Raw genomic sequence first — 227,630 nt, 5'->3', positions numbered from 1 at the left:
TGCTCGGCTCCGCCGTCCTGCCCCTGCTGCGCAGGTGAGCGCGGTGCGGCTCACCGTCGTGGTCGGCCCCGGCCTGGTGGCCGACACCGAACTGCTGGCGTCGTTCGTCGCCACCAGCAGCGCCGAGCTGGACAGCACCGGCACGGTCGTCACCGCCGCCTCGGCCGACGAGCTGCGCTCGCTGCTCGCCGCGGCGCAGGGCCCGACTGTGGTGCTGCCCGGCCCCACCACACCGGCCCGCGCCCTGATCGGCGCGCAGCCGCCGCACGCGGTCTGGTACGACCTCACCGTCGAGACGCCGGTCCCCGGCGCGGTCCACCTGGCCGGCCGGGGACTGTGGGGCGTGACCTGGGCGATCCGGCACGCCGTGCACCGCTTCCGCGCGCCGGCCGATCGGATCGCCTACGGTCCCGGCCCGGAGCAGTGGGGTGACCTGCGGCTGCCGTCGGACCCGCACACCGGGCCGGCGCCGGTCGCAGTGCTGCTGCACGGCGGATTCTGGCGGTCGGTCTGGGGCGCGGACCTGATGGACGCGCTCGCCGTCGATCTGGCTGCCCGAGGCTACGCGTCCTGGAACCTGGAGTACCGGCGTCCGGACCGGCACGGCTGGGACGCCACCACGGAGGACGTCGAAGCCGGCCTCACCGCGCTGCGGGACCTCGCCGCCGACCGGCCGATCGACCTGGAGCGGATCGTGGTGCTGGGCCATTCGGCCGGCGGGCAGCTCGCGCTGCGCGCCGCGGCGGACCTCGCCGCGCGAACGGGCGGGCCACGTGTCGCGCTCGCGGTCTCGCTGGCCGGGGTGCTCGACCTCACCGAGGGCGAGCGGCGCTACCTCGGTGACGGCGCGATCGCCGCGGCGCTGGGCGGCTCACCGGCCACGGCCCCGCGCCGGTACGCCGAGAGCGACCCGATGCTGCGGCTGCCGACAGGGGTGCCCACGTTGCTCGTGCAGGGGACCGCGGACAGTCTCGACCTCGTCGACGCCAACCGGCGTTACGCCGCGGCGGCGGCAGCCGCGGGCGACGAGATCCGCCACCTGGAACAGCCGGGGGACCACTTCGCCGTCATCGACCCGGCGTCGGACATCTGGCGGGACACCATGACGGCAGTGGACGCCCGCCTCGGTAGGTGACGTCGCGCCCGCAACCGAATCGCCCTCCGAGTTCACGTAGGTGAACACGGAGGGCGGTTGGTGGCGCCGGTCAGAACAGCCGGGGCGTGACCACCGAGACCACTGTGGTGACCGAGTCGGTGTCGTTGTACATCTGGTGCGGCACCGACGAGCGCAGGTGCACGCTGTCGCCCGGGCACAGCCGGTGCTCCACGCCCTCGACCTCGTAGAGCAGCTCGCCGGAGATGACGTAGGCGAACTCCTCGCCCCGGTGGCCGTACGCGTTCTCCCGCCGCCCGCCCGGCGCGATGTGCACGAGCATCGGCTCCAGCACCAGGTCCGGCCCCCGGTCCGAGAGCATGCGGTAGGTCTGCTGCCCCGACACGTACTGCGTTGCCGACGTCTCCGCCCTGGTCAGCGTGAAGTGCCGGGGAAGCTGGGAGACGTTGCTGTCGGACGTGCCGTTGCCGGCGTCGAAGAAGTCGGCCACCGACTTGTCGAGGGCCTTGGCGACGCTGCCCAGCGCGGTCAGGCCGATCGAGGAGATGCCGCGCTCGACCTGGGACAGGAAGCCGATCGACAGGCCGGAGCGGGAGGCGAGGCCGCGCAGGGTGAGCCCGCGCTCCTTGCGGTAGCGCCGGATCCGGGCGCCGACCACCCCCGCCGGGGTGCTCTCGTCCGCGGGGCCGCCGGGGGCGGCCTGCTCCGACGGCGGCTGACTGTCCATGGACCGCACGGGGACCTCCTGTTGCGGTGGCGGGGGGATCCGCCCGGGATGTTCGATCCTATCGAACATGCCCGCACTTGTGCGAGGGGTGGGCGCCGGCATTTCCGGTCCGCCGCGGCGGCGAAGCCGTGGTGCCGGCACCGTCGCGTCCAGCGCGATCGTCTGTTCGCAGTCGTACGGCCGGCCATCCGCTGCGGTCCACTGTGCGCGCTCCGGCACGAGTGCCCGTCGCGACTGTGCCTACTTGTCGTCCATAAGGGTCTTCTGGCGCTTTGGTGGATTCGCGCCGGACGGGCACCCTCGATCGGTTTGCTAGAGCTATAACGACGAAATTCGTCGCCTCAAAGCTGTCTACCGACGAGTTGCTGAGATTTCATGGACAACAACTGGCGTGGCTCGTAGAGTCTCGGCATCTTCCGATGATCTGGAGATGACGTGAAGACTGCCGCCACCGCCCAACCCGTTCGTTCCGCCGCCGACCTGCACGCCGCCGCAACAGTGGTGGACGGAAGCACGGTCATCGAGCTGAGCGACGCCCACCTCGACCGGATCCGGCGAGGAGGCGTCACCGCGGTCAACCACACGGTCACCCGGCCGTACGCGGACACCGTCACCGCCCTGCGCGAGGTCAACCGCTGCCGCAGGTGGATCGACGCGCACCCGGACGAGGTGCTGCTCGCCCTGACCGTGGACGACATCCACCGGGCCAAGGCCGAGGGCAAGGAGGCCGTCATCCTCGGCCCGCAGGACACCGAGATGATCGGGGGTGACCTCGACCTGCTCGGCACGTTCCACGACCTGGGCGTCCGCATCCTTCAGCTGACCTACCAGCGGCAGAACCTGCTCGGCGCGGGCTGCGGCGAGGACACCGACTCGGGGCTGACGCACCGGGGCCGTGCCTTCGTCAAGGCGATGAACGAGCTGGGCGTGCTGGTCGACGTCTCGCACAGCGGCGAGCGCACCGGCCTGGACGCGATGGACGCCTCGGACAAGCCGGTCGTCGTCACGCACGCCTTCTGCGACGCGCTGTCGCCGCACATCCGCGCCAAGTCGGACGGATACCTGCGGCGCCTCGCCGAGCAGGGCGGCGTCATGGGCATCACCACCCTGTCGGGGTTCCTGTACCACCCGGAGGACCCGTCCCGTCGTCCGGACCTGACCCGCTTCGTGGAGCACGTCTGCCGTGTGGTGGAGGTGGCCGGCGTCGACCACGTCGCCGTCGCCACCGACTACGACGAGACGTGGACCGAGGAGATGCGGATCGCGCAGCTCAAGAGCATCGCGCAGGCGAACTCGAAGGAGCACCAGAACCTGCTCGGTGACTTCGGATGGGAGGAGCGCCGGGCGATCGGCATGGACGACGCCGCGGACTTCCCCAACATCACCGAGGCGCTTCTGGCCGGCGGATTCTCGCCGGAGGACGTGATCAAGATCCTCGGCGGCAACTGGCTTCGGGTCTATGGGGAGGCATGGAAGCCGGCCGCGCGATGAAGCGCTAATCGTGACACTGCCAAGGAGACTGATGCGTACCCGAATTCTGATGAGAGCGCTGGCGGTGGGCGTCGTGACGACGCTCGCGGCCGGCTGCGGAGGCGGCGAGCCGCCGTCGGGCAAGTCCGGTGGCAACGCCAGCGACGGCCTCACCAGCAACGTCAAGCTCGAGGACGAGACGCAGGCCGCCGGCACGCCGAAGTCCGGTGGCCGCCTGCGGATCATGATCCGGCTGGACGCCAACGAACTCGACCCGCACCGGATGTCGGAGACCTCGGCCTTCGTCATCAACGAGCAGATCTACGAGTCGCTCGTGCAGTCGTACCGAGGCGAGATCAAGCCGGCGATCGCCGAGTCGTGGGAGCTGAGCGCGGACGGCCAGACCGTGACGTTCAAGCTGCGCGACAACGCGTACTTCCACAGCGGCCGCAAGGTGACCGCCGCCGACGTGAAGTACTCGATCGAGCGGATCAAGGACCCGGCCACCCGGGCGCCGCGCGCCCGTAGCTACGAGGGCATCACCTCGGTCGAGGCGCCCGACGAGCGCACCGTCGTGATGAAGCTGGCCAAGCCCAACGCCGCCATCCTGACCCTGCTGTCCACCGCCGCGTCGTCGATCGTCGACCGGACCGTGGTCGAGAAGCAGGGCGACCTCAACGGCAGCGTCGACGGCGGCAGCGGGCCGTTCAAGCTCGCCGCCCGGACCACCGGCCAGGCCATCAAGCTGGACAAGCACGACAAGTACTGGGAGTCCGGGGTTCCGTACCTGGACGGGCTGGACTTCACGTTCAACCCGGACGACAACGCCCGCGCCGCCGCCGTGCGCAGCGGCACCGTGGACTTCCTGTGGCGGCCCGCGCCGGAGTTCATCGACGCGCTCAAGCGCGACGAGAAGCTCAAGTGGTACGGCGGCTCCGGCTCGCTGTCGCTGCACCTGCGGCTGAACACCTCGAAGGCGCCGTACGACAACGTCAAGGTCCGGCAGGCCATCTACCTGGCGCTGGACCGGCAGGAGATCCTGAACGTGGCCAACTCCGGCTTCGGCACCGCGCTCAACGCCGGCTACCTGCCGCCGGACCGCTTCGGCGCGCTGAAGGAGCCGGTGTACGGCAAGCCCGACATCGAGAAGGCCAAGGCGCTGCTGGCCGAGGCGGGTTACCCGAACGGCTTCGACGCCAAGCTCATGGTGATCGCCACCTCGGCGTTCCAGGTGCGCTCGGCGGAGGTGGAGCAGCAGCAGCTCGCCAAGATCGGCATCAAGGTGACGCTGGAGTCGGTCGAGTCCACCATCGCCGACACCAAGACGAAGTCCGGGGACTTCGACATGTACCAGTCCGGCTTCGGCCTGACCTACGACCCGGACGAGCGGTTCACCGCCAGCTTCCTCAAGGGCGGCGGCCTGAACTACGGCAACTGGTCCGACCCGGAGTACGAGGACCTGATCGTCAAGGCCCGCTCCGAGCTGGACAAGGACAAGCGCGCCCAGCTCTACCAGCAGGCCGAGAAGATCCTGGCCGAGCGGGGCCCGGTGGCCATGACCTTCCTGAACGCCGACTTCGACGTCGTGCAGAAGGACGTCATGGGGTACCGGGGTGACCCCACGCCAACCTACCGCTTCTACCGGCACCTCTGGCTCGACCGCTGACGAGTCGCGGAGGGGACGCCGGCCCACGGCGTCCCCTCCGCCGCACCGCGACGAAAGGCAATCCATGACGGCCGTACCCCTGACCCATCGCTACGTCATCGCCGCCCGGCTGAAGGGCTACCTCGGCAAGCACGAGGAGTCCGTGGCGCTGCTCACCGAGGCGCTCGAACTGGAACCGGACAGCCCGCGCCTGCTGCGTTTCCGCGGCCACCGGCGGATCTCCATCAGTGACTACGCCGGCGCGATCGCGGACCTGCGCGCCGCCGCCGACCAGCTCGCCGGCGTCGAGGACGAGTACGAGATGTACCAGCCGGAGGTGGAGAAGGACGTCGTCAGCCTGATCCTCGGCCGGCCCGAGGACGTGCGCCCGCAGCACCTCAGCGACACCGACGCCGCCGCGAACCCGGAGATCCTCGGCCGCTACAACACCACGCTGCACGCCTCCGTCTGGTACCACCTGGGCGTCGCCCAGTACCTCGCCGGTGACCTGGAGGGCTGCCTGCCCAGCTTCGCCGAGTCGGAGAAGGCGTCCCGGCACCAGGAGGGCCTGGTCGCGTCGCAGGACTGGCAGTACATGGCGCTGCGGCGCCTCGGCCGGACCGCCGAGGCCGAGGAGGTGCTCGACCGGTTCCGCACTGTCGACCTGGTCGACGAGCCGCACCTGGTCGGCTACGAGGGCCGGATGAAGCTCTACACCGGCGAGATCGGCCCGGACGAGCTGTGGGCGATGTGCGACGGCAACAGCCTCAAGACCGTCACCCAGGGGTACGGCCTCGGTAACTGGCACTACTACAACGGTGACGTCGACAAGGCGCGTGAGGTGTTCGACGGGGTGCTGAAGACGCGCGTCACGCACGCCTTCGCGTACCTCGCAGTCAAGGCCGAGTACGAGCGCAACCCGGACTTCGCGACCACGAGCAAGGAGAACTGAGATGGCAATCATCCGTGCCGAGATCGGCAAGCGGGACCAGGCCACCAAGGAAGCGATGATCGCCGACCTGACCGACGTGCTGGTCAAGTACGGCTCGCCGCGCGAGAACACCCACGTCCTGCTCTACGAGGTGTCGTACGACAACTGGGCCAAGGGCGGCGTGACGTACAACAACCGGAAGCGTGCGCAGGAGTCCTCGTGACCGGCGCCGCGGCGGGACCGCACATCCTGCTCACGCCCAACCTGTCGGACCTGCTCCCGCAACTGCGGGAGCGGTTCCCGCAGTGCCGGTTCAGCCCGGTACCGGACGGTGAGCCGGTACGCGACGAGTGGCTCGACGCCGAGGTGATCCTGCGCAGCGCGATGAACGAGGACACCTTCGACGAGCTGCTGGCCAAGTGCGATCGGCTGCGGTGGGTGCAGATCACCGCGGCCGGGTTCGACTGGGTGGGCGGCGAGCTGATGCAGCGCCGCCTCGCCGAAGGGCTGCTCTACACCCGGTCGCCCAACTCCTACAACGTGCCGATCGCCGAGTACGCCATCGGCGCCGTGCTGATGCGCTTCCGCGCGTTCCCGGAGCACCGGGAGGCGCAGGAGCGCCGGGAGTGGGTGCGGATCACCGGCCGGGACTTCATCGGCAGCACGATGCTCGTCTTCGGCACCGGCGGCATCGGCGGCGAGGTGGCCTGGCGGGCCCGCGCGCTCGGCGTCGACGTGATCGGGGTGAACCGCTCCGGCACTCCGGCCGAGGGCTTCGACCGGGTGATCCCGTACGCCGAGCACATGGCCGTGCTGCCGGAGGCCGACTCGGTGGTCCTGGCCATGCCGCTGACCACCGAGAACCGCTACTTCTTCGACGCCGAGCACTTCGCGGCGATGAAGGAGTCGGCGGTGCTGGTGAACGTCGGGCGGGGCGCTCTCGTGGTGGAGGACGCCCTGGTCGACGCGATGCGGTCCGGCCGGATCGCCGGCGCGGTGCTGGACGTGTTCGAGGAGGAGCCGCTGCCGGCCGACCACCGGCTGTGGGACCTGCCGAACACCACCATCACCCCGCACACGTCGTTCCGCGGCACCGGCAACCTCCAGCGGCTCTACGCCGACTTCTGCGTCAACCTGGAGCGTTACCTGGCCGGCGAGCAGCTGGCCGGCCTGAAGCGGCAGCCCGACCTGGGGTACTGAGGCGGCCGAACGAGAGGCGGCCCACCGGATCGATCCGGTGGGCCGCCTTCGTCGTGCCGTACGTCAGTCGAGCAGCGCGCGGGCCGCAGTCAGCACGTCGTGCTCACCGAGCAGGACGTGGTCGGCCGCCGGGCCCAGCGGGACGTAGCTGTCGACGCTGTTGACGCGGGAGATCCGCCCCGGGTAACCGGCGTCGACCAGGGCGGCCACCACCGCCTCGGAGACGCCGCCGCCGGCCCGGGTCTCGTCCACCACCAGCACCCGGGGTACGCCGTCGAGCGCGGCGAGCATGCTCGCGGCCGGCAGCGGCGCGAGCCACTGCAGGTCCACGACGCGGGTGCCGGCGCCCCGCTCGGCGGCCAGTGTCTCGGCCACCCGCAGGCTCATCGGCACGCCGTTGCCGAACGTGACGAGCGCCAGGTCGTCGCCGTCGCGTACGGTCCGGACCTGTCCGAGCGGCGTCTCGGTGGCCGCCCACTCGTCCGGCGGGGCGTACCGGGCCAGCCAGCCGCCGTCGCCGTCGCTGTGCAGGTCACGGGTGTGGTAGAGCGCGATCGGCTCCAGGAACACGCAGACCCGCTTCTCCTGCTCGGCCAGCGCGAGGCACTGCCGCAGCAGCGCCGGCGCGGTGGCCGGGTGGGAGGCGACAGCCAGCGCCAGGCCGGGGATGTCCCGCAGCACCGCCACCGAGTTGTCGTTGTGGAAGTGCCCGCCGAACCCCTTCTGGTACGCCAGCCCGGCGATCCGGACCACCATGCCGTTGCCGTACTGCCCGTCGGAGAAGAACCGCAGCGAGGCGGCCTCGCCGCGCAGCTGGTCCTCGGCGTTGTGCAGGTAGGCGAGGTACTGGATCTCCGGGATCGGCAGCGTGCCGGCCAGCGCGCCGCCGAGCGCCACCCCGAGGATGGTCTGCTCGTCCAGCAGCGTGTCGAACACGCGGTTCGCGCCGAATGCCTTGCGCAGCCCGCGGGTGGCGCCGTAGACGCCGCCCTTGCGCGCCACGTCCTCGCCGAAGACCTGCGCCTGCGGCCAGGTGAGCAGCGCGTCGTGCAGCGCGGCGTTGACCGACTGGGCGAGCGTGAGCGGTCCGCGCGACTCGGGGAGCCGGCCGCCGAACACCTTCTCCCGTCCGGCGCCGGCCCGTCCGGCGGCCGCGCTGACCCGGTCGGTCCGGCGTTCGGTCAGCGGAGCGGTCACCGCAGCCGCGTCGGGCAGCCGCTCGACCCGCCCGAGCATCGCCTCGGCCTGGTCCATGACCAGCTTGCGGGTCTGCTCGTAGCGGGCCAGACTCTCGGCCGGGGCGAGGATGCCGCGCCGGGCCAGCACCGCCGCCGTGGCCAGCAGCGGGTCGCGGGCGTAGTCGGCGAGGATCTCCGACCGGGACCGGTACGCCAGCTCGGCGTCGGAACCGGCGTGGCCCATGAACCGGACCGTGCGCAGGTGCAGCACGGCAGGGCGGCGTCCGGCGCGTACCCGATCGGCCACCTCGCCCGCGACGGCGAGCAGCCGCGCGGGATCGGCGCCGTCGACGGCGGTGTAGTCCAGGGCTGGTAGCGCGGACAGCATCCGGTCCACCCAGCCGTGCGGGGACCGGGTGCTGATGCCGATGCCGTTGTCCTCGCAGACGAACAGCACCGGCATCCCGAGCCCCTGGTGGGCGGCCCACCCGACGGCGTTCAGCGCGCCCGCCGCGGTGGAGTGGTTGGCCGAGGCGTCGCCGAAGCTGCACACCACCACCGCGTCGGCCGGGTAACCGGTGTCGCCGACGCCCCGCTCCAGCGCGAACGCCATGCCCATCGCGCGGGGCAGGTGCGAGGCGATCGTCGAGGTCTGCGGGATGACGTTCAGCGCCCGGTGCCCGAACACCTTGTGCCGGCCGCCGGAGATCGGGTCCCGCCGGGACGCGGCGGCGGAGTGCAGCACGTCGGTGATCGGGGTGGAGCCGGGGACCTGCCCGGCCCGGGCGGCGTAGAAGCCGCCGGACCGGTAGTGCAGCAGCGCCGGATCGGTCGGGCGCAGCGCCAGCGCGACGGCGGCGTTGCTCTCGTGGCCGCTGGATCCGATCGTGTAGAAGCCCTCCCGTTTCGACTGCAGCCAGCGCAACGCGAGGTCGAGGTGGCGGCTCTGGATCTGGGCGTCGAAGTAGTCGAGCAGCAGGCCGGCGTCGATCTCGACGTCCGGCGACGGGTCGGCGGGCGCCGCGGCGCCCGCCGACCATTCCGACAGTTGACGAACCAGGTGTTCGTCGATGGTTTCCACGTTGCTCCTTGCCGGGGGTGCGAGGGGTCAGCGGCTGGAACGGCCGCGCAGTCGCGGGTCGAGCACGTCGCGGAGGGTGTCGCCCAGCAGGTTGAAGCCCAGCACCGCGATCATGATGCAGACGCCGGGGACGACCGACGGCCAGATCGACATCTCCATGAACGCCTTGCCGCTGGAGAGCATCGACCCCCAGGACGGCTGGGGCGGCTGCACGCCGAGCCCGAGGTAGCCCAGGGACGCCTCGACCAGGATGGCGGTGGCCAGGCTCGTGGTGAACTGCACCGCGATCGGGGCGACCGAGTTGGGCAGGATGTACTTGAAGATCAGCCGGGCGTTGGTGAGCCCGACCGCCTGGCCGGACTCCACGTACGGCTCGCGGCGCACCGACATCGCCGTGCCGCGTACGACCCGGGCGAAGCTCGGGATGAACACGAGGATCAGGGCCAGGATCAGGTTCTCGGTGCCGGGGCCCCGGGCGGCGACGACCGCCAGCGCGAGCAGCAGCGTGGGGAAGGCGAACATGATGTCGGTGGCCGGGGTGATGACCGCGTCGAGGAAGCCCCGGTAGAAGCCGGCGAGCAGTCCGAGCAGGACGCCGATCGCGCCCGCGCAGGTCACCACGATCAGGCTGACCGTCAGCGAGGTGCGTGCGCCGTACAGGGCGCGGCTGAGCAGGTCGCGGCCGGCCTCGTCGGCGCCGAGCAGGAAGTCGCCGCCGGGCGCGGCGAGCCGCTGGTTGGACATGGCGGTCGGGTCGTACGGGGCGATGAGCGGGGCCAGCGCCGCCGCGCCGACCATCAGCACCACGATGACCAGGCCGATGGCGCCCACCCGGTCGCGCCAGATCAGGCGTAGCAACTCCAGGCTGCGGGGGGTCCGGCGAGTGGACGCCGCCTCGGCGGGGCGGCGGTCGGGGGCGGTGTCAGTGACCACTGCGCAACCTCGGATCCAGGTAGGTGTAGATGAGGTCTACGAGGAAGTTGACGACGACGTAGAAGAAGGCCAGGAAGAGCAGGGTGCCCTGGACGACCGGGTAGTCGCGCTGGGAGATGCCGCGGATGACCATCGTCCCCAGGCCCGGCCAGGCGAACACCTGCTCGACGATGACGGTGCCGCCCAGCAGCGCGCCGGCCTGGATGCCCAGCACCGTCACGACCGGGATCAGCGAGTTGCGCAGCGCGTGCCGGGTCATGACCACGCGCTCGCCGAGGCCCTTGGACCGGGCGGTGCGTACGTAGTCCTGGTTGAGCACCTCCAGCATGCTGGAGCGGGTCATCCGCATGCTGATCGCGGCGAGGCTGGAGCCGAGCGTCACGGCGGGGAGGATGAGGTGCTTCAGGGTGCCCCAGAAGCCCTCACCCTCACCCGCGCCCTGGGACGGCAGCCAGCCCAGCGACACCGAGAAGACGTACACCAGCAGGATGCCGAGCCAGAAGTTCGGCAGCGACAGCCCGACCAGCGAGCCGACCCGGGTGGTGGCGTCCAGCAGCCCGTTGCGCTTGGTGGCGCTGAGCACGCCGAGCGGGATGGAGATGAGGATCGAGACCAGCAGCGCCGACACGGCCAGCAGCAGCGTGGACGGAAGGCGCTGCATGATCTCTTCGAGCACCGGCTGACCGGTGCGCATCGAGGTGCCGAAGTCGCCCTGGACCAGGGCGCCGAGCCACCTCAGGAACTGCTCGTACACGGGCATGTCGAGCCCGAAGTAGCGGCGCATCTCCGCCTCGATCGCGGGGTCGCCGAAGTCCTGACCCATGATCGAGCTGATCACGTCGCCGGGGATCATGCGGATGACCAGGAATGAGATCACCGAGATCCCGAAAAGGACTGGAATAACCGATAAGAGACGGGTCAACGTGATGCGCAGCATTGCGGGTTTCTCCGGTCGGTCAGGTGTCAGCGCCGGGTGTGCCGGGGTCGGCTTCCGCGTCCCAGCCGGCTTCCTCGTCCCCCGTGACGGCGATGTCGCGCGCCCATTCGTGCGCGCGCTTGGCGACCCGTAGCACCATCACCGACCGGCTCTCCATCACCCCGTCGAGGTTGCCCAGCCGCTCCGTCCAGAACCGCCGCATGGCGTTGCTGGAGGCGAAGTAGCCGACGGCGATGATGTCGAACTGGCCGGTCACGTGGTAGACGTACGCGATCTCCGGCATCCCGGCGAGCTTGTCGATGAGCCTTTCTGTGGCACCCGGAGCGCTCTGGATCTCGAACAGCGTGTGCACCGGCCGCCCCATGAAGGCGGCGCTGGGAATCGCGGCGAACTGCAGCTGACCCTCGGTGACAAGCCGTTCCACCCGGCGTCGTACGGATCCCTCGGAGAGGCCGACCTTCGCCGCCAGCGCGACGTTCGTCTGCCGTGGATCCTGAACGAGCTCCCGGATGATGCTGCGATCTTTCTCGATCGAGCTCTTGGATGCCATCTCGCTCCAACTCTTAGTGACGGAATTCGTCGCTGCCGGGAGCCTAGACGACGAACATCGTCTGTGCAACACTCCCGGATGACGAATGGTGGCGTTCGGGAGTCTAACTCAGGGGGATCGATGGCCTTGTTGGAGGTCCGGGACCTGCGCACCGAATTCCGCGGCGCGCGGGGCTCGGTGACGGCGGTGGACGGGGTGTCGTTCACTGTCGACGCAGGGGAGATGGTCGCCCTCGTCGGCGAGTCCGGCTGCGGGAAGTCGGCGACCGCTCAGTCCATCATGGGGCTGATCGTGCCGCCGGCCGGCCAGGTGACCGGTGGCCAGGTGCTCTTCGAGGGGCGGGACCTGCTGAAACTGTCCGCACGGGACCTGCGCGCGGTGCGTGGCAAGGGCATCTCGATGATCTTCCAGGATCCGATGACCTCGCTGAACCCGGTGCTGACCGTGGGCCGGCAGATGACCGAGGCGCTGGAACTGCACCTCGGGATGAGCCGCCGGGCCGCGCGCAAGCGGGCGGTCGAGCTGCTGGACATGGTGCGGATCCCGGCGGCGGAGACCCGGCTCAGCTCGTACCCGCACCAGCTCTCCGGCGGCATGCGCCAGCGCGTCATGATCGCCATGGCGCTCTCCTGCCGGCCGCGGCTGATCCTCGCCGACGAGATCACCACCGCGCTCGACGTCACCATCCAGGCGCAGGTGCTGGACCTGCTGCGGGAACTGGCCCTGGAGACGCGCACCGCGGTCCTGTTCATCACGCACGACCTCGGCGTGGTCGCCGGCATGGCCGAGCGCGTCAACGTCATGTACGCCGGCCAGATCGTCGAGCGCGCCGGGACCGTCGACCTGTTCCACCAGCCGCAGATGCCGTACACCTGGGGTCTGCTCGGCTCGGTGCCCCGCCTCGACCAGGCCCGCGGCGGCAAGCTGCGCCCGATCGCCGGCCGCCCGCCGGAGCTGTCGGAGATCCCACCCGGCTGCCGCTTCGCGCCGCGCTGCGTCCACGCCCGCGACGTCTGCCAGGACCAGGCGCCCGGCCTGACCACCGTCCCGGCCCGCGACCAGCTCACCCGCTGCTGGGGCATGCGCCCGGCGGACCAGGGCGGCTGGCTGACCACCGAGGACCGCTTCGCCGACCAGAGCGCGGAGGTGCGCTGATGACGACCCCTGCCCCCGACACCGCCCCCGACCCGCTGCTGCGCGTGCGTGACCTGGCCGTCGACTTCAAGGTGCCGGTACGCGGCTCGATGCTGCCGGCCCGGCTGCGCGCGGTCTCCGGCGTGGACCTCGACGTCCGGCGCGGCGAGATCATCGGCGTGGTCGGTGAATCCGGCTGCGGCAAGTCCACCACCGGCCGCGCCATTCTCCAGCTGCTCAAGCCCAGCCAGGGCACCGTCACGTTCGACGGCACCGAACTGACCACGCTGGACCGGCGGCGGATGCGGGCCATGCGCCGGCAGATGCAGATGATCTTCCAGGACCCGTTCGCCTCGCTGAACCCCCGGATGACCGTCGGCGAGCTGATCGAGGAGCCGCTGCTCGTGCACTCCGACCTGCCGGCGGCCGGGCGGCGGGCCAAGGCGCTGCAGACCATGCAGATGGTCGGGCTCAGCGAGAAGTGGCACGACAGGTACCCGCACGAGTTCTCCGGTGGCCAGCGCCAGCGCGTGGGCATCGCGCGCGCCCTGGTCAGCAACCCGCAGTTCATCGTCGCCGACGAGCCGGTCTCCGCGCTCGACGTCTCGGTGCAGGCGCAGATCGTCAACCTCCTGGAGGAACTCCAGGAGGAACTGGGCCTGACCATGATGTTCATCGCCCACGACCTGGCCGTCGTCCGGCACCTCTGCGACCGCATCGCGGTGATGTACCTCGGCTCGGTCGTCGAGGTGGGGGAGTGCGAGGACATGTACGACCGGCCGCGCCACCCGTACACCCGGGCCCTGCTCTCGGCGGTGCCGATCCCCGACCCCCTGGTCGAGACCGAGCGCCGGCGGGTAATCCTCAGCGGTGACGTGCCCAGCCCGCTGAACCCGCCGTCCGGCTGCCGCTTCCGGACCCGCTGCTGGAAGGCGCAGGACATCTGCGCGACCGAGACGCCGAAGCTCACCGGCGCCGGGCACCAGGTCGCCTGCCACTTCCCGGAGAACACCGACCCGCGGGGCGAGCCGCTCGCCGCCGCCGGCGCGGGGCGGTAGACGTGTCCGTTCCGTACCACCGCAACCTGGTCGACGGCGAGTGGGTCGACGGCGAACGCCGGCCGAACCTCAACCCGGCCCGCCCCGGCGAGGTCGTCAGCGAGTACGCGGTCGCCGACCGGGACACCGCCCGCGCGGCGGTCGAAGCGGCCCGCCGGGCCGGTCCCGGATGGGCGAAGCTGCCCGTCGGCGACCGGATGCGGATGCTGGACCGGATCGGCGCCACCATCCTGGACCGCGCCGACGACCTCGCCACGCTGCTCGCCCGCGAGGAGGGCAAGCTGCTCGCCGAGGCCCGCGGCGAGGTCGTCCGCGCCGGCCAGACGTTCCGCTACTACGCCCACCAGCTGCTCCAGCCCACCGGTGAGGTCTACGCCTCCACCCGGCCCAACGTGCACGCCGAGGTCCGCCGCCGTCCACTGGGCGCGGTCGGGATCATCACGCCGTGGAACTACCCGCTGGCGATTCCGGCGTGGAAGGTCGCGCCGGCACTCGCGTACGGCAACACCGTCGTGCTCAAACCCGCCGAGCTGGTACCCGCCAGCGCCGGGGAGCTCGCCCGGATCATCGCCGACGCCGGTGTCCCGCCCGGCGTGTTCAACCTTGTCGTCGGCGCCGGCTCGGTGGTCGGGGAGGAACTGCTCACCAGCGACGGACTCCAGGGCATCTCGTTCACCGGCGGCACCCGCACCGGCGCGCACGTCGCCCTGCGCTGCATCGCCCACGGCAACAAGCGGTTCCAGCTGGAGATGGGCGGCAAGAACCCGCTCGTAATCTGCGACGACGCCGACCTGGACGTGGCGGTGCGCTGCGCGCTGGACGGCAGCTTCTTCAGCACCGGCCAGCGCTGCACCGCGTCCAGCCGGCTGATCGTGACGGCCGGCATCCACGACCGGTTCGTCGCGGCGCTGGCCGAGGCGACGCAGGCGCTGCGGGTCGGCGACCCGCTCGACCCGGACAGCCAGCTCGGCCCGGTGGTCAGCGCCGGCCAGCTCGACCAGAACCTCGACTACGTCCGGATCGGACGCGACGAGGGCGCGGCGGTGGCGGCCGGCGGTACGCACGACGGGCAGTTCATGCGGCCCACCCTGCTCGTCGGCGCGCACAACGACATGCGGGTGGCCCGGGAGGAGATCTTCGGCCCGGTGTCCTGCGTGATCCGCGCCGAGAACCTCGACGAGGCGATCGAGCTGGCAAACGACACCGACTACGGGCTGTCCGCCGGGATCGTCACTACCTCCCTGTCCACTGCCGAACGGTTCAAGCGCGACGCCCGCGCCGGCATCGTCACCGTCAACCTGCCCACCGCCGGCACCGAATTGCACCTGCCGTTCGGCGGCACCGGGGCCTCCAACCACGGCCCCCGCGAGCAGGGCGGCTACGCCCGCGACTTCTACAGCGTGCCGGTGACCTGCTACACCGGCTGGTAAGGACGGCAATGTCCCCGCAGATCCTGCTCACCGAGCCCATCGCCGAGGCCGGGATGCGGCTGCTGCACGCCGCCGGTGAGGTACGCGTCGCCCACCTCACCGACCCCGCCGCGCTCGCCGCCGGGCCGCTCGCCACCGCCGACGCGCTCGTGGTGCGCTCCTCACCGGTGACCGCCGCGATGCTGGAGGCCGCGCCCCGGCTCAAGGTCGTCGGCCGGCACGGCGCCGGGCTGGACGGCATCGACCTGGCCGCCGCGCAACGGCTCGGCGTCCCCGTCGTCGGCACGCCCGGCGCCAACGCCGAGTCGGTGGCCGAGTTCGTCGTGCTGGCCGCGCTCGCGCTCGCCCGGCAGCTCACCCCCGCCGTGACCACGCTTGCCGCCGGCGGCTTCCCGCCCGGCCGGTCACTGCCCGGCTCGGTCGTCGCCGCCGGACTGACCGGCACCATGCTCACCGGCCGCACGCTGGGACTCGTCGGCCTCGGCGCGATCGGCCGGGGCGTCGCCGCCCGCGCCCGCGGGATGGGCATGACGGTCCTCGGGTACGACGTGGCGGTCACCGAGCCGCCGGACGGCGTACACCTGGTGGACCTGGACCGGCTCCTCGCCGAATCGGACGTGGTCAGCCTGCACGTGCCCCAGACGCCGCAGACCACCGGCCTGATCGGCGCCGCCGCGCTGGCCCGGATGCGGCCGCACGCGCTGCTCGTCAACACCGCGCGGGCCGGCGTGGTCGACGGCGCGGCGGTGCTCGCCGCGCTCGACGCCGGCCGGCTGCGCGGCTACGCGGTCGACGTGTTCGCGCCCGAACCGCCCGCCGCCGACGACCCGATGCTGCACCACCCCCGCGTCCTCGCCACCCCGCACATGGCGGCGATGACCACCGACGCGCTCGACGCGATGGCCGTCGCCGTGGCGCGCGGCGTCCTCGCCCACCTGGAAGGAACCCGTACGTGACACTGACCGTCCCCGCGTCCGCCCTCGACTACTTCGGTGTGGACACGCTCGTCGACGACGACACCCGGGAACTCCAGGCCGCCGTGCGCGGCTTCGTGGACCGGCGGATCCGGCCCGAGATCGCCGCCTGGTACGAGGCGGGCCGGCTGCCGGTACGGGAACTGGCCCGGGAACTCGGTGAGCTCGGCGTGCTCGGGATGCACCTGGAGGGCTACGGCTGCGCCGGCACCTCGGCCGTCGCGTACGGCCTGGCCTGTTTCGAACTGGAGGCGGGCGACTCGGGCCTGCGGTCCCTGGTCTCGGTGCAGGGCTCGCTGGCCATGTACGCGATCTGGCGGTTCGGCTCCGAGGAGCAGAAGCGCGAGTGGCTGCCCCGGATGGCCGCCGGCGAGGCGATCGGCTGCTTCGGGCTGACCGAACCGGACTTCGGCTCGGACCCGGCCGGCATGCTCACCCGGGCCCGCCGCGACGGCGGCGACTGGGTGCTCAACGGCACCAAGATGTGGATCACCAACGGTTCGGTCGCGGACGTCGCCGTGGTCTGGGCGCGTACCGACGAGGGCATCCGCGGCTTCGTCGTACCGGCCGGCACGCCCGGGTTCACCGCGCCGGAGATCACCCGCAAACTCTCCCTGCGCGCGTCGGTGACCTCAGAGCTGGTCCTCGACGACGTCCGGCTGCCCGCCGACGCGATGCTGCCCGGCGCGGCCGGCCTGTCCGGGCCGCTGACCTGCCTCAACGAGGCCCGCTTCGGCATCGTCTTCGGCGCGCTCGGCGCCGCGCACGACTGCCTGCAGACCACAGTGGCGTACGCCCGCAGCCGGCAGATCTTCGACAAGCCGCTCGCCGCGTACCAGGCCACCCAGCTCAAGCTCGCCGACATGGCGCTGGAACTGGGCAAGGGCATGCTGCTGGCGATGCAGATCGGCACGCTGAAGGACGCCGGCACGCTGGACCACCGGCAGATCAGCCTGGGCAAGCTCAACAGCGTGCGGGAGGCCATCGCCATCGCCCGCGAGTGCCGGACGATCCTCGGCGCGGCCGGCATCACGCTCGACTACCCGGTGCTGCGGCACGCGAACAACCTGGAGTCGGTGCTCACCTACGAGGGCACCTCCGAGGTGCACCAGCTCATCATCGGGCAGACGCTCACCGGTCACGCGGCCTTCCGCTGACCGGCGAGCGTGGTCCCGGCCCGGATCGGCGATCCGGGCCGGGTCCGGCACCTGCGCCTGGCCACCTGACCCCCGCGCCCGGCGGACCGGATCGAATCGCAGGGCGTGGCAGGATCGGCGGGTGCAGATCGGGTTGCTCGGGCCGTTCCAGGTCACCACGGACGCCGGTGTCCCGGCCGATGTGCCGGGCGCGCGGCTGCGCGGGCTGCTGGCCGCCCTCGCGCTCCAGCCCGGCCGGGTGGTCCCGAAGGCGACGCTCGTCGACTGGATCTGGGGCGAGCACCCGCCCGCCGACGCCGCCAACGCGCTGCAACGCCTCGTCTCCCGGCTGCGCAAGGCGCTGCCGGCGGGCGTCGTCGACGGGTTGCCCGACGGCTACCGGCTCGCCGTCGAGCCCGATGCCGTCGACGCCGTACGGTTCGAACGCCTGCTGCTGCGGGCCCGCGACGGTGACGGGCCGCAGCGGGTACGGCTGCTGCGCGAGGCGCTCGGGCTGTGGCGCGGCGACGCGCTGCGCGACATCGGCCTGCCCGACAGCCCGGCGCTCGACGCGGCGGCCACCCGGCTGGAACGGCTGCGCCTGACCGCAACCGAGGACCGGTACGACGCGGAGACCGGGCCCGACCTGATCCCGGAGCTGACCGACCTGGTGGCCGCCCATCCGGTGCGCGAGCGGCTCGCCATGGCGCTGATGCGCGCGCTCGTCGCGGCCGGCCGGGACACCGAGGCGCTGCTCGTCTACCGGCGCACCGCCGACGCGCTCGCCGACGCCTTGGGCGCCGACCCGTCACCGGAACTGTCGGCGCTGCACGTCGCGCTGCTGCGCGGCGAGACGGTACGCCGGGAGGACACCCGCCGGACCAACCTGCGCGCCGAGCTGACCAGCTTCGTCGGCCGGGACGCCGACCTCGCCGCGGTCGGTGCGCTGGTGGCCGAGCACCGGCTCACCACGCTCACCGGCCCGGGCGGCTCCGGGAAGACCAGGCTGGCCACCGAGACCGGGCGCCGGTTGACCGGCGACCTGCCGGACGGCGTGTGGCTGGTGGAGTTCGCGGCCGTCAGCGCCGACGGGGACGTGGTGCAGGCGACGATCTCCGGGCTCGGCCTGCGGGACGCGCTGCTCGGCGACGCGGGCAGCGCGGAACCGCTCGACCGGCTGGTGGCGGCGATCCGGGACCGGGAGATGCTGCTGATCCTGGACAACTGCGAACACGTCGTCGAGGCGGCGGCGACGCTGGCGTACCGGCTGCTCGGCGAGTGCCGGCGGCTGCGGATCCTGGCCACCAGCCGGGAGCCGCTGGGCATCACCGGGGAGGCGTTGTGGCCGGTCGCGCCGCTGGGCCTGCCCCGCGGCGACGCCACTGCCACCGAGGTCGAGTCGTCGCCCGCCGTGCGCCTGCTGCGGGACCGGGCCGCCGCCGTCCGCCGCGACCTGGCGTACGACGGCCATACGTCGGTGACCATGGCGCGGATCTGCCGCGCGCTCGACGGCATGCCGCTGGCCATCGAGCTGGCCGCGGCACGGTTGCGCGCCATGGCCGTCGACCAGCTCGCCACCCGGCTCGACGACCGGTTCCGGCTGCTCACCGGCGGTAGCCGGACCGCACTGCCCCGGCACCGGACGCTGCGCGCGATGGTCGACTGGAGCTGGGAACTGCTCAGCGACGCCGAACGCGCGGTGCTGCGCCGGCTGTCGGTGTTCTCCGGCGGGGCGGGCCTGGACGCGGCCGAGCGGGTCTGCGCCGGTGGCGCCGTCGCGCCGGGCGACGTGCTCGACCTGCTCACCGCGCTGACCGAGAAGTCGCTGCTGGTCGCCGCCGGCGACGTCGCGCCGCGCTACCGGATGCTCGGCACGATCAAGGAGTACGCCGCGCAGCGGCTCGCCGAGGCGGGGGAGGCGGACACCGCGCGACGCGCGCACCTGGCGTACTTCACCGCGCTGGCCGAGACCGCCGAGCCGCGGCTGCGCCGCGCCGACCAGCTCACCTGGCTCGCCCGGCTGGACGCCGAACACGACAACATCACCGCCGCGATGCGTGGCGCGCTCGCCGCAGGTGAGGGACCCGAGGCGATGCGGCTCGCCGCCGGCGCCGGCTGGTACTGGTGGCTCGGCGGACACCGCACCGAGGGCATGGAACTGATCATCGCGGCCACCGAGGCGCCCGGCGACGTGCCCGACGACACCCGGGCCGTGGTGTACGGACTGGTGGTGCTGTTCCTCAGCTCCGGGCCGGGCGACGCGCAGCACGCGGCCGAGTGGATCCACAAGGCGTACCGGCTGAGCGGGGAGGGTCGCGGCGGCCACCCGGAGCTGGCCCTGGTCGTGCCGATGGAGCGGATGCTGCGGGAGCCGGACGCGCTGCTGCCCGCCTGGGAGTCGCTGCTCGACCATGACGATCCGTGGGTACGCGCGCTGGCCCGGCTGCACCTGGGCAAGCTGCGGGTCATCCTCGGCATGGAGGCGGCGCAGGCGGAGGCGTGCCTGCGGCAGGCGCTCGCCGAGTTCCGGGCGGTGGGCGAACGCTTCGGGATCTCATTCGCGCTCAGCGAGCTGGCCGAGCTGATCGCCGTGCGCGGTGACGTCGCCGCCGCCTGCGACTACTACGAGCAGGCGGTCACGGCGGTCACCGAGGTCGGCGCCGTCGAGGACGTGATCCGGATGCGGGCACGGCTGTCCTGGCTGTACCGGCTGGGCGGCGACGAGGCGGCGAGCGCCGACGCGCTGGCCGAGGCGTACCGGCTCGCCGCCGGGGTCGCCTGGCCGGGGGCGCTGGCCGAACTGGCGCTGGTCCGGGCGTACCTGGCCCGCCACGACGGTGACGCGGACGAGGCGTACGCGCAGCTGCGGTCCGTGTCGGCGCTGCTCGGCGACGAGGCGGACCTGGCCAGTGTCCGGGCGGGCACCCAGGATCTGCTGGGTTACCTGGCCGAGGACGTCGAGCTGTCGCGTACCCATCGGGCGGCGGCGTGCCGCGCGGCGCGCGAGGGCGGCTACGCGCCGCTGACCGCGCAGGTGCTCGTCGGTGTCGCGGACCTGGCGGTGCGGCTGGACCGGCCGGACCAGGCGGCGCGGCTGCTCGGCGCCGCCACCGCGGTACGCGGCCAGCCCGACCGCACCCACCCCGACGTGCCCCGGATCGAGGCGGCGGCGCGCGACCGCCTCGGCGACGCGGGGTTCGCCGAGGCGGTCGCGCAGGGCCGGGAGACCGGCTGGGAGCGACTGGTCGAGGTCACGCTCGCTTCGTGAACGTGGACCGCGCCCACAGGTAGCCGACCACCGCGATGCCGGCGCACCAGGCGAGCGCGGGGATCACGTCGCCGGCCGACGGCGCGCCCTCGAGCAGGCCGCGCAGCGTCTCGATGATCGGCGTGAACGGCTGGTACTCGGCGAACTGCCGCAGGCCCGGCCCCATCTTGTCGGCGGGCACGATCGCGCTGCTGAAGAACGGCAGCAGGACCAGCGGCACGGAGGCCATGCCCGCCGACTCCGGCGACTTGGCGAACAGGCCCAGCGCGACGGTGAACCAGCTGACCGCGACGCTGAGCAGCACCACCACGCCGGCCGCACCGAGCCAGTGCAGCGGCTCGGCGGCCGGGCGGAAGCCGAGCAGGAACGCCACCCCGACCAGGGCCGCGACCGCGAGGACGTTCGTCAGCACGGTGGCCACGACGTGGCCGGTCAGCACCGCGCCCCGGGACACGTGCATGACCTTGAACCGGTTGATGATGCCCTTCGTCATGTCGGAGTTCACCGACGTCGCGGTGCCGCCGAGGCCGTAGCAGACCGCCAGCAGCATCAGGCCCGGCGTCGCGTAGTCGACGTAGTCGACGCCGACGGAGAACGCGTCGCCGAGCATGTAGACGAACATCAGCATCACGATGATCGGCATCAGCACGGCGTTGAACACCGAGGTCGGGTTGCGGCGCAGGTGCGTCAGGTTGCGGCGCAGCATGACGATCGAGTGGTTCCTGCTCATTTGGCGGCCACCTCCGGGGTACGGCCGGTCAGGGCCAGGAAGACGTCGTCGAGGTCGGGAGACTGCACGGACAGGTCGTCGGCGCTGATCGCGTGCGCGTCGAGCCGGTCGAGCAGGGCGCGTAGCGCCGCGGATCCGCCGTCGGTGGGCACGCGCAGGGCCAGCGCCTCCTCGTCGCGTACCGCCTCGGGCAGCACCAGCGCCGCCGCGTCCAGTTCGGCGCCGGTGCCGAACCGCAACCGCACGTGCGTGCCGGGGATCCGGCGCTTCAGCTCCTCCGGCGTGCCCTGGGCGACCAGCCGGCCCTGGTCGAGCACCGCGATCCGGTCGGCGAGGCGGTCGGCCTCGTCGAGGTACTGGGTGGTGAGGAAGACTGTCACGCCGCCGGCGACCAGCTCCCTGATGATCGACCACATGGTCCGGCGGCTGCGCGGGTCCAGCCCGGTCGTCGGCTCGTCCAGGAAGATGATCCGCGGCTCGCCGACCAGCGTCATCGCGAGGTCCAGTTTGCGGCGCATGCCCCCGGAGTACGTCGACACCAGCTTGTCGGCGGCCTCGACCAGGTCGAACCGTTCCAGCAGTTCGGCGACGACCCGCTTGCCGCTCACCCGGTGGCGCGGCCCGAGGTCGACCATCAGTTGCAGGTTCTCCCGCCCGGTGAGCAGTTCGTCCACCGCCGCGAACTGCCCGGTCACGCCGATCGCCGCGCGTACCGCCGTGGCCTCGGTGACCACGTCGTGCCCGGCGACCCGCACCGATCCGGCGTCGGCGCGGATCAGCGTGGTCAGGATGTTCACGGTCGTGGTCTTGCCGGCCCCGTTCGGGCCGAGGAGGGAGAAGATCGTGCCGGCGGGGACGTCCAGGTCGATGCCGTCGAGCACCACCCGGTCCCTGTACGCCTTGCGCAGCCCGGAGACCGCTATCGCTGAACTCGTCATGCGACCACCATGGGCGGCCGCACCGCCACCGCCCTGACACGGCGCTGACACGGCCGCTGACAGCTTGTCGGTGGGCCGGCGTACGGTCCCGCCGTGGATCGGGAGACGTTCCGGGAGGCGCTCGACGCCGCCGACCGCGCTGCTCCCGTCCCGGCGTCGCCGAATCGGCTGGCCCCGGCACGCCCGGTCGGCGAGCATGTCGGCATGGCCGGTTCGACGGGTGCGAGGCTGCCGCTTCAGGGCGGGCTGCCACCCGGCGAGGCGCTGACCGGCACGGTGCGGGAGATCGCCTGCGACGAGTCCGGATTCTCCGGCACCAACCTGCTCGACCCGGCCACCCCGGTGATCGTCCACGCCAGTGTCGACCTGGGCCGCGACGAGGCCGCCGAGCTGATCCGTACGCTGCGGTCCGGGTTCCGGTTCTCGCCCGACGAGGTCAAGTCCCGGCAGTTCCTGCGCCGCCGCGAAGCCGCCGAGGCGGTGCAGTGGTTCCTGTCCGCGCTGCGCGGCCGGGCGCACGTGCACCTCGTCGACAAGGAGTTCTTCCTCGCCACCCGGGTCGTCGACCTGCTGCTGGCCGAGCCCTCGTACGCGGCGGGCACTCGCCTCGCCGGTGACCGGCGTCCGGCCGCGGCGGCGCTGCACCGGGCCGGGCGGGCGGCCGGGCCCGACTGGGCGGCCTTCCTCGCCGCAGTGGTCGAGATGCTGCGTACCAAGCGGCGGGACCGCGCGGACGACCGGAGCGTCGAGCGGTTCTTCGCCGCGCGCGACGTGCTGCGGCGCCACGTCGACGACACGCGGGCCGGCGCGGTCCTCGACGTGCTCGACCCGGCCCGCGTGGCAGCGGTGCAGGCCCGGTTGTACGCGGGTGACCGGACGATTCCGCCACCGCTGGAACCGCTGCTGCCGGCGCTGGCCGAGACCGTCCTGCACTGGAGCGCCGGCCGGCGGCGGGTGCTGGTGATCCACGACGAGCAGAGCGCGCTCACCGAGGACCGGCTGCGCCGACTCCAGGCGGCGCTGGCCGCCAGCGACCCGGCCGGCCCGTCGCCGCTGGCCGGGCTGGTGATGACCGACTCGCGCGACGACCCGCGCGTCCAGGCCGCCGACCTGCTCGCCGGGGTGGCCCGCCGGATGCCCGGCGCCCCCGGCGACGGGCCGTTGCGCCCGCTGCTGTCCCCACCCGCCCCGAACGCCGCAGCCGAGCCGGCGGAACAGGAGGCTACGTGATCCTGAGTGGCGTGACGCCTCGCCCCGGACTGCACTGCGAGACCACCACGCTCGGCGTGCTGACCCGGCACGCGGGCCTGGACCTCTCCGAGCCCATGCTGTTCGGCCTCGGCGAGGGGCTCGGCTTCGTCTACTGGGACGCCAAGAGCATGGACGTGCCGTTCCTCGGCGGGCGCACCAAGCCGCTGTGCGTGACCCGCGCCGCCGCCCACCGCCTCGGCCTGGACCTTCGGGTACGGGAGACGACGTCGGCGGCCAGGGCGTGGCGCAACGTCACCGAGGCGCTGGACGCGGGGCAGCCGGTCGGCCTGCAACTGGACTCGTACCACTTGGACTACTTCACCACCCGGGTCCACTTCGGCGGGCACACCGTCGCCATCTACGGCTACGACGACACCCACGCCCACCTGGTCGACACCGCCCAGCAGGGCGGCGCGGTGACCACCACGCTGGACAGCCTGGCCCGGGCCCGTGCCGCGCGGGGGCCGATGACCGCGCGCCACCTGTCGTACACGCTCACCGCGCCCGGCGGCCCGCCGGACCTGGGCACGGCGATCCGCGCGGCGGTACGCGCCAACGCCGCAGCGTTCCTCGACCCGCCGATCGCCAACCTCGGCCACCGGGGGATCGCCACCGCCGCCGCCCGGGTGACCCGCTGGCTGGACCGCGCCGCCGACCCGGCCCGTGACCTGCCGCTCGCCGCGACGCTGATAGAACGCGGCGGAACCGGCGGCGCGCTGTTCCGCGCCATGTACCGGGACTTCCTCGCCGAGGCCGCCACCGTCACCGGCGACGCCCACCTGCGCCGGGCGCAGCTGATGTACGCCGACATCGCGCCGCTGTGGACCGCCGTCGCCGACCACATCGCCACCGCCGGGCGGACCGGCGACGCGGTCCACCTGACCCGCGCCTCGGCGGTCCTCGCCGACCTGGCCGTCCGTGAACGCGAGGCGATGACGGTGCTGGCCGCCGTCGACGCGCGGTAGGCGTCAGCTCAGCTGCTCGGCCAGCGCCACGATGACGCCCGCCGGGCCGCGCAGGTAGCAGAGCCGGTAGACGTCCCCGTAGTCCGCCACCTCACCGATCAGCTCGCCGCCGTGGGCCCGCAGCCGGGCCACCGTGTCGTCGACGTCGTCCACGGCGAACATGACCGACCGCAGGCCGAGCGTGTTCGGCGGCGCGTCCGACGGTTCGGCGGCGACGAGCGCCGGCGTCCGGAACCGCGTCAGTTCGAGCTTGCCGTGGCCGTCCGGGGTGCGCATCATCGCGATGTCGACCCGCACGCCGTCCATGCCGTTGACCCGGTCCACCCAGGCCCCCTCGACCGGCATCTCGCCCTCCACCTCCATGCCGAGTTCGGTGAAGAAGGCGATCGCGGCCGGCAGGTCGTCCACCACGACGCTGACGTGGTCCATCCGCTGAAGCGTCACGCCCCGAGCATAGGGCGACAGCCGGCCTGGTCAGCTCATGTCGAGCGTGTACGCCGCCTCCCGCACGTCCGCGTCCGGATGGCGGCGCAACCCGATCAGCAGGTCCCGCCACGGCGTCTTCCAGCCGAACTCCGACCCGTGTGCGACGAGCGCCACCGCGAACAGCCCACCGGCGAGGTCGCCGCGCCCGCCGAGGTGGGCCACCGTGTCGGCGAGTACCGCCGGGTCGGGCCGCTGCCGCAGGTCGCGCAGCCGGTGGCCGACGTGTTCGGCGGTGCGGACCGCTACCACCGGGCGGCCGGCGCAGAGCGCGGCGACCTCGTCCAGGTTGTCCAGCCGGCCGAGGTCGACGAGCAGCCGGGTGGCCGTACCCAGGAAGCCGTCCCGGCCGGCGAGCCACCGCGCGGCCGCGACCAGCCCGGCCCGGTCGGCGCCGGCGGGCCGGCTGGCGGACCACAGAGCCGCACCGACCGCGAGCAGCTCGATCCGCCGCCGGGCGGGCCGGTCGGTCACCGGACCGCCCGGATCGTCGTCGGCCGCGTCTCGCTGGACCAGCCGCTCCAGCGCGGCCCGGAAGACCGTGTCACCACCGGCTCGCAGCAGGTTCGCCACCCCGATGCTCGGCGTCGTCTCGTCCGGGTCGGTGAGCCGGTCCACGACCAGGTCGGTGACGCCGGTCAGCCACGGCCACCATTCCCCGAGCGCGGCGAACGCGGCCCGCCGGACCTCCCGGTCCTCGGCCCGGCACGCCGCCACGAGCAACGCCGCGTAGGCGCGGCGGTGACGCTCCGAGATCCCGGACGGGTACGCGCCGAGCACCGCCCGCCGCTCCTCGCGGCCGGCGTGCACCGCCGCCCGCAGCACGGTCCAGCTCGCCTCGGGCCCGAGCCGCTGCCGGGCGGCGGAGACGATCGCCGCCCGCACGTCGCGGTGCGTCTCCGGGTCGGCGTACGTGTCGGCGAGCGTCGCCAGCACGTCCACCGGCGCGTAGCGGGCCAGGAGCCGGGCGGCCTCCTTGCGGCTGGTGACCTTCGCGGCGCCGGTCAGCACCCCGCCCAGCAGTTCGGCGAGCCGGGCCGGTGGGACGTGCCGTGCGGCCCGCCCCGCGGCGTACAGCGCGACGCGCGCCCGGTCGCTGTCGGCGTACCGGAGCAGCACCGGGAACGCCTCGTCCGGCCGGTCGGTCCGGACCAGCGCGCCGAGCGCCGCCTCGGCCACCGGCACCTCGGGCGCGTCGAGGTGGCGCAGCACCAGCTCCCGTCCGGCCGGGCCGACCACGCCGGCGGCGTGGACCGCCGCCGCCCGCTGCCACACCCGGTGACCGGAGTCGGCGACGACGCGCGCCTGCAGCGACACGAAGCGTTCCTGCTGGCGGGGGAGCCATCGCCGGGCGTGCGGCGCGGTGTCGGGCACCCACCGCTTTCCCTTCTCCACGAACCGGCCGCGCGGGGGCCGGTCCAGCACCCGGTCGAGCAGGTCGGTGCGGGACGTGCAGATCGTCGTCCACACCTCGTGGATCGCCACCGCCGAGGCATCGACGTCGAGGACCTCCTCGACGCGCCGTGCGCGGGTATGCGGGTCGGCGAGCCAGAGCGCGACCGCCGTCCGGGCCACCGGGGGCAGCGTGTCCGGCCCGATCGCCCGGCGCAGCAGGTCCTGGAGCTCGGGCAGGCGCCAGGCGCGGCGGCCGAGCGCGTGGGTGAGCGCGAACAGCAGCCCGTACCGCGCGCGTGTCATGCCGGACTCGAGCCGGTCGCGCAGCCGGCCGAACACCACAGTCTCCTGGCCGCGCCGCAGCACCGTGTCGAGCCGGTGCAGGATCGGCACGTTCGCGTCGCTGCTCACCAGGTCGATGGTGAGCAGCGCCCACTCGGCCAGTTCCGGCACGTCGACGTGGTACGTGAGCGTTTCGGCGGCGAGGCGGCTCAACGCGTTTGTGGTGGCTGCCGAGGTGTCCCGGGCGTCGACCACGTCGGTGGTGAGCCCGGTCAGCCCGCCCGCGGTCGTGGCGGTGAGCAGCGGCGCCACAGTGGCGAGCGCGGTGAGCGCGGCCGCGCGTACCGGGTCCTGCTCGTTGCGCAGCCGGCCGAGCCGGACCACCACCTGGGCCACCGTGCGCGGGTCGCGGGAGCGTCGCGCGGCCGCCACCAGCAGCCGCCAGCCGTCCGCCCGTTCGTCCGCGTCGCCCGAGCGCAGCGCCGCGCTCGCCGACGCGGACGCCGCCGGCCACGGCAGGTACGCGCTCCAGAACCGCACCTGCTCCTCCCGCTCGCGGACGGCCGGCAGGGTCAGCACCCGGGCCGCCTCGCGCGCCCGCACCGCGGCCGGCAGCGCCTCCATCACCTGGGCGCCGGGCAGCAGCGCCGTGGTGTCGGTGTCGGCGAGCGCGGCGTCGTACAGCTCGGCGCGGCGGCTCGGCGCGACCGCGCGCAGCAACGCGGCCAGCGCATGGTCGTGCTCCCGCAGCCGGGCGGCCAGCGGGACCAGGTCGCCGGTGGGCAGCGCGGCGAGGCGGCGTAGCAGCGCCCGGGGCAGCGCGGTCCGGGCCAGCCAGGCCGCCCGGGCCGGCGGCGTGAGCAGGCGTACGACCCGGCTCGCGTCGTGCGCGGCGAGCCGCCCGTACGCGATGAGCGGGCCGGGCAGTGAATCCTCGGGCGCGTACCGGTCGAGCAGGTCCAGCGCCCGCGCCGGATCAGCCCGCAGCACCGCGCCGGCGACCTCGCCCCAGATCCGCCCGCGCGACTCGGGCGGGGCAGTGGCCAGCCGCTCGCCGGCCCGTGCGAGCACGATGTCGGCGTGCCGGCGCATCAGCCGTTCCGGGTTCAGCGCGTGTTCCAGGTCGGGCAGCAGGGCGCGTACCGTCTCGGCGCCGCAGGCCGGCAGCAGCGCGGCGGCCTCGTGGTCGCCGAACCGGTCGCGGACCGTGGTGATCAGCGCGTCGGCGAGGACCGGCGCCGGGCGGCGGCGCAGCGCCCGGTAGACCCGCCGGCGGGTGGCCGCCGGCCGGTCGGTCAGGTCGGCGGGCGTCACGCCGGCCCGCACGGCGGCGGTCAGCGCGGTGGCGGCGGTCGACGGATCCCTGTCGGACGTCGCGGCCAGGACGGCCGCGGTGTCCCGGGTCGCCAGCGCGGCGAGCAGCGCGAGACGCCGCTCGTAGGGTCCGTGCCGGCGCAGGTCGGCACAGACCTGTGCCCGGTTGGGCGCGGTGCGTGCCCACGCCACGAGGCGCCGCGTCCGGTCGCGGTGGGACAGCGGATCGAGGGCGGTCAGCAGGTCGCGGGCGGGGGTGAGCACGGCGCTCATTGTGCCGGTGCGCGAGTCGCCGTGGGGGCCCGTCACGCCCATTCCGCAATTCCTATAGAAATTGTAGATTTTCAGCGTTCTCCCAGGTGACCGGGATTGACATTAATCGGACCGTCGGGGATATTCCTAGCGGCGCGTCGGGGCGCGGGGCGGAGCAGGCGAGGTCTGCGGATTTCACCTGCGTGGCGTGCGGAAAGGTGTTCGTGCTGCCCCTGCTCCGCGGGGTCCGGATGAGGTTGGGAAATGATTAATCGGGCCGTTGAATTCGCCAAGCACAATTCGCCGAATTCTCTGCGCGTCAAGGCCCGGCGGGCGCAGATGGAAGCGCGCAACGCCCGTATGCGACTCACCGTTCCGGTGGCGGCCCGCAGCGAGTTCGACAACATCTTCCACTGCACCGTCCGCAAGACCGGCAGCCAGTGGATCAAGGCGTTGTTCAGTGACCCGGCTGTCTACCGCCACTGCGGGCTGCTGCCCTACGACCCGCGCTTCTACTCCGGCGGCGCGACCGCGCCGGTGCCGGCCGGCCGCGTCGGCCTGGCGATCTTCCTCTCCCACAAGCGGTTCGAGGCGGTGCCCAAGGCCGGCAGATACCGCGCGTTCTTCGTGATCCGCGACCCGCGCGACGTCGTCGTGTCCAGCTACTTCTCGCTGCGCAACTCGCACGCCCCGATGGGCGACATCCCGCAGGCGCGCAAGGCCCTCCAGGAACTGCCGAAGAAGGAGGGCATGCTCTACGTCATCGACCGCCTGCGCGACAAGAAGCAGTTCGGGCAGATGCGCTCCTGGGCGGTCGCACCGAGCGACGAGACGTTCCGGCTGTTCCGCTACGAGGACCTGACCGGCGAGCGGCAGGCCGACGAGGTCGACCAGCTCCTGCGGCACTGCGGCATCACGCTGCCGTCGGCCGAGCTGGAGGCCCTGCTGGCCCGCTACAGCTTCACCAAGATGAAGAAGTCGAAGGAGACCCCCGGGCGGATCTCCCACTACCGCAAGGGCGCGTCCGGCGACTGGCGTAACCACTTCGACGACGACATCTACGCCGCGTACACGAAGGCGGCCGGTGACCTCGCGGAGATCCTCGGCTACCCCGCCCGGGACGAGACCCCGGCCCGCTGACCGTCGCCGTATGCTCCTGCCGTGGAGCTGCGGTTCACCACGCGCGCGTCCGACTCGGCCTGGATCGACACCGTGTGGACCTGCGTCAGTGACCGGGTCGACGAGATGACCTCGGTGGCGACGCCGTGCTGGGGGCTCGTGTTCTGGCAGCGCGACGGGCGCTCCTACGCGGCCGTCTCCGGCCCCGAGACCGCCACCGGCGCCGCGCCGGTGCCCGACGGCGCGAGCTTCGTCGGCATCGAGTTCGCGGTCGGCACCTCGCTGCGGCTCGTACCCACGCCTGAGCTTGTGGACAGCGGCGCCGAGCTGCCCGACGTGAGCCGCCGGACGTTCCGCCTCGACGGCGGTTGGTGGGAGACACCCGGCCCGGACGACGCCGAGGCCCTGGTCGAGCGGCTGGTCCGGGCCGGCGTGGTGGTCCGCGACCCGCTCGTCACCGAGACCCTGCGCGGCGGCCGTCCACCGGCGTCACCGCGTACCCTCGAACGCCGCTTCCGGGCCGCGACCGGGCTGACCCGGGGCGCGGTGCGGCAGATCGACCGAGCGCGCCGCGCCGCCGTGCTGCTGGCCGCCGGCCGCCCGCCCGCCGACGCGGTCACCACCTTCGGGTACGTGGACGAGCCGCACCTGGCCCGCGCGCTGCGCCGGTACGTCGGACGGACGGCCGGTGAGCTGCGCGCGGGCGCCGGTGGCGCGATCGCGCTGGACCCGGCTCAGCGGGTCACGTCGTAGATCAGCTTGACGACACCGTTGGGGTAGGCGGCGCTGTCGCGCAGCCGCAGCGTCTGCCGGTCCCGGTCCGCCCGGGTGAACAGGCCCTTGCCGGCGCCGAGCAGCACCGGGAAGACGAGCAGGTGGTACCGCTCGATCAGGTCCGCCTCGGCGAGACGGCGGGCGAGTTCCGCGCTGCCGTGGATGAAGATGTCGCCGCCGTCGCCCTGCTTGAGCGCGGCCACGTCGGCGGTGGAGCGCAGGATCGTCGTCGGTCCCCAGCCGTCGACCAGCGCGTCGTCGGGCAGGCTGGACGACACCACGTACTTCGGCAGGTCCCGGTAGGCGGCGTGGTCCTCGGAGTCGCGCCAGGTGGGCGCGAACGCCTCGTAGCTGCGCCGGCCGAACATCAGCGCCGTGGTCTGCGCCAGTTCCTCGCCCTTGAGGGAGAACGCCTCGGGCAGGAACTCGACGTCCTTGACGACCCAGCCGCCGCTGCGGTGGTCCTCGCCCGGGCCGCCGCCGGGGGAGTCCACCACGCCGTCGAGCGACATGAATCCGGTGTAGACAAGATCACGCATGCGGCAATGCTAGGAACGCCCGCCACCCGGTGTCTTGTACGGAACCGACACGCCCTCAGCAGCCGCACGACGCCCCGGCCGGCGCGGTGAGGTCGTCGGCGGGCCGGCGGACGAGCCCCGCGTCGGTGCGTACCGGGAAGCCCTCCCGCACCCAGTACTCGTATCCGCCGATCATCTCCTTGACCGGCCGGCCGAGCCGGGCGAACTCCAGCGCCGCACGGGTGGCGCCGTCGCAGCCCGGTCCCCAGCAGTAGGTGACCACCGTGGCGTCCGCCGGGATCAGCTCGGCGGCCCGGTCGGCGATCTGCGCGGTGGGCAGGTGGACGGCGCCGGGGATGTGCCCCTGCCGCCACGCCGCGAGGCTGCGCGAGTCGACCACGACCAGGCCGGTCACGCCCGCTTCCAGATCGGCGTGCACGTCGCTGACGTCGGCCTGGAAGGAGAGCCGGGCCGCGTAGTGGGCGACGGCGTCGGCGGGGCGGGCGGCGGGAATGCGCAGGACGTTCGACATGGCACCCATCGTGCCGACCGCCGTCCGGCCGCCCCAGTGGCGTGAGCGCCGCCCTTCGCTAACATCCCGCCATGAACCGTGCCACTGTGGCGGTGCTGGCGTACGAGGGCATGTCGGTGTTCGAGACCGGGATCGTCACCGAGGTCTTCGGCCTGCCCCGCCCGGAGTTCGACGTGCCCTGGTACGAGCTGACCGTCTGCGCGGAGACACCCGGCGCGGTGCGGCTGGTCGGCGGCGCCACGCTGCACACCGACCACGGCCTCGACGTGTTCGCCGGCGCCGGCACGCTGATCGTGCCCGGCGTCGCCGACGTGCACGCCGACCCGTCGCCCCGGCTGACCGCCGCGTTGCGTGCCGCGCACCGGCGCGGCGCCCGGATCGTGTCGATCTGCTCGGGCGCGTTCGCCCTGGCCGGCGCGGGCCTGCTCGACGGCCGCCGGGCCACCACCCACTGGCGGTACGCCGACCTGCTCGCCCGGCGGCACCCGGCGGTACGCGTCGACCCGGACGTGCTGTACGTGGACCACGGGGACGTCCTCACCGGCGCCGGCAGCGCGGCCGGTCTCGACCTCTGCGTCCACCTGGTACGCCGCGACCACGGGCCGACGATCGCCAACGCGGTCGCCCGCCGGCTGGTCGTACCGCCGCACCGCGACGGCGGCCAGGCGCAGTTCGTCGAGGCGCCGGTCCCGGCCGACCCCGGCGACGACCGGCTCGCCGCGAGCATGTCGTGGGCGCTGGCGAACCTGACCGCCGAGATCACCGTGGCCCGGCTGGCCGGGCAGGCGCACATGTCGCCCCGCACGTACCTGCGGCACTTCGCGCGGGCCACCGGCACCACGCCGATCCGCTGGCTGATCGACCGGCGCGTCCAGGCCAGCCTGCCGCTGCTGGAGACGACGAGCGCGCCGATCGAGGAGGTCGCCGCCACTGTGGGGTTCGAGACGGCGGTGACGTTCCGGCACCACTTCACCGCCGCGATGCGGACCTCGCCGTCGGCGTACCGGCGGGCCTTCACCGGGGCGTCAGGCGGCGCTCACGCCCCGGGCAGCGGTACGACGTAGGAGTCGACGCGGGCGATGAGCCCGTCCCGGAACGTGAACAGGTCGTTGAAGGCGAAGCGGAACGGCCCGTGCGCGACGGTGGCGCCCCGGCCCTCGCCGGTGACCACGACGACCGGCCCGTCCTCGATCACGCGCTCGACGTCGAGCCGTGGACTGCCGGTGAACGCAGGGTTCTCGATCTCGCCGTCGAACTCGGCCCGGCCGCGGGTGGTGCGGTGGCCGTGGATGACCCACTCCACGTCGTCGGTGAGGGTGGCGAGGATGCGCTCGTGGTCGCTCGCCCGGAAGCCGGCGAAGTATTCCGCGACCAGGTCACGCTGGGTTGCTCGGGGCACTGTCGTCTCCATCGTCGTGATGTCGGAGGTGGGCGGCGAGCGCGTCGAGGATCGAGGCGAGCCCGTCCGCGGCCTGGTCGGTACGCAACTCGGGCGGAAGCTTGCGCTGGTGCACCGTCAGGTCGGTGCCGTCGCGCGCGGGCCGGAGCGTGACGGTCGTACGCAGGCCGGAGACCGGCTCGTCGAAGACCAGCTCGCGCGGCGGGTCCACGCTGACGTAGACGAACCGGAGCCGCCCGGTCCGGCCGTCGGGCGCGCGTGTGTCGAGGACGAACTCCCCGCCCGGCCGCAGGTCGACGGTGACCGAGTCCGGCGGCACGTCGGCGTGCGACCCGCCCCAGAACGCGGCGATGCTCGCCGGCGAGGTGAAGGCCGCCCAGACCCGGTCCGGCGCGGCGGGCAGGTGCCGCCGGGCGATCAGCTCGTCGCCGTGCCGTTCGACGCGCGTCCTCACCGGGTCGCCTCCGGGTCGGAGAGGTGCGTCTCCAGCGCGTCGAGACGGTCGTCCCAGGCGCGGCGTTGCTCGTCGATCCACGAGCCGAGCCGGGTGAGCTGGTCGACGCGCAGCCGGCAGGGTCGCCGGGTGCCCTCCCGCCGCTGCTCGACCAGGCCGCACCGGCGCAGCACGCCGACGTGGTGGGAGATCGCCTGCGGCGTCAGGTCGAACGGCTCACCCAGCTCGCCCACGGTGGCCTCCCCGCGCGCGAGGCGGGTCACCAGGGCGCGGCGGACCGGGTCGCCGAGCGCGGCGAAGGCGAGATCGAGGTCCGGATCGGAGCGCATGCCCTCACGCTAGCGCAAACACAGGTTTGCGCAAACAACCCTTTGTTTATGCTGGCGCCGGGTCAGAGCGCGCCGCTGCGGACGGCCTCGTAGATGGTGCTGATCGTCGGTGTGAAGCCGAGGCTGCGGGCGAGGCTGACGTCCATCTGCCCCCGCCACGGCTGACGGAGCGGTTCGGCGGAGGAGCCGTAGGAGTAGCCGACGAGCTGGGACATCTCGTAGATGCTCAGGGGCGACTCGTCGGCGATGTTGACGGTGCGGTTGTCGAATGCGCCCGTGAGGGCCAGTGCGAACGCCGTGGCGATGTCGGCGTGGTGGCAGACGCTCAGCCGCTGTGCCGGGTGCCACCCCATGCCGGCCGCGAGTTCGGGCAACGATTCGAGGTGCCCGTCCCGGTCGCCGTAGATGAAGGGAAGGCGCAGGATGCCCCAGGTGAGCCCGCTGGCGCGAAGCAGCTGCTCGGCTTCGATCTTGCTGGCGGGGTAGGCCAGCGTCGGCGCGACGGGGTCGTCCTCACGCCCGGGGTGCGTGCTGTCGGCGCCGTAGACGTGGGAGGTGCTGGCCAGCAGGAACCGGGCCTGCGGCGCGTGCTTCTCGACGGCGGCGATCAGGTTGCGGGTGCCGTCACGGTTGACGGCCCAGATCTGCTCGTCGTCGCGGGTGCGGAAGACGGCGGCCAGGTGGATGACCGCGGTGACGGCTTCCACGGCTGCCGGCAGGGATTCGGGGCTGAGGACGTCACCCTCGACGCGCCGTACGCCGTCGGGCACTGCTTTTCCGGGACGGACGAGGGCGCGGCACTCGATACCCGCCGCGGTGAGTCGCCCGAGCAGGCGGGGGCCGACCAGGCCCGTTCCGCCGGTCACGAGAACGGTCATGACCCGTGCTCCTTCCGGTAGTCGATCAGTCGTCTGGTCGCGCCGCTGAGGACGCGATTCATGGTCTCGATGTCCGCGGGGTCGACCCCGCCGAAGGCGACCTCCGCGATCAACGCCATCGGATCGGGGAGCGAGTTCCACAGGTTCACGCCGGCCGGCGTGATGTGCAGCTGCTTCTGACGCTGGTCGTCCGGGTCGGGCACCTGTTCGATCAGCCCTTTGCGGACGAGCGCCGCGATCACCGCGCTGAGGGTCGCCCGTTCGACCTCCAGTTCGCGGGTGAGGGTGCGCTGGCCGACCGGCCGGCCCTCACTCAGCCGGTACAACACGTACCACTGGGTGTTTCCGAGATCGTAGGGGCGCAGCACGGACTCCATCAGGGCCCGGCTGGCGAGGAAGTATTTCTTCGCCCAGACGCCCGGAGCGGCCAACTCGTAGGCGTTCATGTCGTTAGGCACCTGACAACATTGTCAGGTGCCTAACGACATGTCAAGAGGTGGCTGCGCGCCGGAACGCCACGGGGCGCCCGGCAGTTGGGGGAGCAGGGGACTGGCGCGCCGTTTCGGGCGGCGTGGCATCGGGAACGTCGTCGGGACGGGCACGGGACGGAGGTCGACATGAGGACACCGAGTCGCCGTAGGCGGATGCTTGGCGTACCCCTGCTCGTCACCGCGCTGCTGGCCGGCGCGTGCGGCGACGGCGGTGGGGACGACGGCGGCGCCGCGGACCCGAGCGCGACCTCGGCCACCGCCCCCGCGATGCCGGAGACGTCGCAGTCGTCCGGCGGGCGCGTGACGATCCCGACGTCCGCCTTCGCCGACCTGCCGCCGGAGCTGCGCAAGACCGAGGCGCAGCCGATGGAGGTCACCGACGCGCTGCCCGAGTTGTGCGACCAGGAGTTCCGCAGCGGCGGACGGTCGGTCACCGCGAGCGCCGCCATGACGAGCGCCTACAAGAAGCCGACGGACCCGCCGGAGAACGTCCCCTTCGGCACGCTGCACCAGACCGTCTTCGCGTTCGAGGGCACCGGCGCCGCCGACTACCTGCGCCGGGTCCGCGGGGCGATGGAGTCCTGCCGGTCGTTCCAGGAGTCGGGCGGCACCGTCACCGTCCGGTCCGAGCCGATGACCCGGACCGGCGACGAAGCCCTGCTGGTGACGGTGACGCGACCGGCTACCGGCCTCGACGGCAGCCCGGCCGAAGGGCAGGCCACCAGCCAGATCATCGTGATCCGGGTCGCCGACGCGGTCACCGTCGTGCACGACCAGGGCTGGGAGGGCACCAGCAACGACCCCGGCCTGTCCGACGACATCGCCGCCGCCGCGGTCCGCGGCCTCGACTCCTGGCAGCGCTGAGCGACTGACGGCGGCCGGACGGGGCAAACGGGAGCGGGATCGCCGGGCAGAATGGGCGGGCGACCGCAGCCGCGACGCGATGGGGGCCCGCCATGACCGCACATCCGGACGTCGTCGTCCTCGGAGCCGGCGTGAGCGGGCTCAGCACCGGCATCCGGCTGGCCGAGAGCGGCGCCCGGGTGCTCGTCCGCACGGCGGCGCCGCCCGCCCGCACCACCTCGGCGCTGGCGTCGGCGCTCGTCGGCCCGAACCTGTCGCCACCCGGCGACCCGCAACGCGCCTGGACCGACGAGACGCTGCGGGTGCTCGGCGCCGAGCCCATGCCGGGCGTGGTGTGGCGCGACGGCACGCTCGCCGCCCGGCCGGCCGGGGCGACGCCCCCGTACGCCGAGCAGACGCCGGGCTTCCGGCAGCTCGGCGACGACGAGCGGCCGGCCGGCTTCGGCACCGCGTTCACCGTCCGCCTGCCGCTGGTCGACATGCCGGTCTACCTCGCGTACCTCCTGGAGCGACTCCGCGACGGCGGCGGCGAGGTGCGCCAGGAGCCGGTCGGCTCGCTGGACGAGGCGGCGACGCTGGCCCCGGTGGTGGTCAACTGCGCCGGGCTGGCGGCGCGGGCCCTGACCGGCGACACCGGCCTGTACCCGGTGCGCGGCCCCCGGATCGTGGTGCGCAACCCCGGCCTGGAACGGTTCTTCATGGAGGCGCCGATGGCGCCGGCCTGGGCGTCGATCTTCCCGCACGGCGACCACGTGGTGCTCGGCGGCGGCCAGCGACGCAGCGACGACACCACCCCCGATCCGGCCGAGGAGGCCGACGTCCTCGCCCGGTGCGTCGCGATCGAACCCGCCCTGGCCGCCGCCGAGGTCCTCGAACACACAGTCGGGCTGCGTCCCGGCCGGGCGGCGCCGCGCGTGGCGGCGCAGCGGCGCGGCGACGCGCTCGTCGTGCACAACTACGGCCACGCGGGCAACGGCGTGATGCTGTCCTGGGGCTGCGCCCGCGACGCCGCCGCGCTCGCCCTCGGCGCCGCGCCGTCCGCCTGACGGCACGGTCAGGACACGGCGGTACGCACCAGCTCGGCGAGCTTCTTCTCCACCTCCGGGCTCCACCGCACCAGCGCGAACGACGCCGGCCACATGTCGCCGTCGTCGAGGTTCGCCGCCTCCTGGAAGCCCACCGTCGAGTAGCGGTACTTGAACTTCCCCGCGTCCTGGAAGAACACGACGATCTTGCCGGCGGCGTTGGCGTACGCGGGCATGCCGTACCAGGTCTTCGGCGCCAGCTCCGGCGCGGCGGACATGATCGTCATGTGCACGCGCTCGGCCAGCTCGCGGTCCTCCGGCGCCATCTGCGCGATCCGGTCGAGCACCGCCTGCAGGTCGTCGGCCTTCTTCGCGCCCTTCCTGCCCTCGGCGCGCAGCTCGGCCGCGCGCTCCTTCATCGCGGCGCGTTCCTCGGCAGTGAACCCGTCGGACATCTCGATCCCCCCTCGTGACTCGCGGTCCGCGTGGTGCCGACCGCCTGGCAGCAACGCTATGGCCCGGCGGTGGGCGCCCGCTTCTCGATTCCTGACCACCTGCCGGGACCACGGCGACCCGGCGCGGCACCTACCATCGCCGCCATGGCAACCCGGCTCGTACAGATCAACATGAAGGCACACGACGAGGTCGCGCTCGGTGATTTCTGGGCGAAGGTGCTCGGCTGGGAGATCTCCAGCGAGGAACCCGGCGTGACGAACCTCGAACCCGCGGGCCTCACCTACCCGGACCCCCGCGCCCTCTACGTCGACCTCGTCGTCTCCACCGAGCCCAAGACGGCGAAGAACCGCGTCCACGTCGACCTCGCGACCACCTCGCCCGCGCACCACACGGAGCTGGTCGCGCGCCTGACCGCGCTCGGCGCCACCCCCGCAGACGTGGGCCAGGGCGACGTGCCGTGGACGGTCCTGGCGGACCCGGAGGGCAACGAGTTCTGCGTACGCGAGCCGGACCCGCGGCACGCGGACACCGGGCCGATCGGCGAGGTGGTGGTCGACTGCGCCGACCCGCGCGCCATGGCGGACTTCTGGGGCCGGGCCACCGACTGGACCGTGCACGAGGTGACCGACCGGCAGGCGGTGTTGCGCTCCGCTCAGGGCGTCGGCCCGTACGTGCGGTTCGCCCGCAGCGCCGACGCGAAGACCGGGTGGAACCGCGTCCACCTCGACGTCCGCCCGTACCCGTCGGACGACCTGGACGCCGAGACCGCCCGCCTGCGGACGCTCGGCGCCACCGACGCGGACCTGGGCGGGGCCGACATCCCGTGGCGGGTGCTGGTCGACCCGGAGGGCAACGAGTTCTGCGTCCTCACCCCGGGCTGACCCGCGGACCGCGGCGCCGGGCGGGTACGACCGCCCGCCCGGCGTCGGTCAGGCCGGCCGGTTCTCCGCCCGGAACTCGTGGACCACCTCGATCGGCCCGACGATGTGCCGGTTGAACTCGTCGAGCTCCTCGGCCGGCACCCACAGCTCCAGGATGTCCCGGCCACCCACCTGCCGGACCGGGTAGCGGGCGGCGAACGCGCGCTCGACGTGGAAGCGCGTCACGTAGCCGGCGCCGGACGCCGGCACGTTCCAGTCCCGGGCGATCATGACGGCGTACTGCTCGTTGAGCACCGGGTAGAAGATCGGCTGGTCCGGCAGCCGCGGCGGCCAGGCCCGCCAGCCGGAGGCGCGGACGAGGTCGAGCTCCCGTGGGCCGGTCGGGCGCCACAGCGTCGTCGTCTCCGTCACCACGCACCCCTTCTGCCACGGTCATGGCACCGTACCGGCGGCGCGCCGCGACCGGCCATCGGGTTTCGGCAGCAGAATCGACAGCGGGTGCGATGAGTTCGCGAAGCCTCGGCGGTCCACCCTTCGACATCCCAGACAGACAGGTAGGGAGCACCGCGATGGCCAAAGTCATCTCCACGCTGTTCATCTCGGCCGACGGTGTCGCCGAGATCGACCCCGACTGGCACTTCCCGTACTTCGACGACAACATGGGCCGCGCCGTCACCGAGGACTACGACACCTCCGACGTGCTGCTGATCGGCCGGGAGACGTACGACAGCTTCGCCGGCGCCTGGCCGGACCGGGAGGCGGCCGGCGGTGAGGACGCGCCGTTCGCCAAGCAGCTCGGCGACATGCGCAAGGTCGTCGTGTCCCGCCAGCCGCTGGAGTTCTCCTGGCGCAACTCGGAGCTGATCCAGGGCGACCTGACCGACGCCGTGCGCGCGCTCAAGGCCGACGCCGGCATCAAGGGCATCCTCATTCCCGGCTCGATCTCGGTGGTGCAGCAACTGCTCGCCGCGGGCCTGGTGGACGAGCTGCGGCTGCTGGTGCACCCGGTCGCCGCCCGCAAGGGCCGCCGGCTGTTCGACGAGGGCGACGCGCCGTACCACCTGCGGGTGGCCGCGACGGAGGCGTACCCGACCGGCGTGATCCGGGTGATCTACACCCCGGCGCCGGCGCCGGGCGCGGCCGGGTACGACGACATCAAGGACCAGGTGCCGGCCGGCAGCTGACGATCACGGGGCGGTGGCGGCCCGGTGTGCCGTGAAAGGATCCGCCGGTGCGTCGTGCTCCGCTGCTGCTGATCCCTGCGGCCGTGGCCGCCGTCGCCCACGTCGTCGGCGTCCTGGTGGCCGCACCGCTCTGGCGCGGCGCGGAGGTGCTGAGCCTGGCGCTGCTGCTGGCGTACGCCGTCGCCGCCGGACTGCCCGCCCCGCGCTGGGCGGTGCCGGCGGCGCTCGCACCGCTGATCGTGGACGCGGTCCGCACCATGCCGGCCGGGCCGGGCACCGGGGACTTCGGCTGGACGGTGTACGGCAGCGGCGACAGCGCCGTCGACCGGACGGCCGGCTTCGACGCGGCGCTCGCCGGGAGCTGGGCGGCGCTTGTCGCGGTGGCGGTGCTGCTGGTCGCGTGCCGGGGCCCTGGACGGCGCCGGCACCTGATCGCCGCCGCGGTCGCCGCCGCACCCGTCGTCGGGTACGCGGCAGTCCGGGTCACCGACATCGGCGTCGCCGTCGCCGCCGTCACCCCGGGCCTGGAGATCCGCACCGAGACCACGCTGACCCGGGTGGACGGTTCGGGGTACGACCAGGCCGACGTCGTGCCCGCGCTCGTCCTCGCGGTGCTGCCGCCGCTGGCGCTCGCACTCGCCGCGCTGGCGCTCGCCGTGCTGCTGGCCGGGCGGGGCCGACGGCTCGCCGCGACCGGCGCGGCACTGCTGGCGGTGCTCGCGTTGCCGCTGCTCGACGCGGGCATCGAGGCCGTGCACCTGCCTGTCTCGGCTGACGGCACCGCCCTGTTCGCCTGGTACGCCATCCCGCCCACCTTGGCGATGCCGCAACCGGTGGCGGCGTTGACGGTGGCGGTGGAGTTGGCCGCGTACCTGCTGCTCGTCGCCGGGCTGACCGGCGCGGACCGGGCCGCACCGGCGGCCGGTTGACCTCAGGCGGTCGACTCCAGCTCGTCGAAGGCCATGTTCCACCACGACTCCGGCTCGGCGAACGCGACCGGGTCGACCGGACGCAGGTCGTCGCGGATCGCCGCCGCGCGGGCGGCCCGTTCCCGCCCGCCGGGGTCGGTGGCGATGAGCTGGCCGAGCCGGTAGAGGAACTCCACGAACGCGGCGAACGTGCTGTTCACCGTCTCCAGGTTCGGTGTCTCCAGGTCGAGCAGGATCACCGCGCCGGTGCCCGCGTCCAGGCAGAACAGCAGCGCCGGGTCCTCCGGCGCGGAGCCGAGCACGACGTACGGGCGGGGGCCCTGGTCGCCCAGCTCGATCGACAGCGTGGAGAACAGCTCGACGTCGGGGACCGAGACGTCCACTGTGAACAGGATCGGCACCTCGACCGGAAGCGTGCCGTCGGGCGGGAACACCTCCGGCCCGAGCGGCCCGAGGATCGCGTCGAAACGCTGGTCGGGGAAGTAGATGACGCCCCGCTCACCCCACAGCGCGGTGAGCTGCTCGCGGGTGACTGTCACGGCTGCGCCTCGTCCTCGTCCTCGGCTTCGGCCTCGTCGAGCAGGCCCTGCCGGTCGAGGAACGCGTACCACCCGTCGTCGTCGGTGACCAGCTCGGCGTAGCCGGGGCCGAGCACGTAGTAGTGCACGAACGAGTCGAGGTCGGGCGCCAGTTCCTCGAAACTGTCGCCCATGAACCACTCGGTGCCGGTCGGCGGGAAGTACCAGACCGCGCCGGTGGCGCGCTCCAGGAAGATCGGCTCGTCGCTGCGTGTGCCGACGACCAGCCAGCCGCCCTTGTCCTGGCCGATGGGGGAGAAGTCGGGCGCGTAGTCGAGGAAGTACTGGACACCGGGCAGCCGGCCGGTCGAGGCCAGCTCGAACGCGCCGGCCCGCAGCCCGTCGGCCACGAGCAGGAACTCGCGGACGACGTCCGGCAGCTCCGCCGGCACGTCGCCCTCGTCGGCCGGGTCGCCGATCTGCCCGTACGCGAGACTGGCCGGCTCGTCCGCGGCCAGGTCGGCGCGGAGTTCGGCGAGAAGCTGCGCGAGATCGGAAGTCAATCCACTACCTCTATTCGGATCGGGGTTCCGTCCGGCAGATTCTGGATCTGCCCCCAGATCTGGGAGCCGATGTCCGTGTTGGTTCTACCATGCAGCAGCTTGAGGTTGTCGACGGTGTCCGGCCCGCCGAGCTGCAGTTCCCACACGTGGTCGGGGTGGTAGTCGCTGAGCCGTTGACTGAGCCGGTTGGCGAGGTCCTTGTCGTGCGGCCAGTACTTGTCCCAGATCTTCTGGCGGATCCGGTCCTTGTACCCGTCGGTGAGGTTCTTGTCGCGGGCCACCGGGTTGGTGGCCTTGTAGAGCTTGCCGTCGTCGCTGAGCTTCTTCAGCGCGGCCATCTTGCGCCGGAACTGGGCGGTGGCGTGGAAGTCCCGGCGCTGCACCCGGACGACCTTCGTCGGCAGGCTCCGGTTGGGCCCGGTGACCCGGACGATCGGCTTCTCCAGCTTCTCGACCGCCTTGCGGACGATCTTGCCGGCCGCCGGTTTCGCGGCGGCGCCCCGGCCGCGCCTCGGGCTAGGCATCGAGCAGTCTTCCGATGACCTGGTCGATGAGCGCGCCGACGATCTCCCGGGTGATGATCTGGAAGATCGGGATCTCGGCCAGCGAGGCGCCGAACGTGACCACGGCGGTGGCGATCGCCTGGGCGACCTCGAACGCGAGGATGGCGAGCTGCACGATCACCGCGATCTTCAGCGCCAGGACGATCGCCGCGCAGATGATCAGCCCGGCGCCGAGCAGCATCGCCGCGGGCATGCTGTCGTGCAGCACGACCGGCCCGTTCTGCTCCCCGCCCCACCACTTCTGGAACGCCGCGATCGCCGGACCGACGTTCTGCGTCCACACCTGCGCGGCAGCCGCGTCCGCCGCGCCGGCCGCCGCCCCGATCCGGCCGCCGAACTCCAGCCACGCCTGGCCCATCTCGAAGAGCTTCTCCTCGTCGGCGGCCGGCCAGGTGTAGCCGATCCAGCCGAGCGCGGTGACCAGCTCACCCGGTAGTTGCAGTCCCACGGCTCAGCCCAGCCCGCCGGCCAGCGAACGCATGGCGCCCGCGCCGTCCTCGTCGACCCGCTCGTACGAGTCGGCCATCCCGGCGATGTCGGCGCCGGCTGCGGTGAACTCGTCGGCGGCCATGCCGACGCAGTCGAAGATGTAGTTCGCCACCTCGGTGTAGGCGATGCCGATGAGCGACCCGATGTCGTCGGCGCCCCACGGCTCGCCGTAGCCCTGCATCCGTGCCTCGAACGCCTCCAGCTCGCCGGTGAACCGCTTGGCCGCGTCGGTGACGCCCCGCCCGGCGGCCCGGATCAGCGGCGGGTGCACCTCGAAGCCGCCGCCGCTCATCGCTGCCCGCCGCGTGCCATCCGCTCCTGCGCCTCGGTCAGCGCATCGAGGAACGACCCGAGGCGGGGAACGGCGGTGTCCCGTACCTCCTGCAACTGCTCCCGCAACTGCGACATGTCCGCGACCTGCGGATTCTCGCCGGTACGCAGCCCGTCGATCGCCGCGTTCACCGCGCTGACGATGTGCGCGGTCAGCTCCTCGGAGCCGAGCCGCATCAGCCGCGGCTCGACGTGCAGCGCGTGGAGCTTGCCGTCGCGTCCCATCTCGGCGCGGACCTGCCCGTCGGCGGCCTCGCCGACCGCCGGTGTCTCCGGCTCGTCCGCCGGCGGCGGACCCACCGTCCGAAGTGCCGCCATCGTCGCGTCGAGCATGCGGGTGAAGTCGCCGCTCATCGAAGGATCCGCACTCATGAGACCTCCCCAAGGCCAAACGCCACGAGCGTAACCGAGACGGACAAAGCGATTTGTCCCGTGCGCCGCCCGATCCGTCTTGGACACCGGGCGTCCGGGCGGCCACCATCGGCAGGAACACACGGGTACGGGCGACGGGAGCGGAACATGACCGAGGCGGACGTGGTGGTGGTCGGCGGCGGGGTCGTCGGGCTGACGACAGCGCTCACGCTCCAGCGGCGGGGTGCCCGGGTCACCGTGCTGACCGCCCACGACCCGGCCGACACGGTGTCCACCGTGGCCGCCGCCGTCTGGTACCCGAGCCACACCGACGAGGACCCACGGGTGCTGCGCTGGGCCCGGGACACCCACGCCGAGCTGCGCCGCCAGGCGGCCGACGGCGTGCCGGGGGTGGTCGACCGGCCCACCCGGATGTGGTTGCGCCACCGCTACGCCGGGCCGCCCTGGTGGGCCGATGCCTGCGGCGACCTGACGGCCGAGCCGGCGGAGCCGCCGTACACCGCGCTGCTGCGGTTCACCGCCCCGTCGGTGGAGATGACCCCGTACCTCACCTGGCTGCGGGAGCGCCTGGAGTCGGGCGGCGGCCGGGTCGTCCGCCGTGCGCTGGGCACGCTCGCCGAGGCGTACGAGGTCGCGCCGGTCGTGGTCAACGCGACCGGCCTGGCCGCCGGGCGGCTCGCCGCCGACCCGGCCGTGTACCCGGCGCGCGGGCACGTCGTGCTGGTGGCGAACCCCGGCCTGACCGTCTCGGTTCGCGACGAGAGCGACCCGGCCGGCATCACGTACGTGCATCCGCGCCGCCACGACGTGGTGCTCGGCGGCACCTACGAGGCGGGGGTGTGGCACACCCGTCCCGACCCGGAGGAGGCGGCGGCGATCCGCCGCCGGTGCGTGGCGCTGGTGCCGCAACTCGCGGACGCGCCGGTGCTGGGGGAGCGGATCGGGCTGCGGCCGGCCCGGCACGGCGGCCCCCGGGTCGAGATCGACCCGGCGGACGGGCGGCTGGTGCACGCGTACGGCCACGGCGGCGCCGGGGTGACGCTGTCCTGGGGCTGCGCGGCCGAGGTCGCCGATCTCGCCCTGAGTGTCTGACCGCCGCGGTGCGGGCGGCCCCCCGCCGGAGCGCGCGGGCGGTAGCCTCGGCCCGGTGTCCGCCCGCCGCGCCGCACTGTCCGCCCTCGTCGCCCTGATCGCCGTCCACATCGGCTGCACGCTGGTCGCGCTCGCGGCCTACCGCCACCGGATCGGCGTGGTGACCCACGACGGCGCCAGTTTCCCGGTGGAGCTGCTCGACGCCGTGGTGCCCCTCCGCGACCTGCTGCCCGCCGTGCTCTGGCTGCTGCCGGTCACGCTGCTCGTCACGTTCGCGGCCCTCGGCTGCTGGGTCGCCCGGCGGACCGTCCGTCCCGGCGACGAGCGGCTACCGAGGGCGGCCTGGACCGCCGGCATCGCCGCGGTGCTGCTCAACCCGCTCGCGGCCGTGCGCTACGCGTCGGCCAGCGCGAACGGCGGCGAGTACATGCGCACGGTGCAGGTGGAGACCACCCTCCTGGTGCTCGCCGCTGCCGTGGCCACCACGATGAGCGCGCTCGCCGTCGCCGGGTTCGTGCGGCGCTCTGAGACAGCGAGGTCGCCGTCGCGGATGCGGGTGGACGACTGGTCAGCGGGCCCGGCGGGACGAGAGTGACCTGTCCGCTCAGGTGTGTCTCGTCCACGCGACGAACCGGTGGAACAGTTCGTCGGGACGCGGACCCGGATCGGGGTTGAGTCTCAGCAGGTCGGCGGCGGCGTCGAACAGGCATGTCGCCATGTAGATCGACAGCGCCACCCGGTCCCGCCGGTATTCCAGCAGCAACAACAGGCGCGCGGGCTGGCACGGCCACGGGCCGGCGCAGACCCGGCAGAGCCACAGCGGCCGGATCGCCACGTGCGGCCGGATCGTTCTGGGCGGGCGGCCCGGCGGCGAGGATGTCGGCATACCCCATACGGTGACCGAGGCGTTGACCCGAGTCAAGGAGCCAGGTCAACTGTCTAGCGTCCGGCGTATGGAGCTGGTGGGCGCAGCCGAGATTCGCGTGATGCTGGGCGGCATCAGCAAGCAGCGGGTCTACGTGATCACCAGTAACCGCAACTTCCCGGAGCCGGTGGCCGACCTCGTGCAGGGCAAGGTCTGGTTGAAGTCGGATGTCCAGGAGTGGATCAAGGAGCACCGGCCGGAGCTGGCCGCCGACTGAGCGTCCGGCTCACCGCTCCAGAACGGTGAGCCATTCGGCTGCGCGGGGACGGTATCCGTGCAGCTCGAAGAGCCCGCGCACGATCGCCGGCACGTGCCCGGCGCCGTACACGACCGCCACGTCGATGCGCTCGGAGGACCGGGTACGGATCAGCTCGGACAACGCGGCGAGCAGCCGCTCGTCGCGTTCGCCGCCGAACGCGCGCTCGGCGTGCTCGGTGAACTCGTGGTCGGCGTACCGCTCGTCGGTGGCCGACGGCAGGTCGTTCACCTCGATCTCCGGTGAGAGCAGACGCCGGGTGCCGCCGAAGAACTGCATCACCGTCACGAACGGGATCACCAGCCACATCTGGAGGCGGTACCGCAGCGGCATCGCCCGCCAGCCCTCGGCGAACTCCGCGGCCGACACGTCCGGGTTGAGCACCTCGACGCCGAGGGACGCGTACGGGATGGGGTCCGTCACCAGGCCGGAGCGCCGGTTGGCCGGCATGGCCCGGTAGGTGAGTGTCAACGCCGAGCCGACCACCGACCGGCCGCTGACGCCCTCGACGACGAGCAGGTCGCATTCGCGGAGCCGCTTCGTGACCGCTGCGTAGAACGCCGGGCTCGCCACGTGGAGCATCGGGAACACCAGGAACTCCAGCCGGCTGCCGGGCCGGCGTAGCCGGAGCACGGCGGAGCGGGTGCCGATGACGCTGTGTTCGATGATCTGCATGCCTGCCCCCCGTGGCTCGGCTGCTCTGTCGGCAGGGTAGGGCGGCCGGGCAAAGGGTCCCGTGCGTGCGGCGGCGCGGACCGGTCAGGAATCGAGAAGCCCTGGGCGGGCGCCCCGACCTAGCGTTTCCGGCACGGGCCTCCCCGCCGGGGAGGCCACCGCCGGGAGGTAGGCATCAATGGATACGCGCATCCGCCAACTGCACCGCTGGCTCTCTGTCGCCTTCACCGTGACCGTCGTGATCACCTTCGTGGCGCTGGCGCAGAAGGACCCGATCGTGTGGGTCTCCTACGTGCCGCTGCTGCCGCTCGCCCTGCTCCTGATCAGCGGCCTCTACCTGTTCGCGCTGCCGTACCTGCGGCGTCGCCGCGCCGTCGCGCGCCCGCGCTGACCTGGGGGATTACCGGGGCCGGTCAGCGGGCAACACTGGCGGATGGACCAGAAGGTGATGGTGTTCGCCCCGGCCCCGCTGTTGACGGTGACGATCGAGCAGCAGGGCGAAGCGACCGAGCTGCATCTGCACCCGGGCGGGCAGGGCGTGTGGCAGAGCCGGATGATCGCCGCGCTCGGCGTGCCGGTGACCATGTGCGTAGGCCTCGGCGGCGAGGTCGGCGACGCGGTCCGCAAGCTGCTCGACGACGAGGACGTCACGGTACGGATGGTGCGGCGCGAGTCCGGCACCGGCTGGTACGTGCACGACCGGCGGGACGGCGAGCGGACCGAGATCGCCGAGAACCCGGGCGTGCCGATGGTGCGGCACGACATCGACGAGCTGTACACGGTGACGCTCACCGAAGGGCTGCGTGCCCCGGTGAGCGTGCTCAGCGGACCGGCCGACCCGGGTGTGGTGGACCCGGACATCTACCGGCGGCTCGCCGCCGACCTGAGCGCCAACGGCGGAACCGTGGTGGCCGACCTGTCCGGGCCGTACCTGGAGGCGGTGCTCGGCGGCGGGGTGAGCGTGCTGAAGGTCAGCCACGAGGAACTGCTCGACGACGGCCTGGCCAAGGACGACAGCGTGGAGGCGCTGCGCGACGCCGGCCGGCGCTGCCAGGATCGGGGCGCGCGGACGGTGCTGATCAGCCGGGCCGGGGAGCCCGCGCTGGCGCTGCCGGAGGACGGCGAGGCGCTGCTGGTGCACGCCCCGCCGCTGGAGCTGGCCGACCACCGGGGCGCCGGTGACTCGATGACCGCCGGGGTGGCGGCGGTGCTGGCCCGGGGCGGCGACATGCGGGAGGCGCTGCACGTCGGGGCCGCCGCGGGCGCGCTCAACGTGACCCGGCACGGGCTGGGCACCGGCCGGGCCGAGGCGGTACGGGAACTGGCCGGCCGGGTGCGGCTGACCCCGCTGGACGGTGGCGACGATGACGGCTGACCGGCCACCCCGGGTGCTGGTGACGAACGACGACGGCGTGCACGCCCCCGGCATCCGCGCGCTGGCCCGGGCCGCGTACGAACGTGGGTTGGACGTGGTGGTCGCCGCGCCGCGGCACGAGGCGAGCGGGATGAGCGCGGCGCTGTCCGCGGTGACCGAGGACGGGCGGCTGGTGTTCGGCGAGACCGAGCTGGACGGCCTGCCCGACGTGCCCGCGTACGCGGTGGCGGCCTCACCCGCGTACATCGCGGTGCTGGCCGGGCTCGGCGTGTTCGGGCCGGTGCCGGACCTGCTGCTGTCCGGCATCAACCGGGGCGCCAACGCCGGCCACGCGGTCCTGCACTCCGGCACCGTCGGCGCGGCTCTGACCGCCGGCAACAACGGCATCCGCGCGCTGGCCGTGTCGCTCGACGTGCTCACCCCGGCGGCGGCGAGCGCGGGCAGCGGTGGCGCGGCGATAGCGGTGCTGGACAGCGTGGACGACGAGTCCCGCCACTGGGCGACCGCCGCCGAGCTGGCCGCGACGCTGCTGCCCTGGCTGGCCGAGGCGGACCCGGGCACGGTGCTCAACCTCAACGTGCCCGACCTGCCGGCCGATCAGGTGGCCGGGCTGCGGCAGGCGACACTCGCGCCGTTCGGTCAGGTGCAGGTGTCGGTCGCCGAGCGTGGCGAGGGGTTCGTGCGTACGGCGGTGGAGGAGAACGCGGTCCGCGCGGTCCCCGGCACCGACATCGCCTGGCTGGCCGACGGGTACGCCGCCGTCACCGCGATCCGGGCGCTCGGGCACCTGCCCGACGTCGAACTGCCGGTCGACCGGTGAGGGACGGCTCCGCCCCGCCACCTCGTGCGGGTGGCGGGGCGGAGAGCGTCACTCGCCGGCGGCGCGCCGCCGGTCGGCCTCGGCGTCGGCGGCGCCCACCGGGGTGCCGTCGCTGTCGCGGTCGGCCCCGGACAGGTCCACGTCGGCGCCGGCCCGGGCGGCGTCGGCAGCCGCGTCGTCGGCGCCGACGACCTCACCGCCGCCGGTCTGTCCGTCGTCGGGGACCAGTTGCCCGGCGGTGGCCAGCCCGATCGGTGCGTACCTGGGGTCGGTCATCTCGTCCTCCTCACCGGTGTTCCTGACTCAGCGGTACCCCGGTACGGGACGCGGCACACGCGCGTGGGTCAGCGGCCCCGGTCGAGGAAGTCCAGGGTGACCGCGGCGAACAGCGGCGACTGGTCGATGTCGTAGTGGGTCAGGCCGGGCAGGATCGCCAGCGCGTGCCCGCCCGCCGGGCGGCCCTCGCCGGTCCAGCCGCCGTCGCGCCGGCCGCCGTCGAGCAGCTCGAACACCTCCACGAAGTGGCTCGGCGGGGCCATGTCGGCGTCGGCGGCGACCACGAGCGTCGGCACCCGCAGGGCACGCACCTGGTCGGCGAGGTCGAAGTCCTTCCGCATCGCCTCGCCGATCTTGTCGAGCAGCCGGGGGAAGTCCTCCGGACGCGGCGCGACCCGCTGGTACAGCTCGTACATCGGGGTGTCCTTCAGGTACTCGGCCGCCGCGGCGTTGACCTGACCCTGCTGCGCCAGCATGTCCGGGTAGACGGCGTCGCGGCGGATGTGCGCGGACGCGGCGACCAGCCGGCCGATCTTCTCCGGGTGCCGGAAACCGACGTGCAGGGCGACGCCGCCGCCGAGGGAGAAGCCGACCACGTCCGGCCGGTCCAGCCCGAGGTGGTCGATCAGCGCGGCGACGTCGTCGGCCATCAGCGCCATGTCGAGCGGCCGGTCCACGTCGGCGGTGCGGCCGTGCCCCTGCAGGTCCACCACGACGACCTGGTGTTTCGCGGTGAGCACGGGCAGGATCGGCGCGAACATCTCGCCCGAGGTGAGGCCGCCGTGCAGCAGGATCATCGGCCGTCCGCTGCCGTGTGTCTCGTGGTAGAGGCGTACGCCGTTGACGTCGGCGTACCGCCCGGGGGCGTGGGTCTCGTCGCGCTGCGTGGTGGTCATCGGTGCTCCTCGGGTGTGCTGACCTGACCACCGGTGGACCGGGCGAACGGGGCGTACTCATCGCCGCGCGCCCGGGGTACTCGCGTTCATGCAGCATGTGGGCTAGTTTCAGCCGGGTGAGCGAGGTGGCGAGCGTTCCCGTCGAGGCACAACTAGAGGCGTACCGGTCGGAGCTGACCGGCTACTGCTACCGGATGCTGGGTTCGGCCTTCGAAGCCGAGGACGCGGTGCAGGACACCTTCGTCCGGGCCTGGCGCAACTTCGACAAGTTCGAGGGGCGGTCCGCGCTGCGGACCTGGCTCTACCGGATCGCCACGAACGTCTGCCTCAGCATGGCTACCAGCGCGCAGCGCCGGGTCCGGCCGATGGACCTCGGCCCGGCGGGCGTCGGCACGGCCACCCATCCCGGCGAGCCGCGCCCGGAGCAGATCTGGGTCGGCCCGGCGCCCGACGACCGGGTCCTGCCCGAGGTCGCCGACCCGGCCGAGGTGGTCGCCGGCCGCGAGTCGGTGCGGCTGGCGTTCGTCGCGGCGTTGCAGCACCTGCCGCCGAAGCAGCGGGCCGTGCTGATCCTGCGCGAGGTGCTCGCCTGGTCCGCCCAGGAGGTCGCCGATCTGCTGGACACGTCGGTGGCGAGCGTCAACAGCGCGCTGCAGCGGGCGCGGGCCACGCTCGCCTCGGCCGACACCGAGGCCGACGCGCGCCGTCCGCTCGACGAGGAGCAGCAGGCGCTGCTCGCCCGCTACGTGCGCGCGTTCGAGGCGTACGACCTGACGGCGCTGACCGCGCTGCTGCACGAGGACGCGACGCTGTCGATGCCGCCGCTGCCGCTGTGGCTGCGCGGCCCCGCGCACATCGCGGACTGGATGGCCGGCACCGGCAGCGGCTGCCGCGGGTCCCGGCTGGTGCCGACGGCCGCCAACGGAATGCCCGCGTTCGGGCACTACCGGCGTGACCCCGACGGCTCAGGACATGTGCCGTGGGCGCTGATCGTCATCGGCGTCTCCGGCGGCCGGATCACGTCGCTCAACAACTTCCTCGACGTCGACCGCCTGTTCCCGCTGTTCGGGCTGCCCGACCGGCTGGAGGAGGGCGCCGGCCAGCCCGAGCAGGCCGGCCAGCTCGCGTAGGTCGTCGCCCGCCCCGCGTACCTCCAGCCCCCAGCCGAAGCGGCGCGCGGTCAGGCGCAGCCGCGCCAGCACCTCGACCGTGACCAGGTCGGGCGCGGCGACAGCGGACACGTCGCACACCACCACGCCCCGGTCTCGGCCGCGCAGCGCCTCGGCCAGTTCGGCGCAGCGGGCGGCGATGTCCGCGCGGGTCGGCGTCCCGCCGGCCAGGGAGAGCATGTGCGTGATCACACGCATTGGACCGGCGTACGTCCCGGCTCTCATCGGTACGCGCGTGCCGAACCGCGTGCAGTTACATCGACGTTAACTGCTATACCAATCATCGGTGCTCGGCTATATGATCCCGGTAGTTCACCCCGAAGCCTCACGAAACCGCAGCTCCCCGCACCCCTCGGGTCGAACTCCGCAAGCCAGGTGCCCCGCATCGTCGTGCCTGGCGACCGCCCGGCGTTGCGGTTCAACCTGCCGGAAAGGTGGGAACGGATGACAGGGATGCCGTCCTTGGTCATCGGCGTCGCGTCCTCGTCGGCCGAGCGACGGCAGCTCGCCCAGCTGCTCGGCGGCACCGAGGCGTTCCTGATCGTCTCCAGCGTCCACCAGGCCCGCCGCTTCCTCGACCTGGTCCGTCGTCCGTCCGGCCCGCCGCCGTCCGGCCCGCCGCCGTCCCGGCCGCAGCCCGCCGGTGAGTCGCCCGCTCCGTCGTCCGGCGCGTCCTCCGTCCCGTCGTCCGGGCTGGAGCTGGGTGTCGACTCCGACCGGCGGGTGCTGCGCTGGCGGGAGCGCGAGGTCGGGTTGACGCCGCTGGAGCACGACCTGCTGGTCTGCCTGGCCGGCACGCCCGGTCAGGTGTGGACGTACGCCCGGCTGCACCGCGCGGTCTGGGGCAACGACCACCTGGGGCGGGGCTCGGACATGCACTCGGTGGTACGCCGCATCCGGCGCAAGCTCGCCCGCCTCAACGTCCCCGCCACCATCCACGCCGTCCGAGGCGTCGGCTTCCGCCTGACCCCACCCTGACCCCGCCCTCCCTCGCCCTGCCCGCGCCCCGCCCGCGCCCCGCGCCGCTGATCTTGCACTTGCGGCCTCTCGGGTGGGGCTTTTGTGCGCCTTGCCGGGGCGGTAAGTGCAAGATCGCGGGGGAGAGGGGGGTGGCGTGGGGCGGCCCGCCCGGTGCGGGGCACCGGGCGGGCCGACTCATGTGTGTTTCGGGTCAGCAGCGGGTGGGGGAGAGGGTGAAGTCCTCCACCGTGGGCGTGCTGCTGTTGATCTTCGTTTGGCGCGTCTGGGGCTTCCAGCCGTCCTTCGCGACGATCAGCGTGAGGGGGTTGTTGCGCCGGTCCATCCAGTAGGCGTACCGGCCCTGGGCGTCGGTGGTGAAGGTGTAGGAGTTCGCCCAGGAGTCGACCTGCACGGTCACGCCCGCCAGCGGCGCCGTCGCGCCCTGGCAGCTCTTGCCGGAGACCGTGCCGGACAGCTTGCCCCAGGTGTTCGGCGGCTGCGCGATCATGGTCACCGCCACCGGCTCCACGGTGTACGGGGTGTCCTCCTTGATCGCCACCGACGCCGAGTACGTGCCCGGCTGGTCGACGTTCGCCGTCATCGTGAGGGTGACGGTGACCTTCTCACCGGGCGCCAGCGTGACCTTCGACTTGTCGACGGTCAGCCAGCTCACGTCGGCGGCGGCCTCCGAGCACTCGGAGAAGCCGGGCAGGACCTCGCTGTCCTTGGTGGCCGTGAAGCTGCCCGACGAGCCGCCGATCTTGTAGAACCCGCAGGCCGCGCCGCCCCGGTAACGGGGGGTGTTGGCGTTGGGCAGGTTCGCCCACGAGTTGGTCGCCGGGTCGAAGGCGAAGCCGGCGTTGGTGATGGCGCCGCCCTGCGACCCGCCGACGACCAGCAGCTTGCCGTTCGCCACCGCGTACGAGGAGGCCCAGCTGTCGGCCGGCGCGTCCGGGATGGCGGTCCAGGCGTTCGCGGACGGGTCGAAGGCGTACCCGGCCTTCTGCGACGTGGTGCCGTCGTTGCCGCCGGTGCAGTAGACGATGCCGTCGATCCCGCCGCAGGACAGGAACGCCACCGACTTCGGGTACGCGGGCAGCGTCTCCCAGGCGTCCGCGCCCGGGTCGTAGCGGACAACCGAGTTGGACATCGGCGTGCAGCTCGCGGTGGTGCAGCCGCCGATCGCGTACAACTTGCCGCCCGCGACCGCCTGGCCGGCCGCCGAGCGCGGCGCCGGGTTGTCGGCCTTGCGGGTCCAGGTGTTCGCCGCCGGGTCGTACGAGAAGGTGGCGGCGTCCGGTCCGGCGGCGCCCCAGCCACCGGTGGCGACGATCTTCCCGTCGATCACCCCGACCGTCATGGCGTTACGCGCGCCGGGCAGGTCGGCGATGCCGGTCCACGCCTGGGCGATCGGGTCGTACCGGTAGTTCTTGGCGCTCGACGTGGTGCCGTCGCCACCGGCGATGGAGTAGATCTTGCCGTCGACGCTGACGACCCGGTTGTCCATCACGTTCGACGGGTAGCCCGGGATGGTGGTCCACGGGTCCGCCTGCGGGGCCGCCGCCGCGCCGATGCCGGTGGACGACTTGCCGGACGAGCGGGCCGCGAACGAGGTGGCGGCGGTCAGCCGCTGGACCGGCGCGCCGGTCGAGCCGAGCAGCGCCTGCTGGGACAACTGGGAACCGTCGGCCCGTTGCAGCACGAACCCGCCGTCGCGCTCACTGAACTCGGCGTTGACCGGCGCCCCGCCGGTGTTCGTCACGGTGAACGTCTTGCTGACCTTCCCGCTGGGCATCCGGGCCGTGCCGGTGATCGAGGCCGGCTTCACCGACAGCCGGCCGGCGGCGAGCTGGAAGTTGGCCGCGGTGGCCCAGTCCTCCTCGACCGTGACCTGCTTGGTCTGGCTCACGTAGTTGCCCGCGCCGGCGGTGAACGGGTGCTTGCCGGTCAGCGACGAGAACATCCAGTAGAAGCCGTCGGGCAGTTCGGTGTCATCAGGCGTGGCCACCGTGGTGGCCTTCTCCGCCGGGCGGTCCTTGCTGGTCACCGTGGCGCCGTTGACGTAGCTGTTGTCGTTCTTGTCGCGGACGTGGCCGAGCACCAGGCCGCCCTTGACCGGCTTGCAGACGAGCGTGCTGCCGATGAGGACGTTGTCGACCTGCCACCACCATTCCCAGCTGGCCTCGTAGTAGTGGAAGCGCACCCGCACCTGCGACTGGCCGGCCGCCTGCGGGATCGGCACCTCGGTCACCCGCGGGCCGCGCACGTCGGCCGCCTGCCGCAGCACGTTGCTCCACGTGGTGCCGCCGTCGAGGCTCAGGTCGACGTCCGCGCGGTCGCTGTTGAGCCAGTTGTAGTCCTGGTTGAACCGGATCACCGGCGTGGTCACGCCGGTGAGGTCGACCACCGGGCTGACCAGCGAGGTGTCCTGCTGCCCGCCGCTGCCGTAGTTGTCGCTGTCGATGATGGCGAAGTTGCCGCTGCCGCCGGTCAGGTTGCCGCGCTCACCGGCGTCGGTGAACTCCCAGACCTGGCCGGTGCCGGCGTTGTCCACCACGGTCCAGCCGTCCGGCACGCCCGTGCCGTCGAACGTCTCGTACTCGCCGTCGGAGCTGACGGTGTAGCCGGGGGCGGTGGTGCACGCCTCGGGGTTCGCCTGCACCGCGATGTTGGCGACGGCGTTGCCCGAGCCGACGGTGACCTCCTTGGTGGTGGTCAGGTAGCCGGCGTACTGCGGCTCGACAGTGAGCCGGTAGGTCGCCCCGGACGGCAGCGACAGGCTGTAGCGGCCGGTGGTGGGCGTGGTGTAGTCGGAGATCGGCGTGCCCTCGACGCTCACCTTCGCGTACAGCGGCCAGCCGTGCCCGGACCCGTCGGTGACCTGCCCGCTGACCGTCACGCTCGGCACCGCGGTGAGCGCGACGTCAAGCGTGGTGGTCGTGTTCGCGGTGACGGTCGCGGACAGCGTGCGCGTGGCGTACCCGAAGGTGGAGACGACGACCTGGTAGTCGCCGGCCGGCAGCAGCGAGGAGTACGTGCCGTCGGCGCCGGTGGTCAGCGTGCGGTCCGCCGCGCCGGACAGCGTGACGGTGGCGCCGGCGATGCCCGCGCCGGTGGCGGCGTCGGTGACCTTGCCGGCCAGCGTGCCGTTGTCCCCGATCGGGGCGGCGGCGAGCAGCGCGAGCGCGTCCAGCCGGCCCTCGCCGTAGACGTTGTTGTCGTCGGTGGTGCCGCCGCACTGGGTGTCACCCTTGTCGATCGCCGCGTCGTCGAGCAGCGCGCGGGTCGCCGGGACGTCGCCGACCAGGGTGGGCGCCGCCGACCAGAGCAGCGCGATCGCGCCGGCCAGGTGCGGCGCCGCCATCGAGGTGCCGCTGATGCTGGCGTACGAGTTGGTCGGCACGCTGGAGCGCACGTTGACGCCGGGCGCCGAGATGTTCGGCTTGATCTCGCCGTTCTGCCCGGTGCCCCGGGACGAGAAGCTGGCGATGTTGTTGTTGACGTCGTACGCGCCGGCCGAGTAGTTGCTGGCCAGGCTGCCCGGCGAGCCGCTGGTCTGGCAGGACGGGCCGTTGTTGCCGTTGGACCAGACGCCGAAGATGCCGGACGCGGTCCAGGCGTTCGTGACGTCCTCCATGAACGGCTCGTTCGACGGCGTCCTGGTGCCCCACGAGTTGTTGATGATGTTCGGCCGCTTGCTGGCGTCCGGGTTCTGCCCGTTGAGGTCGGTGGGCTCCAGCATCCACTGGCCGGAGGAGACCAGCGCGGCGTCGGACGGGCAGCACCCGTTCGCGGCGATCCACTTGACCTCGGGGGCGACACCGATCTGGTTGGCCCCGTCGGCGCCGGCCATGGTGCCCATGGTGTGCGTGCCGTGGCCGTCGGAGTCGCACGGGGCGGTGGCGCACTCGTCGGCCGCGTCGAACCAGTTGTAGTTGTGGTCGAAGGTGCCGTCACCGTTGTTGCCGCGGTACGAGTTCACCAGCGCCGGGTGGTCGAACTGGACGCCGCTGTCGATGCTGGCCACYGTGATGCCGGCGCCCTTGACGCCGTACTGGGACCAGACGTCGTCGGCGTTGATGTTGGCGATGCCCCACTCCAGCGCGTTCGCCGACTTCTCGTCGGTGCCCGGGGTGGTCTCGGGGAGCTTGTACTCGATCGGCGCGTACAGGCCGTCCACCTCGGAGTGGGCGGCGAAATTCTGCGCCATGGTCAGCGAGCCGTCGGTGACCTTGATGGCGTTGGTGGCCCAGAAGCTCTGGTACTTCGTGCCCGAGCGGTCCAGCTCGGCGCGGATCTTGGCCTGGCTCTCCGCGGCGGTCTTCTTCAGCGCCGCCGCGACGGCGGCGCCGCGCTCGTTCCAGTCCTTGATCGCGGCGGCCTTGCCCAGGTCCGCCTTGCCCGAGAAGTGGATCCAGAAGTCGCCCTCGCTCTTGCCCTCCAGCTGCCGGGTGAGTTCGGGGCGGATCTTGTCGCCGGCCGACGCGCCGGTAGCCGTGCCGGCCTGTGCTCCAGTGCCGGTGGCGGCCAGCGCGGTCGCGGCGAGCACCAGGGCGGCGCCCGCGCTCACCAGCCGCCGGGCCGGGCCCCATCTGTGTGGACGTCTCAGCATCGGTGCTGCCTCCTGTTCCGATGACCCGCTGATGATCGAGCCATGGCAGAAGGGCCAGGAGACGCGCTCTCCCGACTGGTCGCACCGGTATTACCAGAACCCCCCAGGCCCCCTAGGTGTCCGTGCGGGTCTACGCCGGTCACCTGAATGGACACTATGATCGACATGAGGGAACGATCAATGACCGTACGTGAGCAACATGTCACCAACAGGCCCCCGGACCGGATGGCTTGTTGACAGTTTTTGTCACGGTGGGGCGCGGTGACGACTGACGGCACGAACGCGGCGAACTCCGGCACCGAGCCGCCGGAGCGGCCCTTCTCGCTCGTCATCGGCGTGACGTCGTCCCCGGCCGAACGGCTGCGGCTGACCGAGCTGCTCGACGGCGTCGCGCCCCTGTTGATGGTCGCCGATCTGGACGAGCTGCGCGAGTTGATCACAGCGGACGCGCCGGACCCGGCCGGCGCGCCGGGTCCGCCCGTACCCGAGCCGAAGCCCGCGCCGGACGGCGCGCTGGTGATCGACGCAGCGCGCTCCACCGCCCGGTGGGGCGACCGCGAGACCGCCCTGACCCGGCTGGAGCGCGACCTGCTGACCTGCCTGACCGCCGAGCCGGTACGGGTGTGGAGCTACGCCGAGCTGCACCGGGCGGTCTGGCGCGACGCGCCGACGCACGGCCGGGCCGACGTGCAGTCCCTGGTGAAGCGGTTGCGACGCAAGCTCGACGAGCTGGGCACCGGCGTCACCATCGCGGCGGTACGCGGTGTCGGCCTGCGGCTCACCGACCACCGCCACCCCCGGGTGCGGGGCGACTGAACGCCGCGGCGGCCGGACGGCTGAACCCGTGGTCCGATCGGAGGAGCGGGCCTGCCGGTGTGGCCGGAATTGATGGCGACCGGTCGATTACCGGTGCGGCACGTATCGCGAAATGTCTTTGCCTCCTACGGTGGCGTCCGGCACGCGGACGGAGGGACCCGGGAATCACCCGAGGGGGGCCGTCCCGGCGGACAGGGAGAGTCATCTCGATGCGAGTTTGGAGTCGCGCGGTGGCGGTCATCGCCGCCGGCGCGGTCGTGGTGGTGGGCGTACCGGCGCTCGCCGGCACCGTCGTCGTGCGGGACGCCGGCGCGGCCGGCCGGACCGGCGCCCAGGCGACCGGGAGCAGCGCCGCGCTCGGCGCCGCGCGTACCACCGCCACCCGGGCGCTGGTCACCCCCGGGGACACCCGGCTGATGCCGACCACGCCCCGCACCGACACGCCGCGGATCACCAACGGCGAGATCACCGACATCGAGGTGATCGGCAACCGGGTCTTCATCGCCGGCACGTTCACCTCGATCGCGAACGTCGGCGGGTCCGCGATCGCGCAGAAGTCCCTGGCGTCGTACAACCTGGACACCGGCAAGGTGGACACCGCGTTCAAGCCGGTCATCGACGGGGCGGTCACCGCGGTGGAGGCGTCACCGGACGGCTCGTCGCTCTACATCGCCGGCACGTTCAACACGATCAACGGCGTCACGAAGCGCAAGATCGCCCGGCTGAACCCGACCACCGGCGCGCCGATCGCCGCGTTCACCGCCACCGCCAACGCGCGGGCCACCGCGCTCGCGGTGAGCGGCAACGCGGTCTACGTCGGCGGTCAGTTCGCGACCGTCAACGGGGTCAGCCGCAGCGGCCTGGCCGCCCTCAACCCCACCACGGGCGCCGTCGACACCGGCTTCAACCTGCCGCTGACCGGCGGCATCGGCGTCGGCGGCATGCTCACCGTGCAGCAGCTCAAGCTCACCCACGACCGCAGCAAGCTGCTGGTCGTGCACACCGGCCGCCAGATCGCCGGCCAGGACCGCTACGGCGTGGCCCTGATCGGTACGGCCAGCAAGGCGCTGCTGCCCTGGCGTACCCGGCTGTGGGAGGACAACCTCTCCTTCGTCGGCGGCATCCAGCGCGTCTTCGCCGGTGACATCGCGCCGGACGACTCGTACTTCGTGGTCACCAGCGGCTCCGGCGGCGACCGGCCGCCGATCAACGACACCGCCATCGCGTACCCGCTGACCGGGAACGACCACGTCGAGCCGCTCTGGATCTCCCGGCACTTCGACAGCATCTACTCGGTCGCGATCACCGACACCGCCGTCTACGTCGGCGGGCACTTCAGCTGGCAGGAGTCGCCCACGTCGAACGTGCCGTGGCCCGGCCTGGACAACGTCGGCTACGGCACCGGCCAGGGACTCAGCGGCTACGGCCTCGGCGACCAGGTGGTCCGCCGCGACCACCTCGGCGCGCTGGACCCGCTCACCGGCACCGCGCTGGAGTGGAACCCCGGCTCCAACTCGTACGAGGGCGAGAAGGCGATGATCGCCACCTCGCGCGGCCTGCTCGTCGGCGGTGACGGCAACGTCAAGGGCGGCAAGACCACCGGCCGGGTGGCCTTCTTCGACCTCTCCAAGGAGCCCGCGCCCACGCCGCTGGACACCACAGTCACCACGCCGATCGAGGGCGCGGTGAAGCCGGCCGGCGAGGAGTTCACCATCAGCGGCCAGGCGCTCGCCCCGGCCGGAGTGGCCCGCGTCCAGCTGGAGATCCAGGACCGCAACAGTGGCAAGTACCTCCAGGCCGACATGACCACCTGGGGCGCGTTCAAGGCGATCAACACGACGCTCGCCGCGCCGAACGCCACCTCCACCACGTGGAGCCTGCCGGTGACGCTGCCGGCCGGCGTCTACCAGTTGCAGGCCAAGACGTTCGACCGCAACGGGGCCGGCGACACCACAAAGGCGGTCAAGAAGATCGAGACGTTCCGCTTCGACGACCTGCCGCCGTCGACCCGGATCAGCTCACCGTCGGCCGGCCTGCTCGCCACGCAGACGTTCGTGGCCTCCGGCACCGCCACCGACGACAAGGGTGTCAACTCGCTGATCTACTCGTTCCGCACGCCGGACAACAGGTACCTGCAGGACGACGGCACCGTCGCCGCCGTCTACAACACGTTCCGCGGCGAGCCGGACGTGATCGGCGCGACGTCCACCACCTGGCAGTACGAGGTCACGCTGCCCACCGAGGGGCAGTGGAAGATGACCGCCACCGCCGTCGACACCACCGGGCAGAGCGACCTGCGCGGCGACACCCGCGACTGGACCGTCTCCGCCAACGGCGTACCGCCGACCGTGGCGATCACCTCGCCGGTGGCGATGACCCCGCCCGGCAACCCGGCGCCGCTCACCGTCGCGCCCGGCGGCACGATCACGTTCGCCGGCACGGCGAACGACGACGACGCGCTCAAGTCGGTGGAGATCTACCTGCGCAACAACACCACCCGCGAGGCGCTCGCCACCGACGGCACGTGGGGCGCCGACTCGGTCGCCGGCTACCACCGGATCTCCCCGACCAACCTCGACGCCGCGACGTTCGACTGGTCGTTCACCACCGTGCCGCTGACCCCGGGCGTCTACGACTTCCGGGTACGCGCCACCGACAAGCTCGGCCTGACCACCTCCAGCAACAACATGGGCCGTCTCACCGTCACCGCTCAGGTGCCCGGCGACGCCTTCCCCAACGGGTTGCTCAGCTTCACCGGCACCAACCAGGACATCGACCAGCTGCACCTGGACCTGGTCGGCACCGCCACCGACGACAAGGGGGTACGGGCGGTCCGGATCGCGCTGCGCGACCTCGACACCGGCCGGTACGTGCAACCAAACGGCACCATGGCCGCCGCGTTCGCCACTGTCGACGCGACGCTCGCCTCGCCCGGCGCGACCAGCACCGCGTTCACGCTCTCGATCGACCTGCCCACCCGGGGCACGTACAGCGTCGAGGCGTGGGCCGTGGACACCGCCGGTCAGCAGGACAACTCGACAAGCGGCGCGACCGCCCGCTACCTGGTCTACCCGGGTGACACCGACCCGACGCTGGAGCCGAGCATCACGCCGGTCGAGGGCCAGGCGTACACCGGCGGCCGGATCGTGATCACCGGCCGGGCCGTGGACGACGGCGGGATGCAGAAGGTCGAGGTGCAGATCGGCAACAGCGCCGGGCAGGGCATGAACTCGGCCGGCACGTTCGGCCGGGCGGGCGCGCCGAGCAGCTGGCCGTGGATCGCCACGTTCCTCACCAGCCCGGGCTCGCCGGGGTCGAACTTCGCGTACACGTCGCCGGTGATCCCGGCCGGCACGTACACGGTGACGATCCGCGGTATGGACAACCGGGGGCAGTACCAGCAGCCGCCTCGTACCGTCACGGTGACCGTCACCGACTGACCGGACGGCCTCGCGGGCCGGTCCGCGCCGGGTCTCCCGGCGCCGGGCCGGCCCGTGCCCGTTCTCAGGGGCGGATCAGGCACATCCCGGCGACGGCCGGCCGGTCCATGGTGGCCAGCGCGTCCGGCGCGGCGTCCAGGTCGATGGTGCGGGTGACCAGGTCGGCCGGGCACAGCACCCCGGCGGTGACCAGCCGCAGCATCTCCGGGTACGCGTGGGCCGGCATGCCGTGGCTGCCGAGCAGCTCCAGCTCGTACGCGATCACCAGGTCCATCGGCAGCGCCGGGCGTCCCTGCGCGGCGGGCAGCAGCCCGACCTGCACGTGCCGGCCGCGCCGGCGCAGGCCCTCGATCGACGCCACGCAGGTGGCGTGAGCGCCCAGCGCGTCCAGCGACAGGTGCGCGCCCCCGCCGGTGGCGTCCCGGATCGCGGCGGCCACCTCGGCGGGACCGCCCAGCGTGCTCGCGTCCACGCAGACAGCGGCGCCGCTGTGGCGGGCCAGTTCCAGCGCGCCGGGCGACACGTCCACCGCCACCACCCGTGCCCCGCTCGCCGCCGCGATCATCACGGCGGACAGGCCGACGCCGCCGCAGCCGTGCACCGCCACCCACTCACCGGCGGCCACCCGGCCCTGCGCGATCACGGCCCGGAACGCGGTGGCGAACCGGCAGCCGAGCGCGGCGGCGGCCGCCTCGTCCAGCTCGTCCGGCAGCCGGACCAGGTTCACGTCGGCGTGCCGTACCGCGACCAGCTCGGCGAACGAGCCCCAGCCGGTGAAGCCCGGCTGCGTCTGCCGCTCGCAGACCTGCTGGTCGCCCGCGAGACACGACGGGCACCGCCCGCACGCGCAGACGAACGGCGCGGTGACCCGGTCGCCGGGCCGCCAGCCGCGTACGTCCGCGCCGGCCGCCACGACGACGCCGGCGAACTCGTGCCCCGGCACGTGCGGCAGGCGGATGTCCGGGTCGTGGCCCTGCCAGCCGTGCCAGTCGCTGCGGCACAACCCGGTAGCGCCGACCCGGACGACCACCCCGTCAGGCGCGGGCGCCGGATCATCCACCCGGCAAACCTCTGGCCGCACCCCGAACCGCTCGAACACCACAGCACGCATGCCCCCGATCCTCACACCCCCACCCCGCGCCCCCTCCCGCCCCCTCCCCGCTCCCGCGATCTTGCACTTGCGGGCCGGTAGATGTCCTGAATGCCCCATCTGACCGGGCGGAAAGTGCAAGATCGCCGGCGAGGGTCGGTGCCAGCCTCGCCTGCCCGTCCCAGGCGCGTCGGGTCTCCCATGGCCCGAGATCCGTGGTCCGTATCCCGGGAGCAGTCGTAGATCTTGGTACGAGAGCGCCCTCATGAGGGCCGTTTCGTACCAAGATCTACGGGTGGTTCGGGGCGCCGAGGCGAGGGAGGGCGCGCGGGGCGGCTCAAGTCGGCGAACCAGGGAGCTCGGGGCGGGATGGGCTCTCACGCCCGGCCCCTCCCTTCCCGGTGATCAAGGAGTTTGTGTCCTTGTCGGGGCGGTGCCAGTCCGCAAACTCCTTGATCAACGCGCAAGACGCGGGGGAGGGAGCGGGCGGGTGGGGTTACAGGCGGTGGCCCTGGGGGTCTCGGGCGGTGATGCCGTCCAGGCGGGTTCCCGGAGTCAGGGTCTTCGGGTCGAACCAGAAGATCACCACCTGGGGGTCCTCGCTCCACCTGGCCAGCTTCGCGTCGACCTGCCGGCCGTCGACTGTCCCGACGATGCGGGCCGCCGGCCCGACGAAGTAGCCGAACGTCGGTATCGACGTGTCGGTGGGCGCCCGCTGCTGGTCGTACCCGATCTCGTGGAACCCGGCCCGGCGGTCGCTGCCGGACACGTCGTTGAGCAGGAAGTCGGAGGTCAGGTGGCCGTCCGGCGCGCGGCGTCCGGCGACCAGGCCGATCGTGACACGCGGCAGTTCCGGCACGTCGATCGGGACCATGAAGAACACGCGCGCGTCGGCGCCGTACCGGATGCCGCTGTCCACGACGGTCCCGAGCGGCTGTAGCGGCGACTGGGTCGGGGCCGGCGCGGCCGTCGGCGTGGGCGCTGGAGGGCCGGCGGACGCGGTGGCGGCCGGCTCCCCACCCGGGAGGTTCGGCGGGCCGGGCCGCGTCGCCACGGCCTCGACGCCGAACGCCACGGCGAGCACCGCCGTCATCGCCGCCACGGCTGCGCCGGCCCGCCGCCGCCGGCGCAGCCGCCGCCCCCGGCGCATGATGTCGTCGAGGTCCAGACCACCGGCCCGCTCGGTCGCCCGCATGGCCCGGCGCAGCTCGTCCATCTCGGTCACCGGCACGTCTCCTGCGGTCGGGGCGCGGACAGGCCAGCGGTACGCAGCTTCTCCAGCGCCCGGGACGAGGTGCTCTTGACGGTGCCGACGGACACGTCGAGTTCGCGGGCCACCTGGGCCTCCGGCAGGTCGAAGTAGTGACGCAGGACGACGACGGCACGTTCCCGCGCGGTGAGCGTGCCGAGCGCGGTGACCAGCCACCGCCGCGTCGCCACCTCCTCGGCCAGGTCGCCGCCGCTTCGCTCCGGGAGGTCGTCGCTCGGGTACTCGCGGATCGGCCGCCGCCAGGTGTCGACGAGGTGGTTCACCAGCACCGACCGGGCGTAGCCGTACGGGTCGCCGTTGCGGATCCGGGACCACGACGCGTACGTGCGCACGAGCGCGGTCTGCGCGGCGTCCTCGGCGTGGTGGTGGTTGCCGGTCATGAGGAAGGCGGCGTGCGTCAGCCGCCCGGAGCACGCCCGCGCGAACTCGACGAACTCCGCGTCACCCCGGGCCATGCCGGTCCTCTGCACCTCTCACCCCGGTAGGGACGTGCGGGCAGCGGAAAAGGTTGAGTCCCCGCCGCACCAACTTTCGCGACGGGCCACCCGTCCTCATCCCCGTGCCCCCGACCGGGCACCGAGGGGAGTCGAGATGACCAGGACCGTGGACCGGACACGCGGTGGCGCGGCGGTGATCGCGCTGGCGGTGGCGCTGGCCGGCTGCACACCGGCAGTGGCCGACCAGCCCGCAGCCGCGCCGTCCGAGCCGGCCGGGCCGTCCGCTGCCGCGCCGGCCGCGTCGGCGGCGGCGCCCGTCCGGCCCCGGCCGGCGCGGATCGGCTATCCCGCCGAGGGCGGCAACCGGTGGCGGTTCGCTGCCGCCGAGCCGGCCACCACAGGGGGTACGGGCCGGCTGCTGCGCTACCGGGTGGCGGTGGAGCGCGACATCACGGGTCTGCCAGCGGCCGACTTCGGGGCGCAGGTCACCGGTATCCTCGCCGGCCCGGGTGGCTGGACGACGGACGGGCGGATCGCCCTGCGTCGCGTCGGCGCCGACGGGCCCGCCGACTTCACCGTCTACCTCGCCACCCCCGGTACGCGCGACGACCTGTGCGGGGACGGGCTGGACCGGTACACGTCCTGCCGTAACGGGAACCGGGTGGTGGTGAACGTGGCCCGCTGGGTGCTCGGCGCGCCCGCGTACGGCAGCGACCTCGCCGCGTACCGCCGGTACGTGGTCAACCACGAGGTCGGCCACCGCCTGGGTCACGGGCACGAGCGCTGCCCGGGGCGGGGCCGCCCGGCGCCGGTGATGCAGCAGCAGACGCTCGGCCTGCACGGCTGCACCCCGAACCCGCTGCCGTTCCTGCGTGGCGAGCGGTACGCGGGCCGCTCCGGCGTGTACGACGATCGCCTGCCCCCGCCGGAGGGCGGCCGGCCGGGCTGAGGTCCGGGTCCGCGCGGCCGGGCACGCGCAGCCCGGCCGCGCAAGCGGACCCACGCCGGCGCTCAGAACAGCGTGGCCGGGCCGACCGGCTCCGGCTCCGGCAACGGCGCGAGCCCGGGCACCCGCTCGCGGACCTGGTCGTGGAAGCGGCGGGCCAGCTCGGGCGCGTCCGCGTTGTCCGGTGTGTGCACGAACACCGTCGGCGAGCGGCCCTCCCGCAGCCAGCCGGTGACCACGTCCAGCCACTGCTGCCAGCCCTCGACCGTGCGGGCCGGGTCGTCGCGGCCCAGGTAGCGCACGATCGGCCGGTCGGTCAGCGCCCGGGTACGCAGCGGCAGGCGCGGTTTGCGCGTCCACGCCTCCCGCTCCGCGTCGCTGGTGGGCGGCGTACGGAAGAACGCGGTGGTGTCGAACGGCACCCACTCCGCGCCGTGCCGGTGCAGCGTGGCCTCCAGCGCGCGTACCGCGCCGGGCTCGGTGAAGAAGGCGGGGTGGCGGACCTCGACGGCGTACCTGTGGGTGTCGGGCAGCGTGCGCAGGAACCGGTCCAGGTCGGGCACGTCGCCGGGGCCGAACGAGCCGGGCAGCTGGACCCAGAGCGCGTCCGCCCGGGGCCCGAGCGGCTCCATCGCGTGCAGGAACGCGCGCAGCGCCGCCTCGCCGCCGGTGAGCCGGTGCTCGTGCGTCACCGCCTTCGGCAGCTTCGGCAGGAAACGGAAGGCCGGGCCGGTCTGCTCGGCCCAGGACGCCACCGTCTCCCGGGCCGGGGTCGCGTAGAACGTGGTGTTGCCCTCCACGGCGTCGCACCACCCGGCGTACGCGCGCAGCCGCTCGTGCGCGGGCAGCGGATGCGGCAGGAAGCGGCCGGACCAGGACCTGTGCGTCCACATGGCGCAGCCCACGTGCAGGCGCGGCCCGGTCACCGGTAGGGCCAGCTCGTCGAGTCGCCGCGCTGCGCCGCCTCCCGGTTCCATTTCCGGGTGAAGTACAGCGCGAGGCAGCCGAGCCCGGCGAGGACCGGGGCGAGCAGCATGAGCAGCAGTCCGGCGCCGAGCCGGAACCGGTCGCTCTGGATGCCCTCGGCGGTGGTCAGCGCGAACGCCTCCGCGCCGGCGCCGGTGCAGCTCACGAAGTCGGTGCCCATCCAGGCGATGCCGTCGGTGGCCAGCACCGGAGTGAACTGCCGCGGGTCGCCGCGGTCGCGCATCACCGCCGCGGTCCCCTCGGGCCGGGCCCCGGTCAGCTCGCTGGTCCGCTGCTCGCCGGTGGAGTAGACCCGGCTCTTCGCGGTGCACCGCACGGTGGCGGGGTCGACTGTGGCCGGGGTGGCGAGGATCAGGATGTTGCCGGGGCGTACGCCGGTGTCCCGCACCTTGATCTCGGCGCCGGGGGCGAACTCGGCGGCGGCGGAGAAGGTCGACGCGGCCGCGAACGGACCCGTCTGGGTCAGCAGGGCCAGGCCGAGGAACCCGGCCAGCAGGAACCCGCCCGCGCCGACGAAGATCCACATGGCGACCACGGCGCGGAAGCGCTGCACGAGCGGGCTCACCGGACGCGGTCCGTGTCGCAGGCGCCGTCGGTAACCTGCCCGGGGTCGGAGGAGTACACGCTGCGCTTGGCACCGCAAGAGGCGAGTGAGAGGGCCCCTGTCGCCAGCGCCGCCGTCAGACCGGTCCTTCTCCGTCGCATCCGTCCTCCTCGCGCTCGCGCCGCGGCGGGCCGGGGCCGCCCGGTCGCCGCGACCACGGTAGCCGGGCCGGTCAGCGACGTCGGATCGGGCCGCGTCAGGGCCGCTCCACCCGTACCGGGTCGCCGCGCACGAGGTCGTCGTGGATCCGCCAGCGGGCGTCGACGCCCGCGCGCCGGGCCGCGTCGTCGTCGGCGGCGATCCGCTGCCGCAGCAGCTCGACCGCGATCCGGCGGTTGAGGTGCAGGTGCCGTTCGGTGTCCACCACCACGGTCCGGCCGGACGGGCGGTGCGTGGCCCGGACGGCGGTGCTGGCCTTGTTGCGGTGCTGACCGCCCGGCCCGCCGGTGCGGCACGGCACGAACTGGACGTCCGCCTCGTGGAACGGCGTGACCACAACGTCGGTCCGGCACGGGCGCGCGGTGACGTACCAGTTCTTGCGCCCGTGGCCGGTCCGGTACGGGCTGGGCGCCTGCCAGCAGAGCGTGCCGGTCCACCCGGCCGCGAACGCCTCAGCCCCGGCGCCGGTGATCCGGACCAGCACCGACCGGTAGGTGCCGGCCCGGTCGCCGGTCACCGTCTCGACCCGCGCGGTATGCAGGCCCCGCCGGGCCGCCTCGGCCTCCAGGCGGGACAGCAGCCGGGCCAGCGCCCACGCGCACTCGGCGGGTCCGCGCCCGGCGGACAGCAGCAGCTCGGTCACCGGCGGCCCTTGCGGCCCACGTCCGGCGTCTTGTAGGTGACGAGCGGAACCGTCGTGGTGACCGGCGTGGCGAGGTCGTGCGTCACCAGGTCGCCGACGACCTGCTCGATGCGCTTGTACGCGGTGGGCGCCTCCTCGAACAGCAACTGCCGGTCGCCGCACACCACGATCGAGCCGACCGGCGTACGCCGCAGTTCCTCGACGGTGTGCTTGGCCCGGCCCCGGCGCAGCGCGTCGGCGCGCGACATCTTGCGCCCGGCGCCGTGCGCCACCGAGTAGCCGGCGTCCGGCCCGGCGTGCGCGGCCACCAGATAGGAGGGCGTGCCACGGGTGCCGGCGATCAGCACGTCCCGCCCGTCGCCCGGCGCCGCGCCCTTGCGGTGCAGGTAGCGCCCGTCGCGGATCTCGACCAGGTTGTGGCACTGGTCGACGACCGGCTCGGTGGGTTCGGCGCCGAGCGCGTACGCGACCCGCGCGGCCAGCAGCCGCCGGTTGAGCGACCCCCACCGCACGGCCGCGTCGTGCCGGGCCAGGTAGGCGTCCGGGTCGGGCGCGGGACCGGCGCCGTGCGTCTCGGTGTGCTCGCGCAGGATCCGTTCGCCCAGCCCGCGCGAGCCGGAGTGCACCACGAGCACCAGGTCACCGGCGTCCAGCCCGAGCCGCGTGGCGTGCTCCGCCGCGAGGATCGGCCCGACGCGGGCCAGTTCGACGAAGTGGTTGCCGCGCCCGACGGTGCCGAGCCCGTCGAGGTGCCCGGCCGGGATGTCGCCGTCCAGCACCGACCACGCCGGGTCGTCGGCGTCCGGGTCGAGCGCCCGATCCAGGTCGGGGAACCGGGCCGCGAGCCGTTCCGGTACGACCCGGCGCAGCGCTATTGGGAACACCGCGATGCCGCACCCGATGTCGGAGCCGACGAGGAACGGATACAGCACGGTCGAGGACATCGCGGCGCCGATCGGCGCGCCCTTGCCGGGGTGCAGGTCGGGCATGGCGGCGACGTGCGCCATGCCGTCCAGGGCGGCGACCTGACGGCACTGGTCGAGCGCGGCGGACTCGATCCAGCTGCCGGGGGAGGAGAAGACGGAGACGGTGGCGGGCACGACGGCCCGCCCGGAGGGGTACGCGGACACAGACGCTCGTTTCTGCGGAAAGAGAGAGGCCGGGGAACGGCAGGCGGCGAGGAGGGGCCTGCGGGCGGGGTGTGATCCGTCAGAACGTCATGCCGCTCAGCCTCGCGGAGGTGGCGCGGGCGGGCAACCGACTTTCCCGGCGACCCGTGAGGCGTGCGCGTCGACATCACCCCACCCGATCCATAGACTCCGGTCGTTCTGGTACCACGAGTCCAGGGAGGACCACCGTGTCGAGCGAAACCCGAACGCACGCCGCATTACCCCTGCTGGCCCGCCTCGCCGGGGTGAGCGTGGCCGCCGCGACGATCGTCGCCGCCGCTGGTGTCGCCGCGACCGCGGCGCCCGCCGCCGACCCGGCGCCGACGAAGGGGCCGTGCGCGTACACGCCCACGCCGGACGAGCCGGCCGCCCGTCCGGTGTCGCTGCCGCCGGACCCGCGCCGCACGCCGGACCGGGGCACCGTGCGGGTCACGCTGCGCACCAACCAGGGGCCGATCGGGTTGACGCTGGACCGCGAGCAGGCGCCGTGCACGGTGCAGAGCTTCCTGCACCTGGTCCGCAAGCGCTTCTACGACCGGACGCCCTGCCACCGGCTCACCGCGTACCCGACGCTGACCGTGCTGCAGTGCGGCGACCCGTCCGGCACCGGCGAGGGCGGCCCGGGCTACCGCTACCGCGACGAGCTGCCCACCGACCTGCCGCCCGCGCCGACCGACCCGACCGGCGTACGCCGCCTGTACGCGCGCGGCACGCTGGCCATGGCCAACGCCGGCCCGGACACCAACGGCAGCCAGTTCTTCCTGGTCCAGGCCGACTCGGCGCTGCGCCCGAACTACACGGTGTTCGGTCAGGTCGACGCGGCCGGGCTGGCCACGCTGGACCGGATCTCGGCCGGCGGCATCGCGCCCACCCCCGAGGACCCGGCGCCGGTCGACGGCGCCCCGGCGGTGCCGGTGGAGATCTGCCGCGCCAAGCAGGGCCGCTGACGTGACGGCCCGGCGGGACGGCTGACGAGGCCGCCCGCCGGGCCCGCGTCGCCGCCGGTAGCCTGCGGCGATGACGCATGAGCGGGAGATCACCGAGCCGGTCGACCTGTGCCGGCCGGACGGGCGGCTGAACCCGGACGCGGTCGGCTGGAGCCGCCGGCCGCTGCACCGGGCGAACCTGCGCGGCTGGGGCCGGGCCAAGCGGTGGGAGCACTGGGGCGTGGTCACCCCGACGCACATCCTCGGCCTGGTCGCGTCGTCACTGGACTACGCCGGGGTGCAGAGCCTCTACCTGCTCGACCGGAGCACCGGCCGGGAGACCACGGCGGAGGCGGTGGTGCCGTTCGCCCGGGGCACCGTGCTGCCGCCGGTCAGCGGCGACGGCCCGGTCCGGGCCCGCGGCGGGAACCTCACCATCGCCGTGGACCAGGGCCCCGACGGCAGTACGCTGCGCGCCAGCGCGCCCGGCGTCGAGGTGGACCTGACCGTGCCGTTGCCGCCCGGCCACGAGTCGCTCGGCGTGGTGGTGCCGTGGAGCACCCGCCGGTTCCAGTACACGGTCAAGGACATCGGCCGTCCGGTGCACGGCACGATCACCGTGGACGGCACGGCGTACCCGGTGGGGGAGGGGTCGTACGCGGCGCTCGACCACGGCCGGGGCAAGTGGCGGTACGCGGTGCGGTGGAACTGGGCGGCCGGCAGCGGTCCGGGCCGGTCGATCCAGCTCGGCGGCAAGTGGACCGACGGCACCGGCTCGACCGAGAACGCGGTCTTCGTCGACGGGCGGCTGCACAAGATCGGCGCGGACCTGACCTGGGAGTACGACCGCGCCGACTGGCTGCGGCCGTGGCGGATCACCGGCGACCGGGTGGACGTCACGTTCCACCCGTTCCACGAGCGGGTGGCGCGCACCAACCTGCTCGTGCTGGCCGGGGAGACGCACCAGTGCTTCGGGCACTTCACCGGCTGGGCCGCTACCGACGACGGCGGGCGCGTGGATCTGGACGGCCTGGTCGGCTGGGCCGAGGAGGCCCGCAACCGCTGGTGAGGCCGGTCCCCGCCGGGCGGGCCGTACGCACAGCGTGGGGCGGCCCCGTCCGGGACCGCCCCACGCGCGACTTCGAGGTCAGGCGACCGAGGCCGGGAACCTCTCCCAGACCCGGTGCGCCGCCATCAGCCGCTGCACCTCGGCGAGCACCTCGGCGCCGGAGCCACCGGTGACCACGCCCGGCGTGCCGGTGACACCGGCCTGGTTCAGCACCTCGGCGCCCGCGCCCCAGGCGCCGATCACCTTGGCGTGCCGCCACGCCTCCTCGACCAGCAGCAGCACCCGCGGGTCGACGGTGGCCGAGCCCGCCGCGCCGGCCTTGGCGTCGCGGGCCGGCAGCGCGTCCGGCGCCGGGGCCGGTGCGCCGGCCAGCAGCACCGCGTCGAACTCGACCGAGCGGCCGGTGGCGAACGTGCGCTGCACCGGCAGCCCGTCGACGGTGCCGCCGTGCGCGGCGATCAGCAGCGGCACCATGCCGGCGGCGAACACCTCCCGGCGTACGTCGTGCACGTCGCCCAGGTCGGCCTGGGCGTCGACCACGATGCCGACCATCCGGCCGTCGGCCGGCCACTCCCGGCCCACCTGGGACAGCGCCGGGCTGGGCTGCACCTCGGCGAGCGGCACGGTGGGCTGCGGCACCGGCAGGCCCAGGCCGGTCGCGACCTGCTCGCACAGCACCGGGTCGACGTTCGCCAGGCACTGCAGCTGCCGCTCCTTGATCGCTTGGTGGTAGCACTTGCCCAGCTCGAACGTGTACGCCCGGATGATGTGCTCCTTCTCCACCGGCGACATGCTCTGCCAGAACAGGCGTACCTGGCTGTAGTGGTCGTCGAAGGAGGCCGGCGCGGCCCGCACCTTCGGCGCCTCGGCCACCGTCACCGGCGTGTCCACGAACGCGTGCTCCCGGTCGCCGGCCGGGAACGGGTTGCCGCCGTCGAGCGAGTTCGGCCGGTACGGCGCCACGCCCGCGTGCACCGCGTGCTGGTGGAAGCCGTCCCGCAGCATGTCGTTGACGTCGGCGTGCGGCCGGTTGATCGGGATCTGGGTGAAGTTCGGCCCGCCCAGGCGGGTGAGCTGCGTGTCCACGTACGAGAAGAGGCGGCCCTGCATCAGCGGGTCGTTCGTGACGTCGATGCCCGGCGGCAGGTGTCCGACGTGGAACGCCACCTGCTCGGTCTCGGCGAAGAAGTTGCGCGGCGTCTTGTTGAGGGTGAGGGTGCCGATCGCCTGCACCGGCGCCAGCTCCTCCGGCACGATCTTCGTCGGGTCGAGCAGGTCGATCCCGGCGAACGTCTCCTCCGGGGTGTCCGGGAAGACCTGGATGCCCAGCTCCCACTCGGGGAACGCGCCGGCCTCGATGGCGTCGTACAGGTCGCGGCGGTGGAAGTCCGGGTCCATGCCGCTGATCATCTGGGCCTCTTCCCAGGTGAGGGAGTGCACGCCGAGCTTCGGCTTCCAGTGGAACTTGGCCAGCACGGTCGCGCCGGCCTCGTCGACCAGGCGGAACGTGTGCACGCCGAAGCCCTCCATGGTCCGGTAGGACCGCGGGATGCCCCGGTCGGACATGTTCCAGATGGTGTGGTGCTGGGCCTCGGTGTGCAGCGAGACGAAGTCCCAGAACGTGTCGTGCGCGCTCTGCGCCTGCGGGATCTCCCGGTCCGGGTGCGGCTTGCCGGCGTGGATGACGTCCGGGAACTTGATCGCGTCCTGGATGAAGAACACCGGCATGTTGTTGCCGACCAGGTCGAACGTGCCCTCGTCGGTGTAGAACTTGGTGGCGAAGCCGCGGGTGTCGCGGACCGTGTCGGCCGACCCGCGCGAGCCCAGCACGGTGGAGAAGCGGACGAACACCGGCGTCTCGCGCCCCTGCTTCAGGAAACCGGCGCGGGTGACCTTCTCGGCGGCGCCGTTGGCGACGAACGTGCCGTGCGCACCAGCGCCCCGGGCGTGCACCACCCGCTCCGGGATCCGCTCGTGGTCGAAGTGGGTGATCTTCTCCCGCAGGTGGTGATCCTGGAGCAGGACCGGGCCGCGCGGACCGGCCTTGAGCGAGTGGTCGGTGTCGCGCAGCCGGGCGCCGTTGGCGGTGGTGAGGTACGCGCCCTGCTGCCCCTTGGCGATCTTCGGTACGCCGGTCTCGGCGCCGGTCGGGGTCCGGGTGTCCGGCGCGCCCTGCTCGGCCTTGGGCGGCAGCGGCCCGTGCGGCGTGGTCGGCTCCTCCAGCGGTGGTGGCGCGCTGCCGGGAGCGCCCGGCACGTCCGGAGTCAGCGCGTCGCCGACCTTCTCGACGGCGGCTTCGACGACACCCTTGACGATCTGGGCGGGCTTGCTGGATTCCATCAGGACCTGTCCTCCTACAGCTAAATGTCCAGGCCCCTTCGGCCGTACCCCAGCTGAGGGCGGGCAAACCGGAACAATCGCGGAATCACTGGTCAGGACCGGCGTGCCACCGTCACGCCGGTGAGCAGCAGCCCACCGGCGACCAGCCAGCGGCCGTCCAGGACGTCAGAGGATCCGCTTCATCGGCGCCGGCTCGCCGCCGCGACGCCGCCACTCGCGCGGGTAGCCCAGCGACACCTCCTCGAACCGCACCCCGTCGTAGTGGGTGGTGCGCGGGATGTGCAGGTGGCCGTAGACGGCGACGGCGGCGCGGTGCCGCACGTGCCAGTCGGCCGTCCGGTCGGTGCCGCACCACTGCGCGAACTCCGGGAACCAGAGCACCTCGGTGGGCTGGCGCACCAGCGGCCAGTGGCTGACCAGCACCGTCGGCAGCGCCGGGTCGGTGGCCTCCAGCCGCCGCCGGGTCGCCTCCAGCCGCGCCGCGCACCAGGACTCCCGATCCGGGTACGGGTCGGGGTGCAGCAGCATCTCGTCGGTGCACACCACACCGGCGTCGTACGCCACGCGCAGCGACTCCTCCTTGGTGGTGGTGCCGGGCGCGCGGAACGAGTAGTCGTAGAGCACGAACAGCGGCGCCACGGTGACCGGGCCGCCGTCGCCCCGCCACACCGCGTACTCGTCCTCCGGGGTCAGCACGCCCAGCTCCCGGCACATCGCGACGAGGGCGTCGTAGCGGGCCACCCCGCGCAACGTCACCGGGTCGTTGGGGTGGGTCCACAGCTCGTGGTTGCCCGGCGCCCACACCACTGTCGCGAACCGGTCGCGCAGCAGCCGCAGCGTCCGCTCGATGTCGGCGAAGACCTCGCCCACGTCGCCGGCCACGATCAGCCAGTCGTCCGCCGTCTCCGGTCGCAGGCCGTCCACCACCGCGCGGTTCTCCGCGTACGACACATGGAGGTCGCTGACCGCGTACAGCCCACCCGTCACCCGGCCGATCCTGCCAGCGGCGCTTCCGGATGACCAGGCTCGCCGTGACCAGGCTCGCCGGCCGGGCTCTCGACCCTCGCGGTCACCTCGTCGAGCGCGCGCAGCACCTCGCGGGCGATCGCCGGCTCGGCCGCGGAGTGCCCGGCACCGGGCACGATCCGCAACGTCGCCTCCGGCCACCGGCGGGCCAGGTCGTACGCGGACACCGGCGGGCAGCACAGGTCGTACCGGCCGTTGACGATCACGGCGGGCAGGTGGCGGATCCGGTCCACGCCGTCGAGCAGCTGGCCCTCGGTGAGGAAGCCGCCGTGCACGGCGTAGTGCGACAGGATCCGGGCCACCGGCAGCGCGTGCTCGTCGGCGGTGAAGTGGGCGAGCAGCTCCGGGTCGGGGCACAGCGACGAGTTGACCGCCTCCCAGCGTCCCCAGGCCCGCGCCCAGACCCGGGCCTGCGCCTCGTCCGGGCCGTGCAGCCGCCTGTGGTACGCGGCCAGCACGTCGTCGCGCTCGCCCGGCGGGACCGGTGCGACGAACCGTTCCCACTCCTCGGGCTGGAGATGCCGCAGTCCGCCCTGGTAGAACCAGTCCCGCTCGGCGCGGCGCAGGAGCAGCACGCCGCGCAGGACCAGGCCGGTGACCCGCTGCGGGTGCGCCTGCGCGTACGCCAGGCCGAGCGTGGTGCCCCACGACCCGCCGAACACCAGCCACGAGCCGATGCCCAGCCGCCGCCGGATCGTCTCCAGGTCGGCCACCAGATGCCAGGTGGTGTTGGCGCGCACCTCGCCGTGCGGGGTGCTGCGGCCGGCCCCCCGCTGGTCGAACAGCACGGCCCGGTAGCGCTCCGGATCGAAGAACCGGCGCGCCGCCGGCACCAGCCCGCCGCCGGGCCCGCCGTGCAGGAACACCACGGGTACGCCGTCCGGCCGGCCCACCTCCTCCACGTACAGGACGTGGCCGTCACCGACCGGGATCCGGTGGGTGGCGTACGGCTCTACCTGCCCGTCTTCAGCAGGCGACGTTGCCGCCGAGGTTGTCCAGCAGCGCGTCGGCGACCCAGCCGGAGACACCTGTGGTGACGTCCCGCAGGTACGTCCACGTGTAGGTGGTCTTGCCGCCAGCGGTGACCCGGTCGCCGCTGGCGAAGCAGTGGAAGTCGACGTTGTGGTTGAGCTGCCCGTACCCGAGCGAGGCGCAGGTGGTGTGCGGGCCGGTGCGGATGTTGACGTTCGTGGCGTTGAACAGCTGGCCGAACTTGCTGTCGACGTTGGAGTGCGAGTGGCTGCACCCGGCGCTCGCCGGTCCGGCCGTACCGGTCACCACGGCGCCCGCAGTGGCGACGGTCAGGACGACGGCGGCGCCGATGGAGGAGATCTTCCGCATACCCGTCAACCCCCGAATAAAGATCGAGATGCACCAGCAGATCGATCCAAATATTTGCATAGAGCAAGGTCGATGGGCAAGATGCGACGCCACCGGCCCGGCCCGGACCGGTGGCGCCGATCGCTCAGGCGGTAGCCGGCACGCCGTTGTCCGTACCCGTGGTCTCCACCTCGGGCGCCCCGCGCGGAGCCGGCGTGCGGACCGCGAACGCGTCGAAGCTCGGCCCGTCCAGCCGCTCGACGAACGGCTCCACGACGGGCTGCTCCGGCTCGGCCGCGTCCGGCTCGGTCCGCCCGTCCCCGGTCCGCCCGTCCCCGGTCCGCGGCGCCGCGTCGGGCGCGACGGTGACCGCCGGACGCGCCGACACCTGCGGGTACTCGGCGGTCTCCCCGCCGCCCGCAGCCGCCGCCATGACCGCCGCCGCGGCGAGGTCGGCGACCCGCTTGGCCTCCCGCTGCACCCGGGCCCGGGTCTCCTTGGCGTGCTGCTCGGCCAGGTCCGCCGCGCGCCGCGCCTCGTCGAGCCGCCTGCTCTCGGCGGCCAGCTCCCGGCGTACGCCGACCAGCCGCTCCTCCAGCTCCGCGCCGCTGCGCTCGATCGTGCCGATCTCCCGGCGGGTCTCCTCCAGCTTCCGGGAGACCGTCTCCAGCTCCGCCTTGAGCCCGGTCAGCGTCTCCTGCCGCTGCTGGATCTCCCGCTGCACGCCGGCGAGCTGCTCCTGGTGCGCCGTTGTCTCCTCGTCGGCCCGCTCCCGGACCTCCGTGGCGTACTGCTGCGCCTCGGCGACCAGCGCGGCGATGTCCTTCTCCGCGGCGGCGGCCCGGTCGGCCAGCTCCTGCTCGGCGGCGGCCCGCCGCTCGTCCAGCTCCTTGGCCATCGTGGCCTGCCACTGGGCCAGCTCCTGCTGGGCCTTGCTGCGGTTGGCCTGGACCTCCTGCTGGATCTGCGTCCGCGCGGCCTTCACCAGCGCCTCGGACGCCGAACGCGCCTGCTCGACCTGCTGCGCGCTCTGCTCGGTGATCCGCTTCGCCTCCTGCTGGGCCCGGTCGTGCGCGGCCTGCCCCTCGACGCGCAGCTTCTCCGCCAGCTCCCGCACGGCGGTCAGCTCCGCCTGCGCCGCGGCCAGCCGCTCCTCGTCCACCCGCTCCTGCTCGGCCCGGCGCGCGGACAGTTCCTCGTCCAGCTCGCGCCGCTCCCGAGCGGCCTGCTCCTGCGCCGCGGCCAGCAGCTTCTCCGCCTGCGCCTGGAACTCCTCCGCGCGCCGGGTGGCCACGTCGGTGATCTGCCCGGCCTGCTTCTCGGCCAGGTCCAGGATCTGGTCGACCATCGGGCCGAGGTCCCGGAAGGACGCCCGGTCCACCGCCGCCGCCGGACGCTCGCGCAACTCGGCCGCCTCGGCCTGCGCCCGCTGCGCCTGCGCGGTCAGGTCACGCACCTGCGCGTACGCCCGGTCCCGCGCGGCGGTGAGCGCGCTGACCTCGGCGTCGACCTGCTCGACGTACCGGTCCACCTGACGTTTGTCGTAGCCGCGCAGCGCCGGATCGAAGCGCGGGCGCGCGGACACGTCGTCGTGGGGTGCGAACGGATCGTCGCCGTTGGACATGCGCCATCCTCCGTCGGTTCGCCAGCGCCAGGCCGGCGGATGACCGCCCCGCAGGGCACGATGAGGCGCTACGGTACCGCGTCCGCGCGCGCGTCTCGCCCCGCCCCGCCCCTGCCCGGCCGACCGGCGTCGCGGTCAGACCGGGAAGTGCGGGTTCCCCGCCGTCAGACGGATGGTGAAGCCGCCCGCGTCGCGGTGGTGCGTCACGTGGTCGCAACTCTGGTGGCTGATCCAGAGACCCAACCCGCCGTCGGAGCCGTCGCCGGCCGGCAACAGTCCGGCGTACGGATCCTTCGGCCCGGGGCCCCGGTCGTGGACGGTGACCACGATCCGGTCGGGCGCGCGCCACAGCCGCATCCGCACCGGCGGCTCGCCGTGCCGCAGCGCGTTGCTCACCACCTCGCTCACCGCGATGACCAGCCCGTCGGCGCTGTCCGGCGCGAGCAGGCCGTCGTCGGCGGCGCGCACCTCCGCCCGGGCCCGGGCCGGCGTCGGGTCGATCAGCTCGACCAGCGGCGTCGTCCGCTGCACCGGGTCCAGCGGCACCGGGCGGGGCTCGGTCAGGTAGCTCATCGGGTCGGTGTAGAGATCGGCCGTCTCGTGCCCGCCGTCCGGCCGCGCCACCCGGGGGTGGGTACGCGCCACGTCCGCCAGCACGTGCGACGGGGTGCTGCGGCGGTCGTAGGCGCAGATGCCCCAGAGCGGGAAGTCGTCGTAGACGTGGTTGATGGCCGACTCGTAGCGGGCCCACCAGTCCCAGGTCGAGCCGAGCAGCACCGGCGGCAGCTGGCCGACCATCCGGATCTGCGCCGCGCCCGCCGCCACGTAAGACGCGAGCAGTTCCCGGTAGGAGCGCAGCGCGACGCTGGGCCGGGCGTAGAGGTCCCCGACCGGCAGGAACGTGACCTCGGCGCCGGTGGGCAGCGCCCGGCGCACCAGCTCCGCGTTGCGCTCGTCCAGATTCACCGCCGTCGGCTCGCCGGCCGCGACCCCGTCCAGCAGGAACGGCAGCGCCACCGCCAGCAGCTCCTCATCGGAGTCGTAGACGAACGCCTCGTGGAAGTAGCCCACGTGACCGGAGGCCGCGCCGCTCCTCATCCGAGCACCTCCACCCGTACCCCGGTCAGGCCGAGCAGCTCGACCAGCCGGGCCGGGGTCCGGTGCGGGGTGCGCAGCACCGCGACGGCGTCGTGGCGGCGGGCGTGGTCACGCAGGTGCAGCAGGCTGCGGTGATCCACGAAACGCAGCTCGGCGGCGTCGAACACGACCCGGCCCGCCACCGGCCGCGGGTCGGCCCGCTCCAGCGCGGCGGCGAAGTCCCGGTGGTTGGTCGGGTCCAGCTCGCCGGCCAGCGCCACCACCGAGTCGCCGTCGCCGGCGTGCAGCCGGAACAGCACGTCCGCGTTCGTCACCGGGTGCAGGCAGGCCAGCTCGGCGATTGCCGCGTCGCCGAGCTGCCGGCGGTCGTAGGCGCAGATCGCCGACATCGGCCGGTGCCGCATCCAGTGGTCGATGCGGTGCTCGTAACGGGCGAAGGCGTCCCGCTGGGCCGGGGTGCGGACCAGGCTCGTCGCCTCGGCCAGCACCCGCAGGCCGGTGTGCCCGGCGGTCAGCGCCTCGGTGGTGGCCCGCACGTACGCCCCGACCTGCCGGTTGGGGTCGACGATCTCGTCGTGCCGGTACGCCTCGCCGACGGGAACCAGCCGTAGCGCGTCCCGCCGGCGCGCGGCGTCGAGACCGGGAACCGAGGCCAGCCAGCCGGTGACAGTGGCACGATCCTCCGGACAGACCACCCAGACCTGCTCACCGGCGGCGAGACCGGCGCTGACCTGCTCGACCGTCAGCGCGCGCAGCGCCGCCGGGTCGTCGTAGGCGAGGCAGCCATGGGTGTAGCCCGGGTACGACACGCTCCCGCTGGTCACCGACTCCGCCTCATCGGCCCAGTCTATGCCGGGCCCACCTGGAGATCGCGCCAGGCCGTGGCCTCCGGCGGCGGGTCGCCCAGCTCGAACTCGGCCCAGTTGTTCCAGTACGCGATCGCGTCCACGTCGTTCTGCTGGCGCAGCCAGGTGACGTGGTCCCGGATCGTGCGCGCCCGGCCCGCGCCGGTGGTGTCGGTGGCGACGCGGGTCAGCCCGTACTCGGGGACCAGCAGCCGGATGCCCGGGTACGCGGCGCGCACCTTGCCGAAGGCCACCCCGAACATCCGCGAGGCGGGCCAGTACGCGGCCGTGTCCCGCGAGTAGCAGTCCACGCCGTAGTGGGTCATGCCCGGATAACCCCAGTCGGTCGGGTTGCCGCGTCCCTCGTCCAGCCAGTAGCGGGTCACGATCGGGCCGTGCCCGAGCACCCACCGCCGGTTGCGGTGCGCGGCCACGATCTGGGTCACCCGGCTCGCCGTCGCCCGGTACGTCGCCGGCGCCACGTCGCCCATCGGCTCGTGGTACCAGGTCAGGTAGATCGGGCGGCTCACGCCGTCGAGCCAGCTCGCCAACTGCTCGACGTCGTCCTTCCAGCTGACGTGCATGACGGCCGACGGCGCGTCGGCGAACTTGCCGGCGTTGAGCGCGGGCAGCTCCGGCAGCGTGTCCGCGTCCGGACCGTCAGTGCCGAAGTCGCGCATGTAACGGATGCCCGGGTAGTCGGCCACCGCCCGCTGGGTCCGCGCGCCCTTCTCGGCGCTCATCCCGACCAGCAGCGGCACGGTCAGCGTGGTGGTGCCCGTGCCGGTGCGGCCGGCGCCGTCACGCGCCGTCGCGGTCAGCGTCACCGTGCCCCGGCCGGCCAGCACGGTGACTGTGAAGCGGCCCGGTTCGGCGCTGCTGGGTGTGACCGTCACCCCCGGCGAGGCGCTGGCGAGCTGGACGGTCAGTGGCACGCTCAGATCCACCCGGACCGGGCTGTCCCAGGTGACGCCGGTGGGGTCGCTGACCTGGCCGGCGAGCGTCAGCAGCCGCGAGTCGGGGTGGTAGGCGTCGACCCGTACGGTGGTCGACTGCCCGGGCAGCAGGACGGTCTGGTCGGGGGTGACGGAACGGACGACGGGTGCGGCCATGAGGCTCTCCTTCGACGTGTTTCGCTGCCGCTCCAGCCGCACGTCCTCGGGTGGCCAGAATGGCTCTGACCTGCGCTTTTACCAGCTTGCGTCGGTTTTGCCGCGATCGTCAGGGCAGCCGCAGATGGCGCGAAACCCGGTCCCGCCACGCTGTCGCGCCCGCATCCTGAACCGATGTCGGGCACCGTGCGGGAACGCGCGTACCGGACTGGCCGGCGCTGTGACCGATGCTGCGGGACATGGGCGTCGGCGACTCACCGCCGCAGGTCCACCGACGCGCACCGCACCGTACGCCTGCACGACCGGTACGTCGTTCCGGACCGGCGACGTGACGGGGTGGGCCGTTCCTTGTTCACGGCGGTGCGCCGCCGGGCCGGCGGCCGGGCGGTTCTGCGAGCGGCTCGGTCATCGGGGCGACCCGTGCCCACAGCCGGACCACCCGACGTTCCTCCTCGACCTCACCCCGCAGTGACCCACCCAAGATCGACACCAGTTCGGGGAGGTGGCTGCATCAACGGTGGTCTGATGCGGCCAGCTCGCCGAGATGGTGTGGATCTTGGTGGGAGAGTGCGTCAGGGGAGGGGGTGGGAGATGTCTCGGGCGTGGTCGGCCACCGCCGCGCCGACCACCGTCGCGGTCAGCGGCAGCACCTCCAGGCACCGCCGCACCGCCGCCCCCATCAGCGGGTTCGGCACCCGCATGGACAGCGTGCAGTGCGGCACCCAGCGTCCCGGCCGGTAGTGCTCCACCACCTCGACACCGGCCCGGGCCAGCCGGTCGTGCACCTCGGCGTGGTGCGCCAGCAGCTCGGGCGTCGGCGCGAGACCGAGCCAGAGCACCCGGCCGACGAACTGCCCGGCGTGCTGGAACTCCAGCCGCAGCGGCGCGGCCACCACGGTTTCGGCGAGTGCCTCGGCGACGCGGTGCGGGTCCAGGCGGGGCGCCACCGCGAGCGAGACATGCGGGCGGTGCCGCTGCGCCAGCAGTGACCGCAGGCTCGGCACCCCGTCGGACTCGAGCAGGTCCCACAGCACCCGGATCCGCCGGGTGGCGTCGGTGTCGAGATACAGCTCCAGCGCCGCGACCACCCGATCACAGTAGATGTCGGGTCCCGCGACGAGGTTTGCCGGGCACGCTGGGCGGTACTGCCCGGGAAGACGCACGAGACGGCAGGGGAGTGAGGTGCGCGTGGACGCGACGGACGTGCTGATCGAGGCGTACGGGCGGTTGCCCGATCTGGTCGCCGGGGCGCTCGACGGGCTCGACGCGGCCCAGCTGCGGCGGGCGCCGGCCGACGGGGCGAACCCGGTCGGCTGGCTGGTCTGGCACCTGACCCGGATCCAGGACGACCATGTCGCCGACGTGATGGGCGAGCCGCAGCTCTGGGCCGGCGGCGACTGGGCGGCGCGGTGCGGTCTGCGGCCCGACCGCGCCGACACCGGCTTCGGGCACGGCCCGGAGCAGATCGCCGCGGTACGCCCGGAGAACGGCGGCGTGCTGCTGGACTACCACCGGGCGGTGGTGGACCGGAGCCTGGACTACCTGCGCGGGCTGCGCCCGGCCGACCTGGACCGGGTGGTGGACGAGAACTGGGATCCGCCGGTGACGCTCGGGGTGCGGCTGGTGAGCGTGCTCGACGACGACTTCCAGCACGTCGGCCAGGCCGCCTACGTGCGCGGGCTCATCCTGGGCTGAGCGCCGCCCGGCCCCGTCCCAGCGGGCCCGTCCGGCCGCTGCCGGGTCACCGCCGCGGCTCACCCGGACCGGGTGAGTTCGCCTCACCCGGGGTGCGGGGATCCTCGCGGCACGGGCGGCGCCGTCAGGCGGGTGGCCGCGACGACCGACGAGGAGGCCCGATGAGCGTCTCGGCCGCGGAACACCTGACCCGGGCCGCCGCCGGCCGGAACCCCGACCTGCCCGAGACCACCTGCGGCACCATTCGCCTGGACCTGCACGACGACGGCCGCACCGAGCACTGGTACCTGACCGTCGACCGTCAGGACGTCCGGGTGGACCGGCTCTCCGCGGACGCCGACCTGGTGGTCCGCGCGGACCGGGAGGTGTTCGACCGGATGGCGGCGGGCCTCCTGCATCCGGCCGCCGCGTTGCTGCGCAACGACATCGCCGTCGAGGGCGACCTCAAGCTGCTGATGGCGCTGCGCCGGATCTTCCCCGGGCACCCGGACGCCCGGCATCCCCGGGAGGCGGCCGGGCAGGCGGTGGCCCGATGAAGCAGGAGCTGGTCCACGTCCTCGCCGGAAACGCCTTTGCGGTCAGTGACGCGCAGGGCGACATGGAGATCGACCCCAGCGCGCCGATCGGTCTCTTCTCCTTCGACACCCGGTTCCTGAGCCACTGGGTGCTCACCGTCGACGGCGAGCGGCTGAACGCGTTGTCCCGCGACGACCTGACCTACTTCGAGACCCGTTTCGTGCTGGTGCCCGGCGCAGCCAGCCACTATGTGGACGCCGACGTGTCGGTGATCCGGCACCGCCTCATCGACGAGGCGTACCACGAGAGCATCACGGTGCTCAACCACTCACCCGAGCCCGCCGAGTACACGGTGCGGCTGGAGATGGGCAGCGACTTCGCCGACACGTCGGAGATCCTGCGTCCCGGCCCGCGCCGGCCGACGATCGTCCCCGATCCGGCCGGGCAGCGGTTGTGGATCCGGTACGAGCGCGGGCGGTTCTCCCGGGGGACGTGCGTCTCCAGCTCGGCCCCGGCGCAGGTGGACCGGAGCGGGATGACCTTCCGGATCCGCGTCGAGCCGCAGGGCGCGTGGCACGTCGACCTGCACGTCGAGATGATCATCAAGGGGGCCCGGGGGCGGGACCTGCGGGCGAGCATCGACTCCCACCGGCAGCAGGTCCGGCAGGACATGCGCGACGACCTGCGGCGGTGGCTCGACCAGGCCCCGCAACTGGTCTCCGACCGCCCGGCGCTGACCGCCGCCTACCGGCAGGCGCTGAACGACCTGGCCGCGCTGCGGTACACGCCGCTGGCGTACGTCGACCGGGTGCCGGTCGGCGGGCTGCCCTGGGCGATGACGCTGTACGGGCGGGACGCGCTGATCACCTGCCTCCAGACGCTCCCGTTCACGCCCGAGCTGACCACGGCCACGCTGCACATGCTGGCGATGCTGCAGGGCGGCCGGCTCGACGACCTGCGCGAGGAGGAGCCCGGCAAGATCCTCGCCGAGCTGCGGTACGGCGAGGCGGCCGCGTTCGACGAGCAGCCCACGGCGCTCTACTACGGCGCGGCCGACACCACGCCGCTGTTCGTGATCCTGCTCGACGAGTACGAGCGCTGGACCGGTGACGTCGACCTGATCCACGAGCTACGTCATCCGGCCCGGATGGCGCTGGACTGGCTGACCCGCTACGGCGACCTGTGCGGCGACGGCTACCTGCGTTACCACCCGCGTAACACGGCGAGCGGAGTGGCCAACCAGACCTGGCGCAACTCCCCGGACTCGGTGGTCGACCGGCACGGCGTCGTGCCGCCGTACCCGCGCGCCACCTGTGAGCTTCAGGGGTACGCGTACGACGCGCGGATCCGCGGCGCCCGGCTGGCGCGGGAGTTCTGGGGCGACCCGGGCTACGCCGAGCGCCTGGAGGCCGACGCGGCGCGGCTGCGGGAACGGTTCGATCGCGACTTCTGGCTGCCGCACCGGGGCTACTACGCGCTGGCCCTCACCCCGGACGGCGAGCCCGTCGACGCGCTCACCTCGCATCTCGGCCACCTGCTGTGGAGCGGCATCGTCGAGCCGGAACGCGCCGACTCGCTGGCCGGGCACCTGTGCGGGCCGGACCTGTACTCCGGCTGGGGCATCCGCACCTACGCCGAGGGGCAGTTGCCGTACAACCCGGTGGGCGCGCATCTCGGCGCGGTCTGGCCGTGGGACAACGCGATCGTCGCGGCGGGCCTGCGGCGGTACGGCTACGAGGCGGAGGCGGGCGACATCGCGGCCGGCGTGTTCGCGGCGGCGGAGACGCTCGGCGGCTCGATCCCGGAGGCCTTCGCCGGCTACCCCCGCGGGGTCACCAAATACCCGGTGCAGATGCCGGATGCCGGGCGGCCGCAGTCGTGGGCCGCGAGCGGCCTGCTGATGTTGCTCTCGACCATGCTGGGGCTGCGCCCCTGCGGAGACAACCTGCTGGTGAACCCGGCGGTCCCGGCCGGGTACGGGCGGATCGAGCTGCTCGACGTGCCGGGCCGGTGGGGACGGGCCGACGCGTACGGCCGGGAGCGCGGCACGAGCCGGCGGCTGCGGGCGGGCGTGGACGCCCGGCGGGCCGCTTGACCCGCCCGGCGTCCGTCAGCCCGAGCCGGTGGGTTCCCGCGAGGCGGGCCGGACCGGCGCCGGCGGGTCGGCCGACGCGGGCGCGGACGGCGGGGACTGCGCCGTCCCGGCCCGGGCGAGCAGCCGGTCCACGCCCACGAACAGCAGTCCCAGTAGCCAGAACGCGAGGGCGAACCCGATCGCGCTCACCGTCACGCCGTCGTAGCCGAGTTGGCCCGCGTCCAGGAACGGGTACGGGTAGCGGTCCACCACCAGTCCGCGTACCAGCGCGAACCCGAGATACGCCAGCGGGAACGCCAGCCACCAGGCGGCGTAGCGCGGGCGCAACCGGCCGCGTCTGTCGAACAGCGCCCAGTCGGCGATCGCCAGCAGCGGCACCACCGTGTGCAGGAACTGGTTGCCCCACCACTCGCCCGGTTGCCGGTCCGGCTGCGCCATGGCGAACGGGCTGGCCGGGTTGGCCAGCACCAGGTGGTAGACCGTGCCGGTGATGGTGATGTAGAGGGTCACCGCTCCCTTGAGGACGCTCGGCGGCTCCGGCCGACCGCGCAGCGCGCACCAGGCGGCGTAGCCGGCGAGGACGCCGACAGCCACGTTGCTCTGGATGGTGAAGTACGGCAGCAGGCCGGTCAGCGTGGCCGGGCCGAGCGCGGTGAGCACGATGCCGGCCAGCACGGCGAGCACCACTGCGAGGCGGAGAAGGATCGCCGGTCGGCGACGCCGGGGGGTCACGGAGGCACAAGTTACCAGCCGGTCGTCAGCCGGTACGCCGCCCGGGCGGGGTGCCATCGGGCCGCTTCGCCTGCCCCGGCGGGAGGACGTCCGCCCCCGGCGGCCCGACCGACGGCTGGACCGGGTGAGCGGATCTGCCGCCGCCCCGCCCGCCGTCGGCCTTCCCCGGCGTGTCGTCGTCGCCCAGCAGCGCGGCGCAGTAGTCCGGCACGCGCTCGTGGCCCCCGGCCGCGGCGACGAGGTCGCTGAACGCGGGGGTGGCCAGAGCGCGCCTCCGGTCCGGCTCGGCGAGGGCCCGGTACGCGACGCAGAGTCCGGGCGGCGCGGACTGCTGCGCCGCCCGGGTCGCCGGTGAGAGGGCCGGCAGGGCGGGGCGGGCCGACGGCACGGGCGGCGCGGCGTCGACCGGCGTCGCCGCCGGGCGCGCGACGTGCGGCAGGTTCCCGGTCGCGGCGAGCGCGACGCCGCCGGTGAGGGAGGCGGCGAGCGCGGACACGGCCACCCGGACGCCGAAACGGACGCGGCGGCGACGGCGTGCCCGCCGGGCGTCCCGGAACCCCGCGACGGCTGCCGCCTCCCCGTCGAGTTCGCCCGTGCCGGGCGCGGTCCGGACCGCGGCCAGTACAGCCACCAGCCCCGGCGGAGCGGACGACGTGTCGCCGGGGCGGCCGGCGAGCAGCCGCTCGACGGTTTCCTGGTCCAGGCCGGATGCGTCCATCTCGTGACCCTCAGCGCCGCCACCCGGCCCCGCGTCACACTTCGGCGCGGCGGAACGCCGGTGAGGCCGGTCACCCCGGTGCCGGTCACGGCCCGCACGGCATCTCCGGTTGCCGATGTCCGGCGGTCGCGGTGAACTGAATTACATGGGTGTCATCAAGGTGGGCACGTCCTCCTGGGCCGACCAGATGCTGGTCCGTTCCGGGTGGTATCCGCGCGGCGTCAACACGCCCGCCGGCCGGCTGGGTTTCTACGCCGAGCGCTTCGGACTGGTCGAGGTGGACACGTCGTACTACGCGGTGCCGGCGCCGGAGACCACGGCTGCCTGGGCGGCCGCGACGCCGGACGGGTTCACCTTCGACGTCAAGGCGTTCCGCCTGTTCACCGGCCACCACACCCCGATCGACGCGCTGCCGAAGGACCTGCGCCCGGCCGGCGGCCCGAACCGGATCCGCTGGCGGGACCTGCCCGCCGGGGCGTACGACGAGTTGTGGGACCGGTTCCACGCGGCGTTGGCGCCGCTCGCGGCGGCCGACCGGCTCGGCGCCGTGCTGTTGCAGTTCCCGCCGTGGCTGGCCCGCGGCGACGCGGCCCGGCGGCGGATCCTGGACGCGGCGCGCCGCTGCCGCCCCTGGCCGGTCACCGTCGAGCTGCGGCACTCCTCCTGGTTCGACGGGGACGCGATGGCCGAGACGGTGACGTTCCTGCGCGAGCACGACCTCGGGTACGCCTGCGTGGACATGCCGCAGGGGCACGTCTCCTCGGTGCCGCCGGTCCTGGTCGCCACCACCGATCTGGCCGTGATCCGGTTCCACGGGCACAGCACGGCCTGGGAGAGCGGCGACAAGCAGGAGCGGTTCCGCTACGCCTACGGCGAGCGGGAGCTGCGGCACTGGTCGGTGCTGCTGCGCGAGCTGGCCGACCAGTGCGCCGAACTGCACGTGCTGATGAACAACTGCTGCGGCGACCAGGCCCAGCGCGACGCCGCGAGCCTGGCCGACCTGCTCGGCGTCGCGCCCGCCGCCGCGCGCGCCTGAGGTTTTCCCGGCTTCCTCCCGGGTACCGCCGGGTTCGTGGACGACCGCGAAGGGGGATCGGTGGAGAAGCGGCGCGACGAGGACGAGCGGGACCCGCGGGCGACCCGGGAGGCCGAGGAGGCGCACGGCGGCAGCATGGCGCCGAGCCTGGTCGACGACACCGGGCACCCGGTGGCCGAGTCACCGGTGCCGGACAACGAGCCGTCCGCGCTCGGCAGCCCGGACGAGGACGGCACCGGCTCCTGAGCTCTCACTGACGCGTCTCCGGACGCATCCCGGTCGCCTCCTCCAGCGCGTTGTCGCCGAGGTCGCCGTCCGCGCGGTCGTCCGGGAACGTCCGCGCCGACGGGGCCGGGTCCGGCGGCGCGCCCGGCCCGGCCTCCGGCGTCCGGGTGGGTTCCATGGTCCCGAACCCGTGCCGGCCCGTCTTCGGGCCGCCCCGTCCTGCGCCGGCCGCCCGGCGCTCACCGAGCCGTCCCTCGGGCACCGCCGTCTCCTCGCTGCCCTCGTCCATCGGGTCGTCGTCGCCCGCGCCCCACGGCGGGTCGGCGTCGAAGCCGCCGGTGCTGCCCCACGGCGCGGCCGACTCCGGCCCGCGCCCGTCGCCCGTACCCGGGCGGTCCCTGCTGGTCATGGTCACCTCACCTTGGCTGCTGGCCACCGGCGTGGCCGGTCCGGTCCCGGTGCACCGCGCGGCCGGCGACCCACCCCGATGTGGGTCGTCGGCCGCGCGGTGGTCAGCGGGCCGCTCCGACCAGGTGACGGCCGGCCGCGCCCACGGCGGCGACCTTGCCGATGTTCTTCGGCGCGGCCATCAGCCCGCCCGCGCGGTCGAGCATGCCCCGGAACACCTGCCCCGGCTTCTGCTGCTCACCCATGTACGCCGACACCACGACCAGCGCGCCGGTCATCGCCGGGACCGCCCACTGGAGCAGCTTCATCTGCCGCTGGCTGGCGGCGACGTTCGCCGGGGTGTGGTGGTTCGGCTCGGTGGTCCCCTCGACCGGCGGCCCGCCGGCCCGCTCCAGCCGCCTGCCGACCAACCGGCTGTAACCGGTCACCGCCAGCGCGCCGACCGTCAGCGCGGTCTTCACCGCGCTCATCTTCCCCACGCCCGCCTGGCGGGCCATCCGCGGGCTCTCGGTGACCAGCTCACCGACCGCGCCGGCCAGGTGCGCCCCGATCGCCGCCGCGTTGACCGGCGTCCACCGCGCCCACCCGGCCGAGGCCACCGGCAGCCGTTCGGTCGTGTCGTTGATCCGCGCCGCCGCGCCGTTCACGCCCAGCGCCCCCATCAGGGAACCGCCGAACCAGGCCGCCAGGCCCAGGTCGTGCATCGAGCGCAGCGTGGTGTGCCGTTCTGACATCAGATCCCCCTCCGCCGTGTTCGGGCGGTGCGGCATACCCACGATCGGGCGACTCACGCCCGGGCGTGGCTCACCGGCGGGGGAGCGTGCCGGCTCGGCTCAGCGGCGGGGGAGCGTGCCCGCGAACGCGGCGATCCGGGCGGCCAGCGGCGCCGACGCGCGTACCCAGGTGAAGTGGTCGAGCGGCGCGCCCGCCTCGGCGACCGTGTAGCGGTGCCGCGTCACCGGCGCGCCGGCCAGCTTCCCGCAGAGATGGTCGAGCGTCTCGTGCGGCGTGTACTGGTCGTCGTCGACGCTGACCGCGAGCACCGGCGTGCGGATCCGCCGCACGGCGGCCTCCGTGTCCACCCCGTCCAGCGCCGGGAACCGGCCGGTGCGGGCGGTGTGCGCCCAGTCCCGGATCACGCCGGCGGCCTGCCGGCCGCCGAAACCCCAGCCGGGCCAGACGCCGAGCAGCCGCGCCGTCGCGGCGATCCCCTGGGTGTACGGCAGCACGCCCCACCCGCGCAGACCCGGGTACGTCCGCCACCACGGCAGCCCCACCGCCACCAGGGCCAGCCCGTCCACCCGGTCGTCGTCGTCCAGCGCCTGGTGCAGCACCGCCACCTGACCGCCCAGGGAGTGCCCGAGCAGCAGCCGGGTGCGGCCGTCCAGCCGGGGCTTGAGCGCGTCGAGCACGGCGCCGACGTCGGCGGCCATCTCCTGGTAGCCGTACCGGCAGGCGCGCGACGGCGCGGGGGTGCTCTCGCCGGTGCCGCGCAGGTCGGCCACGATCACCGCGAGCCCGGCCTCGCGCAGCGCGGCGGCGAACGGCCGGTAGTAGCGGGCGCGCACACCCATCGCGGGCCAGATCAGCACCACCGGCGCGCCGGGCGGACCGGCCGGCTCCGGGTAGACCTGCACGCCGAGGCGCGCGCCGTCGACGTCCACGAACTCCTGGATGTAGTCCCCGCTCACCCGGATCAGGGTACGGCCCGAACCCTACCGGTGGGTAGCAAGGGGTCGCCTCACGCCACCGCCGGTGCGGGCCGGGCCGCGGTCGTCAGCGCGCCGTAGACGGCGACGAGCTGCTCCGCGCAGCGCCTCCAGGAGTACCGGCTGCGGACGCGGTCGAGCGCGGCGGTGGCGTACGCGAACCGGCGCACGTTGTCGCCGAGCAGCCGCCGCAGCGCGGTGCCCAGCGCGCGGGGGTCACGCGGCGGCACCAGGTCGCCGGTGAGCCCGTCCACCACGCTGTCGGCGATGCCGCCCACGTTCGTGCCGATCACCGGCACACCGCAGGCCATGCCCTCCAGCGGGGTGAGCCCGAACGGCTCGTACCAGGGTGCGGCCACGAGCACGTCCGCCGACCGGTACCAGGCGGCCACTTCCTCGCGCGGCACGCCGCCGAGCAGCCGTACCCGGTCGGCCACGCCGCACGAGTCGGCGAGCGCGGACAGCCGGCGGGCGAACGTGTCGGCGGGCAGCAGGTGGGCCGGCGGGCCGCCGACCACCACGCACTCCGCGTCCGGCACCGCTGGTAGCGCCCGGACCACGTCCAGGAAGCCCTTGCGTTCGACCATCCGCCCGACGGTGAGGATGCGCGGGCGGGCCGGGTCGCGGGGCGCGACCGGGCCGTCCGGGCGGAACACCGCCTCGTTGACGCCGGACGGCACGAGGGCCATCCGGGACCGGGGTACGCCCATCCGGACCAGTTCGGCGACCTCGTCGGAGCGCTGCACGACGACCCGGTCCACGGCCCGGCCGAGCGCCCGCTCGTAACCGGCGCGCCCCGGTGGACCGGTGTCCGGCACGCCCTGGTGGCGACGCTTGACCGTGCCGAGCGAGTGGTACGTCAACACGGTCGGCACGCCGGTGCGACGGCTCGCGTGCACGGTGGCCAGCCCGCTCGTCCAGAAGTGCGCGTGCGCCACGTCCGGGGTCCAGCCGCCGCGCCGCCAGGTGTCGGCCAGCCGGCCCCCGAACTCGCCCGTGTGCGGCAGCAGGTCGGCCTTCGGCACCCGCCGCGCGGGACCGGCCGGCACGTGGCACACCTGGTAGCCGTCGGGCGCGTCGACCGCCTCGGGCAGCGCGGGGGAGTCACGACGGGTGTAGACGCGGACGTCGTGGCCGGCGACGGTGAGCGCGGACGCGAGTTCCGCCACATGCGTGTTCTGGCCGCCCGCGTCCTCCGCGCCGGGCGCGGCGAGCGGGCTGGCGTGCTGGGAAATCATCGCGATGCGCATGTTCTCGTCCTCCAGGATCCGGTCCCAGTCGGCGAGTAAGCGGTCCGGACCGGACCGCTTACTCGCCACCTCGCGTGCCCGTGCGCCGAGTCGGTACGCGGCGTCGGCGCCCTCGGTCAGCCGGCGCGCCGCCTCCACGAGCGTGTCGACGCGGGTGGCCGGCGCCCCGGCTTCCGGTGGGACGGCGTCCACCGCTTCCGTGGGGGCCGGAAGATCGCGTTGATGCCGGGGACGCGCATGGAGGGACCCGTACCCTCGGCTTGCGCCCCTAACCAGGAGATCGTCGACTTCTCCGCGCGCCGCCCGCTCCGCTGTGGAGGCTCGCGGCCCTGGCCAGGGCATCGACGCGTGCCCCGTACCGAAGAACGGGTCCCCGGAGGTCCTGTTTCGCCGCGGGGCGTCAGCCCGGCAGCATCCCCGGGCCGAACACCTCGTAGGCGATCCGCTCGCCCGGCACGCCCCGGCGCAGCAGGTTGGCCCGGACCAGGTTCATGAACGCCACCGGGCCGCACAGGTGCGCGGTCACTCCGGCGGGCAGCGCGAGCCGGTCCGGGTCGATCAGTCCGGCGGACACCTCGGCCTTCAGGCCGGGCAGGTCGGCCCCGGCGGCGTCCAGATACCAGAGGTGGAGGGCCAGGTTCGGCAGCTGCTGCTGCAGCGCGGGCAGTTCGTGGCGCAGCGCGTGCGCCTCGGCGGCGCGGTCGGCGTGCGCCAGCGTCACCCGGCGTCCCGGATCCCGGTCGGCCAGGTGGGCCAGCGCCGCCATCGCCGGCGTGAGTCCGATCCCGGCGCTGACCAGCAGCAGCGGCCCGTCGCCGCCGGCCGCGTCAACCTCGCCGAACGCCGGGCTCAGTCGCAGCGTGTCGCCGACCGCGACCCGGTCGTGCAGGTGACCGGAGACCATTCCGTCGGGCGCGCCGCCCTCGCCGCGTACCCGCTTCACGGTGATCCGCCACTGGTCGGCGCCGGGACGGCCGGAGAGGCTGTACTGGCGGATCTGCTGTCCCCGGCCGCCGTCCAGGTCGACGGCGACCGAGACGTACCGGCCGGGGGTGAAGCCGGGCGCGGCGCCGCCGCCGGCCGGCGCGAGGGTGAGCGAGACGACGTCGGCGCTCTCCCGGGTCCGGCCGGTGACCCGCCAGTCCCGCCACACCGGACCGCCCTCCGGTACGCCGGCGCCCGCGTAGAGCCGCGCCTCGCGGGCGATCAGCTCGCAGGCCAGCAGCCAGTAGACCTCGTCCCAGGCGGCGGCCACCTCCGGGGTGACGCCGTCGCCGAGCACCTCGGCGACGGCGGCGAGCAGGTGCCGGCCGACGATCGGGTACTGGGTGGCGGTGATGCCGAGGGAGGCGTGCTTGTGCGCGATCCGGTCCAGGACCGGCCCCCACGGCATGCCGCCGTCGCCGGTCAGGTGCGCCGCGTACGCGACCACCGCCGAGGCGAGCGCGGCCTTCTGCGCGCCGGTGGCCTGGTTGCCCCGGTTGAACAGGTCCAGCAGGTCCGGGTGGGCGTCGAACATCCGCTGGTAGAAGCGGCCGGTGATGGCCTCGCCGTGTGCCCGTACGACGGGCAGGGTGGCGGTCACGATCGCTGCTGAGGATTCCGTGAGCACTACCGAATCTCCTTCCGGGGCTCGAACAGGTCGATCCCCACGAAACAGGATTTCTGGATTCCTCTTTTAGGGTCGAAGGTCCCGGGAGTGCGGTGGCATGGGTCACCGTGAATCTGCCTGTGTCGCCGAGGGCACCGAATGGCTAGGGTCGGTGCGTGAGGCTCAACCGGTCGACAGACATGGCGCTGCGGATCGCCATGCTCACCGCCGCGTCCCCGGTCCGGGCCACAGTCGACGAACTCGCCACCCGGCTCGTGCTGCCCCGCAGCCACGTCGCCAAGGTGGTGCAGCGGCTGCAACGCATCGGCGTCCTGGTCACCATCAGAGGCCGCTCCGGCGGCGTCGCCTTCGCCGAACACGCCGGTGACCTCACCGTCGGCCAGGTGGTCCGCGCCTTCGAGGGCGACGGCGAGGTGGTCAACTGCGCGCAGCCGGTCTGCCCGCTCATCGCGGAGTGCCGGCTGCGCGGCGAGCTGCGCCGCGCCCAGGCCGCCTTCCTCGCCGTGCTCGACGGCGTACGCCTCGGCGACCTGGTCGACGGATCCGCCGGCCCGCTCCTGCTCAGCCTCGGCGCGCCACCGGCCGGTCGCTGATGGCCGTCTCCCATCCGATCTTCGCCCGGCTCTTCGCCCGCGCCAGCGTCGCGATGGACCAGGCCGGCGTGGCCGGGCACCGGGCCCGCCTGGTCGCCGGGCTGCGCGGCCGGGTGGTCGAGGTCGGCGCCGGCAACGGCCGCAACCTCGCGCACTACCCGGCGAGCGTGACCGGCGTGCTCGCCGTCGAGCCGGAACCCCACCTGCGCGCGCTGGCCCACGCCGCCGCGCCGGGCGCCCCGGTCCCGGTCACCGTCGCCGCCGGGCTGGCCGAGGAACTGCCGGTCGCCGACGGCGCCGCCGACGCGGTGGTGGTGTCGCTGGTGCTCTGCTCGGTGCCGGACCAGGCGGTCGCGCTGCGCGAGGCGCGGCGGGTGCTGCGGCCCGGCGGCGAGCTGCGCTTCTACGAACACGTGGTGGCCGCCACGCCCGGCCTGCGCCGGGCCCAGCGCCTGGCCGACGCCACGCTCTGGCCGCTGTTCTGCGCCGGCTGCCACACCGCCCGGGACACGGTGGCCGCGATCCGCGCCGCCGGTTTCGAGGTGACCGCGCTGGACCGCTTCCGCTTCCCGCCGACCGGGCTGCCGGCCCCGGCCTCGCCGCACGTGCTCGGCGCCGCGATCCGGGCCTGACGCCGGACCGGGCCGGTTCGTCCCGGCCCGGTCCGGCGTGCTCAGCTCACATTCACCGTGCCGTCCGGGGCGCGGACGCAGGAGACGGTACGGGCGCCGGTGGCCGCCGCCCCGGCCAGGCACCGGCCGAGCACCTTGTGCCCGGCGGCGTTCGGGTGCCACGACTCCTGGCAGGTTTGGAAGTACGTGCCGCAGGCGTTGGCGATCCGCTGGATGTCGAGCTTGTCGAACCCGGAGAGACTGGTGACGAACGTGCCGGTCGGGCCGTCCATCAGCCGGATCGGCGTGGCCAGGGCGTTGCCCGGGCTACCGGTCGACTCGCAGAGCCGGGCCCCGTCGAACGCGCGCTGCACGTTCAGGTAGACCAGGTCGTCCTGCGGGAACTCGTTGGCGAGCGTGCCGCGTACCGAGCTGACCAGCGTGCCGAGCCCCTGCGAGAAACGGTGCCCGGGCGCCAGGCTGGCCCGGTGGATCGGGCACCCGGCCGCGTACCGCTCGGCGCCCAGCGCGCGGAACTTGTCCCGGGTGTCGTCCCGGCTGTCCTCGGTCCAGTAGCTCTGCTCCAGCTCGAACGGCAGCGGGTTGGTGTAGTCCTGGAACACCACCCGGTGCTGGCCGTCGGCGTCGATCTCGTCCAGCGTGGTGAGCAGTTGCCGCAGCGCCGTGGTGGTCTCCGCGGTGGCGGCGGCGAACTGCGCGGCGGTGCCCAGGTCGGCGTCGGTGCACGGCTTCTGCTCCACCGGCCCGCCCAGGTACGCCCAGAACTCCCACCAGCCGGTCCAGGCGTCGGCGATGAACCGGTTGGCGCACTTCTCCGCCACGCTGCCGAAGGTGAACGAGCTGTTGTTCGAGCCGAGGCCGACGAGCACCAGGTCGATGTCGTGGGTCCGGGCCACCGACCGGAGCTGGTCGAGCTGGGCGGCCACCTGCCGCCCCTTGGCCCGCGTCGACGAGGCGTTCGCGATGTCGTACGGCTGGCCGCCCGAGCAGGCCAGGTTGAACCGCGCGGAGATGCCGGGCAGGTTCGCCTGGAACAGCGAGGCGTTCGGCGATCGGTGGCAGAAGTAGGCGTTGGCGTTGGCGGCGGACCAGCCGGGGAAGCCCTGGGCCACCCCGTTGACGTCCACCACCGGCGCGTACGCCCCGGCGCCCTCGCCGCTGATGAAGCTGTCTCCCAGCGCCACCGCGGCGGTGGGCAGCGCGGCGGCAGCCGGCTGGGCGGGCGCCGCGGCGGCGGGTAACGCCACCGCGGCGAGCGCCAGCGCCGCCGCGAGCGCGGAACGACGGAACACGGACATGCCCGACCTCCCAGACATCGAAACGTGAAAGATTCTTTGGGATGGCGATCAGATCACGCGCGTGTGACGGGCGTCAATGCCCTGACACCTGCGACGGGTCGCCGGGGAAGACATCGGGCGTGCGGATCGTTGTGCCGCCTGGACGCCCCGTCCGCCCGCCGGACCGCCGTACGCGGCGGCGGCGCGGACCCGGCCGCGAGGCCGATCGCGCAACGCACCGCCCCGGTACCGCCGACCTGTCAGGGCATCCGGCTAGGCTCGCTCCGGCGCGCCGCGCCCGGCGATCATCGTGGGGGAGTCACACGGTGAACGGCACCACACCGCCGAGACCTGGGAGTACGACCAGTTGACCGCACAGCCTGAGACCCTCTACGGGGCCGACGACCTGACGCACCTGGAGGGCCTCGACGCCGTCCGCAAACGCCCCGGCATGTACATCGGCTCGACCGACAGCCGTGGCGTGGGTCACCTCGTCAACGAGATCCTCGACAACTCGACCGACGAGGGTGTCGCGGGTCACGCCACCACTGTCGACGTGATCCTGCACGCCGACGGCTCGGTCCAGGTCGACGACGACGGCCGCGGCATCCCCACCGACGTGCACGCCAAGTCCGGCATCTCCGGCGTCGAGCTGGTGCTCACCCGCCTGCACGCGGGCGGCAAGTTCGGTGGCTCCGGCTACAAGACCTCCGGCGGCCTGCACGGCGTCGGCGCCTCCGCGGTCAACGCCCTGTCCCGCCGCTTCGACGTCACCGTCCGGCGCGGCGGCAAGATCCACGCGATGTCGTTCCGCCACGGCGTGCCGGGCGTCTTCGACGGAGCCGGCCCCGACGCGCCGTTCACCCCCGGTCCCGGCCTGCAGATCGTCGGCGCGATGAAGCGCGGCCAGCGCACCGGCACCTCGATCCGCTGGTGGCACGACCCCCGCTACTTCGAGACCGGCGCCGCGCTCGACACCGAGGCGGTTCGGCTCAAGCTGCGCAACACCGCCTTCCTCGTCCCCGGCGTGGCCTACCGGCTGCGCGACGAGACCGGCGAGGAGCCGGTCGAGGAACGCTTCCACTTCCCCAACGGCCTGACCGACATGGTGGAATACCTCGCCCCGGCCGGCGACCGGCCGGTCTCCGGCACGCTGCTGGTCACCGGCGAGGGCACCTACCGGGAGAACGCCGCCGACGCCAACGGCGTCATGCAGTCCAACGTGCAGCGCCGCGCCGAGGTCGAGGTGGCGTTCCGCTGGGGCACCGGCTACGAGCGCACCGTCGAGTGCTTCACCAACACCATCCGCAACGCCCACGGCGGCACCCACCGCAAGGGCTTCGAGCGGGCGCTGGCGCGTACCCTCGCCGACGCCGCCCGCAACGCCCGCGGCCTGCTCAAGCCCAAGGAGGACGCGCCCACCCTGGACGACGTCCTGGAGGGCATGACCGCCGTGGTGCACGTGCGCATCCCGGAGCCGCAGTTCACCTCGCAGACCAAGGACGAACTGTCCACCGCCGGCATCACCAAGGTGCTCCAGGGCCTGATCGAGGCGCACCTCAAGAGCTGGCTGGACGACCGGCGCACCAAGGCCGAGGCCCGGACGGTGCTCCAGAAGATCGTCGACGCGGCCCGGGTACGGCTCACCCAGAAGCAGCAGAAGGACGCCGCCCGCCGCAAGACCGCGCTGGAGGGCGCGGCCATGCCGGCCAAGCTCGTCGACTGCCGGGCCGCGGGCATCGAGAGAAGTGAACTGTTCATCGTGGAGGGGGACAGCGCCCTCGGGACAGGGCGCCTCGCGCGGTCCTCCGAATACCAGGCGCTGCTGCCGATCCGCGGCAAGATCCTCAACGTGCAGAAGGCCAACCTCCAGCAGGTGCTGGACAACGCCGAGTGCGCCGCGATCGTGCAGGTGCTCGGCGCCGGCTCCGGCCGCACGTTCGATCTGTCCTCCCTGCGCTACGGCCGGGTCCTCATCATGGCCGACGCGGACGTCGACGGCGCGCACATCCGTACCCTGCTGATCACGCTGTTCGCCCGCTACATGCGGCCGCTGATCGAGGCCGGGCGGCTCTTCGCGGCGATGCCGCCCCTGCACAAGATCACCACGAAGGGGCGCAACCCGCAGACCGTCTACACCTACACCCAGGCCGAGATGGAGGCGACGGTCCGCAAACTGGAGAAGGCCGGCAAGCAGATCGTCACGCCGATCCCGCGCTTCAAGGGCCTCGGTGAGATGGACGCCGACGAGCTGTGGGAGACCACCATGAACCCGGCCACCCGGGCGGTCCGCCGCATCACGCTCGACGACGTCGACGCCGCCGAGCGGATCCTCGAACTGCTCATGGGGGAGAAGGTCGAGCCCCGCCGCAACTGGCTGATCGACTCCGCCGACCGGGTCGACCGCGACGCCATCGACGCCTGACCAACGGGTTCGTCTCGGAAGGAAACCGCACCATGGCACGCCGCAAGGACGACCGCGCGAAGGCGGATCTGGCCGCCTTCGACCAGGCCGGCGCTCGCGTCTTCGACAACCCGCTGGTCACCGAGGTCTCGGACTCCTACCTGGAGTACGCGTTCTCGGTCATCCACTCCCGCGCGCTGCCCGACGCGCGCGACGGGCTCAAGCCGGTGCACCGGCGGATTCTGTGGTCGATGTACGAGCAGGGCCACCGGCCGGACCGCGGCCACGTCAAGAGTGCCCGAATTGTCGGGGATGTGATGGGAAAGTACCATCCGCACGGCGACACCGCGATCTACGACGCGATGGTGCGGCTGGCACAGGACTTCTCGCTCAACGTCCCGCTCATCGACGGGCACGGCAACTTCGGCTCGCCAGACGACGGCCCGGCAGCGGCGCGCTACTGCGTCGTGGGTGACACCCGGATCCGCCTGGCCGATGGCAGCAGCCCACGGATCGGTGATGTGGTCGACCTGCCGCCGAACAGCGAGGCGGAGGCCGATTTCGAAGTCCTCGACAAGGACGGCAAAGCGGTTCGCGTCAACAAGGTCTTCAACTCGGGCGTCCACCCGACGCTCCGGATCACGACTGAGACCGGATTCTCCCTCCGTGGTAGTGAGAATCATCTGGTTCTCTGCCTCGAAGCTCCGGTGGGTGTCCCTGTCTTCCAGTGGCGTCGGCTCGACGAGGTGACGCCGGGCTCGGTGGTCTGTATCGCGCGGAACGCATGGAAGCAGGTCGTCCCCACCGCTCGCGAATACATGCTCGGCGTGCTCGGTGGCGCCTGGGTCTCTGAAGGCTTCGCGAGCGAGTCGCGGGCAGGATTCAGCAATACCGATGAGCATTTCTTCGGCGAGGTCCTGCATGCCTACGACCAGGTCGTGGGTGGACGACGCTACGTCAGCGACCGGCACACGCGCCGAGACCGTCGCCGCATACACGAACTTGACGTCCAGGACGTCGCCGGCGGGATGGAAGCCTTCCGGGCGAGCCCACTCGCCGAGCTGATCGGTCACCAGGCGAGGGACAAGTTCGTGCCGGAGTTCGTCTGGGCAGGGGGGTGGGGCATCAAGCGGGCCTTCCTGATGGCCCTCTTCGAAGGCGACGGCGGAGTCCGCGTCGCCAACAGCAGCTTCACCATCCAGTACACCAGCTACAGCGAGCGTCTGGCTCGGGAGGTCCAGGAACTGCTCGCGGAGTTCGGCGTGATCGCCTGTCGACGCCACTACACCCGGCCCAGTGGCTCGGTGGAGCACCGCCTGGTGGTTTCCGGGACGCGAAACATCAGGGCTTTCGCAACTCGTGTCGGCTTCCTCCGTACCAAGCAGGCGGTGCTGGCCAAGATGCTGCGGCATGCGCCGCTGCGCCCGCATCGGCTTAGTCAGGACCACGTCCCCTTTGTGGCCGACTACGTGCGCAGCAGCATCGACTTCGATCGTCGGGGCAGCGGACGCAAGTGGCTCACCAGCCACAACTTCGATCGTGTCGAGCGGTGGGAAACCGAACGACTCCGCATCATCGACCGCATCAAGGACACCGAGATCCTTGCCACGATCCTGCCCGTGATGGATGCGGGCTATCGGTACGAGAAGGTCGTCGCGGTCTCTCCTGACGAGCCGGCGGAGGTCTATTCCGTTCGAGTGGAATCCGCCGACCACTCCTTCCTGGCCGGTGGTTTCGTCAACCACAACACCGAGGCCCGGATGTCCCGGGAGGCGATGCTGCTCACCGGCGAACTGGGTGAGGACACCGTCGACGTCGAGCCGAACTACGACGGCTCGCTGACCCAGCCCACGGTGCTGCCGGCGGCGTTCCCGAACCTGCTCGTCAACGGCGCATCAGGCATCGCGGTCGGCATGGCCACCAACATGATCCCGCACAACCTCGGCGAGGTCGTCCAGGCCGCCCGCTGGCTGATCAACCACCCGGACGCCACGCTCGACAAGCTCATGGAGTTCGTGCCCGGCCCCGACCTGCCCACCGGCGGGCTGCTGCTCGGCCTGGACGAGGTGCGCCGCGCGTACGAGACCGGGCGCGGCGTGGTGCGCATGCGCGGGCGGGTGGAGATCGGCCCGCTGGAGGGCAGCCGCGGCCGGCAGGCCATCACCGTCACCGAGCTGCCGTACGGCGTCGGCGCCGAGAAGGTCATCGCGGCCATCACCAACGAGGTGAACAAGACCAAGCGGCTGACCGGGATCGCCGACGTCAAGGACCTCACCGACCGGGAGAACGGCACCCGTCTGGTGGTCGAGTGCAAGGTCGGCGTCAACCCGCAGGCGCTGTTGGCCGACCTCTACCGGCTCACCCCGTTGGAGCAGTCCTTCGGCGTGAACAACCTGGTGCTCGTGGACGGGCAGCCGCGCACCCTCGGGCTCAAGGAACTGCTCGACGTGTTCCTGGCGCACCGCTACGAGGTGGTGACCCGGCGCAGCGCGTACCGCAAGCGCAAGCGGGAGGAACGCCTGCACCTGGTCGACGGTCTGCTGATCGCCCTGCTCGACATCGACCGGGTGGTCAAGCTGATCCGCGCCAGCGAGGACGCCCAGGCCGCCAAGGACGGCCTGATGCAGAAGTTCAAGCTCTCCGAGATCCAGGCGAGCTACATCCTGGACACTCCGCTGCGCCGCCTGACCAAGTACGACCGGCTGGAGCTGGAGGCCGAGCAGGAGAAGCTGCGCGGCGAGATCGCGGAGCTGTCGAAGATCCTGGACGATGACAAGGTGCTTCGGAAGGTGGTCTCCGACGAGCTGGCCGCGGTGGTCAAGCAGTTCGGCGCGCCGCGGCGCACCACGCTCGTCGACGGCGACCTCAAGGAGGTGCTCGCCGCCTCGGTGCCGGCCGGCCCGCTGGAGGTGGCCGACGACCCGTGCCAGGTGATCCTCTCCGCCACCGGGCTGGTGGCGCGGACCGCGGCCGAGTCGGAGGAGGCCGCCGAGGCGCGCCGGCGCAGCGGCCGGGTCAAGCACGACGCGGTACGCGCGATCGTGCACTCCACCGCGCGGGGCCGCGTGCTGCTGGTGACCAGCGCCGGGCGCGCCTTCAAGATCGACGTGCTGCCGTTGCCGGTGCTGCCGGAGCAGTCCGGCACGGTGTCGCTGCGCGGCGGCATGTCGGCTGCGGAACTGGTGCCGCTGGAGCCGGGCGAGACGGTCGTCGGGCTGGCCCCGCTGGGGCCGTCCGCGCAGGGCTCACCCGGGCTGGCGCTCGGCACCCGGGCCGGCGTGGTCAAGGTGTGCGCGCCGGACTGGCCGGTCCGCTCCGACGAGTTCGAGGTGATCTCGTTGCGGGACGGCGACGAGGTGATCGGCGCGACCTGGCTGACCGACGGCGCCGAGACACTGGCGTTCGTCTCCTCGGAGGCGTCGCTGCTGCGCTTCGCCGCCTCGGTGGTGCGCCCGCAGGGGCTCAAGGGTGGCGGCATGGCCGGCATCAACCTGCCCGCCGGGGCGCGGGCGGTGTTCTTCGGCGCGATCCGCACCGACGACACGGCGCACGGTGAGCCGATGGTGGTCACCTCGACCGGCGCCACGGTGAAGGTGACGCCGTTCAAGGCGTACCCGGCGAAGGGCAGGGCGACCGGCGGCGTGCGCGCGCAGCGGTTCCTCAAGGGTGAGGTGGACCTGTCGGTGGCCTGGATCGGCCCGCGGCCGGTGGGCGCGACCGCCACCGGCGATCCGGTGGACCTGCCGCCGGCCGACCCGCGCCGGGACGGCTCCGGTTTCGCCGTGATGCTGGGCCCGACGGTGGTGGGTCACCACATCGACCGCGACTGACGAGCCAGCTGGGGGAGGGCGGCGGGAGACCGCCCCCTCCCGCCCCGACGCGTTGATCAAGGAGTTTGCGGACTCTTCGTGTCCTCTGCAGTCCCTAAACTCCTTGATCAACGCGCCCGGGCGCTCCGGGGGCAGGGCTGCCCTAGGGTAATGGGGCACATTCCGGGTGTTTTGGCGGAAGACCTCGGCCCTGCACGGTCGATCATGAGGTTAGCGGCGACAAAACGGACACCGAGTGCCGCTAACTTCATGATCGACGTGGTTGAGGGCTGGCTGGCCCTGGCTGCGAGGGCGTCGGGCCGCTGGGGCACCCGCGCGATCTTGCACTTCGGGCCCTCTGGGTGTCCCGCTCGCGTGGGCCGGCCCCAATCGCGCGCCAAGTGGTCCATTGATCATGAAGTTGGCGGGTGTGAGTCGGACAATTTGCGCCGCTAACCTCATGATCAACGAGGCCGGGCCGGGCCGGGCGGAAGGGGAGGAGAGGGGAGGGGTCAGAGTTCGGGGTCGGGGGACTGGCGGGACTCGGGCGTGGTGCCGCGCAGCCGCGCGATCAGGCGCATCCCGTGGTAGATGATCAGGGCGGCCGCCGTGCCCAGCGCGATGCCGTTGAACGACAGGTCACCGGCGGTCAGCGTGTAGTTGGCGGCGCCGATGATCACCGCCACCGCCGCGGTGAACAGGTTGATCGGGTCGTGGAAGTCGACCCGGCTCTCGATCCAGATCCGGGCGCCCAGGATGGCGATCAGGCCGTACAGCGCGGTGGTGGCGCCGCCGAGCACGCCGGCCGGGACGGTGAGGATCAGCGCGCCGAACTTCGGGCACAGGCCGAGCAGGATCGCCGTGCCGCCGGCGATCCAGTACGCGGCGGTGGAGTAGACGCGGGTCGCCGCCATCACGCCGATGTTCTCCGCGTACGTGGTGGTGCCGGAACCGCCCCCGGAGCCGGCCAGCACCGTGGCGACGCCGTCGCCGAGCAGCGCCCGGCCCATGTCGCGGTCGAGGTTGCGGCCGGTCATCGCGGCTACCGCCTTGACGTGCCCGGCGTTCTCCGCGATCAGCACCAGGATTACCGGGATGACCAGCACGACGGCGCGCGCGTCGAAGCTCGGCGTGTGGAACTCGGGGAAGCCGACCCAGGCGGCCTGCCGCAGCCCGCGTACGGCCTGCTGGTCGAGGTTGCCGGTCAGCGCGGCGAGCACCCAGCCGACCACCACGCCGACGAGGATCGACAGCCGCGCCACGAAGCCGCGGAACAGCACAGTGGTGAGCAGGATCGCGACGAGCGTGACCACGGCGATCAGCGGCTGCGCCTTCACGCCGGTGCCGGCGCCGCCACCGTCCCAGGCCACCGGCGCGAGGTTGAGGCCGATCAGCATGACGATCGCGCCGGTGACCACGGGCGGCATCAGCGCGTCGATCCAGCGGGAGCCGGCCACCTGCACCACCACGCCGACGAGCGCGAGCGCGACGCCCGCGACGACGATGCCGCCGAGGGCCGCGCCGATGCCGCCGTCGGTCTTCGCGGCGAGCACCGGCGCGATGAACGCGAACGACGAGCCGAGGTACGAGGGCAGCCGGTTGCCGGTGATCAGCAGGAACAGCAGTGTGCCGAGCCCGGAGAAGAGCAGCGTGGTGGCGGGCGGGAAGCCGGTGATCAGCGGGACGGTGAAGGTGGCGCCGAACATGGCGACCACGTGCTGCACGCCCACGCCGACGGTGCGCGGCCAGGAGAGCCGTTCGTCGGGCGCGACCACGTCGCCGGGGCGTACCTGGCGGCCGTCGCCGTGCAGCGTCCACGGGGACCAGCGGGAGGTGGGGGACTGGGTCATCGGTCGCCCTTCGCGTCATCGGGTGACGGGGGCGTGATCGACCCTGGGAGTTGTTTCTAGCACGTGCCCAGCACGGATGTGGGCCCGGCCCGGGCTCAGGCGACGCCGGTGGGACGGAACTGGACGCTGACGCGGGGGCCGACCGGGCGGGTGGTCTTCGGTACCGCGTGTTCCCAGGTGCGCTGGCAGGAGCCGCCCATCACCACGAGGTCGCCGTGGCCGAGCGGGAACCGCAGGCTGCCGCCGCCTCCGCCGCGAGGGCGGAGCAGCAGTGCGCGCGGGGACCCGAACGAGACGATCGCCACCATGGTGTCGGTGTGCGCGGAGCGGCCCAGCGTGTCGCCGTGCCAGGCCACGCTGTCGCGCCCGTCGCGGTAGAGGCACATGCCGGCGGTGACGAACGGCTCGCCCAGCTCGGGCGCGTAGTGCCGGGTGAGCGCGTCGCGGGCCGCGGTGAGCACCGGGTGCGGCAGCGGCCGGCCGGCGGCGTACCAGCAGAGCAGCCGGGGCACGTCGACAGCGGTGTCGTACATGGTGCGGCGCTCGGCCCGCCAGGGCACGTCGTGGCGCAGCGTGTCGAGCACCGCGTCGGAGCCCCGGACCCAGCCGGGCAGGTGGTCGACCCAGGCGCCCCGGCTCAGCTCGTGGCGGCGCACCGCCCCGGCGAGCGGGCCCAGGGTCGGGCCCTGCTCGGCCAGGTCGAGCATCGAGGGCTGGTACGCGACGTCGGGCACGCCGCCGATCGTACCCTGTTTAGAACAGGCGTACGACGATCAGCGCCGCAGCATCCGGCGGACCTTGCCCGGGACGGCCTGCTTGATCCGCTCCCGGAGCTGCTGCGAGCGCAGCGCGTCGATGGTCCCGGTGAGCTTGGCGTTCTCGTCGCGCAGCCGCTCGATGCGGGTCAGCAGCTCGGCCGGCGGGGTGGCGGCAGCGGGCCGGACGGCCGGCGGGAACACCGTCTCGCGGACCCGCTGGTCGAAGCGGGCGGCGCTGTCGTCGTCGTCGAACGAGATGCCGAGGTCGTGCTTGCGCAGGAACGCGGTGATGGTCTCGAAGCGGGCCTTGTGGCCCTCGGTGAGCGCGGTGTAGTCGGCCTCGGCGTAGAGGTCGGCGGCGTCCACGTCGGCCGGCACGTCGCGCATGATCCGGTGCGGGATGTCGAAGTAGCGGGCCAGTTCCAGCGTGCGCGAATCGTGCGCGAACAGGTAGCCGGGCGTGCCGGCGACGAGCGCGGTGATGGTGCCGTGGATGCGGGTGCCGAACGCGAAGTCGTACCCGGAGAGGTGGTCCATCCAGGTCCACGGGTCGACGAACATGCGCACCTTGTCCTCGACGAACAGTGGGTGCGAGGTGTGCAGCGGGATGTCGCTGCTCTGGCCGCGGTGCTCGGGCGCGTCGCCGTAGAGCAGGGTGCCGAGCGTCCGCAGGTCCTGGGGCACGTAGCACAGGTTCGGGTAGCGCTCGTGGTGGTGGCGGACCACCGAGGCCATCGAGCGGACGTACGGCGAGATGGTGAGCGCGACCTTCGACTCGGCGGTCAGCTCCGGCTGCTTCTTCGCCAGCTCGAACGTGTCGCCGTGCAGGAACATCGACGGGCAGCCGATCTGCTCCACGTCGGAGAAGCCGAGCGTGTTCAGGTAGCTCGCGGTCACCTCGCCGCGTACGCCGATGCTGTGCGACCGGTCCAGCACTGCCTTGCAGAACGCGCGCACCGGCTCGTCGATCGGGCGCAGGTACTCGCGGTCGCCGTCGACGTTCGTCTGCACGCCGACACCGAGCACCACCACCGGGATCTTCAGCCGTTCGATCAGCCGGGTCAGCGGGGCGAGGCGGTGCACGAAGCTGCGACGGAAGGCGTTCGCCAGCGGTACGACGAACACGTCGTACCGCTCGTTGATCTCGTCGGCGAGGCGCGGGTCGGCCGGGGTGCGGGTCGCGGTGATCTCCGCCGCGGAGGTGGCCAGCAGCTTGTGCGCGGCGTGGCTGAAGACCAGGTTTCCGCTGTTGTCCCCGATCCAGTTGCCGGCGAACGTCTCCTCCGGCGTGAGGACGTCGAACGGGCCCTTGCGGGCGCGGAGCAGGATCCGCTGGTGCATCCGGTTCGCTCACCTTCCGTACGGCACGGCGTGCCGGCGGGCGTCGCCCGCGCGTGCAGGAACGGAAATCCTATCCGCCGTCCCTGGGTGACCCGGCGGCCGTCGGCTCGCCGGGAACGTCCCGGTACTCCGGGGTAGGGTGCCCGGAATGACCAGCGCGCCGACTGTCACCCGTGCCCCGCGCCTGCCGTCGCTGACCGGATTGCGGTGGATCGCCGCGCTGCTGGTCTTCGGTTTCCACGCCGGGACCATGGGGATCGTCGCCGAGCCGCACCTGAAGGCGGTGGTGGACAAGGCGTTCAGCCTCGGCCTGTCCGGCGTCGAGTTCTTCTTCATCCTCAGCGGGTTCGTCCTGGTCTGGTCGTACCGGGACGGGGAGCGGGCGTGGACGTTCCTGCGCCGCCGGCTCGCCAAGATCTACCCGAACCACGTGGTGACGTTCGTGGCGGCGCTGGCGGTCGCGGCCTGGTTCGCCGACCCGGTCCTGCCGTGGGCGGCGATCGGCAACTTCTTCCTGGTCCAGGCGTGGATCCCGCTGAACGGCTACTTCTACAGCGTCAACAACGTGAGCTGGTCGCTCTCCTGCGAGCTGGCGTTCTACCTGTGCCTGCCGCTGGTGGTGCCGTGGCTGCGCCGGGCCCGTACCGGGGTGCTCCGGACCGTGCTGGTCGCGGCGCCGCTGCTCATCCTGGCGCTGTGGCCGGGCCAGCAGCTCGTGCCGGAGGAGCAGCGGTGGTGGTTCACCCAGATCTTCCCGGTGACCCGGTCGCTGGAGTTCTGGATGGGGGTGGCCGCCGCCGAGCTGATGCGCCGCCACCGCTGGCGCGGACCGAACCTCGCGGTCGCCACCGGCCTGTTCGTCACCACCTGGGTGGTCGCCGCGCTGTGGATCCCGGCCGAGTTCTGGGCGGCGCTGCTCGCCGTGGCGTACCTGCTGGTCATCGCCGCGGCGGCGGACGCCGACGTGCGCGGACGGCCCACCCCCTGGCGGTCCCGGCCGATGATCTGGCTCGGTGAGGTCTCGTTCGCCTTCTACCTGGTGCACGTGCTGGTCATGGTCACCGTGCTGCGGCTGACCGGGGACTGGGGGACCGGCCTGCCCGGCTGGCGGGGGCCGCTGGCGGTGCTCGGCTTCCTGCTGCTCACGCTCGCGCTGGCCGCCGCGCTGCACCGCTGGGTGGAGGTGCCGATGATGCGCCTGCTCGGCCCGACCCGCCGGGCCCGCGCGGCGTCGCGCGCACCGGCCGTGCCGGCTCCACGCGGGCCCGCCGAGGGCGCGGCCGCCGACGGCGGCGCGCGGTCCGTCTCCGGTCCGGCCGAGGACATCGAGTACGCCGGGCGGCGTCGCCCGGACTGACACGCGCACACGCCGGCCGGTCGGTCCGCGACACGCCGTGCGGCGGTGCGTCACTGGGGGTTCGGCGGTAATTTGTACCCGTGCTTCCGATCGCGCTCACCTGCCCCGTGTGGTGGGTGGCGCGCTGGACCGCCCGGATGCTCGCCAGTCTCGCCGTGGTCGTCGCCTGTTCGTTCGGCGCGGCCACGCTGCCGGCCGTCGCCGCCCCGGCCGCGCCAGCCGGCCCGGCGTACGTGAGCACGCCGGCCGCCCCGCGACCGGAATCCGACCGCGCCGCCGAGCGGCAGGCCCGTCCCGACGGCGCACCCGCGCCCGCCGCACGGGCCACCGACACGCTCCCGAACGACCCGCAGCCGGTCCCGGCCGGCCGGATCACCGCGCCGGTCGGCCTGCGGGCCCCGCCCGCCCGCTGATCCGCCCACGGGCCGCGCCCGTCACCGCACCCACCGAACGTCATCCCGCACCCGCCCTTCGACGGCCCGGCGCCCCCGCGCCGCGCCCCGACCGGCCGTGCGGATTCTCCCGCCAGGTTCTTCCCGTGAGGTGCCGACCATGTCGCAGACCGCTCTCTACCACTTCCTCACCGCGGTCCCCGAGGCCGCCGCCATCTGGTCCTTCCTGATGCTGCTCGCGTTCGGCCTGCTCGCCGCGCTGGTGGCCCGGCCCGAGCGCGACGGCGTCGCCGAGGCTGCCGCCGATCCGGTGGACCAGGACGCCGCGCGCCGCGACGACCTCGTCCGGTACGCCGAGGAGGTGGCGGTGGCCGCCGCCGGGGCCGCCCAGACGGCCCGTCGCCGCCGGGAACGGTGGCTGGCCGCGCAGGACGAGGCGGAACGCGCCTGGACCGCGTACGACGAGGCGGACAGCGCCGCCCGCCGCCTGGCCGGGGCCGCCGCGCTGGCCGCCCCGCGCACCCCGCGCACCCCGGCGGAGTACGCGGCCCGGGAGCGCTGGCTGCACCACGCCGCCATGACGGCGCACTGGCGCGGCGACCTGTCCGCCCGGCAACTCGCCGACGTGCTGGCGCGCCGCAACGGGTGGGACCCGCGCCGGCACCCGGCCGAGCAGGAGATCGTGCTGGCCCGGGCCGTACGGGACCGGCGCCGGACCGGCTGGGAGAGCGCCGCCGAGCGGGAGCGGCAGGCGTGGCGGGACGCCGAACTGGCCGCCGAGGCCGCCCGTACGCTCGCCGCCGAGGCGTACGCGGCCACCCTGGCGGTGCGGCCCGCCCCGGTGTCCCGCGGCGTGGCGACGATCCCCCTGCCGGTCGGCGCGTCCGTCCGCAACGCCCGCTGGCGTCCGGCCCGGGTCGGCTGAGGCGACCGAATTGTTACCCGGAATGTGGTGAGCCGGCTCACCCCCGGCACCGAAACGGGCGTGGAGCGCAGAACAGGCCAATGAGCCGCGCCATTGCCGGTCAGGCGCTCGCCGTCTGTCCCCTTTTCGCCTCCCGGGCGCCGTCACCACCGCTTGTCCCATTGAGTGAAGTGAGTAACCGGCTGTTCCGAAATCCGTTACCGGGGATCATGTTTACGCAGGTGGGAGCGCTTGGCAGGGGCAGTACCCGCCGGTAGTGTCGGCGCGTCCGGTGCGGTAACCGATCGCAGAAGGCGACGCCGCGCCGACCCGCCTAATCGTGTCATCACGAACCGGGGAACCATGAGCACCATCGGGGTGAATCCGCGGCCACTGCCGCGGTAGGGCGTACTTCCCGCCCGAATCCGTCAGCTAACCCGGTCGGCGGCCACGGAAGGAGTCCCATCCTCGTGCCCACCCCTCGATCGTCCCCCCGCCTCCACGGCTCCGCGGTACCCGCGCTCGCCTGACGCGACCGGCAAACCGCCCCTGGGCGCCCGGCATCGCGGGCGTACCCGTTCCCCCGGCCCATCCGGCCTGCCAGCACGTGTGAACCCCTCCACGTGCCGGGCCGGCGTGTGCCGATCACGCCCCCCGTGGAGGATTTCGTGAAGCACCACCTGAAGCGTCAGCTGCGGCGGATCGCCACCGAACGCCCGTACCAGATCATCGCCGGATCGGCCGCGGCGCTCGTGCTGGCCGCCGGCGCCGGCACCGCCCTCGCCGCCGGTGAGGACGCCCCGGTCCAGCAGGAGAACACCGCCTCGGTCGCCGAACTCGGCGCACGGCTCGGCGAGCCCGCCAGCCGCAGCGAGGCGCGTATCGGCGTCCCGCCGGCGTCGCCGAGCGCCGAGCCCAGCAGGTCGCCCAGCGCCTCCCCGTCGGCGAAGAAGGCCGCGGCGGACCCGGACGTCACCAAGGCCGCGCCGAAGCCGCCGTCGAGCAAGACGCTGGACTACGACTACCAGGCGCAGATCAACTACTACTACTGCGGCCCGGCCGCCGTGCGCAACGCGCTCAGCGCCACCGGCATCGAGCGCAGCCAGGACGCCCTCGCCGGCCCGCTCGGCACCACCGAGATGGGCACCAACTCGGCCGAGGACACCACGCGCGTGCTCAACCAGCAGGTCAAGGGCAACCCGTACCGGACCCGGATGATTCCCGGCTCGGCCAGCCCGGCCCAGATGGACCGGCTCCAGGCCGACGTGGTCGAGGCGATCAGCAACGGCCGAGGGGTCGTCGCGAACGTCGCCGGCACCGCCACCGACACCAACGGCGGCTGGCACTCGTTCCCCGGCGGCCACTACGTCGCGGTGATCGGCTACAAGGACGACGGCCGGACCGTCCGGATCGCCGACTCGGCCGACCCGTCGCTGCCGTCGTACTGGCTCACCACGATCGACCTGGCGCACTGGATCGCCAGCCGCGGCTACTCCGCCTGACCGCCCCGCACCCTGCGAAGGCCGGCACCCCGTCCCGGGGCGCCGGCCTTCCCCGTCCCCGCCCGCCCCTCGCCCGCCGCCCTCTCGGCGCGCCGATCTTGGACTTGTGGCGCCTGGTATGCCCGGCTCACCCCGCTATGGGAGGCACCACAACTCCAAGATCGGCGGCGAGGGCGAGGGCGGGCGGTTTGGGCGGGGCGGGTTCGGTCTCGCGTGTCCGGGGCGGGCGGTGGCAGACTGCGCCAATGGGCGATGCGACGGGGAACCGGCACCTGATTCTCCTGCACGGCATGGGCGCCACCGGCGAAGTGTGGCTGCCCTGGGCGCCGCTGCTGGAGCGCCGCTGGCCCGGGCGCTGGCTCGCCCCCGACCTGGCCGGCCACGGCTGGTCGCCGCCGCTCGACGGCTACTCGTTCGACGCCCTGGCCCAGCGCGTCGCAGACGGGCTCGGTCCGCTCCGGCTGGGCCCGCACGACCGGCTGGTGCTGCTCGGACACTCGCTCGGCGGGGTGGTGGCGCTGGCGCTCGCGGCCCGGCAGCGGGCTCTTCCGGTGGACGCGGTGGTGGGGCTCGGCATCAAGGCGGTCTGGTCCCCGGCCGAGCTGGCGAAGGCGAGCGAGCTGGCCGCCCGGCCGGTCACCTGGTTCGCCACCCGGGACGAGGCGGCCCGCCGCTACCTGCGCGTCTCGGGGCTGGCCGGGCTGTTCGCCCCGGACCACCCGGTGGTGGAGGCGGGGCTGCGGCGGGTCGACGGCCGCTGGCGGCTGGCGATGGACCCGGCCGCGTTCGCGGTCGGCGAGCCTCGGCTGCCCGCCCAGCTGGCCGCGACCGGCGTGCCGGTGCTGCTGGCCCGCGGCGAGCAGGACCCGATGGTGAGCGACGCGCAGCTCAAGGAGCTGGGCGTGCCGGTGGCCACCCTGCCCGGCCTGGGCCACAACGCGCACGTCGAGGACCCGGCCGCCGTGCTCGCCCTGCTCGACGCGTACCTGTAGAGCGGGGCCTACACGACGGCGCGCTGCGCCGGGACCGCCCAGTCGGCCTCCAGCTCGCGGCGGGCGGCGGCGAGGAACGCCTCGGCGTAGGCGTCGGCGGGGAAGTCGCCCAGGTAGCGGGTGCGCGCCGCCCAGCGCTGCGCGGCCTTCGGGTCGGCGTCGAGCAGGTCGGTGATCACCTGGTCCACGTTGGACATGTCGCGCCGCAGCACGTAGCCGGACGCCGCGAGCGGGAACCGCTCGACGAAGTGCTCGCCGTCGGCGCCGGTGTCGGTGACCGCGTACGGCTTGCCGGAGTAGAGCCAGTCGGAGATGACGCCGGAGACGTCGGAGACCAGCGCGTCGGCGCGGTTGACGCACTCGGTGAGCGTCAGCTCGCGGGCCGCGGCGGCGCCGAACAGGTGCGGGCGGCCGGTCTTGGCCCGGTCGGCGGCGAGCAGCTCGGTGAGCCGGGCGAGCTGGCGGGCCGAGGCCGGGTTCTTGTCGGTGTACGGGTGGGCGCGCAGGATCACCGCCGCCCCGCGGTCGATCAGCCGGCGGATCAGCGTCTCGGCCACCGGCAGCGAGCAGTAGTTGGCGTCGGCGTGGTGCCCGGTCCACGTCGGGGTGTAGAGGACCGTCGGGTGCGCCGACGCGGCGACCGGCTCCCGGCGTACCTCGATGGCCTCGACCTGGGGCCGGCCGACCACGACGAACTTGTCGGCGGGGATCTCCACGCCGGCGCGGGCGTACCTGTCGATCGCGGCCTGCCCGGCCACGAAGATCTTGTCGAAGATGGCCGAGACCGGGTTGGCGCTCGGGGCCTTGTCGCTGTCGCCGTGGTGCAGCTGCACGTGGGTGAGCTGGTTGAACCGGATCAGGTGGGCGTTCTTCGCGCCGTGGTTGACGTAGAACGCGACGCGCAGGCTGGGCACCAGCGCCTCGTCGAGCGCCTTCAGGGTGGGGCAGAGGACCACCGGGGCACGGGTGGCGGCGGCGACGGCCGGCAGGAGCTCCGGCTCGCGCAGCACCACCATGAACGGGCGGCCGATCCGTTCCAGGTACGGCAGCCACATGGTGACCTGGTACTCGGAGCCGGGCGGCGCGGAGAAGTGCAGCACGAACTCGGGCTGGTGGCGGCGCAGCGCGCGGCCGACCGGGCCCCCGCCGGCGGGCGGCCGGAACCGGCGCCGGGCGAGGTCGAGCGCGACCGCCCCGCAGCCGGCGCCGACGAGCAGCGCGGCGGCGAGCGCCGTGAAGGCGGGCAGGGCCAGCGCGGCGGCGAGCGCCACCACGGCGAGCAGCACCAGCAGCGCGTCACCGAGCCGGGCGGCGACCAGCGGCGTCCACGTGCGTACCGGAAGGTTCGCCGCCCGGATCTCCAGCGCGCCGGCCTGCCGCAGCGGGCCGACCAGCAGCACCAGGCCGAGCAGGACGAGCGCGGTGGCGGCGAGGGCCGGGTCGAAGCCGTCGTCGAGGCGCCGGGCGTAGCCGACGAGGATGCCGGCGGCGACGAGCACCGTTTCGGCGAGACCGTCGGCGGACGGCCGGACCCGGCGTTCCCAGGCGGTGGCGGCGAGCGCCGCGACGGCCAGGGCCAGGCCCCAGCCGGTGGCGCCGGTGAGCGCCACGACGAGGAAGGCCAGCACCGCCAGCCCGGTGGTCAGTACTCGGGCGAGCAACTTGCGGACCAGGTCACCACGCATCTGGCACGTCCCGTCGGTCTCAGGCGCCGGTGGACAGCTCGGACCGGTCGGCGCCGGGCTGCGCCGGTACGGCGGCGACCTGCTCGCCGGGGGACCGGCGCACGTCGACCACCTGGCCGGTCAGTTCGGAGATCAGCACGTCCAGGGACGCCTGCGCGACCGCCTCGGAGGAGAGCAGCGTGTGCTCCGGCTCCTCGCCGAACGCCCGCGTCCGCATCGGGGTGGCGGTGCGCTCCGGGTTGACGCAGTTGACCCGTACGCCGAACTCGGCCCACTCGTCGGCGAGCGCCTGGGTGAGGTTGACCAGCGCGGCCTTGGTGGCCGAGTAGAGCGCGTAGCGGGCCCGGCCCCGGGTGTACGAGCTGGACGTGTAGAGCAGCAGCTGGCCCTTGGTCTGCTGCAGGTACGGCAGCGACTGGCGCGCGATGGTGACCGGGCCGACGAAGTTGACGTGCAGGAGACGGTCCATCGTCTCGGAGTCCATCTCGGCGAGCGCGCCCTTCTCCAGGATGCCGGCGGTGACCACCACGTGGTCGATCCGGCCGGTGGCCTCGAACGCGGTCTTCAGCGCGGCGGTGACGTCCTCGGCGCGCTCGACGTGGGTGCCGGTGGTGGAGCGGCTGAACGGGAAGACCTGCGCGCCGTAGCCGCGGGCCAGCTCGGCGAGGTCGTGGCCGATGCCGTAGCTGCCGCCGAAGACCACGATGGTCCGGCCGGTCAGCTCCTCGGCGTAGCCGCGGTGGGTCAGCCGGGGCGCCTGGGCGGCGGCGAGCTGGAACAGCTTGTCGGCCAGGTGCACGTCGACCGGGTGGGTGACCTTGATGTTCTCGTCCGAGCCGTCGATCACCTTGATCGGCGTGCCGGGCAGGTAGCGCAGCACCACGCCGCAGTCGTCGGTGGCGGCGAAGTCGGGGTCGCCCTCGGCACGGCGGTACGCCTCGCGGATGGTGCCGGAGCGGAACGCCTGCGGGGTCTGGCCGCGGCGCAGCCGGGAGCGGACCGGGATGTCGGTGATGCAGTCGTCCGCGTCGACCTGGATGATCGTGTCGGCGGACGGGATGGCCACGTCGACGGCCGAGTACGTCCAGAGCGCGTTCACGCACTCGCGCACGATCCGGGCGCTGACCAGCGGGCGTACCGCGTCGTGGAAGAGGATGTTGACGTCGCCCTCGCCGACCGCGTCGAGCGCGATCCGGGTGGTGTCGTTGCGGGTCTCGCCGCCCTCGATCACCTTGGTGACCTTGCGGAAGCCGGCGTCGGCGACGATGCGCCGCGCGTCGTCGACGTGACCGGTGGCCATCAGCACGATGATCTCGTCGATCTCCGGCGCGGCCTCGAAGACGGCCAGGGTGTGCTCGATGATCGGCTTACCGGCGATCTTGAGGAGCTGCTTCGGGATGCCCAGCCCGAGGCGCGTGCCGGTCCCCCCGGCGAGGATCACGGCCACCGTACGCGCGGGTCGCCAGGGTGCCGGGCTCGCCGGCGCGGCGTCCGGTGCGGTGGTGTGGTCCTGCGTCATTGCCGTACCTCACTCTGGGTGAAAGGGGATGGATCCGAAAACCTTAACGCGGACGGCGGAGCGCACCGATCCGGGCGATCCCGGGACCGGTGCGCTCCGGCGGGCTACTTCTGGCCCTCGTACGCGTCGCAGACCTCCTTGGTGGGGCCGTCCATCCTCAGGACGCCGCCCTCCAGCCAGATGGTCCGCTCGCAGGTGTCCCGGATCGAGCCGATGGAGTGGCTGACCAGGAACACGGTGCCGGCGCTGTCGCGCAGCTCGCGGACCCGCTGTTCGCTGCGGACCCGGAACTTGCGGTCACCGGTGGCCAGCGCCTCGTCGATGAGCAGCACGTCGTGCTTCTTCGCCGACGAGATGGCGAAGCGCAGCCGGGCGCCCATGCCGGAGGAGTACGTGCGCATCGGCAGCGAGGCGAAGTCGCCGCGCTCGTTGATGCCGGAGAACTCGATGATCTCCGGGGCGATCTTCTTGACCTGGTCCGGTTGCATGCCCATGGCGAGGCAGCCGAGCACCACGTTGCGCTCGCCGGACAGGTCGTTGAGCAGCGCGGCGTTGACGCCCAGCAGGGACGGCTGGCCCTGGGTGTAGACCGCGCCGCGGGCCGGCGGGAGCAGCCCGGCGATGGCCCGCAGCAGCGTCGACTTGCCGGAGCCGTTGCTGCCGATCAGGCCGATCGCCTCACCCTGGTACGCGGTGAAGCTCACGCCCTTGACCGCGTGCACCTCGCGGATGTTCGGCGCCTTGGTGCGCGAGACGATCCGCTTGAGCGCGGAGACCGGTGTGGTGCCGCCGCTCGCGCCCTTGTGGATCCGGTAGATCACGTGCACGTCGTCCACCACGACTGTGGGCACGCGACCCGAGTCGATCACGGGACCGGCGTTCAGCGGCAGGGTCTGCTCAGCCACGGCCGTACTCCTTCTCTCCGCGCCAGAAGTAGACGAACCCGCCGATGCCCATGACGACCGCCCAGAACAGGCCCAGCGCCCAGAGCTTCGGCGGCGAGCTGACCAGATCGGGCTGGTGGGAGTTGAGCAGCGAGAAGCGGGCCAGCTCGATGAAGACCAGCGGCGGGTTCCACTCCAGGAGGCTCGCGGCCCAGTGCGGCAGGTGCTGGCGGAACAGCGCCACCGGGTAGAGCACGCCGGAGGCGTACAGCCAGGTGCGCATCACGAACGGCATGATCTGCTTGAGGTCGGTGATCTTGGAGCCGATCCGGGCCATGATCATGGTGAGGCCGATGTTGAAGACCGTCTGGAGCAGCAGCGTCGGGGCGAGCAGCAGCCAGCGCCAGGTCACCGGCTCGCCGGTGAACAGCACGATCGCGCCCAGCACCACCATCGACATGAGCAGCTGCTGGAGCTGCACCAGCGTGACCGTGATCGGCAGCGCGGCCCGGGGGAACTGGAGCGCCCGGATCAGGCCCAGGTTGCCGGTGATCGCGCTGGTGCCGTTCGACACCGCGGTCTGGGTGAACATGAAGATGAACACGCCGGTGCACAGGTACGCGATGAAGTTCGACACGTTCCGGTTCTGCGACAGGATCACGCCGAAGATCAGGAAGTAGACCGCCGCGTTGGTGAGCGGTGTCAGCACCTGCCAGAGCTGCCCGAGCTGGGTGTTGCTCAGCGAGGACGCGACCTTCGCCCGCGAGTACGCGGTCATGAAGTGCCGGTACGCCCACAACCGGCGGGTGTACTCGCCCAGTGGTGGTCGTTCCCCGGCGACCCGCAACCCGTACCGCCGGGCCAGTTCGGCCCGGCTCAGTCCGGATTCGGGGTCGGCCACCGCGGTGTTGGCCATGATCAGGCGCTCCGATCTTTCGTGCTGATGGGGAGCAGTGCGGTGAACAGATCCAGCGTGGCCCGGCGGGGAGGAGCCGCCTCGCTGCTGCATGGAAGGTAGTCCACCGAACGTCGGGACGCAACCGTACCGTCGTTGCGCTACATTGTTCCACGTGACGACCGAGAAGAGGCGTGCCCCGGCCGGCGCGGCGGTGCTGCGCGGGGAGATCACCAGCGCCATCCGTACCGCCGTGATGCAGGAGTTGGCCGAGGTCGGCTACGGTCGCCTCTCCATCGAGGCGGTGGCCCGCCGGGCCGGTGTGAGCAAGACCGCCATCTACCGCCGCTGGCGGTCCAAGCTCGACCTGGTGCTGGACATGGTCTCCGCCGTGGCGGGCCGCAACATCCCGCTGCTGGACACCGGCAGCCTGCTCGGTGACCTGGAGATCCTGCTGCACGTGATGGCGCGTGCGCTGCGTCACCGGCTGGCCGCGCAGATCATCCCGGACCTGCTGGCCGAGGCGGCCCGCAACCCGCAGATCGCGGAGAAGCTGCAGGCAGCCCTGGACGACTACCAGCAGGCGGTGGGGCGGATCCTGATCGGCCGGGCGGTCGAGCGCGGCGAGCTGTCCCCGGACACCGACCGGCGCGCCGCCGTCGATCTCATCGTGGGGCCGGTGTACTGGCGGATGGCGATCTCCCGGGCCCCGCTGGAGCCCGCCGAGGTGCCCCGGATGGCGGCCGCGATCGTCGCCGCCCTGCGGGTAGCATGCGTGGGGCCTGTGCGCGACGAGGTGGAAGTCTGACCCGGGTCGCCCCCGGAGGGCCGTCGTCGATCATGAACAGAACGTCACATCCAGTCGGACAATCAGCGCGACCCGATTGTTTTCCTGACAGAGCGGTAGCATCCCCCGAAATGTCTCCCATGAACCACGTGTCGACAGGAGGAAGCCCCATGGCCGGGCCGCATCCAGAGTTCATTCCCCCCGCACGGCCGATCATCGGCGAGGCCGAGATCGAGGCGGCCGTCCGGGTGCTGCGGAGCGGCCGGGTCGTGCAGGGCCCCGAGGTCGCGGCGTTCGAGGAGGAGTTCGGCGACCTGGTCGGCGGCCGGCACTGCGTCGCCGTCAACTCCGGCACCTCCGCGCTGCAGCTGACGCTGATGGCGCTCGGCTTCGGCCCGGGCGACGAGATCATCGTGCCCTCGTTCTCCTTCGCCGCGAGCGCCAACGCGGTGCGGCTGGTCGGCGCCGAGCCGGTCTTCGTGGACATCGAGCCGGGCAGCTTCTGCGTCGACCCGGAGGCGGTCGCCGCCGCCGTCACGCCGAAGACCGTCGCGATCATGCCGGTACACCTCTACGGCCACCCGGCCGCGATGGACCGGATCATGACGATCGCGCAGCAGCACGGCCTCGCCGTGGTCGAGGACGCCGCGCAGGCGCACGGCGCCGAGCTGAACGGCACCCCGGTCGGCGCGTTCGGCACCGCCGGCTGCTTCAGCTTCTACCCGACGAAGAACATGCACGCCCTGGAGGGCGGCATGATCAGCACCGCCGACGCCGAGCTGGCCCGTACCCTGCGGCTGCTGCGCAACCAGGGCATGGAGCAGCGGTACGCCAACGAGATCGTCGGCGCCAACATGCGGATGACGGACGTGGCCGCCGCCATCGGCCGGGTGCAGCTCACCCAGCTCGGCGAGTGGACCGAGCAGCGCCGCGCCAACGCCAAGTTCCTCGACTCGGCGATCACCGGCATGGTCACCCCGCCGGTCGCCGACGGTGCCCGGCACGTCTACCACCAGTACACCGTGCGCGTCACCGGCAACCGGGACGCCGCCCAGGCCCGCCTCACCGAGCTGGGCATCGGCAACGCGGTCTACTACCCGACTCCGATCCACCGGCTCAAGCCGTACCTCGTGGACGGCAAGCCGGGCGCGTGGGACCTGCCGGAGACCGAGCGGGCCGCCGCCGAGGTCGTCTCGCTGCCGGTGCACCCGTCGCTGAGCCAGGCCGACCTGGAGCGGATCGCCGAGGGCGCGAACCTGGCCGGTGGTGCCCGGTGAGCGCGAGGAGTGAGTCGGGTTTGCGAGCCCCGCAGTCGCGAACGAAGGACAGCTCAGTGAGTGAAGGTCGCAAGCTGCGCGCCGGTCTGATCGGCCTCGGCGCCATGGGGCGCAACCACGCCCGGGTGCTGTCCAACCTCGACGGCGTCGAGCTGGTCGGCGTAGTCGACCCGGCCGGCGACGTGACCGGGACGCTGCGCGCGCCCGTCGTACCCGAGCTGAGCGACCTGCTCGCCCTCGGCGTCGACTACGCGGTGGTGGCCTGCCCGACGGCGCTGCACGAGCCGATCGGCATGGAGCTGGCCGCCAACGGCGTCTGCGCGCTGATCGAGAAGCCCCTCGCGCAGTCCGTCGACGCGGCGACCCGGCTGGTCGAGGCGTTCGAGGCCGCCGGCCTGGTCGCCGGCGTCGGCCACATCGAGCGCTACAACCCGGCGCTGCAGAGCCTGCGCACCCGCCTGGAGGCCGGGGAGCTGGGCGAGGTGTTCCAGGTCGTCACCCGGCGCCAGGGCCCGTTCCCGCACCGGATCGCCGACGTCGGCGTGGTGATGGACCTGGCCACCCACGACATCGACCTCACCGCGTGGGTGACCGGCCAGGAGTACACCTCGGTCTCCGCCCGCACGGTCTCGCGCAGCGGCCGGCTGCACGAGGACATGGTCGCCGTCGTCGGCCAGCTCGCCGACGGCACCATGGTCAACCACCTGGTCAACTGGCTGAGCCCGCTCAAGGAGCGGTCCACCGTCGTCACCGGCGACAAGGGCTGCTTCGTGGCCGACACGCTCACCGCCGACCTCACCTTCTACGCCAACGCCGCCATCGACACCGAGTGGGAGGCGCTGCGCGCGTTCCGCGGCGTGGCCGAGGGCGACATGGTCCGTTACGCCATCCCGAAGCGGGAGCCGCTGCTGGTCGAGCACGAGCGGTTCCGCGACGCGGTGGAGGGCAAGCAGAGCGACATCGTCACCCTGCGGCAGGGCCTGCGTACCGTCCAGGTCGCCGCCGCCCTGCTGGAGTCCGCGTCCGACGGCCGTACCGTGGCCGTGGGCCCGGCCGCCGCCGACCGGGACGGGCGCGGCCTGCAGCCGACCCCGGCCTGACACCGGCCCGGCCGGGCGTCACCGACGCCCGGCCGGCCCGGTCAGTCGATCCCCAGCAGACGGTCGAAGGACGCCGCGTTCACCGACCAGTCCCAGGTGGCCGAGGCATGCTTGGCCGCGGCCTCGCCGGCGGCCCGCCAGACCTGCTCGTCCGCGGTGACCGCACGGACGCGGGCGGCGGCCTCGGCCGGCGTCGCGACCACCCAGTCGGCCGGGAAGACGGTACGCGCGCCGTGTTCCCCATCGGCGAAGAACGGCCAGTCCCGCACCACCGGCACCGCGCCGCTCGCGGCGCCCTCCACCACGGCACAGTGGAAGCTCTCCCGCACCGAGCTGCTGAGCACCACGCCGATGCCGGTCAGCACACCCGGCACGTCGTCGGTGTGGCCGAGCCGGGTCACCGCGCCGGAGGGCGCCAGCTCGGCCAGCTCCGTCTCCAGCGCCGCCGCGTAGTCGCGCGCCGCCCGGCTCATCCCGGTGTCGATGCTCCCGCCGACCAGCAGCAGGCGGTACCGCTCGTCGGCGGCGCGCAGCAGCCGCAGCACCTCGACCGCCCACCGCGGGTCCTTGGCGACCGCGCTGGTGCCCACCAGGCCGAGCGTGAACCGGGCCGCGGAGTCCTTCGGCCGCGCGAACGGCGCCAGGTCCATCGCGTTGCACAACACGTGGGTACGCGGCGCGTGCGCGCCGGTGAGCCCGGGCGCCACCCGGAGCGTGAAGTCACGCAGGTGCTCGGAGACGAAGACGACGTCGTCCACTCGGCTGAAGTCGATCAGGTTCGGCCACCTGCCGAACGCCTCGTAGCTGTGCAGCCGGACCACCACCCGGGTGTCACCGGGGTCGACCAGGCCGACCATGACAGCGGTCGCCACGGCCCAGTCGACGAACACCGTGTCGGCCCAGTCCAGGTGCGGGCGCAGCCAGGCCTCGACCTGCCTGCCGTACTCGGTGTCGCGCAGCAGCGCCTCGGCGGTCATGCGCCTGGACTGCCGGATCAGCGGCCCGGCCACCGGGTCGTCGTCCAGCCGCACGTAACGCAGCTCCACATCGGGGTGGGCGGCGTAGCGCTCCCGGATCGCCTGCACGAAGTGCGCGCTTCCGTTGAGCAGCAGCAGCACCCGTTGCGGCCGGTCCGTCGGCGGCGGCGCGGCCGGCTGCCGGCGGCCGCGCGGCGTCAGCAGCGCCCGACCCACGGCGCTGCCGTGCAGCGGCGCGAGGAACGCCGCCGGATCGTCCGCCAGCGGCGAGTCGAGCTGGTCGAAGTGGATCACCCGGTGGAACTGGGTGTGCAGCACCCGGTGCAGCCGCCGGGCCGCCGCCTCGCCGTCACCCCGGGCGTACGCCCGGTCCGCCTCGGCCAGGTCGGCCTCGACGGCGGCAGTCAGGTGAGCCGGGGTGCGTCCCTCGGCGATCTCGTCGGCGGCCTCCTGCGCGAGCAGGTCGGCACGGGCGGCCGGGCCCACGCCACCGGCCACCGCGACCAGCGCGGCCCGGGACTCCGCCGCCGGCCAGCCGGCCCGGACCATGCCGGCGCGCAGGCGGCGGGCCAGCGACGACCGCGCGCCGGCCGGCAGCAGCGGCGCGGCCGCCAGGCCGTGGATCAGACGGGCCGCCGCGCGGTGACGCACCACCCGGGGAGCGGTGACGCGACGGAGTACGCCGGCTGCGAGCTTGCTGCCCATCTGGGCTGGGTCCTTCCGATCGCGGAGGCTGGCGCCGCAACGCCGACCCGCGTGGTCGGCGAGCGCGGTTCGTGCATGTTAACGTGGCGCGGTCCCTACTTGCGGCGAGGAAGGTTCGGGTGCCGGCAACTTCAGCACGGGACGTCGTCGTCCTCACGCCCTGGTTCCCGACCCGCGAACTGCCCTTCCGCGGCTCGTTCGTCCAGGCGATGGTCGATGCGACCGCACCGGTTTCCGACCGGATGACCGTCTATCACTGCGACGCCTGGGTGGCCGCCCTCGATCCGGCGGCTGAGCGCCGGGTCAAGGACGCCCACCGCGTCCTGCTCGGCCACGCCCGGCACCGCACCCCGACCGTCGGCGGCGCCGACCTGGTCTACGTCCCGGTGCCGGTGCCCCGCGGGCTGGGGCACGCGGAGATCGCCGACCGGCACGACGAGGCGCTGCGCGCGGCCCTCGGCGGCCGTCCGCTCACCGCACCGGTCGTGCACGCCCACGTCGGGCTGCCCAGCGGCTGGGCGGCGATCCGCAACGCCGGCCCGGACACCCGGGTCTACGTGACCGAGCACGCCAGCTTCCTGGACAAGGTGCTCGAGACCGCCCGCGGCCGGGAGATGTACGACGAGGTGCTCGACCGGTGCGCCGGTTTCCTCGCCGTGGGCGAGGGCGTCCGGGCCCCGCTGGTCGAGGCGTTCCCGCACCACGCGGACCGGATCGGCGCGATCGCCAACCCGATCTCCTTCGACCGGCCCCGCCCGACGCCGATCACCGCGCTGCGCCGGTGGCTGTTCGTCGGCGCGCTCTCCGAGCTCAAGGGCGTACCGCTGCTGCTGGAGGCGTTCGCGCGGTGCCGGCAGGACGACCCGGCACTGACGCTGACGCTGGTGGGGGAGGGCGCGCTGCTGGCGAGCCTGACCGCCCGGGCGGCCGAGCTCGGGGTGGCCGACGCGGTCACGTTCACCGGGGCGGTCCCGCCCGAGCGGGCGCTGGAGCTGATGCGGGAGCACGACCTGCTGGTGCACCCGAGCCGCCGCGAGACGTTCGGGGTGGCGGTCATCGAGGCGATCGCGGCCGGGCTGCCCGTCCTGGTCACCCGCTGCGGCGGTCCGGAGCGGACGCTGGCCGGCATCGAGGACGCCGCCGGTCAGATGATCGACGTGACAGACGACCCGGAGACGATCGTCGCCGGATACCGGCGGCTGCGGTCCCGGTTCCCCGACGACCTCGAACCGGCCCACGCCCGTAAGGCGCTCGCCGACCGGTACGGCTACGCCGCCGTCGCCGAGACGCACCGCCGCCTGTGGTTCTCCGACGAGGCCGACCCGGCGGTCTGACGCCGGGCGCCGCAGCTGATGGAGTGAGATGCACGTCCTTTTCCTGTCCGTCGGGTCGGTCCGGCGGCGCGCGGTCGTGGAGGAGTCCCGCCAGGTGATCGCCGACGGGGGCGCCGCCACCGTGGTGGTCGACAAGATGGGCCCCTGGAGTCGTGAGACGTTCGCCACCGGCGTGCGGGTGATCGACCTGGCCGCCCTGCAACGTCGGCTGCCGGCCGACCGGGTCGAACAGGCGGCGCTGTACAAGGCGCCCCGCAAACTGCTGCGGACCATCGGCCGCGGTCCGCTGCGGAAGGTGTCGAAGCGGGCCGAGCGCGCGTTCCAGCGGCGCCTCGCCGACCCGGCGCACCGGGCGTTCGTGCGGATGCGCGGCGACCAGCGTGACCGGCTTCTCGCCCGGGCCTGCGCGCGTCCCACGGTGGATGTGCTCGTCGTCACCGATCCGGTGGCGATGCCGTACGCGGTGCGCCTGCTGGAGCGCCGACGCGGTCACGCGAGCCCGAGAGTCTGCTTCAGTTACGACTACTCTGGAGTGGCGACCGATGGCCAGAACCGACCCGACCCGGATTCCGCCCAGGGGGACAATCCATGACGCGCCCGACGCGCCGACCGCGCATCCTGTACCTGTCCTTCTACTTTCCGCCGTCGCGGGCCAGCGGCGTGTACCGGGCCCGGGCCACCGCGAACTACCTGGCCGAGCACGGCTGGGACGTGACCGCCTTCGCGTCGCCGCTGTCGTTCCTGCACCGCGTGATCGGCTCGGTCGACGAGCAGCTGGCCGAGACCGTGCACCCGTCGGTCCAGGTGGAGCGGCCCAACATCAGCCACTTCGCCTGGGAACGTGACCTGCACGCCTACGGCCGGTTCCGGGGCATGTCGCCGATCCTGGCCCGCAACCTCTACAACTTCGGGTTGAAGAAGTTCTTCCCCGAGCACTACCTGTCCTGGGCGCTGGCGTCGGTGCGCAAGGCGCTGCGGATGCACGCCCGGCGGCGCTTCGACGTGGTGCTCGCCACCGGCAACCCGTTCGCCTCGTTCGCCGCCGCCTGGATGATCCACAAGGCCACCGGCGTGCCGTTCGCCGTCGACTACCGCGACGCCTGGACGCTCAACATGTTCACCGAGGAGCCGGGGTACGAGCCGGGCCACCCCGCCTGGCGCTGGGAGCGCCGGATCCTGCGCGACGCCTCCGCCTCGATCTTCGTCAACCAGCCGCTGCTGGCCTGGTACGCCGACCGCTACCCGAACGCCGCGGACCGGATGATGGTGGTCCCCAACGGCTGGGACCCGGATCTGCTGACCCAGCTCGACGCGCCCACGCCGCCGTCCGAGTCGGACCGCGACCGCCCGCTGCGCTTCTCCTTCCTCGGCACCATGAACAGCACCCAGCCGGTGGAGCAGATGGCCGAGGCGTTCCAGATCGCCCGGCGGCATCCCGACCTGGCCGACGCGGAGCTGAACATCCACGGTCACCTCGGCTACTTCAAGCAGGGCAAGACCGACCTCATCGCGCGGCTCGGCCTGGTCGAGGGCGAGCAGGGGCACGCGCTGCCCGAGTACGGCATCCACTACCGGGGCCCGGTCTCCAAGACCGAGGTCGGCAAGGTCTACCAGGACAGCGACGTGCTGGTCTTCCTGGCCGGCGGCGCGCGGTACGTCACCTCCGGGAAGATCTTCGAGTACATGGCGAGCGGCAGCCCGATCGTCTCGGTGCACGCGCCCGGCATCGCCGCGCAGGACGTGCTGGCCGGCTATCCCCTCTGGTTCAACCCGGAGAGCCTCGACGTGCACGACATCGCCGAGTCGATGATCGCCGCCGGCAAGGCGGCCCGGGACATGTCGGCGAAGCAGCGTGCCGAGGCGCGTGCGCACGCCGACACGTTCACCCGGCAGGCGGTCACGGCGCCGCTGGAGGCCAGGCTGCGCTCGATGGTCAGGCGCAAGATCGAGGCGGGAAGGATCGCATCGTGACGTTCGACGACGCAGCCGGCAACCAGCCGCCCACCGCGGGCGCGTCCCGGACGCCGCGGGCGCTGCTGCTGGCGTTCAACCACAAACCGCACGAGAAGGTCGTGGCGCTGGCCGAGCGGCTCCTCGACGAGGGCGCCCGGCTGGACGTGGTGGTCCTCAGCGACACCAACTGGGCGGACCTGGCCGGCCGGCCCAACGTGCGGCTGTTCACCCTCGGCGCCGCGGAGAAGCGGCATCCGCTGCTGCGTACCGAACGGATCGTGGTCACCAGCGGGCCCCGGCGGGTGGCCCGCGGGCTGAGCCGGCTGGCCGGCGGCGGCACGGCGAGCGGCCTCAGCCGGCGGCAGGAGCGCCTGAGCCGGGCGTTCCACAAGCGAGTGTTCATGAAGGCGTACTCGAACGTGCGCCCGCTGGTGCTGTCCCGGCTGGCCGACAAGCGGCTGTCCGAACTGGACCTGGAGCGCGACCCGGTCGACCTGATCGTGGCCTCCGACGCGCTGTCCATCACGCTCGGCTGGCGGCTGGCCCGCCGCTTCCCGAACGTGGTCGCCACCACCTCGCTCGACCCGCCCCCGTTGGCGCAGCTCACCGCGGCGGCCTGACGCCGCCTGCCGCACCACGTGAAGCGGCCCGCCGGCACCGTCGATCGCGACGGCGCCCGGCGGGCCGGTCCGATTTCAGCGGGCGTGCTCGGCGAGCACCCGGACCACGTTCTCGGCCGCGCGGCCGTCACCGTACGGGTTGCCGCGCGCGGCGGCCGGCCGGGGCCGGGTGGCGGTCCGCACCCAGCCGTCGGCGCCCAGCGCGGACGGGTCCGGCACCAGCCGGTTCCAGTCGTCCGCGAGGGTCTCCACCCACTCCGTCTCCGGGCGCAGCGTGGTGCAGGGCCGGTCCAGCAGGTACGCCTCCTTCTGCAGGCCGCCCGAGTCGGTCACCACACCGACGGAGCCGAGCACCGCGGCCACCATGCCGCCGTACGGCAGCGGCCGGCCCACGTGCAGCGCGCCGCCACCCAGCTTGATGCCGTGCTCCTCGGCCCGGGCCAGCAGGCGCGGGTGCGCCAGCAGGGCGACCGGCACCGGCAGCTCGGCGAGCGCGCCCACCAGTGCGGCCAGCCGCTCCGGGTCGTCGGTGTTCTCCGCCCGGTGCAGCGTGGCCAGCAGGTACGGCGCGTCCGGGTCGATGCCGGCCGGCAGCTCGGGGCGCGGCTGGTCACCGGCCAGCACCGCGTCACGCACCCGCAGGCACACGTCTACCATCACGTCGCCGACCAGCACGGAACGGGCGGCCAGGCCCTCGGCGGACAGGTGGCGCACCGCCTCCTCGGTGGGCGCCAGCAGCAGGTCGGCGCAGTGGTCGGTGAGGACGCGGTTGTGCTCCTCCGGCATCCGGCGGTTGAACGAACGCAGCCCCGCCTCCAGGTGGGCCACCGGCAGGTGCATCTTCACCGCGGACAGCGCGCCGGCCAGCGTGGAGTTGGTGTCGCCGTACACCAGCACCCAGTCGGGTCGTTCGGCCGCGAGCACCGGGTCGAGGGCGGCCAGCGTCTTGCCGGTCTGCACGCCGTGGCTGCCGGAACCGATGCCCAGGTGCACGTCCGGGTCGGGGATGCCGAGCCCGGAGAAGAAGACGTCGGAGAGGTCGGCGTCGTAGTGCTGCCCGGTGTGCACGATGACGTGCTCGTGCTCCGTGGCGGCGAACGCCGCGGCGATCGGTGCGAGTTTGACCAGCTGGGGCCGGGCGCCAACGATGCTGACGACCTTCATGTGGGTGATCCCTCCGATTGACTGTCCGTCCGACCGGGGCGGCGTCCGTGGGCGCCCCGCGGAACCGGCTGCGCCGGCCGGTGAGGGGAACCCCCACGCGGGCGATCCAGGCTAACATCGGGGCATTCCGCTTCTGGACGCCGACAAGGCCGGCACGAGCGCGAGGAAATCCCGTCATGGTCGAGTCGTCGGTCGTTCAAGAGCGCCCGCAGGAGCCGGCTGAGCCGCCCGCCGCCCGGCGGCCGCGTCCCCGGCCGCGCCCCGCGCAGCTCGTGCTCGCGGGTCTGGTCGTCGCGTTCGTCGCCGCGCGGCTGAGTATCGCCGCGCGGGCCGAGGCGTTCCGCACCTTCGACACCCGGTCGTACGCCGGGCTGCTCGACGGGCCGAACCCGACCGCGACGCTCTCCTTCACCGGGCACGCGCCGCGACTGTGGGGCACGCCGCTGCTCTACACGCTCGCCGGCAGCGATCCGGCCCGCGCGTGGGCGCAGGCCCTGATCAGCACCGCGGCGTGGGTGGTGCTCGTGCTGGCGCTCTGGACGATGCTGCGCGGCACGACCGCCCGGGTCTGCGCCGGGGTCGCGCTGTTCGTGCTGGCGCTGACCCGCGCGGTCTACGTGTGGGACCACACGCTGACCGCCGAGTCGCTCTCCATCAGCCTCGGCCTGCTCGCGTTCGGCCTGCTGGTGCTCTGGGTGCGCCGGCGCTCGTGGCCGCTGCTCGCCGCCACGGTCGTGGTGACCGTGTGGTGGATGTTCGTCCGGCAGGACATGCTGCTGTTCATCGCGCTGGTGCCGGCGGTGCTGGCGGTGCTGGCGTGGCGCAGCCGCCCGCACCGCTGGGCGGCGGTGGTGGCGCTGGTCGCGATCGGCGCCGGGCTGGGCTGGAACGCGGCGCTGCTCGGTCCCACCGACGAGACGTTCGCCAAGTGGAGCGCGTCGGGCCGCTCGCAGACCGACGAGACGTTCCTCTACCGGCTGATGGTCGAGGTGCAGCGCGACCCGGAGATTCGGCAGGTCTACCACCGCGAGCTCGGCATGCCGCGTTGCGTGGCGATCGAGGACCCGAGCCTGGTCCGGCGGTGGAACGTCCGCAAGTTCTCCGAGGCGTACGCGAACTGCCCCGAACTGCAGCGGTGGGCCGAGGAGCACGAGATGGCAATCGGCTTCCGGTACGCGATGGCCGAGCCGGATCACTACCGCGAGATCATGGTCGGCCGGATCCTGCCGATGGCGCTGGGCAGCACCGAGTTGCACACGTACGGCCGCCCGGTGTCGATGCTGCCGGACGCGGTCGAGAGGGTCTGGTACCCGCGCCGCGACCTGGTGCTTCCTCTGCTCGCCGGCGCCGTCGTGGCGATGGTGCTGGCGTGCGTGCTCACCGGCGCGGTCCGCCGGCGGCCGTGGCTCGTCCTGGCCGGCGTGCTCGGTGTGGTGGTGAGCCTGGTCAGTGTGCTCGCCAGCCTCATGCTGTCCGCCGGGGAGTACAGCCGGTTCGGCATCCAGGAGGCGATCTACCTGCGGATCAGCCTGGTGGTGCTGGCCGTGGCGGCGCTCGACGCGGCGCTGACCAGGCCGTGGAGACGCGCCGGGCGGGCGGCCCGGGGGGTGCCGGGCGACGACGCCGCGCAGCCGTAAACTCCTGCCTCATGACCGTTCCGGACACCCGTCCCACCGACCCCGCTGCGGCCACTCCCGGCGACACCTCGCCCGGCGACACGGAGGTCCGCCAGGCGCCGGAGCCGGCGGAGACCGGGACGGACGACGGCGGCCGCACCGAGGCCGGCGACGGGACCGGCGAGCGGCCGGTCCGGCGGTGGAGCCGGTGGGACGGCGTCGTCGCGGCGGTCTACCTGGCCTGGGCGCTCCTGGTGACCGCCCGCGGGTGGCGCAACCCGGACGGACGCCTGCTCGGCAGCCGCCCGGACGACCAGGGGTTCAACGAGTGGATGCTGGCGTACGCGGCGCACGCGGTCCGGCACCTGGAGAACCCGTTCTTCACCACCGCGCAGAACGCCCCCGACGGCGTGAACCTGATGACCAACGTCGGCATGCAGCTGCCCGGGATCCTGCTGTCGCCGGTGACGCTGCTGTTCGGCGCCCCGACGGCGTACGTGCTGCTGATGACGCTCAACCTGGTCGGCACCGGCTACGCCTGGTACCACGTGCTGTCCCGGCACGTGGTGCGGTCCCGTGCCGCCGCGTTCGTCGGCGGCCTGTTCTGCGCGTTCGCGCCGGCGTTGGTGTCGCACAGCAACGGGCACCCGCACATGACCGCGCAGTGGCTGGTGCCGCTGATCGGCTGGCGGGTGCTGGCGCTGGCCCGGGGCGGTCGGGTGCTGCGGGACGGGCTGGTGCTCGGCGCGCTGATCGCGGCACAGTTCTTCATCAGCGTGGAGATCCTCTTCCTGCTCGCGCTCGGCTGCCTGCTCGCCGCGCTGGCCCATCTCGCGCTGGCGCCGAAGGTCGCGTTGCGGCGCGCCCCCCGGCTGCTGGGCGGGCTGGGGGTGGCCGGCGCGCTGGTCGCTGTCGTCACCGCGTACCCGCTGTGGATGCAGTTCTTCGGGCCGCAGCACCGGATGGGGCACCCCGGCGGCCCCGACGTCTACGCCCTGAAGCTCGGCTCCTACGTGCGCTACGCGACCGAGTCGATCGCCGGCAGCCCGACCAGCGCCGGCGGGTGGGGCCCGAACACCACCGAGCAGGTCAGCTTCTTCGGCTGGTCGCTGGTGGTGGTGGCGGTCGCCGCCGCGTGGTGGCTGCGCAAGGAGGTCACCGTCCGGGTGCTGACCCTGGTCGCCGTGGTGTGCGCGCTGCTGTCGATGGGCACCACCTGGACCTGGGGCACCGAGCGGACCACGATCCCGGCGCCGTTCGCGTTGCTGCAGCACCTTCCGGTCTTCGACGCCGTGGTGGTGGCCCGCTTCGGGTTCATCACCACCATGGCCGTGGGTGTCCTGCTGGCGCTGGCCCTGGACCGGGTGGCGAGTCTCGCGCGTGACGGGGACCGGCTGCCGGCCCGGATCGCTGTCGTCGCGGTGGCTGCCGCGCTGGTGCCGATCCTGCCCACCCCGCTGCCGGCCCAGGGCCGTCCCGCGGTGCCGGACTTCGTCACCGCCGGCACCTGGCGTGACCACGTGGCCCCCGGCCGCACCCTGGTGCCGGTGCCGGTGGCGAACATGACCTCGGTCTACTGGGGCTCGGCGGCGCTGGCCGAGTTCGCGGTCCCGCAGGGCTACTTCCTCGCCCCCACGTCCAAGGAGGACCCGACCGGGCGGTGGGGCGTCGAGCCGCAGCCGACGGCGAAGCTGCTCACGCTGGTCGCGGAGGGCAAGCGCGGCACCGACGTGACGCCGGCCGAGGTCGCCCAGGCCCGCGCCGACGCCCGCTACTGGCGTGCGGACGCGGTGGCGCTGCCCAAGCACCGCAGGCAGGAAGACCTGCGCGTGGTGCTCGACGCCCTGTACGGGCCGGGCCGCCAGGTCGACGACGTGTGGCTCTGGGACGTGCGGCCGTTCAGCAACTGAGCGGCGCGCCTACGGCGACCGGTTCCAGATGATCAGGACGTAGCCGCCGAAGTAGGCGGAGACGATCAGCAGCGGGGTCAGCACGGTGACGGCCCGGGCCCAGCCGGCCCGGGCCAGCGCGACGGCGACCGGCAGCAGGAGCGGGAACGCGGGCAGCAGGAAGCGCGCCTTCGCGTGGTAGTAGCCGGCCGCGCCGAGCGTGGTGAGCAGGATCAGGCCGCTGTAGAGCAGGAGCTGCCAGGGCTGCCGGTCGAGGGCGCTGAGCACGAACAGCGCCAGCGCGATCAGCACCACGAGCGTCACCACGTACATGGTCAGCGCCGTGGGCTGCGCCAGCACGCGCTGCGCCACCCGGACCGTGTCGGCGCCGAAGTCGAAGGTGGTGCCCCAGCCGGCGTCCTGGATGTGGAACCAGCCGTCCGGCCGCCCGGTCTGCCGGCCCACCCAGGCCAGGTACCCGACCCAGCCGGCCGGCGCGATCACCAGCGCGGCCCACGGGCGCCAGCCGTCGCGGCGGCGCAACGCCGCGATCAGCGCCGCGAGACAGACCACGGCGAGCAACGCGGAGCCGGTCGGCCGGGTCAGTCCGGCGCACAGGCTGAGCACGGCGGCGAGCAGCCACGAGCGGCGCAGCAGCGCGTACAGGGACCAGGCGGCGAACGCGGTGAAGATCCCCTCGCTGTAGCTCATGTTCTGCACGATGCTGTGCGGCAGCACGCCCCAGAGCACGGCGAGCAGGATGCCGACGCGGCGGTCGTACAGCCGCTCGCCGACCGCGAACAGACCCCAGGCGGCGGCGAGCGCGGCAACGGCGGCGACCGCCAGCGCGGTGGCGCGCGCGCCGAGCGGGGTCAACGGCTCCAGCGCCCCGACCAGGCGGGGATAGAGCGGGAAGAAGGCCATGTCGCTCTGGACCCGGGCGTAGCCGTCGTAGCCGTCGCGCGCGATCCGCAGGTACCACACGCCGTCGGACCCGGTGAGCAGCGCGGCCGGCCGGGCCCCGGTGGCGCGGGCCCAGAGCCAGAGCGTGACCAGCCCGACGGCCCGCACGGCGACGTAGCCGACGAGCGCGGGCAGGGCGTTGCGGAAGGCGGTCGCCAGCCGGTGCCCGAAGGAGGCCCGGTGCTGGGAAACCGTCTCCGCGGGCGGCTGTTGGCCGCGCGTCGGTGCGGTCATGCGTGGTCCTGTCCGAGTGATCTTCGCCCCCGGCGTCGGCGTCCGGGGCGTCGGCGGCCGGCGGGAGCGCTCGCCCGGAGCCGGGTGCAGGGTAGCAACGGCGACACCGGCTTCCCGGCACGGCCGGGCATCGGCCTCCCGCGCCGCGCTTGTCGTACACTCGCTCGGGTCGCACGTGCGACAGTGGTTGACACGGAGACGGACGGGCATGGGTTCTGACGGGGCGATCTCTGCGGCGGACCTGGGGGCGGCAGCCGCGGCACGGGGCGCCGTCACGATCGACACCTCGGCCCGGACGGCGGCCGGGCGGTGAGCCGACCGGACGTCACGGTCGTCGTCGCGGTGTACAACACCATGCCGGACCTCACCACCTGCCTCGAGTCGCTCGTCAACCAGACGATCGGGCACGACCGGCTGCAGATCGTCGCGGTCGACGACGGCTCCACCGACGGCAGCGGCGCGGAGCTGGAGCGGTTCGCGGCGGCGTACCCCTCGGTCCTGACGGTGGTGCACCAGCCCAACTCCGGCGGGCCGGCCGCCCCCAGCAACCGGGCGCTGGACCTGGCCACCGGCCGGTACGTGTTCTTCATCGGGGCCGACGACCACCTGGRCCGCGAGGCGCTGGAGCGGCTGGTGTCGGCGGCCGACCGGTGGGGCTCGGACGTGGTGCTCGGCCGCATGGTCGGCGTGAACAAGCGCTACGTGCACCAGGAGATCTACGACCGGACCCGGTCCGACATCGACCTGTTCGACTCGCCGCTGCCGTTCTCGCTGTCGAACACGAAGCTGTTCCGGCGGGACCTGATCGAGCGTCACCACCTGCGCTTCCCGGAGGACATGGCGGTCGGCAGCGACCAGCCGTTCACGTTGGAGGCGTGCCTGCGGGCGGCCCGCATCTCGGTGCTCGCCGACTACGACTACTACTTCGCGGTCAAGCGCCTCAACTCCACGAACATCACCTACCGCAGCGACCATCTCGCCCGGCTGGAGTGTGTGGAGCGCATCGTCCGGTTCGTGGCCGACATGGTGGAGCCGGGGCAGCGGCGCGACGCGGTGCTGCGGCGCCACTTCGCCTGGGAGATTGCGAAGCTGTTCCGCCCCGACTACCTCAAACTCGACGCCGAGACCCGGGAGCAGGTCCGGTCGCGGGTCGGCAAGCTGGTCCGGGAGTACCTCACCGACGGCATCCGCGACCGGCTCGACGCGGCCACCCGCGTGCTCGTCGGCACGGCCGCGTACGGCCGGCCGGAGGACCTGGTGGCGATCATCCGGCTGACCGCCGCCGACGGCCTGCCCTCGACGGTGGTCCGCGACCAGCGCTGGTTCGCCGCGTTCCCGGGCTTCGGTGAGGCGGGTGGCCTGAGTGACGAATGGTACGAGTTGGAGCCGGCGGCGAGCCGGTGGCTCGCCGCGCTGACCGCGGTTTCGGTACGCTCGGTGACCGGGCCCGACGGTGACCGGCGGGTGCAGATCCTCGCCCGCAGTCCCCGGCCGGATCTCGCCGACCTGGTCGGCGGGGACATGTCCGTGCGGGTGGGTGAGGCGGAGGCCGCCGTGCGGCTGCTGCCGGCCGACCCGATGGGCACGACTGTGGAGGCCACGTTCCGGCTCCCGGATCTGGCGGCCGACCTCGGTCCGGCGGGAACGACCCGGGCGGTCCGGGTCCGGGTGGCGGACAGCGCCGCCGTCCCGGTGCGGGGGTTCCGGCCGCCGCTGATCCACCGGGTGGTGTACCGCGACGGCACCCGACTGCATCTGGTCACGATCAACAACAACCACAAAGGTCACTTGGCGTTCACCGTCTGGCCGGTGACGCTTCGCCGGGTCGCGGCCCGTCTTCGGCGCCGGCTCCCCCGAGGAGGAAAGTAGTTCATGAACATCTGCGTCGTCGCGCTCGGCAAGATCGGTCTGCCGCTGGCCGTGCAGTTCGCGTCCAAGGGGCACCGGGTGATCGGCGCCGACGTCTCCGAGCGGGTCGTCCAGCTGGTGAACGACGGTGCGGTGCCCTTCCCGGGCGAGGCCGACCTGGACGTCAAGCTGAAGGAGACGGTCGCCGCCGGCCTGCTGTCGGCCACCACCGACACCGCCGCCGCGGTCGCCGAGTCGGAGGCGGTCGTCGTGGTCGTGCCGCTGTTCGTGGACGCCGAGGGCGTGCCGGACTTCGGCTGGATGGACGACGCCACCCGGGCCATCGCCCGTGGGCTGAAGCCGGGCACGCTGGTCAGCTACGAGACCACGCTGCCGGTCGGCACCACCCGCAACCGCTGGGCGCCGATGCTCGCCGAGGGTTCCGGCCTCACCGCCGGCACCGACTTCCACCTCGTGTTCAGCCCCGAGCGGGTGCTCACCGGCCGGGTCTTCGCCGACCTGCGCCGCTACCCGAAGCTGGTCGGCGGCATCGACGAGACGTCGGCCGCGCACGGCGTCCGGTTCTACGAGGCGGTGCTCGACTTCGACGAGCGGCCCGACCTGGACCGCCCCAACGGCGTGTGGGACCTCGGCTCGGCCGAGGCGTCCGAGCTGGCCAAGCTCGCCGAGACGACCTACCGGGACGTGAACATCGGCCTGGCGAACCAGTTCGCCCGCTTCGCCGACACCGTGGGCGTGGACGTCACCAAGGTCATCGAGGCGTGCAACACGCAGCCGTACAGCCACATCCACTCGCCGGGCATCGCGGTCGGCGGCCACTGCATCCCGATCTACCCGCGGATGTACCTGTGGAACGACCCGGCCGCCACCGTGGTGCGCTCGGCCCGCGAGGCCAACGCGGCCATGCCGGAGTACGCGGTCGACCTGCTCGCCGCCGCGTACGGCGACCTGACCGGGGTCGGCGTGCTGGTGCTCGGCGCCGCCTACCGCGGTGGCGTCAAGGAGACCGCCTTCTCCGGCGTCTTCCCGACCGTCGAGGCGCTGCGCCGCCGGGGCGCGGTGCCGTACGTGTCGGACCCGATGTACAGCAACGAGGAGCTGGCCGCGCACGGCCTGCCCGGCTACGACGGCGAGCCGCTCGGCGCCGCGGTGATCCAGGCCGACCACGCGGAGTACCGCACGCTGTCCCCGGCCGACCTGCCCGGCGTGACGGTGCTCGTGGACGGCCGGCGGGTCACCGACCCGGAGCGCTGGACCGGCGTGCGCCGGGTGGTCATCGGAGGCTGACCGCACACGCGCGTACCGGGCCCCGGCCGTGATCACGGCCGGGGCCCGTCGCGTGTCGCCACCAGCCGATCGGCGTCCGCCGTTCACCTGCCGGACACCCCGGCAATACTTGTGTCATGTGACCCGTTTAGGGTCGCAGCGGTCCGAATCGAACCTGGCCGACGTCGGGGCAGACAGGGAGCGTGTCGTTGTTGAGCAGAATTCGCAGCCAGCAGGGTCTCGCCGCGGTGGGCGCGACGCTCCTCGGCTACGCGGTCATGGTCCTCTCCGGAGTACTCGGCCTGGTGGTGCCGTTCGCGGTGGCCGCCGTGGTCGCCTTCGCCGGTGAACTGGCCCTGGCCGGGCGGCACACTCCGACCGCCGAACTGCTCGACAAGGCCGGGCTCGGCGAGACCTTCCGGCGGCTGGTGCGGGACCTGTCGGTGGTCCTGCTGGTGGTCGTCTCGGCCCGCCCCGGCGTGGCCGGCACGATCGCGGTGCTGCTGCTGCCCGCCGCGCTCTGGACCGTTGCGGTAGCCACGAACGCGGTGACGAAGGTGATCGACGGGCGGGTCGACCCCCCGGCGTACACCCGCAACATCGACCTCGGCGCGCTGCGGCGCGTCCCGGTGCCGCCGGCCTGGGCGCGGTGGCTGGCCGGGCTGAACATGCCGCTGCTCAACGTGCTTCTGGTGCCGGCGGCGGTGGCGGCCGCCGCGCTCGACCAGGTCGCCCCGGTGGTGGTCACCGGCCTGGTGACGCTCGCCGTCGGCCTGGTCACCGCCGCGGTGCTGGCGCTGACCGCGCTGCGCGGCCGGGGCAGCCAGCCGGGCGTGCTGCCCGCCGTGCACGACTGGCTCGCCCGGGAACGGCCCGAGGTCGCGCTCTACTTCGCCGGCCCGGCCAAGGACGTCTACCAGGCCAACATGTGGCTCGCGCCGGTGGAGGCGACCGGTCGCCGCGCGGTGGTTCTGCTGCGCGCCGCTGACGCGTTCGAGCAGCTCGCCGACACCCGGCTGCCGGTCATCTGCGTGCCGGCCGGCGTCGACTTCATGAACCTCGACCTCAGCTCGCTGCGCGTGGCGCTGTACGCCGCGAACGTCGGCGCCAACATCCACCTGCTGCGGGAACCGGGCGTCAAGCACGTCTTCGTCGGCCACGGCGACAGCGACAAGCAGGCGAGCGTGAATCCGTACAGCAAGGTGTACGACGAGGTCTGGGTGGCCGGGCCGGCCGGGCGGGAGCGGTACGCGCGCGCCGACGTCGGCGTGCTGGACCGCGACATCGTGGAGGTCGGCCGGCCRCAGCTCGCCGGGGTGCACACGTTCGGCTCCGGCGCCGCCGACCACCGCTTCACCGTGCTCTACGCGCCCACCTGGGAGGGCTGGCTCGACGACGACCCGTACCACACCTCGCTGGTGCTGATGGGGGAGCGGATCGTCTCCGGCCTGCTCGCCGCCGGTGACGTGCGGGTGATCTACAAGCCGCACCCGCTGACCGGCAGCCGGTCGGCGAAGGCGCGGGCCGTGCACGAGCGGATCGTGGGCCGGATCAAGGCGGCCGGCGGCGACATCGATCCGTCCTCGCTGGACGGGACCGCGCACCTGGTGGTCACCGGCCGCACGCCGGGGCTGTTCGACTGCTTCAACGTCACCGACCTGCTGGTCAGCGACGTGTCCAGCGTGGTCTCCGACTTCGTGCAGAGCGAGCGGCCGTACGTGGTGGCGAACCCGGCCGGTCTGTCCGAGGACGAGTTCCGCCGGCAGTTCCCGACCGCGCGCGCGGCGTACCTGCTCTCGGCGGACTGCGGCGAGCTGGCGAAGATCCTCGACGTGACGCGGTCCGGCGACGACCCGATGACCGGGGCGCGACGGGAGCTGAAGGAGTACCTGCTCGGCCCGGCCGGGTCGAACCCGATGGACCGCTTCCGGGACGAGGTCGGCCGGCTCTGCGGCTGAGGCGTAACCGTGACGGGGGCGACGACCGGCCTGGTCGTCGCCCCTCGTCGCCTGGTCAGCCCTGGTGCGGCGGGTTGTCGACGTCGCGGGAGACGACCTCGCCCTTGGCGTCGACCCAGCCCTTCGGCCGGGCCGGGTTGCCGGCCACCAGCTGGTACGGCTTGACGTCGCGGGTCACCACCGAACCGGCGGCGATCATCGCGTACTCGCCCACCTCGATGCCGCAGACGAGCGTGGCGTTCGCGCCGATCGAGGCGCCACGCCGGATCAGCGTCGGCGTGATCGTCCAGTCCGGATTCTGTGCGCGCGGGCGGAAGTCGTTGGTGAACACGGCGCAGGGACCCACGAACACCTCGTCCTCGATGGTCACGCCCTGGTAGACCGAGACGTTGTTCTGGATCTTCACCAGGTCGCCCACCGTGACGCCCGCGTCGACGTAGACGTTGCGGCCGATCACGCAGCCGGCGCCGACCTGCGCGCTCGACCGGATGTGCGCCAGGTGCCAGACCTTGGTGCCGTCGCCGACCTTGGCGCCGTCCTCCACGTCGGCCGTCGGGTGGACGAAGACGGAGGCGGACCGGTCGTTGCTGTCAGTCATCTCAACTCGCATCGTGGCAGGGCGCGTCGCGCCGTCGGGCGGGCTCGACGCAGCATAACGAGCGCTCACCCGAGCAGTTCGGCCACCGCGTCGGCGGCGGGCCGGTCGGCCGGCAGCGGATGCGCGGCGACGACAGCGTCCACCGGCAGCGCGGCGTACAGGTGCGGGAACAGCGCGCCGCCGCGGGAGGCCTCCCAGCGCAGCGCGTCGCCGAGCCGGGACTCGTCCACCGCGAGCACGGTCAGGCCGGTGACCCCGGCGAAGAACCTCCGCGCGGTCTCCACCACCTGGTCGGCGGCGGACAGGTGGACGTAGCCGTCCTGCCGGTCCATCGCGGTGCCGGCGAACCGCCCGTCCGCCCGTGCCCGCGCCCACTCGTCGTCGGAGAGAATCTTGTAGATCACGCCAGCAGCCTAGAGCGGCCTCGCGTCCCGGCGGCGCGTCTGCCACCATTCGCAGGGCACACGTCGAGCGGAGGGAGGAACGGGTGCGGATCCTCCTGGTCGAGGACGACCGTCGGGTCGCCGCCGCGCTGTCGTCCGCGCTGACCCGGCGCGGCTACCAGGTGGAACACGCCGCCACAGTCGCCGCGGCGCTCTCCGCCGCCCCCTGCGACCTGGTGCTGCTCGACCTGACGCTGCCCGACGGCGACGGCACCGAGGTGTGCCGCGAGCTGCGCCGCCGCAGCAGCCAGCTCGGCATCATCGCGGTGACCGCCCGTGGCGAGGAACGCGACCGGGTGCTGGGCCTGCGGCTGGGCGCCGACGACTACGTGGTCAAGCCGTTCTCGATGGTGGAGTTGCAGGCGCGGATCGAGGCGGTGCTGCGCCGCGCCGCGCACACCGTCCCGGAGCGTCACCTCATCGAGGCCGGGCCGGTGCGCATCGACGTCGGCGGCCGGACGGTGAGCGTGGACGGCCGGGACGTGTCGCTCACCCGCAAGGAGTTCGACATCCTGCTCTCGCTGGCCCGCCAGCCGGGGGTGGCGGTGCCGCGCGAGCGGATCCTGCTCGACGTGTGGGGCACCACCTGGGCCGACCGGCACACCGTGGAGGTGCACGTCGGGTCGCTGCGCGGCAAGCTCGGCGACGCGACGCTGGTGGAGACCGTGCGCGGGGTCGGTTACCGGCTCCGCGGCGCGTGAGGAGGGGCCCGTGCGGCGCCGACTGGTGATCAGCTACCTGCTGCTGATGGTGCTCGTCCTGATCGCCCTGGAGACGCCGCTGGCGTTCACGCTGGCCTCCCGGGAGACCGACCGGGTACGCGCCGACCGCCTCGCCGACGCCACCCGGTTCGCCTCGCTCGCCGGCCCGGCGCTGCGCGGCGGCAGCCCCGGTCCGCTCGACGGGGAACTGGCCGCCTACGACGCCCTCTACGGCATCGGTGCCGCGGTGGTGGACCGGGAGCGCCGTACCGTCGCCGCCTCGTCGGCCTGGGAGCCGGGCGCGGGCACCGGCGCGGCGCTCGACACCGCGCTGTCCGGGCAGCAGTTCAGCGGCCCCGAGTCGGTCTGGCCGTGGGACGGCGGGCCGGTGGTGACGGCCGTGCCGATCAACGACGGCGGCGAGGTGCTCGGCGCGGTGGTGACCACCAGCCCGGCGGACGGGGTGCGCCGCACCGTCAGCGCGTGGTGGCTGCTGCTGGCCGGCATCGGCCTGCTCGCGGTGCTGGCCTGCGTCTCCACCGCGTTCGGGCTGGCCGGCTGGGTGCTGCGCCCGGTGACCGAGCTGGACGCGGTGACCCACGAGATCGCCGAGGGCCGCCGGACCGCGCGGGTGCGCCCCCGGCTCGGCCCACCCGAGCTGCGCCGGCTCGCGACGAGCTTCAACGACATGGCCGACGCGGTCTCCGACGTGATGGACCGGCAGCGCGCCTTCGTCGCGCACGCCAGCCACCAGCTCCGCAACCCGCTGACCGCGCTGCGGCTGCGGGTCGAGGAACTGGGTCCCAGCCTCAGCGACGCGGACGGGCGGGCCGAGCACCGGCTGGCGCTGGAGGAGACCGACCGGCTGGCCACCGTGCTCGACGCGCTGCTGACCCTGGCCCGCGCCGAGCGGGAGGAGAACCAGCGGGTCACCGTGGACGCCGCCGCCACCGCCGCGTCCCGGGTGTCCGCCTGGCTGCCGCTGGCCCGGCACTGCGACGTCGCGCTGCGCCTGGACGCGGACGGCGAGCCGGTGTACGCCCGCACCGTACCCACCGCGATCGACCAGGCGCTGGACGCCCTGATCGACAACGCGGTGAAGTTCAGCGGCGCCGGGGGAGAGGTGACGGTGACGGTCCGCGCCGCCGAGGGCGGTACGACGCTCACCGTCCGGGACACCGGCCCGGGCATGACGGCCAGCCAGCTCGACCAGGCAACCGAACGGTTCTGGCGGGCGCCGGACGTGCAGAACGTGGACGGCGCGGGCCTCGGGCTGACCATCGCGGCGGTGCTCGTGGACGCCTCGGACGGCCGGCTCACCATGCGCCGGGGCGAGCCCCGGGGCCTGGTCGCCGAGTTGTGGTTCCCGGCGCCCGCCGACGATCCGGGTGAGGCCGGCGGGGAGGCCGAGACCGCCGAGCCGGTGGGCCCGCGACACGACGGCGAGCCGGCCACCCGCTGACCGCGCGCGGGCTCAGGGCTTCGCGGCGCGGTACCACTGCGCCGCGCCCGGGTGCAGCGGCAGCGGGGTGGTGACGATCGCCGACCGCTGGCTCATCCGGCCCGCCGCCGGGTGCGCGGCGGCCAGTTCCGCCCGGCGCTCCATCAGCAGGCGGGTCACGTCGCGCACCAGCGCGGCGGGCAGGTCGGCGCGGACGATCAGGTAGTTCGGGTTCGCCACCGTGCTGACCGGCTCCGCCTGGTACATGGAGCGGGGGATGTCCCGGGTCACGTAGACCTGCCCGTACCCGCGGCGCAGCGCCTCGGTCCACTCGCCCAGGTCCACGATCCGCAGCGAGGTCCGCTCGGCCAGGTCGGCGACGCCGCGTACGGGCAGTCCGCCGGAGAAGAAGAACGCGTCGATCCGGTCCTCCCGCAGCGCGGTCATCGAGTCGTCCAGCCCGAGGTGCTCCTGGCGGATCCGGTCGCCGTCGAGCTGGGCCACCTCCAGCAGGCGGGTGGCGGTGATCTCGGTGCCGGACCCGTCGGCGCCCACCGAGACCCGCCGGCCGCGCAGGTCGGCGAGCGTGCGGATCGGGCCGCCGGCGCGGGTGACCAGGTGCAGCAGGTCGTCGTAGACGCGGGCCACGGCGAGCACGGACGGATGCTCGGGTTCACGTGCCGGGAGCACGTCGGCCTGGGTGAAGCCCAGTTCCGCCGCGCCGGACCCGACCAGCCGGACGTTCTGCGCCGAGGCGGCGGTGACCACCACCTCGGCCCGTACCCCGGGCAGCTCCCGGTTGAGCACGGCGGCGAGCGACTGGCCGAAGGCGTGGTAGACGGCGGTCGGGCTGCCGGTGGCGATGCGGATCCGGGTCGGCTCGGCCGGCTCGTCCCGGCATCCGGCCAGGCCGGAGACGAGCAGCAGCACCAGCACGAGCGGGGCGGCGGCGCGCACAGGCCAGTGTCGGCTCACGGGCTGCACTCTGCGCCGTGCACCCGCCGCCGCGCAAGCCCGCCGCCGGGCCGGTCAGCCGGCGGCGGCCAGCTCCGCGCTCTCGGTGATCCGGGTCCGGTGCTCCCCGTTGGGCACGATCACCAGGAAGCAGCCCGCGCCCGGCCGCAACGCCGCCGGCACCTCCAGCAGCGCCGCGCTGCGGACCAGCACCGCGGCCAGGTCACGGTCGGCCAGCCGGATGCCGAGGCAGTGCCGGCGTACGTGCCGGCCGCCGGCGAGCAGCGCCGCCCGCCAGGCCGCCGCCGCCAGCCGGGGCCGCCAGAGCCGCCGCGCCGCCGAGGCGCCCGGGAACGGCCCGCCGAGCAGCTCCCGGCGGCCCTGCCGCCAGCCGGTGGTGAGCAGATTCGCGTACGCCGCCCGGTGCTGCGGCGGCACCGCCAGCCGGTGCAGCTCGTAGCGGCGGCGCAGGCCACCGGTGGTCAGTTCGTGCTGCACCGGCACGTCGAGTCGACCCAGCAGCTGCCGCATCCGGTGCGCCGCGTCCTCGCGGTTGAACTCGGCGATCCCGCCCCGGTGCGGTCCGGGGTCCAGGCGGCGTACGTCGGCGGCCGGCGGCGGCGTGCAGCGCACCATGCAGGCGATCTCGAAGGCGTCGGTCAGGGTCAGCCAGTCCAGCGGCGGGGACGGGCGGGGGCGGTCGAGCAGCGAGGTGGGCTCGGCGAGCATCGGCGCAGCTCCTCGGTCAGAGTCGGGGTACCTCTACCGTTGCCGCCAACGGCCGGGTCGGGAACCGATGCGGCCGAGCCTTGAGCAAAATTTGCGGGAAGCCCGCCGGTCAGAGTTCGGTGACCACCAGGTCGACCTGCCGGGGCCGCCCGGCCGCCCGGGGCGCCTCCTCGACCGTGTACTTCAGCTCCCGCAGCGCCCCCACCAGCGCGTCGGCGGTACGCGGCCGGGCGTCGGCGAGCAGCAGATCCCGTACCAGCCGGCCCTTCGTCGCCTTGTTGAAGTGGCTCACCACCGACCGGGTCGGCGTGCCGTCCACGGTCCGCTCGTGCAGCACCCGCACCGTCACCGTCCGCTCGGCGAGCGCGCCGCGCGGCGTCCAGGTGGCCGCGTACGCGCCGGAGCGCAGGTCCAGCACCGGGCCGCGTCCGGCGGCGGGCTCCAGCACCGGCCCGAGCGCGCCACGCCAGTACGCCGACAGCGCCCCGAGCCCGGGCAGCCGCGCCCCGATCGGGCAGCGGTACGGCGGGATCCGGTCGGGGAGGCGTACCGCGCCCCACAGCCCGGAGCTGATCAGCACCTGGCGGCGGGCCGCCCGCTGCGCGTCGGGCGGCAGCGTGTCCAGGCCCAGCGCCTCGTAGAGCACGCCGGTGTAGAGCCGCCCGGCCGGGGCGGTCGCCGCCTCCCGCAGCCGGGCGTTGCGGCGCAGCTCGCCGCGCTGCCCCTCGGTGAGGCCCAGCGCGGCCAGGGCCGCCGTCTCGTCCGGCCCGGCGCACAGGTCGACGAGCGAGGTCAGCACCGCCTCCCGGGCCGGGTTCAGCTCGGTCAGGGACAGCCGGGACAGGTCCAGCCGGCGGCCGGTGCCGGCCTCGGCCTTCCCCTCCGACGGGGGCAGCAGGATGAGCACCGGCACAGCGTACGGGCCGGGCTCAGCGCCACGGCCGTACGGCACGGTCGGGGTGGTACACGCGACTGCCGCCCACCTCGGCCACCACCGCCGCGTCGGCGCGGTCACCCAGCAGCCGACGCAGTGTGCGCTCGGCGGGGGAGCCGACGTCCAGCACGTACCCGGGCTGTTGCGCGCGCGCCACCCGCTGCCAGTACGCCGGATAGCGGTTCTGCCCGGGCGTCAGCGCCCCGTCGAGCACGCCGCAGGCCACCGTCTCCCCGGTGTTGAAGATCAGCCGGTTGCAGGTCCAGTAGTCCCCGTACACCTCGTGCAGACCGGCCTCCCGCACCGTGTCGGCCAGGCGGCGGGCCGTGCGCTCCTCGTCCCGTACGCCCGGCACGCCGGGCAGGAACGCCACGGTCCCGGCGACCGTGGCGGCGGTCAGCCCGGCCAGCACCACCGCCGCCGTGGCGCCGCCGAACCGGGCGGCCGGACCGGCGGTTCTGCGCAGCGCGTGCGCGGCGGCCAGCCAGAGCGGCCACAGCACGGCCGGCAGCGAGATCTGCAGCACCGACAGGTACCTGGAGTTGCCGAGCGGGTCGGTCGCGGCGAGCGGGCTGCGCACGTACGCCAGCAGGGTCAACGCCGCGCCCACTACCAGCGCGAGGATCGCCGCGGCCCGGACCCGCGCGGCGTGGTCGGCGGCCCGGCGGTACGCGACCAGCCCGAGCGCCGCGGCGGCCACCAGCAGCACCGGGTAGAGCACGCCGAACCACTGCGCCCAGCGCGCGCAGCCGTCCATCGGGCACATGCCCGACGCCAGCGGCACCCCTTCCAGCAGTCCGCCGCGCAGCCGTTCGGCGAGCGACGGCGCGACGCCCTCCTTGGTGCTGATCTCCCGGAACACCGACAGCGAGTCCTGTCCGGCCGGCGCGACGATGTTGTCCTTCACCATCGGCGCGATCCCGGCGGCGAAGCCCGCCACCAGCAGCACGCCCGGCCAGCCGATCAGCTCCCGGGGCATGGCCAGGACCAGCACCACGCCCGCCACCAGCAGGTACGGCGCGATCAGCCAGTCCGACCAGAGCGCCAGCCCGGCGAGCAGCCCGAACGCGCCGGTGGCCAGCCAGCGGTGCCGGACCCGCTCCTCGCCGAGCGCGACCGCGAGCAGCAGCATCGCCAGCACCGCCGGCTTCACCTCGGGACGGCCGCCGACCACTGTGAGCTGGTCGCGGACCACCCGCTCCGAGCCGAGCGCCAGCAGGCCCACCACGACGACCGCCAGCCAGGGGGAGAACAGGCGGCGGGTCAGCCGGTACGCCAGCCACAGGAACACCGCGAACAGCGCGAGCAGCGGCAGCCGCAGCACCGGCCAGCTCGGCCCGGCCCAGCCGACCAGCGGCGCGGCCAGGTAGGACTCCAGCACGCCCATGTAGCGCTGGCCGTAGAGGAAGACCGGCCGCTCACCGCGCTCGGCGATGTGCAGCGCGGCCAGCCCGAACGTGGCCTCGTCGCTGTTCGACGCGGGCACCGTGAGCAGCGTCAGCACCAGGCGGTAGCCGACTCCGGCCACACCGAGCAGCAACGCCACCAGCGCGGGCGCGTCCGGACGCGGCCGCACCCGGTCCCGCTTCGTCGTCGACACGACCAACGCCCCCGTCGTCGCCCCGACCGCAGTCTGTCACGGCGGAACGCGGCTCCGAGGGCCGATCGGTGTGGATCACTCGCGTGGCCGGGCCCGGCTGGGTGTGGCAGTGTTGCAGCGTGCCACCCACACCACCGGACCAGCTTGCCGTACCGCGACTGCACCGCGCCGCGCGCTTCGAGGACGCCGTGCACGGCCTGGTCGAGCGCCGGTTGCGGCGCACCGGGTGGCAGCCCAACATCATCGCGTACGCGGGCTACGGCGCCCCGGGCTGGGCGCGGGTGCTCTGCCGGGTGCTGCTGGGCCGCCCGGACACCCGGCGGCGGGGCCGCCTGGACAAGGTGCGGGGCTGGCGCAGCTTCGCCACGCTGCCCGCCAAGCACATCCGGGTGACCATCGAGGCCGACGGCGTGCGCCAGGAGGTGACCGCCGACCGCAGCGGGTTCGTCGACACCGTGATCGAGGCCGACTTCACCCCCGGCTGGGGCTGCGTACGCCTCAGCGTCGCCGACGCCGAACCGGTGGAGGCGCTGGTCCGCGTGCTCGACCCGGCCGTCCGGTTCGGCATCCTCTCCGACATCGACGACACCGTCATGGTGACCGCGCTGCCCCGGCCGCTGCTGGCCGCGTGGAACACGTTCGTGCTGGACGAGCACGCCCGCACGGCGGTGCCGGGCATGGCGGTGCTGTACGAGCGGCTGGCCACCGCCCACCCGGGCGCCCCGGTCTTCTACCTGTCCACCGGCGCCTGGAACGTCGCGCCGACGCTGACCCGGTTCCTGTCCCGCCACCTTTACCCGGCCGGGCCGCTGCTGCTCACCGACTGGGGGCCGACCGCCGACCGGTGGTTCCGCAGCGGCCGGGAGCACAAGCGGGCCACGCTGGCCCGGCTGTCCCGGGAGTTCCCCKAGGTGCGGTGGCTGCTGATCGGCGACGACGGGCAGCACGACCCGGAGATCTACCGGGAGTTCGCCGCAGCGCACCCGGACCACGTAGCAGGGGTGGCGATCCGGCAGCTGTCGCCGACCCAGTCGGTGCTGGCCGGCAGCCTGCCCGCCCCCGCCGGACGGCCGTCCTCCGGCCCGGTCGGCCAGAAGTGGCTGAGCGCCCCCGACGGCGCCGGCCTCTGGAAGCTCCTCCGAGAAGCCGACCTGGTCTGACCGCCGGCCCCTCCTCTTCGCGTCGATCATGAGGTTGACCGCCTTGTAGAGATCGACAACTGCCGTCAACCTCATGATCGGCGGCCGACTGTCACGGCGTCACCACGATCTTGCCCGTCGCCGTTCCCTTCTCCAGGTACCGGTGCGCCTCGACGATGTCGTTCAACGTGAACACCCGGTCCACCATCGGTTGCAGCACGCCGGTGCGGACACCAGCGGCCAGGAACGCGGCGACGCGCCGGGCGGTCACCGGGTCGACCATGTCCGCAAAACTCATGTAGCGATAGATGGTCAGTGACGGATTCGCCGGGAACGACGCCGGGCGCGGGTCCAGCCAGCCCACCGTGGCCAGGGTGCCGCCGAGCTTCGCAGCCAGCGACAGCTCGGCCAGGCCCGGGCCCATGACAGCGTCCAGGATGATGTCGGCGCCCACCCCACCGGTGTGCCGCCGGGTGGCCTCCCCGATGTCCTCCCGGTCGGTGGCGATCACCGCGGCGGCTCCGGCGGCCAACAGGCTCTCCACTTTGGCGCTCTGCCGGGTGACCGCGATCGGCACGGCGCCGATCTGGTTGGCGATCTGGATCGCGGCCCGCCCGACACCGCCCGACGCCGCGGTGATCAGGACCTGGTCCCCGGGCCGCATCCCGGCTCTGTCCACCAGCGCGCCGTAGGCGGTGAAGTACGACACCCAGAGCGCCGCCGCAGCGACGGGCTCCAGCCCGGCGGGCCGTGGCACGACCCGGTCGGCCGGCAGCACTGTGTACTCGGCGTACGCACCCCTGGTCTCGAAGTCGGGTATCGCACCGAGGATGACCGGGTCGCCGACGGCCAGCCCGGTCACCCCGGACCCGAGCGCGTCGATCACACCGGTCCCCTCGACGCCCAGCCGCGCGTGCGGCAACGGCACGGGCCGCGGGGACTGCCCGGCCCGGACCATCTGGTCGAGCGGGTTGACCGCGAAGGCCTCGATCCGTACGCGTACCTCGCCGGCCGCGGGCTCGACGACCGGCTCGTCGACGACGCGCAGAACGTCCGGACCGCCGGTCTCGTCGAACACGACTACTCGTGGCATGAATGGCTCCTTGCGTTCCTGAAGGGCTTCGCCGCAAGACGCTACGGAGCCGATAGGAACCCGCTGGTACCTTTCGACTTTGTGCACGACACCCCGGGCCCGGTCTTCCTCGCCGATTGCCCCACCCGCCTGGCCGTCGAGATCATCACCGAGAAGTGGGCGGTGATCGTGCTGTTCGCACTCAGCCTGCAACCCCGGCGCCCCGGCGAGCTGGCCCAACTCATCGGCGGCATCTCCCACAAGGTTCTCACCCAGACCCTGCGCCGCCTGCAGGCATACGGCCTGGTCGAACGCCACGCCTACGCCGAGGCACCCCCACGCGTCGAGTACAGCCTCACTCCACTCGGGCAGACCCTGGTCGAGCCGATCAAGGTTCTGACCGACTGGGCTCGAGACAACGGCGAAGCGATCATCGACTTCCAGGAACAGAACGAGCGCTGAACCAACCCGCCCAACCGAAGACGCTGTCTCAGTGCCGGCCGCCGTGGCTGTTCTGGCGGTACTCGCACTCAGGCAGTTGCGGGTAGGAGCCAGAGAACGCCCAGCGGCGGGACCCGCAGGGAGACCGACGCGGGCAGGCCGTGCCAGGGGATGTTCTCCGCGTGCACCTCGCCCAGGTTGCCCACGCCGGAACCGCCGTAGTGGTGGGCGTCGGTGTTCAGCGCCTCGGCCCACGTACCGGCCGCCGGCAGGCCGATCCGGTAGTCCTCCAGCGGCAGCGCGGAGAAGTTCGCCACGCACACCAGCGTCTGCCCGTCCGGCGCGATCCGGATGAACGACACCGCGTTGTTGGCCACGTCGTCCCCGGCGATCCAGCGGAAACCGGYCGGGTCGGTGTCCTGCGCCCAGAGCGCCGGGCTGTCCCGGTAGACCCGGTTCAGGTCGGCGACGAGCCGCTGCACGCCCGCGCGGGCCGGATCGTGGGTGAGGTACCAGTCGAGGCCGCGCTCCTCGCTCCACTCCCTGTCGTCGGCCAGCTCGCAGCCCATGAAGAGCAACTGCTTGCCCGGGTGCGCCCACATGTACGCCAGCAGCGCCCGTACGGTGGCCAGCCGCTGCCAGGTGTCGCCGGGCATCTTGCCGGCCAGTGACCCCTTGCCGTGCACCACCTCGTCGTGGCTGATCGGCAGCACGTAGTTCTCGCTCCACGCGTACGCCAGCGAGAACGTGAGCTGATGGTGGTGGTGCTGCCGGTAGATCGGGTCCTTGGAGGTGTAGAGCAGGGTGTCGTGCATCCAGCCCATGTTCCACTTGAACCCGAAACCGAGCCCGCCCTCGGAGGTGGGCTTCGTGACGCCGGGCCAGGCGGTGGACTCCTCGGCGATCATCAGCACGCCCGGGTGGTGCCGGTAGACGGTGGCGTTGACCTCCTGGAGGAACGCGATCGCCTCCAGGTTCTCCCGGCCGCCGTGCACGTTCGGCGCCCACTGCCCGTCGGAGCGGGAGTAGTCCAGGTAGAGCATCGAGGCCACCGCGTCCACGCGCAGCCCGTCGATGTGGAACTCGTCCAGCCAGTACAGCGCGTTGGCGACCAGGAAGTTGCGGACCTCGTTGCGGCCGAAGTCGAAGACGTACGTGCCCCAGTCGGGGTGCTCGCCGCGACGCGGGTCGGGGTGCTCGTACAGCGGGGTGCCGTCGAAGCGCGCGAGCGCCCACTCGTCCTTGGGGAAGTGCGCCGGCACCCAGTCCAGGAGCACGCCGATGCCGGCGGCGTGCAGCCGGTCCACCAGATACCGGAAGTCGTCCGGGTCGCCGAACCGGGCGGTGGGCGCGTAGTAGCCGGTGACCTGGTAGCCCCACGAGCCGCCGAACGGGTGCTCCATCACCGGCAGGAACTCCACGTGGGTGAAGCCCATCTCCAGCACGTACGCGGTGAGCTGCTCGGCCAGCTCCCGGTAGCCGAGGCCGGGCCGCCACGAGCCCAGGTGCACCTCGTACACGCTCATCGGCTCCTGGTGCGGCGCCTGCCGGGACCGGCGCGCGAGCCAGTCCGCGTCGCCCCACTCGTACCGTGACTCGTGCACCACCGACGCGGTGGCCGGCGGCACCTCGGTGCGCGCGGCCATCGGGTCGGCCTTGTCCCGCCACCTGCCGTCGGCGCCGAGGATGCGGTACTTGTAGCGGCTGCCCACCGGCAGGCCGGGCACGAAGATCTCCCACACGCCGCTGGACCCGAGCGACCGCATCGGCCAGCCGTCGTCCGGCGCCCAGCCGGTCACGTCGCCGATCAGCCGCACCGCGCGGGCGTTGGGGGCCCAGACGGTGAACGCGACGCCCTCGTCGAAGACCCGGGCGCCGAGCGCCGCCCAGAGCCGCTCGTGCCGGCCCTCGCCGATCAGGTGCAGGTCGAGGTCGCCGAGCGTGGGCGGATAACGGTACGGGTCGTCGTGCGTCGTGCCGTCCACCTCGACCCGGTAGTCGAGCACCTCGCCGGGGAGCACCGCCTCGAAGACACCGGCGTCGTGCACCCGCTTCATCGGGTGCGCCTCGCCGGCGACGAGCAGCGTCACCTCGCCGGCGCCCCGGCGCAGCGTCCGGATCGTGGTGCTCCCGCCGGCCGGGTGCGCGCCGAGCACGGCGTGCGGGTCGTGTACCTCGCCGGTGATCAGCTGGTCCATCGGGCGTCGTCCTTGTCGGCCGGTGCGGTCGGGGCGGTGCCGCCGGAGAGGTCGGCGGGTACGTCTTCGACTGTCAGGTCTGGTGCGGCCGGCTGCTCCGGTTCGGCGGGGGCCGGTGCGGCCGGGCGGCGCACGGTGAGCACGTGCGCCGGTTGCAGGTACGGGTCGAGGCGTACCGCGTTGCGCTGCCCCCAGTCGTACTCGGCGCCGGTCAGCTCGTCGCGCACGGTGAACCGCTCGTGCCAGTCCAGCCCGAGCGCCGGCATGTCGAGCGTGGTGTTGCCCCACTGCACCTCGCGGGAGTCGAACGAGCAGACCACGATCACCGTGTTGCCGGTCTGGAGGTCGTGCTTCGACCAGCACAGCAGCGCCGGGTTGTCGATGTCGTGGAACCGCAGGTTGCGCAGCTGGTGCAGGGCGGGGTTGTCCCGGCGTACCCGGTTCAGCGTGGTGATGAACGGCGCCAGCGACCGGCCCTGCGCCAGCGCGGCGTCCCAGTCCCGGGGCCGCAGCTCGTACTTCTCGTTGTCCAGGTACTCCTCGGCGCCCGGACGGGCCACATGCTCGAACAGCTCGAACCCGGCGTACATGCCCCACGAGGGGGAGAGCAGCGCGGCCAGCACCGCCCGGATCTTGAACATCGGCGGGCCGCCGTGCTGCAACGACGAGTGCAGGATGTCCGGCGTGTTCGGCCAGAAGTTCGGCCGCATCCAGTCGACCGAGGCGACCAGCTCCTCGCAGTACTCCCGCATCTCGGCCGCCGTCGTGCGCCAGGTGAAATAGGTGTACGACTGGGTGAAACCGATCTTGCCGAGCCCGTGCATGATCGCCGGCCGGGTGAACGCCTCGGCCAGGAACAGCACGTCCGGGTCGACCTTCTTGACCTCGGCGATCAGCCAGTGCCAGAAGTCGAACGGCTTGGTGTGCGGGTTGTCCACCCGGAAGATCCGGATGCCCTCGCCGACCCAGTGCAGCACCACCCGCAGCACCTCGGCCCGGATGCCCTCGGGGTCGTTGTCGAAGTTCAGCGGATAGATGTCCTGGTACTTCTTCGGCGGGTTCTCCGCGTACGCGATGCTGCCGTCGGCGCGGGTGGTGAACCACTCCGGGTGCTCGGTGACCCACGGGTGGTCCGGCGCGCACTGCAACGCCAGGTCCATCGCCACCTCGAGACCCTGCTCGGCGGCGGCAGCGACGAAGTCGCGGAAGTCTTCAGGCGTACCCAGGTCGGGGTGGATGGCGTCGTGGCCGCCCTCGGCCGCGCCGATGGCCCACGGCGAGCCCACGTCGTCCGGCCCGGCGGTGAGCGCGTTGTTGCGGCCCTTGCGGTTGACCCGGCCGATCGGGTGGATCGGCGGCAGGTAGAGCACGTCGAAACCCATCGCCGCGACACCCGGCAGCCGCTCCATGGCGGTGGCGAACGTGCCGGAACGGGCGGGCGCGTCGACGGTGGCCGGGACCGCGCCCTCGGAGCGGGGGAAGAACTCGTACCAGGCGGAGAAGAGCGCCCGCGGCCGGTCCACCCAGAGCGTGCGCTCCTCGCCGGTGGTGACCAGCTCACGGACCGGGTGCTCCCAGAGCAGGCCGGCCAGGTCCAGCGCCGCGCTCACCCGCCGCGGCAGGTCCCGCTCGTCGTCGGCCAGGGCCCGCGCGGCTTCGCGTACGCGATCCCGGTCGGCCTTCGGCACCAGCTCCAGCGCGGCGGTCAGCACGCGTACGCCCTCGGCCAGGTCGTTCGCCAGCTCGGCCGCGCCCTGGCCGGCGGCGAGCTTCTTGGTGACCGCGTTCTGCCAGGTTAAGTACGGATCTTGGAACGCCTCCACGGCGAAGCGCCACAGGCCCACCGCATCCGGGCGGATGGTGGCGTGCCAGCGGTCCTGGCCGGGTTCGCCCGGGCGCATCCGGGTGAACGGGCGGGCCGCGCCGTCCGGGCCGAGCCAGACCACGTTGCACCCGAGCGCGTCGTGGCCCTCGCGGTAGGCCCGCGCCGACACCGGCACGACCTCGCCGACCACCGCCTTGGCCGGGTAGCGACCGCAGGAGACGACGGGGGAGACGTCTTCGATCGGGAACCGTCCAGTCACCCGCTCAACCTACTGCGCGAGATCCTCTCGCGCTCGGCGACTTCACCTGAGCCCTCAACCCGCTCACGAGGGCGTCGAGTTCGTGCCGGTGAGGCACCCGTGCCGTTCCACCGAACGAGCGTGGGCTGCGGTGAGTGGAACGCTATGGGTGTCAAAAGGGCGCTGAGGCACCCATGGCGTTCCACCGAACGGGTGGCGGACTTCCGGCGGCCGGCCCCGTGCCACGAACGGCCTCTTTCCGCGCCTCGGGCACAGGGTCGGCGGGCTGCGGGCGCTCTGGCCCGCCGACGGCGACGTTCAGGTCGACCGCTGGGCGACGAAGACGAACTCCCGGCCGGCGCGGTCGGGCGCGTCCCGCACGTCGAGCACCCGGTAGCCGGCGGCCGCCAGGCTCGCCTCGACCTCGTCCCGGTCGCGGAACCGCAGCGTCGAGTCCGACGTGACGACGGCGCCGTCGGCCGGGAACCGGTACGTGAACCGGAAGGACACGAACGGCAGGTCCACAGCGGTGACCTCGAGACGTCGTTCCACCGGCCCGACGCCCGGCACGTCCCGGGTCACCGGCGCGGTGTCCGCCGCCCACTCCTCCCACGCGCGGCGCTCGGGACGCCGCGTCTCGAACACGAGATGCCCGCCGGGCCGCAGCGCCGCGTGGACGCCCCGCAGGGTGCGCGCCCAGTCGTCGTCGGCGCAGAACACCTGCGCCACGTTGCCGGTCATCACGGCCAGGTCGGCGCGCAGCGGTGGCAGCGTCGTGGCGTCGCCGTGCACCCAGCGCACGCGGCCTTCGCGGTCCTTCGACCGGGCGACGGCGAGGGACGCCCTGGCCGGGTCGACCCCCACGACGGTACGGCCGTGCCGGGCGAGCAGCAGGACCAGGTTCCCGGTGCCGCAGCCGAGGTCGAGCACCACGCGCGCGTCCAGCTCGTCGGCGATCGCGAGGTACGCGTCCAGGTCGTCCCGGTCGCCGTCGAACGCGTCGTAGACCGGCGCGAGCCGAGGATGGGCGAAGATCGCATCCGGCATCCGGGGACTGTATCCGCCGCCGACCGCGAGGGGCGGGCTGTTGAGAAGGGGCCCTTCCTCTACCGGAGGCGTTAAGAAGGTGCCCTTCCTTACCCGCCCACCGAGCGGTAGACCTCGAGCGTCTGGCGGGCGATCGCGTCCCAGGAGAAGTGCTCCACGGCCCGCCGCCGCCCCGCCGCGCCGAACGCGGCGATCCGCTCCGGGTCGGCCAGCAGCTCGTTCATGCGCGCGGCCAGGTCGGCCACGAAACGCTCCGGGTCCAGCGGCGTGCCGGAGCCGTCGCCGGCCTGCTCGATCGGCACCAGCAGCCCGGTCTCGCCGTCTGCCACCACCTCCGGGATGCCGCCCGTGGCGGTCGCCACCACCGCCGTCTCGCAGGCCATCGCCTCCAGGTTGACGATGCCCATCGGCTCGTACACGGACGGGCAGACGAAGATCGTGGCGTGGGTGAGCACCTGGATCACCTCGTGCTTGGGCAGCATCTCCGCCACCCAGACGACCCCCGACCGCTTCGCGCGCAGCTCGGCGGCCAGCTCCTCGACCTCCGCGCCGATCTCCGGCGTGTCAGGTGCGCCGGCCAGCAGCACCAGCTGGACGTCGGCGGGCAGCTCGCGGGCGGCGCGCAGCAGGTACGGCAGGCCCTTCTGCTTGGTGATCCGCCCGACGTAGACCACGCTGGGCCGGGACGGGTCGATGCCGAGCCGGTCGAGCACGTCGGTGTTCCGGTCCGGCGCGTACTGCGCGGTGTCGATGCCGTTGTAGACCACGCGGACCCGGTCCGGGTTCACCGCCGGATACGCGGTGAGCACGTCGCGGCGCATCCCCGCGCTCACCGCGATGATCGCGTCGGCGGCCTCGAACGCGGTCCGCTCGCACCAGGAGGAGAGCGCGTACCCGCCGCCGAGCTGCTCGGCCTTCCACGGGCGCAGCGGCTCCAGACTGTGCGCGGTGACCACGTGCGGCACCCCGTGCAGCAGCTTCGCGGTGTGCCCGGCCAGGTTCGCGTACCAGGTGTGGCTGTGCACCACGTCGGTGCCGGCCGTGCCGGCGGCCATCTCCAGGTCGACGCCCATGACCCGCAGCGCGGCGTTCGCGCCGGCCAACGCGGCCGGCTCGGCGTACGCGGTGACGCCGGGCTCGTCGCGCGGCGCGCCGAAGCAGTGCACCCGCACGTCGGCGAGCCGGCGCAGCTCGCGGGCGAGGTATTCCACGTGCACGCCGGCGCCGCCGTACACCTCCGGCGGGTACTCGCGGGTGAGCAGGTCGACGCGCATCGGTGCCATGCCCGCACCCTAGTGCAGAGCGGCGTGTCGCACGCGGTGCGCAAGTGTGGGCGTCCGAGTGGTGAAGTCGGTTCCGGGTCGTTAGCGTCTGAGCATGGCTGCCAAGGTGCTCGCGATCGTCCTGGCCGGCGGGGAGGGCAAGCGCCTGATGCCCCTGACGACCGACCGGGCGAAGCCCGCCGTCCCCTTCGGCGGGATGTACCGCATGGTCGACTTCGTCCTGTCCAACCTGGCGAACGCCGGCTTCCTCAAGATCGTCGTGCTGACCCAGTACAAGTCGCACTCGCTGGACCGGCACATCACCAAGACCTGGCGGATGTCGACGCTGCTCGGCAACTACGTCACGCCGGTGCCGGCGCAGCAGCGCCGCGGCCCGTGGTGGTTCGCCGGCTCGGCCGACGCGATCTACCAGAGCTTCAACCTGATCAACGACGAGCAGCCCGACTACGTGATCGTCTTCGGTGCCGACCACATCTATCGGATGGACCCCCGGCAGATGGTCGACGACCACATCGCCTCCGGCGCCGGGGTGACGGTGGCCGGCATCCGGCAGCCGCTGTCGATGGCCGACCAGTTCGGCGTGATCGAGGTCGGCGAGGACGGCAAGCGCATCCGCGCGTTCCGGGAGAAGCCCACCGACGCGGTGGGGCTGCCCGACGCGCCGGACCAGATCTACGCCTCGATGGGCAACTACGTGTTCACCACGAAGGCGCTGTGCGAGGCGGTCGAGCGCGACGCGGCGGACAAGACCAGCAAGCACGACATGGGCGGCAGCATCATCCCGATGCTGGTCGAGCGCGGCGAGGCGAACGTCTACGACTTCAAGGACAACGAGGTGCCGGGCAGCACCGACCGGGACCGCGGCTACTGGCGGGACGTGGGGACGCTCGACTCGTTCTACGACGCGCACATGGATCTGATCAACGTGCACCCGGTGTTCAACCTCTACAACTTCGAGTGGCCGATCTACACCGAGCAGCCGCCGTACCCGCCGGCCAAGTTCGTGCACGCCTGGGGCGAGCGGGTCGGCCGCGCGGTCAGCTCGATGGTGTCGCCCGGCTCGGTGATCTCCGGCTCGCTGGTGGAGAACTCGATCGTGTCGCCGAAGGTGAAGGTCCACTCGTGGGCGCACGTCGACGGCGCCGTGCTGATGGAGGGTGTCCAGATCGGCCGCCACGCGGTCGTCCGGCGCGCGATCCTGGACAAGAACGTCCACGTCCCGGAGGGCGCCGAGATCGGCGTCGACCTGGAGAAGGACCGCCAGCGCTACACCGTGTCCGACAACGGCATCGTCGTGATCGGCAAGGGCCAGCGCGTCGAGCCCTGAGCAGCACCACCGCAACCCGAGGAGGATCCCGCAGTGGCCCACCCCCGTGCCGGCCAGCCCGCGCAGCCCGACGATCTGGTCGACGTGCCCCGGCTGGTCACCGCCTACTACGCCGAGCACCCGGATCCGGACGACCCGGCGCAGCAGGTCTCGTTCGGCACCTCCGGGCACCGCGGGTCCAGCCTGCGCCACGCGTTCAACTCCGACCACATCCTCGCCGTCACCCAGGCGCTCTGCGACTACCGGCGCGAGCAGGGCCTCGACGGGCCGCTGTTCCTCGGCCGGGACACCCACGCGCTCTCCGCGCCGGCCGAGGCCGACGCGCTGGAGGTGCTCGCCGCCAACGGCGTCACCGTGCTGCGCGACAGCCGCGACGGCTACACCCCGACGCCCGCCGTCTCGCACGCCATCCTCACCCACAACCGGGGCCGCACCAGCGGCCTCGCCGACGGCATCGTGATCACCCCGTCGCACAACCCGCCGTCCGACGGCGGGTTCAAGTACAACCCCACGCACGGCGGGCCCGCCGACACCGACGCCACGAAGTGGATCCAGGACCGCGCGAACGCGATCCTCGCCGCCGGGCTCAAGGAGGTGAGACGCATCCCGTACGCGCGGGCGCGCGCCGCCGACACCACCGGGGGGTACGACTTCCTCGCCCGGTACGTCGACGACCTGCCCGCCGCGCTGGACATCGACGCGATCCGCGACGCCGGGGTGCGCATCGGCGCGGACCCGATGGGCGGGGCGAGCGTGGCGTACTGGGGGGAGATCGCCGACCGGCACCGCCTCGACCTGACGGTGATCAACCCGCTGGTGGACCCGACGTGGCGGTTCATGACGCTCGACGGCGACGGCAAGATCCGGATGGACTGCTCGTCACCGAACGCGATGGCCTCGCTGATCGCCGCCCGGGACGACTACGCGGTCTCCACCGGCAACGACGCCGACGCCGACCGGCACGGCATCGTCACGCCCGACGGCGGCCTGATGAACCCCAACCACTACCTGGCCGTCGCGATCGGCCACCTGTTCCGTACCCGGGAGCAGTGGGGCCCGGCCGCGGCGGTGGGCAAGACGCTCGTCTCCTCCTCGATGATCGACCGGGTCGCGGCCGACCTCGGCCGCCCGCTGCTGGAGGTCCCGGTCGGGTTCAAGTGGTTCGTGCCCGGCCTGCTCGACGGCGCCGTCGGCTTCGGCGGCGAGGAGAGCGCCGGCGCGTCGTTCCTGCGCCGCGACGGCGGCACCTGGACCACCGACAAGGACGGCATCCTGCTCTGCCTGCTCGCCGCCGAGATCATCGCCACCACCGGGCGTACGCCCAGCGAGCACTGGGCCGAGCTGGCCGACCGCTTCGGCGCGCCCGCGTACGCCCGCATCGACGCCCCGGCCGGGCGCGAGGAGAAGGCGGTCCTGGCCAAGCTGTCGCCGGAGCAGGTCACCGCCACCGAGCTGGCCGGTGAGCCGATCACCGCGATCCTCACCACCGCACCCGGCAACGGCGCCGCGATCGGCGGCCTCAAGGTGACCACCGAGTCGGGCTGGTTCGCCGCCCGCCCGTCCGGCACCGAGGACGTCTACAAGATCTACGCCGAGTCGTTCCAGGGCCCGGAGCACCTGGCCCGGATCCAGGAGGAGGCCAAGGCGCTCGTCGACGGGGTGCTCGGGGCGTCCTGACGGTCACCGGGGCGGGGGCAGCTCCCGGCGGTTGAGCTGCTCCCGCAACCCGTCCGGCAACAGCTCGCGCAGCTGGTCCGGCAGCAGCGGCAGGTCCAGCAGGCTCAACTTGAGCTGGTTGCGCTCCTGGTAGCGGCGCGGGTCGAGGCGGACCACCCGGCCGGCGTCCTTGACGTACCGGATGTGCACCGAGCCCTCGGTCGCCGCCTGCCGGATCAGCAGCCCGTCCATCTCCACCGCCACCGGCGCCGAGTCCGCGCGCAGCTCCAGGTGCACCGTCTCGTGCGCGGAGAGCAGCACCGAGCGGGAGATCCCGGCCATCGGCGCCGACGGCGTCACCACCATTGCCTCCGTGGCCGGTGAGATCAACGGGCCGCCGGCGGCGTAGCTGTACGCGGTCGAGCCGGTCGGCGTGCTCACCACCAACGCGTCGCAGCGGTAGTAGCCGTACCGCTGGCCGTCCACCGCCAGCGTGGCCGTGACGAACCCGGCGCCGGGCTGCCGGACCAGGGCGATGTCGTTGAACGCCACCACGTCGTCGCCGCAGACGTCGCAGGCCAGGCAGGCGTGCGACTCGACGGTGAAGTCGTGCTCCACCAGCCGCTCCAGCGCCCGGGGCAGGTCCGGCGGCTCCACCTCGACCAGGAAGCCGACCCGGCCCAGGTGGACGCCGAGCACCGGCTTCGGGTCGCGTACGGCCATCCGCAGCGCGCCCAGCATGGTGCCGTCGCCGCCGATGCTGATCAGCGCGGCGCAGCGGTCGGCCAGCTCGTCTGCGGCGACCGCCTCCACCGCGGCCGGCACGCGCGTACGGTCCTCGGCGCGTACGGCGAGGGTGATCCGGTGCCGGGCCGCCCAGTCCACGATGATCCGCACCACCTCGGAGACGTCCCGGGTGGGGTGCAGCACCAGCCCCAGCACATCTCCCGCCACCGGTACAGCTCATCACAGCGGCGCGCGGCGGCGGGCCCACCCGCGGGCGCGAAGCCGGGGAAACGCCCCCGAACAGGTGATTTCCGTACCCCCGGGTGGGTCCGGTTCGTTGGAAGCGAGGTAGGGCGGGGGAACGAGTGGAGAGTCGATGCATGTCGTGATCATGGCGGGCGGCGCGGGAGTACGGCTGCGTCCCTACACCTCCACCCTGCCCAAGCCGCTCGTGCCCATCGGCGAGAGCTACGCGATCCTCGAGATCGTCCTGCGGCAGCTCGCCGATCGCGGCTTCACCCACGTCACCCTGGCGATCAACCACCTGGGCGCGTTGATCCGGGCCTTCGTCGGCGACGGCTCCCGGTTCGGCCTGGCCGTCGACTACGTCGAGGAGGACCGGCCGCTGTCGACCATCGGCCCGCTCTTCGGCATCCGGCACCGGCTGCCCGAGCACTTCCTGGTGATGAACGGCGACGTGCTCACCGACCTCGACTACGCCGACCTCCTGGCCACCCACGCGCGGTCGGGCGCGCCGCTGACGGTGGCCACCTACCGGCGTACCGTCAAGATCGACTTCGGGGTTCTTGAACTGGCCGGCGACAAGATCACATCTTTCTCCGAGAAGCCGGTCCTGCACTACCGGGTGAGCATGGGCGTCTACGGACTCTCCCGCAGCACCATCGCCCGCTACCCGGTCGGGCAGCCGTTCGGGTTCGACCAGTTGGTGCTCGACCTGCTGGGGCGGGGCGAACCACCGGCCGGCTACGAGTTCGACGGCTACTGGCTGGACATCGGCCGCCCCGAGGACTACGACGAGGCCAACCGGTGCTTCGCCGAGGTCCGGGACCTGCTCCTGCCCGCCGGCACCCCGGCCGGGGCATGATGCGCGTACTCCTCTTCGGCGCCTCCGGCTTCATCGGCGCGCACGTACGACGGGAGCTGGCCGCCACGGCGGACCTCACGTGCCCGTCGCGCGACGAGTGCGACCTGGTCACCGCGGCGCCGGAGACGCTGCGTGCGCTGCTCGACACGGTCCGGCCGGATGCGGTGGTCAACTGTGCCGGCGCGGTGAGCGGCACCGCCGAGGACCTCGTCCGGGCCAACACGCTGGTGACCGCCAAGCTGGTCGACGCCGTCGCCGTCGCCGCGCCCCGCGCCCGCCTGGTCCGCCTCGGCTCCGCCGCCGAGTACGGTCCCGTTCCGTTCGGCGCTGCGGCCGCCGAGGACCTGCCAGCGGCGCCGGTCAGTGCCTACGGCGTGAGTCAGGCCGCGGCGACCCGCCTCACGGAGCTGTCGGCCGCAGCCGGCCGGGTGGACGCGGTAGTGCTCCGGGTGTTCAACCCCGTCGGTCCCGGCATGCCCCGCACGACGCTGCTCGGCCGGGTGGCGGCGCTGCTGTCGCGCCTCGCGCCCGGCGAGGACCTGCGCACCGGCCCGCTGGACGCGTACCGGGACTTCGTGGACGTGCGGGACGTGGCCGCCGCGGTCGGGCGGGCGGTGACCGTCACGGCGCCGCGAGCCCGTGTCCTCAACGTGGCGAGCGGCCGGGCGGTGCCCGTGCGCGACGCCGTCCACCTGCTGGTCACGGCGGCCGGCCGGCCGGTCCGCGTCCGGGAGGACCATGCGCCGTCCCCCCGCTCCGCCGACGTGGGCTGGATGCGCGCCGACGTCGGCCGGGCCGCCTCGGTCCTGGGGTGGACGCCCGAACACGACCTGTACGACTCGGTCGGCGCGCTGTGGAGCCAGGCGGCTCCGGCGGCTGCGCCGGCTCGTTGAGCCGACCCGGTACCGGTACGGCCGGACCGGTGAAGAGGAGGAGCGAATCATGACCGCACAGTCGTCCGACGGGCCGGTGGTGGTGACCGGAGCCGGTGGCTTCATCGGCTCCCACCTGGTGGAGGCCCTCGTCGCCGCGGGCCACCCGGTACGCGCCCTCGTGCGCTACAACGGCGCCGGATCGCACGGCTGGCTGGACACCTTCGGCCCGGACCAGTTGGCCGGCGTCGAGGTCGTCGCGGGGGACATCCGCGACCGGGGGATGGTGCAGCGGCTTGTCGACGGCGCCTCCACCGTCTATCACCTGGCCGCGCTGGGTGGCATCCCGTACTCGTATCTCGCGCCGCAGTCCTACGTGGACACCAACATCACCGGCACGCTCAACGTGCTGGAGAGCGCGCGGACGGCCGGTGTCGGCCGGGTCGTGGTCACCTCCACGAGCGAGGTGTACGGGACGGCCACCACGGTCCCGATGACCGAGCAGCACCGGTTGCGCGGGCAGTCGCCGTACTCCGCCTCCAAGATCGGCGCGGACAAGCTGGCCGAGAGCTACCACCTCAGTTTCGGCCTGCCGGTGGTCACGCTGCGGCCGTTCAACACGTACGGCCCCCGGCAGTCCACCCGGGCGGTCATCCCCACCATCATCAGCCAGCTGGCGAAGGAGGACGGGGTGATCCGGCTGGGCGCGCTGCGTACCACCCGGGACCTCCTCTACGTGACGGACACCGTGGCCGCGTTCCAGGCCGTCGGCACGGCACCCGACGACGCTGTGGTGGGCGGCGTGTTCCAGGCCGCGACGGGCCGGGAGACCTCGGTCGGCGACCTGGTCCGCAAGATCGCCGCGATGTTCGGCGCCCAGCCGGAGGTGGTGGTCACCGAGTCCCGGCTCCGCCCGGCGGAGTCCGAGGTGGAACGCCTACTCGGCGACGCCGGCCTGCTCCGGTCGCGGACCGGGTGGCAGCCCGTCACGAGCATCGACGAGGGGCTGAAGGCGACAGTCGAGTGGTTCCTCGATCCGGCCAATCTCGCGCGTTACCGCTCCGACCGGGCGGTGTGACGGGTTCCAAGCTCGGTGCCGCAGGAGGCTCGAACGTGATGGTGATGCAGGACAGCCGCCGGTCGTCGGCGATCGGCACGGTCCGCGGCCCCGGTGGGCCCGCCGGACCGGAGACACCGGTACGGCGCACGGGTGGTGTCGTCTCGACGGTGCTGCGCGCCACCGCCGTGGTGCTGGTGCTCAACTTCGACCAGTTCCCGCGCATGGTCGGCCGCGGGTTCCTGATCGCCGCGGTGGTGCTCGCGGTCCCGTTGCTCCTGCACGAGCTGCTCCGTCCGGCCTCGCGGTCCCGGACAGTGATCTTCTGGACCCTCGTGGTCTTCGGCGTCCTCGCCTTGCCGGGAATCCTGCACCCGCCGGAGACGGACTACGGCCGGCAGAAGTTCCTGCTGCTCATGACGCTGACCGTGTTCGCCACGGCGGCGGTGGCGGTGCTGCGCGGGCGGCGTGACGTCGAGATGTTCGCCGCCGTCTTCGTCCTGTCGGGGGTGGTGCTCGCGATCGCCACGCTCAACGGTGATCCGCAGGACGGCCGGGCCGACGGCTTCGGCTCCAACCCGATCTGGCTGGCCCGGGCAATCGGCGGTGCGCTCGTCGCTCTCACCTGGCTCTATCTGCGCAAACGGGTGGCGGCGTGGTGGGCGGCGGGCCTGGCGGTGCTGCTCGGCCTCGGTCTTCTGGCGACCGGCTCCCGGGGACCGCTGCTGGCCACTGTGGTGGCCCTCTTCGTCCTGGTGCTGGCCGGGTTCCGCCTGAAGATCCGGCGGGGCCGGCGTGAGTGGGTAGGTCTGGGCCTGATGGGCGGCCTGGTGCTCGCCGTCATCGCCCTGCCGTCGCTGCTGCCGCCCCGGGTGTACGCGCTCCTGGTCGATCCGAGCGATGAGATGTTCGGCACCGCCCGAGCGGAGATGCGGGAGGTCAGCGTGCCGATGATCGCCGAGAATCCGGGCGGCGTCGGCTACGGCAACTGGGGCGACTACTCCGGCATGCTCGTGCACAACTATCCGCACAACCTGTGGCTGGAACTGCCGGCCGAGGCGGGCTGGCTGGTGGGCGGGGCCTTCATCCTGGCCACCGTGGTCGTCGCGGCGGGGCTCTGGCGCGCGACCAGGCGTGATCCGGTGGCTGGGTTCGTCCTGGCCGTGCTGGCCTTCAACGTGGTGGCGGTGTCGACGTCCGGGGACGTGAACGCCGGTCGTCCGCTCTTCGCCGCGTTGGCCCTCGGCGTGCTCGTGCTGGCCGGGGCGACACTGCCCGCCGGGGTACGGGCTCGCGCCGGGCGGACGCGGCCGGTCGACCGCCCGGGGGTCGCTGGGTGAGGTGGCGGGCGCGGCTCGCCATGTCGAGCGGGCGGCGCGGAGTGCTCGGCATCGCCGCCGGGTCGGCCGGCGGTCAACTGCTGGCGCTGGCCGCGGTCCCGTTGCTCGCGAGGCTCTACCGCCCGGCTGACTTCGGCGTGCTCGCCGTGGTCGCCGCGCTCGTGCTCACAGTGGGCACGGTGGCCGCGCTCCGGTTCGAGATGGCCGTTCCGCTTCCCGAGCGGGAGGAGGACGCACGCGCGCTGGTGCGGCTCGGCCTCGTCGCGGCCGCCGGCACGGCGATCCTGGCATCGGCGGTCGTCCTGCTGGCGGGGGACCGGGCGGCGCTCTGGTTCGGTCAGCCCGAACTGGCCCGCTGGCTCTGGGTGGTGCCGCCCTCCGCCGCCGCGATGGGTGTCGTCCTCGTGCTGAACCAGTTCGCGGTGCGGCACCGTCGTTACGGCGCGATCGGCCGGCGCAACCTCTTCCAGTCCGTGGCGGTGGTGGTCACCCAGATCGTGGCCGGAGTGGCGGGACTTCGCCCCGGTGGCCTGGCGCTCGGCTTCGGGTTCGGTCAGGTCGCGGCCGCCGCGGTCCTGCTCCGGGACGCCCGTCGGCGCGGCGCGACCGCCCGGGCCGGCCGGCGGCCGCCACGCCTGCTGGCGGTCGCACGCCGGTACCGGCGGTTCCCGTTCCTCCTGGCCCCGTCCGGTCTGCTCAACGTCCTCGGCACGCAGTTGCCGGTGCTGCTCATCGCCTACTGGTACGGCTCGGCGGTGGCCGGCTGGCTGGGACTGACCCAGCGGGTGCTCGCCATGCCCGCCGCGCTCGTGGCGTCCGCGGTGGCCCAGGTCTACCTGGGGGAGATCGCCCGGATCGCCAGGGAGCAGCCCCGGAGCGGCCGGCGCGCGTTTCTGCGCGCCAGCCGGAGGCTGGCGCTGGTCGCCGGTCCCGGCGCGCTCCTCGTGGTGGTCGGCGCGCCCGCGGCCTTCAGCCTGGTCTTCGGCGCGCAGTGGCACAGCAGCGGCGCCTATGCCCAGGCCCTGGCCGTCTTCATGGCGGCGCAACTCGTGGTCTCTCCGCTGTCGCAGACGCTTGTCGTGTTCGAACGACAGGGTCTTCAGCTCGCCTGGGACGCGGGCCGCGTCGCGCTGGTGGCGGGAGCCGTGTCCGTGGTGGCTCTGGTCGGCGGGTCACCGCTGACCGCGGTGTGGGCGTTCGGGGTGTCCGGCGCGCTGGCGTACGGCGTCGGGTGGCTGATGTCGCTGCGGGTCGTGACGGCGGCCGGCCGGGACCGCGGTCGTCCCCGCCCCGCGCCGCAACTCGTGTCGCAGGGGTGAGGCGTTCGACGCCTTTCGTCATTTCTTGTCCGGGAAGAAATCGTTTATCCCTGCATGACGAACGACCTGCATCCGGAGCCGGCACCGCGCCTGCTGATCGTCTCGTACCACTTCCCACCGGCGGAGACCGTCGGCGCCCGTCGTCCCGCGGCCCTCGCGGCGTTCGCGGCACGACAGGGGTGGGACGTCCGGGTACTGACAGCGGTCGGGGCGAACCAGGGCACGGTTCCCGTCCCGGTGCCCGAGGAGCACCTGATCCGGGTCGCGCCGTCACCACGGCTGCCACGGCCCGGCCGAGGCGGGGGCGGCGCGGTGACCGGCGGCGGAACAGCGTCGCCATCCCGGCTCCGGCGGATCCGCGCCGGCGCCGATCGCCTCCTGGTGAAGGTCGGCATGGAGCTGTTGCTGCCGGACCCGCAGCTCAACTGGATCCGTCCACCGGCGCGCACCTTCGACCGGGCCGCCGCGGGCTGGCGCCCGGACGTCATCCTGGCCTCCGGCCCGCCCTTCTCCGGGTTCGTGGTGGCCGCGACGCTCGCCCGGCGGTTCCGGGCGCCCTGGGTCGCGGACTACCGGGATCTGTGGTCGGTCGGCAACGACCACTGGGTCCGGACAGCGCTACGCCGAGCGGTCGACAAGAGGCTGGAGCGGCGAGTGCTGCGGACGGTCGCGGCGTGCGTGACGGTCTCGGAGCCGCTGGCCGACACGATCCACCACACGTTCGGGGTGCGGACGCATGTGGTGATGAACGGCATCGACCGTCGGCCGGTGCCGGCGGAGTCCGCCGCGACTCCCGCCGGCGTCGATGCGTCGGCGGCCACTCTGACGCTCGCACACACCGGTTACATCTATCCGGGCAGGCGTGACCCGGGCCCGCTCGTCGACGCGATCGCCCTGCTCGGCGCGGACGCCGCTCGGGTGCATGTGATCTTCGCGGGGGAGGACCACGGCATCACCCGCGCCGCCGCGGAGCGGGCCGGCGTGGCCGACTCCGTCACGCTGCTCGGCCCGGTCTCGCCGGAGAAGTCGTGGCGGATCCAGGCCGACGCGGACGCGCTGGTCCTGCTCATGTGGAACGATCCGCGGGACGCCGGCACGATGACCGGCAAGATCTTCGACTATCTCCAGGCCCGCCGCCCCGTCCTGCTGCTCGGTTACGAGAACGGCGTGGCCGCACGCCTGCTGCGCGAACGCGGCGCGGGCGTCGTGGCGAACGAACCGGCCGCGATCGCGTCCCAGTTGCGGGAGTGGCTGGCCGTGAAGGAGCGGACCGGGCGGGTACCGGCCGTGCCGGCCACCGCGCTGGACGGACTGTTCCGGGAGGATCAGCTCGGCCGCTACCTCGACATCCTCCGGGACGCCGCCGGACCGGGCGAGCCTGCTCGTCGTCCCGTCCGCTGACGTCCGGCGCCCCGCATCATCAGGCGCGGGGCACCGGACGTCAGCGCCGGGACGGAAGCGGGGCCGGTACCCGCCCGCCCACCCGGCCGGCGGCGGTCTCGGCGACGGTCCGGTAGAACGACGCCCGGCGGGCGTCCAGCGTCTCGGCGGAGAAGTCGCGGGCCCGGCGCAGGTTGCGGGCCGAGGCGTCCGCGAGCCGACGCGGGTCGGCCAGCATCGCGGTGACGGCGCCGGCCAGAGCGGCCGGGTCGTCGGGTGGAACCAGGCACTCCGGATCGAGCAACTCCGGGATGCCCCCGGCGGTCGAACCGATCGCCGGGAGCGCCCGGGCCATCGCCTCGATGAGCGCCCGGGGCAGGCCCTCGGTGCGGGACGGCATCACGAACAGGTCGGCCGCGTCCAGTTGGCGGCGGACCGCGTCGGCGTCGGGCAGCGGACCGGTGAACCTCACCCGGTCGGCCACTCCCGACCGGTCGGCCAACCGCTCCAGGTGGGGGCGGTAGGCGCCCACGCCGACATGCACGAGCCGAGCCCGGGGACCGTCGGCGGGCATCAGCGCCAACGCGGAGACGAGCGTGTCGATCCCCTTGTAGAGCTGTTCGAGCGAGCCGACGGAAACCACTGTCGCCTCGTCCGGGAGCCGCCGGACCGGCCGGGCCCGCGGCACGAACGCCGCCGGCGGCAGGTCGACGCTGGAGATGCCGGCCGTGGGCGTGGTCGGCAACGTGGGATACCGGCGTTGCAGGCGCCGTTCCGTCTCGTACGCCACCGCGGCGGCCTCGCGGCACTGCCCGCGCAGCGTCCGGGTGGACAGCGTGCGCAGCAGCGGCCGCAGCGGATGCCGGACGACTCCCGGGGCGAGCACGTCGTACGGATCGCCGATCACTTCGAGCGCGTACGGGAGCCGCGCCCGGCTACGCGCCCGGGCCAGCAGTGAGCCGATCGGTGACGGTACCCGGAGCACCACGGCGTCCGCTGGTTCCGCAGCGGCGCTCACCGCCGCGGCGATCGCCCGCCGCCCGAGCAGGTAACCCCGGGGCCCGACGTAGTACGGCAACGCCCACACCTCGACGCCGTCCCCGTCGACCCGGGCCGCGGCCTCCGGCCGTCGGTCGACGTCCCGGACCCGGGCGGCGACGCGCACCCGGTCGAAGGCGACCAGGTAGCGTCGCCAGATCGAGTTGTCCGGCCCGGCCTCGACCCACACCGCGCCGTCGGGAGTCCGGGTGAAGCGCGACTCGGACGTCACCACGACCCGCATCAGGATCTCCCACCGGTGCGGCAGACGGCCTCCACCACGTCGGCGACGTCGGCGGCCGCCACCTGGTTGTCGAAGTGCCGCAGGGCGAACTGCTGGGCCCGCTCACCGCGCAGGCGGAGCCGTCCGTCGGTGAACTCCCGGTGGGCCTGCTCCAGTCCGGCGACCAGCGCGGCCACGTCGTTGCGCGGCACCACCCAGCCGGTCGTCTCGTCGACCGTCTCGGGCAGACCGCCTGCGTCGCTGACGATGCTGGGCACCCCGGTGGCTCCCGCCTCACAGGTGGCGCCGTGTCCCTCGGACAGCGAGGGACTGACGCTCACGTCGGCGGCGCGGTAGCAGGCCCGGACGTCCGACACCGACGTCAACCACGTCACGCTCGGATCGCGATCGACCCCGAAACGCCCGATCAACTCGCGGCGATGCGCCTCGCCGGCCGCCGAGAAACCGGCGCCCACCAGGAGCAGCCGGGCGTCCGGGTGGGCGGCGCGGAACTCGCGCCACGCCGCCAGCAGCACGTCGTGTCCCTTGATGCCGCGGCCCTGGTGGACCAGCTTCCGGGGTGGATAGACGTAGGCGACCATGATGACGACGAACGCGTCCTCCTCGATGCCGAGTTCGGCGCGCGCCTTCGCCCGTACCTCCCGCCGGCCGGTCGAGCCCTCCAGATCGGCGAAGTGCGCGGTCCGGGCGCCGTAGGTGACGACCGGGCGCCGGGGCGCGGGACATCCGAGCGCGCCGTAGAGGCCGGAGGTGTGGCCGGTGCCGCAGATGGTGACGTGGTCGAGCCGCCACAACGCCCGCTCGACCAGCTTGATCAGCGGAGACTCCAGGTACAGCGGCCCGGCCACCATGTGCACCCGCCGCAGCGGCATGCGTAGGCTCGCGAAGCGGGCGGCGAGCGCTGACGCGTACAGGTGGTACTTCAGGACGTCCGGGCGGATCCGGCCGATCAGGCGGCGCAGCCGCCACAGGTCCCGCAGCGTCGACGGGCGCGGCCGGAAGCGGAAGTCGAACGGCGAGTCGTGCACCTCGACACCTCGCTGCCGCAGCTCCCCCGTGAGCCGCCCGGTCTCGCGCGGCAGGATCGCCACGACCTCGTGCCCGCGGCGGCGGAGTTCCTCCACCTGCGGGACGATCCAGAGTCCACCCTGGTCGGTCTTGAGCAGGACGGCGATCCGCAGCGGGCGCGTGCCCGCGCCGGCCGTCACCGGGCGTCCAGGAACTGCTCGACGGCGCCGATGACCCGCGCCAGGCGGCCGTCGTCCAGGACGGAGCCGCTGGGTAGCGTGAGGCCCTGGGCGAACAGGCGGTCCGAGGCGCCCGTCACGACCGATCGGCACCCGGCGAAAACCGGCTGCCGGTGCATCGGCTTCCACACGTGCCGGGTCTCGATGTCCCGCGCGGCCAGGTGGGCCCCGAGTTCCGCCGCCGCCCACCCGGTCCGTTCGGGGTCGACCACGATGCTGGTCAGCCAGCAGTTCGAGCCTTCGTCCCCGTCCCCGAGCAGGCGGACCCCGGGCACGCCGGAGAACAGCTTGGCGTACCGTTCGCGCACCAGGCGGCGCCGGCGCATCATCCCGTCCAGCCGGTGCAGCTGGGCGCGGCCGAGGGCGGCGAGCAGGTTGCTGAGCCGGTAGTTGTAACCCACGTCGACGTGCTCGTAGTGCGGGACGGGCTCGCGCGCCTGGGTGGCCAGGTGCCGGCAGCGGGCCAGCAACGCCTCGTCGTCGGAGAGCAGCATGCCCCCACCGGACGTTGTGATGATCTTGTTGCCGTTGAACGACAGCGCGCTGAGCCGCCCGAAGGAGGCGGCCGGACGCCCGCGGTAGGTCGCGCCGAGCGCCTGCGCGGCGTCCTCGACCACCGGCACGCCCGCCGCCTCGCACACCGGCAGCAACGCGTCGTAGTCGGCGCAGGTGCCGAACATGTCCGCGATCAATACCGCGGCGACCTTCTCGCCGGACCGGCGCAGCACGCCGAGCATCTCGGCGAGCGCTGCCACGTCCATGTTTCCGGTCGCCGGGTCGCAGTCGACGAAGACGGGCTCGGCACCGGTGTAGACCGCGGCGTTGGCGGTGGCCGCGAACGTCATCGTCGGCGCCACCACCACGCTTCCCGGCCCGGCCCCCAGGGCGAGCAGGGCGAGGTGCAGCGCGGACGTGCCGGAGTTCAGAGCCAGCGCGCCGGCCGTCCCGACGCGGTCCGCGACCTCCCGCTCGAACGCCTCCACCTCGGGGCCGAGCGGCGCGACCCAACCGGAGCGGATCGCGCGGAGCACGTAGGACTCCTCCAGGGGCCCGACATCGGGCGGGGAAAGGTAGATCCGGCCGGTCATCGAGCCTCCGTCCCCGCAGCGGGATCACGGTCGTGGCAGCGAAGGGTCACGGACGGTAAAACGGGACAACCGGCAAGGAGTGATGGCGTACGCCGTGTTCGTGCCGAAAAGCACACGATCGTGCCGCGCGACGCCGTCGAGCCGGGAACCGCTGAGCCCGGGAACGAGTAGAGTTCGGCGGCCCCGCCAGGAATCAACGATCCGGGAGTCCCGAGTGCTGCACCTGAGGGTGATCGCGCCGCGCGACCAGTCGTCGGCGGTCGTGGAGCTGCTGGCCGCCGACCCCGGCGTCACGCACCTCGTGGTGCTGCCCGGCGCCGCCCGCCAGCCCGCGGGTGACTACGTCACCTGCGACGTGGTCCGGGAGAGCGCCGACGGCGTACTGAGCCGGCTACAAGAACTCGGTGTCGAGGCGCGCGGGGCGATCGCCGCCGACGACGTCGAGCTGACCCTGTCCGAGGCGGCCGACCGGGCCGCCGAGGAAGCCCCCGGCCACGGGGAGGACGCCGTGGTGTGGGACGAGATCGCCGCGAAGACCGGCGAGCAGACGGTGCTCACCGGCACGTTCCTCGCCCTGATCGTGGTGGCCACCATGATCGCCGGGATCGGCGTGCTGCTGGACCAGCCCATCCTGATCGTCGGCGCGATGGTGGTCGGCCCCGAGTTCGGTCCGCTCGCCGCGCTCTGCGTGGCGTTGCTGCGGCGTCAGCCGCGCGTGGTCGGTCACTCGGTCAAGGCGCTGACGGTCGGTTTCCTCGTCGCCATGGCGGCCACCGCGCTGAGCACCTGGGCGCTCACCGCGGCCGGCCTGGTCGACCGGGACATGCTGCTGGCGGAACGGCCGATGACCGACTTCATCTGGCGTCCGGACGCGTTGTCCTGGGTGGTGGGCCTGCTCGCCGGCGTGGCCGGCATGCTGTCGCTGACCTCGAAGAAGTCCGGCTCGCTCGTGGGTGTGCTGATCTCGGTGACCACAGTGCCGGCGGCGGCGAACGTGGCCGTCGCGTCCGCGTACGGCGTGTGGCACGAGGCCGCCGGCTCCGCCCTCCAACTGGTGATCAACCTGGCCGCGATCGTGCTCGCCGGGCTGCTCACGCTCGTGGTCCAGCTGTGCTGGTGGCGGCACGTCGCCCGGCGGGCCGCGCACGCGGTGCCCCGGCAGCGGGCAGACCGGCGTCCGGCCCCGGTCAGCGCCAGTCGTCGCCCGCGTCGAGACGACGGCTGAGCAGGGTCGCCAGCGGCACCGACTCGCCGTCCCGGCCGCCCCGGCCGACCACCAGCGGCGGCGGACTGGGCGGCGGGTCCGCCCCGAGCAGCCGCGCCCGCAGGCCCGGCGGCACGGTGAGCAGGTAGAAACGCCCGTCGGTGTCCACCGCGCGGCTGTGCGCCCGGTCCACGTACCAGCCGGTGATCCGCGTGCGGTAGCGACCGCGCCCGTCGTGCCCGGTCGCGGTCAGCCGGCCGGCGCGCAGCCCGCGCCGCAGCGCCTCGGCGGCGAACCGGGCCACCAGCTCCGCGGCCTCCGCCTGCTCGGCCTCGCGTTCGCGGGCGGCGGCCTCCGCGTGCGCCCGCACCGCGTGGCGTCGCCGCTCCCGCCACCGCTCGTCGTCCTCACCGCCCACGACCGCGAGGGTACGCGGAACCGGCCCCGCCCGGCGCACAGGCCGTCGGGCCCGGCGCGCGCACCGCCGAGGCTGCGGCGATCAAGGGGTTTGTGTCAGTCGAACGCCCTGAACAGGCCACGAACTCCTTGGTCAACAACGCGCCTGGTGAGTGGTGTTCGCGGCTCCGGCAGGCGTGACCCGTCCCTTTCCCGGCGCGCTGCCCGGTGTGATCAACTCCAGCTCGCCGAAGTGGTGGTGTCGCGGAGCCTCTGATGCCACCACCTCGGCGAGATTGTGTTGATCAAGGGTGTGATGCCGGTGCCTCGGCCCGTCCCCGCGGCCGTCGCCCTGCCGGGGCGCCTGACCGCGACACGGGCCGGCGCGTCGCTGTTCCCCGGCGGGGCTGCCGGGCTGAGGCGTTCGTGACCTCGGCCCGGCAGCGGGACGTGTCAGGCCAGGCCGGCGCGGCGCAGCGCCTCCGCCATGGCGTCGTTGACCGGGGCGCCGCCACCGCGCCCGGGCCGCTGCTGCTGGCCACCGCGCGACGTGCCGCCCTGTCCGCCACCGCGTTGCCCGCCGCCGCCCGAGCCGCCGCGTTGGCCGCCTCCGCTCTGCCCGCCGCCCGAGCCGCCGCGCTGGCCGCCCTGCTGGCCACCACCGCGCTGCCCGTTCTGCTGGCCGCCGATGCGTCCCTGGCCGCCGCCGCGTGGCCCGCCGCCCTGACCGCCCCGGTCCCGTCGGCCGTCGCCGCCCGCCGGGCGCCCGCCGCCGGCTGGCGCCTCGTCGTCCAGCCGCAGCGTCAGCGAGATCCGCTTGCGCGGCACGTCCACGTCGAGCACCCGGACCTTCACCACGTCGCCGGACTTCACCACGTCGCGCGGGTCCTTGACGAACGTGTGCGACATGGCCGAGACGTGCACCAGCCCGTCCTGGTGCACGCCCACGTCGACGAACGCGCCGAACGCGGCCACGTTCGTCACCACGCCCTCCAGCACCATGCCGGGCGTCAGGTCGCTGATCTTCTCCACGCCCTCGACGAACGTCGCGGTACGGAACTCCGGACGCGGGTCACGACCCGGCTTCTCCAGCTCGGCGAGGATGTCGGTGACGGTGGGCAGGCCGAACGTGTCGTCGACGAAGTCGGTCGCGCGCAGGCCGCGCAGGATGGCCGACTTGCCGATCAGCGCGCGCAGGTCCTGCCCGGTGGAGGAGAGGATGCGACGCACCACCGGGTACGCCTCGGGGTGCACGCTGGAGGAGTCCAGCGGGTCGTCACCGCCGGGGATGCGCAGGAAGCCCGCGCACTGCTCGAACGCCTTCGGCCCGAGCCGGGGCACCTTCTTCAGCTCCGCCCGGGTGCGGAACGGCCCGTTGGCGTCGCGGTGCAGCACGATGTTCTCGGCCAGCCCGGCGCCGATGCCGGACACCCGGGTGAGCAGCGGCGCGGAGGCGGTGTTGACGTCCACGCCGACCGCGTTGACGCAGTCCTCGACCACCGCGTCGAGCGAGCGGGACAGCTTCACCTCGGACAGGTCGTGCTGGTACTGCCCGACGCCGATCGACCGCGGGTCGATCTTCACCAGCTCGGCCAGCGGGTCCTGGAGACGGCGGGCGATCGACACCGCGCCGCGCAGCGAGACGTCCAGGCCGGGCAGCTCCTGCGAGGCGTACGCGGAGGCGGAGTAGACCGACGCGCCCGCCTCGGAGACCACCACCTTGGTCAGCTTCAGCTCCGGGTGCTGCTTGATCAGGTCGGCGGCGAGCTTGTCGGTCTCCCGGCTGGCGGTGCCGTTGCCGATCGCGACCAGCTCGACGCCGTGCGCGGCGGCGAGCGTGGCGAGCGTGTGCAGCGAGGCGTCCCACTGCCGGCGCGGCTCGTGCGGGTAGATCGTGTCGGCGGCGACCACCTTGCCGGTGGCGTCGACGACCGCCACCTTCACACCGGTGCGCAGGCCCGGGTCCAGACCCATGGTGGGACGCGCGCCGGCCGGCGCCGCCAGCAGCAGGTCACGCAGGTTGGTGGCGAAGACCCGCACGGCCTCCTCCTCGGCCGCCTGCCACAGCCGCATCCGCAGGTCCGCGCCGAGGTGGATGAGGATCCGGGTACGCCAGGCCCAGCGCACCGTGTCGGCCAGCCACTTGTCGGCGGGCCGTCCCTGGTCGCTGACGCCGAAGCGTCCCGCCACGGCGGCCTCGTACCGGCTGGGGCCCGGGTTCACGTCGGCGTCCCCGTCGGCCTCCGGATCCATGGTCAGCTCCAGCACGCCCTCCTTCTCGCCCCGGAACATGGCGAGGATGCGGTGCGAGGGCAGCTTCGGGTACGGCTCGGCGAAGTCGAAGTAGTCGGCGAACTTCGCCCCGGCGGTTTCCTGACCCTCGCGTACCCGGGAGACCAGCCGGCCCCGCGACCACATCTGCTCGCGCAGCGTGCCGATCAGGTCGGCGTCCTCGGCGAAGCGCTCGATCAGGATGGCCCGCGCGCCGTCCAGCGCGGCGGCGGCGTCCGCGACGCCCTTGTCCGGGTCGGCGAACCCGGCGGCGACCGCCTTCGGGTCCTGCGCCGGGTCGGCGAGCAGCGTGTCCGCGAGCGGCTCCAGCCCGGCCTCGCGGGCGATCTGCGCGCGGGTGCGCCGCTTCGGCTTGTAGGGCAGGTAGATGTCCTCCAGGCGCGACTTCGAGTCGGCGGCGAGGATCTGCGCCTCCAGCGCCTCGTCAAGCTTGCCCTGGCTGCGGATCGACTCCAGCACCGCCGCGCGCCGCTCGTCCAGCTCGCGCAGGTAGCGCAGGCGCTCCTCCAGTGTGCGCAGCTGCGCGTCGTCGAGCAGGCCGGTGGCCTCCTTGCGGTAGCGGGCGATGAACGGCACTGTGGCGCCGCCGTCGAGCAGCTCGACTGCTGCCCGCACCTGACGTTCGGCGACGCCGAGTTCCTCGGCGATCCGCTGGTGCACTGACTGGGTCACGATCTGATCCGCCTTCTCGGGTGGGTTCCCGTGCATTCTGCCGTCCCGGTGCGACGCCGGCGTCCGCGCCCGTCCGCGTCCGGCGGAGGATCCCTAACAGTCAGAAATATTCACGTTATGTACGTCTATTCCACGCATGATGAAACGAGGGTGGCAAAAGCGACAAGAGGTTGCTGGGATGGGAGGCACAATCCCGACCTTGGAGGTCCCATGAGGATCCGCCTGTCCTGGCGCGCGCCGGTGGCCGCGGTGCTCGCCCTCGGCCTGGCGGGAACGCCGGTGACCGGCGCGGCGGCGGCCCTCCCCGAGCGGAGCGCGACSCTCAGCGCGTACGCCCGGGACGGCTACCTGCCGCGCCTGCTGCCCGGCTCGGTCTCACCGACCTCGCGGCAGATGACAGTCCCGCGGACCGACCCGCTGGCGCACGACGCCTCCGGGGTGCGGCTCTTCAACTGGCAGGGCGTCCTCTACGACCACCCGGTGGTCCAGGCCGACTGGGGGCTGGACAACCTCAACGCCTACCAGGTCACCGGTGACCGCTTCTTCCTGGACCGGGCGATCGCGCAGGCCCGGCGGAACCTGGACCGCAAGGTGGAGTCCCGCGGGGCGTGGTGGTACTCGTACCCCTTCGACCTGCCCCGGTGCACCGGGCTGGTGCTCCAGGCGCCCTGGTACAGCGCCATGGCGCAGGGGGAGCTGCTCAGCCTGTTCGTCCGGCTGTACGAGGTGACCGGCGACGCCACGTGGCGTACGGCGGCGGACCGCACGTTCCTCAGCCTCACGCTCGAACCGCAGCTCGGCGTGCCCTGGGTCAGCTGGACCGACGCGGACGGCTACCTGTGGCTGGAGGAATACCCGGACAGCCCGGGGGTGCGCGGGGAACGGGTCCTCAACGGCATGATCTACGCGTTCTACGGCGTGTACGACTACTGGCGGATCACCCGGGACAGCCGGGCGGTGAGCCTGATGGACGGGACGGCCACGACGGTGCGGCGGTACGTGCCGGCCATATTGCGCGTCCCGCAGTGGGCCAGCCGGTACTCGGTCGGCTGCGCGCGTTCCTACCCGAGCTACCACCAGGTGCACACCCAGCAGATGCTCTCGCTGCACCAGCTGACCCATGCCGGCGTGTTCGCCGCGTACGCCGACGTGCTGCGCGCCGACTATCCGTACCCACCGGTCGACGGCATCGTGTGGTTCGGTCCCGGCTCCCACGTCGCCTACCAGTTCGATGCGGCCGGCCGGATCGTCGCGCAGAAGTCGATCAATCTGATCCGCTTCTCCACCGCCACCGCCGACCAGCGCGTCCGGGTGACCGGCCGGGGCGTCTACTACCGCATGGCCAACGGCGTGTTCGCCGGCATGTTCGTCGCGGAGGACGCCGCGAACCGGTGGCTCGCCGGGAAGTTCGTCCAGCACACGTACGCGCCCACCCGGTTGCTGACCGTGGAGCCCGGCACCTACACCGGCTACGCCTACGACAGCAGGTGGCAGGTGGTCGGGTCCAAGACCGTCACCTTCCCGCGCACCTCGGGCGCGCCGATGGGGGCCAGTGCCTGGGTGAACGGCCGCCTGAGCTACCAGGTCACCGCCGGCACCTACCTGGGCTACTGGCTGCCGGCGGCCCCCGGGCTGGTGCTGGGGGACGCGCCCCCGCTGCCCTAGCCACAGGTCGCGGCGCGCCGGGCGAGTCGCTGCGCTAGCGTGGCGATCATGGAGGCACCTGCGGATCCGCGGGCCCGGCGGCTCTTCGGGGGCAGCGCCCGGGCGCTCGGCGACCTGGCGGCCGGCCCGTTCCGGGCCGACCGGGACCGGATCGTCGGCTCGCCGTTCTTCGCCCGGCTGAACGGCGTCACCCAGGTGATCAGTCCCGGCGGGTCGGGGCTGCTGGTGCACAACCGGCTCACCCACAGCCTCAAGGTCGCCCAGGTGGCCCGGGCGATCGCCGAGCGGCTCATGGCCGACCCGGCGTACCGGGACCTGCTGGACAAGCTCGGCGGCTGCGACCCGGAGGTGGTGGAGGCCGCCGCGCTCGCGCACGACCTCGGCCACCCGCCGTTCGGGCACCTGGGGGAGCGGGTGCTGGACCGGCTGGCCCGGCAGCGGCTCGGGCTGGCCGACGGCTTCGAGGGCAACGCCCAGTCGTACCGGATCGTCACCAGCACCGAGATCCGCGGCGCGGCGACCACCGGGCTGGACCTGACCGCGGCGGTCCGGGCCGCCATGCTGAAGTACCCGTGGACCCGGCTGGACCATCCCGACCCGCACCCCCGGCACCTCGACCCGGCGCCCCGCGGCGCGGCGGCCCCGCCGGAGGACCCGGAGAGCGGGTCGGTGAAGTTCGGCGCGTACCGCACCGAGCTGGACGACCTGCGTCAGGCGCGGGAGCCGTTCGCCGGCCGCATCCCGGACTGGCAGCAGACGCCCGAGGCGTCGGTGATGGACACCGCCGACGACATCGCGTACGCGATCCACGACGTGGAGGACTTCTACCGCGTCGGCGTGCTCCAGCAGGGCGCGGTGGCGGCCGAGCTGATGGCCTGGCAGCGCGAGTGCGGGCACCTGCGGTCGATCACCGCGTCCGCGCTGGAGGCGGCGGGCCGGCGCCCCGGCGCGGCGATCGAGCGGCTGCGCCGGCAACTGCACCGCAAGGACGGCTGGATCGCCGACGACGAGGCGTTCGCCGCCGCAGTCGAACACGTCCGCGAGGAGCTGGTGGAGGGGCTGCTGGCGCTGCCGTTCGACGGCTCGATCGAGGCGGAGCAGTACGTCGCCCGGTTCTCCGCGCGCTGGTCCACCCGCTTCGTGGACGCCATCACGGTGACCCCGGAGCCGCACGTCCGATCCGGGTACGTGCTGCTGGCCAAGGCGCAGTGGCACGAGGTGCAGGTGCTCAAGTTCGTGCACCACCGGTTCGTGCTGGCCCGCCCGGACCTGGCGCTGCACCAGCGCGGCCAGGCCCGGCTGCTGGGCACGCTGGTGGAGGCGCTCTGGGAGTGGCTGCTGGACCCGGACGAGGAGTCCCGGCTGCCGCGACGGCTGCACGACCTGGTGGAGCTGGCCGAGGCGGAGCTGCACCCGCGTACCCCGGACCGGATCGGCCGGGCCCGGGGCCGGGCGATCGTCGACTTCGTCGCGCAGCTCACCGACGGTCAGGCGGTGGCCATGCTGGACGCGCTGTCGGGCCGTTCCGGCGCGCTCTGGACCGACGCCTTCGTGCTCTGAGGACCGCTCAGCGGGCCGGTACTCCCTTGACCACGATCTCCGGCGGCACGTCGCGTACCACGCACGCGCCGGCGCCGACCGTCGCGCCGGCGCCGACCCGCAGGCCGGGGAGCACCACCGCTCCCGCTCCGATCAGCGCGGCGGTGTCGAGGCGGCAATCGCCCGACACGGCCGCGAGCGGGTGCAGGGAGACGTAGTCGCCGACCACGCAGTCGTGCGCGAGTGTGGCGTTCTGGTTGACGTGCAGGTGCCGCCCGGCGGTGACGTTGGTGGTGATCCGGCCACCGGCGAACACCACGAGGCCCTCGGCCGACACCAGGTCCGGGCCGACGGTGGCGTCCGGGTGGACGAGACTCGCCGCCGGCCTGCCGTACGTGTCGACCCGCGCGCCCACCTTCTGCCGGACACGTGGGTCGCCCAGGCCGAGGACGACGTGGGTCTGCGGTGGTAGTTGCCCGAGCGCCGCCACGGTCCCCAGGTACGGCGCGCCACACGACTCGGCGCGTTTGCGGTTCCGCTCGGACGGGTTGTCGTCGACGAAGCCGGCCAGCCGCCACGGCGGTCGAGCGGCGGACTCGTTGACCGCCGCCACGATCTGGGCGATCTCCCGGCCGTGGCCGCCGCACCCGACGACGACGAGGTCGAGGGTCACCGGGACCCGCTTCCCGCGGTCGCCGCCACCGGATCCTCCGCGGCGGTGCCACGGAACTCGTGCGCGGTGGCGGCGCCGGGCGCGCTGATGCCCTGCCGCCGCAGCACCGCGACTGCGGTCCGGGCCAGGATGCGGGCGTCCAGCCGCAGGCTCCAGTGCTCCACGTAGCGCAGGTCGTAGGCGAAACGCTCCGCCCAGCCCAGTTCGTTGCGGCCGTTGACCTGCGCGAGCCCGGTGAGGCCGGGCCGGACGTCGTGCCGGCGGAACTGCTCCGGCGTGTAGAGGTCGCGGTAGCTGGTCGGGAACGGGCGCGGGCCGACCAGGCTCATGTCGCCGCGCAGGATGTTCCAGAGGCTGGGCAGCTCGTCCAGGCTGGTGGCCCGCAGCCAACGCCCCAGGGGCGTCAGCCGTGCCTGGTCGTCGCCGGGGGAGAAGCCGTCGCCGCCGCCCGCCATGGACCGGAACTTCAGGATGGTGAACTCCCCGCCGTACCGGCCGATGCGCCGCTGGCGGAAGAGGACCGGGCGGCCCATGCCGAGCAGCACCGCGACCGCCACCGCGGCCAGGATCGGTGCCGTCACCAGCAGGGCGGTCGCCGAGACGACGACGTCGACACCCCGTTTGACGGTGGCGGCGACGCCTGCCTGCGGTGTGGGTGTGCGGGGCTCTTCCACGCCTGGGGATAGGCGAACCTGCATGCTGTCCTCCGGCCGCTGACTCGTCAGCGAACAGAGTACGCAAATATGCGCAGAAGATTGCCTTGTCCGAATTTTTCGGCGTGGCTCAGGCGACCGACTGCCACCAGCCGTCCACCGCCGGCGGCTCGTCCACCACCACCCGCTCACCGGGGCGCGGCACTGCGAGCCGCACGTCGCGCGCCTTCGCCTCGGCCCAGAGCCGGTCCACCGGCTCGGACCAGTCGTGCAGGGCCAGGTTGAACGTGCCCCAGTGCACCGGCACCAGCAGTCCGCCGCGTACGTCGAGGTGGGCGGCGACCGCCTCCTCCGGGAACATGTGGATGTGCGGCCACGCCCTGTCGTACGCGCCGATCTGCATCAGCGTCACGTCGAACGGGCCGTGCTCGGCGCCGATCGCGGCGTATCCGTCGAAGTAGCCGGAGTCGCCGGTGTAGAAGACCTTCCGGTGCGTACCGGTGATCGTCCAGGAGCTCCACAGCGTGCCGTCGCGGCGCAGTCCGCGGCCGGAGAAGTGCTGCGCGGCGGTGGCGGTGAGCGTCAGCCCGCCGGCGCGGTGGCTCTCCGACCAGTCCAGCTCGACGATGCGGTGCTCGGGTACGCCCCAGCGGGCCAGGTGGGCGCCGACGCCGAGCGGCACCACGAACGGCGCGGACTGGAGATCGGCCAGCGTGCGGACGGTGTCCATGTCGAGGTGGTCGTAGTGGTCGTGTGAGATCAGCACCGCGTCGAGCGGGGGCAGGTCGGTGAGGCGGACCGGCGGCTCGTGGATGCGCCGCGGGCCGACCAGCCCGGACGGGGAGCACCTGTCGCTCCACACCGGGTCGAGCAGCACCCGGTGTCCCTCGATCTCGACGAGCGTGGAGGCGTGGCCGTACCAGACGACGTTCAGCTCGCGGGCCGGGTCGGCGGCGGGCGCGGCGCCGGGGCGCACCAGCGGCACCGGGCTGCCCGGCCGCCGCTTCTGCTTGCCGAAGACCAGCTCCCGGAGCAGGTTGCGGCCCGGGTCGGCGACCATGGTGGCGCTGGCGCCGGCCGGGTTGTGGAAGGTGCCGTCGCGGAAGCGCGGTGACCGGGCCGCCCGTTCCGCCCGGGCGCCGGTGAGCCGTCCGCCGAGCTGCGCCGGTACGTCCCGTGCCGCCCAGGCCAGCCCGGCGACGGCGGCCAGCCCGGCGAGCTTCCACACCCGCCCGCCGCGCGTCCGGTCCGGCTCCTGCCCCGTTGCTTCCCGCATATTCGTCCCTCCGCCGTGTCCCGCCGTACACGGTAACCACAGTCGTCCCGGTCCGCCCGCACGCCGGCCACCCACGCCACGGTCAGGGCAGCCGGCGGCGTACCGCGGACGCCACAGTCGCCGCGCGTCCGCCCACGGCCCGGACCACCTGGGACACCTCCGGCAGCCACCCGCCGCGGACCGCCTCACCGGCCGGGTTCGGCGTGAACACGATGCCCCGGTGGGCGGCGATCGGCTGCCGGGTCAGCCCGGCCCGGCGCATCAGCGGTCCGACCAGCGCGTCGTACACCCCGGGCAGGGCGGTGAAGCCGAAGCGCATGATCACGTTGAGCCGCCCCACCGACACCTCCCGGCGCGGCCGGTCGAGGCAGTGCGCGATGGCCCGCGCCACCCGCTCGGGCGAGGCGATCGGCGGCGGCGGACGGCCGACCCGGCCGAGGTAGTTGGCCGCCTGCCGGTAGACGGGTGTGTCCACGCTGCCCGGGTTGACCAGGCAGATCGCGACGCCCGGCGTCTCCCGTGCCTCCTGCTGGAGCGTGCGGGCCAGCCCTTGCAGGCCCCACTTGGCGGCCACGTAGCCGCTCATGTAGGGCGCGGTGATGTGTCCGAGCACCGAGCCGGTGAGCACGAGCGTGCCGCCGCCGGCCCGGAACCGGAGCAGCGCCTCCCGGGCCACCGCCGCGGCGGCCAGCAGGTCGGTGCGGACCACCTGCTCGAACACCTCGGCCGGCGTCTCGTCGAAACGGCCGTAGGCCATCACCGCGGCGGTGTGCACCCAGGCGTCGACGCGGCCGTACTCGGCCTGCGCCGCGTCGGCCAGCGCGGCCACCGCGCCGGGCTCGGTCACGTCCATCGGTACGGCGATCGCCCGCGCGCCCGCGGCCCGGCACTCGTCGCGCACCTCGTCGAGCGTGGCGGGGGAGCGGGCCGCGAGGACCAGCCGGTCCCCGCGGCCCGCCAGCTCCAGGGCGGTCGCCCGGCCGATCCCGCTGGTCGCGCCGGTGACGACCACCGTCCGGGTCACGGCGCGAGCACGACCTTGACGCAGCCGTCCTCCTTCTTCTGGAACATCTCGTACGCCCGCGGCGCGTCGGTCAGCGGCAGCCGGTGGGTCCGCAGGTCCTCGACGCCCAGCGGGTCGTCGTCGCGCTCCAGCAGCGGGATGATCTCGTCGACCCAGCGGCGTACGTGGCACTGGCCCATGCGCAGCTGGATGCCCCTGTCGAACATCTCCATCAGCGGCATCGGGTCCTGCTCGCCGCCGTACACGCCGGAGATCGACACGGTGCCGCCGCGCCGTACCGCCTTGAGCGCGGCGTGCAGCACCACGAGCCGGTCCACGCCGGCCTTGTCCGTCATCGCCTGGGCCAGCTTGTCCGGCAGCAGCCCGGCGGCGGTCTGGGCCATCTTGCCCAGCGGCGCGCCGTGCGCCTCCATGCCGACCGCGTCGATCACCGCGTCCGGGCCGCGCCCGTCGACCAGGTCGATGAGCGTGCCGGGCACGTCGTCGAGCTGGCTGACGTCGAGCACCTCGATGCCGTGCCGGCGGGCCATCTCCAGCCGCTCGGGGACCAGGTCCAGCCCGATCACCCGGCCCGCGCCGAGGTGGCGGCCGATCCGGGCGCTGAACTGCCCGACCGGGCCGAGCCCGAACACGGCGAGCGTGCCGCCGGGCGGGACGTCCGCGTACTTCACCGCCTGCCAGGCGGTTGGCAGGATGTCGGAGAGGTAGAGCCAGCGCTCGTCCGGGCCGGTGTCCGGGATCGTGATCGGGCCGAACTGGGCCTGCGGCACGCGCAGGTACTCGGCCTGGCCGCCGGGGATCGAGCCGTACAGCGAGGTGTAGCCGAACAGGGACGCGCCCTTGCCCTGGCTCTTGACCTGCGTGGTCTCGCACTGGGCGTAGAGCTGCCGCTCGCACATCCAGCACGAGCCGCAGGAGATGTTGAACGGGACGACCACCCGGTCGCCCTTCTTGAGCCGGGTCACCCCGGGCCCGACCTCCTCGACGATGCCCATCGGCTCGTGCCCGAGGACGTCGCCGGGCTTCAGGTACGGCCCGAGCACCTCGTACAGGTGCAGGTCGGAACCGCAGATGGCGGTCGAGGTGATCCGGACGATCGCGTCGGTCGGCTCCTCGATCCGGGGGTCCGGGACGTCCTCGACGCGAACGTCCCGCTTGCCGTGCCAGGTCAGTGCCTTCATGCCTGTATGTCCCCTCTCCGGTGCCGTCCATCGGACTGCTACCCGCGAGAGGCGGCTTGAATCGGCGGCGGCCCCCGTACGAGCGCGACCGCCGCACCCCTGGATGCGGGTGCGGCGGTCGCGTGGGTCGTGCCGTGTCCGGTCAGGAGCCGGCGCGCTTGGCGGTCGCCTTCAGGTAGTCCCGGTTGAGCCGGCCGATGGTGTTCAGCGGGATGCCCTTCGGGCAGGCCGCCGCGCACTCGCCGATGTTCGTGCAGCCGCCGAAGCCGGCCTCGTCGTGCGCGTCCACCATGCCGATCACCCGGGTGTAGCGCTCCGGCTGGCCCTGCGGCAGCAGCGAGAGCTGGGTGATCTTCGCGGCGGTGAACAGCATGCCGGAGCCGTTCGGGCAGGCCGCCACGCAGGCGCCGCAGCCGATGCAGGCGGCCGACTCGAACGCGGCGTCGGCGTCGGCCTTCGGCACCGGCACCGAGTGCGCCTCCGGTGCGCTGCCGGTCGGCGCGGTGACGTAGCCGCCGGCGGCGATGATCTGGTCGAACGCGTTGCGGTTGACCACCAGGTCCTTGACGACCGGGAAGGCCCGGGCCCGCCACGGCTCGATGTCGATCGTGTCGCCGTCGGAGAACTGCCGCATGTGCAGCTGGCAGGCGGTGGTGCCGCGCTGCGGGCCGTGCGCCTCACCGTTGATCATGAGGCTGCACATGCCGCAGATGCCCTCGCGGCAGTCGTGGTCGAACGCGACCGGCTCCTCGCCGTCGAGGATCAGCCGCTCGTTGAGCACGTCGAGCATCTCCAGGAAGGACATGTCCGGCGACACGTCCTGCACCGGGTAGGTCACCATCCGACCCTTGTCCTCGGGGCCGTGCTGGCGCCAGATGCGCAGGGTCAGGTTCACTTGTAGCTCCGCTGCGTGGGGTGGACGTATTCGAAGGTCAGGTCTTCCTTGTGCAGCACGGGCTCACCGGTGCCGGTGTACTCCCAGGCCGCCACGTACGCGAACCGGTCGTCGTCGCGCTGCGCCTCGCCGTCGGGCGTCTGGTGCTCGGCCCGGAAGTGACCGCCGCAGGACTCCTCGCGGTGCAGCGCGTCGATGCACATCAGCTCGGCCAGCTCGAAGAAGTCGGCCACCCGGCCGGCCTTCTCCAGCGACTGGTTGAGCCCCTCGCCGTCGCCCGGCACGCGCACCCGCTGCCAGAACTGCTCGCGCAGCGCGCGGATCTCGTCGATCGCCTTGCGCAGCCCGGCCTCGGAGCGCTCCATGCCGCAGTGCTCCCACATGATCTGGCCCAGCTCACGGTGGAACGAGTCCACGGTGCGGTCGCCGTTGATCGCGAGCAGCCGCTTGATCCGGTCCTCGACGTCGGTACGCGCCGCGACCGCCTCGGGGTGGCTCGCGTCGACCTTGTCCAGCGGGCCGGAGGAGGCCAGGTAGTTGGCGAGCGTGTTCGGCAGCACGAAGTAGCCGTCCGCGAGGCCCTGCATCAGCGCCGAGGCGCCGAGCCGGTTCGCGCCGTGGTCGGAGAAGTTGGCCTCACCGATCACGAACAGGCCGGGGATGCTCGACTGCAGGTCGTAGTCGACCCAGAGGCCACCCATCGTGTAGTGCACGGCGGGGTAGATCCGCATCGGGACCTCGTACGGGTCCTCGCCGGTGATCCGCTCGTACATCTCGAAGAGGTTGCCGTACTTGGCCTCGATGGCCTTGCGGCCGAGCCGGTTGATCGCGTCGGCGAAGTCGAGGTAGACGCCGAGGCCGGTCGGGCCGACGCCGCGTCCCTCGTCACAGACGTTCTTCGCGGCGCGGGAGGCGATGTCGCGGGGGACCAGGTTGCCGAAGGACGGGTAGATCCGCTCCAGGTAGTAGTCCCGCTCGTCCTCGGGGATCTCCCGCGGGCTGCGCTGGTCGCCCTTGGCCTTGGGCACCCACACCCGGCCGTCGTTGCGCAGCGACTCGCTCATCAGGGTCAGCTTCGACTGGTGGTCGCCGGAGACCGGGATGCAGGTCGGGTGGATCTGCGTGTAGCAGGGGTTGGCGAAGTACGCGCCCTTGCGGTGCGCCCGCCAGGAGGCGGTGACGTTGCAGCCCTTGGCGTTCGTGGAGAGGTAGAAGACGTTGCCGTAGCCGCCGGTGGCGAGCACCACCGCGTCGGCCATCTCGGTGCTGATCTCGCCGGTGACCATGTCGCGGACCACGATGCCGCGCGCCCGGCCGTCGACGATCACCAGTTCGAGCATCTCGTGGCGGGCGTTCATCTCCACGTTGCCCAGGCCGATTTGCCGCTCCAGCGCCTGGTACGCGCCGAGCAGCAGCTGCTGGCCCGTCTGGCCCCGGGCGTAGAAGGTGCGCTGCACCTGCGCGCCGCCGAAGGAGCGGGTGTCCAGCAGGCCGCCGTACTCGCGGGCGAACGGCACGCCCTGCGCCACGCACTGGTCGATGATGTTGACCGACACCTCGGCCAGCCGGTGCACGTTCGACTCGCGGGAGCGGAAGTCGCCGCCCTTGACCGTGTCGTAGAAGAGGCGGTGCACCGAGTCGCCGTCGTTGCGGTAGTTCTTGGCGGCGTTGATGCCGCCCTGCGCGGCGATCGAGTGGGCCCGGCGCGGGCTGTCCTGGTAGCAGTAGGACCGCACCTGGTAGCCCTGCTCGGCCAGCGTGGCGGCGGCGGAACCGCCGGCCAGGCCGGTGCCGACCACGATCACCGTCATCTTGCGGCGGTTGGCCGGGTTGACCAGCTTCATCTCGAAGCGGTGGCGCTCCCACCGCGTCTCGATCGGGCCGTCCGGGGCCCGGGTGTCGGCGATCGGGTCGCCTTCGCGGTACAGATCCATGTCAGGACACCAATCCGGTGATCACGGCGAACGGGACCAGCAGGTAGCCGCCGACGAGCGCGACGGCGAAGACGAGCGCGGCGATCCTGGCCCGGCGCTCGCCCTTCGGGGTCTGCTGGCCGAGGCTGCGGAACGCGCTGAACGCGCCGTGGCGCAGGTGGAAGCCGAGGGTCACCAGCGCGAGGGTGTAGAAGAGCGTGACGTACCACCGCTCCGGCGCGAAGTCGGCGACGACGTTGCCGTACGGGTTGGCCGGGTCGCCCTGCGGGTTCAGGTGACCCGTGGTCAGGTCGAGGATGTGGTAGATCACGAAGAGCAGGATGATCACACCACCCCAGCGCATCGTGCGGGCCGCGTAGTTCACGTGGATCTTGCGGCGGTGCGCGTACCGCACCGGGCGGGCGGCCCGGGACCGCATCGCGAGCAGCGTGGCCGCGCCGATGTGCCCCAGCACGGCGACGGTGAGCACGGTGCGCTGGATCCACAGGAACCACGTCGTCGGCAGCAGTGGCGTGCCGATGTCGCGCAGCCAGTGCGCGTAGTGGTCGAACGAGGTCTCGCCCGTGAAGATCTTCAGGTTGCCGAGCATGTGCGCGATCAGGAACAGCACCAGAATGATGCCCGTCACCGCCATGACGGCCTTGAGGCCGACATTGGAGCGGATGGGCGACCGAGTTTTCGTGATTACCACGCGAACGACGCTAGGAGCACTTCGATCAGGCGTCCAATGCATCGAAATCGCAGCGTTGATAGCCGTAGGCTATGTAGATGCAGCTCCATCAGCTTCGGTACTTCGTGGCGGTCGCCGAAGTACGACATTTCACCCAGGCGGCCGATCTTGTCGGCATAACCCAGCCCTCGTTGAGTAAGCAAATTCACGCGCTGGAGGCCGACCTGGGGGCCCCGCTGTTCGAACGGGTAAGGGGCAACATCACCCTCACCGCGGCCGGCGAGGTGCTGCTGCCGCTGGCCAAGCGGATCCTCGCCGACGTGGAGACCGCCACCCGCGAGGTGCAGGAACTGGTGGGGCTGCGCCGGGGCCGGGTCCGGCTCGGCGCCACGCCCAGCCTGGCCACCTCGCTCGCCCCGCCGGTGCTGCGCCGGTTCCGCGACGCGCACCCCACGATCGACCTGCGCGTGGAGGAGGGCGGCTCGCAGGATCTCGTCCGGGACCTGCTCCGCGGCGACCTCGACCTCGCCCTGATCATCATGCCGTCGGCCGGCACCGACCCGGGGCTGCGCGCCGACCCGATCCTGCGCGAGAGCCTGGTGGTCGCCTCGGTCGACCCGCTGCCGGGCGCCTCGGAAGCCGGGGAGCTGCGCATCACCGACCTGCGCGACCAGCCGCTGGTCATGTTCCGCGAGGGCTACGACCTGCGCGACGCCACGCTCCAGGCGTGCCGGGCGGCCGGGTTCGAGCCGACCCTGTCCGTCGACGGCGGAGAGATGGACGCCGTGCTCAGCTTCGTCGAGGCCGGGCTCGGCGTCGCGCTGGTGCCCGGCATCGTGGTGGCCCGCCGCGCCGGCATCCGGGTCACCCGGCTCGTACCGCCCGGGGTCCGCCGGACCATCGCGGTGGCCCGCCGCCGCGACGTGGTCCCCACCCACGCCGGGCGCGAGCTGCGCCGCATCCTCCTGGAGTACGTCCACGACGCCACCGCCGCCGACCAGCTCCCCGCCGGTGTCGAGCCGCTTGCCGCCATTTGACGGATCTCCGACATGTCGCGACGAATGTCCTTGCTCGTCCCGGCCGACCGGAACAGCATGGGAAGGCTGATGCCCAGCATGTGAAGACACGGGAGGTTCGCATGCGCCATCAAGACCCGTCCGGGGCCGCCGGCCCGACACCTGCACTGAGCCGGCGTGCCGTCGTCGCCGGCTCCCTGGCCGCCGCCTCGGTCCCGCTGCTCGGCGGTGGCCCCGCCTGGGCCGCGGCGTCCCCGGCGACCTCGCTCCTGGCGCCGGCGGACCCGGTCATCGACCCGGCCCTGGAGATCGGCCCGCCGGGGCCGGTCGAGCCACTGCCGAATCTGTCCGCGATCCCGGCCCGGGACATGCCCCGGCTGGCCCCGCGCGCGGCCTCCACCCCGGGCGCCGGACGCGTCGGCGGACCGACCCGCCGGTACGCCGGCGCGGCGTCGGTGCCGTTCCAGTTCCGGTACGACGACTTCGAGATCCGGGAACTGCCGATCGGCATCGAGCCCTACCACATGACCTCGCCGGTCCCGCTCGTCGATCCCGGTGTGCACGACTCCACCGGGGTGCGCATGGTGCGCCTCGGCGGCCGCCTCTACGACCACCCGGTCGCGCAGGCGCAGTACGGCCTGCACCTGATGGAGGCCCACCGGATCACCGGGAACCTGACATACCTGGACCGGGCGAAGCGGCAGGCGCAGCGCCTGATCGACCGCCGCACGCTGCGCTCCGGCGCGTGGTTCTATCCGTACCCGTTCGACCACCGGCTGCACGGCGGCCCCGACCTCTACCCGGCGCCCTGGTACTCGATGATGGCCCAGGGGCAGGCGCTGAGCCTGTTCACCCGGCTCTACCAGCGCACCGGCGAGACGAAGTGGAAGGGCGCCGCGGACGCCACCTTCGCCTCGTACCTGCTGCCCGCGGCGGCCGGCCAGCCGTGGGGCGTGTACGTGGTCGACGGTCTGCTGTGGCTGGAGGAGTACCCGCACCCGAAGGCGGTCCGCGGCGACCGCACCTACAACGGGCACATGTTCTCCGCGTACGGCCTCTACGACTACTGGGTGCTCACCCGCAACGCCGACGCCAAACTCATGCTGCAGGGCGCGATCACCACCTACCGGGACGTGTGGGAGAAGACCCGGGTGCGGCACTGGCGCAGCCGCTACTGCCTGACCCACGGCATCGACGCCGGCCAGTACCACTCCACCCACATGTTCCAGTTCGTCCAGCAGTACGCCATCACCGGTGACACGTACCTGGCCCAGCTCGCCGACCTCTGGTACACCGACTACCCGCCCTACGGCGTGAAGGGCAACATCCGGTTCTCCTCCGGCACGCACACCGCGTACAAGTTCAACAGCGCCGGCACGGTGACCGCGCGGACGAAGATGACGCTGGCCCGCGCCAGCGCCGCGCCCTCCGGCGACCGCGTGAAGATCATGCGGCAGACCGGGATCTGGTACGCGATCACCGCCGGCACCCTGGCCGGCTACTACGTGCAGGAGTACTCGCCCTACCGGTACCAGGTCGGCATCTGCGCTGGGTTCGGCTACAAGCTGCACCGGCCCGGCACGATAGCCGTCGACGCGCCACCGGCGTACTCGATCGACGCCGCCGGGCTGATGAAGTCGGTGCCCACCACCTACCGGGTCGGTGACGCGGTGGCCATCGACGGCCGCTCGGTGCTCAACGGCCGCGAGCACGTCCGCCTCGTGGAGGGGCCGTACGCCGGTCGCTGGCTCGGCTTCGGCGCGGTGATCCGCCGCTGACCGGACCGCCGCGCCGGCGTCGGCCGGCGCGGCGGCTCAGCGGCCCTCGGCGTCGTCCATGGCCCGGTAGATGCGCTGCTCGGAGACCGGGTACGGGGTGCCGAGGGCCTGGGCGAACACGTTCACCCGCAGCTCCTCGATCATCCAGCGGATCTGGCGGGCCGCCGGGGTCGCGCGCCGCGGCGGGGGCAGCGCGGCGAGCATGTCCTGGTACTCCTTCTGCACCACCGCGATCCGGTCCTGCTGCTGTTTGTCGCGCTGCGGGTTGCCGGGCAGCCGGTCCAGCCGCCGCTCGATCGCGGTCAGGTAGCGCAGCAGGTCGGGCAGGCGCGCGTAGCCGGTCTCGGTGATGAAGCCCTTGTGCACCAGGCCGGTGAGCTGGGCACGGATGTCGGCCAGCGCGGCCACCACCGCCAAGTTGCGGGTCGCGCCGAGCCGCTGCTCCACCGTGTACGCGGCGGCCAGCACCCGGCGGACCCGGTCCATCACCTCGACCACGGTGTCCACCAGGTCGGCCCGTACCTTGTCGCGCAGCGCGGCGAAGCCCTCGGCGTCCCAGGCCGGGCCGCCCGCGTCGCCGATCAGCTTGTCGATCGCCGCCCCGGCCGCGTCCTCGATCAGCTCCGGCACGCTGCCGTGCGGGTTGCGGGACAGCGCCAGCTTCGCCTCGTTGCTCAGCCGCCCCTGAAGGAACTTCGCCGGCGACGGCAGCGTCAGCCGCAGCAGCCGCCGGGTGCCCGCCCAGTGCGCGGCCTCCTGCTCGGCGGCCGAGTCGAACACCTTCACCCCGACGGTGGCGCCCTCGTCCACCAGCGCCGGGTACGCGGTCACCGCGAAGCCGGCGCGGACCTGCTCGATGGTGCGCGGCAGCGCGCCGATCGACCACTCGGTCAGCCCGGAACGGGCCACGTCCGGCGCGGCGGCGGCCACGACCTGCCGTACCTCCTGGCGCAGCTCGCGTTGCAGCGCCGGCAGGTCCTTGCCCTCGGCGACCGGTTTGTCGTCCTCGCCGAGCACCCGAAACGTGACCCGCAGGTGCGGCGGCAGCTTCCCCGGGTCCCAGGCGTCCGGCGGCACTGTCACGCCGGTCATCCGGCGCAGCTGCCGGGTCAGCGCGGCCAGCAGCGGCTCCTCGCCCGGCGTGATCGCGGCCAGCGCGGCGCGCGCGTAGTCGGGCACCGGCACGAAGTTGCGCCGCACCGGCTTGGGCAGCGACCGGATCAGCGCGATCACCAGCTCCTCGCGCAGCCCGGGCACCTGCCAGTCGAAGCTCTCCGCCGGCACCTGGTTGAGCAGCGGCAGCGGGATGTCCACAGTGACGCCGTCGGTCGGCGCGGTCGGGTCGAACGTGTACGTCAGCGGCAGCGTCACGCCGTCGGCCCGCCACTCGTCCGGGAAGTCCTCCTCGTCCACCCCGCCCCGGCCGTCGTTGACGAGCAGCTCGCGGGTGAACGTGAGCAGGTCCGGCTGCTCCCGGCGGGTCTTCTTCCACCACGAGTCGAAGTGCCGGCCGGAGACCACGTCGGCGGGGATGCGCTGGTCGTAGAAGGCGAAGATGGTCTCGTCGTCGACCAGGATGTCGCGGCGCCGGGCCCGGTTCTCCAGCTCCTCGATCTCGGTCAGCAGCTTCTGGTTGTCCCGCCAGAAGTGGTGGTGGGTCTGCCAGTCGCCCTCCACCAGGGCGTGCCTGATGAACAGCTCCCGGCTGAGCACCGGGTCGATCCGCCCGAAGTTCACCTTGCGCGAGGTGACGAGCGGGATGCCGTACAGCGTGACCTTCTCGTAGGCCATCACCGCGGCCTGCTTCTTCTCCCAGTGCGGCTCGCTGTAGCTGCGCTTGACCAGGTGCTGGGCCAGCGGCTCGACCCACTCGGGCTCGACCCGCCCGGCCACCCGCCCCCACAGCCGGGACGTCTCCACCAGCTCGGCGGCCATCACCCAGCGCGGCGGCTTCTTGAACAGCGCCGACCCGGGGAAGATCCCGAACTTCGCGCCCCGCGCGCCCAGGTATTCGTGCTTCTGCGCGTCCTTGAGGCCGAGGTGCGACAGCAGGCCGGGCAGCAGCGACTGGTGCACCTTCGGGGTGTCGATCTCCTCCGGCAGGTCGGCGCCGGCGCCGCGCCGGCCCTCACCCTTGTCCGAGGTGCTTCTCACCTGGCGCAACTGGCTGACGATGTCCTGCCACTCGCGTACCCGGAGGTAGTTGAGGTATTCGGCCTTGCACATCCGGCGGAACGCGCTGGAGGACAGCTCCCGCTGCTTCTCCCGCAGGTAGCGCCAAAGGTTCAGGTACGCGACGAAGTCGGATTCCTTGTCGGCGAACCGGGCGTGCGCCTGGTCGGCCTGGGCCTGCTTGTCGGCCGGGCGTTCGCGCGGGTCCTGGATGGACAGCGCGGCGGCGATCACCACCACCTCGGTGGCGCAGCCGTTGCGTTCGCCCTCCAGGACCATCCGGGCCAGCCGGGGGTCGACCGGGAGCTGTGCCAGCCGCCGGCCCAGCGCGGTGAGCCGTTTCGCCGGGTCGGTCTCGGCCGGGTCGAGCGCGCCCAGCTCGTGCAGCAGGTTCACGCCGTCGGTGATGTTGCGCCGGTCCGGCGGGTCGATGAACGGGAACGCGGCGACGTCGCCGAGCCCGATCGCCGTCATCTGCAGGATGACCGAGGCCAAGTTGGTGCGCAGGATCTCCGGGTCGGTGAACTCGGGGCGGGAGTCGAAGTCCTGCTCGTCGTAGAGGCGGATGCAGATGCCGTCCGAGGTACGCCCGCAGCGGCCCTTGCGCTGGTTGGCGCTGGCCTGCGAGACCGGCTCGATCGGCAGCCGCTGCACCTTCAGCCGGCTGGAGTAGCGGGAGATCCGGGCGGTGCCCGGGTCCACCACGTACTTGATGCCCGGCACGGTCAGCGAGGTCTCCGCGACGTTGGTGGCCAGCACCACCCGGCGGTTGGAGTGCGCGGCGAAGACCCGGTGCTGCTCGGCGGTGGACAGCCGGGCGTACAGCGGCAGGATCTCGGTGCCGAGCAGCGACCGCTTTTTCTGGACCAGCTTGCCCAGCGCGTCGGCGGTGTCGCGGATCTCCCGCTCGCCGCTGAGGAACACCAGGATGTCGCCCGGCCCCTCGGCGGCCAGCTCCTCGACCGCGTCGCCGATGGCCTGGATCTGGTCCCGGACGTTCTCCTCGTCGGCCTCGTCCTCCTCCTCGGCCTCGGTCACCTCGACCAGCGGCCGGTAGCGGACCTCCACCGGATAGGTGCGTCCGGACACCTCGACCACCGGCGCCGGGTTGCCCTCGGCGTCGGCGAAGTGCTTCGCGAACCGGTCGGTCTCGATGGTCGCCGAGGTGATGACCACCTTGAGGTCGGGCCGGCGGGGCAGGAGCTGCCTGAGGTAACCGAGGATGAAGTCGATGTTGAGGCTGCGCTCGTGTGCCTCGTCGATGATCAGCGTGTCGTACTGCCGCAGCATCCGGTCGGTCTGCAACTCGGCCAGCAGGATGCCGTCGGTCATCAGCTTGACCAGGCTGTTCTCGCCCACCTGGTCGGTGAAGCGCACCTTGTAGCCGACCACGTCGCCCAGCTCGGTGCCGAGCTCGTCGGCGATCCGGTCGGCGACCGTACGGGCCGCCAGCCGCCGGGGCTGGGTGTGCCCGATCAGGCCGGTGATCCCGCGCCCCAGCTCCAGGCAGATCTTTGGGAGCTGGGTGGTCTTCCCGGAGCCGGTCTCACCGGCCACGATCACCACCTGGTGGTCGCGGATCGCGGCCGCGATGTCGTCCTTGCGCTCACTCACCGGCAACTGCGCCGGGTAGGTGATCGCCGGCACGGCCGCGCGACGCGCCTCCAGGCGCGCCTCCGCCCGGGTCACCTCGGCCCCGATCTCGGCCAGCGCCGCGTCCCGCCGCTGCGGGTCACGCAGCCGCCGCACGCCGTCGAGCCGCCGCTGGAGGCGGCGCTGGTCGCGGAACATCAGCGGGGCGAGGCGGCGGTGCAGGTCGCGGGCGGTGTCAGGGGCGGCGGGTACGGCTGGCTTCTGCATGTCGTCGCCAAGGATAGGCAGCCGCGCGGCGGACCGCCCCCGGGTTACCGGCGACGGGCGCGCCGTCACCGGCGGGACCGCCCGGCGGGGATAAAGTTGCCGCCGACGGGGGCCGACGGGGCCGACGAGGGGCGGGGATGATCATGCGGGACACCGACCGGGCGCTCGTGCAGGCCGCCACCGCCGTGGCGAAGCTGCGCTGCCGCAGCGACAACCACACCGTCGCCGCCGCCGTACGCAGCACCGACGGCCGGGTGTTCAGCGGCGTCAACGTCTACCACTTCACCGGCGGCCCGTGCGCCGAGGTGGTGGCGATCGGGGCCGCCGCGACCCAGGGCGCCGGCGAGCTGGAGACGATCGTCGCGGTGGGGGACCGGGGCCGGGGCGTCATCCCGCCGTGCGGGCGCTGCCGTCAGGTGCTGCTCGACTACTTCCCGGCGATCCGGGTGATAGTCGGGCCGCCGGACGGGCTGCGCGCGGTGCCGGTGAGCGACCTGCTGCCCGAGACGTACGTCTGGTCCGACCAGCAGGTCGAGGTGCCGGCCGGACCGCGCGCCCCGCTGTGGCCGACGCCTGTGGTGCCGGGCGTCCGGCAGGCCGCCGAGGACTGACCCGCGCGCTCAGTCGCCGGCTGCGGCCTCCAGCATCGAGCGGGGCACCGGCACCTGCTCGAAGCGGACCTGCCCCTCCGGCACCATCCAGCTGCTCACCCGCGCGATGAGCTGTCCCGCGCGGACCGCCGGGTCGTTCGCGTACAGCTCGCGGGCCATCTGCGGGTCCACCGACAGCACCGCGACGCCGCGGATCCGCTCGTCGTCGCCGTCGAGGAACGGCCCGGCCGCGAGCACCGCGCCCTGCTCCACCAGCCCGGCCTGGTGGGCCAGGTGGGCGTCCTGGATCCGGTCGAGCGCGTCCTGCGGCAGGTCCGGCGCGTCGTCCGGGCGGACCAGGAGCACCACCGTGTGCCTGTCGAATCGCATGCCCTCAGGCTAGGGGTTGCCGGGCATCGACACCGGCGGGTTAGGTGCGCCTTACCAGGTCAGCTAAGGTGAGGCGTACCTAACCGGAAGGCGTGCCACCCCGTGACCACCGTCGCCGTCCGGCCCGCGCGGGCCGGGGCCCCCGCCCGCCGTGGCGCACCCCGCCGCATCGCGGTCACCCTGGCGGCGGCGCTGCTGCTCCTGCTGGCGCTGCTGGCCAGCCTGGCGCTCGGCAGCCGGCACATCCCGGTCGACCAGGTGTGGCACGCGTTGGTGTCACCGGACGGCGGCGACGCGACCACTGTCGTCCGGGACATGCGGCTGCCGCGTACCGTCCTCGGGCTGGTCGTCGGCCTCGCGCTGGCGCTGGCCGGGGTGCTGTTCCAGGCGGTCACCCGCAATCCGCTGGCCGAGCCGCGCATCCTCGGCATCAGCGCCGGGGCCTCGTTCGGCGTGGTGCTGGCCATCGCCGTGTTCGGGGTCGGCACGCTCGCCGGGTACGTCTGGTTCGGCATCGCCGGCGCGCTGCTCACCGGGCTGCTCGTGTTCGCGGTCGCCAACCGCGCCCGCGACGGCGCCAGCCCGGTCACCCTCGCGCTCGTCGGCGCGGCCCTCGACGCCGGTCTCGGCGCCATCGTGTACGCGCTGCTCAGCATCGACGCCCGCACGTTCGAGGAGTACCGCTTCTGGGTGGTCGGCGGGCTGACCGGCCGGGGCGTCGGCGTGGCCGGTCAGGTGCTTCCGTTCGTGGTGACCGGCGTGCTGCTGGCCCTGCTGGCCGCGCGTGGTCTGGACGCGCTCGCCCTCGGCGACGACGTGGCCCGGGGGCTCGGCCACCGGGTCGCCCTGGTCCGGCTGGCCGCCGGCGGCGGTGGCGTGCTGCTCACCGGCGCCGCGGTGGCCGCAGCCGGGCCGATCGCGTTCGTCGGGCTGGCGGTGCCGCACCTCGCCCGGGCGCTCGTGGGCGCCGACCACAGGTGGACGCTGCTGGTCGCCGCGCTGCTCGGCCCCGCGCTGGTGCTGGCGGCCGACGTGACGGGCCGCCTGGTCGCCCCGCCCGGCGAGATCCCCGCGGGCATCATCACCGCCCTGCTGGGCGCCCCGCTGCTGGCCTACCTGGTCCACCGAGCCAAAACGGTGACGACATGACCACCCCCACCCGCCCCACCCCCGGCTCCCGCGATCTTGCACTTGCCGCCCGGGCGGAAGAGGCATTCCGGGCACTCGAGGGGCCTGAAGTGCAAGATCAACGGGGTGGGGTGCGGCCGCGGGGGCGGGGAGTGCTGCGGGCCGGGGCGGTGGTGGTGCCGTTCCGGTGGCGGCCGGTCGTCGTGGCGGTGGTGCTGTTCGTGCTGCTGTGCACTGCGGTGGTGGTCAGTCTGTCGCTGGGTACGCCGTACGTCGCCCCGGTGGACGTGGTGCGGTCGCTCTCCGGCGCGGGCACCCCGTACGACCTCGTGGTGCGCGACCTGCGACTGCCTCGCGCGGTCCTCGCGGCGGTGGCCGGTGCGGCCTTCGGCGTGGCCGGCACGCTGATCCAGAGCGTGGCCCGCAACCCCCTGGCCAGCCCCGACGTCATCGGTGTCACCCAGGGCGCCGGGCTGGCCGCGACGATCGCGCTGACCAGCGGGGCGGCGGCGGTGCTGGTGGCGCCGGCGGCGCTGCTCGGCGGCCTGGTCGCGGCGGTGCTGGTGTTCGCGCTGGGCGCCCGGCACGGCCTGGCCGCCCAGCGGTTCGTGCTCGCCGGCGTGGCGGTGGCGTTCGCGTTCCGGGCGCTGATCGAGGTCGTCATGCTCACCGCCGACCCGATCGACGGGCTGCGCGCGCAGATCTGGCTCATCGGCACGCTCGCCGGCAAGGGGTGGAGCGAGGCGGCCTGGATCGCCGGCACGCTCGCCGTGCTGCTGCCGGTGCTCCTCTGGGCCGGCTGGGCGCTGCGCAGCAGCACGCTCGACGACGACACCGCGCGGGGGATCGGCCTGCGGCCGGTGGCCCGGCGCATCGGCCTGGCCGGCACCGGCGTGCTGGCCGCCGCGATGGTCACTGCCCAGGTGGGCGCGGTGGACTTCGTGGCGCTCGTCGCCCCGCAGGTGGCCCGCCGGCTGGCCCGGACCGAGCGACCGCCGCTGCTCTGCGCCGCGCTGCTGGGCGCGTTGCTGCTGGTGCTCGCCGACCTGGGCGCCCGGCGGCTGCTGGCGCCCACCCAACTGCCGGCCGGCGTGCTGACCGCGGCGATCGGCGGGCCGTACCTGATCTTCGTGCTGCTGCGCACCCGAGGGAGGCGCTCGTGACCGCGCTGCTGTCCACCCGCGACCTGGTCGTCGGCTACGAGGGCCGGACCGTGCTGGACGGACTGGACCTCGACCTGCCGGCCGACACGTTCACCGTGATCGTCGGCCCGAACGCCTGCGGCAAGTCGACGCTGCTGCGCACCATGGCCCGGCTGCTCACGCCCCGGCGGGGCGCGGTGCTGCTCGACGGCGCGGCGATCCGGGACCTGCCCACCCGGGACGTGGCCCGGCGACTCGGCGTGCTGCCGCAGAGCCCGCTGGTGCCCGAGGGGATCACCGTGGCCGACCTGGTCGGGCGCGGCCGGCAGCCCTACCAGCGCTGGTGGCGGCAGTGGTCGGCCGAGGACGGCCGGGCGGTCGAGGAAGCCATGCGGCTGGCCGACGTCGCCGGGCTGGCCGACCGGGCGGTGGACACGCTCTCCGGCGGCCAGCGCCAGCGGGTGTGGATCGCCATGACGCTGGCCCAGGACACCGACGCGCTGCTACTGGACGAGCCCACCACGTACCTCGACCTGGCCCACCAGGTGGAGGTGCTGGACCTGCTGCACCGGCTGCGCGCCGAGCGGGGCCGGACCGTGGTGGCCGTGCTGCACGACCTCAACCAGGCGGCCCGGTACGCCGGTCACCTGATCGCCATGCGCGACGGCGCGGTGGTCGCCGCCGGCGAGCCGCGCGAGATCCTCACCGCCGACCTGGTCCGCGACGTGTTCGGGCTGGACTGCGTGGTCGTGCCCTGCCCGGTCAGCGGCGCCCCGCTCGTGGTGCCGGCCCTCACCCAGACCTCGGCCGTTCCGGCCGCCACGCCGGCCACGGCCGGCGTCCCCGTCGGTGACGCCTGAGCGCGCCGACCCGCACCACCGAAAGGAACACCATGCGTCGTCTCGCCGTCGCACTCACCGCCGCGCTCGCCCTCGGCGTCGGTCTCACCGCCTGCGGGGAGAGCGATCCCGTCGGCGGCGCCGGCACCGGGGAGACCCGGGAGATCACCCACGCCATGGGCACCACGAAGGTGCCGGCCGAGCCGAAGCGCGTGGTCGTGCTCGACACCGACAAGATCGACACCGCGCTGTCGCTCGGCGTGACCCCGGTCGGCGCGGCCACCGCCGGTGAGGCGAAGAGCTGGCCCACCTACTTCGGCGCGGACAAGCTCGCCGGCATCACCGAGGTCGGCGTGCTCACCGAGCCGGACCTGGAGGCGATCAACGCGCTCAACCCGGACCTCATCCTGGGCAGCAAGTTCCGCCAGGAGAAGTTCTACGACGAGCTGTCCAAGATCGCCCCGACCGTGTTCACCGAGAAGGTCGGCATCACCTGGAAGGAGAACTTCCTCCTCGACGGCGCGGCGCTGGGCAAGGAGCAGCAGGCCAAGGACCTGCTGGCCGAGTACGAGAAGCGGGCGAAGGACTTCGGCGCGAAGCTCGGCGACGCCGCGTCCCGCAAGGTCTCCATCGTGCGCTTCATGCCGACCGAGATCCGCCTGTACGGGCCGGACTCGTTCTCCGGCATCGTCGTCGGCGACACCGGCCTGGGCCGCCCCGAGCGGCAGATGCTCGCCGGCAAGGAGGACAAGCGGATGGACCGGGTCAGCCCGGAGCGCATCGCCGAGGCCGACGGCGACGTGGTGTTCGTGACCGCGTACGGCGAGAAGGCCGCCGCCGAGCAGGCCAAGGTCACCGGCGGCACGCTGTGGAAGGGCCTGTCCGCGGTCAAGGCCGGCAAGGCGCACGTGGTCTCCGACGAGATCTGGATGACCGGCATCGGCGTGGGCGCCGCCAACAAGATCCTGGACGACCTGGAGAAGTACCTGGCCGCCTGAGCCCCGATCACCAGCGCCCGTCCAGCCGCACGGGGCCGGACGGGCGCTGGCGTGTTTCAGGCGGCCAGCTGCCAGAGCAGGAACGCGTTGAGCGCCACCACGAACGCCGTGATCGCCACCGCCGCCGCGGTGGTGGCCCGCCGGTTCACCAGGCTGCCCATCAGGTCCCGGCGCCGGGTGAACATCACCACCGGGATCAGCGCGAACGGGATGCCGAAGCTCAGCACCACCTGCGACAGCACCAGCGCCCGGGTCGGGTCGACGCCGATCGCGAGCACCGCCAGCGCGGGCAGCAGCGTGATCATCCGACGGATCAGCAGCGGGATCCGGCGGCGCAGGAAGCCCTGCATGATGATCTCGCCGGCGTACGTGCCGACGCTCGTGGAGGCGAGGCCGGACAGGAGCAGCGCGACCGCGAAACCGACCGCGGCGGCCGTACCGAGCGTGGTGGCGAGCCCGGCGTGCACGCCTTCGAGGGTGTCGGTGCCCGGGATCGACGTGCCGTGGAAGCTGCTCGCCGCCACCAGCAGCATGGCCAGGTTGACCGCCCCGGCGACGCCGAGCGCGATCAGCACGTCGACCCGCAGGCCCTTGGCGATCACCCGTCGCTGCGCCTCGCCCTCGGCGGGCAGGCGGTTCGGCGTCAGCGCCGAGTGCACGTAGATGACGTGCGGCATCACCGTCGCGCCCAGGATGCCGGCGGCGAGCAGCATGCTGTCGGTGCCCTGCATGCGGGGCAGCAGGCCGGCCGCGGCGTCGGACACGTCTGGCTGCGCGGTGACCAGGTTGACCGCGAACGCCAGCACGATCACCCCGAGCAGCACCGCGATGGCGATCTCGAACGTCCGGAAACCTCTGGAGCGCAGCGCCAGGATGGCGAACGAGGCGGTGCCGACGATCAGGCCGCCGGGCAGCAGCGGGACGCCGAACAGCAGGTACAGCGCGACCGCCCCGCCGATCACCTCGGCCAGGTCGGTGGCCATGGCTACCAGTTCGGCCTGCGCCCACATGACCCGGTTCAGCGGCCGGGGCAGGTGCTCCCGGCACAGTTCGGGCAGGCTGCGCCCGGTGGCCAGGCCGAGCTTGGCGGTGAGCGTCTGCACCAGCATGGCGGCCAGGTTCGCCGCCACCACCACCCAGACCAGCAGATAGCCGTACCGGGCCCCGGCCGTGGAGTTGGTGGCGAAGTTGCCGGGGTCGACGTAGGCGACCGCCGCTACGAACGCGGGCCCGAGCAGGATGAGGCGTCCGCGTACCGGGCGCGGGGCGCGGGCGGTCCGCAGTGGGGGTACGACAGGCGAGTCGTTTGTTACCACTGGTGCTCCTCGACGGACGACGGACGGCGGGACGAGACGACGACCGGCGGGGGCGAGGCGGAGTCAGGCGGGTTGTTCCCGACTACTACTCACATATGCCACTAACCTGAGCACGGAGGGGAAAGCGCACACGAGGGACGGTGTCGCCCCGCCGCAGCGGCTGCTCCGGCCCGGTCGGTCGCCCCGGGCGCAGCACGCCGAACGGCCGTCCCGGGTGCGGGACGGCCGTTCGGTGGGGCGGCGGTGAGCCGGATCGGATCGGTCGGTCAGGCGGCGGTGGACCAGATGGCGCGGAACGCGGCTGCCTCACCGGCCAGCCACTGCTCGATCTGCTCGGGCTTGACGTCGGCGGGCATCCGGTGCGCCTCGCCGCGCCGCACGTCGACCAGGACCGGCTCGGCGTGCGGCAGCACCGCGTCCATGTGCCGGGCCATCAGGTGCAGCGTGGCCAGGGTCGCCTCCTCGCTCGCCGGCGCCTCGTCGAAGTGCAGCCGGATCGCCTCGGCCCGGCCGTCGGCGTACCGCACACCGAACTGCGGGTTGATCTTCACGGGCAGGTCACCCAGCATCGCCAGCGCGTCGCGGGTCTGCGCCAGGTCGACGCCGGCCGGCTCGCCCAGCGACTGCAGCCAGCGGGTCGCGCCCGGCACCAGCGCCTCGTAGAGCGGGCGCCAGCGCGGCTTGACCAGATCGGCGACCTGCGCGAGGTGGGTGCCGCCGGTGTGGAACGCGACGTCGGCCTTGAGCGCCTTGACGAACTGGCCGTGCGGGTTGAAGCCGTGCCGGCTGGCCCGCTGCCGGCGCAGCCCGCCGACGAAGGTGGCCTTGGTGGGCCCGGTGCGGTCGACGTACCGGGTGAATCCGAGGAGGGTGGCGTAGGGGGTGACAGGGGTCGCGGAGGTGGGCGCAGTCACGAGCATCCTCCCAGGTCAACAGCTCGATTAGTACATACATTCTAATCGACGGGTCTGACAATCGCCCAGGGCACGAAAAGGGCCGCCCGGACATCCCGGGCGGCCCTTTTTCGCGTAGTCCTACAGCTGGCCGACGTCGGTGATCCGGACCGCCGCCGCGCCGATCTCGTCCGAGGCGGCGAGGTCGATCTCGGCGCTGATGCCCCAGTCGTGGTCGCCGTCCGGGTCGTCCAGGATCTGCCGTACGGTCCACTTCTCGCGGCCCTGCTCGATCATCAGCAGCGCCGGCCCGCGCGCGTCCGGCCCCACCCCGATCGCGTCGTACGTCTCGAAGTACGGCTCCAGCGCGTCGGCCCAGGCGTCGGCGTTCCAGCCGTCGCCCGCGTCCAGCTCGCCGAGCAGGTCCCAGCGCCGCAGCGCGGCCAGCTCGACGCGGCGGAACATCGCGTTGCGCACCAGCACCCGGAACGCCCGCGCGTTGCGCGTCACCGCCGGGGGCCGGTCGTCCAGCGAGGCGGCCACCTCGGCCACGTCCGACGGGTTGCGCAGCCGCTCCCACTCGTCGATCAGGCTGGAGTCGACCTGGCGGACCAGCTCGCCCAGCCACTCGATGAGGTCGACCAGCTCCTCGGTCTTCGCGTCCTCGGGGACGGTCTGCCGCAGCGTCTTGTACGCGTCGGCGAGATAGCGCAGCACCAGCCCCTCGGAGCGGGACAGCCCGTAGAACTGGACGTACTCGGGGAACGTCATGGCCCGCTCGTACATGTCGCGGACCACCGACTTGGGGGAGAGCTGGTGGTCGGCGACCCAGGGGTGGCCCTGCCGGTACATCTCGTACGCGGACTCCAGCAGCTCCGCCAGCGGCTTGGGCCAGGTCACCTCGTCGAGCAGTTCGAGGCGTGCCTCGTACTCGATGCCTTCGGCCTTCATCGCGGCGACCGCCTCGCCGCGGGCCTTGAACTGCTGCGCGGACAGCACCTGGCGCGGGTCGTCCAGGATCGACTCGATCACACTGAGCACGTCGAGCGCGTACGACGGTGACTCCCGGTCGAGCAGTTCCACTGTGGCCAGCGCCAGCGGTGACAGCGGCTGGTTGAGCGCGAAGTCGAGCTGGAGGTCGACGGTGAGGCGTACCCGGCGGCCGGTCTCGTCCGGCTCGGGCAGCTCCTCGACCACGCCGCCGGCGCGCAGCGCGCGGTAGATGGCGATGGCCCGGCGGATGTGCCGGCGCTGCGCGGCCGGGTCCTCGTGGTTGTCGGTGAGCAGGTGCCGCATCGAGGCGAACGCGTCGCCGGGGCGGCCGATCACGTTGAGCAGCATCGAGTGGCTGACCTGGAAGCTGGACGTGAGCGGCTCCGGCTCGGCCTCGACCAGGCGCTGGAACGTCGGCTCACCCCAGCCGATCGAGCCCTCCGGCGGCTTCTTCTTCACCACCTTGCGGCGCTTCTTCGGGTCGTCACCGGCCTTCGCGAGGGCCTTCTCGTTCTCGATCACGTGCTCGGGGGCCTGCACCACGACCCGGCCCAGCGTGTCGAATCCGGCCCGCCCGGCCCGGCCGGCGATCTGGTGGAACTCGCGGGCCTTCAGCAGGCGCGTCCGCACCCCGTCGTACTTTGAGAGGCCGGTGAACAGCACGGTGCGGATCGGCACGTTGATGCCGACGCCGAGCGTGTCCGTACCGCAGATGACCTTGAGCAGGCCGGCCTGGGCGAGCGTCTCGACCAGGCGGCGGTACTTCGGGAGCATGCCGGCGTGGTGCACGCCGATGCCGTGCCGGACCAGCCGGGACAGCGTCTTGCCGAAGCCGGAGGTGAACCGGAAGTTGCCGATCGCCTGGGCGATCATGTCCTTCTCGGCGCGGGTGCAGACGTTCACGCTCATCAGCGCCTGGGCGCGTTCCAGCGCGGCGGCCTGCGTGAAGTGCACCACGTACACCGGGGCCTGCTTGGTCTCCAGCAGCTCCTCCAGCGTCTCGTGCAGCGGCGTGGTCGCGTACGAGAAGAGGAGCGGGACCGGCCGCTCGGCCGAGCGGACGACGGCGGTCGGCCGCCCGGTGCGCCGGCTCAGGTCGTCGACGAAGCGGGTGGTGTCGCCGAGCGTGGCCGACATCAGCACGAACTGGGCCTGCGGCAGCTCGATCAGCGGCACCTGCCACGCCCAGCCCCGGTCCGGCTCGGCGTAGAAGTGGAACTCGTCCATGACCACCTGGCCGACGTCGGCGCGGCGGCCCTCGCGCAGCGCCAGGTTGGCCAGGATCTCCGCGGTGCAGCAGATGATCGGCGCGTCCGCGTTGACGCTGGCGTCGCCGGTGAGCATGCCGACGTTCTCGGCGCCGAAGACCTCGCAGAGCGCGAAGAACTTCTCCGAGACCAGCGCCTTGATCGGCGCGGTGTAGAAGGTCGTGCGATCGTCGGCCAGCGCGGCGAAGTGCGCCGCGATCGCCACCAGGCTCTTGCCCGAGCCGGTCGGCGTATTCATGATCACGTTCGCGCCGGAGACGATCTCGATGACCGCCTCCTCCTGATGGGGATAGAGATTCAGACCGCGCTCGGACGCCCAGGAGGCGAACGCGTCGTAGAGGGTGTCGGGATCGGCGGTCTTCGGCAGCGCGGCGGTGAGAGTCATGGCGGCTCCCATCGTGCCTGGATCACACCGCGCCGCGCCAACCGGGTTCAGCGCAACGGGTTCAGCGCCGCCGGTGGATCAGGTCGAAGACCTCCCGGCCGGCGGTCAGCGCGCGGCGTTCGAACTTCGTCACCGGCCGGTGCGCCGGACGCGGCGCGTAGCCGCCGTGTACGTCGACCAGCTCCGGGTCGGCGGTGAGCGTCTCGCGCATCGACCCGGCGTACTCGGCCCAGTCCGTCGCGCAGTGCAACGTGCCGCCCGGCGCCAGCCGGGACCGCAGCAGCGCCACGTGCGCCGGCTGAATGATCCGCCGCTTGTGGTGGCGTGTCTTCGGCCACGGGTCCGGGAAGAAGACGTGCACCGCGTCCAGGCAGCCCTCCGGCATGGCCCGGACCAGGTCCAGCGCGTCGCCCTCGGCCACCCGTACGTTGTCCAGACCGTGGCGTTCCACCAGGTCGAGCAGGTTGGCGATTCCCGGCGTATGGACCTCGACCGCCAGATAGTGTCGGTCCCGGTCGGCCGCCGCCATGGCGGCGGTGGCGTCGCCCATGCCGGAGCCGATCTCCAGCACCAGCGGCGCCCGCCGTCCGAACAGCGCCGCCGGATCGCACGGCCCGTCGAGGGCGGCGATCCTGAGGCCGTACGCGGGCCAGAGCCGGTCCAGCGCGTCGCGCTGCCGGCCGCTCATCCGCCCGCGACGCGGATGGAAGGTGCGGATGCGGGCGGCGGGAAGGTCGGTGAGGGTCACAACGAGCCGAGCCTAGCCCGGATCGGATGTGATGTGCGGCCGGGGGTGAGAGGATTCATCCCGTACGCCGGGAGGGGTCATGGGGTCGTTCAGGGTACGTGAGGCGCTGCTGGTCGCGGTCGCCGCGTGCGCCGCCCCGCTGGTCGGCGCGCTGCCCGCCCAGGCCGCGCCGCGCGCCGCCGAGCCGGTGCCGGAACAGCCCCCGGCCGACGTGATCTTCGTGGAGGTCACCCCGGGCACCGTGTCGCCCGGCTACCTGGTCGGCATCCGGGCGAGCTGCCGGAACAACACCGTGCCGGCGATCGTCACCTCGGACGCGTTCGGCAAGATCCAGGTGCAGCCGCAGCGCGGCCTGCTCACCGCCACGCCGATGGTCCACGAGCGCACCCGGCCCGGCAACTACCGGGTCAAGCTGGAGTGCCCGGGCGGGGAGACCGCCTCCACCATGCTCCAGGTGGTCAAGCAGGGGCAGCCCACCCGGCCGCCGACCCACGGGCCCAGTCACCTGCCCAGCCGCGGCCCGGCGACCGGCTTCGGCGGCACCGCCGGTCCCGGCCTCGGCGGCCTGCTGGTGCCGGTCGGACTGGCGGTGACCATGGTCGGCGCCGGGCTCGGTGTGGCCGCGTCCCGCCGCCACGCCCGTGGCGCCGCCGGACGCTGAGGCCCGCCATGGCCGAGCACTTCGTCCCGCCGCCCGCCGCATCCCGGCGCTCCGGCTGGCCGTTCGTGGCTCTGCCCCCGCCCGCCGCGCCGCCCACGGGCTCGGCCCGGCCGTCCCGGGCCGGGCCGCCCGCCGACGCCGCCCGGTTCTCCAGGGCTGATCCGGCCGCCGCGCCCCGGACCGGCCCGCGCTCGGGGAGTGGGTCTGCCGCCGAAACAGGTCCGTCCGCCGGGACCGGATCGTCCGCCGGGACCGGGTCGTCTGCCGTGCCGGTCTCCGGGGCGCGGCCGTGGATGCCGCCGCCCGCCGCGTCGCGACCGTGGTATCCGCCGTCGGCCGATCCGCCGGCCCTGCGTCCACGCCCCGCCGGGCCGCCGCCTGTCGAGCCGCCACCGGCGTCGCCGGGCGGGCGGGGCCGGGGCCGGGGCTCCTGGTCGAAGCCGCTGGCAGTGGTGCTGGTGCTGGTCGGTGTGTTCGCCACCGGGGCCGGGCTGGGGCGCACGGCCGGGCCGTTCGACTTCGCCGACGCGTCGACCGAGTCGAGCGGATCGGGCGGTTCGGGCGCGGCGGCGGCCCCGGCGAACGCTGCCGCTCCGGCCCGGAAGCCGGCGAGCCGGCCGGTACGCCTGGCGGTGCCGGCCATCAAGGTCAACGCGCCGGTCACCCCGGTGGGGCAGGCGAAGGACGGCTCGGTGGACGTGCCGCCGCTGACCGAGCACGACCAGACCGGCTGGTACGACAGGGGAGCGGTGCCCGGCGACCCGGGTCGGGCGATCATCGTGGGCCACGTCGACACCAAGAGCGGCCCGGCCGTGTTCTACCGGCTGCGCTCGCTCAAACCGGGCGCCCGGATCCAGGTGACCCGCGCGGACCGCAGCGTGGTGACGTTCAAGGTGGACAGCGTCGAGTACTTCGACAAGTCGAACCTGCCCGCCGCGCGGGTCTACGGCGACTCAGGTCCGGCCGAGCTGCGCCTGATCACCTGCGGCGGCGAGTGGGTCGGCGGCCGTACCGGCTACCAGGACAACGTGATCGTCTTCGCGTCCCTGGCATCCTGACGGGCCACCGCCCCGTCGATCATGAGGTTGGCGGTGACAAAACGGACGTCGAGCGCCGCCAACTTCATGATCGACGGAGAAGGGGGATGGGGAGGGGGAGGGGTCAGGGCTTGGCGGGGACCTGCTGGACGACCTCGAACTCCAGCAGGTTCGCGCCGGTGGCGACCGGCTTGCGCGGCTCGCCGCCCTCGGCGTGCGCGGCCCGGGACGGGCCCTGCGCCCACGCCTGGTACGCCTCCTCGCTCTCCCAGCGGGTGTACACGAAGTAGCGGCTCTCCCCGGCGACCGGGCGCAGCAGCTCGAAGCCGAGGAAACCGGGGGAGTTCTCCACCGCGCCGGCCCGGGCCGCGAACCGCTTCTCCAGCTCCTCGCCGGCGCCGGGCGGGACGTCGATCGCGTTGATCTTCACGACTGCCATACGTCCACCCTAACGAGCCTCGGACTCAGAACGTCTCGACGGCCGGCGTCAGGTCGGCGTCGACCACCACCGGGGCGTGGTCCGAGGGACCCTTGCCCTTGCGCGCCTCCCGGTCCACGTACGCGGAGCGGACCGCGCGGGCGAACGGCGCGCTCGCGTACACCAGGTCGATCCGCATGCCCTTGTTCTGGTGGAACATCCCGGCCCGGTAGTCCCAGTACGTGAACGGGTGCGGCCCCTTCATGGGCGTCGGCACCACGTCCTCCAGCCCGAGGTCACGCAGCGCGGCCAGGGCGGCCCGTTCGGCCGGGGTGACGTGGGTGGAGGTGGCGAACAGCGCGGGGTCCCAGACGTCGGCGTCGGTGGGCGCGACGTTGAAGTCGCCGCAGACGGCCACCGGCAGGGGCCCGGCGACCTCCGGTTCCAGGGCGTCGCGCAGCGCCGCGAACCAGGCCAGCTTGTACGCGTAGTGCGGGTCGTCCGGCGTGCGGCCGTTCGGCACGTACACCGACCAGACCCGCAGCCCGTCGCAGGTGGCCGAGATGGCGCGGGCCTCGGGCTCGGGGAAGCCGGGCTCGCCCGGGAAGCCGACCGCCACGTCGTCGAGCCCGACCCGGGACAGGACGGCGACACCGTTCCACCGGCCGTCGCTGTGGCTGGCCACCTCGTAGCCCAGCTCGCCCACCTCGGCGACCGGGAACGCCCCGTCCGGGCACTTGGTCTCCTGCAGGCACACGACGTCGGGTTTCGTGGTGGCAAGCCAGTCGAGCAGCCGGGGCAGGCGGGCCTTCACCGAGTTGACGTTCCAGGTCGCCAGGCGCATGGCCCCAGCCTGCCGCATCGCCGCCCGTCCCGCCGCCTCAGCGCTCCGGGGTGTCGCCGGGACGGGTCTGCTCGGCCAGGAAGCGCTCCAGCTCGGCGCCGAGCTCGTCGGCCGTGGGCAGCGGACCGGTCTCGCCGGCGAGCAGGCTCTTCTCGCCCCGGCCGCGGGCGAACGCGTCGTACTGTTCCTCCAGCGCCTGCACCAGCGTGGCCGCCTCCTCGGTCTGGGTGACCTGGCGGTCGATCTCCACCCGGACCGCCTCGGCGGCGGTGCGCAGGTCCTCGACCGGCAGCAGCAGGCCGGTGCTGCGGGACACGGCGGACAGCAGCGCCTCGGCGGCGGCCGGGTACTCGGCCTGGGCCACGTAGTGCGGCACGTGTGCGGCGAACCCGAGGGCGTCGCGGCCCTGCTCGCCGAGGCGGTACTCCAGCAAGTGGCCGACGCTGGCCGGCACCTGCACCTTCTGCAGCCACGGCTCGTGGCCGGCGATCAGGTCCTTGCGCGTGGCGTGCGCGGTGACGCCGCTGGGCCGGGTGTGCGGCACCGCCATCGGGATCGAGTTGAGCCCGACGGTGAGCCGGACGTCGAGGCGGGCGCAGAGGCCGGCGACGGCGGCCACGAAACGCTCCCACTGCAGGTCCGGCTCGGGGCCGGTGAGCAGCAGGAACGGGGTCTCGTCGTCGTCGCGCAGGAGGTGCAGCTCCAGCGCCGGGGCGTCGTAGTCGGCCCAGTGGTCCTCGACGAACGTCATCACCGGGCGGCGCGAGCGGTAGTCGAAGATCTGGTCGACGTCGAAGCGGGCGATCGTCCGGGCGTCGAGCGAGGTGAGCAGCTGTTCCCGGGCGAGCCGGGTGGCGTTGCCGGCGTCGACGAAGCCGGTGAGCGCCTGGATCAGCACCGGCTGGCCGAGCTCGGGCAGCTCGTCGGTGAGTTCGTAGAGCTCGTGTGGATCGAGCACCGGTGGGGTCCTCCCTGTCGACGCGTACGGGGGAGCGCCGAACGTGCGGTCTCCCCGGTTCGGCAAACGTACCGGGGGGTGTGGTCCATTCCGTTACGGACACCTCTGATGCCCGGATGGTGATCACGATTCGGCTACGCCCCGGTCCGGCGGCCGACATCCGGATCGTCCGAACGGACGAGTTAGTCGATCATCGGGCGGGAGCGGGACATCTACGAGGTTCGTGCCGGGAGAGTTTCGGCGCGTGGCCGGCGGGTGATTCGCCGGGTTACCGAGGTCTGTCGTCGGCTGGGCGCGGCAGGCCGCGAGTGTCCGGCCCGGGTCGGCCGAAGTGTGGCGAGGGCCACTCGACAGGCCTGGGTGATCCCGGTTTGCCCTGCCTAGCCTCGTCGGATGCGTAGCGACGGCACCCTCGACGACCCGTTCGGCCCCGGCCGCCCGGCTGACCGTTCGGACGATACCGCCTCCACCAACCGTTCGGCGAGGCTCCAGGGACTCTTCCGGCGTACCCGCTTCTGGGCCCCCATGAACCCCCGGCCCGGCCGGACCAGACTCGCGGTCGCCACCGGCGCGGCCTGCTGCCTCGGCCTGGTCGGCGTCAGCCAGGCCGGCTTCGGCGCGCCGGAGCGCGCCGCCGCCCCGGCGCCCTCGGCGGAGGTCGCCGAGCGCGCGGAGGCCGACGTCGCCTCCCGCGCGAGCGCCCGCCCGACCACCGCGCCGACCACCGCCGCCCCGTCCGCGCCGGCGAGCCCGAAGGCGACCGCCAAGCCCAAGCCGAAGCCCACGAAGACGGTCCGGCAGATCGTCCCGGTCGCCGGCCTGGACCGGACCCAGATGAACAACGCCAAGAAGATCGTGCAGGCCGGCAAGGAGATGGGCGTGCCGCGCCGGGCCCTGGTCATCGCGGTGGCGACCGCGATGCAGGAGAGCACGCTGCTCAACTACGCCAGCGGCGTGCTGCCCGAGTCGCAGAACTACCCGCACCAGGCCATCGGCTGGGACCACGACTCGGTCGGGCTGTTCCAGCAGCGGCCGAGCAGCGGCTGGGGCACCGTCGAGCAGCTCATGGACCCGGAGTACGCGACGAAGGCCTTCCTGTCCGCGTTGGAGGAGATCCCCGGCTGGCAGGACCTGCCGCTGTCGGTGGCCGCCCAGGCGGTGCAGATCTCGGCGTTCCCGGACGCGTACGCCCAGCACGAGTGGCGGGCCGGCGAGGTGGTGGCCGAGATCCTGGGCTGAGCCGGACGAGTGGTTGCCGAAGGGTCGATTCGGGTATCACGGGGCTTGCCGGTCCCAGGTACACATGAAGGGGACCGCGGGACGGAGGACACCATGTCGCTGATGCAACGGATCACCGCCTTCCTGCGGTCGCCGCGGGGCCAGCAGTTGGTCGACCGCGGCCGGCGTGAGATGTCCAAGCCGGAGAACCAGGCCCGGCTGCGGCAGATCGCGACCCGGCTGCAGTCGCGCCGGCGCTGACCCGCGTCACCCCCGCCGCACGAGCCCCCGGAGCCCTTCGTGACCGACCCCGCCCCCGTCGGGGAGCCCGACGCCGTCCCCGCCGCCCCCGCCCCGCCGGTGGACGCGCCCGAGGCGCCACCGGCCAAGCTCTGGGACCGGATGCGGGAGGACCCGCAGTACGCCCCGGAGCACCTGGCCCTGGAGGCGGTTCGCCGGCTCGGGCCGGAGGCCGCGCAGTGGGCGGCCCGGGAACGTGCCCTGCGGCCGGACGCGCCGCCCGAGCAGCTGGCGGACCAGGCGGTCCGCAAGTTCGTCAACCACGCCCGGCTCTCCGGCGCGGTCTCCGGCGCCGCCGGGCTGCCCGGCGCGGTGATCGACGTGGGCGTGCTGGCCTGGACCCAGGCCCGGCTGGTGCTGCACGTGGCGGCCGCGTACGGCGCCGACCCGACGCACGTCGACCGGGCCACCGATCTGCTGGTGCTCCAGCGGGTGCACAAGGCCGCCCAGACCGCCCGCCTGGCGCTCGGGGTGGCCGCCGGCCGGGAGCGGGCCGGCGCGTTGTTCGGCGCTGCCGCCGATCGGGCGCTGGGCCGGGTGATGCTCCAGCTCGGTGTCCGGCTGGCCCGGATGGCCGGGGTACGCGCCGCCAAGCGGATGTTCGCCAAGGTCGTGCCGGGCGCCGCGATCGTGCTCGGCACCTGGGCCAACTCGTCGGCCACGAAGGAACTGGCCGACCGTACGCGCGCCCTCTACCGGGCCGGTGGTCCCCGGCCGCTTCCCGGCCCGCGTCAGCCCTGACCCTCCTCGGCCCCGGGCCCGTCCGTCCGGGCGGCCCGCGCCGGTCAGCTCGCCCAGCCGGACGCGTTCCAGGCCACCTCGGCCAGCTGGCCCTGCCCGGCCGCGTTCGGGTGGAACCAGTCCAGCGCGTTCACCTGGTCCAGCGTGAAGCGGTGACGGTGCACCGCGCCGCCGTCCCAGCGGCAGCGTGACCCGTACGCCCGGCAGGCGGCGCGCAGTTGTCCGTCGTACGCCTCGATCCGGTCCCGGACGCGGGCCCGGCGGGCCACCGCGGCGGGCGCGGTCGACGTGGCGTCTGCGAGCAGCGCCGGGCAGACGCCACGCGACCAGGCCCGCACGGCGCGGGGCTCGGTGTGCCCGATCTGCCAGAGCCGGTGCAGGTCCGGGATGCTGACCATCAGCACCCGGGCCTTCGGCCGGCCCTCGCGCAACACGCCGAGCGCCGCGTCGACCTGGTCGCGGAACGTGGCGACGGGCGTCATGTCGTCGACGTCGCCCCGGCAGGCGTCGTTCGCGCCGATCAGCACGGTGACCAGGTCGGCCTTGTCGCGTACCGCGGACCGGGCCTGGCCGGTCAGCGCGGACGCGCGGGCCCCGGGCGCGGCCCGGTTGTACGCCCGCAGGCCCGGCGCGTCGGCGCGCAGCCGCCGGTAGATGCTCTCCACCCGCAGGCCGTCCCCGGTCGACCAGGAGTTGCGTTCGCAGCTCACCAGCACCAGGCAGGAGCCGTAGCCGGTGCTGACCGAGTCGCCGAGCGCGACCAGCACCCGGGGCTCGCCGGGGCGGGGTGTGCCGGAGGGCCGGGGCGACGCCTCGCCGGAGCCGTCACAGGCGAGCGCGACGAGCGCCGCCAGGCAGGCCAGCGCGGCGATCCAGCGTCGAGGCATGGGTTCCCCCGTCGGGCGGCGGCAACGGGCGCGTCGACCCTATGCCCCGGCGGGGTCCCGGAAGCGGTTCTGTCGGCTATCAGGCATAGACCACTGTCGTTCACATCTGTCGTGTCGGCGCAGGCCGGCCGTGCAGCCACCGGTGCAGCAGGCGGGTGATCCGGGGCAGCACCAGGTAGGTCATCAGCGGGGTGAGCACGAGCGTCATCAGCAGCGTCCGCCCGGCCAGCGGCACGTCGGCGAGGAACCGGGCGGTCAGCAGCGTGGCGGCCAGGCTCAGCGGGAAGAACGCCAGCCAGATCGTGACCGCCTGCTTCCAGCGCGGCGGCGCGGCCGGCTCCGGCTCGCCGAACGTCTCGACCACGTGGTCCACCGGCGGGTCGAACCAGCCCTCGATGCCGGTGCGCCGCTCGACCCGGGTGTGCTCGACGATGCCCTGCGCCGAGCTGAGCCACCAGCGCCGCTGCGGCGAGTCCTCCCAGCAGCGCAGCGTGTCCGCGTCGGCGAAGCGGTACATCACGTGCCACTCGCCGGAACCGGGGGCGCTGCGGACGAAACCGGCGCCGAGGAAGCCCGGGAAGCTCTCCGCGAGCGCCGTACCGGCCCGCATCCACGCCACCACCTCGTCGGTACGCGCGGGGTCGGCGCGCCGGGACACGGCGACGGTCACGGGTACGGCCTGCGTCGTGGTCATGCCATCCTCTCCACCGGCCCGCGGGATCTCCGCCGGAAACCGGCACCCCGAAGTAACGCACCCGCCCGCAGCGCGCATCCGGCGACCGCCCGCCGGGTGTCCCGGATCACCGGCGTTCCCGCCCCGGCCGGTTATCCCCGCCCGTGCCGGGGTAGGCCCCAGGAATGACCCGATCACAACCCCGGCGCGCCCGCGGCACGGTCGGCCACGCGAACAGCGCCCTGAACCTGCGGCTCGTGCTGGCGACGTTCGGTCTGGTCGTGATGACCGTCTTCGCGGTGCTCGCGTTCGCCGCCGGCATCGCCTGGCTGGGCGTGGTCTGCGCGCTGCTCGCCGTGGTGGCGGTGGTCGACCTGGTCGTGATCCAGCGCCGCCGCGCCGCGCGCCGTCGGGAGGAGCCGGGCGTGCGGCACTCGCTGTTCGAGTGACAGGAGGACGACATGCCCATCGCCACCACCAATCCCGCCACCGGACAGGTGCTCAAGACGTACGACGCGATGTCGGACGAGCAGATCGACGCCGCGATCGAGCGGGCCGACCTGGCCTTCCGGCAGTTGCGTGAGACCACCATCGCGCAGCGGGCCCGGTGGCTCACCGCCGCCGCCGACCGGCTCGACGCCGAGCGCGACGAGACGGCCCGGCTGATGACCACCGAGATGGGCAAGACGTACGCCGCAGCCAAGGCGGAGGTCACCAAGTGCGCCACCGCCTGCCGCTTCTACGCCGACAACGCGCCGGCGATGCTCGCCGACGAGCCCGCCGACGCCGTCGCGGTCAAGGCCAGGCGGGCGTACGTGCGCTACCAGCCGATCGGCCCGGTGCTCGCGGTGATGCCGTGGAACTTCCCGCTGTGGCAGGTCATGCGCTTCGCCGCCCCGGCCCTGATGGCGGGCAACACCGGCCTGCTCAAGCACGCCTCGAACGTGCCGCAGACCGCGCTCTACCTGGAGGACCTGTTCCGGCGGGCCGGGTTCCCCGAGGGCGCGTTCACCACGCTGCTGGTCGGCTCCGACGCGGTCGACCGGATCCTCAGCGACCCCCGGGTACGCGCCGCCACGCTCACCGGCAGCGAGCCGGCCGGCCGGTCCATCGCCCAGATCGCCGGCCGGGAGATCAAGAAGACGGTGCTGGAGCTGGGCGGCAGCGACCCGTTCGTGGTGATGCCCTCGGCCGACCTGGACACCGCCGCCGAGGTGGCCACCACCGCCCGCTGCCAGAACAACGGTCAGTCCTGCATCGCCGCGAAGCGGTTCATCGTGCACACCGACGTGTTCGACGCGTTCGCCGAGAAGTTCGCCGCCCGGATGGCGGCCCTGCGCGTCGGCGACCCGATGGACGACGGCACCGACGTCGGCCCGCTGGCCAGCGAGCGTGGCCGCGACGAGGTGCACGCCCAGGTCACCGACGCGGTGGACCAGGGCGCGACGGTGCTCTGCGGCGGTGAGAAGCCGGCCGGCGACGGCTGGTACTACCCGCCGACCGTGGTCACCGACCTGCGCCCGGAGATGCGGATGTGGTCCGAGGAGGTGTTCGGGCCGGTCGCCGGGCTCTACCGGGTCGGCTCGTACGACGAGGCGATCGAAGTGGCCAACGGCACCAGCTTCGGCCTCGGCTCCAACGCCTGGACCAACGACCCGGCCGAGCAGGAGCGCTTCGCCGTCGACCTGGACGCCGGCAACGTGTTCATCAACGGGATGACCACGTCCTATCCGGAGCTGCCGTTCGGCGGCGTGAAGAACTCCGGGTACGGCCGCGAGCTGTCCGCCGCCGGCATGCGCGAGTTCTGCAACACCAAGACCGTGTGGATCGGCGAGGGCAAGGCCGGCGCGGGCGCCGGCGCGCACTCCGAGTAGACGCGATTGGCCGGACGCCGTCACGGGTAGGAGTGCCCACCATGACGGCGTTCGGCTTCCACGCATCCCACGAGCAGATCCACCCGGCCCGGCTGCTGGAGGCGGTGATCCACGCCGAGCGCGCCGGCTTCGACGCGGCCATGTGCTCCGACCACTTCTCGCCGTGGAGCGAGCGGCAGGGCCAGTCCGGGTTCGCCTGGTCCTGGCTCGGCGCCGCGCTCCAGGCCACGAACCTGTCCTTCGGCGTGGTGAACGCGCCCGGCCAGCGCTACCACCCGGCGATCATCGCGCAGGCCATCGGCACGCTCGGCGCCATGTACCCGGGACGGTTCTGGGCCGCGCTGGGCACCGGCGAGGCGGCGAACGAGCACATCACCGGCGAGGTCTGGCCGCGCAAGGACGTCCGCTCCGCGCGGCTGCGCGAGTGCGTCGACGTGATCCGGGCGCTGCTGGCCGGCGAGGAGGTCAGCCACGACGGCCTCGTCACAGTGGACCGGGCGAAGCTGTGGACCCGGCCGGAGGAGCCGCCCGCGCTGGTCGGCGCCGCGGTCAGCGTCGCCACTGCACGCTGGTGCGCCGAGTGGGCCGACGGGCTGATCACCGTCAACGCGCCGGTCGAGCACCTGCGCCGGATGATCGACGCCTACCGGGACGCGGGCGGACGCGGCCCGCTGCACCTGCAGGTGCACGTGAGCTGGGCGCCCGAGCAGGCCGAGGCCGAGGCGATCGCGTACGACCAGTGGCGCAGCAACGTGTTCGCGCCGCCGGTGTGCTGGGACCTGGAGACCCCCGAACACTTCGACGTGGCGAGCGCCGACGTGCCGATGTCGACGGTCGCCGAGACCGTGAACGTCTCCGCCGACCTGGGCCGGCACATCGGCTGGCTGGAGGAGTACGTGGCGCTGGGCTTCGACCAGATCGCGCTGCACCACGTCGGGCAGGAGCAGCGCGCGTTCATCGACACGTTCGGCGCGGAGGTGCTGCCGAAGCTGCGCTCCGCCGCCTGATCACACATCGACGCCGCGGCGCATAGGCTCGACGCTCGTGGATGCTCTGTTCGAGGTAGTGGTCTTCCTGGCCATCGCCACGTTCGGCGCGGCGCTGGCCCGCAAGCTCGGCCTGCTCGCGCCGATCCTGCTCGTGGTGCTCGGTCTCGCGCTGTCCTTCCTGCCGTTCTTCCCGCACGTGCGGCTGGACCCGGACCTGGTGCTGGTGGGCATCCTGCCGCCGCTGCTGTACGTGGCGGCGGTGGAGACGTCGGTGCCGGCGTTCCGGCTCAACCTGCGGCCGATCCTGCTGCTCGCCGTCGGGCTGGTCATCTTCACCGCGTTCGTGGTGGGCACCGTCGTGCACTGGTTCCTGCCCCACCTGCCGTACGCGATCTGCCTGGCGCTGGGCGCGGTGGTGGCGCCGCCGGACGCGGTCGCGGCCACCGCGGTGGCCCGCCGGGTCGGCCTGCCCCGGCGGATCGTCACCATCCTGGAGGGCGAGAGCCTGGTCAACGACGCCACCGCGCTGGTGCTGCTGCGGGTCGCGATCGTCGCGGCGACCGCCACCACCGGCGGGGTCGGCGCCGGCGACGTGGCCCGGGAGGTGGTGGTCGCGGCCGGCGGCGGCGTCCTGGTCGGCCTGCTCGGCGTGGTGGTCTTCGGCTACCTGCACAAACGCGCCACCGACCCGGTGCTGGACAACACGCTGTCGCTGATCGTGCCGTTCGCCGTGGTGTTCGCCGCCGAGGAGATCCACGCCTCCGGGGTGGTCGCGGTGGTAGTGACCGGCCTCGGCATCGGGCACAAGCTGCCGACGCTCATGTCGGCCGCATCCCGCCTGCAGGTGACGGCGTTCTGGCGGCTGATCCGGTTCCTCCTCGAAGGACTGGTGTTCCTGCTGGTGGGCCTGCAGCTGCCGGAGGTGGTACGCGACCTGGAGGAGCCGCTCGGCTCGCTCGCCGCGATCACCGCCGCGGTGCTGGCCGCCGTCTTCCTGGCCCGGTTCGTCTGGGTCTTCCCGGCCACCTACCTGGCCCGGCTGGTGCCGCGGGTACGCCGGCGCGATCCCGCGCCGCCGGTGCAGTTCCCGGTCGTCATCGGCTGGGCCGGCATGCGGGGCGTGGTGACGCTGGCCGCCGCGCTGGGTCTGCCGCTCACCCTCGCCGGCGACACGCCGTACCCGCGCGCGCTGCTGATCTGGCTGGCCTTCGCGGTGATCGTGGCGACGCTGGTCGGGCAGGGCGCCACGCTGCCCTGGCTGGCCCGGCGGCTGCGGCTGCCGCCGGACGACCCGGTGCAGGACGCGCTGTCCGCCGCCGGGGTGCAGCAGCGGGCCAGCCGGGCGGCCCGAAAGCGCCTCGACGAGCTGGCCGAGGGCGCGCCGGAGGCCGTCGTGGAACGGCTGCGCGGGCTGACCACCACCCGGGCCAACCTGGCCTGGGAACGGCTCGGCGGCACCGAACGGGAAACCCCCTCCCAGGCGTACGCGCGCCTGCGGCAGGAGATGATCGATGCCGAGCGGGAGGTGTTCCGGGCCGCCCGCGACTCCGGCCAGATCCCGGAGGAGGTGCTCACCCGCGCCTATCGTGACCTGGATCTGGAGGAGTCACTGCTGCGACAGGAGGTCGTCGAATGAGCTGCCGGCACCTGGCCGAGGCGGGCACGGCCGAGCCCGCCACCACCACCGAGTGCCCGGACTGCGTGGCGATCGGCAACCCGGACTGGGTGCACCTGCGCGCCTGCCTGACCTGCGGGCACGTGGGCTGCTGCGACTCGTCGCCGTACCAGCACGCCACGAAGCACTTCGAGTCGGCCGGGCATCCGGTGATGCGGTCGGTCCAGCCGGGGGAGTCGTGGCGCTGGTGCTTCGTGGACGAGGAGATCGGCTGACTCAGCCGACCCGGCGCTCCAGCACCTGCCCGGTCCACGTCGGGCGGCCCGGCCGCTCCACGGTGAACGGCTCGGTGGCGGTGAACCCGCAGCTCTCGTAGAACCGCACGAGCGCCCGGTCGGGGCTGCGGAAGCAGTCCACCCGCAGCAGGCCCACGCCGCGTTCGCGGGCCAGCTCCGCCGCGTACGCCAGCAGCGCCGCACCGACCCCGCGCCCCGCGTACGCCCGGTCGGTGACCAGCAGGTTCACGTACAGCTCCGGTTCGGTGGCCGGCGGCACGTAGTCCATCGCCGCGCCCACCACCAGCGCGCCCGCCACCGTCGCGTCGATCTCGGCCAGGTACAGGCCGTCCCCGGCCGCCCACTCCTCGGCCTGGGCGATGCGGCGCGGGTCGATCGACGCCGGCTCGGTGCCCCACTGGTCGGTACGCCCGCGTTCGGCCAGCCAGGCGGTGGCGCTGTCGAGCAGCCGCAGCAGCGTGGGCGCGTCGCCGGGTCCGCCGGGGCGGATGGTGAGGGAGGACTGGTCGGTCATCCCGCCATGCTGCTACACCGCGCTCAGCCGGGCACGCCGACGGGTCGCGCCCGTGGCGCCGGCCGGTGCGCCACCGCCCGGCGGGTCAGCGCCGGGGCGGCCAGCCCCGCGGCGGCGAAGACCACGCCGAGCACCAGCCAGCCGACCGGACCGCTGCCGAGCACCAGCAGCGTGAGCAGGCCCCGGCCGAGCGCCTGGGCCAACCCGGCGAGCAGGCCGTCCGCGCCCTGGTAGGCCCCGATCGCGCCGGGCGGGGCCAGGTCGTAGGCGAGGCCCGCCCCGGCCGCGCCGTGCCACAGGTCGCCCACCGTCCACACCGCCGTCGCGACGAGCAGCAGGACGACCGCCGGGAGCACCGGCATGGCGGCTGTCGCCGCGTACAGCGGTGTGGCCGCCGCGAGCACGAGCCCGGCCCGGCGCAGCTTCCGCGCGGCCGGCGCGGCCCGCTCGGCGCCCCGGCTCAGCCGGACCGCGAGCAGCACGGTGAGCACCGTGTTTGCCAGCAGCACCGCCGACACCACGGGTGGCGGCGCGCCGGCCCGGTCCACGGTCCACAGCGGTACGACGAGCACGAGCACCGTCACGTGCGTGCTCAGCACCGCCGACGCGCCGCTGACCGCGAGGAATCGTCCGTCCCGCAGCGGTCCGCCGCGCCGCCGCGCGCCCGGTCCGCGTCGGGTGCCACCGCCGGTCGTCATCGCTCCGGGCGTCGTCTCCGCGTCGGGTGCCGGTCTCGCCGCCGTGGCCCGGCGCGCGTCGGCGGCCGGCTGCGGCGGCAGGCGCAGCAGCAGTGCCGCCGAGAGCAGGTAGGTGGCCGCGTTGCCGACCACGAGCACCTGGTAGGCCCGGTGCGTGTCCACCGCGAGCGCGATCCCGGCCAGCGCGGTACCGACGGTGATGCCCAGGTTCGCCACCGCGCGCAGCGTGGCGAAGGCGTGCACCCGGCCGTCCGGGCCGCCCACCGCGGCCACGAGCGCCGCCCGTACCGCCAGGTTGCCGGTCGCGAGCAGCGCCTCCGGCACCGCCACCGCCAGGAACGCCGGGAACGAGCCGACCAGCAGGTACGCGAGCGCGGCGACCGCCTGGCCCACCTGGAGGACGGCCCGGAGCGTACGCGGATCCGACCTGTCGGCCAGCGCGCCAAGCGGCACGCTCGCGCTGAGCCCGACCAGCCCGGCGACGGTGAGCCCGGCGCCCACCGAGGTGGCGGAGAGGCCCACGTCCCGGGTCAGGTAGAGCGCCCCGCCCGCCAGCCACAGCCCCGCGCCGACCGTGTTGACCAGCGTGGCGTACGCGAGGGTGCGCAGCGGCCCGGGCGGCGGGAGCGGCGAGACGCGTCCCATCAGCGGGGTCCGGCGAGGGCCATGGGGTCGACGCTAGGACTGTTCCGGCTGGCCCGGAGCCCCGCTCGGGGCGACGCCTGTCACACCGCGAGCCCGCCGGGCGTCGCCGCCGCCGGTCACCGCCGAAACATCCGGAGCGAGCGCGGTGCGGGAAATCCCTCGCCTGCCAGTCCCCGCTCTGCCAGGGTCGGCGCCGTGGAGCGCAGCAGGATCGCCAGGGCCGAGGAACTGACCGAGGTGCAGCGGATCGAGGTGGCTTCCGGCACCCCGTTCCGGGAGATCGGCATGACCCTGGTGGCCGACATGCCGCCGCTGCCGGTGGAGGCGCTGGCCGCCGGGCAGCGCGCCGGCCGGCTGTGGGTGGCGACCGACCCGGCCGACCGGCCGATCGCGTTCGTGCTCGCCGATCTGGTCGACGGCGCGGCGCACGTGCAGCAGCTCAGCGTCGATCCGGCGTACGCCCGCCGTGGCATCGGGCGGCGTCTGCTCGACCGGGTGGCGGTGTGGGCGTCGTCGCAGGGGTTGCCGGCGTTGACGCTGACCACGTTCCGCTCGGTGCCGTGGAACGGGCCCTACTACGTGCGGTGCGGATTCCGCGAGCTGAGCGGCGCGGAGTTGACGCCCGGCCTGATCGAGCTGCTGGCCGCCGAGGCGGCGCTGGGCCTCGACCCGGCCGAGCGGATCGCGATGCGCCGCCCCGTCCCCGCACGCCTACCCGACTGAGCGGTTGATCCGTCGACCGGGCATCGGGGCGTTGCCACGTTCCGGTTGATCGCCACCCCGTCCGTCTCGTACGAGCCAGTCCCACGTTCCGGGCCAGGTAGAGCGCGCCGCCGGCCAGCCACCGCCCTGGGCGGCGGGAGCGGCGCGATGCGTCCCATCAGCGAGGTCCGGCCGGGGCCATGAGGTCGACGCTAGGCGCGGGTCGGCTGTCGCGTTGCCCTGGACAAAGCGATGCCGCTCACCCCGCGGATCAATCCCCGCGCTCCGGTGAGCGCGCCGTTCAGCGGCCTCCGTCGGACCAAGGTGTCAAGTCGGCGAGGCGTTCGGTCGCCAGGCAGGAGATCAGGCAGCGCTCCTTGGCGTCGCCGAGCAGTCGGGCGGTCCAGTCGGTGAAGCCGCCGTCACCGACATCCCGCTTGTCGTCGTGCAGCGAGACGCGCAGCGCGGCGCCCCGGTAGTAGCCGCGACCGCGTTTTCGCTCCGGCTCGTCGTGCAGGGAAACAAGGCTGTCGCCGAACGCGGGCCGGACGGTGTCGTGGAGCCGTTCGCCGACGATCGGGTCCAGGGCCGTGACGTGCAATCGCGGTGCGGCCGCCGGGGCCAGCTCGGCCAGCACGGTGCGCCAGAAGGTGAGATGCCGAAGAAGCAGCCGGGCCTCGGTGCGCCCCGAACCGGTGTCCCGCGCGGTGGAGACGAGCGCGCAGAGCCGGAAGTGGGCCGAGGCGTCAGGACCGAAGTCCTGTGCCCGCAGCACCCTGTGCATCGCGGCCAGGTGCACCTCGTCGGCCTGGCTGCGGCGCGCCGCAGCTTCCACCGCCAGGGCGTTCGTCGGGTCGCTGACCACCTCCGTGCCGCGCATCGTGGAGACGATCCGGTGCTGGCTGACCGGTGCGACGGCGGCGCAGGTGCCGAGTGGCGCCACCGGCGACAACTCCACCCCTGCCACGTCCGGCGGTAACAACGACCAGATCCGCCCCTCCACCCGGGACAGCGCACGGGGGTCGGCCGCGGACGGCCGGACGAACCGGTCCTCCTGCCAGCGCCGCAGCACCTGCGCCGGACGGACGGCCCCGGCGCGGTCCCGGGCGACGCCGAGAAGCAGTGTTCGCAGGTCCGCCGCCGGGAGCGCGGCGAGCGCCTTGCGGCTACCGGCTGGCATTGCCGCCCACACCCGACGTTCCGCGTCGCCGCCCACGAAGGTCACGGTCGCGCACGTGCGTGTGCGAGTCCACCGGATTCTCGTAAGCGGGGTGACGCGCGGTCGGCAGGCACCGCTGGAAGGATGAGCTCTGAGCGCTATGCCTCTCAGTCATGAATATGCCTGAGAGGCATAACGCCGGAGGGGAAACCCTTCTCTTCCGGGACGACACGGCGACCCAGGGCAGCACGCCGACCCCGCGCGGCGGGTTAACCGGTCGACCGCGGGCGCCTGCCGTGCCACGATCGCGCGATGCCTGCCTCCGTGACCGGCCTGCTGCGCTGGCAGTTCGACCTGACCTGGGCGCTCGCCGAGTACCACCTCGACCGGCTGGAGCCGGCAGACTTCCTCTGGGAGCCGGCCGCGCTGTGCTGGACCATGCGCCCCGGCCGGGGCGGCGGGTGGCGTCCCGACTGGGCCGACACCGAGCCGGACCCGGTCCCGGCACCCACCATCGGGTGGCTGACCTGGCACATCGGCTGGTGGTGGTCGGTCGCTACCGACCATGTGCGGCAGCGGCCGGCGCGGGAACGCGACGACATCCGCTGGCCCGGGCCGGGCGCGGAGACGGTCGCCTGGCTGCGGGAGCTGCGGACGGAGTGGGCGGGCGCGCTGGCCGAGGCCGACCTGGACCGGCCGTCCGCGTACCCCTGGCCCGCCGACGCCGGTCTCACCGTGACGCACCTGGCCGCGTGGGTGAACGCCGAGCTGATGAAGAACGTGGCCGAGATCGGGCAGCTCCGGCTGCTGCGCGCGGCGGGGCCGCCGGGCTGAGCCGGGCCGCGCTCAGTGCGCGCCGCCGAGGTTGAGCACCACCACCCCGGCGATGACCAGCCCCGCGCCGACCACCTTCGCCACGCTCAGCGGCTCGCCCAGGAACGCCGCGCCGATCGCCATGATGGCGGCGGTGCCGAGGCCGGACCAGACGGCGTACGCGACGCCGACCGGGATGTCCTTCACCGCCAGCGAGAGCAGCCCGAACGCGGACAGGTACGCCACCGCCAGGCCCAGTGTGGGCCAGAGCCGGGTGAAACCGTCTGTGGCCTTGAGCAGGCTCGTGCCGATCACCTCGGCGGTGATCGCGCCGAGCAGGAAGAGGTACGCCATCGCAGGACCGTACCCGGTCCTGCGATGGCGTCCGGTCAGCTCGGTCAGGAGACCGTGCAGGCCTTCCCGTTCAGGGTGACCAGCCCCGGATCCGGGTTCGGGAACCGGGACGCGGTGCCGTTGAAGCCGAACGTGGTGGACGCGCCCGGCGCCAGCTTCGCGTTCCAGGACAGGTTCTTCGCGGTGACCGTGGCGCCGCTCTGGCCGAGCTGCGCCGACCAGGCGTGGTCCACCTTCTGGTCGCCGAGGAACGCCCACCGCAGGCTCCACCCGTTCACCGCCGTCGTGCCGGTGTTGCGCACCGTCACCTGGGTGGTGAAGCCGGACGGCCAGCTCCCGTGCGTGGTGTAGGTGACCGCGCAGGACGGCGCCGGCACCGCGCCGGCGTCACCCTGGTCGGCCAGGAACGACGCGAGCCACGCCAGCGCCGAGTTCCAGTTGATCGCCACCTCGTTCGTCGCGTACGAGTTGATGTCGTCGACGTAGCAGAACATCGGCGCGCATCCGGCGAGCAGGTTCGCCGCGAACGGGTCCTGCAGCGCGGCGTTCGGGCCACCGGCGAGCGAGCCGGCCGGCGGGCGCGGCAGGTCCGGGTTCAGCTGGTGGCCGAAGATCCGGCTGTGCTGGTTGCGGGCGTGCTGCTCGCCCCACCCGGTCACGTACGACATGTTCAGCGCGTTGCGGCCGAACAGGTAGTCGGCGGCCTGCACCGCGCCGTCCCGGTACTTCGCGTCCCGGCTCAGGTCGAACGCGGTGGCCAGCACGATCGCGTTGTTCACCAGGTTGCTGTTGCTGCCCCAGACGTACGCGTCGGCGGTGCCCGGGAACGGCAGCCCGTACGCCTGGCCGGCGATCGTGGCCAGGTAGCTGTCGGCGGCGGCGGTGATCGACTCGCGGATCCGGGTCTTCTCCGCGGCGGGCAGCGTGTTCGGCACGGTGGCCAGGTCCATGCGGCCCAGCGCGGCGACGCTCTGCCAGCCGAACGCGCCGTTCGGGGCGAACACGTCGGCGGTGTGCAGCGGCGAGCCGGTGACGTCGGCCAGGTACGCCTTGTCGCCGGTGGTCAGCCACAGCTCGACCGCGGCCCAGTAGAACTCGTCGCTGACGTTGGAGTCGTCGTACGCGCCGCCGCCGGTGCCGTCGCTGGCCGAGGCGTAGATCGCCGGGTGCTCCTTGGCCGCCGCGTACGCGGTCTTCGCGGCGGTGCCGCAGCGCGCGGCGAAGGCGGCGTCGTACGGGGCGTACAGCCGCTGGCACTGCGCGGCGACGGCGGCCAGGTTCAGCGTGGCGGCGGTGGACGGCGCGTGCAGCTCACGCGGCTCCGGGTCGTCCTGGGGCTGCAGCGGCAGGCCGGTCCAGTTCCGGTCGTGGATCTTGTGGTGGACCATCCCGGCCAGCGGCTTGCCGGCCGGCACCTGCATGCGCAGCAGGAACTCCAGCTCCCAGCGGGCCTCGTCGAGCACGTCCGGCACGTCGTTGCCGCGCTCGGGCAGCCGCAGCGTGGAGTCGCCCAGGGCGGCGCCGCCGTCGGCGGTCTCGGCGGTCTTGGTCCGCTCGAAGGTGCTCAGGAGCTGGTAGGTGGCGATGCCGCCGTTGACCACGTACTTGCCGTGGTCGCCCGCGTCGTACCAGCCGCCGCGCACGTCCAGCGAGTAGTCGCAGACGCCGGCCTGGCACGGCACGTCGGTGTCGCCCTGGTTCGGCGCGACGCCGAGGTGGCCGGCCGGGCGGGCGTACTCCTCGCCGATCAGGTCGCCGTCGATCTCGATGCCGCTGCGCTGGGCGTAGAAGAACTGCAGCGAGTCGGCGCGCAGCCGGTCGTAGAGCGCGCCGGAGATGTCGAACGGGTGGCTGGTCTCGCCGTCGACGGTGAGCGTGTAGCCGGTGCCCGGCTTGCGGTACGCGGAGAAGTCGACGGTCTGCACGTTCTGCCCGGAGGCGGCGTCGGTGCCGCGCGGCGTGGTCTTCCCGCTGGCGACCACCGCGCCGCTGCCCGACTTCAGCTGCCAGGGCAGCGCGTCGGTGGCCTCGGTGACCACAGTCGCGTGCTTCGGCCCGCCGGGCAGGTAGCCGACCTGGTTGACCCGGACCCGGGGCCCGGTGTCCGGCTCGTACGGCGGCGCCGGCTCCCCGCCGCGCAGCGACACGTTGTCCAGGCAGAACGTCTGCGCCTCGGCGCTGCCGCCGACCTGGAAGATCAGCTGGGCGGTGGGGTTCTCGGCCGGGGAGGTGAACGTGGTGGTGACGCGCTTCGAGGTGCCGGTGGCGGTGGCGTCGACGCTCGCGTACGTGGTGTAGGGGGCGCTGCCGAGCTGCAGCACCGCCTTGACGGCCGCGCCCGGGGTGGCGGAGACGTCGAAGGACAGCTCGTACTCGGCGCCCTGCATCAGCGGCACCGCGTCCTGGCCGATGCCGGCGTCCCACGGGTTGGCGGTGCCGGCCGCGACGGTGGTGCAGAGCCGGCCGTCGACGACAGCGAGGTCGCCGGTGCCGTAGGAGAACCAGGGGGAGACACCGGCGCTGAAGTCGCCGTTGCGGAGTTGTTCGGGGGCGTCCGGCGGCACCTCGGCAAGGGCCGGGCCGGCGGTGAGGCCGGTGAGCGCCAGCGTGGTGGCCGCGAGCGCGGCGAGCCGACGTCGGGATCGGGTCACGGAGGTTCCTTCCGTGCTCGGGGGTGGTGGGGGAGACCGGGAACTGGGAGCGCTCCCAATATCAGGCCGATGTTTCCACCGCGTTCCGTCGCTGTCAATCGATCCGGCCCGATGCTCGGCCGAGCGCCCGCTCGCGGAGGGGTCCGGCGCGCCACGTACGATGTCGGTGATCTCCTACAGACAACCGAGCCCTCGACCTGGCAGGCTGCGACCCATGACCCTGAAGCTTCGTTCCGTCGGAGCGAGCGACCGTGGGCTGATCCGCAGCGGCAACCAGGACGCCCAGCACGCGGGCCCCTGGCTGGTCGCGGTGGCCGACGGCATGGGCGGCATGGCGGCCGGCGACCTGGCCAGCCGCATCGCGATCGACGCGATCGCCCCGCTGGACGTGGAGACGCCGGAGGACGCGCTCGTCGCCGCGCTCCAGGGCGCGATCGAGCTGGCCACCGCGCGGATCCGCCAGGCGGTGGAGGAGGACCCGGAACGTCAGGGCATGGGGACCACGCTCACCGCGCTGCTGTTCGCCCGTACCGGCAGCTGCCTGGCGCTGGCGCACGTCGGCGACTCCCGCGCCTACCTGTTCCGCGAGGGCGTGCTCAAGCAGGTCACCCGCGACGACACGTTCGTGCAGATGCTCGTCGACCAGGGCGTGATCACCGCCGAGCAGGCCAGCAGCCACCCCCGGCGGGCCGTGGTCACCCAGGCGTTGCAGGGCGACCAGGTCTCCCCGTCGTACGCGACGATGGTGCCCCGCGCGGGCGACCGCTGGCTGCTGTGCAGCGACGGCCTCTCCAACGTCGTCCGCGCGGACACGCTCACCGAGGTCCTCAACGAGCAGATGGAGCGGGACGCCTGCGCGGCCCGGCTGATCGACCTGGCGTTGCGGGCCGGCGGCCCGGACAACATCACCGTCGTGATCGCCGACGTCGTCGAGGAGTAGCCCTCACCGGCGGCGCGGAGCGGCCCGGCGGGTCGGCTCGGCGGTGGTCGGGTCCTCCGGCCACGGGTGACGCGGGTAGCGGCCCCGCAGCTCCGCCCGCACCTGCGGATAGCCGGTGCGCCAGAACGACGCCAGGTCGGCGGTGACCGCCACCGGCCGCCCGGCGGGGGAGAGCAGGTGCAGCAGTACCGGCACCCGCCCGTCGGCGATGCGCGGCACGTCCCGCCAGCCGAACGTCTCCTGGAGCTTCACCGCCAGCACCGGCGCGCCCGGATCGGCGTAGTCGACACGTACCCGCGATCCGCTGGGCACCGCGAGCCGTTCCGGGGCCAGCTCGTCCAGCCGGGCGGCCTGCCGCCAGTCCAGCAGCCGGCGCAGCGCCGCCACCACGTCCACCCGGCTCAGGTCGGCCCGGCGGCGGGCGCGGACCAGCTCCGGCCCGAGCCAGTCGGGGGCGCGGTCGAGCAGCGCCGCGTCGGAGACGTCCGGCCAGTCCCCGCCGAGCGCCTGGCGGCAGAACGCCATCCGGCGGCGCAGCCCGGTCGCCTCCGGCGTCCAGCGCAGCAGTCCCGGCCCCTCCTGCCGCAGCCCGTCCAGCAGCGCCGCCGCGACCAGCTCCGGTTCCGGCGCGGTCAGTTGCCGCTCGCGCAGCTCGATCGCGCCGAGCCGGTCCACCTCCCGGGCCACCACGTCGCCGCCGGTCCAGGCCACCTCCCGCCCGGAACATAGCAGCGCCGCCCCGGCCTCCCGGGCGGTCGCCTCGTCGATCGGCGCGGCCAGCCGTACCCGCGCGGCCGGCGCGCCGGGGGAGCGGTCGGCCACCGCGACGGCCAGCCACGCCGCTCCGGCCAGCCCCGACCCGGGCGTCAGCTCCGCGGCGGTCCCGCCGGCCATCAGGTACGCGGACCCGCCCGGTCGCCGCGTCCGGGCCAGCCGTTCCGGGTACGCGAGTCCGGCGATCAGCCCCGCGGCCAGATCGTCGGGCAGGCGCTTCCGTTCGGCGTCGTCGGCGGGCAGAGCGGCGCGCAGGCGGCGTACCTCGGTGCGCCAGCGCGCGGTGGCGGCCGGGTCGACGCCGTCGCGCAGCCGCCGCCAGCGGGCGGGCAGGTCGTCCCCCGTCCCGCCCAGCGTGTTCTCGCCGAGGATCGCCACCACCTCGGCGGCCCGGTCCGCGCCGACCCGGGGCGCGCCGTCCAGCAGGGCCCGCGCCAGCCGGGGATGCGTGCCTGCCGCCGCGACCGCCCGGCCGCGCGCGGTGATCCGGCCGTCGTCGTCCACCGCGCCGAGCGTGCCCAGGGTCTCCCGCGCCACGGCCAGCGCGGCCGGTGGCGGCGGATCGGGCAGCGCCAGGCCGGCGCCGTCCGGGGTGCCCCAGGCCGCCAGCTCCAGCGCGAACCCGGTCAGGTCGGCGGTGGCGATCTCCGGCTCGGGCTGCGGGGCGAGCCGCTCGTGTGCCGCCTCGGACCAGCAGCGGTAGACCGCGCCCGGCGCCTCCCGCCCGGCCCGGCCCGCCCGCTGCGTCGCCGCCGCCCGGGACACCGGCACCGTCACCAGCGAACCCAGCCCCCGGGCCAGGTCGGTGCGGGGCACCCGGCTCAGGCCGGCGTCCACCACGACCCGGACGCCCGGCACGGTCAGGCTGCTCTCCGCCACCGCCGTCGCGAGAACCACGCGCCGCCCGGCGGCGGGGGTGAGCGCCGCGTCCTGGGCCGGGCCGGGCAGCCGTCCGTGCAACGGCAGCACCGTGACGTCGCGCAGGTCGGCCAGGCGGCGCGCGACGGCGCCGATCTCACCCGCGCCGGGCAGGAAGACCAGCACGTCGCCGTCGCGTTCGCGCAGCGCCCGGCGGGCCGTGGCGGCCACGTGGTCCAGCAGCGCGGGATCGACCCGGCCACCGCCGGGTGGCGTCACCGGGCGCGGCGGCGGCGCCCACACCCGCTCGACCGGGTGCAGGGCGGCCTCGGCGCGTACCACGGGGGCGGGGTCGCCCGCGCCGAGCAGCGCGGCGAAGCGGTCCGCCTGCGGGGTGGCCGACATCGCCAGCAGCCAGAGGTCCGGGCGCAGCGTGCCGCGCGCCTCGACGCTGAACGCCAGCGCCAGGTCCGCGTCGAGCTGCCGTTCGTGGCACTCGTCGAGCAGCACCGCGTCCACGCCGGGCAGCTCCGGGTCGTGGTGCAGACGGCGCACCAGCAGACCGGTGGTGACCACCTCGATCCGGGTACGCGGCCCGGCCCGGCGCTCGCCGCGCACCGCGTAGCCGATCCGGTCGCCGACCCGGTCGCCGAGCAGCGCGGCCATCCGGTGCGCGGCGGCGCGTGCGGCGACCCGCCGGGGCTGGGCGATCACCACCCGTCCGGCGACGGCGTCGGCGACCGCGAGTGGCGCGGTGGTGGTCTTGCCGGTGCCCGGCGGCGCCACCAGCACGGCGGCGCCCCGGTCGCGCAGCGCTTCGACGAGTGCCGGCAGCACCGGCCGGACCGGCAGGTCGAGGGCGACGTCGGCGAGCACCGACCCACTCTCGCACCCGCCCCCGGCGGGCTGTCGCACCGGCCCCGGTGGGCGGACACGGAACGGCCCGGCCGGCGCACCGCCGACCGGGCCGGGTGGACCGCTGCGCCGGGTCCGCCGACCCGGCCGCCGCCACCTGCTAGTACGTTCCGTCGAGCTGACCGCGCAGCTTGGTCAGGGCCCGGGCCAGCAGCCGGGACACGTGCATCTGCGAGACGCCGATCTGCTCGGCGATCTGCGACTGGGTCAGGTTGCCGTAGAAGCGCAGCGTGAGGATCTTCTGCTCGCGCTGGTCGAGCGTGGCCAGCGCCGGGCCGAGGGCGACGCGCGTCTCGGCCAGCTCGAACTCGCCGTCCTCGCCGCCGAGCAGGTCGCCCAGCTCGGTGGCCCGCTCGCCGTCGCCGGTCGGCGTGGACAGCGACACCGCGTTGTAGGCGCGGGCGCCCTCCAGGCCTTCGAGGACTTCTTCCTCGGTGAGCTTGAGGTGGGCGGCGATGTCGGCGACCGTCGGCGAGCGGCCGAGCGTCTGGAGCAGCGTGCTGTTGGCGTCGGAGATCGCCAGGCGCAGCTCCTGCAACCGGCGGGGGACGCGGATGTCCCAGGTGCGGTCGCGGAAGTGGCGCTTGAGCTCACCGATGATGGTGGGGATCGCGTAGCCGGCGAAGTCGACGCCGCGCGACGGGTCGAACTTGTCGATCGCCTTGATCAGGCCGATCGCGGCGGTCTGCGCCAGGTCGTCGTTCGGTTCGCCGCGGCCGCTGTAGCGGTGGGCCAGGTGGTTCGCCAGCGGCAGCCACGCCTCGATGGCGCGGTCGCGCAGCGCGGGCCGCGAGGGGTGGCCGGCCGGCAGCGCGGCCATGGCGGCGAGCAGGTCGGCGGCGCTGTCGGTGAGCGAGCGGGGGTCGAGCTTCGCGGAGCCGGCCGGCGTGGTCGCCGGGGCGCTGATCGTGTGGGCGGTCATGGGTGGTCCTCCCTGCACCTCGTCCGCGGAAGAAAAAGACGTGACGCTCAGGTTTAGGTGACGTAGTACGTTCGGGAGCCACCATAGCCCGATCGTGCTGCCGAAATCTAGCCGAAAGTACGATGTACTTAAGGTGTGGCGGGGTATGGACCTCGTTTTTCCGGGCATAGCGCGCCCCGATCGGTCAACGCGGAATCCGACAGGTGGGCGAAGTGTCGCCTTTCTGTCGTTGTCCCGCCGACGGGACCGCCCGTACCGTCCGTAGCGACACGTCAACGGAGGCACCGTGCTGGATCCCGCCGCGCCGCAACTCGTCATCAACGCCCGGACGCTGCTGTTCAGCTGGCTCCCGGCGGATCCCGGCGTGGTCGAGACCCTGCTGCCCGCCGGTCTGCGTCCGCACCCGCAGCGTCAGGTCTTCGTCAACCAGTACGTGGTCGACGACGAGACACAGACCTCCGGCTTCGGCGCGTACTCGCTCACCTACCTGGGTGTCTCACTGGCGGACATGGATCCACCCGACGGCGGGACGCCGGGTGGCTGGTGGACCCACTACTTCTCCTCCAGCGAGCGGGTCCGGCGGTACGCCGCCGCACGGGGCGCGCCCGCCGCCGCCGGGGAGACGCGCCTGGACCTGCGGGGCGACCGGCTCACCGCCGAGACCCGGGCCGGCGACGGCACGCTGCTGATCCGGGTCACCGCCCGGGTCGGGCACACCGGCACCGAGGTCCACAACGGCCACCACCGCTACCTCACCGGCCGCGGCGGCGAGCTGATCGTCACCGACTACCCGTACGTGGCCGAGCCGGTGTCACCGTTCGAGGTCGAGTCGGTGGAGTTCCCGGCGCCGGAGCATCCGGTCCACGCGCTGCGGCCGGCCAACCCGCTGCACGTGTGCTGGGGGTTCTACTCGCCCCGGGTCTCGTTCGCCTATCCGGCCCGCCCGAACGTGCCCGACGAGGTGAGCGACCGTCACCAGGTGCCGGCCCGTCGGGCGCGCAGCGGCCTGCCGTCCGGGTCGTAGACCAGCCGGTACGCGGGCAGCGCCCAGAGCCGCGTACGCCAGGGCAGCCGCTCCGGGCGGTGCGGCCGCAACCGGCCCGGCGGACGGGGACCGGCCCGGCCCCCGGCGTGCCAGCGGTCCAGTTCCTCCGCCGCCGTGGTGATCGCGGCCACCGCGTCCGCCGGGTCCAGCAGGTCGTCGTCCTGCGTGCCGCCGGGATCACGGTCCAGGTGCTCGCGCCACAGCCGCAGCCGCAGGTCGCGGGCGAACACCCGGGCTCCGTCGCCCATCCCGGCCGGGTCGGCCGGCGCGCGGGTGTCGCGGGTGTCGTCGAGCACCGCGCAGGACAACTCGCTGTCGTGCGTCCAGGAGCGGCGGTTGAAGTTGTCGCTGCCCACGCTGGCCCACACGTCGTCCACCACGCAGACCTTCGCGTGCACGTAGACCGGCGTGCCGTCGTGGTTCTCCACGTCGAACACGTGCACCCGCTCCGGCGCGGCCCGGTGGCACAGCGACAGCGCCTGCTCCCGGCCGACCATGTTCGGCGGCAGCGCGAGCCGGCCGTCCACGTCCGGGTGCCGGGGCACGACCGCCACCAGGTGCAGGTCCGGATGCTCGTGCAGCGCCTGCGCGAACAGCTCGGCCACCTCGGTCGACCAGAGGTACTGGTCCTCCAGGTAGATCAGCCGCCGGGCCCGGCGTACCGCCTTGGTGTAGCCGCGGGCCACGGTGCGCTCGCCGTCCGGGGCGAACGAGTAGCGGGGCCGCACCGCCGGGTAGGTGCGCAGCACCTGCACGTGGTGCGGCCCGCAGGGCGGCGGGTCGGCGGGCTGTTCGGGCAGCGGGTCGGGGCGCAGGTCGGAGCCGCGCAGCCGGTCCCGCAGGTAGGCCATCGGGTTCTCCGAGTCCAGCGGCATCGGGTCGGTCCACCGCTCCCGGAACGTGGTGTCGAGCGCGCCGACGACCGGCCCGCGCACCGCGAGCTGCACGTCGTGCCAGGGCGGTGTGGGGCCGTACCGGGGGGACATGCCGATCGGCTGCGGGTCGCCGGCGTGGCCGGCGTCGTCGCGGCGGCTGTGGCACAGGTCGATGCCGCCGGCGAACGCGATGTCCCGGCTCGGGTCGCCCGGATGGCGCAGCACCACCAGCTTCTGGTGGTGCGAGCCACCGCGCCGGACCCGCTGGTCGAGCAGCACCTCGCCGCCGGCCGCCCGGATCGCCTCGCTGAGGTCGCGGTTCTCCGCCTCGCTGTAGGACAGCGTGTCGAGGTGGGAGCGCCAGATCAGGCCCTTGACGATCACCCCGCGCTGGGCGGCCCGCGCGAACAACTGCGCCACCGTCGGGCCGTCCGGGCGCATCCGCTCGTCCGGGTCGCCGCGCCAGTCGGTGAAGAACAGATGATCGCCCGCGGTGAGCGATTCCACCTCGCTGACCAGGCGGTCGAAGTACGCGGCTCCGTGAATCAACGGCTCGGCGAGGTTTCCATCGGTCCAGACGGGTAACTCAGACCTCGGGTTGGCGCGTTCCTGTGCGGTGAGGAACCAGTCCCGCAGAGTCACGTTCCACCCCCGAGGTCGACGACGTCCTCACACGGTAGGACCCCCGGCAGGACCCCGCACGGCGAGCAGCAGGTCGCGTGGGTGCCGCGCGCCAGGGGTACGCCGGACCCCTGGATCGCGACACCGAGGAGGCACCGACATGCCCGCCGAGACGACGAACACCGTGACCGACGACCGCGACCAGGCGGTGGAGGGGGAGCGGGGTGCGCTGGTGGCGGTCCTGTTGATGGTGATCCTCGGGGTGGCCGGGATCTTCGCCGTCTCCTGAGACCGCGGCCGGGCGCCCCGGCGGACCGGGGCGCCCGTGGCAGGTCAGGGCCGGTCGCCCTGGCCGTCGCTGTGCGGCACCCGCCCGGTCGGGATCACCCCGAGCCGGCCGGCCTGGAAGTCCTCGACCGCCTGGATCAGCTCGGCGCGGGTGTTCATCACGAACGGGCCGTAGTGTGCCACCGGCTCGCGGATCGGCTGGCCGCCCATCAGGTACAGCTCCAGCGCCGGGGCGTTGGAGTCCTGCGTCCGGTCGGCGGTGATCCGCAGCGCCTCGCCGGGCCCGTGCACGGCGAGCTGGCCGAGGTGGATCGGCCGCCGGTCGGTGCCGACGGTGCCGCGGCCGGCCAGCACGTACACCAGCGCGTTGAAGTCCGACCGCCACGGCAGGCTCAGCTCGGCGCCGGGCTGCAACGTGACGTGCGCGATGGTGATCGGCGTGTGCGTCGAGCCGGGACCCTGGTGCCCGGCGACCTCCCCGGCGATGACCCGGATCAGGCCGCCGCCGTCGGGCGTGGTGAGCAGCGCCGACTCTCGGCCGCGGATGTCCTGGTAGCGGGGCGCGCTCATCTTGGCGATGCTGGGCAGGTTGACCCAGAGCTGCAGGCCGTGGAACAGCCCGCCGCTCATCACCAGGTGCTCCGGCGGCGCCTCGATGTGCAGCAGGCCACTTCCGGCCGTCATCCATTGAGTGTCGCCGTCGGTGATGGTGCCGCCGCCCCCGGTCGAGTCCTGGTGGTCCATGATCCCGTCGATCATGTAGGTCACCGTCTCGAAGCCGCGGTGCGGGTGCCAGGAGGTACCCTTCGGCTCGCCCGGCGCGTAGTCGACCTCGCCCATCTGGTCGAGGTGGATGAACGGGTCCAGCTCGGTCATCGGCACGCCGGCGAAGGCCCGGCGGACCGGGAAGCCCTCGCCCTCGTACCCGCTGGGGGCAGTGGTGACCCGGCGGACGGAGCGGTATTCGGTGGCCTCGCCGAGCTTCGGCAGGCGGGGCAGGACGAGGACGTCGTCGACGGTGATCGCGGGCATCGCGGGGCTCCTTACTTGTCGGCCGGGACGGACGACGCGGTGCGGTCGGCGCGCAGGCGCCGGCCGAGCCGCTCGAAGACCCGGGTGAGGCAGGCGACCTCGGCGTCGTCGAGGTCGTCGATCAGGTGGGCGCGCACGGAGCGCAGGTGGTGCGGCGCGGCCTCGCGCAGGGCGAACAGGCCGGCCGCGGTGAGCACTGCCTCGCTGCCGCGCCGGTCGGCCGGACACGCCTCCTTCGCCACCAGTCCGCGCTTGCGCATCGTGGTGATCTGGTAGGTCAGCCGGCTCGGCGAGAACACCAGCCGGTCGGCCAGCTCCCCCATGCGCAGCCGCTGGCCGGGCGCCTCGGAGAGCAGCACCAGCACGTGGTAGTCGGCGAAGCTCAGGTCGCTGTCGGCGCGCAGGTCGTCCTCGAGCCGGGTGAACAGCCGCTGGCTCGACTCGATGTACGCGCGCCAGCAGGCCATCCGCTCGGCGTCCAGGCTCTCCGTCATGGCTCCGAGAGTAGCACTATTTAAAATTTAAACAAGTGGCCCTGGCGTGCGCGGACCAGCGCGCCTTAGGGGGCTTCTTAAAACCTGAACGGGCCGCCCGGCTAGGGTCGGGGAATGGACGATCTCGACCTGCTCGACTGGCGGGAGCGGGTGGCGGCGCTCTACCTGTCCGACCTCGACCTGGCCGGCTTCCGGGCCGCCCGCGACGAGCTGTTCCGCACCCACCCCAGCAGCCCGGTGCCGCCCGCCGACCGGCCCGGCTTCACCGGACTGCGCTGGTACCCGCCCGACCCGTCGGCAGTGGTCGAGGCGCCGCTGCGCGCCGCCTCCGGCGAGCTGCGCATCGACACCGGCGGCCCGGACGGCGTGGTCGCGTACCGGCGGGTGGCCGTCGCGGAGACGCCGTGGGGACCGCTCACGCTCTGGTGGATCGAGGCGTACGGGGGCGGGCTCTTCCTGCCCGTGCGTGACGCCACCTGCGGCGACGGCTCGTACGGCGGGGGCCGGTACCTCACCGACACGGTGAAGGGCACGTTCGGCCGCGGCCTGACCGTGCTGCCCGGCGACCGGGTCCGGCTGGACGCCAACTACCTCTACAACCCCAGCTGCGCCTACGACGACAGGTGGGCCTGCCCGCTGGCCCCGCCGGAGAACCGGGTGGACG

At 73.3% G+C, this 227,630-nt stretch carries 208 protein-coding genes, 4 pseudogenes and 1 riboswitch (2 of these 213 running past the window's edge); of the genes and pseudogenes, 102 read left to right on the top strand and 110 right to left on the bottom strand.

Features of this window, described 5'->3' with window-relative positions:
• Positions 1 to 38, top strand: the end of a protein-coding gene (locus tag A8711_RS29735; RefSeq protein ID WP_043325196.1) for an LLM class flavin-dependent oxidoreductase. The gene continues 961 nt to the left of window position 1, outside the view; only the last 38 of its 999 coding nucleotides appear in the window; its start codon lies off the left edge, out of view; it ends in the stop codon at positions 36 to 38.
• 5 nt (positions 39 to 43) lie between these two features.
• A complete protein-coding gene (locus A8711_RS29730; RefSeq protein WP_233607731.1) occupies positions 44 to 1,135 on the top strand; it encodes an alpha/beta hydrolase in 1,092 nt (363 codons plus the stop codon).
• Positions 1,136 to 1,205: 70 nt separating this feature from the next.
• Here A8711_RS29730 and A8711_RS29725 read toward each other — a convergent pair whose 3' ends face one another.
• Complete coding sequence (locus A8711_RS29725; protein WP_222948663.1) at positions 1,206 to 1,841, bottom strand: helix-turn-helix domain-containing protein; 636 nt, start codon at positions 1,839 to 1,841, stop codon at positions 1,206 to 1,208.
• Between the two features lie 435 nt (positions 1,842 to 2,276).
• On the opposite strand from A8711_RS29725, the gene A8711_RS29720 reads away from it, so the two are divergent.
• From A8711_RS29720 to A8711_RS29700, 5 genes are all read left to right on the top strand, one after another.
• A complete protein-coding gene (locus A8711_RS29720; protein WP_043325193.1) occupies positions 2,277 to 3,332 on the top strand; it encodes a dipeptidase in 1,056 nt (351 codons plus the stop codon).
• Between the two features lie 31 nt (positions 3,333 to 3,363).
• Positions 3,364 to 4,977: an ABC transporter substrate-binding protein gene (locus A8711_RS29715; RefSeq protein ID WP_158559980.1), complete on the top strand. Its 1,614-nt coding sequence runs from the start codon at positions 3,364 to 3,366 to the stop codon at positions 4,975 to 4,977.
• A 64-nt stretch (positions 4,978 to 5,041) separates the two neighbouring features.
• A complete protein-coding gene (locus A8711_RS29710) occupies positions 5,042 to 5,908 on the top strand; it encodes a tetratricopeptide repeat protein (protein ID WP_043325191.1) in 867 nt (288 codons plus the stop codon).
• A 1-nt stretch (position 5,909) separates the two neighbouring features.
• Positions 5,910 to 6,110, top strand: a complete 201-nt coding sequence (locus tag A8711_RS29705) for a tautomerase family protein (protein ID WP_018786431.1) — start codon at positions 5,910 to 5,912, stop codon at positions 6,108 to 6,110.
• Entirely contained in the window at positions 6,107 to 7,087 is a 981-nt protein-coding gene (locus A8711_RS29700) for a D-2-hydroxyacid dehydrogenase (protein WP_064447412.1), read from the top strand. The genes A8711_RS29705 and A8711_RS29700 overlap by 4 nt, the downstream gene beginning before the upstream one ends.
• A gap of 63 nt (positions 7,088 to 7,150) precedes the next feature.
• Here A8711_RS29700 and A8711_RS29695 read toward each other — a convergent pair whose 3' ends face one another.
• Genes A8711_RS29695 through A8711_RS29680 form a run of 4 tightly spaced genes read right to left on the bottom strand, consistent with a single transcriptional unit; the run spans position 7,151 to position 11,766 of the window.
• A complete protein-coding gene (locus A8711_RS29695) occupies positions 7,151 to 9,337 on the bottom strand; it encodes a thiamine pyrophosphate-dependent enzyme (protein WP_369830135.1) in 2,187 nt (728 codons plus the stop codon).
• Between the two features lie 36 nt (positions 9,338 to 9,373).
• Positions 9,374 to 10,279 (bottom strand): ABC transporter permease, encoded by a 906-nt coding sequence (locus A8711_RS29690; protein WP_231915563.1) that lies wholly within the window; start codon positions 10,277 to 10,279, stop codon positions 9,374 to 9,376.
• Positions 10,269 to 11,216 carry a nickel ABC transporter permease gene (gene nikB, locus A8711_RS29685; protein WP_030499628.1) on the bottom strand — a complete coding sequence of 316 codons (948 nt, stop codon included), beginning with the start codon at positions 11,214 to 11,216 and terminating at the stop codon, positions 10,269 to 10,271. The genes A8711_RS29690 and nikB overlap by 11 nt, the downstream gene beginning before the upstream one ends.
• A 19-nt stretch (positions 11,217 to 11,235) precedes the next feature.
• Positions 11,236 to 11,766 (bottom strand): Lrp/AsnC family transcriptional regulator, encoded by a 531-nt coding sequence (locus tag A8711_RS29680; protein WP_030499629.1) that lies wholly within the window; start codon positions 11,764 to 11,766, stop codon positions 11,236 to 11,238.
• 120 nt (positions 11,767 to 11,886) lie between these two features.
• Here A8711_RS29680 and A8711_RS29675 point away from each other — a divergent pair, with 120 nt between their 5' ends.
• The 6 genes from A8711_RS29675 to A8711_RS29650 all read left to right on the top strand — a co-directional run bounded on the left by A8711_RS29675 (position 11,887) and on the right by A8711_RS29650 (position 20,766).
• Positions 11,887 to 12,921, top strand: coding sequence for an ABC transporter ATP-binding protein (locus tag A8711_RS29675; protein ID WP_199744090.1), 1,035 nt, complete (start codon positions 11,887 to 11,889; stop codon positions 12,919 to 12,921).
• Positions 12,921 to 13,958, top strand: a complete 1,038-nt coding sequence (locus A8711_RS29670; protein ID WP_069090000.1) for an ABC transporter ATP-binding protein — start codon at positions 12,921 to 12,923, stop codon at positions 13,956 to 13,958. The genes A8711_RS29675 and A8711_RS29670 overlap by 1 nt, the downstream gene beginning before the upstream one ends.
• Positions 13,959 to 13,960: 2 nt before the next feature.
• Positions 13,961 to 15,388, top strand: coding sequence for an aldehyde dehydrogenase family protein (locus tag A8711_RS29665; RefSeq protein ID WP_069089999.1), 1,428 nt, complete (start codon positions 13,961 to 13,963; stop codon positions 15,386 to 15,388).
• A gap of 8 nt (positions 15,389 to 15,396) precedes the next feature.
• Positions 15,397 to 16,344: a hydroxyacid dehydrogenase gene (locus A8711_RS29660; RefSeq protein ID WP_064447416.1), complete on the top strand. Its 948-nt coding sequence runs from the start codon at positions 15,397 to 15,399 to the stop codon at positions 16,342 to 16,344.
• A 38-nt stretch (positions 16,345 to 16,382) separates the two neighbouring features.
• Entirely contained in the window at positions 16,383 to 17,519 is a 1,137-nt protein-coding gene (locus A8711_RS29655; RefSeq protein WP_369830134.1) for an acyl-CoA dehydrogenase family protein, read from the top strand.
• Positions 17,520 to 17,640: 121 nt separating this feature from the next.
• Positions 17,641 to 20,766 carry a BTAD domain-containing putative transcriptional regulator gene (locus tag A8711_RS29650; RefSeq protein WP_069089997.1) on the top strand — a complete coding sequence of 1,042 codons (3,126 nt, stop codon included), beginning with the start codon at positions 17,641 to 17,643 and terminating at the stop codon, positions 20,764 to 20,766.
• On the opposite strand, the gene A8711_RS29645 is transcribed toward A8711_RS29650, so the two are convergent.
• Complete coding sequence (locus tag A8711_RS29645) at positions 20,750 to 21,496, bottom strand: ABC transporter permease (RefSeq protein WP_069089996.1); 747 nt, start codon at positions 21,494 to 21,496, stop codon at positions 20,750 to 20,752. The two genes, A8711_RS29650 and A8711_RS29645, sit on opposite strands and share 17 nt — an antisense overlap.
• Complete coding sequence (locus A8711_RS29640; protein ID WP_069089995.1) at positions 21,493 to 22,434, bottom strand: ATP-binding cassette domain-containing protein; 942 nt, start codon at positions 22,432 to 22,434, stop codon at positions 21,493 to 21,495. The genes A8711_RS29645 and A8711_RS29640 overlap by 4 nt, the downstream gene beginning before the upstream one ends.
• A 93-nt stretch (positions 22,435 to 22,527) precedes the next feature.
• Between A8711_RS29640 and A8711_RS29635 the strand changes: the two genes are divergently transcribed.
• Both A8711_RS29635 and A8711_RS29630 read left to right on the top strand, forming a co-directional pair.
• A complete protein-coding gene (locus tag A8711_RS29635) occupies positions 22,528 to 23,664 on the top strand; it encodes a DUF3800 domain-containing protein (RefSeq protein WP_233607732.1) in 1,137 nt (378 codons plus the stop codon).
• An 11-nt stretch (positions 23,665 to 23,675) separates the two neighbouring features.
• Positions 23,676 to 24,650: a BtrH N-terminal domain-containing protein gene (locus tag A8711_RS29630; RefSeq protein WP_233607733.1), complete on the top strand. Its 975-nt coding sequence runs from the start codon at positions 23,676 to 23,678 to the stop codon at positions 24,648 to 24,650.
• A gap of 3 nt (positions 24,651 to 24,653) precedes the next feature.
• Here A8711_RS29630 and A8711_RS29625 read toward each other — a convergent pair whose 3' ends face one another.
• Both A8711_RS29625 and A8711_RS29620 read right to left on the bottom strand, forming a co-directional pair.
• Entirely contained in the window at positions 24,654 to 25,079 is a 426-nt protein-coding gene (locus A8711_RS29625; protein ID WP_069089993.1) for a VOC family protein, read from the bottom strand.
• A gap of 45 nt (positions 25,080 to 25,124) precedes the next feature.
• Positions 25,125 to 28,433, bottom strand: a complete 3,309-nt coding sequence (locus A8711_RS29620; protein WP_233607734.1) for a hypothetical protein — start codon at positions 28,431 to 28,433, stop codon at positions 25,125 to 25,127.
• Positions 28,434 to 28,640: 207 nt separating this feature from the next.
• Between A8711_RS29620 and A8711_RS29615 the strand changes: the two genes are divergently transcribed.
• Positions 28,641 to 29,516, top strand: coding sequence for a sulfotransferase domain-containing protein (locus A8711_RS29615; RefSeq protein WP_069089992.1), 876 nt, complete (start codon positions 28,641 to 28,643; stop codon positions 29,514 to 29,516).
• Positions 29,517 to 29,537: 21 nt separating this feature from the next.
• Positions 29,538 to 30,248, top strand: coding sequence for a helix-turn-helix domain-containing protein (locus A8711_RS29610; protein WP_069089991.1), 711 nt, complete (start codon positions 29,538 to 29,540; stop codon positions 30,246 to 30,248).
• Here A8711_RS29610 and A8711_RS29605 read toward each other — a convergent pair.
• Together A8711_RS29605 and A8711_RS29600 are read right to left on the bottom strand one after the other, a co-directional pair.
• Positions 30,230 to 30,808, bottom strand: coding sequence for a dihydrofolate reductase family protein (locus A8711_RS29605; RefSeq protein ID WP_064447426.1), 579 nt, complete (start codon positions 30,806 to 30,808; stop codon positions 30,230 to 30,232). The two genes, A8711_RS29610 and A8711_RS29605, sit on opposite strands and share 19 nt — an antisense overlap.
• Before the next feature lie 55 nt (positions 30,809 to 30,863).
• Positions 30,864 to 31,328 (bottom strand): rhodanese-like domain-containing protein, encoded by a 465-nt coding sequence (locus A8711_RS29600; RefSeq protein ID WP_043325177.1) that lies wholly within the window; start codon positions 31,326 to 31,328, stop codon positions 30,864 to 30,866.
• Positions 31,329 to 31,390: 62 nt separating this feature from the next.
• Between A8711_RS29600 and ftrA the strand changes: the two genes are divergently transcribed.
• A complete protein-coding gene (gene ftrA / locus A8711_RS29595; protein WP_069089990.1) occupies positions 31,391 to 32,383 on the top strand; it encodes a transcriptional regulator FtrA in 993 nt (330 codons plus the stop codon).
• On the opposite strand, the gene A8711_RS29590 is transcribed toward ftrA, so the two are convergent.
• The 5 genes from A8711_RS29590 to A8711_RS29570 form a co-directional block, all read right to left on the bottom strand.
• Positions 32,356 to 32,718, bottom strand: coding sequence for a nuclear transport factor 2 family protein (locus tag A8711_RS29590; protein ID WP_043325175.1), 363 nt, complete (start codon positions 32,716 to 32,718; stop codon positions 32,356 to 32,358). The genes ftrA and A8711_RS29590 overlap by 28 nt on opposite strands.
• A complete protein-coding gene (locus tag A8711_RS29585) occupies positions 32,696 to 33,172 on the bottom strand; it encodes an SRPBCC domain-containing protein (RefSeq protein WP_069089989.1) in 477 nt (158 codons plus the stop codon). Before A8711_RS29585 ends, A8711_RS29590 begins: the two co-directional genes overlap by 23 nt.
• Entirely contained in the window at positions 33,169 to 33,501 is a 333-nt protein-coding gene (locus A8711_RS29580; RefSeq protein ID WP_064447430.1) for a helix-turn-helix transcriptional regulator, read from the bottom strand. Before A8711_RS29580 ends, A8711_RS29585 begins: the two co-directional genes overlap by 4 nt.
• Before the next feature lie 62 nt (positions 33,502 to 33,563).
• On the bottom strand, positions 33,564 to 34,379 hold the full coding sequence (locus A8711_RS29575; protein WP_069089988.1) for an NAD(P)-dependent oxidoreductase: 816 nt from the start codon (positions 34,377 to 34,379) through the stop codon (positions 33,564 to 33,566).
• On the bottom strand, positions 34,376 to 34,825 hold the full coding sequence (locus A8711_RS29570; protein ID WP_043325171.1) for a MarR family winged helix-turn-helix transcriptional regulator: 450 nt from the start codon (positions 34,823 to 34,825) through the stop codon (positions 34,376 to 34,378). The genes A8711_RS29575 and A8711_RS29570 overlap by 4 nt, the downstream gene beginning before the upstream one ends.
• 198 nt (positions 34,826 to 35,023) lie before the next feature.
• Here A8711_RS29570 and A8711_RS29565 point away from each other — a divergent pair, with 198 nt between their 5' ends.
• Complete coding sequence (locus A8711_RS29565) at positions 35,024 to 35,734, top strand: hypothetical protein (protein WP_069089987.1); 711 nt, start codon at positions 35,024 to 35,026, stop codon at positions 35,732 to 35,734.
• Positions 35,735 to 35,826: 92 nt separating this feature from the next.
• Positions 35,827 to 36,780, top strand: coding sequence for an FAD-dependent oxidoreductase (locus A8711_RS29560; protein WP_069089986.1), 954 nt, complete (start codon positions 35,827 to 35,829; stop codon positions 36,778 to 36,780).
• Positions 36,781 to 36,788: 8 nt separating this feature from the next.
• On the opposite strand, the gene A8711_RS29555 is transcribed toward A8711_RS29560, so the two are convergent.
• On the bottom strand, positions 36,789 to 37,214 hold the full coding sequence (locus tag A8711_RS29555) for an iron chaperone (RefSeq protein ID WP_043325168.1): 426 nt from the start codon (positions 37,212 to 37,214) through the stop codon (positions 36,789 to 36,791).
• Between the two features lie 144 nt (positions 37,215 to 37,358).
• On the opposite strand from A8711_RS29555, the gene A8711_RS29550 reads away from it, so the two are divergent.
• Positions 37,359 to 38,096 carry a VOC family protein gene (locus tag A8711_RS29550; RefSeq protein WP_069089985.1) on the top strand — a complete coding sequence of 246 codons (738 nt, stop codon included), beginning with the start codon at positions 37,359 to 37,361 and terminating at the stop codon, positions 38,094 to 38,096.
• 48 nt (positions 38,097 to 38,144) lie between these two features.
• On the opposite strand, the gene A8711_RS29545 is transcribed toward A8711_RS29550, so the two are convergent.
• Entirely contained in the window at positions 38,145 to 38,507 is a 363-nt protein-coding gene (locus A8711_RS29545) for a hypothetical protein (RefSeq protein ID WP_043325166.1), read from the bottom strand.
• A gap of 158 nt (positions 38,508 to 38,665) precedes the next feature.
• Between A8711_RS29545 and A8711_RS29540 the strand changes: the two genes are divergently transcribed.
• A complete protein-coding gene (locus A8711_RS29540) occupies positions 38,666 to 39,280 on the top strand; it encodes a dihydrofolate reductase family protein (protein ID WP_069089984.1) in 615 nt (204 codons plus the stop codon).
• Positions 39,281 to 39,327: 47 nt separating this feature from the next.
• Entirely contained in the window at positions 39,328 to 40,209 is an 882-nt protein-coding gene (locus tag A8711_RS29535; RefSeq protein WP_069089983.1) for a hypothetical protein, read from the top strand.
• 2 nt (positions 40,210 to 40,211) lie between these two features.
• Here the strand turns inward: A8711_RS29535 and A8711_RS29530 are convergent, their stop codons facing one another.
• Genes A8711_RS29530 through A8711_RS29505 form a run of 6 tightly spaced genes read right to left on the bottom strand, consistent with a single transcriptional unit; the run spans position 40,212 to position 43,044 of the window.
• Positions 40,212 to 40,748 (bottom strand): SUKH-4 family immunity protein, encoded by a 537-nt coding sequence (locus A8711_RS29530; protein WP_069089982.1) that lies wholly within the window; start codon positions 40,746 to 40,748, stop codon positions 40,212 to 40,214.
• Positions 40,745 to 41,290 carry an SUKH-4 family immunity protein gene (locus A8711_RS29525; RefSeq protein WP_069089981.1) on the bottom strand — a complete coding sequence of 182 codons (546 nt, stop codon included), beginning with the start codon at positions 41,288 to 41,290 and terminating at the stop codon, positions 40,745 to 40,747. The genes A8711_RS29530 and A8711_RS29525 overlap by 4 nt, the downstream gene beginning before the upstream one ends.
• The gene (locus A8711_RS29520) at positions 41,287 to 41,814 is read right to left on the bottom strand and encodes a hypothetical protein (protein WP_043325163.1); all 528 of its coding nucleotides are present in this window, start codon (positions 41,812 to 41,814) and stop codon (positions 41,287 to 41,289) included. The genes A8711_RS29525 and A8711_RS29520 overlap by 4 nt, the downstream gene beginning before the upstream one ends.
• Positions 41,807 to 42,301 (bottom strand): hypothetical protein, encoded by a 495-nt coding sequence (locus A8711_RS29515; protein WP_043325162.1) that lies wholly within the window; start codon positions 42,299 to 42,301, stop codon positions 41,807 to 41,809. Before A8711_RS29515 ends, A8711_RS29520 begins: the two co-directional genes overlap by 8 nt.
• A gap of 3 nt (positions 42,302 to 42,304) precedes the next feature.
• The gene (locus A8711_RS29510) at positions 42,305 to 42,634 is read right to left on the bottom strand and encodes a hypothetical protein (RefSeq protein ID WP_043325161.1); all 330 of its coding nucleotides are present in this window, start codon (positions 42,632 to 42,634) and stop codon (positions 42,305 to 42,307) included.
• Positions 42,631 to 43,044, bottom strand: a complete 414-nt coding sequence (locus A8711_RS29505; RefSeq protein ID WP_043325160.1) for a YbaB/EbfC family nucleoid-associated protein — start codon at positions 43,042 to 43,044, stop codon at positions 42,631 to 42,633. Before A8711_RS29505 ends, A8711_RS29510 begins: the two co-directional genes overlap by 4 nt.
• A gap of 147 nt (positions 43,045 to 43,191) precedes the next feature.
• Between A8711_RS29505 and A8711_RS29500 the strand changes: the two genes are divergently transcribed.
• The gene (locus tag A8711_RS29500) at positions 43,192 to 44,136 is read left to right on the top strand and encodes an FAD-dependent oxidoreductase (protein WP_069089980.1); all 945 of its coding nucleotides are present in this window, start codon (positions 43,192 to 43,194) and stop codon (positions 44,134 to 44,136) included.
• A gap of 55 nt (positions 44,137 to 44,191) precedes the next feature.
• Positions 44,192 to 44,731: a hypothetical protein gene (locus A8711_RS29495; RefSeq protein ID WP_069089979.1), complete on the top strand. Its 540-nt coding sequence runs from the start codon at positions 44,192 to 44,194 to the stop codon at positions 44,729 to 44,731.
• A gap of 9 nt (positions 44,732 to 44,740) precedes the next feature.
• Here A8711_RS29495 and A8711_RS29490 read toward each other — a convergent pair whose 3' ends face one another.
• Positions 44,741 to 45,022 (bottom strand): hypothetical protein, encoded by a 282-nt coding sequence (locus tag A8711_RS29490; RefSeq protein ID WP_069089978.1) that lies wholly within the window; start codon positions 45,020 to 45,022, stop codon positions 44,741 to 44,743.
• A 67-nt stretch (positions 45,023 to 45,089) separates the two neighbouring features.
• On the opposite strand from A8711_RS29490, the gene A8711_RS29485 reads away from it, so the two are divergent.
• Positions 45,090 to 45,278 carry a hypothetical protein gene (locus A8711_RS29485; protein WP_043325157.1) on the top strand — a complete coding sequence of 63 codons (189 nt, stop codon included), beginning with the start codon at positions 45,090 to 45,092 and terminating at the stop codon, positions 45,276 to 45,278.
• A gap of 9 nt (positions 45,279 to 45,287) precedes the next feature.
• On the opposite strand, the gene A8711_RS29480 is transcribed toward A8711_RS29485, so the two are convergent.
• Positions 45,288 to 45,992, bottom strand: coding sequence for a hypothetical protein (locus tag A8711_RS29480; RefSeq protein WP_064447441.1), 705 nt, complete (start codon positions 45,990 to 45,992; stop codon positions 45,288 to 45,290).
• Positions 45,993 to 46,170: 178 nt separating this feature from the next.
• Here A8711_RS29480 and A8711_RS29475 point away from each other — a divergent pair, with 178 nt between their 5' ends.
• The 3 genes from A8711_RS29475 to surE are packed head-to-tail and all read left to right on the top strand — an operon-like array spanning position 46,171 to position 48,187.
• The gene (locus tag A8711_RS29475; RefSeq protein WP_043325155.1) at positions 46,171 to 46,383 is read left to right on the top strand and encodes a hypothetical protein; all 213 of its coding nucleotides are present in this window, start codon (positions 46,171 to 46,173) and stop codon (positions 46,381 to 46,383) included.
• Positions 46,384 to 46,425: 42 nt separating this feature from the next.
• On the top strand, positions 46,426 to 47,367 hold the full coding sequence (locus A8711_RS29470; RefSeq protein ID WP_233607735.1) for a 1-phosphofructokinase family hexose kinase: 942 nt from the start codon (positions 46,426 to 46,428) through the stop codon (positions 47,365 to 47,367).
• Positions 47,357 to 48,187: a 5'/3'-nucleotidase SurE gene (surE, locus tag A8711_RS29465; RefSeq protein WP_069090042.1), complete on the top strand. Its 831-nt coding sequence runs from the start codon at positions 47,357 to 47,359 to the stop codon at positions 48,185 to 48,187. Before A8711_RS29470 ends, surE begins: the two co-directional genes overlap by 11 nt.
• Positions 48,188 to 48,235: 48 nt before the next feature.
• Here the strand turns inward: surE and A8711_RS29460 are convergent, their stop codons facing one another.
• Positions 48,236 to 48,463 (bottom strand): hypothetical protein, encoded by a 228-nt coding sequence (locus A8711_RS29460; RefSeq protein WP_043330397.1) that lies wholly within the window; start codon positions 48,461 to 48,463, stop codon positions 48,236 to 48,238.
• A gap of 68 nt (positions 48,464 to 48,531) precedes the next feature.
• Positions 48,532 to 49,359 (bottom strand): alpha/beta fold hydrolase, encoded by an 828-nt coding sequence (locus A8711_RS29455; protein ID WP_069089977.1) that lies wholly within the window; start codon positions 49,357 to 49,359, stop codon positions 48,532 to 48,534.
• Positions 49,360 to 49,454: 95 nt separating this feature from the next.
• Here A8711_RS29455 and A8711_RS29450 point away from each other — a divergent pair, with 95 nt between their 5' ends.
• The gene (locus A8711_RS29450) at positions 49,455 to 50,489 is read left to right on the top strand and encodes a sigma-70 family RNA polymerase sigma factor (RefSeq protein ID WP_064447444.1); all 1,035 of its coding nucleotides are present in this window, start codon (positions 49,455 to 49,457) and stop codon (positions 50,487 to 50,489) included.
• Between the two features lie 30 nt (positions 50,490 to 50,519).
• Here the strand turns inward: A8711_RS29450 and A8711_RS33015 are convergent.
• Positions 50,520 to 50,708: pseudogene (locus tag A8711_RS33015) on the bottom strand (hypothetical protein); the annotation flags it as partial.
• 264 nt (positions 50,709 to 50,972) lie between these two features.
• Between A8711_RS33015 and A8711_RS29445 the strand changes: the two are divergent.
• Positions 50,973 to 51,506, top strand: coding sequence for a winged helix-turn-helix domain-containing protein (locus A8711_RS29445; RefSeq protein ID WP_069089976.1), 534 nt, complete (start codon positions 50,973 to 50,975; stop codon positions 51,504 to 51,506).
• A 193-nt stretch (positions 51,507 to 51,699) separates the two neighbouring features.
• On the opposite strand, the gene A8711_RS29440 is transcribed toward A8711_RS29445, so the two are convergent.
• Complete coding sequence (locus tag A8711_RS29440) at positions 51,700 to 56,100, bottom strand: S8 family serine peptidase (RefSeq protein WP_069089975.1); 4,401 nt, start codon at positions 56,098 to 56,100, stop codon at positions 51,700 to 51,702.
• A 261-nt stretch (positions 56,101 to 56,361) separates the two neighbouring features.
• On the opposite strand from A8711_RS29440, the gene A8711_RS29435 reads away from it, so the two are divergent.
• Together A8711_RS29435 and A8711_RS29430 are read left to right on the top strand one after the other, a co-directional pair.
• Complete coding sequence (locus A8711_RS29435) at positions 56,362 to 56,916, top strand: winged helix-turn-helix domain-containing protein (protein WP_064447446.1); 555 nt, start codon at positions 56,362 to 56,364, stop codon at positions 56,914 to 56,916.
• Between the two features lie 209 nt (positions 56,917 to 57,125).
• Positions 57,126 to 60,356: an Ig-like domain-containing protein gene (locus A8711_RS29430; protein WP_069089974.1), complete on the top strand. Its 3,231-nt coding sequence runs from the start codon at positions 57,126 to 57,128 to the stop codon at positions 60,354 to 60,356.
• 64 nt (positions 60,357 to 60,420) lie between these two features.
• Here A8711_RS29430 and A8711_RS29425 read toward each other — a convergent pair whose 3' ends face one another.
• From A8711_RS29425 to A8711_RS29415, 3 genes are all read right to left on the bottom strand, one after another.
• Entirely contained in the window at positions 60,421 to 61,416 is a 996-nt protein-coding gene (locus tag A8711_RS29425) for a zinc-dependent alcohol dehydrogenase family protein (RefSeq protein WP_233607909.1), read from the bottom strand.
• A gap of 526 nt (positions 61,417 to 61,942) precedes the next feature.
• The gene (locus tag A8711_RS29420) at positions 61,943 to 62,662 is read right to left on the bottom strand and encodes a hypothetical protein (protein WP_233607920.1); all 720 of its coding nucleotides are present in this window, start codon (positions 62,660 to 62,662) and stop codon (positions 61,943 to 61,945) included.
• A 5-nt stretch (positions 62,663 to 62,667) separates the two neighbouring features.
• A complete protein-coding gene (locus A8711_RS29415) occupies positions 62,668 to 63,171 on the bottom strand; it encodes a SigE family RNA polymerase sigma factor (protein WP_043325145.1) in 504 nt (167 codons plus the stop codon).
• Positions 63,172 to 63,307: 136 nt separating this feature from the next.
• Here A8711_RS29415 and A8711_RS29410 point away from each other — a divergent pair, with 136 nt between their 5' ends.
• On the top strand, positions 63,308 to 64,102 hold the full coding sequence (locus A8711_RS29410; protein WP_069089972.1) for a DUF3152 domain-containing protein: 795 nt from the start codon (positions 63,308 to 63,310) through the stop codon (positions 64,100 to 64,102).
• A gap of 62 nt (positions 64,103 to 64,164) precedes the next feature.
• Here the strand turns inward: A8711_RS29410 and A8711_RS29405 are convergent, their stop codons facing one another.
• The 4 genes from A8711_RS29405 to A8711_RS29390 form a co-directional block, all read right to left on the bottom strand.
• Positions 64,165 to 64,992 carry a DUF72 domain-containing protein gene (locus tag A8711_RS29405; RefSeq protein ID WP_069090040.1) on the bottom strand — a complete coding sequence of 276 codons (828 nt, stop codon included), beginning with the start codon at positions 64,990 to 64,992 and terminating at the stop codon, positions 64,165 to 64,167.
• 29 nt (positions 64,993 to 65,021) lie between these two features.
• On the bottom strand, positions 65,022 to 65,651 hold the full coding sequence (locus A8711_RS29400; RefSeq protein WP_069089971.1) for a hypothetical protein: 630 nt from the start codon (positions 65,649 to 65,651) through the stop codon (positions 65,022 to 65,024).
• 235 nt (positions 65,652 to 65,886) lie between these two features.
• Entirely contained in the window at positions 65,887 to 66,492 is a 606-nt protein-coding gene (gene prfH, locus A8711_RS29395) for a peptide chain release factor H (protein ID WP_043325142.1), read from the bottom strand.
• Positions 66,489 to 67,622 (bottom strand): RNA ligase RtcB family protein, encoded by a 1,134-nt coding sequence (locus tag A8711_RS29390; RefSeq protein WP_069089970.1) that lies wholly within the window; start codon positions 67,620 to 67,622, stop codon positions 66,489 to 66,491. The genes prfH and A8711_RS29390 overlap by 4 nt, the downstream gene beginning before the upstream one ends.
• Positions 67,623 to 67,849: 227 nt before the next feature.
• Between A8711_RS29390 and A8711_RS29385 the strand changes: the two genes are divergently transcribed.
• A complete protein-coding gene (locus A8711_RS29385; protein WP_043325141.1) occupies positions 67,850 to 68,608 on the top strand; it encodes a peptidylprolyl isomerase in 759 nt (252 codons plus the stop codon).
• Between the two features lie 70 nt (positions 68,609 to 68,678).
• Positions 68,679 to 69,656, top strand: coding sequence for a DUF2804 domain-containing protein (locus tag A8711_RS29380; protein ID WP_069089969.1), 978 nt, complete (start codon positions 68,679 to 68,681; stop codon positions 69,654 to 69,656).
• A gap of 78 nt (positions 69,657 to 69,734) precedes the next feature.
• On the opposite strand, the gene A8711_RS29375 is transcribed toward A8711_RS29380, so the two are convergent.
• The 9 genes from A8711_RS29375 to A8711_RS29335 form a co-directional block, all read right to left on the bottom strand.
• Entirely contained in the window at positions 69,735 to 71,996 is a 2,262-nt protein-coding gene (locus A8711_RS29375; RefSeq protein ID WP_069089968.1) for a catalase, read from the bottom strand.
• A 165-nt stretch (positions 71,997 to 72,161) separates the two neighbouring features.
• Positions 72,162 to 72,983 carry a metallophosphoesterase gene (locus A8711_RS29370; RefSeq protein ID WP_069089967.1) on the bottom strand — a complete coding sequence of 274 codons (822 nt, stop codon included), beginning with the start codon at positions 72,981 to 72,983 and terminating at the stop codon, positions 72,162 to 72,164.
• Positions 72,980 to 73,924, bottom strand: a complete 945-nt coding sequence (gene pip / locus A8711_RS29365; protein WP_233607919.1) for a prolyl aminopeptidase — start codon at positions 73,922 to 73,924, stop codon at positions 72,980 to 72,982. Before pip ends, A8711_RS29370 begins: the two co-directional genes overlap by 4 nt.
• A gap of 64 nt (positions 73,925 to 73,988) precedes the next feature.
• Positions 73,989 to 74,363 (bottom strand): hypothetical protein, encoded by a 375-nt coding sequence (locus A8711_RS29360; protein ID WP_064447456.1) that lies wholly within the window; start codon positions 74,361 to 74,363, stop codon positions 73,989 to 73,991.
• Between the two features lie 124 nt (positions 74,364 to 74,487).
• Positions 74,488 to 75,966, bottom strand: a complete 1,479-nt coding sequence (locus tag A8711_RS29355) for a hypothetical protein (RefSeq protein ID WP_069089966.1) — start codon at positions 75,964 to 75,966, stop codon at positions 74,488 to 74,490.
• Positions 75,967 to 76,101: 135 nt separating this feature from the next.
• A complete protein-coding gene (locus A8711_RS29350) occupies positions 76,102 to 77,064 on the bottom strand; it encodes an anti-sigma factor RsbA family regulatory protein (protein WP_043325136.1) in 963 nt (320 codons plus the stop codon).
• A complete protein-coding gene (locus A8711_RS29345) occupies positions 77,061 to 77,888 on the bottom strand; it encodes an MEDS domain-containing protein (RefSeq protein ID WP_043325135.1) in 828 nt (275 codons plus the stop codon). Before A8711_RS29345 ends, A8711_RS29350 begins: the two co-directional genes overlap by 4 nt.
• A gap of 23 nt (positions 77,889 to 77,911) precedes the next feature.
• Positions 77,912 to 79,021, bottom strand: coding sequence for a hypothetical protein (locus A8711_RS29340; RefSeq protein ID WP_069090038.1), 1,110 nt, complete (start codon positions 79,019 to 79,021; stop codon positions 77,912 to 77,914).
• A gap of 572 nt (positions 79,022 to 79,593) precedes the next feature.
• Positions 79,594 to 80,109 (bottom strand): 2'-5' RNA ligase family protein, encoded by a 516-nt coding sequence (locus tag A8711_RS29335; protein WP_064447458.1) that lies wholly within the window; start codon positions 80,107 to 80,109, stop codon positions 79,594 to 79,596.
• 100 nt (positions 80,110 to 80,209) lie between these two features.
• Here A8711_RS29335 and A8711_RS29330 point away from each other — a divergent pair, with 100 nt between their 5' ends.
• The 3 genes from A8711_RS29330 (at position 80,210) to A8711_RS29320 (ending at position 83,327) form a co-directional block, all read left to right on the top strand.
• On the top strand, positions 80,210 to 80,716 hold the full coding sequence (locus A8711_RS29330; protein WP_043330388.1) for a DinB family protein: 507 nt from the start codon (positions 80,210 to 80,212) through the stop codon (positions 80,714 to 80,716).
• A 161-nt stretch (positions 80,717 to 80,877) separates the two neighbouring features.
• Positions 80,878 to 81,252, top strand: coding sequence for an SCP2 sterol-binding domain-containing protein (locus A8711_RS29325; protein WP_043325133.1), 375 nt, complete (start codon positions 80,878 to 80,880; stop codon positions 81,250 to 81,252).
• Positions 81,249 to 83,327 (top strand): glycogen debranching N-terminal domain-containing protein, encoded by a 2,079-nt coding sequence (locus A8711_RS29320; RefSeq protein ID WP_069089965.1) that lies wholly within the window; start codon positions 81,249 to 81,251, stop codon positions 83,325 to 83,327. The genes A8711_RS29325 and A8711_RS29320 overlap by 4 nt, the downstream gene beginning before the upstream one ends.
• Positions 83,328 to 83,342: 15 nt before the next feature.
• Here the strand turns inward: A8711_RS29320 and A8711_RS29315 are convergent, their stop codons facing one another.
• Positions 83,343 to 84,059 carry a Pr6Pr family membrane protein gene (locus A8711_RS29315; RefSeq protein WP_043325131.1) on the bottom strand — a complete coding sequence of 239 codons (717 nt, stop codon included), beginning with the start codon at positions 84,057 to 84,059 and terminating at the stop codon, positions 83,343 to 83,345.
• 25 nt (positions 84,060 to 84,084) lie between these two features.
• The gene (locus tag A8711_RS29310) at positions 84,085 to 84,777 is read right to left on the bottom strand and encodes a hypothetical protein (RefSeq protein WP_069089964.1); all 693 of its coding nucleotides are present in this window, start codon (positions 84,775 to 84,777) and stop codon (positions 84,085 to 84,087) included.
• Between the two features lie 145 nt (positions 84,778 to 84,922).
• Between A8711_RS29310 and A8711_RS29305 the strand changes: the two genes are divergently transcribed.
• Both A8711_RS29305 and A8711_RS29300 read left to right on the top strand, forming a co-directional pair.
• Positions 84,923 to 85,813 (top strand): DUF72 domain-containing protein, encoded by an 891-nt coding sequence (locus A8711_RS29305; RefSeq protein WP_064447462.1) that lies wholly within the window; start codon positions 84,923 to 84,925, stop codon positions 85,811 to 85,813.
• A 36-nt stretch (positions 85,814 to 85,849) separates the two neighbouring features.
• The gene (locus tag A8711_RS29300; protein ID WP_069089963.1) at positions 85,850 to 86,059 is read left to right on the top strand and encodes a GTPase activator; all 210 of its coding nucleotides are present in this window, start codon (positions 85,850 to 85,852) and stop codon (positions 86,057 to 86,059) included.
• A gap of 4 nt (positions 86,060 to 86,063) precedes the next feature.
• On the opposite strand, the gene A8711_RS29295 is transcribed toward A8711_RS29300, so the two are convergent.
• From A8711_RS29295 to A8711_RS29275, 5 genes are all read right to left on the bottom strand, one after another.
• Complete coding sequence (locus A8711_RS29295; RefSeq protein WP_069090037.1) at positions 86,064 to 86,447, bottom strand: hypothetical protein; 384 nt, start codon at positions 86,445 to 86,447, stop codon at positions 86,064 to 86,066.
• 103 nt (positions 86,448 to 86,550) lie between these two features.
• Entirely contained in the window at positions 86,551 to 87,180 is a 630-nt protein-coding gene (locus tag A8711_RS29290) for a hypothetical protein (protein WP_069090036.1), read from the bottom strand.
• 99 nt (positions 87,181 to 87,279) lie between these two features.
• The gene (locus A8711_RS29285) at positions 87,280 to 88,137 is read right to left on the bottom strand and encodes an alpha/beta fold hydrolase (RefSeq protein ID WP_069089962.1); all 858 of its coding nucleotides are present in this window, start codon (positions 88,135 to 88,137) and stop codon (positions 87,280 to 87,282) included.
• Positions 88,138 to 88,187: 50 nt separating this feature from the next.
• Entirely contained in the window at positions 88,188 to 89,405 is a 1,218-nt protein-coding gene (locus tag A8711_RS29280; RefSeq protein WP_069090035.1) for a glycosyltransferase, read from the bottom strand.
• 400 nt (positions 89,406 to 89,805) lie between these two features.
• Entirely contained in the window at positions 89,806 to 91,017 is a 1,212-nt protein-coding gene (locus tag A8711_RS29275) for a globin domain-containing protein (RefSeq protein ID WP_069089961.1), read from the bottom strand.
• A gap of 155 nt (positions 91,018 to 91,172) precedes the next feature.
• On the opposite strand from A8711_RS29275, the gene A8711_RS29270 reads away from it, so the two are divergent.
• A complete protein-coding gene (locus A8711_RS29270) occupies positions 91,173 to 91,610 on the top strand; it encodes an Rrf2 family transcriptional regulator (protein WP_043325127.1) in 438 nt (145 codons plus the stop codon).
• Positions 91,610 to 92,242 (top strand): class I SAM-dependent methyltransferase, encoded by a 633-nt coding sequence (locus tag A8711_RS29265; RefSeq protein WP_043325126.1) that lies wholly within the window; start codon positions 91,610 to 91,612, stop codon positions 92,240 to 92,242. The genes A8711_RS29270 and A8711_RS29265 overlap by 1 nt, the downstream gene beginning before the upstream one ends.
• A 41-nt stretch (positions 92,243 to 92,283) precedes the next feature.
• Here A8711_RS29265 and A8711_RS29260 read toward each other — a convergent pair whose 3' ends face one another.
• On the bottom strand, positions 92,284 to 93,540 hold the full coding sequence (locus tag A8711_RS29260) for a hypothetical protein (protein WP_043325125.1): 1,257 nt from the start codon (positions 93,538 to 93,540) through the stop codon (positions 92,284 to 92,286).
• A 289-nt stretch (positions 93,541 to 93,829) separates the two neighbouring features.
• Here A8711_RS29260 and A8711_RS29255 point away from each other — a divergent pair, with 289 nt between their 5' ends.
• The 4 genes and pseudogenes from A8711_RS29255 to A8711_RS33245 all read left to right on the top strand — a co-directional run.
• Complete coding sequence (locus A8711_RS29255) at positions 93,830 to 95,944, top strand: type IIA DNA topoisomerase subunit B (protein WP_176722910.1); 2,115 nt, start codon at positions 93,830 to 93,832, stop codon at positions 95,942 to 95,944.
• Between the two features lie 32 nt (positions 95,945 to 95,976).
• Positions 95,977 to 96,603: pseudogene (locus tag A8711_RS33255) on the top strand (DNA gyrase subunit A); the annotation flags it as partial.
• 138 nt (positions 96,604 to 96,741) lie between these two features.
• Positions 96,742 to 97,278 (top strand): annotated as a pseudogene (locus tag A8711_RS33250) (LAGLIDADG family homing endonuclease); the annotation flags it as partial.
• Positions 97,279 to 97,671: 393 nt separating this feature from the next.
• Positions 97,672 to 99,753: pseudogene (locus A8711_RS33245) on the top strand (DNA gyrase subunit A); the annotation flags it as partial.
• A gap of 491 nt (positions 99,754 to 100,244) precedes the next feature.
• Here A8711_RS33245 and A8711_RS29245 read toward each other — a convergent pair.
• From A8711_RS29245 to A8711_RS29235, 3 genes are all read right to left on the bottom strand, one after another.
• Positions 100,245 to 101,582, bottom strand: coding sequence for a uracil-xanthine permease family protein (locus tag A8711_RS29245; RefSeq protein WP_043325123.1), 1,338 nt, complete (start codon positions 101,580 to 101,582; stop codon positions 100,245 to 100,247).
• 95 nt (positions 101,583 to 101,677) lie between these two features.
• The gene (locus A8711_RS29240; protein ID WP_064447542.1) at positions 101,678 to 102,289 is read right to left on the bottom strand and encodes an alpha-ketoglutarate-dependent dioxygenase AlkB; all 612 of its coding nucleotides are present in this window, start codon (positions 102,287 to 102,289) and stop codon (positions 101,678 to 101,680) included.
• A gap of 66 nt (positions 102,290 to 102,355) precedes the next feature.
• A complete protein-coding gene (locus tag A8711_RS29235) occupies positions 102,356 to 103,681 on the bottom strand; it encodes a polysaccharide pyruvyl transferase family protein (protein WP_069089959.1) in 1,326 nt (441 codons plus the stop codon).
• A gap of 148 nt (positions 103,682 to 103,829) precedes the next feature.
• On the opposite strand from A8711_RS29235, the gene A8711_RS29230 reads away from it, so the two are divergent.
• The 5 genes from A8711_RS29230 to A8711_RS29210 all read left to right on the top strand — a co-directional run bounded on the left by A8711_RS29230 (position 103,830) and on the right by A8711_RS29210 (position 108,828).
• Complete coding sequence (locus tag A8711_RS29230) at positions 103,830 to 105,038, top strand: acyltransferase (protein WP_043325121.1); 1,209 nt, start codon at positions 103,830 to 103,832, stop codon at positions 105,036 to 105,038.
• An 80-nt stretch (positions 105,039 to 105,118) separates the two neighbouring features.
• Complete coding sequence (locus A8711_RS29225; RefSeq protein ID WP_043325120.1) at positions 105,119 to 105,451, top strand: hypothetical protein; 333 nt, start codon at positions 105,119 to 105,121, stop codon at positions 105,449 to 105,451.
• Positions 105,452 to 105,590: 139 nt separating this feature from the next.
• Positions 105,591 to 106,355, top strand: coding sequence for a hypothetical protein (locus A8711_RS29220; RefSeq protein ID WP_043325119.1), 765 nt, complete (start codon positions 105,591 to 105,593; stop codon positions 106,353 to 106,355).
• Positions 106,356 to 106,655: 300 nt separating this feature from the next.
• A riboswitch (cyclic di-AMP (ydaO/yuaA leader) is annotated at positions 106,656 to 106,796 on the top strand.
• Between the two features lie 206 nt (positions 106,797 to 107,002).
• Positions 107,003 to 107,836: a C39 family peptidase gene (locus A8711_RS29215; protein ID WP_069090034.1), complete on the top strand. Its 834-nt coding sequence runs from the start codon at positions 107,003 to 107,005 to the stop codon at positions 107,834 to 107,836.
• Between the two features lie 245 nt (positions 107,837 to 108,081).
• A complete protein-coding gene (locus A8711_RS29210; protein WP_069089958.1) occupies positions 108,082 to 108,828 on the top strand; it encodes an alpha/beta fold hydrolase in 747 nt (248 codons plus the stop codon).
• Positions 108,829 to 108,836: 8 nt separating this feature from the next.
• On the opposite strand, the gene A8711_RS29205 is transcribed toward A8711_RS29210, so the two are convergent.
• The 4 genes from A8711_RS29205 to A8711_RS29190 all read right to left on the bottom strand — a co-directional run bounded on the left by A8711_RS29205 (position 108,837) and on the right by A8711_RS29190 (position 113,832).
• Complete coding sequence (locus A8711_RS29205; RefSeq protein WP_064447474.1) at positions 108,837 to 110,513, bottom strand: CDP-glycerol glycerophosphotransferase family protein; 1,677 nt, start codon at positions 110,511 to 110,513, stop codon at positions 108,837 to 108,839.
• 19 nt (positions 110,514 to 110,532) lie between these two features.
• Positions 110,533 to 112,032, bottom strand: a complete 1,500-nt coding sequence (locus tag A8711_RS29200) for a bifunctional cytidylyltransferase/SDR family oxidoreductase (RefSeq protein ID WP_043325117.1) — start codon at positions 112,030 to 112,032, stop codon at positions 110,533 to 110,535.
• Positions 112,033 to 112,136: 104 nt separating this feature from the next.
• Positions 112,137 to 112,937, bottom strand: a complete 801-nt coding sequence (locus tag A8711_RS29195; RefSeq protein ID WP_030499725.1) for an ABC transporter ATP-binding protein — start codon at positions 112,935 to 112,937, stop codon at positions 112,137 to 112,139.
• Complete coding sequence (locus tag A8711_RS29190; protein WP_043325116.1) at positions 112,930 to 113,832, bottom strand: ABC transporter permease; 903 nt, start codon at positions 113,830 to 113,832, stop codon at positions 112,930 to 112,932. The genes A8711_RS29195 and A8711_RS29190 overlap by 8 nt, the downstream gene beginning before the upstream one ends.
• Before the next feature lie 154 nt (positions 113,833 to 113,986).
• Between A8711_RS29190 and A8711_RS29185 the strand changes: the two genes are divergently transcribed.
• The 3 genes from A8711_RS29185 to A8711_RS29175 all read left to right on the top strand — a co-directional run bounded on the left by A8711_RS29185 (position 113,987) and on the right by A8711_RS29175 (position 116,975).
• Positions 113,987 to 114,619 (top strand): TetR/AcrR family transcriptional regulator, encoded by a 633-nt coding sequence (locus tag A8711_RS29185; protein WP_043325115.1) that lies wholly within the window; start codon positions 113,987 to 113,989, stop codon positions 114,617 to 114,619.
• Positions 114,620 to 114,768: 149 nt separating this feature from the next.
• Positions 114,769 to 115,875, top strand: a complete 1,107-nt coding sequence (locus tag A8711_RS29180) for a DegT/DnrJ/EryC1/StrS aminotransferase family protein (RefSeq protein ID WP_043325114.1) — start codon at positions 114,769 to 114,771, stop codon at positions 115,873 to 115,875.
• 56 nt (positions 115,876 to 115,931) lie between these two features.
• Positions 115,932 to 116,975 (top strand): Gfo/Idh/MocA family protein, encoded by a 1,044-nt coding sequence (locus A8711_RS29175; protein WP_043325113.1) that lies wholly within the window; start codon positions 115,932 to 115,934, stop codon positions 116,973 to 116,975.
• Positions 116,976 to 117,016: 41 nt separating this feature from the next.
• On the opposite strand, the gene A8711_RS29170 is transcribed toward A8711_RS29175, so the two are convergent.
• Entirely contained in the window at positions 117,017 to 118,657 is a 1,641-nt protein-coding gene (locus A8711_RS29170; RefSeq protein ID WP_069089957.1) for a glycosyltransferase, read from the bottom strand.
• A gap of 119 nt (positions 118,658 to 118,776) precedes the next feature.
• Here A8711_RS29170 and A8711_RS29165 point away from each other — a divergent pair, with 119 nt between their 5' ends.
• Genes A8711_RS29165 through A8711_RS29150 form a run of 4 tightly spaced genes read left to right on the top strand, consistent with a single transcriptional unit; the run spans position 118,777 to position 122,564 of the window.
• Positions 118,777 to 119,991 (top strand): glycosyltransferase, encoded by a 1,215-nt coding sequence (locus A8711_RS29165; RefSeq protein WP_223201138.1) that lies wholly within the window; start codon positions 118,777 to 118,779, stop codon positions 119,989 to 119,991.
• A gap of 28 nt (positions 119,992 to 120,019) precedes the next feature.
• Positions 120,020 to 120,583, top strand: coding sequence for a hypothetical protein (locus A8711_RS29160; protein ID WP_051611092.1), 564 nt, complete (start codon positions 120,020 to 120,022; stop codon positions 120,581 to 120,583).
• A complete protein-coding gene (locus tag A8711_RS29155; protein WP_030499733.1) occupies positions 120,580 to 121,962 on the top strand; it encodes a glycosyltransferase in 1,383 nt (460 codons plus the stop codon). The genes A8711_RS29160 and A8711_RS29155 overlap by 4 nt, the downstream gene beginning before the upstream one ends.
• Positions 121,959 to 122,564, top strand: coding sequence for a hypothetical protein (locus A8711_RS29150; protein ID WP_064447476.1), 606 nt, complete (start codon positions 121,959 to 121,961; stop codon positions 122,562 to 122,564). Before A8711_RS29155 ends, A8711_RS29150 begins: the two co-directional genes overlap by 4 nt.
• Positions 122,565 to 122,639: 75 nt before the next feature.
• Here the strand turns inward: A8711_RS29150 and wecB are convergent, their stop codons facing one another.
• On the bottom strand, positions 122,640 to 123,728 hold the full coding sequence (gene wecB, locus A8711_RS29145) for a non-hydrolyzing UDP-N-acetylglucosamine 2-epimerase (RefSeq protein WP_043325111.1): 1,089 nt from the start codon (positions 123,726 to 123,728) through the stop codon (positions 122,640 to 122,642).
• Between the two features lie 176 nt (positions 123,729 to 123,904).
• Here wecB and A8711_RS29140 point away from each other — a divergent pair, with 176 nt between their 5' ends.
• The gene (locus A8711_RS29140) at positions 123,905 to 125,365 is read left to right on the top strand and encodes a hypothetical protein (protein WP_069089956.1); all 1,461 of its coding nucleotides are present in this window, start codon (positions 123,905 to 123,907) and stop codon (positions 125,363 to 125,365) included.
• A gap of 11 nt (positions 125,366 to 125,376) precedes the next feature.
• Positions 125,377 to 127,254, top strand: coding sequence for a hypothetical protein (locus A8711_RS29135; protein WP_069089955.1), 1,878 nt, complete (start codon positions 125,377 to 125,379; stop codon positions 127,252 to 127,254).
• Positions 127,255 to 127,263: 9 nt separating this feature from the next.
• Here A8711_RS29135 and A8711_RS29130 read toward each other — a convergent pair whose 3' ends face one another.
• Positions 127,264 to 128,430: a hypothetical protein gene (locus A8711_RS29130; RefSeq protein ID WP_069089954.1), complete on the bottom strand. Its 1,167-nt coding sequence runs from the start codon at positions 128,428 to 128,430 to the stop codon at positions 127,264 to 127,266.
• 309 nt (positions 128,431 to 128,739) lie between these two features.
• Between A8711_RS29130 and A8711_RS29125 the strand changes: the two genes are divergently transcribed.
• The 3 genes from A8711_RS29125 (at position 128,740) to A8711_RS29115 (ending at position 133,523) form a co-directional block, all read left to right on the top strand.
• A complete protein-coding gene (locus tag A8711_RS29125; protein ID WP_069089953.1) occupies positions 128,740 to 130,299 on the top strand; it encodes a glycosyltransferase in 1,560 nt (519 codons plus the stop codon).
• Positions 130,300 to 130,302: 3 nt separating this feature from the next.
• A complete protein-coding gene (locus A8711_RS29120) occupies positions 130,303 to 131,586 on the top strand; it encodes a nucleotide sugar dehydrogenase (protein WP_043325107.1) in 1,284 nt (427 codons plus the stop codon).
• Positions 131,587 to 131,774: 188 nt separating this feature from the next.
• Positions 131,775 to 133,523, top strand: coding sequence for a CDP-glycerol glycerophosphotransferase family protein (locus tag A8711_RS29115; protein ID WP_069090033.1), 1,749 nt, complete (start codon positions 131,775 to 131,777; stop codon positions 133,521 to 133,523).
• Positions 133,524 to 133,578: 55 nt separating this feature from the next.
• On the opposite strand, the gene A8711_RS29110 is transcribed toward A8711_RS29115, so the two are convergent.
• Together A8711_RS29110 and A8711_RS29105 are read right to left on the bottom strand one after the other, a co-directional pair.
• Positions 133,579 to 134,121 carry an acyltransferase gene (locus A8711_RS29110; RefSeq protein WP_030499741.1) on the bottom strand — a complete coding sequence of 181 codons (543 nt, stop codon included), beginning with the start codon at positions 134,119 to 134,121 and terminating at the stop codon, positions 133,579 to 133,581.
• Positions 134,122 to 134,186: 65 nt separating this feature from the next.
• Complete coding sequence (locus A8711_RS29105) at positions 134,187 to 134,525, bottom strand: DUF952 domain-containing protein (protein WP_043325106.1); 339 nt, start codon at positions 134,523 to 134,525, stop codon at positions 134,187 to 134,189.
• 83 nt (positions 134,526 to 134,608) lie between these two features.
• Here A8711_RS29105 and A8711_RS29100 point away from each other — a divergent pair, with 83 nt between their 5' ends.
• Complete coding sequence (locus A8711_RS29100; protein WP_043325105.1) at positions 134,609 to 135,265, top strand: response regulator transcription factor; 657 nt, start codon at positions 134,609 to 134,611, stop codon at positions 135,263 to 135,265.
• Positions 135,266 to 135,275: 10 nt separating this feature from the next.
• Complete coding sequence (locus A8711_RS29095; protein WP_064447481.1) at positions 135,276 to 136,727, top strand: HAMP domain-containing sensor histidine kinase; 1,452 nt, start codon at positions 135,276 to 135,278, stop codon at positions 136,725 to 136,727.
• Positions 136,728 to 136,739: 12 nt separating this feature from the next.
• Here A8711_RS29095 and A8711_RS29090 read toward each other — a convergent pair whose 3' ends face one another.
• The 4 genes from A8711_RS29090 to A8711_RS29075 all read right to left on the bottom strand — a co-directional run bounded on the left by A8711_RS29090 (position 136,740) and on the right by A8711_RS29075 (position 140,923).
• Entirely contained in the window at positions 136,740 to 137,681 is a 942-nt protein-coding gene (locus A8711_RS29090) for a TAXI family TRAP transporter solute-binding subunit (RefSeq protein WP_083297126.1), read from the bottom strand.
• 54 nt (positions 137,682 to 137,735) lie between these two features.
• Positions 137,736 to 138,389, bottom strand: a complete 654-nt coding sequence (locus tag A8711_RS29085; protein ID WP_030499746.1) for a hypothetical protein — start codon at positions 138,387 to 138,389, stop codon at positions 137,736 to 137,738.
• A gap of 109 nt (positions 138,390 to 138,498) precedes the next feature.
• On the bottom strand, positions 138,499 to 139,302 hold the full coding sequence (yaaA, locus tag A8711_RS29080) for a peroxide stress protein YaaA (protein ID WP_083297128.1): 804 nt from the start codon (positions 139,300 to 139,302) through the stop codon (positions 138,499 to 138,501).
• A gap of 16 nt (positions 139,303 to 139,318) precedes the next feature.
• The gene (locus A8711_RS29075) at positions 139,319 to 140,923 is read right to left on the bottom strand and encodes a hypothetical protein (RefSeq protein ID WP_069089952.1); all 1,605 of its coding nucleotides are present in this window, start codon (positions 140,921 to 140,923) and stop codon (positions 139,319 to 139,321) included.
• A gap of 119 nt (positions 140,924 to 141,042) precedes the next feature.
• On the opposite strand from A8711_RS29075, the gene A8711_RS29070 reads away from it, so the two are divergent.
• The gene (locus A8711_RS29070; protein WP_369830133.1) at positions 141,043 to 142,083 is read left to right on the top strand and encodes an App1 family protein; all 1,041 of its coding nucleotides are present in this window, start codon (positions 141,043 to 141,045) and stop codon (positions 142,081 to 142,083) included.
• Positions 142,084 to 142,174: 91 nt separating this feature from the next.
• Here A8711_RS29070 and A8711_RS29065 read toward each other — a convergent pair whose 3' ends face one another.
• Positions 142,175 to 143,155 carry a zinc-dependent alcohol dehydrogenase family protein gene (locus A8711_RS29065; RefSeq protein ID WP_064447484.1) on the bottom strand — a complete coding sequence of 327 codons (981 nt, stop codon included), beginning with the start codon at positions 143,153 to 143,155 and terminating at the stop codon, positions 142,175 to 142,177.
• 81 nt (positions 143,156 to 143,236) lie between these two features.
• Here A8711_RS29065 and A8711_RS29060 point away from each other — a divergent pair, with 81 nt between their 5' ends.
• Positions 143,237 to 143,596, top strand: a complete 360-nt coding sequence (locus A8711_RS29060; protein WP_069089950.1) for a helix-turn-helix domain-containing protein — start codon at positions 143,237 to 143,239, stop codon at positions 143,594 to 143,596.
• 68 nt (positions 143,597 to 143,664) lie between these two features.
• On the opposite strand, the gene glgB is transcribed toward A8711_RS29060, so the two are convergent.
• The 4 genes from glgB to glgA form a co-directional block, all read right to left on the bottom strand.
• Positions 143,665 to 145,773 (bottom strand): 1,4-alpha-glucan branching protein GlgB, encoded by a 2,109-nt coding sequence (gene glgB / locus A8711_RS29055; RefSeq protein ID WP_069089949.1) that lies wholly within the window; start codon positions 145,771 to 145,773, stop codon positions 143,665 to 143,667.
• Positions 145,761 to 147,857: an alpha-1,4-glucan--maltose-1-phosphate maltosyltransferase gene (locus A8711_RS29050; RefSeq protein WP_069089948.1), complete on the bottom strand. Its 2,097-nt coding sequence runs from the start codon at positions 147,855 to 147,857 to the stop codon at positions 145,761 to 145,763. Before A8711_RS29050 ends, glgB begins: the two co-directional genes overlap by 13 nt.
• Positions 147,858 to 148,154: 297 nt before the next feature.
• On the bottom strand, positions 148,155 to 148,883 hold the full coding sequence (locus A8711_RS29045) for a class I SAM-dependent methyltransferase (RefSeq protein WP_064447488.1): 729 nt from the start codon (positions 148,881 to 148,883) through the stop codon (positions 148,155 to 148,157).
• 89 nt (positions 148,884 to 148,972) lie between these two features.
• Complete coding sequence (glgA, locus tag A8711_RS29040) at positions 148,973 to 150,166, bottom strand: glycogen synthase (protein ID WP_069089947.1); 1,194 nt, start codon at positions 150,164 to 150,166, stop codon at positions 148,973 to 148,975.
• Positions 150,167 to 150,260: 94 nt separating this feature from the next.
• Here glgA and glgC point away from each other — a divergent pair, with 94 nt between their 5' ends.
• Together glgC and pgm are read left to right on the top strand one after the other, a co-directional pair.
• Positions 150,261 to 151,493 carry a glucose-1-phosphate adenylyltransferase gene (gene glgC / locus A8711_RS29035; RefSeq protein ID WP_043325096.1) on the top strand — a complete coding sequence of 411 codons (1,233 nt, stop codon included), beginning with the start codon at positions 150,261 to 150,263 and terminating at the stop codon, positions 151,491 to 151,493.
• Between the two features lie 33 nt (positions 151,494 to 151,526).
• Positions 151,527 to 153,170, top strand: coding sequence for a phosphoglucomutase (alpha-D-glucose-1,6-bisphosphate-dependent) (gene pgm, locus A8711_RS29030; RefSeq protein ID WP_069089946.1), 1,644 nt, complete (start codon positions 151,527 to 151,529; stop codon positions 153,168 to 153,170).
• 3 nt (positions 153,171 to 153,173) lie between these two features.
• Here pgm and A8711_RS29025 read toward each other — a convergent pair whose 3' ends face one another.
• Positions 153,174 to 154,103, bottom strand: coding sequence for an NAD(+)/NADH kinase (locus A8711_RS29025; protein ID WP_043325094.1), 930 nt, complete (start codon positions 154,101 to 154,103; stop codon positions 153,174 to 153,176).
• 148 nt (positions 154,104 to 154,251) lie between these two features.
• On the opposite strand from A8711_RS29025, the gene A8711_RS29020 reads away from it, so the two are divergent.
• The 6 genes from A8711_RS29020 to A8711_RS28995 are packed head-to-tail and all read left to right on the top strand — an operon-like array spanning position 154,252 to position 160,969.
• Positions 154,252 to 154,980 carry a sugar phosphate nucleotidyltransferase gene (locus tag A8711_RS29020; RefSeq protein ID WP_069089945.1) on the top strand — a complete coding sequence of 243 codons (729 nt, stop codon included), beginning with the start codon at positions 154,252 to 154,254 and terminating at the stop codon, positions 154,978 to 154,980.
• Positions 154,977 to 155,873: an NAD(P)-dependent oxidoreductase gene (locus A8711_RS29015; protein WP_083297125.1), complete on the top strand. Its 897-nt coding sequence runs from the start codon at positions 154,977 to 154,979 to the stop codon at positions 155,871 to 155,873. Before A8711_RS29020 ends, A8711_RS29015 begins: the two co-directional genes overlap by 4 nt.
• A gap of 49 nt (positions 155,874 to 155,922) precedes the next feature.
• The gene (locus A8711_RS29010) at positions 155,923 to 156,930 is read left to right on the top strand and encodes an SDR family NAD(P)-dependent oxidoreductase (protein WP_069089944.1); all 1,008 of its coding nucleotides are present in this window, start codon (positions 155,923 to 155,925) and stop codon (positions 156,928 to 156,930) included.
• 38 nt (positions 156,931 to 156,968) lie between these two features.
• The gene (locus A8711_RS29005; protein WP_069089943.1) at positions 156,969 to 158,249 is read left to right on the top strand and encodes an O-antigen ligase; all 1,281 of its coding nucleotides are present in this window, start codon (positions 156,969 to 156,971) and stop codon (positions 158,247 to 158,249) included.
• Entirely contained in the window at positions 158,246 to 159,568 is a 1,323-nt protein-coding gene (locus A8711_RS29000) for an oligosaccharide flippase family protein (RefSeq protein WP_083297124.1), read from the top strand. Before A8711_RS29005 ends, A8711_RS29000 begins: the two co-directional genes overlap by 4 nt.
• Positions 159,569 to 159,622: 54 nt before the next feature.
• A complete protein-coding gene (locus A8711_RS28995) occupies positions 159,623 to 160,969 on the top strand; it encodes a glycosyltransferase (protein WP_069089941.1) in 1,347 nt (448 codons plus the stop codon).
• Positions 160,970 to 161,009: 40 nt separating this feature from the next.
• On the opposite strand, the gene A8711_RS28990 is transcribed toward A8711_RS28995, so the two are convergent.
• From A8711_RS28990 to A8711_RS28980, 3 genes are read right to left on the bottom strand one after another with little or no spacing between them, the layout of a single operon-like run.
• Positions 161,010 to 162,230 carry a glycosyltransferase gene (locus A8711_RS28990; protein ID WP_069089940.1) on the bottom strand — a complete coding sequence of 407 codons (1,221 nt, stop codon included), beginning with the start codon at positions 162,228 to 162,230 and terminating at the stop codon, positions 161,010 to 161,012.
• Positions 162,230 to 163,438 (bottom strand): glycosyltransferase family 4 protein, encoded by a 1,209-nt coding sequence (locus tag A8711_RS28985; protein WP_069089939.1) that lies wholly within the window; start codon positions 163,436 to 163,438, stop codon positions 162,230 to 162,232. The genes A8711_RS28990 and A8711_RS28985 overlap by 1 nt, the downstream gene beginning before the upstream one ends.
• Positions 163,435 to 164,565 carry a DegT/DnrJ/EryC1/StrS aminotransferase family protein gene (locus A8711_RS28980; protein ID WP_069089938.1) on the bottom strand — a complete coding sequence of 377 codons (1,131 nt, stop codon included), beginning with the start codon at positions 164,563 to 164,565 and terminating at the stop codon, positions 163,435 to 163,437. The genes A8711_RS28985 and A8711_RS28980 overlap by 4 nt, the downstream gene beginning before the upstream one ends.
• A gap of 214 nt (positions 164,566 to 164,779) precedes the next feature.
• Between A8711_RS28980 and A8711_RS28975 the strand changes: the two genes are divergently transcribed.
• Positions 164,780 to 165,790 carry a DUF389 domain-containing protein gene (locus A8711_RS28975; RefSeq protein WP_069089937.1) on the top strand — a complete coding sequence of 337 codons (1,011 nt, stop codon included), beginning with the start codon at positions 164,780 to 164,782 and terminating at the stop codon, positions 165,788 to 165,790.
• On the opposite strand, the gene A8711_RS28970 is transcribed toward A8711_RS28975, so the two are convergent.
• Positions 165,753 to 166,187, bottom strand: coding sequence for a hypothetical protein (locus A8711_RS28970; protein WP_043325086.1), 435 nt, complete (start codon positions 166,185 to 166,187; stop codon positions 165,753 to 165,755). The two genes, A8711_RS28975 and A8711_RS28970, sit on opposite strands and share 38 nt — an antisense overlap.
• A 431-nt stretch (positions 166,188 to 166,618) precedes the next feature.
• Complete coding sequence (locus A8711_RS28965; protein WP_064447547.1) at positions 166,619 to 169,129, bottom strand: Tex family protein; 2,511 nt, start codon at positions 169,127 to 169,129, stop codon at positions 166,619 to 166,621.
• Positions 169,130 to 169,339: 210 nt separating this feature from the next.
• On the opposite strand from A8711_RS28965, the gene A8711_RS28960 reads away from it, so the two are divergent.
• Together A8711_RS28960 and A8711_RS28955 are read left to right on the top strand one after the other, a co-directional pair.
• The gene (locus tag A8711_RS28960) at positions 169,340 to 170,794 is read left to right on the top strand and encodes a D-glucuronyl C5-epimerase family protein (RefSeq protein ID WP_069089936.1); all 1,455 of its coding nucleotides are present in this window, start codon (positions 169,340 to 169,342) and stop codon (positions 170,792 to 170,794) included.
• Between the two features lie 48 nt (positions 170,795 to 170,842).
• Positions 170,843 to 172,354 carry a deoxyguanosinetriphosphate triphosphohydrolase family protein gene (locus A8711_RS28955; protein WP_064447548.1) on the top strand — a complete coding sequence of 504 codons (1,512 nt, stop codon included), beginning with the start codon at positions 170,843 to 170,845 and terminating at the stop codon, positions 172,352 to 172,354.
• A 7-nt stretch (positions 172,355 to 172,361) separates the two neighbouring features.
• Here the strand turns inward: A8711_RS28955 and A8711_RS28950 are convergent, their stop codons facing one another.
• From A8711_RS28950 to A8711_RS28915, 8 genes are all read right to left on the bottom strand, one after another.
• Positions 172,362 to 173,006, bottom strand: a complete 645-nt coding sequence (locus tag A8711_RS28950; protein ID WP_064447495.1) for a NeuD/PglB/VioB family sugar acetyltransferase — start codon at positions 173,004 to 173,006, stop codon at positions 172,362 to 172,364.
• Positions 173,003 to 173,680 carry a sugar transferase gene (locus A8711_RS28945; protein ID WP_064447496.1) on the bottom strand — a complete coding sequence of 226 codons (678 nt, stop codon included), beginning with the start codon at positions 173,678 to 173,680 and terminating at the stop codon, positions 173,003 to 173,005. Before A8711_RS28945 ends, A8711_RS28950 begins: the two co-directional genes overlap by 4 nt.
• Positions 173,681 to 173,789: 109 nt before the next feature.
• Positions 173,790 to 174,935, bottom strand: coding sequence for an MBL fold metallo-hydrolase (locus A8711_RS28940; protein WP_069089935.1), 1,146 nt, complete (start codon positions 174,933 to 174,935; stop codon positions 173,790 to 173,792).
• A gap of 82 nt (positions 174,936 to 175,017) precedes the next feature.
• The gene (locus A8711_RS28935; RefSeq protein WP_069089934.1) at positions 175,018 to 175,959 is read right to left on the bottom strand and encodes an SDR family NAD(P)-dependent oxidoreductase; all 942 of its coding nucleotides are present in this window, start codon (positions 175,957 to 175,959) and stop codon (positions 175,018 to 175,020) included.
• On the bottom strand, positions 175,956 to 177,140 hold the full coding sequence (locus A8711_RS28930) for a zinc-dependent alcohol dehydrogenase (RefSeq protein ID WP_043325082.1): 1,185 nt from the start codon (positions 177,138 to 177,140) through the stop codon (positions 175,956 to 175,958). Before A8711_RS28930 ends, A8711_RS28935 begins: the two co-directional genes overlap by 4 nt.
• 142 nt (positions 177,141 to 177,282) lie before the next feature.
• Positions 177,283 to 178,035 carry a succinate dehydrogenase/fumarate reductase iron-sulfur subunit gene (locus A8711_RS28925; RefSeq protein ID WP_030499798.1) on the bottom strand — a complete coding sequence of 251 codons (753 nt, stop codon included), beginning with the start codon at positions 178,033 to 178,035 and terminating at the stop codon, positions 177,283 to 177,285.
• Positions 178,032 to 179,969: a fumarate reductase/succinate dehydrogenase flavoprotein subunit gene (locus A8711_RS28920; protein ID WP_043325081.1), complete on the bottom strand. Its 1,938-nt coding sequence runs from the start codon at positions 179,967 to 179,969 to the stop codon at positions 178,032 to 178,034. Before A8711_RS28920 ends, A8711_RS28925 begins: the two co-directional genes overlap by 4 nt.
• A 1-nt stretch (position 179,970) precedes the next feature.
• A complete protein-coding gene (locus A8711_RS28915) occupies positions 179,971 to 180,702 on the bottom strand; it encodes a succinate dehydrogenase cytochrome b subunit (RefSeq protein WP_176722908.1) in 732 nt (243 codons plus the stop codon).
• A 35-nt stretch (positions 180,703 to 180,737) separates the two neighbouring features.
• Here A8711_RS28915 and A8711_RS28910 point away from each other — a divergent pair, with 35 nt between their 5' ends.
• Together A8711_RS28910 and A8711_RS28905 are read left to right on the top strand one after the other, a co-directional pair.
• On the top strand, positions 180,738 to 181,676 hold the full coding sequence (locus A8711_RS28910) for a LysR family transcriptional regulator (RefSeq protein ID WP_043325079.1): 939 nt from the start codon (positions 180,738 to 180,740) through the stop codon (positions 181,674 to 181,676).
• Between the two features lie 101 nt (positions 181,677 to 181,777).
• The gene (locus A8711_RS28905) at positions 181,778 to 183,433 is read left to right on the top strand and encodes a D-glucuronyl C5-epimerase family protein (RefSeq protein ID WP_051611076.1); all 1,656 of its coding nucleotides are present in this window, start codon (positions 181,778 to 181,780) and stop codon (positions 183,431 to 183,433) included.
• Positions 183,434 to 183,469: 36 nt separating this feature from the next.
• Here the strand turns inward: A8711_RS28905 and hrpA are convergent, their stop codons facing one another.
• Positions 183,470 to 187,465 carry an ATP-dependent RNA helicase HrpA gene (gene hrpA / locus A8711_RS28900; protein WP_069089933.1) on the bottom strand — a complete coding sequence of 1,332 codons (3,996 nt, stop codon included), beginning with the start codon at positions 187,463 to 187,465 and terminating at the stop codon, positions 183,470 to 183,472.
• 143 nt (positions 187,466 to 187,608) lie between these two features.
• Here hrpA and A8711_RS28895 point away from each other — a divergent pair, with 143 nt between their 5' ends.
• On the top strand, positions 187,609 to 188,076 hold the full coding sequence (locus tag A8711_RS28895) for a cytidine deaminase (protein ID WP_233607707.1): 468 nt from the start codon (positions 187,609 to 187,611) through the stop codon (positions 188,074 to 188,076).
• Between the two features lie 9 nt (positions 188,077 to 188,085).
• On the opposite strand, the gene A8711_RS28890 is transcribed toward A8711_RS28895, so the two are convergent.
• Entirely contained in the window at positions 188,086 to 188,445 is a 360-nt protein-coding gene (locus tag A8711_RS28890; RefSeq protein ID WP_069089931.1) for a YciI family protein, read from the bottom strand.
• Positions 188,446 to 188,547: 102 nt separating this feature from the next.
• Here A8711_RS28890 and A8711_RS28885 point away from each other — a divergent pair, with 102 nt between their 5' ends.
• The 4 genes from A8711_RS28885 to A8711_RS28870 all read left to right on the top strand — a co-directional run bounded on the left by A8711_RS28885 (position 188,548) and on the right by A8711_RS28870 (position 192,552).
• A complete protein-coding gene (locus tag A8711_RS28885; protein ID WP_069089930.1) occupies positions 188,548 to 189,594 on the top strand; it encodes an iron ABC transporter permease in 1,047 nt (348 codons plus the stop codon).
• A gap of 110 nt (positions 189,595 to 189,704) precedes the next feature.
• The gene (locus A8711_RS28880) at positions 189,705 to 190,736 is read left to right on the top strand and encodes an iron chelate uptake ABC transporter family permease subunit (RefSeq protein WP_255365716.1); all 1,032 of its coding nucleotides are present in this window, start codon (positions 189,705 to 189,707) and stop codon (positions 190,734 to 190,736) included.
• Positions 190,733 to 191,575, top strand: a complete 843-nt coding sequence (locus tag A8711_RS28875) for an ABC transporter ATP-binding protein (protein WP_069089928.1) — start codon at positions 190,733 to 190,735, stop codon at positions 191,573 to 191,575. The genes A8711_RS28880 and A8711_RS28875 overlap by 4 nt, the downstream gene beginning before the upstream one ends.
• Positions 191,576 to 191,607: 32 nt before the next feature.
• A complete protein-coding gene (locus A8711_RS28870) occupies positions 191,608 to 192,552 on the top strand; it encodes an ABC transporter substrate-binding protein (RefSeq protein WP_043325074.1) in 945 nt (314 codons plus the stop codon).
• 56 nt (positions 192,553 to 192,608) lie between these two features.
• Here A8711_RS28870 and A8711_RS28865 read toward each other — a convergent pair whose 3' ends face one another.
• The 4 genes from A8711_RS28865 to trmB form a co-directional block, all read right to left on the bottom strand.
• Complete coding sequence (locus A8711_RS28865; RefSeq protein ID WP_069089927.1) at positions 192,609 to 193,868, bottom strand: Nramp family divalent metal transporter; 1,260 nt, start codon at positions 193,866 to 193,868, stop codon at positions 192,609 to 192,611.
• 266 nt (positions 193,869 to 194,134) lie between these two features.
• On the bottom strand, positions 194,135 to 194,782 hold the full coding sequence (locus A8711_RS28860) for a hypothetical protein (RefSeq protein WP_069090030.1): 648 nt from the start codon (positions 194,780 to 194,782) through the stop codon (positions 194,135 to 194,137).
• A gap of 120 nt (positions 194,783 to 194,902) precedes the next feature.
• The gene (locus A8711_RS28855; protein ID WP_064447507.1) at positions 194,903 to 197,407 is read right to left on the bottom strand and encodes an RNA helicase; all 2,505 of its coding nucleotides are present in this window, start codon (positions 197,405 to 197,407) and stop codon (positions 194,903 to 194,905) included.
• Between the two features lie 61 nt (positions 197,408 to 197,468).
• Positions 197,469 to 198,155, bottom strand: coding sequence for a tRNA (guanosine(46)-N7)-methyltransferase TrmB (gene trmB, locus A8711_RS28850; protein WP_069089926.1), 687 nt, complete (start codon positions 198,153 to 198,155; stop codon positions 197,469 to 197,471).
• Between the two features lie 79 nt (positions 198,156 to 198,234).
• Between trmB and A8711_RS28845 the strand changes: the two genes are divergently transcribed.
• Both A8711_RS28845 and A8711_RS28840 read left to right on the top strand, forming a co-directional pair.
• Positions 198,235 to 198,816 (top strand): hypothetical protein, encoded by a 582-nt coding sequence (locus A8711_RS28845; protein WP_069089925.1) that lies wholly within the window; start codon positions 198,235 to 198,237, stop codon positions 198,814 to 198,816.
• A gap of 266 nt (positions 198,817 to 199,082) precedes the next feature.
• Positions 199,083 to 199,874 (top strand): class F sortase, encoded by a 792-nt coding sequence (locus A8711_RS28840; protein WP_304441909.1) that lies wholly within the window; start codon positions 199,083 to 199,085, stop codon positions 199,872 to 199,874.
• Positions 199,875 to 199,977: 103 nt separating this feature from the next.
• Here A8711_RS28840 and A8711_RS28835 read toward each other — a convergent pair whose 3' ends face one another.
• The 3 genes from A8711_RS28835 to A8711_RS28825 are packed head-to-tail and all read right to left on the bottom strand — an operon-like array spanning position 199,978 to position 202,073.
• Positions 199,978 to 200,292 (bottom strand): antibiotic biosynthesis monooxygenase, encoded by a 315-nt coding sequence (locus A8711_RS28835; protein ID WP_043325067.1) that lies wholly within the window; start codon positions 200,290 to 200,292, stop codon positions 199,978 to 199,980.
• A gap of 25 nt (positions 200,293 to 200,317) precedes the next feature.
• Positions 200,318 to 201,115 carry an exodeoxyribonuclease III gene (locus tag A8711_RS28830; RefSeq protein WP_069089923.1) on the bottom strand — a complete coding sequence of 266 codons (798 nt, stop codon included), beginning with the start codon at positions 201,113 to 201,115 and terminating at the stop codon, positions 200,318 to 200,320.
• A gap of 37 nt (positions 201,116 to 201,152) precedes the next feature.
• Positions 201,153 to 202,073 (bottom strand): proteasome assembly chaperone family protein, encoded by a 921-nt coding sequence (locus A8711_RS28825; RefSeq protein WP_043325065.1) that lies wholly within the window; start codon positions 202,071 to 202,073, stop codon positions 201,153 to 201,155.
• A gap of 393 nt (positions 202,074 to 202,466) precedes the next feature.
• Between A8711_RS28825 and A8711_RS28820 the strand changes: the two genes are divergently transcribed.
• From A8711_RS28820 to A8711_RS28815, 3 genes are all read left to right on the top strand, one after another.
• Complete coding sequence (locus A8711_RS28820; protein ID WP_069089922.1) at positions 202,467 to 203,312, top strand: peptidase M23; 846 nt, start codon at positions 202,467 to 202,469, stop codon at positions 203,310 to 203,312.
• Between the two features lie 93 nt (positions 203,313 to 203,405).
• Positions 203,406 to 203,552 carry a hypothetical protein gene (locus tag A8711_RS32555; RefSeq protein ID WP_166456378.1) on the top strand — a complete coding sequence of 49 codons (147 nt, stop codon included), beginning with the start codon at positions 203,406 to 203,408 and terminating at the stop codon, positions 203,550 to 203,552.
• Between the two features lie 39 nt (positions 203,553 to 203,591).
• Positions 203,592 to 204,332, top strand: a complete 741-nt coding sequence (locus A8711_RS28815) for an EcsC family protein (protein WP_069089921.1) — start codon at positions 203,592 to 203,594, stop codon at positions 204,330 to 204,332.
• A 44-nt stretch (positions 204,333 to 204,376) separates the two neighbouring features.
• On the opposite strand, the gene A8711_RS28810 is transcribed toward A8711_RS28815, so the two are convergent.
• Together A8711_RS28810 and A8711_RS28805 are read right to left on the bottom strand one after the other, a co-directional pair.
• Complete coding sequence (locus A8711_RS28810; RefSeq protein ID WP_069089920.1) at positions 204,377 to 205,219, bottom strand: GDSL-type esterase/lipase family protein; 843 nt, start codon at positions 205,217 to 205,219, stop codon at positions 204,377 to 204,379.
• A 100-nt stretch (positions 205,220 to 205,319) separates the two neighbouring features.
• Complete coding sequence (locus A8711_RS28805; RefSeq protein WP_069089919.1) at positions 205,320 to 205,913, bottom strand: antibiotic biosynthesis monooxygenase; 594 nt, start codon at positions 205,911 to 205,913, stop codon at positions 205,320 to 205,322.
• Between the two features lie 164 nt (positions 205,914 to 206,077).
• On the opposite strand from A8711_RS28805, the gene A8711_RS28800 reads away from it, so the two are divergent.
• Genes A8711_RS28800 through A8711_RS28780 form a run of 5 tightly spaced genes read left to right on the top strand, consistent with a single transcriptional unit; the run spans position 206,078 to position 210,645 of the window.
• On the top strand, positions 206,078 to 206,341 hold the full coding sequence (locus A8711_RS28800; RefSeq protein ID WP_043325060.1) for a DUF6343 family protein: 264 nt from the start codon (positions 206,078 to 206,080) through the stop codon (positions 206,339 to 206,341).
• A 12-nt stretch (positions 206,342 to 206,353) separates the two neighbouring features.
• A complete protein-coding gene (locus A8711_RS28795) occupies positions 206,354 to 207,766 on the top strand; it encodes an NADP-dependent succinic semialdehyde dehydrogenase (protein ID WP_069089918.1) in 1,413 nt (470 codons plus the stop codon).
• A gap of 32 nt (positions 207,767 to 207,798) precedes the next feature.
• Positions 207,799 to 208,773: a TIGR03885 family FMN-dependent LLM class oxidoreductase gene (locus tag A8711_RS28790; protein WP_255365715.1), complete on the top strand. Its 975-nt coding sequence runs from the start codon at positions 207,799 to 207,801 to the stop codon at positions 208,771 to 208,773.
• Between the two features lie 37 nt (positions 208,774 to 208,810).
• Entirely contained in the window at positions 208,811 to 210,391 is a 1,581-nt protein-coding gene (locus A8711_RS28785) for a Na+/H+ antiporter (RefSeq protein ID WP_069089916.1), read from the top strand.
• Complete coding sequence (locus A8711_RS28780; RefSeq protein ID WP_043325056.1) at positions 210,388 to 210,645, top strand: UBP-type zinc finger domain-containing protein; 258 nt, start codon at positions 210,388 to 210,390, stop codon at positions 210,643 to 210,645. The genes A8711_RS28785 and A8711_RS28780 overlap by 4 nt, the downstream gene beginning before the upstream one ends.
• Before the next feature lies 1 nt (position 210,646).
• Here A8711_RS28780 and A8711_RS28775 read toward each other — a convergent pair whose 3' ends face one another.
• Together A8711_RS28775 and A8711_RS28770 are read right to left on the bottom strand one after the other, a co-directional pair.
• On the bottom strand, positions 210,647 to 211,180 hold the full coding sequence (locus tag A8711_RS28775; protein ID WP_064447514.1) for a GNAT family N-acetyltransferase: 534 nt from the start codon (positions 211,178 to 211,180) through the stop codon (positions 210,647 to 210,649).
• 23 nt (positions 211,181 to 211,203) lie between these two features.
• A complete protein-coding gene (locus A8711_RS28770) occupies positions 211,204 to 212,523 on the bottom strand; it encodes an MFS transporter (RefSeq protein WP_083297123.1) in 1,320 nt (439 codons plus the stop codon).
• 195 nt (positions 212,524 to 212,718) lie between these two features.
• Here A8711_RS28770 and A8711_RS32645 point away from each other — a divergent pair, with 195 nt between their 5' ends.
• A complete protein-coding gene (locus A8711_RS32645) occupies positions 212,719 to 213,246 on the top strand; it encodes a GNAT family N-acetyltransferase (RefSeq protein WP_231915570.1) in 528 nt (175 codons plus the stop codon).
• Between the two features lie 280 nt (positions 213,247 to 213,526).
• Here the strand turns inward: A8711_RS32645 and A8711_RS28760 are convergent, their stop codons facing one another.
• Entirely contained in the window at positions 213,527 to 214,405 is an 879-nt protein-coding gene (locus tag A8711_RS28760; RefSeq protein WP_064447551.1) for a hypothetical protein, read from the bottom strand.
• Between the two features lie 291 nt (positions 214,406 to 214,696).
• Between A8711_RS28760 and A8711_RS28755 the strand changes: the two genes are divergently transcribed.
• A complete protein-coding gene (locus A8711_RS28755) occupies positions 214,697 to 215,218 on the top strand; it encodes a DinB family protein (RefSeq protein ID WP_069089915.1) in 522 nt (173 codons plus the stop codon).
• A gap of 12 nt (positions 215,219 to 215,230) precedes the next feature.
• Here A8711_RS28755 and A8711_RS28750 read toward each other — a convergent pair whose 3' ends face one another.
• Together A8711_RS28750 and A8711_RS28745 are read right to left on the bottom strand one after the other, a co-directional pair.
• Positions 215,231 to 215,551 carry a multidrug efflux SMR transporter gene (locus A8711_RS28750; RefSeq protein WP_069089914.1) on the bottom strand — a complete coding sequence of 107 codons (321 nt, stop codon included), beginning with the start codon at positions 215,549 to 215,551 and terminating at the stop codon, positions 215,231 to 215,233.
• Between the two features lie 44 nt (positions 215,552 to 215,595).
• Positions 215,596 to 218,202 (bottom strand): glycoside hydrolase family 9 protein, encoded by a 2,607-nt coding sequence (locus A8711_RS28745; protein WP_064448766.1) that lies wholly within the window; start codon positions 218,200 to 218,202, stop codon positions 215,596 to 215,598.
• Between the two features lie 214 nt (positions 218,203 to 218,416).
• On the opposite strand from A8711_RS28745, the gene A8711_RS28740 reads away from it, so the two are divergent.
• On the top strand, positions 218,417 to 219,142 hold the full coding sequence (locus tag A8711_RS28740) for a PP2C family serine/threonine-protein phosphatase (protein WP_043325052.1): 726 nt from the start codon (positions 218,417 to 218,419) through the stop codon (positions 219,140 to 219,142).
• A gap of 3 nt (positions 219,143 to 219,145) precedes the next feature.
• Here A8711_RS28740 and hrpB read toward each other — a convergent pair whose 3' ends face one another.
• Together hrpB and A8711_RS28730 are read right to left on the bottom strand one after the other, a co-directional pair.
• Complete coding sequence (gene hrpB, locus A8711_RS28735; protein WP_069089913.1) at positions 219,146 to 221,650, bottom strand: ATP-dependent helicase HrpB; 2,505 nt, start codon at positions 221,648 to 221,650, stop codon at positions 219,146 to 219,148.
• 139 nt (positions 221,651 to 221,789) lie between these two features.
• The gene (locus A8711_RS28730) at positions 221,790 to 222,611 is read right to left on the bottom strand and encodes a SigB/SigF/SigG family RNA polymerase sigma factor (protein WP_043325049.1); all 822 of its coding nucleotides are present in this window, start codon (positions 222,609 to 222,611) and stop codon (positions 221,790 to 221,792) included.
• Between the two features lie 286 nt (positions 222,612 to 222,897).
• Here A8711_RS28730 and A8711_RS28725 point away from each other — a divergent pair, with 286 nt between their 5' ends.
• Entirely contained in the window at positions 222,898 to 223,635 is a 738-nt protein-coding gene (locus A8711_RS28725; RefSeq protein ID WP_069089912.1) for a hypothetical protein, read from the top strand.
• On the opposite strand, the gene A8711_RS28720 is transcribed toward A8711_RS28725, so the two are convergent.
• Positions 223,584 to 225,173 (bottom strand): phospholipase D-like domain-containing protein, encoded by a 1,590-nt coding sequence (locus tag A8711_RS28720; protein WP_069089911.1) that lies wholly within the window; start codon positions 225,171 to 225,173, stop codon positions 223,584 to 223,586. The two genes, A8711_RS28725 and A8711_RS28720, sit on opposite strands and share 52 nt — an antisense overlap.
• A gap of 139 nt (positions 225,174 to 225,312) precedes the next feature.
• Here A8711_RS28720 and A8711_RS33005 point away from each other — a divergent pair, with 139 nt between their 5' ends.
• Complete coding sequence (locus A8711_RS33005; protein WP_255292629.1) at positions 225,313 to 225,441, top strand: hypothetical protein; 129 nt, start codon at positions 225,313 to 225,315, stop codon at positions 225,439 to 225,441.
• A gap of 44 nt (positions 225,442 to 225,485) precedes the next feature.
• Here the strand turns inward: A8711_RS33005 and A8711_RS28715 are convergent, their stop codons facing one another.
• Together A8711_RS28715 and A8711_RS28710 are read right to left on the bottom strand one after the other, a co-directional pair.
• Positions 225,486 to 226,472, bottom strand: coding sequence for a pirin family protein (locus tag A8711_RS28715; RefSeq protein ID WP_069089910.1), 987 nt, complete (start codon positions 226,470 to 226,472; stop codon positions 225,486 to 225,488).
• An 11-nt stretch (positions 226,473 to 226,483) separates the two neighbouring features.
• Positions 226,484 to 226,966, bottom strand: a complete 483-nt coding sequence (locus A8711_RS28710; protein WP_043325045.1) for a MarR family winged helix-turn-helix transcriptional regulator — start codon at positions 226,964 to 226,966, stop codon at positions 226,484 to 226,486.
• A gap of 114 nt (positions 226,967 to 227,080) precedes the next feature.
• Between A8711_RS28710 and A8711_RS28705 the strand changes: the two genes are divergently transcribed.
• A protein-coding gene (locus A8711_RS28705) for a DUF1684 domain-containing protein (RefSeq protein WP_069089909.1) crosses the window boundary here: on the top strand, positions 227,081 to 227,630 show its 5' portion. The gene runs 38 nt beyond the window's last position; 550 of the gene's 588 nt are visible here — the first part of the coding sequence; its start codon is at positions 227,081 to 227,083; its stop codon lies off the right edge, out of view.

Source organism: Micromonospora sp. II, assembly GCF_001709195.1.
In the GTDB taxonomy this organism is placed as follows: domain Bacteria; phylum Actinomycetota; class Actinomycetes; order Mycobacteriales; family Micromonosporaceae; genus Micromonospora; species Micromonospora chalcea.
Note: the sequence above shows the minus strand (reverse complement) of the source record. Positions and strands in the feature narration are given on the sequence as shown.

Bases quoted from the DNA above. Each gene is read 5' to 3' on its own strand.
- A8711_RS29725 (WP_222948663.1), bottom strand. From the start codon at position 1,841: ATGGACAGTCAGCCGCCGTCGGAGCAGGCCGCCCCCGGCGGCCCCGCG.
- A8711_RS29715 (WP_158559980.1), top strand. From the start codon at position 3,364: ATGCGTACCCGAATTCTGATGAGAGCGCTGGCGGTGGGCGTCGTGACG.
- A8711_RS29710 (WP_043325191.1), top strand. From the start codon at position 5,042: ATGACGGCCGTACCCCTGACCCATCGCTACGTCATCGCCGCCCGGCTG.
- A8711_RS29705 (WP_018786431.1), top strand. From the start codon at position 5,910: ATGGCAATCATCCGTGCCGAGATCGGCAAGCGGGACCAGGCCACCAAG.
- nikB (WP_030499628.1), bottom strand. From the start codon at position 11,216: ATGCTGCGCATCACGTTGACCCGTCTCTTATCGGTTATTCCAGTCCTT.
- A8711_RS29680 (WP_030499629.1), bottom strand. From the start codon at position 11,766: ATGGCATCCAAGAGCTCGATCGAGAAAGATCGCAGCATCATCCGGGAG.
- A8711_RS29675 (WP_199744090.1), top strand. From the start codon at position 11,887: ATGGCCTTGTTGGAGGTCCGGGACCTGCGCACCGAATTCCGCGGCGCG.
- A8711_RS29670 (WP_069090000.1), top strand. From the start codon at position 12,921: ATGACGACCCCTGCCCCCGACACCGCCCCCGACCCGCTGCTGCGCGTG.
- A8711_RS29660 (WP_064447416.1), top strand. From the start codon at position 15,397: ATGTCCCCGCAGATCCTGCTCACCGAGCCCATCGCCGAGGCCGGGATG.
- A8711_RS29645 (WP_069089996.1), bottom strand. From the start codon at position 21,496: ATGAGCAGGAACCACTCGATCGTCATGCTGCGCCGCAACCTGACGCAC.
- A8711_RS29640 (WP_069089995.1), bottom strand. From the start codon at position 22,434: ATGACGAGTTCAGCGATAGCGGTCTCCGGGCTGCGCAAGGCGTACAGG.
- A8711_RS29625 (WP_069089993.1), bottom strand. From the start codon at position 25,079: ATGGACCACGTCAGCGTCGTGGTGGACGACCTGCCGGCCGCGATCGCC.
- A8711_RS29615 (WP_069089992.1), top strand. From the start codon at position 28,641: ATGATTAATCGGGCCGTTGAATTCGCCAAGCACAATTCGCCGAATTCT.
- A8711_RS29605 (WP_064447426.1), bottom strand. From the start codon at position 30,808: ATGCGTGATCTTGTCTACACCGGATTCATGTCGCTCGACGGCGTGGTG.
- A8711_RS29600 (WP_043325177.1), bottom strand. From the start codon at position 31,328: ATGGGTGCCATGTCGAACGTCCTGCGCATTCCCGCCGCCCGCCCCGCC.
- ftrA (WP_069089990.1), top strand. From the start codon at position 31,391: ATGAACCGTGCCACTGTGGCGGTGCTGGCGTACGAGGGCATGTCGGTG.
- A8711_RS29580 (WP_064447430.1), bottom strand. From the start codon at position 33,501: ATGCGCTCCGATCCGGACCTCGATCTCGCCTTCGCCGCGCTCGGCGAC.
- A8711_RS29575 (WP_069089988.1), bottom strand. From the start codon at position 34,379: ATGACCGTTCTCGTGACCGGCGGAACGGGCCTGGTCGGCCCCCGCCTG.
- A8711_RS29570 (WP_043325171.1), bottom strand. From the start codon at position 34,825: ATGAACGCCTACGAGTTGGCCGCTCCGGGCGTCTGGGCGAAGAAATAC.
- A8711_RS29565 (WP_069089987.1), top strand. From the start codon at position 35,024: ATGCTTGGCGTACCCCTGCTCGTCACCGCGCTGCTGGCCGGCGCGTGC.
- A8711_RS29560 (WP_069089986.1), top strand. From the start codon at position 35,827: ATGACCGCACATCCGGACGTCGTCGTCCTCGGAGCCGGCGTGAGCGGG.
- A8711_RS29555 (WP_043325168.1), bottom strand. From the start codon at position 37,214: ATGTCCGACGGGTTCACTGCCGAGGAACGCGCCGCGATGAAGGAGCGC.
- A8711_RS29550 (WP_069089985.1), top strand. From the start codon at position 37,359: ATGGCAACCCGGCTCGTACAGATCAACATGAAGGCACACGACGAGGTC.
- A8711_RS29540 (WP_069089984.1), top strand. From the start codon at position 38,666: ATGGCCAAAGTCATCTCCACGCTGTTCATCTCGGCCGACGGTGTCGCC.
- A8711_RS29520 (WP_043325163.1), bottom strand. From the start codon at position 41,814: ATGCCTAGCCCGAGGCGCGGCCGGGGCGCCGCCGCGAAACCGGCGGCC.
- A8711_RS29510 (WP_043325161.1), bottom strand. From the start codon at position 42,634: ATGAGCGGCGGCGGCTTCGAGGTGCACCCGCCGCTGATCCGGGCCGCC.
- A8711_RS29505 (WP_043325160.1), bottom strand. From the start codon at position 43,044: ATGAGTGCGGATCCTTCGATGAGCGGCGACTTCACCCGCATGCTCGAC.
- A8711_RS29500 (WP_069089980.1), top strand. From the start codon at position 43,192: ATGACCGAGGCGGACGTGGTGGTGGTCGGCGGCGGGGTCGTCGGGCTG.
- A8711_RS29490 (WP_069089978.1), bottom strand. From the start codon at position 45,022: ATGCCGACATCCTCGCCGCCGGGCCGCCCGCCCAGAACGATCCGGCCG.
- A8711_RS29485 (WP_043325157.1), top strand. From the start codon at position 45,090: ATGGAGCTGGTGGGCGCAGCCGAGATTCGCGTGATGCTGGGCGGCATC.
- A8711_RS29480 (WP_064447441.1), bottom strand. From the start codon at position 45,992: ATGCAGATCATCGAACACAGCGTCATCGGCACCCGCTCCGCCGTGCTC.
- A8711_RS29475 (WP_043325155.1), top strand. From the start codon at position 46,171: ATGGATACGCGCATCCGCCAACTGCACCGCTGGCTCTCTGTCGCCTTC.
- A8711_RS29470 (WP_233607735.1), top strand. From the start codon at position 46,426: ATGGACCAGAAGGTGATGGTGTTCGCCCCGGCCCCGCTGTTGACGGTG.
- surE (WP_069090042.1), top strand. From the start codon at position 47,357: ATGACGGCTGACCGGCCACCCCGGGTGCTGGTGACGAACGACGACGGC.
- A8711_RS29460 (WP_043330397.1), bottom strand. From the start codon at position 48,463: ATGACCGACCCCAGGTACGCACCGATCGGGCTGGCCACCGCCGGGCAA.
- A8711_RS29455 (WP_069089977.1), bottom strand. From the start codon at position 49,359: ATGACCACCACGCAGCGCGACGAGACCCACGCCCCCGGGCGGTACGCC.
- A8711_RS29450 (WP_064447444.1), top strand. From the start codon at position 49,455: ATGTGGGCTAGTTTCAGCCGGGTGAGCGAGGTGGCGAGCGTTCCCGTC.
- A8711_RS29445 (WP_069089976.1), top strand. From the start codon at position 50,973: ATGACAGGGATGCCGTCCTTGGTCATCGGCGTCGCGTCCTCGTCGGCC.
- A8711_RS29430 (WP_069089974.1), top strand. From the start codon at position 57,126: ATGCGAGTTTGGAGTCGCGCGGTGGCGGTCATCGCCGCCGGCGCGGTC.
- A8711_RS29420 (WP_233607920.1), bottom strand. From the start codon at position 62,662: ATGGACGAGCTGCGCCGGGCCATGCGGGCGACCGAGCGGGCCGGTGGT.
- A8711_RS29415 (WP_043325145.1), bottom strand. From the start codon at position 63,171: ATGGCCCGGGGTGACGCGGAGTTCGTCGAGTTCGCGCGGGCGTGCTCC.
- A8711_RS29410 (WP_069089972.1), top strand. From the start codon at position 63,308: ATGACCAGGACCGTGGACCGGACACGCGGTGGCGCGGCGGTGATCGCG.
- A8711_RS29405 (WP_069090040.1), bottom strand. From the start codon at position 64,992: ATGTGGACGCACAGGTCCTGGTCCGGCCGCTTCCTGCCGCATCCGCTG.
- A8711_RS29380 (WP_069089969.1), top strand. From the start codon at position 68,679: ATGACGCATGAGCGGGAGATCACCGAGCCGGTCGACCTGTGCCGGCCG.
- A8711_RS29375 (WP_069089968.1), bottom strand. From the start codon at position 71,996: ATGGAATCCAGCAAGCCCGCCCAGATCGTCAAGGGTGTCGTCGAAGCC.
- A8711_RS29360 (WP_064447456.1), bottom strand. From the start codon at position 74,363: ATGCGGAAGATCTCCTCCATCGGCGCCGCCGTCGTCCTGACCGTCGCC.
- A8711_RS29355 (WP_069089966.1), bottom strand. From the start codon at position 75,966: ATGTCCAACGGCGACGATCCGTTCGCACCCCACGACGACGTGTCCGCG.
- A8711_RS29350 (WP_043325136.1), bottom strand. From the start codon at position 77,064: ATGAGGAGCGGCGCGGCCTCCGGTCACGTGGGCTACTTCCACGAGGCG.
- A8711_RS29340 (WP_069090038.1), bottom strand. From the start codon at position 79,021: ATGGCCGCACCCGTCGTCCGTTCCGTCACCCCCGACCAGACCGTCCTG.
- A8711_RS29325 (WP_043325133.1), top strand. From the start codon at position 80,878: ATGAGCGTCTCGGCCGCGGAACACCTGACCCGGGCCGCCGCCGGCCGG.
- A8711_RS29320 (WP_069089965.1), top strand. From the start codon at position 81,249: ATGAAGCAGGAGCTGGTCCACGTCCTCGCCGGAAACGCCTTTGCGGTC.
- A8711_RS29310 (WP_069089964.1), bottom strand. From the start codon at position 84,777: ATGGACGCATCCGGCCTGGACCAGGAAACCGTCGAGCGGCTGCTCGCC.
- A8711_RS29305 (WP_064447462.1), top strand. From the start codon at position 84,923: ATGGGTGTCATCAAGGTGGGCACGTCCTCCTGGGCCGACCAGATGCTG.
- A8711_RS29295 (WP_069090037.1), bottom strand. From the start codon at position 86,447: ATGACCAGCAGGGACCGCCCGGGTACGGGCGACGGGCGCGGGCCGGAG.
- A8711_RS29290 (WP_069090036.1), bottom strand. From the start codon at position 87,180: ATGTCAGAACGGCACACCACGCTGCGCTCGATGCACGACCTGGGCCTG.
- A8711_RS29280 (WP_069090035.1), bottom strand. From the start codon at position 89,405: ATGCGCATCGCGATGATTTCCCAGCACGCCAGCCCGCTCGCCGCGCCC.
- A8711_RS29265 (WP_043325126.1), top strand. From the start codon at position 91,610: ATGGCCGTCTCCCATCCGATCTTCGCCCGGCTCTTCGCCCGCGCCAGC.
- A8711_RS29260 (WP_043325125.1), bottom strand. From the start codon at position 93,540: ATGTCCGTGTTCCGTCGTTCCGCGCTCGCGGCGGCGCTGGCGCTCGCC.
- A8711_RS29245 (WP_043325123.1), bottom strand. From the start codon at position 101,582: ATGACCCAGTCCCCCACCTCCCGCTGGTCCCCGTGGACGCTGCACGGC.
- A8711_RS29240 (WP_064447542.1), bottom strand. From the start codon at position 102,289: ATGCTCGACCTGGCCGAGCAGGGCCCGACCCTGGGCCCGCTCGCCGGG.
- A8711_RS29235 (WP_069089959.1), bottom strand. From the start codon at position 103,681: ATGCACCAGCGGATCCTGCTCCGCGCCCGCAAGGGCCCGTTCGACGTC.
- A8711_RS29230 (WP_043325121.1), top strand. From the start codon at position 103,830: ATGACCAGCGCGCCGACTGTCACCCGTGCCCCGCGCCTGCCGTCGCTG.
- A8711_RS29220 (WP_043325119.1), top strand. From the start codon at position 105,591: ATGTCGCAGACCGCTCTCTACCACTTCCTCACCGCGGTCCCCGAGGCC.
- A8711_RS29210 (WP_069089958.1), top strand. From the start codon at position 108,082: ATGGGCGATGCGACGGGGAACCGGCACCTGATTCTCCTGCACGGCATG.
- A8711_RS29205 (WP_064447474.1), bottom strand. From the start codon at position 110,513: ATGCGTGGTGACCTGGTCCGCAAGTTGCTCGCCCGAGTACTGACCACC.
- A8711_RS29200 (WP_043325117.1), bottom strand. From the start codon at position 112,032: ATGACGCAGGACCACACCACCGCACCGGACGCCGCGCCGGCGAGCCCG.
- A8711_RS29190 (WP_043325116.1), bottom strand. From the start codon at position 113,832: ATGGCCAACACCGCGGTGGCCGACCCCGAATCCGGACTGAGCCGGGCC.
- A8711_RS29180 (WP_043325114.1), top strand. From the start codon at position 114,769: ATGGCCGGGCCGCATCCAGAGTTCATTCCCCCCGCACGGCCGATCATC.
- A8711_RS29170 (WP_069089957.1), bottom strand. From the start codon at position 118,657: ATGGGCAGCAAGCTCGCAGCCGGCGTACTCCGTCGCGTCACCGCTCCC.
- A8711_RS29160 (WP_051611092.1), top strand. From the start codon at position 120,020: ATGCACGTCCTTTTCCTGTCCGTCGGGTCGGTCCGGCGGCGCGCGGTC.
- A8711_RS29155 (WP_030499733.1), top strand. From the start codon at position 120,580: ATGACGCGCCCGACGCGCCGACCGCGCATCCTGTACCTGTCCTTCTAC.
- wecB (WP_043325111.1), bottom strand. From the start codon at position 123,728: ATGAAGGTCGTCAGCATCGTTGGCGCCCGGCCCCAGCTGGTCAAACTC.
- A8711_RS29140 (WP_069089956.1), top strand. From the start codon at position 123,905: ATGGTCGAGTCGTCGGTCGTTCAAGAGCGCCCGCAGGAGCCGGCTGAG.
- A8711_RS29135 (WP_069089955.1), top strand. From the start codon at position 125,377: ATGACCGTTCCGGACACCCGTCCCACCGACCCCGCTGCGGCCACTCCC.
- A8711_RS29130 (WP_069089954.1), bottom strand. From the start codon at position 128,430: ATGACCGCACCGACGCGCGGCCAACAGCCGCCCGCGGAGACGGTTTCC.
- A8711_RS29120 (WP_043325107.1), top strand. From the start codon at position 130,303: ATGAACATCTGCGTCGTCGCGCTCGGCAAGATCGGTCTGCCGCTGGCC.
- A8711_RS29110 (WP_030499741.1), bottom strand. From the start codon at position 134,121: ATGACTGACAGCAACGACCGGTCCGCCTCCGTCTTCGTCCACCCGACG.
- A8711_RS29085 (WP_030499746.1), bottom strand. From the start codon at position 138,389: ATGCTCGCCGAGCCCACCTCGCTGCTCGACCGCCCCCGCCCGTCCCCG.
- A8711_RS29065 (WP_064447484.1), bottom strand. From the start codon at position 143,155: ATGCCACGAGTAGTCGTGTTCGACGAGACCGGCGGTCCGGACGTTCTG.
- A8711_RS29045 (WP_064447488.1), bottom strand. From the start codon at position 148,883: ATGCCGGATGCGATCTTCGCCCATCCTCGGCTCGCGCCGGTCTACGAC.
- glgA (WP_069089947.1), bottom strand. From the start codon at position 150,166: ATGGCACCGATGCGCGTCGACCTGCTCACCCGCGAGTACCCGCCGGAG.
- glgC (WP_043325096.1), top strand. From the start codon at position 150,261: ATGGCTGCCAAGGTGCTCGCGATCGTCCTGGCCGGCGGGGAGGGCAAG.
- A8711_RS29020 (WP_069089945.1), top strand. From the start codon at position 154,252: ATGCATGTCGTGATCATGGCGGGCGGCGCGGGAGTACGGCTGCGTCCC.
- A8711_RS29015 (WP_083297125.1), top strand. From the start codon at position 154,977: ATGATGCGCGTACTCCTCTTCGGCGCCTCCGGCTTCATCGGCGCGCAC.
- A8711_RS29010 (WP_069089944.1), top strand. From the start codon at position 155,923: ATGACCGCACAGTCGTCCGACGGGCCGGTGGTGGTGACCGGAGCCGGT.
- A8711_RS29005 (WP_069089943.1), top strand. From the start codon at position 156,969: ATGGTGATGCAGGACAGCCGCCGGTCGTCGGCGATCGGCACGGTCCGC.
- A8711_RS28995 (WP_069089941.1), top strand. From the start codon at position 159,623: ATGACGAACGACCTGCATCCGGAGCCGGCACCGCGCCTGCTGATCGTC.
- A8711_RS28990 (WP_069089940.1), bottom strand. From the start codon at position 162,230: ATGCGGGTCGTGGTGACGTCCGAGTCGCGCTTCACCCGGACTCCCGAC.
- A8711_RS28980 (WP_069089938.1), bottom strand. From the start codon at position 164,565: ATGACCGGCCGGATCTACCTTTCCCCGCCCGATGTCGGGCCCCTGGAG.
- A8711_RS28955 (WP_064447548.1), top strand. From the start codon at position 170,843: ATGGAGGCACCTGCGGATCCGCGGGCCCGGCGGCTCTTCGGGGGCAGC.
- A8711_RS28940 (WP_069089935.1), bottom strand. From the start codon at position 174,935: ATGCGGGAAGCAACGGGGCAGGAGCCGGACCGGACGCGCGGCGGGCGG.
- A8711_RS28930 (WP_043325082.1), bottom strand. From the start codon at position 177,140: ATGAAGGCACTGACCTGGCACGGCAAGCGGGACGTTCGCGTCGAGGAC.
- A8711_RS28920 (WP_043325081.1), bottom strand. From the start codon at position 179,969: ATGGATCTGTACCGCGAAGGCGACCCGATCGCCGACACCCGGGCCCCG.
- A8711_RS28915 (WP_176722908.1), bottom strand. From the start codon at position 180,702: ATGCATTGGACGCCTGATCGAAGTGCTCCTAGCGTCGTTCGCGTGGTA.
- A8711_RS28910 (WP_043325079.1), top strand. From the start codon at position 180,738: ATGCAGCTCCATCAGCTTCGGTACTTCGTGGCGGTCGCCGAAGTACGA.
- A8711_RS28905 (WP_051611076.1), top strand. From the start codon at position 181,778: ATGCGCCATCAAGACCCGTCCGGGGCCGCCGGCCCGACACCTGCACTG.
- hrpA (WP_069089933.1), bottom strand. From the start codon at position 187,465: ATGCAGAAGCCAGCCGTACCCGCCGCCCCTGACACCGCCCGCGACCTG.
- A8711_RS28895 (WP_233607707.1), top strand. From the start codon at position 187,609: ATGCGGGACACCGACCGGGCGCTCGTGCAGGCCGCCACCGCCGTGGCG.
- A8711_RS28890 (WP_069089931.1), bottom strand. From the start codon at position 188,445: ATGCGATTCGACAGGCACACGGTGGTGCTCCTGGTCCGCCCGGACGAC.
- A8711_RS28870 (WP_043325074.1), top strand. From the start codon at position 191,608: ATGCGTCGTCTCGCCGTCGCACTCACCGCCGCGCTCGCCCTCGGCGTC.
- A8711_RS28855 (WP_064447507.1), bottom strand. From the start codon at position 197,407: ATGACTCTCACCGCCGCGCTGCCGAAGACCGCCGATCCCGACACCCTC.
- A8711_RS28845 (WP_069089925.1), top strand. From the start codon at position 198,235: ATGGGGTCGTTCAGGGTACGTGAGGCGCTGCTGGTCGCGGTCGCCGCG.
- A8711_RS28835 (WP_043325067.1), bottom strand. From the start codon at position 200,292: ATGGCAGTCGTGAAGATCAACGCGATCGACGTCCCGCCCGGCGCCGGC.
- A8711_RS28830 (WP_069089923.1), bottom strand. From the start codon at position 201,115: ATGCGCCTGGCGACCTGGAACGTCAACTCGGTGAAGGCCCGCCTGCCC.
- A8711_RS28820 (WP_069089922.1), top strand. From the start codon at position 202,467: ATGCGTAGCGACGGCACCCTCGACGACCCGTTCGGCCCCGGCCGCCCG.
- A8711_RS32555 (WP_166456378.1), top strand. From the start codon at position 203,406: ATGTCGCTGATGCAACGGATCACCGCCTTCCTGCGGTCGCCGCGGGGC.
- A8711_RS28810 (WP_069089920.1), bottom strand. From the start codon at position 205,219: ATGCCTCGACGCTGGATCGCCGCGCTGGCCTGCCTGGCGGCGCTCGTC.
- A8711_RS28805 (WP_069089919.1), bottom strand. From the start codon at position 205,913: ATGACCACGACGCAGGCCGTACCCGTGACCGTCGCCGTGTCCCGGCGC.
- A8711_RS28800 (WP_043325060.1), top strand. From the start codon at position 206,078: ATGACCCGATCACAACCCCGGCGCGCCCGCGGCACGGTCGGCCACGCG.
- A8711_RS28795 (WP_069089918.1), top strand. From the start codon at position 206,354: ATGCCCATCGCCACCACCAATCCCGCCACCGGACAGGTGCTCAAGACG.
- A8711_RS28780 (WP_043325056.1), top strand. From the start codon at position 210,388: ATGAGCTGCCGGCACCTGGCCGAGGCGGGCACGGCCGAGCCCGCCACC.
- A8711_RS28775 (WP_064447514.1), bottom strand. From the start codon at position 211,180: ATGACCGACCAGTCCTCCCTCACCATCCGCCCCGGCGGACCCGGCGAC.
- A8711_RS28770 (WP_083297123.1), bottom strand. From the start codon at position 212,523: ATGGGACGCGTCTCGCCGCTCCCGCCGCCCGGGCCGCTGCGCACCCTC.
- A8711_RS28760 (WP_064447551.1), bottom strand. From the start codon at position 214,405: ATGCCAGCCGGTAGCCGCAAGGCGCTCGCCGCGCTCCCGGCGGCGGAC.
- A8711_RS28755 (WP_069089915.1), top strand. From the start codon at position 214,697: ATGCCTGCCTCCGTGACCGGCCTGCTGCGCTGGCAGTTCGACCTGACC.
- A8711_RS28750 (WP_069089914.1), bottom strand. From the start codon at position 215,551: ATGGCGTACCTCTTCCTGCTCGGCGCGATCACCGCCGAGGTGATCGGC.
- A8711_RS28740 (WP_043325052.1), top strand. From the start codon at position 218,417: ATGACCCTGAAGCTTCGTTCCGTCGGAGCGAGCGACCGTGGGCTGATC.
- A8711_RS28730 (WP_043325049.1), bottom strand. From the start codon at position 222,611: ATGACCGCCCACACGATCAGCGCCCCGGCGACCACGCCGGCCGGCTCC.
- A8711_RS33005 (WP_255292629.1), top strand. From the start codon at position 225,313: ATGCCCGCCGAGACGACGAACACCGTGACCGACGACCGCGACCAGGCG.
- A8711_RS28715 (WP_069089910.1), bottom strand. From the start codon at position 226,472: ATGCCCGCGATCACCGTCGACGACGTCCTCGTCCTGCCCCGCCTGCCG.
- A8711_RS28710 (WP_043325045.1), bottom strand. From the start codon at position 226,966: ATGACGGAGAGCCTGGACGCCGAGCGGATGGCCTGCTGGCGCGCGTAC.